The 195,473-nt window shown below is 70.3% G+C and carries 167 protein-coding genes, 2 tRNA genes and 2 pseudogenes (1 of these 171 only partly in view); 112 read left to right on the forward strand and 59 right to left on the reverse strand.

The features are described 5' to 3' along the window. The 5 genes from ABZ893_RS26415 to ABZ893_RS26435 form a co-directional block, all read left to right on the forward strand. Positions 1–91, forward strand: the 3' portion of a protein-coding gene (locus tag ABZ893_RS26415) for a flavoprotein (protein WP_361407998.1). 461 nt of this gene lie to the left of the window's left edge; the window shows 91 of its 552 coding nt (coding positions 462–552); its start codon lies off the left edge, out of view; it ends in the stop codon at positions 89–91. A 60-nt stretch (positions 92–151) separates the two neighbouring features. Next, positions 152–436, forward strand: coding sequence for a hypothetical protein (locus tag ABZ893_RS26420; protein WP_361408000.1), 285 nt, complete (start codon positions 152–154; stop codon positions 434–436). A 235-nt stretch (positions 437–671) separates the two neighbouring features. Further along, the gene (locus ABZ893_RS26425; RefSeq protein WP_361408002.1) at positions 672–1,130 is read left to right on the forward strand and encodes an SRPBCC family protein; all 459 of its coding nucleotides are present in this window, start codon (positions 672–674) and stop codon (positions 1,128–1,130) included. Positions 1,131–1,215: 85 nt separating this feature from the next. Further along, positions 1,216–2,031 (forward strand): hypothetical protein, encoded by an 816-nt coding sequence (locus tag ABZ893_RS26430; protein ID WP_361408004.1) that lies wholly within the window; start codon positions 1,216–1,218, stop codon positions 2,029–2,031. A gap of 162 nt (positions 2,032–2,193) precedes the next feature. Then, positions 2,194–3,267 (forward strand): hypothetical protein, encoded by a 1,074-nt coding sequence (locus ABZ893_RS26435; RefSeq protein WP_361408006.1) that lies wholly within the window; start codon positions 2,194–2,196, stop codon positions 3,265–3,267. A 262-nt stretch (positions 3,268–3,529) separates the two neighbouring features. On the opposite strand, the gene ABZ893_RS26440 is transcribed toward ABZ893_RS26435, so the two are convergent. Beyond that, on the reverse strand, positions 3,530–3,988 hold the full coding sequence (locus tag ABZ893_RS26440; protein WP_361408008.1) for a hypothetical protein: 459 nt from the start codon (positions 3,986–3,988) through the stop codon (positions 3,530–3,532). A 604-nt stretch (positions 3,989–4,592) separates the two neighbouring features. After that, complete coding sequence (locus ABZ893_RS26445) at positions 4,593–5,069, reverse strand: MarR family transcriptional regulator (protein ID WP_361408010.1); 477 nt, start codon at positions 5,067–5,069, stop codon at positions 4,593–4,595. A gap of 83 nt (positions 5,070–5,152) precedes the next feature. Between ABZ893_RS26445 and ABZ893_RS26450 the strand changes: the two genes are divergently transcribed. Next, entirely contained in the window at positions 5,153–6,103 is a 951-nt protein-coding gene (locus ABZ893_RS26450; protein WP_361408011.1) for an ABC transporter ATP-binding protein, read from the forward strand. A gap of 33 nt (positions 6,104–6,136) precedes the next feature. Beyond that, positions 6,137–6,907: an ABC transporter permease gene (locus ABZ893_RS26455; protein WP_361408013.1), complete on the forward strand. Its 771-nt coding sequence runs from the start codon at positions 6,137–6,139 to the stop codon at positions 6,905–6,907. 182 nt (positions 6,908–7,089) lie between these two features. Here ABZ893_RS26455 and ABZ893_RS26460 read toward each other — a convergent pair whose 3' ends face one another. The 3 genes from ABZ893_RS26460 to ABZ893_RS26470 all read right to left on the reverse strand — a co-directional run bounded on the left by ABZ893_RS26460 (position 7,090) and on the right by ABZ893_RS26470 (position 8,819). Beyond that, the gene (locus tag ABZ893_RS26460) at positions 7,090–7,932 is read right to left on the reverse strand and encodes a protein kinase (protein WP_361408015.1); all 843 of its coding nucleotides are present in this window, start codon (positions 7,930–7,932) and stop codon (positions 7,090–7,092) included. A 75-nt stretch (positions 7,933–8,007) separates the two neighbouring features. Further along, entirely contained in the window at positions 8,008–8,451 is a 444-nt protein-coding gene (locus ABZ893_RS26465; RefSeq protein ID WP_361408017.1) for a hypothetical protein, read from the reverse strand. Then, complete coding sequence (locus tag ABZ893_RS26470; RefSeq protein ID WP_361408019.1) at positions 8,448–8,819, reverse strand: hypothetical protein; 372 nt, start codon at positions 8,817–8,819, stop codon at positions 8,448–8,450. The genes ABZ893_RS26465 and ABZ893_RS26470 overlap by 4 nt, the downstream gene beginning before the upstream one ends. Before the next feature lie 236 nt (positions 8,820–9,055). On the opposite strand from ABZ893_RS26470, the gene ABZ893_RS26475 reads away from it, so the two are divergent. The 4 genes from ABZ893_RS26475 to ABZ893_RS26490 all read left to right on the forward strand — a co-directional run bounded on the left by ABZ893_RS26475 (position 9,056) and on the right by ABZ893_RS26490 (position 11,300). Beyond that, on the forward strand, positions 9,056–10,090 hold the full coding sequence (locus ABZ893_RS26475) for an XRE family transcriptional regulator (RefSeq protein WP_361408021.1): 1,035 nt from the start codon (positions 9,056–9,058) through the stop codon (positions 10,088–10,090). After that, positions 10,087–10,329, forward strand: coding sequence for a hypothetical protein (locus ABZ893_RS26480; RefSeq protein WP_361408023.1), 243 nt, complete (start codon positions 10,087–10,089; stop codon positions 10,327–10,329). Before ABZ893_RS26475 ends, ABZ893_RS26480 begins: the two co-directional genes overlap by 4 nt. Continuing rightward, complete coding sequence (locus ABZ893_RS26485; protein WP_361408025.1) at positions 10,326–10,880, forward strand: GNAT family N-acetyltransferase; 555 nt, start codon at positions 10,326–10,328, stop codon at positions 10,878–10,880. Before ABZ893_RS26480 ends, ABZ893_RS26485 begins: the two co-directional genes overlap by 4 nt. A gap of 72 nt (positions 10,881–10,952) precedes the next feature. Next, positions 10,953–11,300 (forward strand): VOC family protein, encoded by a 348-nt coding sequence (locus tag ABZ893_RS26490; RefSeq protein WP_361408026.1) that lies wholly within the window; start codon positions 10,953–10,955, stop codon positions 11,298–11,300. A gap of 216 nt (positions 11,301–11,516) precedes the next feature. Here ABZ893_RS26490 and ABZ893_RS26495 read toward each other — a convergent pair. Together ABZ893_RS26495 and ABZ893_RS26500 are read right to left on the reverse strand one after the other, a co-directional pair. Next, a tRNA-Pro gene (locus tag ABZ893_RS26495) sits at positions 11,517–11,590 on the reverse strand. Positions 11,591–11,768: 178 nt separating this feature from the next. Then, positions 11,769–12,722, reverse strand: a complete 954-nt coding sequence (locus ABZ893_RS26500) for a metallophosphoesterase (RefSeq protein ID WP_361408028.1) — start codon at positions 12,720–12,722, stop codon at positions 11,769–11,771. 76 nt (positions 12,723–12,798) lie between these two features. Here ABZ893_RS26500 and ABZ893_RS26505 point away from each other — a divergent pair, with 76 nt between their 5' ends. Continuing rightward, positions 12,799–13,263 (forward strand): GatB/YqeY domain-containing protein, encoded by a 465-nt coding sequence (locus tag ABZ893_RS26505; protein WP_361408030.1) that lies wholly within the window; start codon positions 12,799–12,801, stop codon positions 13,261–13,263. Positions 13,264–13,369: 106 nt separating this feature from the next. Here ABZ893_RS26505 and ABZ893_RS26510 read toward each other — a convergent pair whose 3' ends face one another. Then, a complete protein-coding gene (locus tag ABZ893_RS26510; RefSeq protein WP_361408032.1) occupies positions 13,370–15,586 on the reverse strand; it encodes a transglycosylase domain-containing protein in 2,217 nt (738 codons plus the stop codon). A gap of 430 nt (positions 15,587–16,016) precedes the next feature. Here ABZ893_RS26510 and ABZ893_RS26515 point away from each other — a divergent pair, with 430 nt between their 5' ends. Further along, positions 16,017–16,361, forward strand: coding sequence for a WhiB family transcriptional regulator (locus ABZ893_RS26515; protein WP_361408034.1), 345 nt, complete (start codon positions 16,017–16,019; stop codon positions 16,359–16,361). Positions 16,362–16,448: 87 nt separating this feature from the next. On the opposite strand, the gene ABZ893_RS26520 is transcribed toward ABZ893_RS26515, so the two are convergent. Both ABZ893_RS26520 and ABZ893_RS26525 read right to left on the reverse strand, forming a co-directional pair. Continuing rightward, positions 16,449–17,831: an ArsA family ATPase gene (locus tag ABZ893_RS26520; RefSeq protein ID WP_361408036.1), complete on the reverse strand. Its 1,383-nt coding sequence runs from the start codon at positions 17,829–17,831 to the stop codon at positions 16,449–16,451. A gap of 6 nt (positions 17,832–17,837) precedes the next feature. After that, the gene (locus ABZ893_RS26525; protein ID WP_361408038.1) at positions 17,838–18,815 is read right to left on the reverse strand and encodes an ArsA-related P-loop ATPase; all 978 of its coding nucleotides are present in this window, start codon (positions 18,813–18,815) and stop codon (positions 17,838–17,840) included. An 81-nt stretch (positions 18,816–18,896) separates the two neighbouring features. Here ABZ893_RS26525 and ABZ893_RS26530 point away from each other — a divergent pair, with 81 nt between their 5' ends. The 4 genes from ABZ893_RS26530 to ABZ893_RS26545 all read left to right on the forward strand — a co-directional run bounded on the left by ABZ893_RS26530 (position 18,897) and on the right by ABZ893_RS26545 (position 21,635). Continuing rightward, positions 18,897–19,058: a DUF4177 domain-containing protein gene (locus ABZ893_RS26530; protein ID WP_003975360.1), complete on the forward strand. Its 162-nt coding sequence runs from the start codon at positions 18,897–18,899 to the stop codon at positions 19,056–19,058. Then, positions 19,055–19,525, forward strand: coding sequence for a RidA family protein (locus ABZ893_RS26535; RefSeq protein WP_361408039.1), 471 nt, complete (start codon positions 19,055–19,057; stop codon positions 19,523–19,525). Before ABZ893_RS26530 ends, ABZ893_RS26535 begins: the two co-directional genes overlap by 4 nt. A gap of 404 nt (positions 19,526–19,929) precedes the next feature. After that, positions 19,930–20,808, forward strand: a complete 879-nt coding sequence (locus ABZ893_RS26540; protein WP_361408041.1) for an NUDIX hydrolase — start codon at positions 19,930–19,932, stop codon at positions 20,806–20,808. Beyond that, positions 20,805–21,635 (forward strand): MBL fold metallo-hydrolase, encoded by an 831-nt coding sequence (locus ABZ893_RS26545; RefSeq protein WP_361408043.1) that lies wholly within the window; start codon positions 20,805–20,807, stop codon positions 21,633–21,635. Before ABZ893_RS26540 ends, ABZ893_RS26545 begins: the two co-directional genes overlap by 4 nt. Positions 21,636–21,676: 41 nt before the next feature. Here ABZ893_RS26545 and ABZ893_RS26550 read toward each other — a convergent pair whose 3' ends face one another. From ABZ893_RS26550 to ABZ893_RS26560, 3 genes are all read right to left on the reverse strand, one after another. Further along, a complete protein-coding gene (locus tag ABZ893_RS26550; protein ID WP_361408045.1) occupies positions 21,677–22,546 on the reverse strand; it encodes a sigma-70 family RNA polymerase sigma factor in 870 nt (289 codons plus the stop codon). Positions 22,547–22,563: 17 nt separating this feature from the next. Further along, complete coding sequence (locus tag ABZ893_RS26555; RefSeq protein WP_361408047.1) at positions 22,564–23,367, reverse strand: nucleotidyltransferase domain-containing protein; 804 nt, start codon at positions 23,365–23,367, stop codon at positions 22,564–22,566. 360 nt (positions 23,368–23,727) lie between these two features. Beyond that, positions 23,728–24,402 carry a Crp/Fnr family transcriptional regulator gene (locus tag ABZ893_RS26560; RefSeq protein WP_100596519.1) on the reverse strand — a complete coding sequence of 225 codons (675 nt, stop codon included), beginning with the start codon at positions 24,400–24,402 and terminating at the stop codon, positions 23,728–23,730. Positions 24,403–24,646: 244 nt separating this feature from the next. Here ABZ893_RS26560 and nth point away from each other — a divergent pair, with 244 nt between their 5' ends. The 3 genes from nth to ABZ893_RS26575 are packed head-to-tail and all read left to right on the forward strand — an operon-like array spanning position 24,647 to position 27,703. Further along, positions 24,647–25,714, forward strand: coding sequence for an endonuclease III (nth, locus tag ABZ893_RS26565; protein ID WP_361408049.1), 1,068 nt, complete (start codon positions 24,647–24,649; stop codon positions 25,712–25,714). 59 nt (positions 25,715–25,773) lie between these two features. Then, positions 25,774–26,490 (forward strand): CoA pyrophosphatase, encoded by a 717-nt coding sequence (locus tag ABZ893_RS26570; RefSeq protein ID WP_361408051.1) that lies wholly within the window; start codon positions 25,774–25,776, stop codon positions 26,488–26,490. 13 nt (positions 26,491–26,503) lie between these two features. Then, positions 26,504–27,703 carry a MarP family serine protease gene (locus ABZ893_RS26575; RefSeq protein WP_361408053.1) on the forward strand — a complete coding sequence of 400 codons (1,200 nt, stop codon included), beginning with the start codon at positions 26,504–26,506 and terminating at the stop codon, positions 27,701–27,703. A gap of 96 nt (positions 27,704–27,799) precedes the next feature. Here the strand turns inward: ABZ893_RS26575 and ABZ893_RS26580 are convergent, their stop codons facing one another. The 6 genes from ABZ893_RS26580 to ABZ893_RS26605 all read right to left on the reverse strand — a co-directional run bounded on the left by ABZ893_RS26580 (position 27,800) and on the right by ABZ893_RS26605 (position 36,010). After that, positions 27,800–27,988 (reverse strand): hypothetical protein, encoded by a 189-nt coding sequence (locus ABZ893_RS26580; RefSeq protein WP_361408055.1) that lies wholly within the window; start codon positions 27,986–27,988, stop codon positions 27,800–27,802. A 247-nt stretch (positions 27,989–28,235) separates the two neighbouring features. Continuing rightward, positions 28,236–29,186 (reverse strand): alpha/beta hydrolase, encoded by a 951-nt coding sequence (locus ABZ893_RS26585; protein ID WP_361408057.1) that lies wholly within the window; start codon positions 29,184–29,186, stop codon positions 28,236–28,238. Further along, positions 29,183–29,692 (reverse strand): phage holin family protein, encoded by a 510-nt coding sequence (locus tag ABZ893_RS26590; protein WP_361408059.1) that lies wholly within the window; start codon positions 29,690–29,692, stop codon positions 29,183–29,185. Before ABZ893_RS26590 ends, ABZ893_RS26585 begins: the two co-directional genes overlap by 4 nt. Before the next feature lie 103 nt (positions 29,693–29,795). Continuing rightward, a complete protein-coding gene (nhaA, locus tag ABZ893_RS26595; protein WP_361408061.1) occupies positions 29,796–31,211 on the reverse strand; it encodes a Na+/H+ antiporter NhaA in 1,416 nt (471 codons plus the stop codon). A 309-nt stretch (positions 31,212–31,520) separates the two neighbouring features. Beyond that, a complete protein-coding gene (gene acs, locus ABZ893_RS26600; RefSeq protein WP_361408062.1) occupies positions 31,521–33,479 on the reverse strand; it encodes an acetate--CoA ligase in 1,959 nt (652 codons plus the stop codon). Between the two features lie 173 nt (positions 33,480–33,652). Continuing rightward, positions 33,653–36,010, reverse strand: a complete 2,358-nt coding sequence (locus tag ABZ893_RS26605; protein ID WP_361408064.1) for a bifunctional SulP family inorganic anion transporter/carbonic anhydrase — start codon at positions 36,008–36,010, stop codon at positions 33,653–33,655. Positions 36,011–36,359: 349 nt separating this feature from the next. Between ABZ893_RS26605 and ABZ893_RS26610 the strand changes: the two genes are divergently transcribed. Then, a complete protein-coding gene (locus tag ABZ893_RS26610; RefSeq protein ID WP_361408066.1) occupies positions 36,360–37,640 on the forward strand; it encodes a hypothetical protein in 1,281 nt (426 codons plus the stop codon). A gap of 73 nt (positions 37,641–37,713) precedes the next feature. On the opposite strand, the gene ABZ893_RS26615 is transcribed toward ABZ893_RS26610, so the two are convergent. Further along, a complete protein-coding gene (locus tag ABZ893_RS26615) occupies positions 37,714–38,694 on the reverse strand; it encodes an ATP-binding protein (protein ID WP_361408068.1) in 981 nt (326 codons plus the stop codon). 101 nt (positions 38,695–38,795) lie between these two features. On the opposite strand from ABZ893_RS26615, the gene ABZ893_RS26620 reads away from it, so the two are divergent. Continuing rightward, on the forward strand, positions 38,796–39,620 hold the full coding sequence (locus ABZ893_RS26620) for an oxidoreductase (protein WP_361408070.1): 825 nt from the start codon (positions 38,796–38,798) through the stop codon (positions 39,618–39,620). A gap of 395 nt (positions 39,621–40,015) precedes the next feature. On the opposite strand, the gene ABZ893_RS26625 is transcribed toward ABZ893_RS26620, so the two are convergent. Next, positions 40,016–40,861, reverse strand: a complete 846-nt coding sequence (locus tag ABZ893_RS26625; protein WP_361408072.1) for an HAD-IB family hydrolase — start codon at positions 40,859–40,861, stop codon at positions 40,016–40,018. A 584-nt stretch (positions 40,862–41,445) separates the two neighbouring features. Between ABZ893_RS26625 and ssd the strand changes: the two genes are divergently transcribed. From ssd to ABZ893_RS26660, 7 genes are all read left to right on the forward strand, one after another. Continuing rightward, a complete protein-coding gene (gene ssd, locus ABZ893_RS26630; protein ID WP_361408074.1) occupies positions 41,446–42,567 on the forward strand; it encodes a septum site-determining protein Ssd in 1,122 nt (373 codons plus the stop codon). 119 nt (positions 42,568–42,686) lie between these two features. Next, complete coding sequence (locus ABZ893_RS26635) at positions 42,687–43,823, forward strand: TadA family conjugal transfer-associated ATPase (RefSeq protein WP_361408297.1); 1,137 nt, start codon at positions 42,687–42,689, stop codon at positions 43,821–43,823. 184 nt (positions 43,824–44,007) lie between these two features. Further along, positions 44,008–44,883, forward strand: coding sequence for a type II secretion system F family protein (locus ABZ893_RS26640; RefSeq protein WP_361408300.1), 876 nt, complete (start codon positions 44,008–44,010; stop codon positions 44,881–44,883). Further along, positions 44,880–45,665, forward strand: coding sequence for a type II secretion system F family protein (locus ABZ893_RS26645; RefSeq protein ID WP_361408076.1), 786 nt, complete (start codon positions 44,880–44,882; stop codon positions 45,663–45,665). Before ABZ893_RS26640 ends, ABZ893_RS26645 begins: the two co-directional genes overlap by 4 nt. 93 nt (positions 45,666–45,758) lie before the next feature. Next, complete coding sequence (locus tag ABZ893_RS26650) at positions 45,759–45,971, forward strand: DUF4244 domain-containing protein (protein WP_361408303.1); 213 nt, start codon at positions 45,759–45,761, stop codon at positions 45,969–45,971. Continuing rightward, a complete protein-coding gene (locus ABZ893_RS26655) occupies positions 45,964–46,344 on the forward strand; it encodes a TadE family type IV pilus minor pilin (protein WP_361408078.1) in 381 nt (126 codons plus the stop codon). Before ABZ893_RS26650 ends, ABZ893_RS26655 begins: the two co-directional genes overlap by 8 nt. Further along, on the forward strand, positions 46,341–46,742 hold the full coding sequence (locus ABZ893_RS26660) for an Rv3654c family TadE-like protein (protein WP_361408079.1): 402 nt from the start codon (positions 46,341–46,343) through the stop codon (positions 46,740–46,742). Before ABZ893_RS26655 ends, ABZ893_RS26660 begins: the two co-directional genes overlap by 4 nt. 110 nt (positions 46,743–46,852) lie before the next feature. On the opposite strand, the gene ABZ893_RS26665 is transcribed toward ABZ893_RS26660, so the two are convergent. Continuing rightward, complete coding sequence (locus tag ABZ893_RS26665; protein ID WP_361408080.1) at positions 46,853–49,318, reverse strand: DEAD/DEAH box helicase; 2,466 nt, start codon at positions 49,316–49,318, stop codon at positions 46,853–46,855. Positions 49,319–49,396: 78 nt separating this feature from the next. On the opposite strand from ABZ893_RS26665, the gene bldG reads away from it, so the two are divergent. The 16 genes from bldG (at position 49,397) to ABZ893_RS26745 (ending at position 73,088) form a co-directional block, all read left to right on the forward strand. Then, positions 49,397–49,738: an anti-sigma factor antagonist BldG gene (bldG, locus tag ABZ893_RS26670; protein WP_003975386.1), complete on the forward strand. Its 342-nt coding sequence runs from the start codon at positions 49,397–49,399 to the stop codon at positions 49,736–49,738. Between the two features lie 100 nt (positions 49,739–49,838). Next, complete coding sequence (locus ABZ893_RS26675; protein ID WP_361408082.1) at positions 49,839–50,267, forward strand: ATP-binding protein; 429 nt, start codon at positions 49,839–49,841, stop codon at positions 50,265–50,267. A gap of 332 nt (positions 50,268–50,599) precedes the next feature. Continuing rightward, positions 50,600–53,005 carry a sodium-translocating pyrophosphatase gene (locus tag ABZ893_RS26680; RefSeq protein WP_361408084.1) on the forward strand — a complete coding sequence of 802 codons (2,406 nt, stop codon included), beginning with the start codon at positions 50,600–50,602 and terminating at the stop codon, positions 53,003–53,005. Positions 53,006–53,231: 226 nt separating this feature from the next. Next, positions 53,232–53,822 (forward strand): small secreted protein, encoded by a 591-nt coding sequence (locus ABZ893_RS26685; protein WP_361408086.1) that lies wholly within the window; start codon positions 53,232–53,234, stop codon positions 53,820–53,822. Between the two features lie 184 nt (positions 53,823–54,006). Then, the gene (locus tag ABZ893_RS26690; RefSeq protein ID WP_361408087.1) at positions 54,007–55,530 is read left to right on the forward strand and encodes a methyltransferase; all 1,524 of its coding nucleotides are present in this window, start codon (positions 54,007–54,009) and stop codon (positions 55,528–55,530) included. A gap of 651 nt (positions 55,531–56,181) precedes the next feature. After that, a complete protein-coding gene (locus tag ABZ893_RS26695) occupies positions 56,182–56,379 on the forward strand; it encodes a hypothetical protein (protein WP_361408089.1) in 198 nt (65 codons plus the stop codon). A 262-nt stretch (positions 56,380–56,641) separates the two neighbouring features. Further along, the gene (gene topA / locus ABZ893_RS26700) at positions 56,642–59,500 is read left to right on the forward strand and encodes a type I DNA topoisomerase (RefSeq protein ID WP_361408091.1); all 2,859 of its coding nucleotides are present in this window, start codon (positions 56,642–56,644) and stop codon (positions 59,498–59,500) included. Positions 59,501–59,696: 196 nt separating this feature from the next. After that, positions 59,697–63,011, forward strand: coding sequence for a dTMP kinase (gene tmk, locus ABZ893_RS26705; protein WP_361408093.1), 3,315 nt, complete (start codon positions 59,697–59,699; stop codon positions 63,009–63,011). 143 nt (positions 63,012–63,154) lie between these two features. Next, positions 63,155–64,360, forward strand: a complete 1,206-nt coding sequence (locus ABZ893_RS26710) for a DNA polymerase III subunit delta' (RefSeq protein WP_361408095.1) — start codon at positions 63,155–63,157, stop codon at positions 64,358–64,360. A 190-nt stretch (positions 64,361–64,550) separates the two neighbouring features. Beyond that, positions 64,551–66,167 carry an alpha/beta hydrolase gene (locus ABZ893_RS26715; protein WP_361408097.1) on the forward strand — a complete coding sequence of 539 codons (1,617 nt, stop codon included), beginning with the start codon at positions 64,551–64,553 and terminating at the stop codon, positions 66,165–66,167. A 118-nt stretch (positions 66,168–66,285) separates the two neighbouring features. Then, a tRNA-Thr gene (locus ABZ893_RS26720) sits at positions 66,286–66,359 on the forward strand. Positions 66,360–66,765: 406 nt separating this feature from the next. Further along, positions 66,766–67,167 (forward strand): hypothetical protein, encoded by a 402-nt coding sequence (locus ABZ893_RS26725; RefSeq protein ID WP_361408099.1) that lies wholly within the window; start codon positions 66,766–66,768, stop codon positions 67,165–67,167. 188 nt (positions 67,168–67,355) lie between these two features. Then, entirely contained in the window at positions 67,356–69,554 is a 2,199-nt protein-coding gene (locus tag ABZ893_RS26730) for an N-6 DNA methylase (RefSeq protein WP_361408100.1), read from the forward strand. Beyond that, positions 69,551–70,879 (forward strand): AAA family ATPase, encoded by a 1,329-nt coding sequence (locus ABZ893_RS26735; RefSeq protein WP_361408102.1) that lies wholly within the window; start codon positions 69,551–69,553, stop codon positions 70,877–70,879. Before ABZ893_RS26730 ends, ABZ893_RS26735 begins: the two co-directional genes overlap by 4 nt. Next, the gene (locus ABZ893_RS26740) at positions 70,876–71,655 is read left to right on the forward strand and encodes a hypothetical protein (RefSeq protein ID WP_361408104.1); all 780 of its coding nucleotides are present in this window, start codon (positions 70,876–70,878) and stop codon (positions 71,653–71,655) included. Before ABZ893_RS26735 ends, ABZ893_RS26740 begins: the two co-directional genes overlap by 4 nt. Continuing rightward, the gene (locus ABZ893_RS26745; protein WP_361408106.1) at positions 71,652–73,088 is read left to right on the forward strand and encodes a restriction endonuclease subunit S; all 1,437 of its coding nucleotides are present in this window, start codon (positions 71,652–71,654) and stop codon (positions 73,086–73,088) included. Before ABZ893_RS26740 ends, ABZ893_RS26745 begins: the two co-directional genes overlap by 4 nt. 230 nt (positions 73,089–73,318) lie before the next feature. Here the strand turns inward: ABZ893_RS26745 and ABZ893_RS26750 are convergent, their stop codons facing one another. Further along, positions 73,319–75,382 (reverse strand): AIPR family protein, encoded by a 2,064-nt coding sequence (locus tag ABZ893_RS26750; protein ID WP_361408107.1) that lies wholly within the window; start codon positions 75,380–75,382, stop codon positions 73,319–73,321. A gap of 218 nt (positions 75,383–75,600) precedes the next feature. On the opposite strand from ABZ893_RS26750, the gene ABZ893_RS26755 reads away from it, so the two are divergent. The 4 genes and pseudogenes from ABZ893_RS26755 to ABZ893_RS26770 all read left to right on the forward strand — a co-directional run. Beyond that, on the forward strand, positions 75,601–79,806 hold the full coding sequence (locus ABZ893_RS26755) for a protein kinase (protein WP_361408109.1): 4,206 nt from the start codon (positions 75,601–75,603) through the stop codon (positions 79,804–79,806). After that, the gene (locus ABZ893_RS26760) at positions 79,806–81,500 is read left to right on the forward strand and encodes a hypothetical protein (RefSeq protein ID WP_361408111.1); all 1,695 of its coding nucleotides are present in this window, start codon (positions 79,806–79,808) and stop codon (positions 81,498–81,500) included. The genes ABZ893_RS26755 and ABZ893_RS26760 overlap by 1 nt, the downstream gene beginning before the upstream one ends. A gap of 4 nt (positions 81,501–81,504) precedes the next feature. Then, complete coding sequence (locus tag ABZ893_RS26765) at positions 81,505–87,075, forward strand: hypothetical protein (RefSeq protein WP_361408113.1); 5,571 nt, start codon at positions 81,505–81,507, stop codon at positions 87,073–87,075. Between the two features lie 421 nt (positions 87,076–87,496). Further along, positions 87,497–87,664 (forward strand): annotated as a pseudogene (locus ABZ893_RS26770) (integrase); the annotation flags it as partial. A 665-nt stretch (positions 87,665–88,329) separates the two neighbouring features. On the opposite strand, the gene ABZ893_RS26775 reads toward ABZ893_RS26770, so the two are convergent. Beyond that, positions 88,330–89,256: a helix-turn-helix domain-containing protein gene (locus ABZ893_RS26775; protein WP_361408115.1), complete on the reverse strand. Its 927-nt coding sequence runs from the start codon at positions 89,254–89,256 to the stop codon at positions 88,330–88,332. A gap of 246 nt (positions 89,257–89,502) precedes the next feature. Between ABZ893_RS26775 and ABZ893_RS26780 the strand changes: the two genes are divergently transcribed. The 16 genes from ABZ893_RS26780 (at position 89,503) to ABZ893_RS26855 (ending at position 106,680) form a co-directional block, all read left to right on the forward strand. After that, positions 89,503–89,670: a hypothetical protein gene (locus ABZ893_RS26780; RefSeq protein ID WP_361408117.1), complete on the forward strand. Its 168-nt coding sequence runs from the start codon at positions 89,503–89,505 to the stop codon at positions 89,668–89,670. Positions 89,671–89,809: 139 nt separating this feature from the next. Continuing rightward, positions 89,810–92,320, forward strand: a complete 2,511-nt coding sequence (locus ABZ893_RS26785; protein WP_361408119.1) for a PEP/pyruvate-binding domain-containing protein — start codon at positions 89,810–89,812, stop codon at positions 92,318–92,320. Beyond that, positions 92,317–93,564: a hypothetical protein gene (locus tag ABZ893_RS26790; protein ID WP_361408121.1), complete on the forward strand. Its 1,248-nt coding sequence runs from the start codon at positions 92,317–92,319 to the stop codon at positions 93,562–93,564. Before ABZ893_RS26785 ends, ABZ893_RS26790 begins: the two co-directional genes overlap by 4 nt. Beyond that, positions 93,564–94,346: an HAD hydrolase-like protein gene (locus tag ABZ893_RS26795; protein ID WP_361408123.1), complete on the forward strand. Its 783-nt coding sequence runs from the start codon at positions 93,564–93,566 to the stop codon at positions 94,344–94,346. Before ABZ893_RS26790 ends, ABZ893_RS26795 begins: the two co-directional genes overlap by 1 nt. Further along, complete coding sequence (locus ABZ893_RS26800; RefSeq protein ID WP_361408125.1) at positions 94,343–96,034, forward strand: alkaline phosphatase family protein; 1,692 nt, start codon at positions 94,343–94,345, stop codon at positions 96,032–96,034. The genes ABZ893_RS26795 and ABZ893_RS26800 overlap by 4 nt, the downstream gene beginning before the upstream one ends. Before the next feature lie 5 nt (positions 96,035–96,039). Continuing rightward, positions 96,040–97,155, forward strand: coding sequence for a DUF6001 family protein (locus ABZ893_RS26805; protein ID WP_361408127.1), 1,116 nt, complete (start codon positions 96,040–96,042; stop codon positions 97,153–97,155). Continuing rightward, positions 97,152–97,766: a DUF6031 family protein gene (locus ABZ893_RS26810; protein WP_361408129.1), complete on the forward strand. Its 615-nt coding sequence runs from the start codon at positions 97,152–97,154 to the stop codon at positions 97,764–97,766. The genes ABZ893_RS26805 and ABZ893_RS26810 overlap by 4 nt, the downstream gene beginning before the upstream one ends. Before the next feature lie 30 nt (positions 97,767–97,796). Then, entirely contained in the window at positions 97,797–98,231 is a 435-nt protein-coding gene (locus ABZ893_RS26815) for an SRPBCC family protein (RefSeq protein ID WP_361408131.1), read from the forward strand. Between the two features lie 17 nt (positions 98,232–98,248). Then, positions 98,249–99,322: a hypothetical protein gene (locus ABZ893_RS26820; RefSeq protein ID WP_361408133.1), complete on the forward strand. Its 1,074-nt coding sequence runs from the start codon at positions 98,249–98,251 to the stop codon at positions 99,320–99,322. Next, complete coding sequence (locus tag ABZ893_RS26825; RefSeq protein ID WP_361408135.1) at positions 99,319–99,879, forward strand: hypothetical protein; 561 nt, start codon at positions 99,319–99,321, stop codon at positions 99,877–99,879. The genes ABZ893_RS26820 and ABZ893_RS26825 overlap by 4 nt, the downstream gene beginning before the upstream one ends. Further along, the gene (locus ABZ893_RS26830) at positions 99,876–100,403 is read left to right on the forward strand and encodes a deoxycytidine triphosphate deaminase (protein WP_361408137.1); all 528 of its coding nucleotides are present in this window, start codon (positions 99,876–99,878) and stop codon (positions 100,401–100,403) included. Before ABZ893_RS26825 ends, ABZ893_RS26830 begins: the two co-directional genes overlap by 4 nt. Continuing rightward, positions 100,390–101,862 (forward strand): cation:proton antiporter, encoded by a 1,473-nt coding sequence (locus ABZ893_RS26835; RefSeq protein ID WP_361408139.1) that lies wholly within the window; start codon positions 100,390–100,392, stop codon positions 101,860–101,862. Before ABZ893_RS26830 ends, ABZ893_RS26835 begins: the two co-directional genes overlap by 14 nt. Positions 101,863–101,915: 53 nt before the next feature. Beyond that, positions 101,916–103,607 carry a CTP synthase gene (locus ABZ893_RS26840; RefSeq protein ID WP_361408141.1) on the forward strand — a complete coding sequence of 564 codons (1,692 nt, stop codon included), beginning with the start codon at positions 101,916–101,918 and terminating at the stop codon, positions 103,605–103,607. A 31-nt stretch (positions 103,608–103,638) separates the two neighbouring features. Further along, positions 103,639–104,901, forward strand: a complete 1,263-nt coding sequence (locus ABZ893_RS26845) for an ATP-grasp domain-containing protein (protein WP_361408143.1) — start codon at positions 103,639–103,641, stop codon at positions 104,899–104,901. A 49-nt stretch (positions 104,902–104,950) separates the two neighbouring features. After that, the gene (locus ABZ893_RS26850) at positions 104,951–105,913 is read left to right on the forward strand and encodes an EamA/RhaT family transporter (RefSeq protein ID WP_361408144.1); all 963 of its coding nucleotides are present in this window, start codon (positions 104,951–104,953) and stop codon (positions 105,911–105,913) included. Between the two features lie 5 nt (positions 105,914–105,918). Further along, a complete protein-coding gene (locus ABZ893_RS26855; protein WP_361408310.1) occupies positions 105,919–106,680 on the forward strand; it encodes a phosphodiesterase in 762 nt (253 codons plus the stop codon). 20 nt (positions 106,681–106,700) lie between these two features. On the opposite strand, the gene ABZ893_RS26860 is transcribed toward ABZ893_RS26855, so the two are convergent. Further along, a complete protein-coding gene (locus tag ABZ893_RS26860; RefSeq protein ID WP_361408146.1) occupies positions 106,701–107,414 on the reverse strand; it encodes a hypothetical protein in 714 nt (237 codons plus the stop codon). Positions 107,415–107,494: 80 nt separating this feature from the next. Continuing rightward, positions 107,495–109,201, reverse strand: a complete 1,707-nt coding sequence (locus ABZ893_RS26865; protein WP_361408148.1) for a bifunctional 3'-5' exonuclease/DNA polymerase — start codon at positions 109,199–109,201, stop codon at positions 107,495–107,497. A gap of 124 nt (positions 109,202–109,325) precedes the next feature. On the opposite strand from ABZ893_RS26865, the gene ABZ893_RS26870 reads away from it, so the two are divergent. Next, a complete protein-coding gene (locus tag ABZ893_RS26870; RefSeq protein WP_361408313.1) occupies positions 109,326–110,504 on the forward strand; it encodes a DUF2786 domain-containing protein in 1,179 nt (392 codons plus the stop codon). A 33-nt stretch (positions 110,505–110,537) separates the two neighbouring features. On the opposite strand, the gene ABZ893_RS26875 is transcribed toward ABZ893_RS26870, so the two are convergent. From ABZ893_RS26875 to ABZ893_RS26885, 3 genes are all read right to left on the reverse strand, one after another. Beyond that, complete coding sequence (locus ABZ893_RS26875) at positions 110,538–111,002, reverse strand: hypothetical protein (protein WP_361408150.1); 465 nt, start codon at positions 111,000–111,002, stop codon at positions 110,538–110,540. 118 nt (positions 111,003–111,120) lie between these two features. Further along, positions 111,121–112,578: an aldehyde dehydrogenase family protein gene (locus ABZ893_RS26880; RefSeq protein WP_361408151.1), complete on the reverse strand. Its 1,458-nt coding sequence runs from the start codon at positions 112,576–112,578 to the stop codon at positions 111,121–111,123. A gap of 101 nt (positions 112,579–112,679) precedes the next feature. Then, positions 112,680–113,543, reverse strand: coding sequence for a helix-turn-helix transcriptional regulator (locus ABZ893_RS26885; protein ID WP_361408316.1), 864 nt, complete (start codon positions 113,541–113,543; stop codon positions 112,680–112,682). A gap of 301 nt (positions 113,544–113,844) precedes the next feature. Here ABZ893_RS26885 and ABZ893_RS26890 point away from each other — a divergent pair, with 301 nt between their 5' ends. After that, a complete protein-coding gene (locus ABZ893_RS26890) occupies positions 113,845–114,327 on the forward strand; it encodes an ATP-binding protein (protein WP_361408153.1) in 483 nt (160 codons plus the stop codon). Positions 114,328–114,411: 84 nt separating this feature from the next. Here ABZ893_RS26890 and ABZ893_RS26895 read toward each other — a convergent pair whose 3' ends face one another. Continuing rightward, positions 114,412–114,654: a DUF397 domain-containing protein gene (locus ABZ893_RS26895; RefSeq protein WP_361408155.1), complete on the reverse strand. Its 243-nt coding sequence runs from the start codon at positions 114,652–114,654 to the stop codon at positions 114,412–114,414. A gap of 364 nt (positions 114,655–115,018) precedes the next feature. On the opposite strand from ABZ893_RS26895, the gene ABZ893_RS26900 reads away from it, so the two are divergent. The 3 genes from ABZ893_RS26900 to ABZ893_RS26910 all read left to right on the forward strand — a co-directional run bounded on the left by ABZ893_RS26900 (position 115,019) and on the right by ABZ893_RS26910 (position 117,106). Then, complete coding sequence (locus ABZ893_RS26900) at positions 115,019–115,555, forward strand: DinB family protein (protein WP_361408157.1); 537 nt, start codon at positions 115,019–115,021, stop codon at positions 115,553–115,555. A gap of 18 nt (positions 115,556–115,573) precedes the next feature. After that, positions 115,574–116,212 carry a PadR family transcriptional regulator gene (locus ABZ893_RS26905; protein ID WP_361408159.1) on the forward strand — a complete coding sequence of 213 codons (639 nt, stop codon included), beginning with the start codon at positions 115,574–115,576 and terminating at the stop codon, positions 116,210–116,212. A gap of 135 nt (positions 116,213–116,347) precedes the next feature. Next, a complete protein-coding gene (locus ABZ893_RS26910) occupies positions 116,348–117,106 on the forward strand; it encodes a MerR family transcriptional regulator (RefSeq protein ID WP_361408161.1) in 759 nt (252 codons plus the stop codon). A 26-nt stretch (positions 117,107–117,132) separates the two neighbouring features. On the opposite strand, the gene ABZ893_RS26915 is transcribed toward ABZ893_RS26910, so the two are convergent. Beyond that, positions 117,133–117,501 (reverse strand): YbjQ family protein, encoded by a 369-nt coding sequence (locus tag ABZ893_RS26915; protein WP_361408163.1) that lies wholly within the window; start codon positions 117,499–117,501, stop codon positions 117,133–117,135. A gap of 142 nt (positions 117,502–117,643) precedes the next feature. On the opposite strand from ABZ893_RS26915, the pseudogene ABZ893_RS26920 reads away from it, so the two are divergent. Then, positions 117,644–118,270 (forward strand): annotated as a pseudogene (locus ABZ893_RS26920) (VTT domain-containing protein); the annotation flags it as partial. An 86-nt stretch (positions 118,271–118,356) separates the two neighbouring features. Here the strand turns inward: ABZ893_RS26920 and ABZ893_RS26925 are convergent. Beyond that, positions 118,357–120,027 (reverse strand): threonine/serine exporter family protein, encoded by a 1,671-nt coding sequence (locus ABZ893_RS26925; protein ID WP_361408165.1) that lies wholly within the window; start codon positions 120,025–120,027, stop codon positions 118,357–118,359. A gap of 118 nt (positions 120,028–120,145) precedes the next feature. After that, positions 120,146–120,637 carry an inorganic diphosphatase gene (locus ABZ893_RS26930; protein WP_100597700.1) on the reverse strand — a complete coding sequence of 164 codons (492 nt, stop codon included), beginning with the start codon at positions 120,635–120,637 and terminating at the stop codon, positions 120,146–120,148. A 178-nt stretch (positions 120,638–120,815) separates the two neighbouring features. On the opposite strand from ABZ893_RS26930, the gene dacB reads away from it, so the two are divergent. The 6 genes from dacB (at position 120,816) to folE (ending at position 128,389) form a co-directional block, all read left to right on the forward strand. Then, positions 120,816–122,324: a D-alanyl-D-alanine carboxypeptidase/D-alanyl-D-alanine-endopeptidase gene (gene dacB / locus ABZ893_RS26935; protein WP_361408318.1), complete on the forward strand. Its 1,509-nt coding sequence runs from the start codon at positions 120,816–120,818 to the stop codon at positions 122,322–122,324. A gap of 173 nt (positions 122,325–122,497) precedes the next feature. Continuing rightward, on the forward strand, positions 122,498–123,640 hold the full coding sequence (locus ABZ893_RS26940; RefSeq protein WP_361408167.1) for a zinc-dependent metalloprotease: 1,143 nt from the start codon (positions 122,498–122,500) through the stop codon (positions 123,638–123,640). Positions 123,641–123,871: 231 nt separating this feature from the next. Beyond that, on the forward strand, positions 123,872–124,897 hold the full coding sequence (gene tilS / locus ABZ893_RS26945) for a tRNA lysidine(34) synthetase TilS (RefSeq protein WP_361408169.1): 1,026 nt from the start codon (positions 123,872–123,874) through the stop codon (positions 124,895–124,897). 43 nt (positions 124,898–124,940) lie between these two features. After that, a complete protein-coding gene (hpt, locus tag ABZ893_RS26950; protein WP_361408321.1) occupies positions 124,941–125,501 on the forward strand; it encodes a hypoxanthine phosphoribosyltransferase in 561 nt (186 codons plus the stop codon). Between the two features lie 195 nt (positions 125,502–125,696). Beyond that, the gene (gene ftsH / locus ABZ893_RS26955) at positions 125,697–127,703 is read left to right on the forward strand and encodes an ATP-dependent zinc metalloprotease FtsH (protein ID WP_361408324.1); all 2,007 of its coding nucleotides are present in this window, start codon (positions 125,697–125,699) and stop codon (positions 127,701–127,703) included. Between the two features lie 80 nt (positions 127,704–127,783). Continuing rightward, on the forward strand, positions 127,784–128,389 hold the full coding sequence (folE, locus tag ABZ893_RS26960; RefSeq protein WP_361408171.1) for a GTP cyclohydrolase I FolE: 606 nt from the start codon (positions 127,784–127,786) through the stop codon (positions 128,387–128,389). A 728-nt stretch (positions 128,390–129,117) separates the two neighbouring features. Here the strand turns inward: folE and ABZ893_RS26965 are convergent. The 6 genes from ABZ893_RS26965 to ABZ893_RS26990 form a co-directional block, all read right to left on the reverse strand. Further along, positions 129,118–129,606, reverse strand: coding sequence for a DUF3180 domain-containing protein (locus ABZ893_RS26965; protein ID WP_361408173.1), 489 nt, complete (start codon positions 129,604–129,606; stop codon positions 129,118–129,120). 58 nt (positions 129,607–129,664) lie between these two features. Then, a complete protein-coding gene (folK, locus tag ABZ893_RS26970) occupies positions 129,665–130,276 on the reverse strand; it encodes a 2-amino-4-hydroxy-6-hydroxymethyldihydropteridine diphosphokinase (RefSeq protein ID WP_361408174.1) in 612 nt (203 codons plus the stop codon). Then, positions 130,273–130,632 carry a dihydroneopterin aldolase gene (gene folB, locus ABZ893_RS26975; RefSeq protein ID WP_361408176.1) on the reverse strand — a complete coding sequence of 120 codons (360 nt, stop codon included), beginning with the start codon at positions 130,630–130,632 and terminating at the stop codon, positions 130,273–130,275. The genes folK and folB overlap by 4 nt, the downstream gene beginning before the upstream one ends. A 236-nt stretch (positions 130,633–130,868) precedes the next feature. Next, complete coding sequence (locus tag ABZ893_RS26980; protein ID WP_361408178.1) at positions 130,869–131,414, reverse strand: nuclear transport factor 2 family protein; 546 nt, start codon at positions 131,412–131,414, stop codon at positions 130,869–130,871. Further along, positions 131,411–132,274 (reverse strand): dihydropteroate synthase, encoded by an 864-nt coding sequence (gene folP, locus ABZ893_RS26985; protein WP_361408180.1) that lies wholly within the window; start codon positions 132,272–132,274, stop codon positions 131,411–131,413. Before folP ends, ABZ893_RS26980 begins: the two co-directional genes overlap by 4 nt. A gap of 58 nt (positions 132,275–132,332) precedes the next feature. Further along, entirely contained in the window at positions 132,333–134,138 is a 1,806-nt protein-coding gene (locus ABZ893_RS26990; protein WP_361408327.1) for a phosphatidylglycerol lysyltransferase domain-containing protein, read from the reverse strand. A gap of 183 nt (positions 134,139–134,321) precedes the next feature. On the opposite strand from ABZ893_RS26990, the gene ABZ893_RS26995 reads away from it, so the two are divergent. After that, the gene (locus ABZ893_RS26995; RefSeq protein WP_361408182.1) at positions 134,322–135,443 is read left to right on the forward strand and encodes an alpha/beta hydrolase-fold protein; all 1,122 of its coding nucleotides are present in this window, start codon (positions 134,322–134,324) and stop codon (positions 135,441–135,443) included. Between the two features lie 153 nt (positions 135,444–135,596). Here the strand turns inward: ABZ893_RS26995 and ABZ893_RS27000 are convergent, their stop codons facing one another. Further along, positions 135,597–136,745, reverse strand: a complete 1,149-nt coding sequence (locus tag ABZ893_RS27000; RefSeq protein ID WP_361408184.1) for a betaine/proline/choline family ABC transporter ATP-binding protein — start codon at positions 136,743–136,745, stop codon at positions 135,597–135,599. A 196-nt stretch (positions 136,746–136,941) separates the two neighbouring features. Here ABZ893_RS27000 and ABZ893_RS27005 point away from each other — a divergent pair, with 196 nt between their 5' ends. The 4 genes from ABZ893_RS27005 to ABZ893_RS27020 all read left to right on the forward strand — a co-directional run bounded on the left by ABZ893_RS27005 (position 136,942) and on the right by ABZ893_RS27020 (position 140,618). After that, a complete protein-coding gene (locus ABZ893_RS27005; protein ID WP_361408186.1) occupies positions 136,942–137,661 on the forward strand; it encodes an ABC transporter permease in 720 nt (239 codons plus the stop codon). Continuing rightward, positions 137,658–138,338 (forward strand): ABC transporter permease, encoded by a 681-nt coding sequence (locus ABZ893_RS27010; RefSeq protein WP_361408188.1) that lies wholly within the window; start codon positions 137,658–137,660, stop codon positions 138,336–138,338. The genes ABZ893_RS27005 and ABZ893_RS27010 overlap by 4 nt, the downstream gene beginning before the upstream one ends. Before the next feature lie 124 nt (positions 138,339–138,462). Next, complete coding sequence (locus ABZ893_RS27015) at positions 138,463–139,440, forward strand: ABC transporter substrate-binding protein (RefSeq protein ID WP_361408190.1); 978 nt, start codon at positions 138,463–138,465, stop codon at positions 139,438–139,440. Positions 139,441–139,535: 95 nt separating this feature from the next. After that, positions 139,536–140,618, forward strand: coding sequence for a hypothetical protein (locus tag ABZ893_RS27020; RefSeq protein ID WP_361408192.1), 1,083 nt, complete (start codon positions 139,536–139,538; stop codon positions 140,616–140,618). A gap of 84 nt (positions 140,619–140,702) precedes the next feature. Here the strand turns inward: ABZ893_RS27020 and ABZ893_RS27025 are convergent, their stop codons facing one another. Together ABZ893_RS27025 and ABZ893_RS27030 are read right to left on the reverse strand one after the other, a co-directional pair. Next, positions 140,703–142,034, reverse strand: a complete 1,332-nt coding sequence (locus ABZ893_RS27025; protein WP_361408330.1) for a PH domain-containing protein — start codon at positions 142,032–142,034, stop codon at positions 140,703–140,705. 137 nt (positions 142,035–142,171) lie between these two features. Next, entirely contained in the window at positions 142,172–142,684 is a 513-nt protein-coding gene (locus tag ABZ893_RS27030; RefSeq protein WP_361408194.1) for a PH domain-containing protein, read from the reverse strand. Between the two features lie 31 nt (positions 142,685–142,715). Here ABZ893_RS27030 and ABZ893_RS27035 point away from each other — a divergent pair, with 31 nt between their 5' ends. Then, complete coding sequence (locus ABZ893_RS27035; RefSeq protein WP_361408196.1) at positions 142,716–143,867, forward strand: NADH-quinone oxidoreductase subunit D; 1,152 nt, start codon at positions 142,716–142,718, stop codon at positions 143,865–143,867. Here ABZ893_RS27035 and ABZ893_RS27040 read toward each other — a convergent pair. After that, positions 143,832–144,857, reverse strand: a complete 1,026-nt coding sequence (locus ABZ893_RS27040) for an SAM-dependent methyltransferase (RefSeq protein ID WP_361408198.1) — start codon at positions 144,855–144,857, stop codon at positions 143,832–143,834. The genes ABZ893_RS27035 and ABZ893_RS27040 overlap by 36 nt on opposite strands. 139 nt (positions 144,858–144,996) lie before the next feature. On the opposite strand from ABZ893_RS27040, the gene ABZ893_RS27045 reads away from it, so the two are divergent. From ABZ893_RS27045 to ABZ893_RS27055, 3 genes are read left to right on the forward strand one after another with little or no spacing between them, the layout of a single operon-like run. Next, a complete protein-coding gene (locus ABZ893_RS27045; protein ID WP_361408200.1) occupies positions 144,997–146,199 on the forward strand; it encodes a sensor histidine kinase in 1,203 nt (400 codons plus the stop codon). 54 nt (positions 146,200–146,253) lie between these two features. Then, positions 146,254–146,931 (forward strand): response regulator transcription factor, encoded by a 678-nt coding sequence (locus ABZ893_RS27050; RefSeq protein ID WP_361408202.1) that lies wholly within the window; start codon positions 146,254–146,256, stop codon positions 146,929–146,931. A 4-nt stretch (positions 146,932–146,935) separates the two neighbouring features. After that, complete coding sequence (locus ABZ893_RS27055; RefSeq protein WP_361408204.1) at positions 146,936–147,568, forward strand: AAA family ATPase; 633 nt, start codon at positions 146,936–146,938, stop codon at positions 147,566–147,568. 65 nt (positions 147,569–147,633) lie between these two features. On the opposite strand, the gene ABZ893_RS27060 is transcribed toward ABZ893_RS27055, so the two are convergent. Further along, positions 147,634–148,740: a DUF5937 family protein gene (locus tag ABZ893_RS27060; RefSeq protein WP_361408206.1), complete on the reverse strand. Its 1,107-nt coding sequence runs from the start codon at positions 148,738–148,740 to the stop codon at positions 147,634–147,636. A gap of 179 nt (positions 148,741–148,919) precedes the next feature. On the opposite strand from ABZ893_RS27060, the gene ABZ893_RS27065 reads away from it, so the two are divergent. Then, entirely contained in the window at positions 148,920–149,138 is a 219-nt protein-coding gene (locus tag ABZ893_RS27065) for a hypothetical protein (RefSeq protein ID WP_361408208.1), read from the forward strand. 67 nt (positions 149,139–149,205) lie between these two features. Here the strand turns inward: ABZ893_RS27065 and ABZ893_RS27070 are convergent, their stop codons facing one another. Next, positions 149,206–150,393, reverse strand: coding sequence for a beta-eliminating lyase-related protein (locus tag ABZ893_RS27070; protein ID WP_361408333.1), 1,188 nt, complete (start codon positions 150,391–150,393; stop codon positions 149,206–149,208). Positions 150,394–150,577: 184 nt separating this feature from the next. Here ABZ893_RS27070 and ABZ893_RS27075 point away from each other — a divergent pair, with 184 nt between their 5' ends. The 10 genes from ABZ893_RS27075 to ABZ893_RS27120 all read left to right on the forward strand — a co-directional run bounded on the left by ABZ893_RS27075 (position 150,578) and on the right by ABZ893_RS27120 (position 158,854). Then, positions 150,578–151,507, forward strand: coding sequence for a DUF2520 domain-containing protein (locus ABZ893_RS27075; protein WP_361408210.1), 930 nt, complete (start codon positions 150,578–150,580; stop codon positions 151,505–151,507). Then, positions 151,504–152,493 carry a pantoate--beta-alanine ligase gene (gene panC, locus ABZ893_RS27080; protein WP_361408212.1) on the forward strand — a complete coding sequence of 330 codons (990 nt, stop codon included), beginning with the start codon at positions 151,504–151,506 and terminating at the stop codon, positions 152,491–152,493. The genes ABZ893_RS27075 and panC overlap by 4 nt, the downstream gene beginning before the upstream one ends. Beyond that, complete coding sequence (locus ABZ893_RS27085; RefSeq protein ID WP_361408214.1) at positions 152,490–154,235, forward strand: L-aspartate oxidase; 1,746 nt, start codon at positions 152,490–152,492, stop codon at positions 154,233–154,235. Before panC ends, ABZ893_RS27085 begins: the two co-directional genes overlap by 4 nt. A 5-nt stretch (positions 154,236–154,240) precedes the next feature. Next, a complete protein-coding gene (nadC, locus tag ABZ893_RS27090) occupies positions 154,241–155,218 on the forward strand; it encodes a carboxylating nicotinate-nucleotide diphosphorylase (RefSeq protein WP_361408216.1) in 978 nt (325 codons plus the stop codon). 5 nt (positions 155,219–155,223) lie between these two features. Further along, entirely contained in the window at positions 155,224–156,021 is a 798-nt protein-coding gene (locus ABZ893_RS27095; RefSeq protein WP_361408218.1) for a type III pantothenate kinase, read from the forward strand. Positions 156,022–156,352: 331 nt separating this feature from the next. After that, entirely contained in the window at positions 156,353–156,985 is a 633-nt protein-coding gene (locus ABZ893_RS27100; protein ID WP_361408220.1) for a hypothetical protein, read from the forward strand. Positions 156,986–156,999: 14 nt separating this feature from the next. Further along, complete coding sequence (locus ABZ893_RS27105; RefSeq protein WP_361408222.1) at positions 157,000–157,182, forward strand: hypothetical protein; 183 nt, start codon at positions 157,000–157,002, stop codon at positions 157,180–157,182. Between the two features lie 97 nt (positions 157,183–157,279). Continuing rightward, positions 157,280–157,717, forward strand: a complete 438-nt coding sequence (locus tag ABZ893_RS27110; RefSeq protein WP_361408224.1) for a BlaI/MecI/CopY family transcriptional regulator — start codon at positions 157,280–157,282, stop codon at positions 157,715–157,717. 9 nt (positions 157,718–157,726) lie between these two features. Beyond that, positions 157,727–158,269, forward strand: coding sequence for an amino-acid N-acetyltransferase (locus ABZ893_RS27115; protein WP_361408226.1), 543 nt, complete (start codon positions 157,727–157,729; stop codon positions 158,267–158,269). A gap of 246 nt (positions 158,270–158,515) precedes the next feature. Then, complete coding sequence (locus tag ABZ893_RS27120) at positions 158,516–158,854, forward strand: Lsr2 family protein (protein WP_361408228.1); 339 nt, start codon at positions 158,516–158,518, stop codon at positions 158,852–158,854. Here ABZ893_RS27120 and ABZ893_RS27125 read toward each other — a convergent pair. After that, positions 158,833–159,417 (reverse strand): SCO3374 family protein, encoded by a 585-nt coding sequence (locus tag ABZ893_RS27125; protein WP_361408230.1) that lies wholly within the window; start codon positions 159,415–159,417, stop codon positions 158,833–158,835. The genes ABZ893_RS27120 and ABZ893_RS27125 overlap by 22 nt on opposite strands. 462 nt (positions 159,418–159,879) lie before the next feature. Between ABZ893_RS27125 and ABZ893_RS27130 the strand changes: the two genes are divergently transcribed. Continuing rightward, complete coding sequence (locus ABZ893_RS27130) at positions 159,880–162,405, forward strand: ATP-dependent Clp protease ATP-binding subunit (protein ID WP_361408231.1); 2,526 nt, start codon at positions 159,880–159,882, stop codon at positions 162,403–162,405. 74 nt (positions 162,406–162,479) lie between these two features. Here ABZ893_RS27130 and ABZ893_RS27135 read toward each other — a convergent pair whose 3' ends face one another. Then, on the reverse strand, positions 162,480–165,533 hold the full coding sequence (locus ABZ893_RS27135; RefSeq protein ID WP_361408233.1) for an NACHT domain-containing protein: 3,054 nt from the start codon (positions 165,531–165,533) through the stop codon (positions 162,480–162,482). Positions 165,534–165,996: 463 nt separating this feature from the next. On the opposite strand from ABZ893_RS27135, the gene ABZ893_RS27140 reads away from it, so the two are divergent. Further along, on the forward strand, positions 165,997–166,674 hold the full coding sequence (locus ABZ893_RS27140) for a M23 family metallopeptidase (protein ID WP_361408234.1): 678 nt from the start codon (positions 165,997–165,999) through the stop codon (positions 166,672–166,674). A gap of 69 nt (positions 166,675–166,743) precedes the next feature. On the opposite strand, the gene ABZ893_RS27145 is transcribed toward ABZ893_RS27140, so the two are convergent. Continuing rightward, positions 166,744–167,316 carry a TetR/AcrR family transcriptional regulator gene (locus ABZ893_RS27145; protein ID WP_361408236.1) on the reverse strand — a complete coding sequence of 191 codons (573 nt, stop codon included), beginning with the start codon at positions 167,314–167,316 and terminating at the stop codon, positions 166,744–166,746. Positions 167,317–167,592: 276 nt separating this feature from the next. Here ABZ893_RS27145 and ABZ893_RS27150 point away from each other — a divergent pair, with 276 nt between their 5' ends. Next, the gene (locus tag ABZ893_RS27150; protein ID WP_361408336.1) at positions 167,593–169,131 is read left to right on the forward strand and encodes an MDR family MFS transporter; all 1,539 of its coding nucleotides are present in this window, start codon (positions 167,593–167,595) and stop codon (positions 169,129–169,131) included. A 116-nt stretch (positions 169,132–169,247) separates the two neighbouring features. Here ABZ893_RS27150 and cseC read toward each other — a convergent pair whose 3' ends face one another. The 6 genes from cseC to ABZ893_RS27180 form a co-directional block, all read right to left on the reverse strand. Further along, positions 169,248–170,621: a two-component system sensor histidine kinase CseC gene (gene cseC, locus ABZ893_RS27155; RefSeq protein ID WP_361408238.1), complete on the reverse strand. Its 1,374-nt coding sequence runs from the start codon at positions 170,619–170,621 to the stop codon at positions 169,248–169,250. A gap of 137 nt (positions 170,622–170,758) precedes the next feature. After that, positions 170,759–171,472, reverse strand: a complete 714-nt coding sequence (gene cseB, locus ABZ893_RS27160) for a two-component system response regulator CseB (RefSeq protein ID WP_361408240.1) — start codon at positions 171,470–171,472, stop codon at positions 170,759–170,761. A gap of 66 nt (positions 171,473–171,538) precedes the next feature. Then, positions 171,539–172,141, reverse strand: a complete 603-nt coding sequence (locus ABZ893_RS27165) for a hypothetical protein (protein ID WP_361408242.1) — start codon at positions 172,139–172,141, stop codon at positions 171,539–171,541. A gap of 41 nt (positions 172,142–172,182) precedes the next feature. Next, entirely contained in the window at positions 172,183–172,731 is a 549-nt protein-coding gene (locus ABZ893_RS27170) for a SigE family RNA polymerase sigma factor (RefSeq protein ID WP_361408244.1), read from the reverse strand. A 181-nt stretch (positions 172,732–172,912) separates the two neighbouring features. Then, positions 172,913–173,809, reverse strand: coding sequence for an A/G-specific adenine glycosylase (locus tag ABZ893_RS27175; RefSeq protein ID WP_361408246.1), 897 nt, complete (start codon positions 173,807–173,809; stop codon positions 172,913–172,915). 126 nt (positions 173,810–173,935) lie between these two features. Then, the gene (locus ABZ893_RS27180) at positions 173,936–174,577 is read right to left on the reverse strand and encodes a phosphatase PAP2 family protein (protein ID WP_361408339.1); all 642 of its coding nucleotides are present in this window, start codon (positions 174,575–174,577) and stop codon (positions 173,936–173,938) included. A gap of 175 nt (positions 174,578–174,752) precedes the next feature. Between ABZ893_RS27180 and ABZ893_RS27185 the strand changes: the two genes are divergently transcribed. Beyond that, the gene (locus tag ABZ893_RS27185; protein ID WP_361408248.1) at positions 174,753–175,550 is read left to right on the forward strand and encodes a hypothetical protein; all 798 of its coding nucleotides are present in this window, start codon (positions 174,753–174,755) and stop codon (positions 175,548–175,550) included. Between the two features lie 314 nt (positions 175,551–175,864). On the opposite strand, the gene disA is transcribed toward ABZ893_RS27185, so the two are convergent. Both disA and radA read right to left on the reverse strand, forming a co-directional pair. Beyond that, entirely contained in the window at positions 175,865–176,989 is a 1,125-nt protein-coding gene (gene disA, locus ABZ893_RS27190) for a DNA integrity scanning diadenylate cyclase DisA (RefSeq protein WP_361408250.1), read from the reverse strand. A gap of 122 nt (positions 176,990–177,111) precedes the next feature. Beyond that, the gene (gene radA, locus ABZ893_RS27195) at positions 177,112–178,521 is read right to left on the reverse strand and encodes a DNA repair protein RadA (RefSeq protein WP_361408252.1); all 1,410 of its coding nucleotides are present in this window, start codon (positions 178,519–178,521) and stop codon (positions 177,112–177,114) included. Positions 178,522–178,732: 211 nt separating this feature from the next. On the opposite strand from radA, the gene ABZ893_RS27200 reads away from it, so the two are divergent. Further along, the gene (locus ABZ893_RS27200) at positions 178,733–180,610 is read left to right on the forward strand and encodes a hypothetical protein (protein WP_361408342.1); all 1,878 of its coding nucleotides are present in this window, start codon (positions 178,733–178,735) and stop codon (positions 180,608–180,610) included. 36 nt (positions 180,611–180,646) lie between these two features. On the opposite strand, the gene ABZ893_RS27205 is transcribed toward ABZ893_RS27200, so the two are convergent. Beyond that, positions 180,647–181,600: a hypothetical protein gene (locus ABZ893_RS27205; protein WP_361408254.1), complete on the reverse strand. Its 954-nt coding sequence runs from the start codon at positions 181,598–181,600 to the stop codon at positions 180,647–180,649. 84 nt (positions 181,601–181,684) lie between these two features. Between ABZ893_RS27205 and ABZ893_RS27210 the strand changes: the two genes are divergently transcribed. From ABZ893_RS27210 to ilvD, 4 genes are all read left to right on the forward strand, one after another. Beyond that, positions 181,685–182,662: a Ppx/GppA phosphatase family protein gene (locus ABZ893_RS27210; RefSeq protein WP_361408256.1), complete on the forward strand. Its 978-nt coding sequence runs from the start codon at positions 181,685–181,687 to the stop codon at positions 182,660–182,662. Positions 182,663–182,911: 249 nt separating this feature from the next. Then, positions 182,912–183,736 carry a sugar phosphate isomerase/epimerase gene (locus ABZ893_RS27215; RefSeq protein WP_361408258.1) on the forward strand — a complete coding sequence of 275 codons (825 nt, stop codon included), beginning with the start codon at positions 182,912–182,914 and terminating at the stop codon, positions 183,734–183,736. Further along, positions 183,733–184,365 carry a TetR family transcriptional regulator gene (locus tag ABZ893_RS27220; RefSeq protein ID WP_361408260.1) on the forward strand — a complete coding sequence of 211 codons (633 nt, stop codon included), beginning with the start codon at positions 183,733–183,735 and terminating at the stop codon, positions 184,363–184,365. The genes ABZ893_RS27215 and ABZ893_RS27220 overlap by 4 nt, the downstream gene beginning before the upstream one ends. A 191-nt stretch (positions 184,366–184,556) precedes the next feature. Continuing rightward, positions 184,557–186,410, forward strand: coding sequence for a dihydroxy-acid dehydratase (gene ilvD / locus ABZ893_RS27225; protein ID WP_361408261.1), 1,854 nt, complete (start codon positions 184,557–184,559; stop codon positions 186,408–186,410). Positions 186,411–186,544: 134 nt separating this feature from the next. Here the strand turns inward: ilvD and ABZ893_RS27230 are convergent, their stop codons facing one another. After that, entirely contained in the window at positions 186,545–188,815 is a 2,271-nt protein-coding gene (locus ABZ893_RS27230) for a serine/threonine-protein kinase (RefSeq protein ID WP_361408345.1), read from the reverse strand. Positions 188,816–188,956: 141 nt separating this feature from the next. Here ABZ893_RS27230 and ABZ893_RS27235 point away from each other — a divergent pair, with 141 nt between their 5' ends. The 6 genes from ABZ893_RS27235 (at position 188,957) to proC (ending at position 193,785) form a co-directional block, all read left to right on the forward strand. After that, positions 188,957–189,268 carry a hypothetical protein gene (locus ABZ893_RS27235; RefSeq protein ID WP_361408263.1) on the forward strand — a complete coding sequence of 104 codons (312 nt, stop codon included), beginning with the start codon at positions 188,957–188,959 and terminating at the stop codon, positions 189,266–189,268. A gap of 151 nt (positions 189,269–189,419) precedes the next feature. Further along, the gene (locus ABZ893_RS27240; protein ID WP_361408265.1) at positions 189,420–189,947 is read left to right on the forward strand and encodes an EamA/RhaT family transporter; all 528 of its coding nucleotides are present in this window, start codon (positions 189,420–189,422) and stop codon (positions 189,945–189,947) included. Between the two features lie 57 nt (positions 189,948–190,004). Further along, a complete protein-coding gene (locus ABZ893_RS27245) occupies positions 190,005–190,778 on the forward strand; it encodes a methyltransferase domain-containing protein (protein ID WP_361408267.1) in 774 nt (257 codons plus the stop codon). Positions 190,779–191,141: 363 nt separating this feature from the next. Then, positions 191,142–192,092 carry an ABC transporter ATP-binding protein gene (locus tag ABZ893_RS27250; RefSeq protein WP_361408270.1) on the forward strand — a complete coding sequence of 317 codons (951 nt, stop codon included), beginning with the start codon at positions 191,142–191,144 and terminating at the stop codon, positions 192,090–192,092. Then, positions 192,089–192,826, forward strand: coding sequence for an ABC transporter permease (locus ABZ893_RS27255; protein ID WP_361408273.1), 738 nt, complete (start codon positions 192,089–192,091; stop codon positions 192,824–192,826). The genes ABZ893_RS27250 and ABZ893_RS27255 overlap by 4 nt, the downstream gene beginning before the upstream one ends. Positions 192,827–192,963: 137 nt before the next feature. Further along, positions 192,964–193,785 carry a pyrroline-5-carboxylate reductase gene (proC, locus tag ABZ893_RS27260; protein ID WP_361408276.1) on the forward strand — a complete coding sequence of 274 codons (822 nt, stop codon included), beginning with the start codon at positions 192,964–192,966 and terminating at the stop codon, positions 193,783–193,785. 92 nt (positions 193,786–193,877) lie between these two features. Here proC and trpS read toward each other — a convergent pair whose 3' ends face one another. After that, the gene (gene trpS, locus ABZ893_RS27265) at positions 193,878–194,876 is read right to left on the reverse strand and encodes a tryptophan--tRNA ligase (protein WP_361408279.1); all 999 of its coding nucleotides are present in this window, start codon (positions 194,874–194,876) and stop codon (positions 193,878–193,880) included. Positions 194,877–195,473 lie beyond the last annotated feature (597 nt).

The raw sequence follows: 195,473 nt of genomic DNA on the forward strand, positions 1-195,473 counted from the left end.
CGGCTCGCGCGAACCGCACGAGCCGAAGGCGGGCGCGGGCGCGGACAGCTTCCGCTGGGAGGAGGCCCTGGATCTGCTGGACGGGCATTGAGTGATCCGGGCGCGGCCCACGTACGTATGGGGGAAGCACACTGCGAGAGGAGAGACGATCATGAGTCTCCTGAAACGAGCGGCGGTGACCTGTGCCTCGGTCGCCCTGGTCGGCGGAGTGGCGGGCATCGCAGGAGCCCCTGCCTTCGCGGCCCAGCCCAACCAGTCCTGTCAGAACCCGGCCACTTCCATGACTCCCGGGAACTCGATGGGCGCCCGCGGCTCCGCCTTCAACCCCAACGGCGTCGCCGGTACCAAGTACGCCGGTACGCAGCCCCAGAACTCCAACAACCCCAAGTCGGTGGCCCAGTACGACGTGGCCTGCGCCCAGGTCTCGACGCACTGAGAACACGGCACGACCAGTAACGCGCGTATCTCCGGCTCCGCCCGAGCCGGATACGCGCCGAGCCGGCTCCGCCCCGAGCCGGCTACGCCGCACACGGCGGCCGGCGGGCCAACGCGGCTCACCGGCCCGTCGGCTCATCGCAAGCCTCTCGTCGGCCCCGGGGCCCGAGGCTGTGAACTTCCGCCCGGCGATGGGAAGATCACCGCCCTACCGCGCCGCACAGAGGGGGCTCGAGGTGCCGTCCACCGAGCTGAAGCACACGTTTGAGATCGCCGCGCCACCGGAGGAGGTGTACGCGCACCTGGCCGAACCGTCGCACTACATAGGCCTGTCGCCGCTCCTCGTCGCCGTCCGCGACGTGCGCCGCAGTGGCGGAACCGTGAACTACACAGCCGTGGAGCGCTTCCGGTTCCTCGGGTTCCTGCAACACGACAACATCATCGACGTCACGCTCGTCGCCACTCCGGACGGCCTCCCGCACTCCGCCAAGATCTCCGGCGAGGTCCGCAGCCCCGCCCGTATCCGCATGAGCTACAGCTTCACCATCGAGCGCCACGAGGCCGGCAGCGTAGTCACCGACACCCTCCACCTGCGCACACCTCCAGGCCTCCTGCGCTTCGCCGCCTCCCAGGCGGGCGCGGTCCAACAGGCCCGAGCCCGAGTCCTGACAACCCGCCTGACCCAGCCCGCCTGACGTCCCGTCTGCCGACGGACACTTGACGTGCACGCGTCGCTCTATAGTCGGCCGGGGACCGCAATCGCCGGGGGGCTCGGAATACATGCGACGACGCACAAGATCGCTGGTCACGGTCGTTCTGCTGAGCGCTGTCGGCGTGCTGCTGCTCGGCGCGTGCGGGACGCTGCGGGCCGGGGCCGGTTCCGGCGGCGTGGCGACTCCGACGGAGCCGGCGCGCTGGCAGACGTTCGCGCCGTTCAGGGTGACCGCCGCGCGGCTCGCCGACGACCGGCGCACGCTCAGCGTCGACGCAGAGGTGCCCGGCGGCGGGAAGACGTGCGCACGTCACCTGAAGGCGGTCGTCACCAGCACCTCGGACCGCACCGTGTGGGTGCAGGTGACGTTCTCCGCCCTGACGGGCGGCGCCCCGCGCGCCGACTGCCGCAAGACCGCGACGGCCACGGCGAAGGTGCGGCTGCCGTCCCCGCTGGGCCACCGCGAACTGGCCATGGATACCGACACGGCGTTCACGGCGGACGGCGCCGACCTGCCCCACCTGCGCATGTGCGGCGAACTCGGCTGCCACCCCGCGCCCACCGGCTGCACGCCCGCCTCCTACGACCAGGCGGTGATGGCCCTCGACGTGCCGAACCACACCTCCCGTGGGGATGAGCGCTGCGACGGGAAGTGGCTGGTGTTCGACGTCTCCTCGCGCATGGGCCCGGCCTGCCCCGAGGGCGCGGGCCCCGGTTGCGGGGCAAGCCTCGGCGACCGCTGGTTCTTCCGTGCGGAGAAGTCGGGCTGGAAACCGATCGCCCGCAGCACGAAGGCCGGATGCACGGACGTACACCGCACCGAGCCCGCTTTCCCGTCCAACCTGTGCGCCGACCTCCCGCCGCTAAAGCGAGCGCAGGGCTGATTGGCTGAGCGTGAAGTGGCCACGTGGGCCACCGGCGGAGCGAAATACCCGAGGCAAAGCGTGTCCGCGCGCACCAAATCCCACCATCACTTTTAACTTAAAGTTATGAGAACTAACTTTCTGTCACCCTTGGTGCGGGGGCTGTCGGCGTTGACGGCCGCCGTGGCCATCTCGGTAACGGCTGCGGCAGGCGCCGCCTCGGCTGATGGGGGGACCTTCCTCGGCCGTCTGCACAAGGTGCGCCAAATTGCCTCCACGGTCCCCGCGAACGGCGACGTGAACCCCTACGGCACGGCCGTGGTCGCGCGCGACGCCGGGAAGCTCCGCCGAGGCAACGTGTTGGTCAGTAACTTCAACAACAGCCAGAACCAGCAGGGCACGGGCACCACTCTGGTTCAGATCAGCCCGCGGGGCACCGCCAAGCTGTTCGCCCAGATCGACCCGGCCCACCTGCCTGGCAAATGCCCCGGCGGTGTGGGGCTCACCACCGCGCTGAGCATCCTGCCCGGCGGGTGGGTGGTGGTGGGCAGCCTGCCGACCACCGACGGCACCGCTGCCACCGCCAAGCCGGGTTGCCTGCTGGTACTCGACAGCCGCGGCAAGGTCCGCGAGACGATCGCCGGACACGGCATCAACGGACCGTGGGACATGACCGCCAAGAGCTACGGCGACCGTACCGACCTGTTCGTCACCAACGTGCTCAACGGCACTGTGGCAGGCGGCGGCGACGAAGTGGACCGGGGCACCGTCCTGCGCATCACCCTCAAGCGCCATGGCAACCGGCCGCCGACGCGGGTGAAGACCACCAAGATCGGATCGGGCTTCGCCCAGAAGACCGACCCCGCCGCCCTGGTGATCGGCCCGACCGGCGTCGGCCTCGCCAAGGACGGCTCGCTCTATGTCGCCGACACGGTCAAGAACCGCATCACCGTCATCCCGCGCGCGCTGACCCGGAAATCCAGCGCCGGCACCGGCCGGGTCGTCAGCAGCGACTGCAAGCTCAACGGCCCCCTCGGCCTCGCCATCGCCCCCAACGGCCACATCCTGACCGTCAACAGCGGTGACGGCAACATCGTTGAGACCACGCCGAAGGGCCGCCAAGTGGCATTCCGGCAACTCGACAAGAGCGGCTCTCCGCCCGGCGCGGGCGCGCTGTTCGGCCTTGCGGTGGACCTGGACCGGGACGCCGTGTACTTCGTCGACGACGCCACCAACTTCCTCAACGTCCTGCGTTGATCCACGAGAAGCACGGAGGCCCCGGATCTCTCCGGGGCCTCTCTGGTGCGAGAGTGACACGCCGCCGAGGCCATTTGGCCGTTGCCGGTGGGCGCAGGCGGGGTGGCTGTTGTTGCAGGTGATCGCGGACAAGTGTGCGGTGGGGAGCTTCAGCGAGGTCGTGCGATGCACGTTGACCCTGGTGGACGGGGCGGGCCTCCGGCTCGCGTGCGCGTGACGCCGACACGCCTGGCGCCGGTTCCTCTACTCGGCGCAGACCATTTTAAAAGGTGTCTTTGATTCGAATGTCCAGCCAACGCGACATTTCGTCCACGAGCATTGCCGTGTCCGACCAGGCAGGCGCATCAGGCACCTGCCGAGAAAGGAGCACGGAATGCGGGTTTCCCGTCTTGCCGCCGCGCTGGGCGTCGCAACTGCCGTCCTGCTGGGCGGTGCCACTGCCGCCAGCGCGGCAACCAATGCGCCCTCGGTGGCATCCCATGCCACGCACGACCGCGGTGACGAGCATGGTGACCACGGTCGCGGCGACCGCGACGACCGCCGGGGCAACCACGGCTGGCGCCACGACCGTGACGACCGCCGGGGCAACCACGGCTGGCGCCATGACCGTGACGACCGCCGGGGTAACCACGGCTGGCGTCATGACCGTGATGACCGCCGGGGTAACCACGGCTGGCGCCACGACCGTGATGACCGCCGGGGCAACTACGGCTGGGGCCACGACCGCTACGGTCACCGCTGATCGCCCTTGGGGTGCCCTTCCGCTGTCGGGGGAGGGCACCCCTTCCGTGCGCGTATGAGGAAACCGGCGGGGACCGACCCCGGAAACCACTCAGGGGCCTGACCCGCTATGCGGATCAGGCCCCTGACCTGGTACTTCAGCTGTCGGGGTGGCGGGATTTGAACCCACGACCTCTTCGTCTCGAATGAGGTTCGAGTGGGCTCGGAGCCTCAGTAGTTGACGTTTTTGCAGGTCAGATGCGTGCGCTTAATGGGTCCTGCGTGGTCTCAAGTGGGCTCGGGGAGTGACTTGGCTCCCAATCGGTTCCCGGGGAGCCGTCCGCCGCTCTACCTTCGGCACGCGGCACCCATGCCAAACCTTCGGTCACTCGCTACGGTCGCCGTTTGGCGATCGCGGAAGGTTTTGGACGGATGTACGAGGGCGGGCGCCGACTCCGCCCCTCCGTCTCCAGTGCCGACGCCCCAGGCTTCGAGCCCCCGCACCCCCGGCGAATCCGAGAGCGACGTCGCCGAATGGTCGTGCCTGGGTGACCGGCGAGACTTCGTCAGGTGGCCGCGATCACCGCGCGGCGTATGGCCGTCGGTCAGTTCGCGGTGTCGTACTGCTCGCGCCATTCCTCGATCAGAGCCGCCATGCGGGTCTGCATGAAGCCGTAGAAGTCCTGCATCTCGCGTAGTCGGTGCTCCGTGGCGGTGTTCTCGGCGGCAGCTTTCAGGCCCTCGCCGGCTGCGTCGCCCATCACCGTGAGCATGGCGTTCTGGCTGCCCATCAGGGTGGCCCATGCGTGATCGCGGAAGCGGTAGTGGTCGCGCCGGCTGCCGGGTGCCGGCACACGCTCGATCATCCCGATCGGGATGAGCTGTTTGACCGCCCCGGACACGGCCCCGGAGCTGATCTGGAGCTCCTCGCACAGGTCGGCAGCGGTCATCGCCTCCTGAGGGCTGAACAGCAGTGCCGTCATCACGCGGGCGGTCGTCTTCTGCATGCCGCCCTGGGCGAGCGTGAGTGCCAGCCTCTCGGCGGCCTCGCGCAGTCGAGCCTTCGTCTCATCGTCGCTCATGACTCCGAGTGTACCGAGAGTTCGAAGCAACTAGACATCTCTATGTGTTTACAGATCTCTGAAAGTTCGCTACGTTCTGAGTCATGCCAAGCGACGAGATCTCCGAGAACCTTCCGTACGCGATCGAGCTCCGCGACCTCACCAAGAGCTACGGAGCCCGCCGAGGTCTGACCGGCCTGACTCTGGATGTGAAGTCCGGCGAGGTGTTCGGCTTCCTGGGGCCGAACGGCGCCGGCAAGTCGACCACCATCCGTCTCCTGCTCGACCTGATCCGCCCCACGTCAGGCACGGCCCGCGTTCTGGGCCTCGACCCGCGCGTCGACGGAGTCCTCCTGCGCAGCCACCTCGGCTATCTGGCAGGCGACTTCGTATGTGACGGTCGCCAGAACGTCCGCGGCTACCTGAGGTTCCTCGCCGAACTGCGCGGAGGAGTGCCGCAGGCCCGTATCGACGAGCTGGCCGACCGGCTCGGTCTCGATCAGAGCGCCCGCATCAAGAAGCTGTCCAAGGGCAACCGGCAGAAGGTCGGCCTGGTGCAGGCGTTCATGCACGAGCCTCGACTGCTGGTCCTGGACGAGCCCACGTCCGGGCTCGACCCTCTCGTCCAGCAGACCTTCCTCGACCTGGTCGCCGAGGCCGCTGGGCGCGGCCAGACGGTCTTCATGTCGAGCCACATCATGAGCGAGGTCGAGGCGGTCGCGGACCGGGTCGGCATCATCCGCGACGGCAATCTGGTCGCCCTGGACACCGTCGCGAACCTGCGAGCCGGAACGGTACGCGACATCGAGGTCACCTTTGCCCACCCGGTGACCATCTCCGACTTCAGCGGACTCGAAGGGGCGCGACTCGCCCTGGACGACACCGGAACCGTCCTCACAGGCCAGGTCGCCGGCAGCCCCGACCGGTTCGTGAAGGTGCTGGCAGCACACGCCGTCACCAGCCTGCGCGCCACCGAACCCGCCCTGGAGGAGCTCTTCCACGCCTACTACGAGGGTGCCGAGGCCGCACCTCGCACCACCGTCCCCACCCGCTGAATCCCCCCTCACCTCCCTCAGGAAGAGCCGTCCATGAACCGCGCCCTGTACGCCAAATCCCTCTCCGACCACCGCCGCGGCCTGACCGGCTGGGCTGTCGGCACCGCGGCCGTCGCCACGATGTACGCCTCCACGTACCCCTCGCAGAAGGACAGCACCGCCAACCTTCCTGAGGCGATGCGGGAGGCCATGCACATCGACGCCAGCGCCGCCGGCTACCTCCAGGCGAGCGTCTTCGGGCTGATCCTGCCGCTGCTGGCCATGGTCTACGGCGTGGCCACCGGCACCCGCGCCGTCGCCGCGGATGAGGAAGCCGGACAGCTCGACCTGATCCTGGCCCACCCCGTCCCCCGCACCCGACTCGTCCTTCAGCGCTTCGCGGCACTCGCCACCGGAGCCTTGGTGATCGCTTTCCCGGTCTGGCTCGCCATGCTGGCCATCAGGGACAGCGCTGAACTGACGTCCGTGACCCCGGGCCAACTCCTCGCCCAGTGCACCAACCTGGCGCTCCTGTCGATCGTCTTCGGTGCCCTGGCCATCGCGCTGGGGGCCGGCTACGGGCGGCGCGTCCCTGTCCTGGTCACAGCAGCGGTCATCGGCGTCCTCGCCTACGCCGCCCATACCTTCGCCGGACAGCTCGGCGCCGACTGGCTCGCATACCTGTCCCCGTTCCACTACTACATCGCGGGGCAGCCCCTGCGGCACGGCTTCCAGTGGGGCGACGCGGCCGTACTTGTCGGAATGGCCGCCGCGCTTGTCGGTGCTGCCATCATGCGTCTGAATTCCCGCGACTTGCGTAGCTGAGGTCCCCGTCCCGCCGCGTCCGGCGCAGGGCAAATCAAGGTGAGACACATCAGGTCAGGCCCGGTACTGAGATTCAGTACCGGGCCTGACCTGATGTGTCTTCAACGAGGCGGCAGAACTTCAACCCACGGGTCGTACTTGGGGATGAGGTCGGAGTGTGGAGGGCCGAACTGACTGCAGAATCAAGTGAATCTGGCGATTTCGCGTAGAACCTCGGTGATGGCTGGCCGGTCTTGTGGGTCATGCCGCAGCATCTCGACGACGATCGGTCCCATCGGGCCGGGCATTGTCACCGCACGCCGGTTGCCTGCCACGATCGCGGCGCGCTGCACCGGCCTGGGCGCATCGTCCGGGTAGATCACTGCCCGTTTGCCGGTCGCGGCCATGAGCAGGGTCGCGCCGAGCCCGTACACGTCGGCTGCCTGTGTGGGGACCGAGTGTCCTTCGTCGAGGACGGCGGCGGAGATCTCCGGTGCCTCGTAGTGGACCAGGCAGCCCCTGAAGGGGAAGTCGACGGCTTCGGGGACCGGCTTGCCGTGTGCGAGGGCGAGGGCGAGGGCGAGGTCGATGAGGTGGGTGCGGTCGGGGCCGATGAGGAAGTGGGCGGGTTGCACGTCTCCGTGGGCCCATCCGGCTTCGTGCAGGTCGGCCAGGGCACCGGCGCACCCGATGGCCGTCTGTATGTCCGGTGGGGTGCCGTCGGTGCGGTAGTGCGTCCACAGGTGTTGGAGGTCCGGGCCCTCGTGCCAGGGCTGGATGTTCCAGGTGCCTTGTTCCCAGTAACCGGATGCCACGTGCTCCGTGCCCAGGTGGGTGAGGACGGCGGCTTCCCGGCCCGGGGCGAATGCTGTCCAGTGCTGGCCGGGCCATTCAGGGGTGGCTGCGACGGGATAGCCGAGCTTGAGGGCGTAGCGGCCTGAGCCCGTGACGATGTCCCACACCATCGAGCCGCGGCGGTCGAGGACGAGGTGGTGTGACTCGATGGACAGACCGATCAGCAAGGCTGTGGGGATGGACGGCGGCACAGAGGGTCCTCTCGCGGGCCGAAGGGGCGCGCCCCCGCCGAGTGGAGAAGCGGGGGCGCCGTGGGCATCGGGGGTTCAGGCAGCGCCGTAGGGGCGGCCGCAGTCCGAGTCGCACTGGGCGAGATTCTCGCCGTCGACCGTCCACCTCGCGTCGAACACGCGGAACCCCGCCGCCTTCATCGCGTGGGCGGAAGAGGCCACCAGCTCGGGGTCGCGTCCACCACCGCCGGGCTTGGGGTTGTGGTGCAGGAAGCGGCCGGCGTACCGGTCGCAGAGTTCGGCGTACTCCTTGGTGTGGAGGATGAGGGCGTGCAGGCCCATGTCCACCTCGTCGGACGGCACCATCGGCACCGTGGCCGTCGCAGCGGTCACCAGGAAGGCGACGGCCTGGTCCGCGACCTGTTCGGCGACCTCCCGCTCGACGTGGTCGTGGAGGACGACGAAGTGCGCGAGGCTGTTGAAGAGTTCCTCGCCGGCGATGTCGCGGCCGGTCTTCAGCGCGCTGTCGGTGATGGTCATGCCTTCTCCTCGATCTCCGTGCTGGGTTGGGTTTTCGGTCGGTGCAGGCGGTACAGGGCGTTGAAGGCGCGGGCCGAAGTCGCCAGCGCCCGCAGGTGGTCCACGGCACCGGTGTGCTTCATCCCGTGGACGTCGAACTGGATGAGGAAGTGGGCGTCGCGGTACAGAGGCTGCGTATGGGTGTTCTCGGGGACGATGCCGCAGGAGACGAGATCGGCGAGCAGCCCACGCAGCCGGACGGCGCGCTCGATCACCGTCCCGCGAGGGGGCAGGCTGAGGCGGATCTGCCGGGCCCACTGCACATCGGCGTCGACCTGCTCGACGTCGATCGGGTCGTCCTGCTGCTGGTGCGGTCTGCTGGTCGTCACGGCACTCACCTAGGGCTCCCTCGCCTCGTGCGGGATGTGTGGTGCGCGCCCTCCGGGAGCGCGGGGAGAGCCGTTACGGGTGGCAGCTCCCGGAGGGGCGTTGTGTTGCGTCACCCAGTACAGGGCCGGCGGGAGCCTGGGCCCAGGAAAGTTCGGGTGGCGGACGGACGCGGCGGACCGGAAAGTTTTACCTTCGGGCTTCAGTCGCAGGTCACCGCACCGCTACCGTCCAAGTCATGGAGGCCAACCAGGTACTTCTGGATCGGATGCGTGAACTCGACCTGACACAGGACGAGTTGGCCGAGGCGTGCAACGACGCGATCGAGTCCCTCACCGGTACACGAGGGGCGATGTCGGCGCGCACCGTCTACAACCTGATCTACAGAACCCGTTGGCCGCGCACCAAGCAGCGCATGGCGTTGGAGATCGTGTTCGGGATGCCCGCCGTCGAGTTGGGCTTCACCCCACGGACGAACACGCCGGTGGAGAGTGAGGACCCTGACGTGCACCGCCGCGCCTTCGGAACCCTGACCGCCTCGTTGGCGATCGACGCCGCCTTGCCCGCGACGACAGCGGGAGCCACCGTGCACCGCGTCGGCGCGAGCGACGTCACCCGCCTGCATCGCAAGTTCGCGGAGATCGTCGCCAAGGACCACCGCCAAGGCGGACGGGCGAGCATCGAGCATCAAGCGCTCGCCCTGGCCGGCGAAGCCCTGGGCCTGGTGCAGACCGGATCGTCGTCGCAGCGCGTGAAAAGCATGTTGTTCGCCACCGCCGCCTCCTTCACCAGCTCGGCGATGTGGGCCGCGATCGACGGCCGGCGCTTCGACGCCGCGCAACGCCACTTCGACCGGGCCACCGCCCTGGCCGGCATGTCAGGAGACCAGGCCATCCAGTTCCGTATCTGGTCCCACGCCGGATCCATGTACCGACACCTCGGCCGTCCCGTCGACGCCCTCGCCGCCAACGACGCCGCCCGGCACCTGCGCATCACCCGCACCGACCCGATGTTCGCCGCCCTCGGGCACGCCCGGCAGGCCGCCATCCACGGCGTCTGCCGCGATACGAGGGCGATCGAACGGTGCATGGACCTGGCCATCGACGCCTACGACCGCGCCGAGCCCGAAGCACCCCACCCGGTATGGCTCACGGCATTCTTCACCCGGCCGAACTCCACTCCCTGGCCACCGCCGCCCACCTCGCGGCACACGACTACGAGGCGGCGGAAGGCCACGCCCACAAGAGCCTCGCCCTCCTGCGCGCCCCGATGACCCGCTCGCGCGCCATCACCACCACCCGCCTCGCCCGCGCCCAGCTCGGCCAGGGCGACATCGGACCGGCCGTCCGCACCGCGATGTCCATGCCCGACCCACAGGCCGCGCACCCGCGCGTCCACGGCATGCTGACCACCTTCGGCCAGAACCTGGAACGCATCGCCGCCGGATCCAGCCACGCCCGCCTGTGGGCCGGCTACGCCCACGACCACCACCTCAAAGGACCCATGCGATGACTACCGACGTCACCCTGGAACACGCCCACGACATCGAAGCCGTGTGGGAGACCCTGATCGACATCTACGCCCAGGTCCGCGCCGACCAACTCCACCTCCCGCACTACTCGGTGGAGCGCTTTGCCGAACGCCTTGCCCGGCACGGCAAGGAACCCGGCTGGGAAACTGTGATCGCCCACGTCGACGACGTCCCCGTCGGCTACGGCTACGGCAACACCCTCACCCCGGTCGAGGACCGCTGGTGGAAGCGCACCGACCCGGCCCCCGCAGCAGAGATCTCAGCTCGGACGACGGTGGCCATCAAGGAAATGATGGTCCTGGACGCCTTCCGCCGCCGAGGCATCGCCCGAGCCTTCCACGACTCCCTCCTCGCCGACCGCGAAGAAGTACAGGCATCACTCATGGTGTCCCCGGCCAACCAGGCCGGCCGCGTCCAGGCCCTGTACGCGAAGTGGGGCTACGAGGTGATCGGCCGCTCCCAGTCGGCTCCGGACGCACCTGCGCTGACGGTCATGATTCGTCCGGTGCGACTGCCCTCGCCGACGGCCTAGTCCGGAATTGACTCGCGGGGCACGGCATGGCGAGGACCGGCTGCTGCGGGGCACCCCGGTACCGTCACCCGCATGATCAACGGCGCCCACGTCATCCTCTACAGCCGCGATGCCGAAGCCGACCGTGCCTTCCTCCGCGATGTACTCGGGTACGCGTACGTCGACGCCGGCGCCGACTGGCTCATCTTCAAACTGCCGCCCGCAGAAGCCGCAGTACACCCCGCCGACAGTCCTTCGCACGAGCTGTACCTGATGTGCGACGACATCACGGCGACCGTCGAGGAGCTCGAAGCAAAAGGCGTGCAGTTCACGGAACCCGTCACCGGCGTCGGATGGGGCATGAAGACCACGCTCCGCCTCCCGGGCGGAGGCGAGCTGGGTCTGTACCAGCCACGCCATGCAACGGCGTACGACCTCTGAGGGGACAGCGCCGCTGCGTGGCCGAGCGCGCGCTCCGACACCGACTGTGATCAACGATCAACGTCGTCGTGTGCTTGGAAGCTGCGGCGAAGGGGTCTAAATAACTGCGGGCGCGTGCACCCGTCGTCTCCCAGTTTTCTCCCAACCGATCACCGGAGACGCAGGAAGGGCCTGATCCTCAGTGAGGATCAGGCCCTTGACCTGGTGTTTCAGCTGTCGGGGTGGCGGGATTTGAACCCACGACCTCTTCGTCCCGAACGAAGCGCGCTGCCAAGCTGCGCTACACCCCGATGTCGTTGCTCCACTTCCCCGCAGACCTGCAGGTCGTGGCGACATGGATTACTTTAGCGGACCGGCGCCCGTAGACGAAATCCGGTTTTCGCGAGAACCGGTGCCGAGGCCACGAAGGTCAGCCACGTACCCCCGGCGTCAGGGTCACGAACCCGGGCCCCGCCCCCGGCGCCGGCGTCACGCAGCCCCCGCCCCCACCCCCGCCGTCAACGTAAGCAGCGTCGCCTCCGGAGGGCACGCGAAGCGGATCGGGGTGTAGCGGTTGGCGCCGCAGCCTGCGGAGACGTGGAGGTAGGAGCGGTTGCCGGCGGCCTCGTGCGTGGAGAGGCCCCTCGCGCGGTCCGTGTCCAGGTCGCAGTTCGTGACCAGTGCGCCGTAGAAGGGGACGCGCAGCTGGCCGCCGTGGGTGTGGCCCGCCAGGATCAGCGGGTAGCCGTCCGTCGTGAACGCGTCCAGGGAGCGCAGGTACGGCGCGTGCACGATGCCCATCGAGAAGTCGGCGCCCGAGGCCGGGCCGCCCGCCACGCGTGCGTACCGGTCGCGCTTGATGTGCGGGTCGTCCAGGCCCGTGAACGCGATCTCCATGCCCTCGATCTTCAGGGCGCCCCGCGTGTTCGTGAGGTTCAGCCAGCCCGCACCGTCGAAACCGTCGCGCAGGTCCTCCCACGGGTTGTGGACGACGCCGACCGCGGGTGCGTTGCCGTTGAGGCCGTGGGCGCCGCGGGCCTTCTCGACCAGGTAGCGGGCCGGGTTGCGGAGCTTCGGGCCGTAGTAGTCGTTCGAGCCGAAGACGTACGCCCCCGGGAACTCCATCAGCGGGCCCAGCGCGTCCAGGACCTCCGGTACGCCCTCCGGGTCCGAGAGGTTGTCGCCCGTGTTGATCACGAAGTCGGGGCGCAGGCCGGCCAGCGAGCGCAGCCACCGCTGCTTCTTGCGCTGGCCGCCGACCATGTGGATGTCGGAGACCTGGAGGACGCGGAGCGGGCGCATCCCCTCGGGGAGGACAGGAATCGTGACCCGTCGGAGGCGGAACGAGCGGGCTTCGAAGCCCGCCGCGTAGAGGAGCCCGGCGGCGCCCACCGCCGTGATGCCTGCTGTGACTTTCATCGGGAGCCCGTATCGCGCGCGCATACGTCCATCGTGTCAGACCCGGACTCCCCCGGAAATCAAGGGGCGTCGGGCCTGTCACACCTGCGACAATCAGCGCATGACCACGCTCAAGTCGAAGCTGCAGGAAGACCTCACCGCCGCGATCCGGGGGCGTGACGAGCTGCGCTCCTCGACGCTCCGGCTGACCCTCACCGCGATCACCAAGGAGGAGGTCGCGGGCAAGGAGGCGCGCGAGCTCTCCGACGACGAGGTGCAGAAGGTGATCACCCGCGAGGCGAAGAAGCGCCGTGAGGCGGCCGAGGCGTTCGCGCAGGGCGGCCGCGCCGAGCAGGCCGCGCGGGAGAAGGCGGAGGGCGAGGTCCTCGCCGAGTACCTGCCCAAGCAGCTCTCGGACGACGAGCTGCGCGCGATCGTCGCCCAGGCCGTCGAGGAGGCGAAGGCCGCCGGCGCCGAGGGGCCGCGCGCCATGGGTCAGGTCATGAAGATCGTGAACCCGAAGGTCGCGGGCCTGGCCGAGGGCGGCCGCGTCGCCGCCGTGGTGAAGCAGCTGCTCGCGGGCTGACCGACACCTCTATACGTAAGTTCGGGGCGCCCCGATAAGCGGAGCGCCCCGTACACACGAATGGGGCGCCCCCATTAAAGGGAGCGCCCCATTTCGCGTATCGCCGCTACCCGTGGCGTCGGCCGTGCCCGTTACCCCCGCCGATCAGATTCGGCGGGAGCGTGATCTTCGGGAAGGGGTTGTTGCCGCCGGGCTTGGCGCCGCCCTGGCCCTGGTCGCCGTTGCCCTTGTCTCCGCCCTTGCCCTTCCCCTTGTCCTTGTTGGCGTCGGGGATGTTGATGAGGTTGAAGGCCGGGGACGGCTTGCCGGCGAGGGCGCCGACCATGGCGTCCCGCCAGATCGGGCCCGGGACCTGGCCACCGAAGACCTTGTCGTAGACCTGGCCGCCGATCGGGATGTTCTCCATCTGGACGTCCTGCCCGGCGCTGCCGACCCAGACCGCGCCCGACAGGTTCGGCGTGTAGCCGACGAACCAGGCGTTCTTACGGCTGTCGGTCGTACCCGTCTTACCCGCGTTCGCCCGGTCGGTCAGGCCGGCCTGCTGGCCCGTACCGGAGTCGATCACGCCGCTGAGCAGGGTGTTGATGGCGTCGGCGGTCTTCTCGGACATCGCGCGCTTGCAGGACGTCTGCGGCACCGGCAGCGACGTGCCGTCCGGCGCGGTGATCGCCTCGATGGCGACCGGCGTGCAGTACGTGCCGCGGTTGGCGAAGGCGGCGTACGCGGTCGCCATGGTCAGCGGCGAGATGCCCTTGGCGCCGAGGACGATGGAGGGGACCTCGGGCAGCTTGTCGCCGTTGCCCTGGACGACGCCGAGCTTGTCGGCCATGTCCATCACGGGGCAGATCCCGGTGTCCTCGATCATCTGCACGAAGTAGGTGTTGATGGACTTCGCCATCGCCTCCTTCAGCGCGTACGGCCCCTTCTCGGACTTGTTCTCGTTCGACACGGTGAAGCCGCCGTTGTTCAACCACGGCTTGCCGCTGCACGTCTGGACGGACGTCGGGTACGGCATCTCGTACGGCGCCGGGTACGACTTCGTCACCGGCGTGCCCTGCTCCAGGGCGGCCGCGGCGAGGAACGGCTTGAATGTCGAACCCGTCGGGAAGCCGTAGTTCGACCCGCCCAGCGAGTAGTTGACCGAGTAGTTGAGCTGCGTCTCGTTCTTGCCGAAGCCGTACGGCTTCGACTGGGCCATGCCGAGGATCTTGCCCGTGCCCGGCTCGACGAAGGTGCCCGCCGCCGCGACCTTGTCCTTCTGGTAGACGTGGCTCTTGATCGACGCCTGCACCGAGTCCTGCGTCTGGGGGTCGAGCGTGGTCTGCACCCGCAGGCCGCCCCGGTTCCAGATCTTCGCCCGCTGCTCCTTCGTCTTGCCGAAGACGGGGTCGGTGAGGAACACCGCGCGGACGTAGTCACAGAAGAAGCCCGCGCCCTTGACCGCGGTGATGCAGCCGTTCTGCGGCTTGCTGACCTTCAGGCCGAGCGGCTTCGCCTTGGCCCGGTCCGCCTCCGCCTGCGAGATGTCGTGGACGTCGGCCATGCGCTGGAGCACGACGTTCCGCCGCTTGGTGGCCTCGGCCTCGTCGTTGACCGGGTCGTAGCGGCTCGGGGACTGCACGATGCCGGCGAGCATCGCCGACTCCTCGATCGTCAGGTCCTTCGCCGGCTTGGAGAAGTACCGCTGCGCGGCGGCCTCGATGCCGTACGCCTGCTCACCGAAGTACGTGATGTTCAGGTAGTTGGCGAGGATCTTCTTCTTGCCGAGCTTGTCCTCGAGCTGGATCGCGTACTTCAGCTCGCGGACCTTGCGGCCGATCGTCTGCTGGGTGGCCTGGGCGAGCTTCGTCGGGTCGTCGCCGGCCTCCTCCATGAAGACGTTCTTCACGTACTGCTGGGTGAGGGTGGACGCGCCCTGCGCGACGCCACCGCTCCGCGCGTTCTGGTTGATCGCGCGGAGGATGCCCTTCACGTCGACGGCGCCGTGCTCGTAGAAACGAGAGTCCTCGATCGCGACGAGTGCCTTCTGCATGTACGGCGAGATGCCTTCGAGCGGCACCACCGTGCGGTCACGCGAGTAGACGGTCGCGATCGTGCCGCCCTTGTTGTCCAGGATGGTGGTGCGCTGACTCAGCGGCGGCTGCTTGAGGTTGGCCGGGATCTCGTCGAACCCCTCGACCGAACCCTTGGCCGCGAGGCCGAGCGCACCCGCCGCGGGCAGCGCGATTCCGGCGAGGACGGCTCCCGCGAGGACACTGACACCGAGGAACTTGGCGGCCTGCTGGGCCGGAGACAGTCCACCGCCCGAGCGCTTCTTTCCCATGGGGGGCAGCCTACGTTCTGATTCTCCGGACACGCGTGTAGGCCTTGGCCTAAGCTGCACTCAACTGTCACAGCAGTGCGGTCACGTATCAAGACATCGGGCGAACCCGAATCGCTCCGGTAGTCACCTCGCCACCCTGCCGCGGTCGTTGAGTCGTCGTCGCGGGCGTGTCCGAATCCGCCTGATGTGTCACTCGATGTCCGCCGCCACTCAATTGAAATGCCCGAGTATGCCGGGTTGGTCGCACATGCCCCCGGCTCACTCCGTCGGGTGATCTGCCGCTTACGCATAGTCCGTTCGGGCCATTCAAGATTGGGCCCGAAGGGGGTGTTGCGCTGTGCCCACCTTCCGTAACGTCCTCAACTGGCGGCGGTGAATATGCCGCTTGCCGCCGTGGGGGAGCCTCGATTCGGGAGAGGACGGCGCCGGTATGGGCTGGGTAGTCGACTGGAGTGCGCAGGCGGCCTGCCGCACTACCGATCCAGATGAACTGTTCGTTCAAGGAGCAGCGCAGAACCGGGCGAAGGCGGTGTGCACCGGATGTCCGGTACGCACCGAGTGCCTGGCTGACGCGCTCGACAACCGCGTCGAGTTCGGCGTGTGGGGTGGCATGACAGAGCGGGAGCGCCGCGCGTTGCTGCGCAGGCGTCCTACCGTCACCTCGTGGCGCCGGCTGCTCGAGACGGCTCGGACGGAGTACGAGCGCGGTGCGGGCCTGCTGCCCGTGGACATGGACGACGACGAGACGTACGAGAGGTACGCCGCCGTGGGGTGAGGGAGCCGAGCTCCTCGAAGACTTCGCAGGACGCCCGAGGGATGCGAGCCGAGTTGTGGCCCGCGCCTCGGGAGACGTCCGCGCGGCTCACACAGCTCCGGCCGGGTCGGTCCCGGCCGCGAGCCGGTCGCCGATGCTCCGAAGGCCTGCCAAGTCGTGCACATCGCCGGGCAGGGCGCCGACCTCGGTGACCGCCACCTCGGGGTGGAGCGCCGCGAAGCGGTCGCGCGTGCGCTGCTCGCGTGCAAGGAGCTGCATCCGCTCCGCGTGCAGGCGCAGCAGACCCGCCGTCAGTTGGTCTGTGGTGTTTGTGGGTGCGGCGGTGGTTGTGGCTGAGCTGGTGGCTGAGCTCGCGGGTGCGGCTGTGCTTGAGGGGGAACTCGTGGGTGCGGCTGTGTCCGGGGATGAACTCGTGGGTGCGGTGGTGCCGTCCGTGTCCCCTGCCGGGTCGGGGGAGCCAGCGTCGGGGGAGTTACGCAGCTCTACATTCCCGCCCCCCTGATCCACAATGCCGCGCTCGTCAAGATTTTCCGCGGCGGCCAGCGCCCGCTCGGCCGACAGCTGCGCGGCACCGCTGCCGTGCACCCGGTTCAGTACGAGACCGGCCAGCGGCATGTCCTCCGCGGCCAGGCGTTCCACGAAGTACGCCGCCTCGCGCAGCGCGTCCCGCTCCGGGGCCGCCACCACGAGGAACGCCGTGCCGGGCGCCTGGAGCAGTTTGTACGTGGCGTCGGCGCGCATCCGGAAGCCGCCGAACATCGTGTCCATCGCGGCCACGAACGTCTGGACGTCACGCAGGAGTTGACCGCCGAGCAGCTTGCCGAGCGCGCCCGTCATCATCGACATTCCGACGTTCAGGAACTTCATGCCGGCCCGGCCGCCGACCTTCGCCGGCGCCATCAGGACGCGGATCAGCTTCCCGTCCAGGAACGAGCCGAGTCGTTTCGGCGCGTCCAGGAAGTCGAGCGCCGAGCGCGACGGCGGGGTGTCGACGACGATCAGGTCCCACTCGTCGCGGGCCCGCAGCTGGCCCAGCTTCTCCATCGCCATGTACTCCTGCGTGCCCGCGAAGCCCGCCGAGAGCGACTGGTAGAACGGGTTGCCCAGGATGGCCTCGGCCCGCTTGCCGTCCGCGTGCGCCTCGACGATCTCGTCGAACGTCCGCTTCATGTCGAGCATCATCGCGTGCAGTTCGCCGCCCGCGGCGTCGTCGATGCCCTTCACTCGGCGCGGGGTGTTGTCCAGCGAGTCGATGCCCATCGACTGGGCCAGCCTGCGGGCCGGGTCGATGGTGAGCACGACGACCTTGCGGCCGCGTTCCGCGGCGCGCAGGCCGAGGGCCGCCGCCGTCGTCGTCTTGCCGACGCCGCCGGAGCCGCAGCACACCACGATGCGGGTCTCCGGGTCGTCGATCAGCGGGTCCACGTCAAGGACGTGGGCATGGGCGGGTTCCGGCGTCCGGGACGTCATGGAGTGTCAGATCCCTTGCTTCCGCAGTTCCGTGGCGAGCCGGTACAGGCCGGCCAGGTCCATCCCCTCGGCCAGCAGCGGCAGTTCGTGCAGCGACAGGCCCGATTCGGCGAGCACCTCGCGCTGGCCGCGCTCGAGCTCGTACCGTTCCGCGTACTCGGCCGCCTGGTCGAGGAGCGGGGTCACCAGGCGTTCGGCGAGGCCGCCCTTGCGCGCGCCGCCGAGGCCCGCCGAGGACAGCGACTTGGCGATGGCCGTGCGCGACGTGCCGCCCTGTGCCAGCGCGAGCCCGGCGTCGTCGAGGATCGCCGGGCGCACCATGTTCACGACGATCCGGCCCACCGGCAGGTTCGCCGCGCGGAGCTCCGCGATGCCGTCCGACGTCTCCTGCACCGGCATCTCTTCCAGCAGCGTCACCAAGTGGACTTCCGTCTCCGGTGACTTGAGGACCCGCATGACCGCCTGCGCCTGATTGTGTATCGGGCCGATCTTCGCCAGGCCCGCGACCTCGTCGTTCACGTTCAGGAACCGGGTGATCCGGCCCGTCGGCGGCGCGTCCATCACCACGTGGTCGTAGACGTACGTGTTCTTCTTCGTCTTGCGGCGCACCGCCTCGCACGCCTTGCCCGTCAGGAGTACGTCCCTCAGGCCCGGCGCCACCGTCGTCGCGAAGTCGATCGCGCCCAGCTTCTTGAGCGCGCGGCCCGCGCCGCCCAGTTTGTAGAACATCTGGAGGTAGTCGAGGAGTGCCAGCTCGGGGTCGATGGCGAGCGCGAACACCTCGCCGCCCCCCGGGGCCACCGCGATCTTCCGTTCCTCGTACGGCAGAGCCTCTGTCTCGAAGACCTGTGCGATGCCCTGGCGTCCTTCCACCTCCACCAGGAGAGTGCGCTTGCCCTCGGTCGCGAGGGCGAGCGCCAGTGCGGCGGCGACCGTGGTCTTTCCGGTACCGCCCTTGCCGCTGACGACCTGGAGCCTGCTCACGTCTTCGAGCCTAACCAGTCCGCGCGCGGGCTACGCAGGAGGCTGTCGGTCGTCTTCGCCTCAGCGGCTACAGTCGGCCGTATGACGAAGTGGGAATACGCGACCGTGCCTCTGCTCGTGCACGCGACCAAGCAGATTCTGGACACCTGGGGCGAGGACGGCTGGGAGCTCGTCCAGGTCGTGCCCGGGCCGAACAACCCCGAGCAGCTCGTGGCTTACCTGAAGCGGGAGAAGCAGGCATGAGCGGGGCCGTCGACGCGCGCCTCGCCGAACTCGGGCTGACGCTGCCGGAGGTCGTGCCGCCGCTCGCCGCGTACCAGCCTGCCGTGCAGTCCGGTGTGTACGTGTACACCGCCGGTCAGCTGCCGATGGTGGACGGGAAGCTTTCCCTCACCGGGAAGGTGGGGGCCGAGGTCACGCCCGAGCAGGCCAAGGAGCTGGCCCGGACCTGTGCGCTGAACGCTCTCGCTGCCGTCAAGTCCGTCGCCGGTGATCTGGACCGGATCGCGCGTGTCGTGAAGGTCGTGGGGTTTGTCGCCTCCGCTTCCGACTTCACCGGGCAGCCGGGTGTCGTGAACGGGGCCAGTGAGCTGCTTGCCGAGGTTCTCGGTGAGAAGGGTGTGCACGCTCGGTCCGCCGTGGGGGTGGCCGTGCTGCCGCTGGACGCGCCGGTCGAGGTCGAGGTTCAGGTCGAGCTCGTTTCTGAGTGACGCTGGGCTCTGGACTCTGAGCGTTGGGCGCTGAGGGTCGGGCGGGGTGCGTTTTCGTACTTCGGTCGGCTCTCGGCGCCCTGTTGTTTTTCGGGTGCGGGGCCGCGGCGGGATGTACGTGCTCGCTGTTCTAGCGGTTTGCGTTTCCGGGCTTATGGCACCTGCGTGTGGTGCTGGTGGCTCCGCGCGCACATCCCGCCGCGGCCCCTCCCGTTTCGTACGCGGGCGGAGGCCGGGGGGTGTTTTGGTCGGGGTGACCCGTCTCGTACTCGGGTGATCGCCGGGGGCATTCCCGGGGGCGGGGCGTCTCGTACTTGGGTGATCGGCTGTGGGGTGTTGTTTCGGTACGTGGGTGATCTTTGGTTGGTCTCGAACATCCGGGCTATAGCGGATAGCCTCCGGCCATGGCGAATGGGCAGTGGTATCCACCGGAGTGGCCCGAGCGGATCCGTGCGCTGGCGGCGGGTGAGCTGGTGGCCGCCGAGCCTCGGCGGGCCGCGACCGTCATGCTGCTGCGTGACTCGGCCGCCGGGCCCGAGGTGCACATGCTGCGGCGACGCGCCTCCATGGCTTTCGCCGGGGGCGCTTACGCGTATCCGGGTGGGGGTGTCGATCCCCGCGACGACGAGTCGGTGGTGCGGTGGGCCGGGCCCTCGCGGGAGGCTTGGGCCGCTCGGCTCGGGGTCGACGAGCGGTCGGCTCAGGCGATTGTCTGTGCCGCCGTGCGCGAGACGTACGAGGAGGCGGGCGTGCTGCTCGCCGGGCCCGACGCCACCTCTGTCGTGGGAGATACGACCGGGGAGTCCTGGGAGGCCGACCGGGAGGCGCTTGTCGGGCGGGAGTTGTCGTTCGGGGAGTTTCTCGGGCGGCGGGGGTTGGTTCTGAGGACCGACTTGTTGGGGGCCTGGGCTCGGTGGATCACGCCTGAGTTCGAGCCGCGGCGGTACGACACCTGGTTCTTTGTCGCCTCCTTGCCGGCGGGGCAGCGCACCCGTAACGCCTCCACGGAAGCTGATCGGACCGTGTGGATCCGGCCCGAGCAGGCCGCCGAGGGGTACGACAAGGGCGAGCTCATGATGATGCCGCCGACGATTGCGACCCTGCGGGCGTTGGGCGGGTTCGGGAGCGCCGAGGGGGCCCTGCTCGGGGCTGCGGCGCAGGATCTCACGCCTGTACTCGCGCGGGCCCGGGTCGAGGGTGACGAGCTGGTGTTGTCCTGGCCCGGTCATGATGAGTTCACCAAGCACATTCCGACCGCCTCGTCCGGGGGAGCCGCCACATGACCGAAGCAGCCATCCTTCCCGGCCAGCCCCGCGGCGGCGTGCTGTCCGGGCCCGCCACGGCCCGCGCGGTCAACGTGCTGGCTCCGAACGCCTCCGCGATGACCCTCGACGGGACAAATACTTGGATCGTCTCCGAGCCCGATTCCGACCTCGCCGTCGTGATCGACCCCGGTCCGCTGGACGACGCCCATCTCACGCATGTGGTGAGCGTGGCCGAGGCCGCCGGTAAGCGGGTCGCCCTGACCCTCCTCACGCACGGCCACCCCGATCACGCCGAGGGCGCCGGCCGGTTCGCCGAGCTGACCCGGACCAAGGTGCGCGCCCTCGACCCCGCCCTGCGCCTCGGCGACGAAGGGCTGGCGGGTGGGGATGTCGTCTCTGTCGGAGGGCTCGAACTGCGGGTGGTTCCCACCCCTGGGCACACCGCTGATTCGCTGTGTTTCCATCTGCCCGCCGACCAGGCCGTGCTGACCGGTGACACCGTGCTCGGGCGCGGGACCACCGTCGTCGCCCATCCCGACGGGCGGCTCGGGGACTACCTCGACTCGCTGCGGCGGCTGCGTTCCCTCACCGTCGACGACGGCGTCCGCACCGTGCTGCCGGGCCACGGGCCCGTACTCGAAGACGCCCAGGGCGCCGTCGAGTTCTACCTCGCCCACCGGGCCAACCGGCTCGCCCAGGTCGAGACCGCCGTCGAGAACGGGTACGTGTCCTCGTCCGCGATCGTCGGGCATGTGTACGCGGGTGTGGACCGGTCGCTGTGGCCCGCCGCCGAGTTGTCCGTGCTCGCCCAGCTGGAATACCTGAAGGAGCACGGACTTATTTAGCTCCGTCGTGGCGGGGGGCTTCTTCTGGGGGCGGTTTCTTTTTAGAAGCCCAGCGCCTTCAGGCGGGCCTCGTCCGCCACTACGTTCAGTTCGGTGACCTTGTCGTTCGTGATCGTGAACGCCATGAGCGAGGACGGGTGGCCGTCCGGCTGTGCGAGCAGCGCGACCGTGCCGTTGACCGCCACGAAGCGGACGTTCGGCGGTGCCATGCGCTGGAACATGATCGCGCCGGACGCCACCGCGTGCGCGCCCTGGAGCAGGCGCGAGAGGCCCGTTGCGCCGCCGTCCGAGCGCAGCAGGATGTCCGGGTCCAGGACCGCGACCAGGCGTTCGAAGTCGCCCTCGCGCGCCGCCGAGAGAAACGCTTCCACGACCACGCGCTGCCGGGCGATGTCCGTCTCCGGCGCCGGGGCCTCCTGGACGCGGCGCCGCGCCCGGCTCGCCAGCTGACGGGTCGCCGCCGGGGTGCGCTCCACGATCGGGGCGATGTCGTCGAACGGCACCGCGAACATGTCGTGCAGCACGAACGCCAGCCGCTCCGCCGGCGCCAGCGAGTCCAGGACGATCATGAGCGCCAGGCCCACGGAGTCGGCCCGCAGCGCCTGCTGTTCGGGGTCCGGGGTGTCGAGCGAGGTGATCAAGGGGTCGGGCACGTGCGTGTCCAGTGGCTCCTCGCCCCGCGCCTTGCGCGAGCGCAGCAGGTCGAGGCAGATCCGTCCGGTGACCGTGGTGAGCCAGCCGCCCAGGTTCTCCACCGCCGATATGTCCGCGCGCTGGAGCTTCAGCCAGGTCTCCTGAACGGCGTCCTCCGCCTCGCCGATCGAGCCGAGCATCCGGTAGGCCACGGCACGCAGATGCGTCCGTGACTCCTCGAACCGCTCGGCCAGGGCGTCTGTCGACGCTGAACTCATGTGTCCTGCTTCCCGGGTCAGGGGCGGGGCGCCTTCACGCCGTGTACGGCTTCGTATTCTGCCGCCAGCCACGGGCCCAGGTCCTCGGTGTACGTACGAAGGGTGTGCGGCGCACCGACCGGCTCGTACGCGGCCCGCGCCGCCTCACGCATCGCGTCCGCCCGCTCGGGGTAGTACGTGCCGAACACCTCGGCCATCAGCGTCAGATCGCTCGTCCAGCCCTGCCAGCGCGGCATGACCAGCGTGAAGCCCGTACGCACCAGGTGACGGGACATCATGCGGTCCAGGACGCGCGGGTCGTCGCCCCTCGTCACGCGCTCGCGCCAGCGGGGCAGGATCAGGGCCAGGTCGCCGTTGGTCTCGCGGGCCAGGAGCGGGTCGGGGCGGTAGCGCGGCAGGTGCTCGGCCAGGTCCTCGCCCAGGAGCGGGGTGCACAGGCAGGCCACGAACCAGCCGAGGTCGTGCCGCTCCAGGTCGCTGAGCACGCGGGCCCGGCTCAGGAGGATGACGCCCACACCGTCGATCTGCGCGAATTCCCTGTTGAGCGTGGCAGAGAGGGCGTCGGTGGTCGCTCTGTCGTCGTCCGTCGGTTCCTCGGTCAGGGCGATGAGCAGGTCGAGGTCGCTGCGGCCGGGGCGGGCCGTGCCGCGGGGTACGGAGCCGTAGAGGTACGCGCTCGACAGGCGCGGCCCGAACGCGGTGGGCAGTCTGTCCTGTGCCGCTGCCACCACGGGCGCGAACTCCCGCTGGATCAGCTCCAGGGAGCCTTCTCGGGCGATGTAGCCGTGGCTGTCGAGTCCGCGCGTGGTGGTGGCTGTCATGGGGCCACTTTGCCGGGTGGGGGCGGAGTGGGGCGCGGTATTTTTCGCGTGCGGCTTGTGGCGGGGGTGCGGGTGAGCGGGTGTGCCGGTGAATGGGCGTGCCGGTGAATGGGCGCGTGCGGCTTGTGCTGGGGGCCCGGCGAATGCCGGTGCGCGGCCGGCGTCGGGGGTGCCGGTGGATGCCTGCGCGAGGCTTGTGCCGGGGTGCCGGGGTGCCGGGGTGCCGGGGTGCCGGGGTGCCGGGGCGCCGGGGAGCGGAGTGCCGTTGAACGGGCGCGTCCGTGACCGGGTGAGTCCGTGAACGCACGATCCCGCCTCCCTGGAGGGAGACGGGACCGGTTCGCAGTACGTGCCTACGCGTCAGCGCGAGCGCTTCGCGAGGCGCTCCACGTCGAGGAGGATCACGGCGCGGGCCTCCAGGCGGAGCCAGCCGCGGCCCGCGAAGTCCGCGAGCGCCTTGTTCACCGTCTCGCGGGAGGCGCCGACCAGCTGGGCCAGCTCCTCCTGCGTCAGGTCGTGCACGACGTGGATGCCCTCCTCCGACTGCACGCCGAAGCGGCGCGAGAGGTCCAGGAGCGCGCGGGCCACACGGCCCGGGACGTCCGAGAAGACCAGGTCGGACATCTGGTCGTTCGTCTTGCGCAGGCGCCGGGCGACGGCGCGCAGCAGGGCGGAGGCGACCTCCGGGCGGGCGTTCAGCCAGGGCAGCAGGTCGCCGTGGCCGAGGCCGAGGAGCTTGACCTCGGTGAGCGCGGAGGCGGTCGCCGTGCGCGGGCCCGGGTCGAAGAGCGAGAGCTCGCCGATCAGCTCGCCGGGGCCGAGCACCGCGAGCATGTTCTCGCGGCCGTCGGGCGAGGTGCGGTGGAGCTTCACCTTGCCCTCGGTCACCACGTAGAGGCGGTCACCGGGGTCGCCCTCGTGGAAGAGGGCGTCGCCGCGCGCGAGCGTCACCTCACTCATGGAGGCGCGGAGCTCCGCGGCCTGCTCGTCATCGAGCGCCGCGAAGAGCGGGGCGCGCCGCAGAACGTCGTCCACGAGTTTCTCTCCTATGTCGACCTGCAACCGGGGGATCGGGTTGCCGCTCCCCATTTTGCCGGACGGTCCAAACAGTGTGATCAGTCACTCAGGCACAAGTTTGCCGCACCGGCGCCACAAGCTGTGGGGAAGGGGGCCAATCGGGGACGGATCCATGGGGGCGAGGACGGATGTCAGCGGGTGCCTTTAGGCTGGCCGAGTGTCCAAAACGCCGGTGAGAGCACAGGCCAAGGGGGCTGGGACGGTGACGGCAAGCCGCGATTCCGCTGTGGGCGAACAGTCCTCGACTGCGCCCAAAAAAGCGGCAAAACGGGCGAAACGGGTGGTGAGTGACGGCGGGTCCGCAGGGGCCCGTCAGGCTTCCGGAGCTGGTGAGGCCTCCGGGACCACCACGCCGCATGTCGCGAAGTCGGCGACCAAGGCCGGCGCCGTCGAGCAGGCGGAGAGAGTCGCCGCCGCCAAGCCCCCGAAGAAGGCCGCCGCCAAAAAGGCCGCCGCGAAAGCCGCCGCCAAGCCCGAGTCCCGTACCGCTCTCGTCCGGCGCGCCCGGCGCATCAATCGTGAGCTCGCCGAGGTGTACCCGTACGCCCACCCCGAGCTGGACTTCGAGAATCCGTTCCAGCTGCTCGTCGCCACGGTGCTCTCCGCCCAGACGACCGACCTGCGGGTCAATCAGACGACACCGGCGCTCTTCGACCGGTATCCGACCCCGGAGGACCTCGCCGCGGCGAACCCCGAGGACGTCGAGGAGCTGATCCGGCCCACCGGCTTCTTCCGCGCCAAAACGAAGTCGATCATAGGGCTGGCGGTGGCCCTGAGGGATGAGCACGGCGGCGAGGTCCCGGGCCGCCTCGAAGACCTGGTCAAACTGCCCGGTGTAGGCCGCAAGACCGCCTTCGTCGTGATGGGGAACGCGTTCGGACGGCCTGGAATCACCGTTGACACGCACTTCGGACGCCTCGTACGCCGCTGGAAGTGGACGGACGAGACCGACCCCGACAAGGTCGAGAGGATCGTCGGCGAGCTCTTCCCGAAGAGCGACTGGACGATGCTCTCGCACCACGTGATCTTCCACGGCCGCCGGATCTGCCACGCCCGCAAGCCGGCCTGCGGCGCCTGCCCCATCGCCCCGCTCTGCCCGGCGTACGGCGAGGGCGAGACCGACCCGGAGAAGGCGCAGAAGCTCCTGAAGTACGAGAAGGGCGGCTTCCCCGGCCAGCGCCTGAAACCCCCGCAGTCCTACCTGGACGCCGGCGGCATCCCGGCGCCCCCGCTCGGCGCCTCCGCGCCCCCGCCGGTCACGGGCGAGTGACACATCGCGGAACGAACGGCGGGGCCACGGACGTTGTGTTCAGTTGGACGGGGGTGCCCATGACACGTGCACACAGCGAGGCGCACAAGACGAGCCTCGCGAAGGACGAGCCTGTGCGGCTCAGCCGCGAGGGGCTGCCCGGATGGCTGGACCCGGTGGTGCGGGCCGCCGACACGGTGCAGCCGCTCCAGCTCAGCCGCTTCCTGCCGCCCGAGGACGGCGCGGGGCGGCAGTCCGCCGTCCTGATCCTCTTCGGCGAGGGCGAGCGCGGCCCCGAGCTGCTGCTCATGGAGCGGGCCACGTCACTGCGCTCGCACGCGGGGCAGCCGTCGTTCCCGGGCGGCGCCCTCGACCCGGAGGACGGCGATCCGCGGGCCGACGGTCCGCTGCGCGCCGCCCTGCGCGAGGCGGAGGAGGAGACCGGGCTCGACCCGCGTGGCGTCCAGCTCTTCGGCGTGCTGCCGAAGCTGTACATCCCGGTCAGCCGCTTCGTGGTGACGCCGGTGCTCGGCTGGTGGCGCACGCCGTCGCCGGTCGAGGCGGTCGACCCGGCGGAGACGGCCCGCGTCTTCACGGTCCCCGTGGCGGATCTCACGGACCCCGCGCACCGCGCGACGACGGTCCACCCGGCCGGCCACACGGGCCCGGCCTTCCTCGTCGAATCGGCCCTGGTCTGGGGCTTTACGGCCGGCGTGATCGACCGCATCCTGCATTACGCGGGTTGGGAGCGCCCCTGGGACCGCGCAAAGCAGGTCCCACTCGACTGGCGCGCATGACAGGGTGGCCCACGTGAATGTGCTGGACATCTTGTTGCTCGTCGCCGCCGTGTGGTTCGCGATCGTGGGTTACCGCCAGGGTTTTGTCGTAGGCATCCTGTCGGTGATCGGCTTCCTCGGCGGCGGTCTCGTCGCGGTCTACGTCCTGCCGGTCCTCTGGAGCGCGATCGCGGACGGGGCGAAGGTGAGCACGACCGCAGCCGTGGTCGCCGTCATCGTGGTCATCGTCTGCGCCTCCGTGGGCCAGGCGTTCACCACCCACCTGGGCAACAAGCTGCGGCGGCACATCACCTGGTCCCCGGCCCGCGCCCTCGACGCCACCGGCGGCGCCGTGGTCAACGTCGTGGCGATGCTCCTGGTCGCCTGGCTCATCGGCTCCGCCCTGGCCGGCACGACGCTGCCCACGCTCGGCAAGGAAGTACGTAACTCCAAGGTGCTCCTCGGCGTGTCCCGGGCCCTGCCCGCGCAGGCCAACACCTGGTTCGCCGACTTCTCCTCCGTGCTCGCGCAGAACGGCTTCCCGCAGGTCTTCAGCCCGTTCTCGAACGAGCCGATCACGGAGGTCCAGCCCCCCGACCCGAGGCTCGCGAACAGCCCGGTCGTGACGACCGCCAAGCACTCCATCGTCAAGGTCACCGGCCAGGCGCCCAGCTGCGGCAAGGTCCTCGAAGGCAGCGGGTTCGTCTTCGCCGACCGCCGCGTCATGACGAACGCGCACGTGGTCGGCGGCGTCGACGAGCCGACCGTGCAGGTCGGCGGCGAGGGCCGGATGTACGCGGCGAAGGTCGTCCTCTACGACTGGAAGCGCGACATCGCCGTGCTCGACGTACCGGCCCTGAAGGCGCCCCCGCTCCAGTTCGCGTCCAAGGACCCCGCGCGCGGCGAGAGCGCGATCGTCGCCGGCTTCCCGGAGAACGGCGCGTACGACGTCCGCCCCGCGCGCCTGCGCGGCCGCATCACGGCCAACGGCCCGGACATCTACCACCGGGGCACCGTGCGACGCGACGTGTACTCGCTGTACGCGATGGTCCGCCAGGGCAACTCCGGCGGCCCGCTGCTCACGCCCGACGGCAGGGTGTACGGCGTCGTCTTCGCGAAGTCCCTCGACAGCGCGGAGACCGGGTACGCGCTCACCCGTGACGAGATCAGCAAGGACATCGACCGCGGCCGCGCCGCGAACCAGCAGGTGAGCACCGACAAGTGCGCGCTCTGAGCTGCCGCTGAGCTGCCTCTGCGCTGTCTCTGAGCTGCTGGGGGCGGCGCGGGCCGGGCCGGTGACGCGTCAGTCGCGTCACCGGCCCGTGACGTTTCAGTCGCGCGTATGCCGCAGCCGGGCCGAGACCCAGCGGGCCCGGCGCCGAAGGATGCGGGGAATGTTGATGCCCCCGGGGGTCCGGTCCTGGCCCGGACTCTGCGGGCCACCCCCTGGGTGACTGCTCAGCACTGCGGCTGAGCGGCGGTTTCGTGCGGCGTCACTGTAGTCGTGCGTCCAGCCCATACCCCGACGTTTGCCCGTGGCCCAAGGTCGGTAATCGCGCAGGAGCCCCCCAATTGGCCTATGCGCCAGGCAATTGGCAGTTCGAGGGACAGGTGTTCCCAGACGTGACTCAAACACGTCACTCGATCGTGCGACGGATGGCGACGGTACGCAACCGGGGGCGGTACCTGGGTGTGGCCGGGGTGGCAGCGGGGCGTCTGCGCGGGGTGGCGGCGGGGAGCGTGTGAGCCGGGGCGCGCGGATGCGCCTAGCGGTCCGGCTCCGGATCCTTCAGCCAGTTCACCAGCTCGTTGGAGAACGCGACCGGGTCCTCCTCGTGCGGGAAGTGCCCGAGCCCGTCGAAGAGCCGCCAGCGGTACGGCGCCTCCACGTACTCCCCGGAGCCCGCCGCGCTGCGCGTACGCATCACGGGGTCGAGCGAGCCGTGCAGATGCAGCGTCGGCACCCGCACCGGACGCTTCATGCGCCGGTTGAACTGGATGCCGTCGGGCCGGGCCAGCGAGCGCACCATCCACCGGTACGGCTCGACCGAGCAGTGCGCCGTGGACGGGATGCACATCGCGCGCCGGTACACGTCCACAGCCTCGTCGTCGGGAAGCCGCGGGCCCGACCAGTCCCGGATCAGCCGTCCGACCAACGCGCCGTCGTCCGCGACGAGCTGACGCTCCGGGATCCACGGCCGCTGGAAGCCCCAGACGTACGAACCGGCCGCCGTCTGCTTGAGGTCGGACAGCATGGCCGAGCGCCAGCGCCGGGGGTGGGGCATCGACGAGACCACGAGCCGGCGCACCAGCTTGGGCCGCATCACGGCCGCCGTCCACGCGAGATAGCCGCCGAGGTCGTGCCCGACGAGCGCCGCGTCGGGCTCGCCGAGGGACCGTACGACGCCCGTGATGTCGAGGGCGAGGTTCGCCGGGTCGTAACCGCGCGGGGTGCGGTCGCTGCCGCCGACGCCGCGCAGGTCCATGGCCACGGCCCGGAACCCGGCGTCGGCGAGCGCCACCATCTGGTGCCGCCACGTCCACCAGAACTGGGGGAAGCCGTGCAGGAGCAGGACCAGCGGCCCGTCGCCCATCTCGGCGATGTGGAAGCGCGCGCCGTTGGCCGCGACGTCCCGGTGGGTCAGCTCGCCCCCGCCCGGGATGCCGATGCGTACGACCGAGGCAGGTTGAGCCGAAGGGGTGGCGGGGTCCGTCATGAGGTCGAGCGTGCCACAGCCTCGACGCCTTCACCGCCACGGTTCGCCGGGGTCACCTCACGGGGGTGCGGTTTGGCGTTCTCCAGTACGCCGGCCGTCTCCTTGAACGAGGCGGCGACCTTCTGCGGGGCCTTGCCCTTCTTGGCCTTCTTGAACATGGCGAGGCCGATCAGGAAGAGCAGGAGGGCCAGGAGGACGCTCGCGGTGAACGACAGCAGGAAGCACCAGGCGAGGTTCCAGCCGCCGTTGCCGTTGTGCCCGCCCGTCCAGGCGTTGATGCCGTAGGCGAGGGCGAAACTCAGCATGGGCAGGGAGAAGAGCAACATGGTGATGGCGACGATGAACGCGGCGCTGCCGGTTGCCCCCCGCTTCACGTCCTGCTTCAGCTGCAGCTTCGCGAGCGCGATCTCGTCGTGCACCAGTGCGGACATCTCGGTCGTCGCCGAGGCGAACAGCTGGCCGATGCTGCGTTCGGCGCCGACCGGGCTGCCGTCGGGTGCGCTCATCGCGTACTCCCTGTCCTTCTGTAGCGGTTCATTTGTAGAAGCTCGATAGAGGCTTGCGGTGCAGAAGCTTGCGGTGCTCCGTCTTGGCGTTCCTGGTGTCAGATCATGCCGGACGACCGCTCTCGTCGCTTGCCCCGCCCGTCACTTCGGCAAGCCTGCGGTGTTCGGCGGCCTTCTTCTCGTAGATCTCGGCCATCCGCAAGTGGTACTCCGGGTTGTCCTGCTCGTAGATGTCCGGGATGCCGTCGAGGTCCTCGTCGCGTTCCTCGTCGGCGCACATGGCGCGGTACTTGGCGTTGCGGATCTTGAGCAGGACGGAGGACAGGACGGCCGCGATGACGGAGCCCGTCAGGACGGCGGCCTTGATCTCGTCGGTCAGTACCGGGTCCCCGGTGAAGGCGAGTTCGCCGATGAGGAGCGAGACCGTGAAGCCGATGCCGGCGAGGGACGCGACGGCGAACACGTCGGGCCAGGCCAGTTCCTCGGAGAGCGACGCGCGCGTGAAGCGGGCCGTCAGCCAGGTGCCGCCGAAGATGCCGACGGCCTTGCCGACGACGAGCCCGAACACCACACCGAGCGTCTCGGGCCGGGTGAATACGTCGCCCAGCGCCCCGCCCGACACCACGACACCCGCGCTGAACAGGGCGAACAACGGCACCGCGAGCCCTGCCGAGAACGGGCGCACCAGGTGCTCGATGTGCTCGCCGGGCGACTGCTCCTCGCCGTCCCGCCGGGTGCACCGCAGCATGAGCCCCATGGCGACACCGGCGATCGTGGCGTGGATGCCGCTGTTGTACATCAGGCCCCAGATCACGAGCGCGAGCGGTACGTAGATGTACCAGCCGCGTACGCCCTTTCTGAGGAGCAGCCAGAAGACTGCGAGGCCGACGACGGCGCCGCCGAGGGCCGCGAAGTTCAGGTCGCTGGTGAAGAAGATCGCGATGATCAGGATCGCGAAGAGGTCGTCGACGACGGCGAGGGTGAGCAGGAACGCGCGCAGCGAGGACGGCAGAGAGGTGCCGATGACCGCGAGGACGGCGAGCGCGAAGGCGATGTCGGTGGCGGTCGGCACGGCCCAGCCGTCGAGCGAGCCGCCGCCCGTGACGTTGACGAGGAAGTAGACGAGTGCGGGGACCGCCATGCCGCACAGCGCGGCGGCGACCGGCAGCATCGCCGCTTTGGGGTCGCGCAGGTCGCCCGCGACGAGTTCCCGCTTGAGCTCGATCCCCGCGACGAAGAAGAACACCGCGAGCAGTCCGTCGGCGGCCCAGTGCTCGACGGACAGGTGCAGGCCGAGCGCGGAGGGGCCGAAGTGGAAGTGGCTCACGGCCTCGTAGCTGTGGCTGAGCGGGGTGTTCGCCCAGATCAGGGCGGCGATCGCGGCGGCGAGGAGCAGGACGCCGCCGACGGTCTCGGTCCGCAGGGCGTCCGCGACGAACGTGCGCTCGGGGAGGGAGAGCCTGCCGAGGGCCTTGGGGCCGCTCTTGCCAGGGGCGGGCGTCTTGCTGGGCGCGGCCACGGGGGACGACCTCCGGTCGGTTCGACGAAACGAACGCGCCGGCGAGGGGTCGCCGACGGCGTTGCCGACCAGACTTCCCGGCACACCCTTTGAGGGATTCACCCTACCGGGTGTGCGCGGGGCGTACCTGGTGATCTTCACTTTACGCAGGAAACGGGCACCCGGCGCGTTCTGCGCGGGGTGCCCGTTCCTGGGTGACTCGTGTTGTCCGGGGTGGCTCGTGCTGTCCCGGGGTGACCCGAGCCGGCGCTTGTGGCTGGTGGCTCGTGCCGGTGCTGGTGCTTGTGGCTAGTGCTGGTGCTTGTGCTGTCAGTCCTCGCTGGGCGCGGCCGGCAGCTTGGTCTGGATCAGGTCCATCACGGACGAGTCGGCGAGCGTCGTGACGTCACCCACCGCCCGGTTCTCCGCGACGTCGCGCAGCAGGCGGCGCATGATCTTGCCGGAGCGCGTCTTGGGCAGCTCGGCGACGGGCAGGACCCGCTTCGGCTTGGCGATCGGGCCGAGGGTCGTGCCCACGTGGTTGCGCAGGTCGGCGACGAGCGCCTCGTCCTCCGCGTCCGCGGTGCCGCGCAGGATGACGAACGCGACGATGGCCTGGCCGGTCGTCTCGTCCGCCGCGCCCACGACCGCCGCCTCGGCGACCGCCGGGTGCGAGACGAGCGCCGACTCGACCTCGGTGGTCGAGATGTTGTGCCCGGACACGAGCATCACGTCGTCCACGCGGCCGAGGAGCCAGATGTCGCCGTCCTCGTCCTTCTTGGCGCCGTCACCGGCGAAGTACTTGCCTTCGAAGCGGGACCAGTACGTGTCGATGAACCGCTGGTCGTCGCCCCAGACGGTGCGCAGCATCGACGGCCACGGCTCGGTCAGGACCAGGTAGCCACCGCCGCCGTCCGGGACCTCGCGCGCCTCGTCGTCGACGACGGTGGCGGAGATTCCGGGCAGGGCGCGCTGGGCGGAACCCGGCTTGGTCTCGGTGACGCCGGGGAGCGGCGAGATCATCATCGCGCCGGTCTCGGTCTGCCACCAGGTGTCCACGATGGGGCACTTGTCGGCGCCGATGTTCTTCCGGTACCACATCCAGGCCTCGGGGTTGATCGGCTCACCGACCGATCCGAGGATCCGCAGACTGCTCAGGTCGAACTTGGCGGGGATGTCGTCGCCCCACTTCATGAACGTGCGGATCGCCGTCGGCGCCGTGTACAGGATCGTCACCCCGTACTTCTGCACGATCTCCCAGAAGCGGCCCTGGTGCGGGGTGTCCGGGGTGCCCTCGTAGATGACCTGCGTCGCGCCGTTCGAGAGCGGGCCGTAGGTGATGTACGAGTGCCCGGTGACCCAGCCGATGTCGGCGGTGCACCAGTAGACGTCGGTCTCCGGCTTGAGGTCGAACACCGCGTGGTGGGTGTACGACGCCTGCGTCAGGTACCCGCCGGAGGTGTGCAGGATGCCCTTGGGCTTACCCGTCGTGCCGGACGTGTAGAGGATGAACAGCGGCTGCTCGGCCTCGAACGCCTCGGGCGTGTGCTCCGGCGACTGCCGCCCGGTGATCTCGTGCCACCACACGTCGCGGCCCTCGGTCCAGGCGACGTCCTGACCGGTGCGCCGGACGACGAGGACCTTGTCGACGCCGTCGACCCGGCCGACGGCCTCGTCGACGGCGGGCTTGAGGGCGGAGGGCTTGCCGCGCCGGTAGCCGCCGTCGGCGGTGATGACGACCTTGGCGTCCGCGTCCTGGATACGCGCGGCGATCGCGTCGGCCGAGAAGCCGCCGAAGACGACCGAGTGCGCGGCGCCGATACGGGCGCAGGCCAGCATCGCGACGACGGCCTCGGGGATCATCGGCAGGTAGACGGCGACCCGGTCGCCGGTCCGCACGCCCAGCTCGGTCAGCGCGTTCGCGGCCCGGCTGACCTCGTCCTTGAGCTCCGCGTAGGTGATGGCGCGGCTGTCGCCCGGCTCACCCTCGAAGTGGATGGCGACCCGGTCGCCGTTCCCGGCCTCGACGTGACGGTCGACGCAGTTGTACGCGACGTTCAGCTTGCCGTCGGCGAACCACTTCGCGAACGGCGGGTTCGACCAGTCCAGCGTCTCGGTCGGTTCGGTGGCCCAGGTCAGCCGACGGGCCTGCTCGGCCCAGAAGCCGAGCCTGTCAGCCTTGGCCTGCTCGTACGCCTCCGCCGTGACGTTGGCGGCGGCCGCCAGGTCGGCCGGCGGCGCGAACCTTCGCTCTTCCTTGAGAAGGTTGGCCAGGCTTTCGTTGCTCACGACATCTCCCTTACGGTGCTTTGCCGGGGCGACCGTTGTGTCCCAGGCCACAGCTCATCAGAAGCGGCCCCTCGGTGACAAGAGGCGTCCGAAAAATTGGTTTAGACCTGTCGAACTCTTTGCGTACGTGCCGATGGCGTCACTCACCGGCACGTACGCCGCCCCGGCCGGGTTCAGGCCGGCCGCAGTTCACCCTCCGGCGCCACCTGGTCGAACACCTCGTCGGGCTGCTCCGTGAGCAGATACGCCTGCGCCTCGCCCACGTGGAAGTACATCCCGTGCAGCTCGAGCGAGCCCTCCTGGAGCCTGCGGGCCACCGACTCGTGAGCCCGCAGATGCGCCAGCTGCTGGACGACGTTGGTCAGGCAGAGCTGCTCGACCGCGTCGGCGGGGGCACGCCCGGCGAGCCGCGCCCACGGCTGCTCCTCCGAACTCACGCGCGCGAGGCTCGGCAGCCCGTGCCGCAGCCACCGCTTCAGTGGCGTCTGCGCGCCCTCGTCGGGCGGGCTGTTCAACAGGGCCTGCATCGCCCCGCAGCCCGAGTGTCCGCACACGGTGATGGACTGCACCTTCAGTACGTCGACCGCGTACTCGATGGCGGCGGCCACCGAGTCGTCCCCGCTCTCGGCGCCCGGCAGCGGCACCAGATTCCCCACGTTCCTGACGACGAAGAGGTCGCCGGGGCCGCTGGAGGTGATCATCGACGTCACGACCCGCGAGTCGGCGCAGGTCAGGAACAGCTGCGTGGGCCGCTGCCCCTCACGGGCGAGCCGGGCCAGCTCGTCCCGCACATGCGGCGCCGTGTTCCGCTGGAACGCGCTGATGCCGCTTGCCAGTTGGTACCCGCCACCGCGCTCCGTCGGGGCGTCGGCCTCCGGCTGCGGGCGGTCGCAGTGGTGGTTGCGCCAGGGCGTCCAGGGCCGGCAGCACGCGTGCGAGGCCGCCGCGGGCTCGGTGATACGCGCCCCGGCCCGCCCGGTCACCTCGACCGAGCCGCCCTGCGCGACATGCGTCTTCTGCCAGTCCTGCAGCGACTCGAACGCGGCATGGTCCATGAACGACCCGTCCAGCTCCACCACACAGTCGGCCCCGTGCGGCATCTGATGCAGTACGCGGCTGAGCCGGGGCACGGCGAGGAACGTCAACTGCCCACGTACTCGCACATGGTGTCTGCCCCCATTCCCTGCCTCGTCCGCGCCGTCCACGGTGTGGGTGATCCGGGTACGGGTGAGCCGGTGCAGGGCGACCGCGACGGCGACCGCGATGCCGAGCCCGACGCCCTCCAGCACGCCGAGGACGATGACGCCGAGCGTCGTCACCGCGTAGACGAGAACCTCACGGTGGCGGGTGACCGTGCGGATGTGGTGCAGGGACACCATCTGGATGCCGACCGCCATCACCAGGGCGGCGAGGGAGGCGAGGGGGATCAGATCCAGGACGGGGACCAGGAGGAGCGCGGCCACTACTACCCAAACGCCGTGCAGCATCGTGGAGTTCCTGGATTCACCGCCCGCGTTCACATTCGCCGCGCTGCGGACCGCGACGCCTGCCACGGGCAGCCCGCCGAGCGCGCCGGAGACGATGTTGGCCGCGCCCTGCCCGAGCAGCTCCCGGTCGAGGTCGGAGCGGCGTACCTCCGGCCGGAGCGCGGGCTTGGCGGCCGCGAGCTTGTCCACGGCGACGGCGCCGAGCAGCGACTGCACGCTGCACACGAGCGTCACGGTCAGAACGGCCGCCGCGATGCCGAGGACGGGGCCTTCGGGCAGGCCGGCCAGGGCGTGGCTGCTCCAGGACGGCAGGTCGACCCGGGTCACGGCGATGCCGGCGGCCGCGGCGGTCGTGGTGGCGCAGGCGACGGCGACGAGCGCGGCGGGCACCCGGCGCAGGGCGCGCCCGGCCCGGCCGGGGATCCGGGGCCAGGCGAAGAGGACGGCGAGCGTCAGCAGGCTCAGGAACAGCGCAGCGGTGTCGATGCGCGCCAACTGGGCGGGCAGGGCACGGAGGTTGTCGAGGACGGAGCTCTGGGGGGTGCCGCCGAGCACGATGTGCAGCTGGGCGACCGCGATGGTGACGCCGATGCCGGCGAGCATTCCGTGGACGACGGCGGGGGAGACGGCGAGCGCGGTGCGGGCCACTCTCAGGCAGCCGAGGCCGAGTTGGGCGATTCCGGCGATGACGGTGATCGCGCAGGTCGTCCGCCAGCCGTAGCGGTGGATGAGGTCGGCGGTGACCACGGTGAGGCCGGCGGCGGGGCCGCTGACCTGGAGCGGAGAGCCGCCGAGGCAGCCGGCCACGAGTCCGCCGACGGCGGCGGCGACGAGTCCCGCCTGGAGCGGGGCCCCGGTGGCGAGGGCGATGCCGAGGGACAGGGGCAGGGCGATCAGGAAGACCGCGGCGGACGCGGAGAAGTCGGCGCCCGTGACGCGGAACCGGCGGCGCGGCCCCGGTGGCGGGCTGTGGGGTGGATGCGTACGGCTGGATTCGTCGGTCCGGGTCGGATCGGCGGGGCGAGTGGGGACGCAGGCTGACATGTTTCCCGTCTCCTCAGGGGCAGCGCGGTCGCGGAACGAGGGGCCCCGGCTGTGGCGGGGCAGGGGGGCGCGGCCGTGGATCACGGCGTGCAGCGGCGGGATGATCAACGCTCGACAGATGGGAACGCTCGGTAAATGGATCGTAATGCAGAGTAAAGAATGCGGGCGGATTATCAGGGCAAATGGGGCAGTCATTCACCCTGGTGAGTGAATGGGCCTTTTCTTCGGCTTGTCTTATTAATTCTTCTTCGCGTCTCGTGCGACGTTGGGCGGCGCCATCAGTAAATGCGGCATTTCACCGCATTACCCCTGACCTGATCCGAGACCCAAGGAAGAAGGTGGGCGGAACTTGGCCGCCACCAAGAGGCTTGCCGCGGGCTTCACCGCTGTCGCGGCCTGTGCCGCGGTCCTGTCCGGTTGTGCGACCGGCGACCAAGGCGCGAGTAAACATGTGAACGGCGTTCCGGGCCCGAAGAAGGCGGCCCCCGCTCCCGCGCCGGGAAACGCGATGCGGCTGATCGGGGACGGCTCCACCGCGTACACCGGCGGCCAGCCGCACCTGCACAGGGCTCAGCGGCTGAAGGCCGGTCAGAAGCCGCCGCAGTTCGTCGTGTTCTCGTGGGACGGGGCGGGGGAGGACAGTCAGAAGCTGTTCTCGCACTTCCGCAAGGTCGCCAAGCGGAACAACGCGACGATGACGTACTTCCTCAGCGGCGTGTACATGCTCCCCGAGGAGAAGCGGTCCCTCTACCGCCCGCCGCAGCACTCCGCCGGCAGCTCGGACATCGGCTTCAACGACGCCGAGGGAATCAAGAACACCGTGGACCAGCTCCGCGGCGCCTGGCTCGAGGGCAACGAGATCGGCACGCACTTCAACGGCCACTTCTGCGGCAAGGGCGGCGGCGTCGGCGAATGGTCGGTCGCCGACTGGAAGAGCGAGATCGGCCAGGCCAAGTCCTTCGTGAAGTCCTGGAAGACGAACGCGGGCATGAAGAACGCGGCCCCGCTCCCCTTCGACTACGACAAGGAACTCATCGGGGCGCGCACCCCTTGCCTGGAAGGCCAGAAGAACTTCCGGCGCGCGGCCGACCAACTCGGCTTCCGCTACGACACGAGCGGCGTCAACGACCAGGTCTGGCCCAAGAAGAAGGACGGCCTGTGGGACCTGTCGATGCAGCTCGTCCCGTTCCCCGGGCACTCGTACGAGCAGCTCACGATGGACTACAACTTCATGGTCAACCAGTCGGGCACCGCGACCCAGGGCGACCCCGACAAGCAGGGGTTCTGGGGTGACGAGATGCGCGACAGCCTGCTCCGGGGCTTCGACCGCGCCTACAACGGCAACCGCGCGCCGTTGATCATCGGCAACCACTTCGAGTCCTGGAACGGCGGCAACTACATGCGCGCCGTCGAGGAGACCGTGGACACCGTGTGCAACAAGCCCGAGGTCCGCTGCGTGTCCTTCCGGCAGCTCGCCGACTGGCTGGACGCACAGGACCCGAAGGCCCTGGACCGGCTCACCACGCTGGACGTCGGCGAGGCCCCGAAGCAGGGCTGGGCGTCCTTCCTGGCGACCAGCCCGGCCCCGGCACCCAAGGGGGTACCGGGAGCGCCGGCGGTCAGGCAGTAGGCGAGGCCTGTTGAACTTGCCGGGTGCGGCCGGGTCGGGGTCGGCCTGCGCCCGGCAGGCCGCACCGGAGTGATCACGCCGGTGCGGCCACGCTCTCCCGGAGGACGAACGTGGGGTCGACCTGGGCAGCCAGGTCGGCGCCCGTCTTCGCGTTGCCCCAACTCTGCGCGTTCTTCAGGTGGAAGTGGACCATCTGCTGGGTGTACCGCTCCCAGTCGCGCACTGCGTACGCCGCGTCCGCGGTGGACCGCAGCGTGCGCAGGGCGGCCGAGTTGGGCTCCTCCAGGAGGTCGAACCGGGGCGGGCGGCCCTTCTCCATGGCGCGTACCCAGTCGGACTGTCCGAAGGTGACGAGCAGGTCGTCCCCCACCTCCGCGCGGAGGAAGTCGAGGTCGTCCTGGCCCTGCACCTTGTTCCCCACGACCTTCAGCGTGACGCCGAAGTCCCGTGCGTACTCCTTGTATTGGCGATAGACGGAGACCCCCTTACGTGTCGGCTCGGCGACGAGGAACGTCATGTCGAAGCGGGTGAACATGCCGGAGGCGAAGGAGTCCGAACCCGCGGTCATGTCGACGACCACGTACTCGTCGCGGCCGTCGACGAGGTGGTTCAGGCACAGCTCCACCGCTCCGGTCTTGGAGTGGTAGCAGGAGACACCGAGGTCGGCTTCGGTGAACGGGCCCGTGACCATCAAACGCACGGCACCGCCGTCGAGTTCCACGGCTCGGGCACACGCGTCGTAGACCGGATTGTTCTCGCGCACCCGGAGCAGGCGGGAGCCCTCGCCCGGCGGGGTCGTCTTGATCATCGTGTCCGCGGAGGTGATCCGCGGGTTCGAGCCGCGCAGGTAGTCCTTGATGAGCGGGAGGCGTGCGCCCATGGCGGGCAGCTCGGCCGCCTGGTCGTCGTCGAGACCGAGGGCGGGCCCCAGGTGCTGGTTGATGTCGGCGTCGACGGCGATGACCGGGGCGCCCAGGCTGGCGAGGTGGCGGACGAAGAGCGAGGACAGCGTGGTCTTCCCGCTGCCGCCCTTCCCCACGAAAGCGATCTTCATATTCACCAAGAGTAGTCATGTCATCGCTGTTCGTGTCCGGGAAGCGTGAAGAAGACCACTCCTTCGTGGATGCGGCCGCTGGACTGCGTAGTGTCGTACTCATGAGTACGACAGCCGACCCTCTCGCCGCTCTCGGGGCCCTTCCGGGCGTGGCCGAATCCGTGGATTCCGTGCGCAAGGCCGTGGACCGGGTCTACGGCCACCGGGTCATGCGGCGTCGCAGCAACGCGGTCACTTCTGAGGCCGCGCTGCGTGGCGCGCGCGGCAGTGCCGCATTGTCCGGCGCCGACTGGCCGCTCGAAGAGGTGCGCAGGCGTTCCGACTTCAGTGGTGCGGGCGGTGACGAGGAGGCGCGCACGGTCGGCGGCGCGCTGCGGCTGACGGCCGAGGCGGGCCAACTCCTTTCTATTTGGCGGCAGTCCCCGCTGCGGGTGCTGGCGCGCCTGCACCTGGTGGCAGCCGCCGACGACGGCGACACGGTGGGTCGGCCCCGTCAGGCCGGCGAGTCGGTGAACGAGCCGCTGATCGAACTGCCGCTGCCGGACGCGAAAGAAGTCGCGGGCAGGCTCGATGGCCTCGCGGAGCTGATCATCGCGGGCAGCTCGGCCCCGGCCCTGGTCACCGCCGCGATCGTGCACGGTGAACTGCTCGCGCTGCGGTCCTTCGTCTCGCACAACGGGCTGGTCGCGCGCGCGGCCGAGCGCATCGTGCTCGTGGGCAGCGGACTCGACCCCAAGTCGATCTGTCCGGCCGAGGTGGGGCACGCTGAGCAGGGGCGCGCGGAGTATCTGGCGGCGCTCGACGGCTATGTGTCCGGCACTCCGGAAGGGGTGGCCGCGTGGATCGCGCACTGCGGGCGGTCAGTGGAACTCGGCGTCAGGGAGTCGACAGCGGTGTGTGAAGCGCTCCAGCGCGGCGCCGCGTAAGAGTCTGAACGTCCAAGCGCCTTGGAAAGTTCCTGAATTACCCCGGAAAAGGGTTGCGGCGGTACGAATCTTTCGTACCGCCGCTGGCATGTCCACCTGGTTACCAAGCGTCCTCGATATTTGCCCATCAGGTCGGGAACTTAGCCCGTGGCCTGGTGCGGCTGGCCCGTAATCGACGGGTCGACGTCGCGTGGGTGCCTGGTGTTCATGCTTCGGTCCGTGGGGCCTTGGTTGCGTTTAAAGGTGATCCTCTCGGATGTCCTTGGTCTCGCGGGCCGTTGCCTTATTTGTACTCCAGGCGCGGAAGAAGCGAAACCCCTGGCCTCACTTCTTTACTTTTAGGTTCAATTAGGGCCAAACGGACGGTCGGTCGGTGGGTTACGAAAGGGGGACGCTCAGCCCACCGTTGGGCGCCGGCGGCTCGCGTACCAGACGAGGCCCGCGGTGGCCGCCGCGGCGCCGACGGCTGCGGCCGCGACGAGAGCCGGCCGCGACGGCGCGGAGAGTGCGGGCAGCCGCTGCTTGAGCCGGACGGGCCGGTGGAAGTCGAGAATCGGCCACTCCCGCGCGATCGCCTCGCGGCGCAGCGCGCGGTCCGGATTGACGGCGTGTGGGTGTCCGACCGCCTCCAGCATCGGCACATCGGTCGCCGAGTCGCTGTACGCGTAGCAGCGCGACAGGTCGTACCCCTCGGACTTCGCGAGCTCCTGGACCGCCTCCGCCTTGGTCGGCCCGTACGCGTAATACTCCACCTCACCTGTGAAGCAGCCGTCTTCGCCGACGACCATGCGGGTCGCCACCACGCGGTCCGCGCCGAGCAGTTCGCCGATCGGCTCGACGACCTCCGCGCCGGACGTGGACACGATCACGACGTCGCGTCCGGCGGTGTGGTGCTCCTCGATGAGCGAGGCCGCCTCGTCGTAGATGATCGGGTCGATCAGGTCGTGGAGTGTCTCGGCGACGATCTCCTTCACCTGCTGCACGTTCCAGCCACGGCAGAGTGCCGACAGATACTCGCGCATCCGTTCCATCTGATCGTGGTCGGCGCCTCCTACGAGGAAGACGAACTGCGCGTACGCGGTCCGTAGTACGGCCCTGCGGTTGATCAGCCCGCCTTGGTAGAACGACTTGCTGAAGGTGAGCGTGCTCGACTTCGCAATGACCGTCTTGTCCAGGTCAAAGAAGGCGGCTGTGCGGGGCATCGAGTGCGGCAAGGAGGGGTTTTCCACGAGCCCGAGCATAGGCGCCCACCATTCGGCGTAAGGTGTGGCGCGTGGGTTTGCCTGAGAAGGCTCTCGGGTACACCATGGAAGTCACGGATCGTTCGCGACCGTGCTAACCCGGTCTGGCTCCTCCCCCCCCGAGTCGGACCGTGGGGACGACCCCCGCTCTCCCCCCCGGCGGGGGTCGTCGCATGTCCGGACCCACTTCGGGTCCGGACTTTTGCGTTTCCGGCCCTGCTGTCGCCCCGCTCGGCGTCGCCCAGCGCGTGGAGCCTCCCAACCCATTTTCGTCACTGTGCGTAGCTGTCGAGCTGCTCTGTGGATGGCGACCGTAAGTGGCTGAACGGGCGTCAGAGATGGGGCGAGAGATTCCGCCGTAGATGTCCGTAGTTGGCACGGGAGTTGCTCTAAGAGTTGTCACCGGTATGGGTGATGGGGATATTCACAGGCGCTCCCTTGTCCACAGTTATTGACCAAGATCCACATGATTTCCGGGATCGCTGCACGGTGATTCCACTCGCGAAGTCGGAACCGGCGTTCATGACCGGTTCCGTATGCCGGAAGGCGGCCGCGAGCGTGCAGCGACAGAGGGGGCGGAGATCGTGGCGGGAGCCATCACATGCGACCGGGCGCCGGTCGCCGAAGGGCGGCGGCGGACACCGCTGATCGTGACCGAGGACGTGGATCTGCTGGACGACCTGCTGCGGCTGTGCGCCGCGGCGGGCGCCCGGCCCGAGGTCCATCACGGGGTCCCGGAGGGCAGAGGGACATGGGAGTCGGCGCCCCTCGTGCTCGTCGGGGACGACGCGGTCGAACGGGTACGAGGCGTCGCGCGGCGGCGTGGCGTCGTTCTGGTCGGCCGTGACCAGGACGATTCGGGGGTGTGGCAGCGGGCCGTCGAGATCGGCGCCGACCATGTGCTGATGCTGCCGGACGGCGAGCAGTGGCTGATGGACCGGATCGCTGACGTGGCCGAAGGCGTGGGGCGGCCCGCGCTGACCGTCGGGGTGATCGGCGGACGCGGCGGCGCCGGGGCATCCACCTTGGCCTGCGCGCTCGCCGTGACCTCGGCGAAGAGCGGGCGGCGAACCCTCTTGGTCGACGCGGATCCGCTCGGCGGCGGGCTCGACGTGCTGCTCGGCGGGGAGGCGGCAGAAGGGATGCGGTGGCCCGCCTTCGCCGAGTCGCGGGGGCGGGTCGCGGGCGGCGCGCTGGAGGAGTCGCTGCCCGAGCTGCACTCGCTGCGGGTACTGAGCTGGGACCGGGGCGACACGGTGGCAGTGCCTCCGGAAGCGGTACGGGCCGTGCTGGCCGCGGCGCGCCGGCGAGGCGGGGCGGTCGTCGTGGACCTGCCGCGCCGGGTCGACGAGGGAGCGGCCGAGGCACTGGCCCAGCTGGATCTGGGGCTTCTCGTGGTGCCGCCCGAACTGAGGGCCGTCGCGGCGGCGAAACGGGTCGCCTCCGGAGCGGGGATGGTGCTGCGTGACCTGCGCGTCGTGGTCGGTCCCTCGCGCGCAGGTGCGTCCCCCGCGCTGGAACCGGAGGAGGTCGCGCGGCTTCTCGGGCTCCCGCTCGCCGGTGAGCTGCCGGCCGACCGCGCTCTGCCGTCGCCGTATGACGGCGGACCGCCGCCGGGCGGTGCGACGCGCGGGCCCCTCGCACGGTTCTGCTCTGCCTTCTGGGAGCGGGTTCCGGTTGTGGCGGCGGACGGGGGTGGCGCATGAGTTCCGGTACGTCCGGTATGTCCGGTACGGGGCTGGGTGTCATGGGTGAGGACGGCCGACGGCGGACCGGGGTCGTGGGTGAGGACGGGCGGCGGCGGACCGGGGTCGTGGGTGCGCGCATGTTGGACGGGGTGCGGCAGTGGCTCGCGGAGAACGGCGCGGAGGCGACGCCCGCGCGGGTCGCGGAAGCGCTCAGGGCCCAGGGCAGGCTCCTCGGGGACGCCGAAGTGCTCGGCGCGGCAGGCCAGTTGCGCTCCGAACTCGTGGGCACGGGCCCGCTCGAACCGCTCCTCGCCGACCCTTCCGTGAGCGATGTGCTGGTGTCCGCGCCCGACCGGGTGTGGGTCGACCGGGGCGGCGGCCTGGAGCTGACGGGCGTGTCGTTCGAGAACGCCGCGTCGGTGCGGAGGCTCGCTCAGCGGCTCGCGGCGGTGGCGGGGCGGCGCCTCGACGACGCGAGGCCCTGGGTGGACGCCCGCCTTCCGGACGGGACCAGGCTGCACGCCGTTCTGCCGCCGGTCGCCGTCGGCTGCGCCTGTCTGTCGCTCCGGGTGGTCCGGCCCCGCGCCTTCACGCTGGAGGAGCTGGTGGCGGCCGGCACGGTGCCGCCCGGCGGGGACCGGGTGCTTCGGGCGCTGCTCGACGCCCGGCTGTCCTTCCTGATCAGCGGTGGTACGGGGTCCGGGAAGACGACGCTTCTGAGCGCGCTGCTGGGCCTGGTGGGGCCGACGGAACGGGTGGTGCTGGCCGAGGACTCCGCCGAACTGCGCCCCGACCACCCGCACGTGGTCCGGCTCGAGGCACGGCCTGCCAACCAGGAAGGGGCGGGTCTGGTCGGCCTGGACGACCTGGTGCGGCAGGCGCTCCGTATGCGGCCGGACCGGCTGGTGGTCGGTGAGGTGCGGGGGCCGGAGGTCGTGTCGCTTCTCGCCGCTCTCAACACGGGCCATGAAGGCGGATCCGGGACGCTTCACGCGAACGCGGCGCATGACGTGCCGGCCCGTCTGGAGGCGCTCGGGACGGCAGCGGGGCTGGATCGAGGCGCTCTGCACAGCCAGTTGGCGGCGGCTCTGTCGGTGGTGCTGCATCTCGTGCGGGACCGGAGGGGGCGGCGCCGGATCGCCGAGGTTCATGTCTTGGAGCGGGACGCGGCCGGGTGGGTGGTCACGGTGCCTGCGTTGCGGTGGGGCGAAGGGGAGTTCGTGCGGGAGAGGGGGTGGGGACGGCTGCGGGGGTTGTTGGGGGACGGGGGCTAGGGCGGGCTCCCGGGGCGGCGGTGTGGTGGTGGGGCTGAAGGGGCTGGTGAGTGGTTGTCGAGGGAGCGGGGGCGGGAGTCGCAGGTGCGATGGGTGGGGTGTGTGACGGGGCTCGTTACGGGTGTGGCGAGGGCTGGTTGTGGATGGGGGAGAGGGCGGCGTGACGGTTTTCGTGGAGGGGCCTGTGGGGGTTGGAGTGTGGCCGGGGAGTGCGGCTCTGGTGTGTGTCGGGGCTGCGGCTTGGGTTGCCGGTCGTGGTCATGGGCGGGAGGTGCGGCGGGCTCGGGAGTTGCTGGGGTTGACCGGCGGGGCGCCGTGGGGTGCGTCGGTGTGGAGGCTGGTTCGGGGGCGGTTGCGGGACCGGTGGGAGTGGTGGGTGCCGGTTGTGGGGGCCGTGCTCGCAGTTCTCGGGGCATCCGTGGTGCCGCTGGCGGCGGGGGTGGCCGGGATACCGCTGGCTGCGCGGGCGAGGCGGGGGAGGGAAGCGCGGCGGGTGCGGGAGCGCCGGGCCGACGCCGTGATCTCCCTGTGCGGAGTGCTGGCGGGGGAGGTGCGGGCGGGGCGGCAGCCGGGGGAGGCGCTGATCGCGGCGGTTCGTGAGGAGCGGGAGGCGAGATCGGGCGACGCCGGCTCCGGTGCTGGTGGCGGGGCGGTGGTCGCTGCTGCCCGGTTCGGCGGGGATGTGCCGGGGGCGTTGCGCGACGCGGCTCGGGAGCCCGGGGCCGAGGGGCTGCTGGGGCTCGCGGCGTGCTGGCAGGTTGCGGTCGACCGTGGCGCTGGGCTCGCGGCGGGGCTTGAACGTCTCGCTGACGCGCTACGGGCCGAGCGGGACCAGAAGGCCGATTTGCAGGCGCAGTTGGCGGGCTCACGGTCGACCGCGGTGATGCTCGCGGGGCTACCGGTCCTGGGGCTGTTGCTGGGCAGTGCGCTGGGGGCCGAGCCGCTGAGGGTGCTGCTGCACACCGGCGCGGGGTTCGGGTGCCTGCTGGTGGGCGGGTTGTTGGAGGGAGCGGGGCTCTGGTGGGCGCTGCGGATCGTACGGGGAGCGGAGGAGCGGTGAGTGTTGTCCACAGGCTGGGGGTCGTGCTGTGTGTCGTGGCGGCCTCGGGATGGGTCGCGCACGAGGTCGCGGTGCGGCGCAGGGAACGAGCGTTGCTGCGGCGGATCAGGGCCGTGCTGGAGGAGGAGGCGGCGAACCCGGTTCGGCGTGGCGTGGAGGTGCGGGTCGCCGTTACACGGTGGGGACCCGTGGCGGGGGCGTTGTGTGCCGGATATGTGCTGGTGGGTGGGGTGGCCGGACTGCTGGTGGGGGTTGTTGCCGGGTGTGTGGTGTGGCGGTGGCGCCGCAGGGTTCGTACGACCGCGGCCGAGGCGTCGTCGGAGGAAGCCGCACGGGCGCGGGCACGGCGGCAACTTCCCTTGGCGGCCGACCTTCTGGCCGCGTGCATCGCCGCCGGGGCCGATCCCGTGAGGGCGGCGAGGGCGGTGGGGGAGTCGTTGGGCGGACCGGTCGGGGAGGTGTTGGCGAGAGGCGCTGCCCACGTGCGGCTCGGCGGTGAACCGCGTGCGGCGTGGCGGCAGTTGGCTTCGATTCCGGGGGCGGGCCCGTTGGCCGGACTCCTGGAGCGGGCCGGCGATTCGGGAGCCCCTGCCGCAGAACCGGTGGCGCGGCTGGCCGCGGAGTCCAGGGCCGAGCGCGGGCGGGCCACCGCCGCCGTGGCGCGCCGGGCGGCCGTACTCATCACGGCGCCCGTGGGGCTGTGCTTCCTGCCCGCGTTCGTGGCCATCGGAGTGCTGCCGGTGGTGATCGGGGTGGCCGGCGGGCTGTTGGGAGGTCGATGAGCGGCCGCGGGGGCGGCTCGATGTGGTGGACGTCGGTGGACGTCTTCGGTGAGGAACTTCAGAGGAACGCAGAGGAAAGTCATGGGGGTTGAGATGTACGGAGTGATGCGGGCGCGTGCCGGGATGTGGGTGCGCCGGGTACGTCGGACGGGTGCGGCGAGGCGGGACGCGGGGATGGTCACGTCGGAGTACGCGATGGGGCTTATCGCGGCGGTCGGATTCGCCGGGCTGTTGCTGAAGGTGCTGACCAGCGGTGAGGTGCAGACGGCCCTGCAGGGAATTGTCGAGCGGGCGCTCAATGGGTAGGGGCGGCCCACGTCGGGGCGGTGACCGGGGGTTCGTGACGGCGGAGGCGGCTGTGGTGTTGCCGGTGCTCGTGACCTTCACCGTGGCGCTGGTCTGGGCCCTGATGGCGGCGTCCGCGCAGATCCAGTGCGTGGACGCGGCCAGGGCCGGCGCCAGGTCGATCGCCCGTCAGGACCCTGAAGGGGCGGCAGTGGCCTCGGCGAAGAGGGTCGCGCCGCGCGGCGCGAAGGTGGCCGTGAGCCGGGAGGGCGACCTGGTCCGGGTCGCGGTCGAGGCGGCGGCGCCGGGCCCGGGGGTCCTGAACGTAAGCCTGCGCGCCGATGCCGTGGCGCTGGCGGAGGAGACGGTGGGCACGGCGGTGGGGGATTCATGAGGTGGCGACGGAAGGGCGCCGGGGACCGAGGTTCCGCGACGGTGTGGTCCGTGATGGCGATGACCGCGTTGGGGCTGGTCTTCGGATGCGTACTGGCCATGGGGCAGGCCGTCGTCGTACGGCATCGGGCGGGCGGGGCGGCGGACCTGGCGGCTCTCGCGGCCGCCGACCACTGGATGGAGGGAGGGAAGGTGGCCTGCGCCCACGCAGCGAGGGTGGCGGCAGCGCAGGAGACGCGACTCGTGCGGTGCGCGGTGTACGGGGAGGTGTCGGATGTGACCGCGGCGGCGGGGTCAGCTCCGCTGAGTACGGAGGTCAGAGCCCGAGCGGGCCCTGCGGGGCCGGTGGCGCCGGGGGTTCCGAGGGGGCCGGCGGGGCATGTGGGGAGTAGCGGATAGGGAGCGGTGAGGGCGCCGCCAGTCGCTCAGGTGGGACCGGGTACGTCAGGCGTCGCGCCCACTCCGACGTACCCGCGACCGCCACCCGCCCCCCGGAGTCAGCCGGCTGCTCAAGCCGTCCCCGGCCCAGCCGCCGCATCCCTGAGGAGCACCTTCAGCAGCCGAATCGCCCCCCGCTTATGGAGTGGATCGTTGCCGTTGCCGCACTTGGGGGACTGGATGCAGGACGGGCAGCCGGACTCGCACTCGCAGGAGGCGATCGCTTCGAGGGTGGCGGTGAGCCACTCGCGGGCCGTGTGGAACGCGCGTTCCGCGAAGCCCGCCCCACCCGGGTGGCCGTCGTACACGAAGACCGTGGGCAGCAGGGTGTCCGGGTGGAGCGGGACGGAGACGCCGCCGATGTCCCAGCGGTCGCAGGTCGCGAACAGCGGCAACATGCCGATGGAGGCGTGCTCGGCGGCGTGCAGGGCGCCGCCGAGGATCTCCGGGTTCACGCGGGCCGCGTCGAGCTGGTCCTCCGTGACGGTCCACCACACGGCGCGGGTGCGGAGTGTGCGGGGCGGGAGGTCGAGTTTGGTCTCGCCCAGGACCTCGCCGGTGATGAGGCGACGACGTAGGAAGGAGACGACCTGGTTGGTGACCTCGACGGAGCCGTAGCACAACCGGCCGTCGCCCCAAGGGACTTCGATGTCCGTCTCCAGGACGGAGATGGCGGTGGTGTCGCGGGCGGTCGTCGAGTAGGTCGGGTTGGCCTCCTCGACGAGGGCGACCGAGTCCTCCAGGTCCAGGTGCTTCACGAGATACGTGCGGCCCTGGTGGAGGTGGACCGCGCCGTCGTGGACGGCGGTGTGCGCCGAACCGGCGTCCACGGTTCCGAGGAGGCGGCCCGTCCCCGCCTCGACGATCTGCACGGGGTTGCCGCCGCCCCCGCGGATGTCCGTCAGGTCGGCGGCGCGTTCGCGGCGGGTCCAGTGCCAGGCCTTGGTGCGGCGGCGCAGCAGCTTCGCCGCCTCCAGCTGGGGGAGCAGCTCGGCGGTCGTCGGGCCGAAGAGAGGGAGGTCGTCGTCGGTGAGAGGGAGTTCGGCGGCGGCCGCGCACAGATGGGGGGCGAGGACGTACGGGTTGTCGGGGTCCAGGACCGTGGACTCCACGGGCTGGTCGAAGAGCGCTTCGGGGTGGTGGACGAGGAACGTGTCCAGCGGGTCGTCGCGGGCGACGAGGACGGCGAGCGCGCCCTGGCCGGACCGTCCCGCGCGGCCTGCCTGCTGCCACAGCGACGCCCGGGTGCCCGGGTAGCCGGAGATGACGACGGCGTCCAGCCCGGACACGTCGATGCCGAGTTCGAGGGCGGTGGTGGCGGCGAGGCCGAGAAGTTCGCCGGAGTGAAGAGCGCGCTCCAGGGCGCGGCGTTCCTCGGGCAGGTAGCCGCCGCGATACGCGGCGACACGGCGGGCGAGGGAGCGGTCGACCTCGGCGAGGCGTTCCTGGGCGATCACGGAGATCAGCTCCGCGCCGCGCCGGGAGCGGACGAAGGCCACGGAGCGCACGCCCTGCACGGTCAGGTCGGTGAGCAGATCCGCCGTCTCGGCGGTGGCAGTACGGCGGACAGGGGCGCCCTTCTCGCCGTGGAGATCGGTGAGAGGGGGTTCCCAGAGGGCGAAGACGACCTCGCCGCGGGGAGAGGCGTCGTCGGCGATCTCGACGACCGGGAGGCCGGTGAGCCGCTGGGCGGCGACGGCCGGGTCCGCGGCGGTGGCGGACGCCAGCAGGAACACGGGCTCAGAGCCGTAGCGGGCGCAAAGTCGCCGCAGCCGGCGCAGGACCTGGGCGACGTGCGAGCCGAAGACACCGCGGTAGGTGTGGCACTCGTCGATGACGACGTACTTGAGAGCTTTGAGGAAGGAGGACCAGCGGGGGTGGGAGGGCAATATCCCGCGATGGAGCATGTCCGGGTTGGTCAGGACGTAGTTGGCGTACTGGCGCACCCATTCGCGTTCCTCGACGGGAGTGTCGCCGTCGTAGACCGCCGGGCGGACGGCGTTGCCCAGCGGTTGTGAAAGTTCCTTCACCGATCGGCGCTGGTCCGCGGCCAGGGCTTTCGTCGGCGCGAGGTAGAGCGCGGTGGCGCCCCGGCCGTTCGGTGCCTCGGAGCCGTCGAGGAGCCGCGAGAGGACCGGGACGAGGTACGCGAGGGACTTTCCGGAGGCCGTTCCGGTGGCGACGACGACCGACTCGCCGTCCAGCGCGTGCTCGGCCGCGAGTGCCTGGTGGGCCCAGGGGTGCTCGATTCCGGCCGACTGCACGGCGGCGATGACCTCGGAGCGGATGCGGTCGGGCCAGACGGCATGACGACCCTCTCGCGGGGGCAAGTGCTCCGTATGAGTGATGCGCGAGGACCGGCTCGGGCCCGAGGCGAGCCGGTCGAGAATCGCCCCCGGAGAGGGGCGGGAAGCGGTGTCCGCGGAGGGTTGTCCAGGGCGGTGATTCTTGGCCATCGGCACCGAGTGTGTCACTGGCGTGACGGACAATGCTCCTAAGGCGTCGTGCACGCCTGCCGGTAAGTGATTGAATGCCATCGCGGCTGGCGAACCGTCCCGGGGGCTGCCGAGGTGTCCCGAGGGACGACCGCTCGATAGCAAGGTGCTGGAGGATCCGTGGACCTGTCCCTGTCGACCCGTACCGTCGGCGATCGTACGGTCGTCGAGGTCGGTGGCGAAATCGATGTGTATACCGCGCCCAAGCTGCGTGAGCAGCTGGTCGAGCTGGTGAATGACGGCAGCTTCCACCTTGTCGTCGACATGGAGGGAGTCGACTTCCTCGACTCCACCGGGCTCGGCGTGCTGGTGGGCGGACTGAAGCGTGTGCGCGCCCATGAGGGCTCGCTGCGCCTGGTCTGCAACCAGGAGCGCATTCTCAAGATCTTCCGTATCACCGGCCTGACCAAGGTGTTCCCCATCCACACCTCGGTCGAGGAAGCCGTAGCGGCGACCGACTGATCCGTCACCGGCCCACAGCGGCCGGTGTCTGAGCGGAAGTGGGGGCCGGGCCGTTGGCCCGGTCCCTTCAAGATCACGTCCGTACATCCGAGGGGGATGCATGGCCACCGTCGAACTCCGATTCAGTGCGCAGCCCGAGCACGTCCGTACCGCCCGACTGGTGGCGGCCGCGGTGGCGCGCAGGGCCGGAGTGGACGAAGCCGTGCTCGACGAGGTGCGGCTCGCCGTCGGCGAGGCCTGCAGCCGGGCCGTCGGTCTTCACCAGAGCAGCGGAATCACGGCACCCGTTCGGGTTCTCCTCACCGAGGAGGAGAAGCAGTTCTCGATCGAGGTCGGGGACGAGGCTCCGCGCAGCCACCCCACCGGCCAGGCGTCCGGCGCACCCGCAGATCCGGATGCGGAGGGCGAGGACGACATGGGTCTCGCCGTCATCAGCGGCCTCGTGGACGACGTCGAGGTCACTGCGGACGAGTCCGGTGGTCTCATTCGGATGACGTGGCCGACCACGCCGGCGACGCTCCCGTCCTGATCCGCTGACGCCCCGCGTCCACCTGGCGCCCCTGATCCATCCGTCCGGGTACTTTCCGGCCGTGTCTCCTGCGTGATCGTTTTCTGTTCCGGGCCCTGTCCTCACCTCGGTGAGCAGGGCCTCTTTTGCGTTCCCTAGATCACCGATCAATAATGGATCACGCCTCAATGCGTTCAGGGCATTACCAGCTTTTGTGTGCCCATTGTGTTGGACGATCATTGGTCGGGTAGTAACGGATGGGAAATTCCGTTTCTCGCGCACTGTTTTGATCACGCGCCGCTCCCTACAATCCGTCCACATCTTGAGCTCAGCCCAAGCGTCAAGGAGGACGAATGGCGGGGCTTTCTACCCCTCAAAGGTTCGACCACCCCTCAACCTTCGCCGCCGCGGTACTGACGGATGACAACCGGCTCATCGTCGTGGTGATCGCGATCGTCGCACTCGCCGCCCTGGCGGTGGCCGCAGTGCTCGTACGGCAGGTGCTCGCGGCGGGCGAGGGCACCGACAGCATGAAGAAGATCGCGGCAGCGGTCCAGGAAGGCGCGAAAGCGTATCTCGGGCGGCAGTTGCGGACCCTCGCGGTATTCGCCGTCGTGGTGTTCTTCCTGCTCATGCTGCTGCCCGCCGACGATTGGACTCAGCGCGCCGGCCGTTCGATCTTCTTCTTGATCGGCGCGGTGTTCTCGGCTACCACCGGCTATATCGGAATGTGGCTCGCGGTGCGCAGTAATGTGCGCGTCGCCGCCGCGGCCAGAGAAGCCACTCCGGCGGAGGGCGAGCCGGAAAAGGATCTCACCGACGTCTCGCACAAAGCCATGAAGATCGCATTCCGAACGGGCGGCGTCGTCGGGATGTTCACCGTCGGCCTCGGCCTGCTCGGCGCCTCCTGCGTCGTCCTGGTCTACGCGGCCGCCGCGCCGAAGGTGCTCGAAGGATTCGGGCTCGGCGCCGCGCTGATCGCGATGTTCATGCGTGTCGGCGGCGGCATCTTCACCAAGGCCGCCGACGTCGGCGCCGACCTGGTCGGCAAGGTCGAACAGGGCATTCCGGAGGACGATCCGCGTAATGCCGCGACCATCGCCGACAACGTGGGCGACAACGTCGGCGACTGCGCCGGCATGGCCGCCGACCTCTTCGAGTCCTACGCGGTCACGCTGGTCGCCGCGCTGATCCTCGGCAAGGTGGCCTTCGGCGACTCCGGACTCGCGTTCCCGCTGATCGTTCCCGCGATCGGCGTCGTCACGGCCATGATCGGCATCTTCGCCGTGGCGCCGCGCCGCGCCGACCGCAGCGGGATGAGCGCCATCAACCGCGGATTCTTCATCTCCGCGGTCATCTCGCTCGTCCTCGTGGCAGCCGCGGTCTGGGCCTATCTGCCGGGGACGTACGCCGGACTCACCGGTGTCACCGACGCGGCGATCAAGGCGAAGAGCGGCGATCCGCGGATCCTCGCGCTCGTCGCCGTGGCCATCGGCATCGTGCTCGCCGCGCTCATCCAGCAGCTGACGGGCTACTTCACCGAGACCACCCGGCGCCCGGTCCGCGACATCGGCAAGTCGTCGCTCACCGGCCCCGCGACCGTCGTGCTCGCCGGTATCTCCATCGGCCTCGAATCGGCCGTCTACACCGGCCTGTTGATCGGGCTCGGCGTGTACGGGGCGTTCCTGCTCGGCGGCACGTCGATCATGCTGGCGCTGTTCGCGGTCGCCCTCGCGGGCACGGGACTGCTCACCACGGTCGGCGTCATCGTCGCCATGGACACGTTCGGCCCCGTCTCCGACAACGCGCAGGGCATCGCCGAGATGTCCGGCGACGTCGAGGGCTCGGGCGCCCAGGTGCTCACCGACCTGGACGCCGTGGGCAACACGACCAAGGCCATCACCAAGGGCATCGCCATCGCGACGGCCGTCCTCGCGGCCTCCGCGCTGTTCGGGTCCTACCGTGACGCGATCGTCACCGCCGCCAACGACGTCGGCGAGAAGGTCGGCAACGGCGGGCCACTGGGCCTCGTCATGGACATCTCACAGCCCAACAACCTGGTCGGGCTGATCGCCGGCGCCGCGGTCGTCTTCCTCTTCTCCGGACTCGCGATCAACGCCGTGTCGCGGTCCGCCGGAGCCGTGGTCTACGAGGTGAGGCGGCAGTTCCGCGAGCACCCCGGGATCATGGACTACTCGGAGACGCCGGAGTACGGACGCGTCGTCGACATCTGTACGAAGGACGCGCTGCGCGAGCTCGCCACGCCGGGTCTGCTCGCCGTGCTCGCGCCCATCGCGATCGGGTTCACGCTCGGCGTCGGCGCGCTCGGGTCGTTCCTCGCCGGCGCTATCGGCACCGGCACGCTCATGGCGGTCTTCCTCGCCAACTCCGGTGGCGCGTGGGACAACGCGAAGAAGCTCGTCGAGGACGGCCATCACGGCGGCAAGGGCAGCGAGGCGCACGCCGCGACGGTCATCGGCGACACGGTCGGCGACCCGTTCAAGGACACGGCAGGGCCCGCGATCAACCCGCTCCTGAAGGTCATGAACCTGGTGGCGCTCCTCATCGCGCCCGCGGTCGTGAAGTTCAGCTACGGGACGGGCGCCAGCGTGGGCGTGCGGGTCCTGGTCGCCGTACTCGCGATCGCCGTGATCGTCGGGGCGGTCTACGTCTCGAAGCGGCGCGGGATCACCGTCGGCGACGACGATGACTCCAACCAGGTGCCGAAGCGGCAGGCGGATCAGGCGGTGGTCTCCTGACGGTGATCATGACCCGGTGAGGCAGGCCGGGAGCCCAACGGGCGGGCGGGTAGCGCGCATTGACGTGCTGCCCGCCCGCCCGCGCGTTGTGATCCTTCGGTGAAGTTTCTAGTGAGGCTTCTCTCGCTTGGTGCAAATGGCTATAAAAGGTCGATAAAGCAGATCTAATGCGCGTCCGGCATGCGGTTGTCGCCCGCTTGGCGTGTATGTTCCGGGGCCGAGAGCCATGGAAGGGACCAATCCGGTGAACAAGAAGCTCGCAGCCGCACTGTCCGGCGGTGCGGTACTGGTACTCGCGCTGTCGGGATGCAGCAGCGACAACGGCAACGAGAAGCTGAACTCGTGGGCCAAGTCGGTCTGTGACGCGGTCCAGCCGCAGGCCAAGAAGATCGAGGACGCCAACGCCGCGATCCAGAAGGAAACCTCGGACAACAGCAAGCCGGCGGACGTCCAGAGCACCGACTCGCAGGCCTTCCAGGACATGTCCGACGCCTACAAGGCGATCGGCGCGGCCGTGAACAAGGCCGGGGCCCCGGCGGTCTCCGGCGGCGCGAAGAAGCAGAAGGACGCGGTCAAGGAGCTCAACGACATCTCGGGGTCGTACGCAGACCTGAAGAAGCAGGTCGACAAGCTCGACACGAAGGACCAGGCGAAGTTCGCCGACGGCCTCAAGGGCATCGCGACCCAGCTCGACAAGCTGAGCCAGAGCGGCAGCGACGCGCTCAAGAAGCTGGAGGAGGGCGAGGTCGGCAAGGCGATGGCGAAGCAGCCGACCTGCAAGAGCGCGTCCGCTTCCCCGGCGGCGGCCAAGAACTGACGCCTGTCGTCTCTGAGGCAGACTGTCTCTGAGGCTGAAGGCTGTTATTTCTGAACGCTGAGCGCAGGCTCTGAGGTTCCCCCGTGCCCCCGGTGCCGTCGGATTTTCCGGCGCCGGGGGCACGTCGTATGTGCGGCGCGACCGAAGTGAGGGGCTACCGGGGGTTCGGGGCGACAATGGGGGCGTGAGTAGCTCCAGTCTGTCCAAGTTGCCGTCCACCGACCGAGACGATGTCACCGCCCTGCTGCGGGAGTCCCTGCTGGCGGCCGAGTTCACCGCCGACGGGCTGCTCGAACTGCTCGGGGCGCCGGCCTACGCGGCACTCGCGCGCAGCGAGACCGTGCCCGCCCTGCGGGCGACCCGCGGCGACACCCCGCTGGAGACGCTCGTCCGCCTCTTCCTGCTCCAGCAGCCCGTGGAGCACGCGCGCGTGGCGGCCGTTCTGCCCGTCGACGCGTGCCTGGAGAGCGGGTGGCTGACGCGGGCCGGTGACGACGAGGTCGCCGCGGCCGTCGACGTACGGCCCTACGGGGGTCCCGACGGCGAGGACTGGTTCATCGTGTCCGACCTCGGCTGCGCCGTCGGCGGCGCCGGAGGCATCGGCAACCGCGCCGAGGGCGTCGTCCTGGGTGTCGGCGGCGCCTCCACGACGCTGGCGGGCATCACCGTGCGCACGCCGGTGGAGAGCGCTCTCGACCTCGGTACGGGTTCCGGGATCCAGGCCCTGCACGCCACCCGGAACGCCACGCGCGTCGTCGCCACCGACCTCAACCCGCGCGCCCTCCACTTCACGGCGCTGACGCTCGCGCTGTCCGGCACGTACGCGGCCGACCTGCGCGAGGGATCGCTGTTCGAGCCCGTGGGCGACCAGACGTACGACCTGATCGTGTCGAACCCGCCCTTCGTCATCTCGCCCGGGGCGCGGCTGACTTACCGGGACGGCGGGATGTCCGGGGACGATCTGTGCCGCTCGCTCGTTCAGGAGGCGGGGGCACGACTGAACGAGGGCGGGTACGCGCAGTTCCTCGCCAACTGGCAGCACGTCGAGGGAGAGGAGTGGACCGACCGCCTGCGGTCCTGGGTGCCGCGCGGGTGCGACGCCTGGATCGTGCAGCGTGAGGTCCAGGACATCACGCAGTACGCCGAGTTGTGGCTGCGGGACGCCGGGGACCACCGCACGGACCCGGCGGAGTACGCGGCGCTCTACGACGAGTGGCTGGACGAGTTCGAGGCGCGGAAGGTGCGCGGTATCGGCTTCGGCTGGATCAGCCTGCGCAAGGCACCGGAGGGTGTCGAGCCGTCCATCACGGTCGAGGAGTGGCCGCACTCCGTCGAGCAGCCCCTCGGCGACACGGTGCGGGCGCACTTCGAGCGACTCGACTATCTGCGGACGCACGACGACGCGGCGCTGCTCGGCGCCCATTTCAAGCTCGCCGGTGAGGTCGTGCAGGAGCAGGTCGGGCTGCCGGGCGCAGAGGATCCGGAGCACGTGGTGCTGCGCCAGCACCGCGGGATGCGCCGGGCCACGAAGGTGGACACGATCGGCGCCGGGTTCGCGGGCGTCTGCGACGGCAGCCTCAGCGCGGGCCGGATCCTGGACGCGATCGCCCAGCTGGTGGGCGAGGATCCGGTGCTGCTGCGGGATCGCACTCCCGCGCAGATCCGGATGCTGGTGGAGCAGGGGTTCTTGGAGCCGGCTCAGGTTTGATGGCCGGGGTGGGGCGGGCCGGTCCGTGGGCGTAGGCGTGGGCACGGGCTGACCGGACGTGGGCTTGGTGGGGCGGGCGCGGGTTGGGCGCTCGCCCCACGTCCCCGCCGGTCCACAGGGGCGCGCGGCTGGGTGCGCCCGGCGCGCTCGCCCGACCCACGCCCCGGGTGCCGCACACCCCGCGCCCCGGGTGCCGCACACCCCGCGCCCCTGGGGTGCCGCACGCCCCGCGCACCGAGTGCCGCACGCTCCCACCCGGGACTCCGCTTCCGCCCCGCGCACCCGGGGTTCCACCCATCCCCGTAATCCCCACCCGGCCCCCACGGCCCGACCGCCGCGACCCCATTCCCTGAGGCCGCTCAGCCAGCAGCCCGCCGAGCCTCCTCACCCGCAGACGTCCCCGTCGCCGGTCTCCGGCCCGCCCCGCACACCAATGATCCGCTTCCGTTTCTCTGTGTTGTAGGCAACTCCGTACCGCGGGCCACCACGCACGCCCCACCCCTCTCGCACCGCCCCCGCAGGCCCCCGTACCGCCGCCGCAGGCACCCCGTACCGCCCCCCACAGCCCCCGTTCACCCGGGGTTCGTCCCGGCGTCTCCACCGCGTGCCAGCCTCACCGGCCGGAAGATTCGTGAGCGGGGAGGGGAAGCCATGGAGAGCGGACCGGCGATCTTCGCGGGGACCGTGTTCGTGCTGTTCGGAGCGGGGCTGCTGCTGTGGACCGGGGTGCGGGTCACACGCCGCGAGCCGGTCGCCGACGGTGTGAACCCTGTCGCATCGGCGGCGCTCACCGGCCTGGCCGGGGTGGTGGCCCTGGTGCTCGGGGTGTGGTCCTTCGGCCGGTTCTGAGCGGCGGCCCACAGGGAGCATCCTGGAAGGCGAACCGGGCGCCGGCCCGGCTTGCGCCCCGGACACCCTGTGGGTACTCCGGGCGGCAGGAACGTCGGTAGTCGGGTTACCGTTCGAGTGGCCGTTGCGGGCTTTTCCCGTTTGACACGGGGGCGGGAGGTACCGTCACACTCCGCAGCGACACCGCACGCGTACCGCAGTGCCGACCCCCACGCCCGAGGGCGAGGGGGATCCCCAGCGCCGACCGGAGAGAAGAGCGAAGTTGTCCCCGACCAGCGAGACCGCACACGGCGGCCGCCGACTCGTCATCGTCGAGTCGCCCGCCAAGGCGAAGACGATCAAGGGCTACCTCGGCCCGGGTTACGTCGTCGAAGCGAGCGTCGGGCACATCCGCGACCTCCCCAGCGGCGCCGCCGAGGTGCCCGAGAAGTACACGGGTGAGGTGCGCCGCCTCGGTGTGGACGTCGAACACGACTTCCAGCCGATCTATGTGGTCAACGCGGACAAGAAGGCTCAGGTCAAGAAGCTCAAGGACCTGCTGAAGGACTCCGACGAACTCTTCCTCGCCACCGATGAGGACCGCGAGGGCGAAGCCATCGCGTGGCACCTCCTCGAGGTCCTGAAGCCCAAGGTCCCCGTCCACCGGATGGTCTTCCACGAGATCACCAAGGACGCGATCCGCAGCGCCGTCGCCAACCCGCGCGAGCTCAACAAGCGCATGGTCGACGCCCAGGAGACCCGCCGCATCCTCGACCGTCTGTACGGGTACGAGGTCTCGCCGGTCCTATGGAAGAAGGTCATGCCGCGTCTGTCGGCGGGCCGTGTCCAGTCCGTGGCCACCCGTCTCGTCGTCGAGCGTGAGCGCGAGCGCATGGCCTTCCGCTCCGCCGAGTACTGGGACCTGACCGGCACCTTCGGAACGGGCCGCTCCGGCGACGCCGGCGACCCGTCGAACCTGGTGGCCCGCCTGAGCGCGGTCGACGGCAAGCGCATCGCGCAGGGCCGCGACTTCGACTCGCTGGGTCAGCTGAAGACGGCGAACGTGCTGGCTCTGGACGAGACGAACGCCCGAGCGCTCGCCGCCGCCCTGGAGAACACGCAGTTCTCCGTGCGCTCCGTCGAGTCCAAGCCGTACCGCCGCTCGCCGTACGCCCCGTTCCGTACGACGACGATGCAGCAGGAGGCGAGCCGCAAGCTCGGCTTCGGTGCGAAGGCCACCATGCAGGTGGCCCAGAAGCTGTACGAGAACGGCTTCATCACCTACATGCGTACGGACTCCACGACCCTGTCCGACACGGCGATCGCGGCCGCCCGTGCGCAGGTCACGCAGCTGTACGGGGCCGACTACCTGCCCGAGAAGCCGCGCACGTTCGCCGGCAAGGTCAAGAACGCGCAGGAGGCGCACGAGGCGATCCGTCCCTCGGGTGATCGTTTCCGCACGCCCGCCGAGACCGGCCTGACCGGCGACCAGTTCCGCCTCTACGAGCTGATCTGGAAGCGGACCGTCGCCTCCCAGATGAAGGACGCGACCGGTAACTCCGTCACGGTCAAGATCGGTGGCACCGCCGCCGACGGCCGGAACGCCGAGTTCTCCGCGTCCGGCAAGACGATCACGTTCCACGGCTTCCTCAAGGCCTACGTCGAGGGCGCGGACGACCCGAACGCCGAGCTCGACGACCGTGAGCGCCGGCTGCCGCAGGTCTCCGAGGGCGACGCGCTGTCCGCCGAGGAGATCACCGTCGACGGCCACGCGACCAAGCCGCCGGCCCGCTACACCGAGGCCAGCCTGGTCAAGGAGCTCGAAGAGCGCGAGATCGGCCGCCCGTCGACGTACGCGTCGATCATCGGCACGATCCTCGACCGCGGCTACGTCTTCAAGAAGGGCACGGCCCTCGTGCCGTCCTTCCTGTCCTTCGCCGTGGTCAACCTCCTCGAGAAGCACTTCGGGCGCCTCGTCGACTACGACTTCACCGCCAAGATGGAGGACGACCTCGACCGCATCGCGCGCGGTGAGGCCCAGTCCGTGCCGTGGCTGAAGCGTTTCTACTTCGGTGAGGGCGAGGGCTCCGGAGGCGCCGCCGACGCCGGGAACGGCGACGGCGACCACCTCGGCGGCCTCAAGGAGCTCGTCACCGACCTGGGCGCCATCGACGCCCGCGAGGTGTCGTCCTTCCCCGTCGGCGACGGCATCGTCCTGCGCGTCGGCCGCTACGGCCCGTACGTCGAGCGCGGCGAGCGGGACTCCGAGGGTCACCAGCGCGCCGACGTCCCCGACGACCTCGCGCCGGACGAGCTCACCGTCGAGTACGCGGAGGAGCTGCTCGCCAAGCCGAGCGGCGACTTCGAGCTGGGCGCGGACCCCGTCTCCGGGAACCAGATCATCGCCAAGGACGGCCGTTACGGGCCGTACGTCACCGAGGTGCTGCCCGAGGGCACCCCGAAGACCGGCAAGAACGCGGTCAAGCCGCGGACGGCGTCGCTCTTCAAGTCGATGAGCCTCGACACGGTCACCCTGGACGACGCCCTCAAGCTGATGTCCCTGCCGCGCGTGGTCGGCGCCGACGCCGAGGGCGTCGAGATCACCGCGCAGAACGGGCGGTACGGGCCGTACCTCAAGAAGGGCACCGACTCGCGCTCCCTGGAGACCGAGGACCAGCTCTTCGCCATCACGCTGGAGGAGGCTCTCGCGATCTACGCGCAGCCCAAGCAGCGCGGGCGCGCGGCCGCCAAGCCGCCGCTGAAGGAGCTCGGCGAGGACCCGGTCAGCGGGAAGCCCGTCGTCGTCAAGGACGGCCGCTTCGGCGCGTACGTGACGGACGGCGAGACGAACGCGACGCTCAGGTCGTCGGACTCCGTCGAGGAGATCACGCCCGAGCGCGGTTACGAGCTGCTCGCCGAGAAGCGGGCGAAGGGCCCGGCCAAGAAGACGGCGAAGAAGGCCGTCAAGAAGGCCCCGGCGAAGAAGGCGACCGCCAAGAAGACGGCAGCCAAGAAGACCACCGCCACGAAGACGACGGCGGCTAAGAAGACGACGGCCGCCAAGAAGACGACCGTGGCGAAGAAGACGGCTACGGCTGCCAAGAAGGCGACGGCTTCTAAGTCGGCGTCTACGGAGGAGTAGTCGACCTCTACGGAGAAGTGGTCCACCTCTACGGAGGAGTAGGAGTCTGAAACCTCTTCGGAGGAGCAGGAGCCTACGGATGAGTAGGGCTTCTTCGTGTCATAACCCTCATATGGCCGCCCGGGGCACTCGCCGCGGGCGGCCATATGTTCGGGCAGCCCTCCGGGGTGTCGGTGGGGCCGGATAGTCTGGACGAATGATGCGAGCCGAGCAGCCAACGGCCCAGAATTCCGCCCAGAGTCCGGCCCCCGACGACGCCCTGGTGGCAGATTCCAGGGAGCGCGCCGTCCGCGCCCTGCTGCGTGTACCGCAGCTGAAACGACTGTGGAGCGCCCAGCTCGTGGGCGGCGTCGGTGACGCGCTCGGACTTCTCGTCCTCGTGCTGCTCACCCTCCAGACCGCCGTCGCCGAGGCCTCGTTCGGCGGCGGGTACCGAGGCGTGGCCTTCGCCGTCGCCGTCGTGTTCGCCGCGCGCGTGCTGTCGACGCTGCTCTTCGGAGCCGTCCTGCTCGGCCCGCTCACGTCGCTGACCTCCAAGGACGGTCCCCTCGACCGGCGCTGGACCATGGTCGGCGCGGACGGCGTGCGGGCGGCCCTCCTGATCGTCGCGCCCCTGTGGATCGACTGGACCCCGGACAACGCGCTGGCGGCCCTGCTCGTCACCGCTTTCGTCATCGGTGTCGCCGAGCGCTTCTGGACCGTGTCGCGCGAGAGCGCCGCTCCCTCGCTGCTGCCCCCGCCGCCCCTCGAAGGCGCGGCCGTACGCCCGCTGCCCGACCACATGGAAGCGCTCCGGCGGCTCTCCCTGCGCACCGGTTTCGTGGCGCTGCCCATCGCGGCCGCCGGCCTCGTACTCGTCACGCTTGTCGGGAACCTGATCGGCGCCGGCGTCGACTGGTTCGGCCTGCACCAGGCGGCACTCGCCTCCTACGTAGCGGCCGGTCTGTTCGCCGCCTCGCTCTCCGTCGTCTTCTTCCTCGAGCTTCCCGACGTGCACACCCCGCGCGCGCGGTCCCCGCTCGAGGGCCTGCGCCGTCCCCGTACGGGCAACGGCGTCGACAAGGGGCGCACGGGAGCCATCCCGCTGCTCGTCCTCGCGTGCGCCGCCGTCGCGGGTGCGATCTCGGCGGCCGTCGCCGTCTCCGTACTGCACGCCAAGGACATGGGCGGCGGTCCGGTGCTGTTCGGGCTGCTCGTGCTCGGCCTCACCGGCGGCACGGTCATCGGCATCCGCTCGGCGCCCTCCGTGCTGCCGTCGCTGTCGCGCCGCAGGCTCCTCGCGCTCGCGATCGCCCTCACCGGCATCGCGCTGCTCGCCGCGGGCCTCGTCCCCGACGTCACGAGCGTGCTCCTGATCGTCACCCTCGCCGGCGTCACCGCGGGCATCGCCGCCAACACCGGCCACACCCTCCTCGACCAGGAGGCCGAGGACTACCGCCGGGCCCGCACGACCGAACACCTCCAGGCCGTCGTCCGCGTCGTCGTCGCGGTCGCCGCCGTCGCCGCGCCCGTGCTCGCCGCGGCGATCGGCCCGCACCGCCTGGTCAACGGCAAGTTCGTGTTCGCGCACGGCGGCGCCGCCTTCACGCTGATGCTCGTCGGCGCCCTGCTGCTCCCCGTGGCAGCCCTCGTCCTGGCCAAGGCCGACGACCGCAGCGGAGTGCCCCTGCGGCACGACCTGCGCGACGCGCTGCTCGGCGGGAACGACCCGGCGCAGGCCACCGCCGCCACCGGCTTCTTCATCGCCCTGGAGGGCGGCGACGGCGCCGGGAAGTCGACCCAGGCCGCGGCCCTCGCCGAGTGGATCCGCGAAAAGGGCCACGAGGTCGTCGTCACGCGCGAGCCCGGCGCCACCCCGGTCGGCAAGCGCCTGCGCTCGATCCTCCTCGACGTGTCGAGCGCCGGCCTGTCCCACCGCGCGGAGGCCCTGCTGTACGCCGCCGACCGCGCGGAGCACGTCGACACCGTCGTACGGCCCGCCCTGGAGCGCGGCGCGGTCGTCATCTCCGACCGCTACATCGACTCGTCCGTCGCCTACCAGGGCGCCGGCCGCGACCTCTCGCCCACGGAGATCGCCCGCATCAACCGCTGGGCGACCGGCGGCCTCGTACCGCACCTGACCGTCCTGCTCGACGTGGACCCGGAGGCCGCGCGCGAGCGGTTCACCGAGGCGCCCGACCGGCTCGAGTCGGAGCCGGCCGAGTTCCACGCGCGCGTGCGGTCCGGTTTCCTCACGCTCGCCGCCGCCGATCCTGGCCGCTACCTCGTGGTCGACGCGGCCCAGGAGCCGGAAGCCGTCACGACGGTCGTCCGGCACCGGCTCGACACGGTGCTGCCGCTGTCCGAGGCCGAGATCAAGGCGCAGGAAGAGGCCCGTAAGGCCGCCGAGGAGGAGGCCCGCAGGAAGGCCGAGGCCGAGGCCGCCCGCAAGGCCGAGGAAGAGCGCCTGGAGCGCGAGCGCCAGGAGCAGCTGGCCAAGCTGCGCGCCGAGGAGGAGGAGCGCAAGCAGCGCGAGCTGGAGGAGGCGCAGCGCCGCGAGGCCGAGCGCCAGGCCGAGGAGGCCAGGCAGCGCGCCGAGGAGTCGCGCCGTCGTGCCGAGGAGGAGCGCGCCAGGGTGCTCGCCGAGGAGCAGGCCAGGGCCGCCGAGGAGGAGCGCCGCCGCCGTCAGCTGGAGGAGGAGGCGCGCCTGCGCGCGGAGGCCGAGGAGCGCCGCCTGGAGAAGCAGCGCAAGGCGGAGGAAGCGCTCCTGAAGGCGGAGGAGGCGCGACGCCTCGCGGCGGCGTCCGCGGCGGCGGCATCGGCGGCGGCGGAGACGGCGTCGCGGTCCGTGAGCGCTCCGTCTACGGGGTCCGCGTCTTCCGGTTCGTCGTCTACGGGGGCCGCGTCTGCGGGTTCGTCGTCTCCGGGCTCGTCGTCTTCGGGTTCGTCGTCTTCGGGCTCGCCCTCTACGGGTTCGTCTTCTACGGGCTCCCAGGCTGAGTCGGCCGACAACGAGACGACCGTGCAGACGCCCATGGTGAAGCCGGCGGGCGGTGCGGCCGATGAGACCACGGTGCTGCCGTGGGTGACGGACGCGGGTGCCGGGGCAGGTTCCGGGGCCGGACATGGTGCCTGGCACGGCGGGGACAACGACGAGACGACGCAGCTGCCGATGCCTCCGCATTCGGCGTCGGCGGCCGACGAGACCGCGGTGCTGCCGCCGGTCCGCGACGCGGCGCCGAGCGCCGGTGGCGCTCCGGAGGACCGGGTTCCGCCCGGGTACTTCCGCGATGAGCGGCCGTCGGGCTGGGGTTCCGGTACGGGTACGGGTACGGGCGCCGGCGTCGGCGAGAACGACTCCACCCGTGAGCTGCCCCAGGTCGACGAGTCGGGCCGCCCCCGTCAGCGGCCGAGGCCCGACTGGGCGGAGGAGACCCCGCTGGACGACCTGCCGTCGCTCGCGGACGAACTGCTCGGCCGCCACGACGACGGTGACGAAGGCAGGGGCGGCAAGCGCCGAGGGCGGCGCTGAGAAGTAGCCCGGGTGCGAACGCCGTGCCGGTGACTGGTCCTCGTACCGGTCACCGGCACGGCGTTGTCAGTGCCGTCCCGCACAATGAATCCGGTAGAGCAAACAGGGAATCCGGTGGGGTTCCGACGGTGAGGCGGTAGTCCATGCCCGTATGGGACGACCTGGTGGGCCAGGAGCGCGTGGCCGCGCAGCTCGACGCCGCCGCGCGGGACGCCGACGCGCTCGTCACCGCCCACGCGACGAACGCCCCGCCGCCCGAGGCCTCCAAGATGACGCACGCGTGGCTGTTCACCGGCCCGCCCGGCGCCGGGCGGGCGACCGCCGCTCGCGCGTTCGCCGCCGCGCTCCAGTGCGTCAGCCCGGACCGCGCCCTCGGCGGAGCCCCCGGCTGCGGATTCTGCGACGGCTGCCACACCAGCCTGGTCGGGACGCACGCCGACGTGGAGATCGTCCGTACGGACCTGCTCTCCATCGGCGTGAAGGAGACCCGCGAGCTCGTCCGCCGCGCCCAGCTGTCGCCCGCGGGCGGCCGTTGGCAGGTCATCGTCCTGGAGGACGCCGACCGCCTCACGGAGGGCGCGGGGAACGTCCTGCTGAAGGCCGTCGAGGAGCCCGCCCCACGCACCGTGTGGCTGCTCTGCGCGCCCTCCCTCGAAGACGTGCTGCCCACGATCCGCTCCCGCTGCCGCCACCTGACGCTGCGTACGCCCGCGGTCGAGGCGGTGGCCGACATGCTCGTCCGGCGTGACGGCATCGAGCCGGACGTGGCCGCCGAGGCGGCCCGCGCCACCCAGGGCCACATCGACCGCGCGCGACGCCTCGCCACGGACCCACGCGCGCGTGCCCGCAGAGAGGCCGTCCTGAAGCTGCCGCTGCGGGTCGACGACGTGGGCGGATGCCTCAAGGCCGCGCAGGAGCTGATCGACACGGCGGCGGAGGACACCAAGCAGCTCGCCGAGGAGGTCGACGCGAAGGAGACCGAGGAGCTGAAGGCGGCGCTCGGCGCCCAGAGCGGCGGCCGGATGCCGCGCGGCACGGCGGGCGTGATGAAGGACCTCGAAGACCGCCAGAAGCGCCGCAGAACGCGTACACAGCGCGACAGCCTCGACCTCGCCCTCACGGACCTCACGGGGTTCTACCGGGACGTGCTCGCTCTGCAGCTCGGCTCCCGCGTGGCCCTCGCGAACACCGACGCCCTTGACGCGCTGGAGCGCCTGGCGCGCGCGGCTTCGCCCGAGGCGACGCTGCGCCGCATCGAGGCGATCGCCGAGTGCCGCGACGCGCTCGACCGGAACGTGGCGCCGCTGCTGGCGGTCGAGGCGATGACGATGGCGCTGCGGGCGGGCTGACGCCGACCACGGGCGGGCTGACGCCGACCACGTACGGGCTGCGGCGGCTACGGGACATGGCGCACCCGGCGTCGCGCCCCGGACCGCGGATGAACCTGGGACTCGTAACTCTCGCGAAGCCGGTTAACTCGTACGGGGCCGGGTTGCCACACACCGTGATCATCTGAACGCGGAAGGTTAGTCTCGACCGATGTACTTCAGGCGCCACCATTCCCCCGCCGGAAGCCTCCCGGCCCCCGTCCGAGGCCTTCGGCCCCCGCTTCGCGGCCTGCGGGCCTGCGGAACCGTGCTCGCCGCCGCCGGACTGTTCATGTCCGCCTGCTCGCCCGGCAGTTCGGGCAGCACGCAGACGGCGGACGTCTCGCTGGCAGCGCTGCCCAAGGCGATCCCCGCCAACCTGTCCCGCTACTACGGGCAGACGCTGAATTGGCACGACTGCGGCGTCCCCGGCTTCGAGTGCGCCACGATGAAGGCGCCCCTGGACTACGCGAAGCCGGACTCCGGCGACATCAGACTCGCCGTCTCCCGCAAGAAGGCCACGGGCCCCGGCAAGCGCCTCGGCTCGCTCCTGGTCAACCCCGGCGGCCCCGGCGGCTCGGCGGTCGGCTACCTCCAGTCGTACGCCGCCCTCGGCTACCCGGCGGCGGTCCGCGCCCGCTACGACATGGTCGCCGTCGACCCGCGCGGCGTGGCCCGCAGCGAGCCGGTCGAGTGCCTCGACGGCAAGCAGATGGACGCTTACACGCAGACCGACGTCACGCCCGACGACCAGGCGGAGCAGAACGAACTGTCGGCGTCCTTCAAGAAGTTCGCCGCCGGCTGCGAGACGATGTCGCACGAGGTGCTGCCGCACGTCTCGACGGTAGAGGCGGCCCGCGACATGGACGTCCTGCGCGCGGCGCTCGGCGACGACAAGCTGAATTACGTCGGCGCGTCGTACGGCACGTTCCTCGGGGCGACGTACGCGGGCCTCTACCCGACCCGGGTCGGCCGCCTCGTCCTGGACGGCGCGATGGACCCGTCACTGTCCGCGCGGGACATGAACCGCGACCAGACGGCCGGCTTCGAAACGGCGTTCCAGTCGTTCGCTAAGGACTGCGTGCAGCGCTCGGACTGTCCGTTGGGCACGGGCAGCGCCGCCGACGCGGGCAAGCGGCTCAAAGCCTTCTTCACGGACCTGGACCGCACGCCGATCCCCACCGGCGACCCCTCGGGCCGCAAACTCGGTGAGGCGCTGGCGACGACCGGCGTGATCGCGGCGATGTACGACCAGGGTTCGTGGGGGCAGCTGCGCGCCGCGCTCACCTCGGCGATCAAGCAGAAGGACGGCGCGGCCCTGCTCGCCCTGTCCGACAGCTACTACGAGCGCGACGGCGACGGTAAGTACCAGAACCTGATGGCGGCGAACGCGGCGGTGAACTGCCTGGACCTGCCGCCGTCCTTCAAGAACGCCGACGAGGTGAAGGCGGCCCTGCCGGCCTTCGAGAAGGCGTCCCCGGTCTTCGGCGAGGGCCTCGCGTGGTCGGCGCTGAACTGCACGTACTGGCCGGTGAAGGCGACCGGCGAGGCGCACCGCATCGCGGCGAAGGGCGCCGCCCCGATCGTCGTGGTCGGCACGACCCGCGACCCGGCCACCCCGTACCGCTGGGCCCGGTCCCTCGCGAGCCAGCTCGACTCCGGCAAGCTCCTCACCTACGAGGGCGACGGCCACACGGCGTACGGCCGGGGCAGCGACTGCATCGACTCGGCGATCAACACGTACCTCGTCGACGGAACCCCACCGAAGGACGGAAAGCGCTGCTCATAAGGGGTGCGGGGGTACGTTTCGACGCCCTCCCGACCGCCCGAACGGGGGTGTGCGGAGCACCCCCAAAAACTGTGTAGACTTGGCGACGTTGCGGCCCGCACCATGGTGCGGACGGCACGCCGCCTTAGCTCAGATGGCCAGAGCAACGCACTCGTAATGCGTAGGTCTCGGGTTCGAATCCCGAAGGCGGCTCTATGGTGAACCCCAGGTTAGATATCTGACCTGGGGTTTCTTGTTCTGTTGATCTTGAAATTCGGGCCAATCAGGCACGTGCAGTCCGTGCATCGCAATGCGTAGGTGCGGAGTTGACGGCCAGTGGCGGTTGCGGATTGCGGGGCTGTGACCCCAGCATTTGTTCATGGCTGCCGATCTCCCCGGCCCTGTCCAGGTCGAGCTGGTGGCCACTTGGTGGCCAGGCGTGCAGAGGGTTCCTCGGTCAGACTCGCGGATTTCGCATGAGAGTCGTGCCATCCGGACAATCGCGCGGTCGGCGGGGTTTTCCTGAAGCGCGAGCGACGACGCGCTGCTTCACTGTCGGCAGTCCCAGTAGGGCGAGCCGAGCTGCATTGCGTCGCCGGTCGGCGCGGTGATCTGCGGCGTGGAGGCGCCGACGTCCGCGGACGGCGGCAGTGTTCTGGTCTTCTGCGGCAGCAAGCGCCGGGTGCGGGCCACTGTGCCGTACGCGCCCCGTCTCGTCCCGCGCCTGTGGCAGGCGGCCCACGCCCGCGGCGTCGACGCCCTCGACTGTGGTGGCAAGACGCCGCCCGTTGATTGCGCCCTGCCCCCGGGCCGCTACCGCGTGCTGCTCGAGGAGCGCGCCACCGGGGTCCGTCTCGCCCTCCAGGACGGTGCGGTCCGGGTGACGGCTCCGCCCGGTTCGATGATCCGGAGGTGGAACCGCGCGACCACCACGCTGCACGCTTTCGACGGCACGGAGACCACCGTGCTCCTGCCGCCCGACGACCCGTCCGACCCGTCGGTGGCCGAGTGCGCAGGGTGAAGTGCCGTCGGCGGGTCCGGGAGGCGCGTCGTCGTTTCGAGGCGCCCGCACGGCTCACCGCGCGGTGTTCGGCTCACTCCGCGATTCCTGTCACGCACCACGCCGTAAGGTGGGTCCGCAAAGTGGATGGGCCCGTCGCAGAGCACAAGTCGGGCGTGGTGGAAGTCGGGACGGAGTAGACGGCGGATATGGCGGACGAGCAGCTGGGCCTTGGATTTTCCGTGCCGGAGGAGCCCAAGAAGCGGTCCGGGGAGGTCTCGCCGCCGCGCGCGCTCGGGGACGACGAGACGATCGACTACATCACCGGTCAGGACGTCCTTAAGCTGACCGAGGCCGAAAAGGTCCGGCAGCACATCGCCCGGGTCCTCGTGCACCAGTACGGGATCAATCCCGACGACATGGCGCGGGACTACACGATCGAGATTCCGGCCGGTGAGGGCACCCGCAAGAGCCGGAAGAAGGTCAGCATCGCTGTCTTCGAGGCCAACAAGCCGCATCGCCTGGAGTATCTGCGGCGCATCGTCATCACCAAGCCGCGTCCCCGGACGGGCCGCACCGTCACCAAGATCCGCACGCACGAGCAGGCGACGAAGGACATCGACGACCTCCAGTCGCTGATGAGCGTGGTGGGGCCGCAGTGCCATCTGGGCCTGTGGACCGATGACATCGACCTGTACTTCGTGGAGCGGCTCAAGAAGGACGATGAGGGCCGGGAGCTCCGGTTCGAGGACCGCTTCCGCCCCCTGCCGAACTGGCCGCGCGGGGACGACACGGCCTTCGATGCCGCCCGTGACGCGTCCTCCCTGGCGGAGATCCGGCGCGCGGACAAGTACATGCTGCGCTTCGCCTTCCGGCGCTGCCACAACTACATCCACGGCAACGAGGGGCTGCCCAAGGACGCGGCGTTCTGGCAGTTCCTCTACGTCCTGTTCGCGAAGATCTACGACGAGCGCATGGTCCGCGAGCATGGGCGTGAACCGCGGTTCCGCATCGACATCGAGGACCTGGTCAGGACAGAGACCACTGCCAGCGGCGCCCAGCGCAGGGCGGGCAGCCCTGAGGTGGCGGCCCGGGTCAAGAAGCTCTTTGAAGAGGTCAAGGACTTCTACAAGAAGCAGGGGCTCTTCGACAACCGTGACGAGCTGACGCTGTCCGTCCCCGCGCTCACCTTCATCGTCGGTGAACTGGCGCCGTACGACCTGGGCACGACCGACATCGACGCCAAGGGCGTCGCATACCAGGAACTCGTAGGGGACAACCTGCGTGGCGACCGCGGCCAGTACTTCACGCCTAACGAAGCGGTGAAGCTGGTCGTCGACATCCTCGATCCGCAGGAGGACGAGACCGTCTTCGACCCCTGCTGCGGTACCGGCGGCTTCCTGCGGGAGACCCTGAACCACCTGTTGCGCAAGTGGCAGAAGGCCGAGAACGGCACCTTCACCAACGCCCAGGAACTCGCCCGGCAGATGGCCGACTACCGTCGGAGCCTGGCCGCCTACGCGGACGAGCACCTTTTCGGGGCCGACTTCGACCCCTTCCTGCGCCGGGCCACCGTGATGAGCCTGATGACCCTCACGGACACGGCGGGGCACGCCTTCCAGATGGACTCGCTCGCGTTCCCGGATGGCCATCTGCCGGGCAACGACGAGGCGTTCGGCTTCCCGCAGATAAGGCTGGGCGCGGTGGACGTCCTGATGACCAACCCGCCGTTCGGCTCGGACATCCCCGTCTCCGAGGACATGATCCTCAACACCTTCCGCCAGAGCGGCGGCCAGTACGGCGTCGCCTACACCTGGGCGAAGAACAGCGAGGGCGAGCTGACGAGGGGCGACGGGGCGACCGCCGTCTCCCCCGAGAGGCTGTTCGTGCAGCGTGCCGTGGAGTGGGTCAAGCCGGGCGGGCGCATCGGCATCGTCCTGCCGAACGGAATCCTGTCCAATCCCGGCCCCGCCGACGAGGCGGTGCGCCGCTTCATCCTCGACCAGTGCTGGGTCCTGGGCAGCGTGGAACTCCCCGTCGAGACCTTCATCGCCGAGGCCAACGTCAACATCCTCACCACTCTCCTCTTCCTGCGCCGCAAGACCGACCGGGAGCGGCAGGAGGAGATGGAGTTCGGGGCCGCCGACTACCCGGTGTTCATGGCGGTCGCGGAGAAGGTCGGCGTGGACCGGCGAGGGAACAAGGTCTACGTGCGCACCCCCGACGGGGAGGTGGTGGCCGAGGAAGAGGTGGAGCGCGAGATCCTGCGGATCGGCGGAGTCGAGGTGCCGCGGGAGATCCGGCGCAGCGTGCAGAAGATCGACAACGACCTGCCGAAGATCGCCCAGGCCTACCACGAGTTCGCCGCGCGGTACGCTCACGAGTTCCCCTGGAACGCTGGCGCATGATCACCCGTATCGAGGCGTACGGCTACCGCTGTTTCGAGAACCTCGCCGTCGACCTGTCCGGCTTCCACGTGCTGGCCGGCGCCAACGGCTCGGGCAAGAGCACCCTCCTCGACATCCCGGTCCTGCTCGCCGAGCTGCTCGGCGCCGAGCGGATCGAGGACGCCTTCCTACGACCGTCCGCCCGTACCGGCCGTCCGCCGCGTGCACAGTCCCTGACCGAGCCGGTCCACCGGGGGAGGGACAGCGATTTCGGCTTCGCGGTGGAGGCGCGGCTCCCGGACGAGGTCACCGAGGTGCTCGCGGAGGCCACCCGCAACCCGCGTCTCCTGCTGCCCACACATCTGCGGTACGAGCTACACCTCGCTCCGATCGATGACGGCCGGGGCATCGAGATCGCGGCGGAGTACCTCGTGCTCTTCCCCGAGGGGCATCCGGTGCGTCCGGTACTGGGCGAGCGGGCCTTCGAGGACCCGGACGAGAAGATCGCCACCGGCCGGGGCGGCAGCTATCGCGTCCGGTGGGCCTGGGACGAGAGCTGGCGGCCGGTGATCGCCCGTACCGGGGGCCGGGTCTCCCGCTTCACCTCCGAGGTCGGCGGGCAGCCCCCGCTGACCTGGCAGAGTCCGCACAGCAGGCTCGCGCTGGACACGGTTCCGTTCGACGAGGGTCACTTCCCCGCGGCCCTGTGGTTCCGCGGTCTGCTGCGCGAGGGCACGCTGTCCTACGCGCCCGACTGGGCCGCCCTGCGCCAGGCCGCACCGCCCGCGGGCCGCACGCCTCAACTCGACCCCGTCGGCCGTAACACCCCGTGGCTGGCCCTGCGTCTCAAGCACGAGGACAAGGAGCTGTACGACGCCTGGGTGGACCTGGTCAGGATCGCCCTGCCGCAGGTGCGGGAGATCGATGTCGTTGAGCGCGAGGACGATCGCCACGCGTACTTCCGTGTGACCTACGCGGGCGGCCACCAAGTGACCTCCTCCGGTCTGTCCGACGGCACCCTGCGCGTGTTCGCTCTGACCCTGCCGGCCTTCCTGCCCGACTCGCCGGCCCTCCTGGTCACCGAGGAACCGGAGAACGGCATCTACCCGCAGGCCATCGAGATCGTCATGCAGGCACTCCAGGCCGTACGGGACTGTCAGGTGCTCGTCGCCACTCAGTCACCCCTGGTCCTGGCCAACGTGGAGCTGCCCCACGTACTCGCCACCCGCGTTGACCACGACACCGGCGCGGTCACGGTCGTACGGGGCGACCTGCACCCGCGACTGGCCGACTGGCGTGGGGATCTCGATTTGGGGACGCTGTTCGCGACGGGGGTGTTCGAGTGAGCAAGGGGGCTGCGCGGCGCGCACCGCGCGGAAGCGGAAACGGATCTACCGCGCCGGTTCCGCGACAGCAGACGGGGCCGCCGGACGAGTCCGGGAAGCGGGACGTCGTCTTCTACGTCGCCGACCAGGGCATGAAGGCCATGATCGGCGCCTTCCTGGACCGGAAGGACATCCACCACAAGCTCGGCTGCGGTCCGTTCGTCTTCGACGGCGGACGGGACATCAAGCTCGCGCCGCACAAGGACTCCGAGCTGCCACTCAGGGCCGGTGCGCTGCTCCAGCCCTGGCGCGGCGAGTACCGTCGCGCGATCGTGGTGCAGGACCATGCCTACGACAACCCGCTGCCCCCGGACGAGATCCGCAAGCGCATCACAGCGCAACTGGAGGACCACTGGCCGCAGTTCGCGGTCGTCGTCATCGAACCGGAGCTGGAGAACTGGTTCTGGTCGGACCACACCCCGGCCATCAAGAAGGCCCTCGTCTGGCGACCCCCGGGCAAGGGTGACGAGCGCACCCCGCGCCAGGTGCTTCAGGACGCCGGCCTGTGGGACCCCGGCAAGGCCAAACCCGACGACCCGAAGCGCGCGGTCGAGTACCTGCACGAGAAGAAGTACACCGGCCCCAAGAACAACGGCATCTTCCGACGGTACGCGGAGACGGTCCCCTCCGTACGTGGCTGCACGGACGCGTCGTTCCAGCACCTGATGGCGACGCTCGCGGACTGGTTCCCGGCCGAGACTACGATGGCACACACGACGACGGAGTACGCGCAGTGAAGATCGCGTCCAAGGACAATCCGGTACGGCTGAGCTGGCTGCGGGAGCAGGGGCTGCGGATGGACGCGGCGCCCTATCTTTCGGGGGCGTTCGAAGCACGGAAGTTGTTGGAGCGGTTGCCGGCTCGCAAGGACGAGCTGGACGAGCTGACTGCTGGGCACGGCGGAGGAATTTTCAACGGGCCCAAGTTCAGCCGCGTCTACGTCACCGATCCAGCGCAAGCGGTGCCGTTTCTCGGCAGCACGGACATGATGGAAGCGGACCTGACCCACCTGCCGCTCCTGAGCCGGGCCAAGGTGGCGGACAAGATTCCGTACCTGGAGATCCGGCCCGGGATGACGCTGATCTCCTGCTCCGGGACGATCGGCCGGATGTCCTACGTCCGCGAGGACATGGCGGGTATCTGGTCCTCCCAGCACGTCATGAAGGTCCAGCCGGATCCGGAACGAATTCCTCCCGGTTACCTGAACACATTCCTGCGCAGCCGCTTTGGTGTCCCCATCGTCACCAGCCAGGCGTACGGCGCGATCATCCAGCACATCGAGCCCCACCATATTTCCTGGCTGCCTGTGCCACGGTTCGACCCGGCGCTGGAACAGGAGATCCACGAGCTGGTGGAGGAAGCGGCTGCGCTGAGGGCCGAGTTTCAGGCGGGGTCGGTCGGTGCGACCGAGGATCTGTTCAAGACGGCTGGGCTTGAAGAACTGATCGACCTGCGGTGGCATGACGACCGGGCTCAGGATCTCGGCTTTGTGCAGCGAGGGTTGACGTCTACGACGTTGCGCGCCCTCAATTTTCAGCCCAGGGCTGCGCGGATCCTGAAACAACTGCGCGACGTTGACCATGTGACGCTTGGCGAGATCTGCAACGGGGGGCAGCTCAGCAGGGGTTTGCGCTTCATGCGTATGGACGGCGCTGAAGACCCGCATCACAGCTATCAGTTGGTGGGCCAGCGGCAGGCGTTCTGGCTGCGGCCGGTAGGGCGGTGGATCAGCAAGTCCAAGACGTCATCCGAGGTGCTTGCCCAGGACGAGACGATTCTTGTCGCCTCTCAGGGGACGTTGGGCGAGAACGAGGTGTTCTGCCGCCCGATCTTTGCCACCGGGGCGTGGCTGTCGTACGCGTTCTCGGAGCACTTCCTCCGCATTCGCAGCGGTGATTCCGACTTCCCTGGCGCCTACCTCTTCGCCTTCCTCCGCTCCGAGGCCATGTTCCGCGTCCTGCGTTCTATGTCCACCGGCGGGAAGCAACAGGACATTCACGAGGGGCTCCGCGCTCAGATTCCTGTCCCCGTCCTCACTGCACCCGACCGGGAACGCATCGCGGAAGCTATCCGCACCGCCTACCGGAAGCGTGACGAGGCTGACCGGAAGGAAGACAAGGCTCTGGAGCTCTTGGAACGGGCCGTGTTGGAGCACAGCGCGACTCGGTGAGGTTGAGCAGGCCGCCAACGGATACGAGGCCGTTGTTCCTAGCCCGCCGATGACCGGCGGGCCCCGCCGCCAGCCCGGTCCGCCGCCTCGCCTTCCTCCGCCCGGTCGGCGGCGGGCTGGAATGGACCACCGAGCCGGACCAGCTGGTTCCGGCCGGGCGGGACCACTCTGAGAAGTCCCTGAGCCCGGCCGGATCCCCAGGCCGGTGAACAGGCGGACGGGTTAGGCAGTCAGGAGTCCCCCGCGGTCAACTCATCCTCGGCCCGCAGCTCCGCGGCCAGGTCGACCAGGGACCCCTCGCCGGGAATGTGCCAGTACAGGGTTCCCTGGACCTGTTGGTTGTTGCCCATGGCCTCCTTGCGGATCTTGCGGACCAGCGTGCTGGGCGCGTACGACTGGCCGTCGGCGGCCCAGCGCAGCGGCCTGGTCGTGTTCTGCTGCCAGGTCGCGCGGGCGCGGTCGGGGTTCTCGGCCAGCCAGGCACCCAGGCCCAGTCGGTCGGGGCGGGTGACCGGCCGGAACTCCAGACCCGTACCGGGTGGAATCCGCTCGGCCTTGACGATGAGACTGGTCGCGTTGGTCGAGCGGGCTGGCTTGCCCTGGGGCCGCTCCTCGACGCGGTAGTCCGCGTTGTCCGGCGCGGCCTCTCCCGAGCGCATCGACTCCAGTACGCGGCGCGAGATCAGGCGTACACGTTCCGCCGTGCGCATGCTGGTCAGCATCTGGCTCGTCGGGCCGTACGCCCTGTCGATCGTGGTGACGAGCCAGCCCAGGGTCCGCTCGACCAGTTCCGGCACCCTCGCCAGCTGGGCGTCCCAGTCTCCGTGCTCGTCGTCGAGACTATCCGTGTCCAGGTTCTGGAAGACGACGTGGCTGATCAGCAGGTCACCGTTGCTGGCGGCGCTCGCGGCCCGGCCGAAGAGGTCGTCGCTCTGCTCGGCCAGGGCCGCCTTCACCGCGCGTACCAGCTGTACGCGGCGCCACACCTGCTGCGCGCTCGGCGCCGTGTTGAGTGTCCGGCCGAAGATCTCCTGGTAGTTCGCCTTCTCCCAGAGGAGGGAGATGTCCCGCTTGGCCTTCGCGGCCAGTTCGGGACTGCGGTGGGTCGCGGCGAGGGCCTCCGCGGCATCCGTCATGGTGCAGCCGCTGTCGGGGGCGGGCTCCGACTCTCCGCGCTTCACCACGTAGGTGCGGCCGAGGGACAGTGCGAAGTCGTCCCGAAGGCCGGTCTGGATCGGGTCGCGGGACTTCCAGTCCCGTTCCTCGATCGGATTCTGGGTATTGGTGTTGAGGGTGACCTGGTCGCCGAAGCCCTCGGGGCAGTTCTCCAGGGAGATGATTTTGACCATGACGCGGCCGAGTTGCGCCGTGGCCGAATTCCGCTGCATGGCGCGGTACATGGCGCTGACCGTCTGCGCGCCGTTGACGACGCTGGCCCCTTCCAGCACGAATCCTGCTCCCGCGCCCGGAGAGAACGCGCCCTTGCCCTTCTTCCGGATCCGGTCGCACAGCAGGGTGATGCCGTTGCTGAAGTACCAGAAGTTCTGGGGCTCCTGAAGGAGAGTGGCGCGAATCTTGTCGTTGACGTCGGTGTCGAGCGAGTCTCGGATGTTACGGGCGAAGAGATGCCGGTCGTGGGTCTCATACCATTCGGCGACCTCGGCTGCGGAAAGTGTCCCGTAGTAGGCGGTGAAAGGAATCTCCTCCCGGCCGACGCCCTCGACCCACGCTTCCAGGTCGATGTTCCGGTCGGCGTGCTCGCCGAGGATCTCCTGGTATAGGCCGCGGAGGTCGATAACCCGCCATTCGATCATTTCCTCGGCCCAGTTGCGCTTCTTGACCTCGGAGTCGAGCAATGCCTTTGTGTCCGGGTGTAGTTCGGTGTCGGTCACCAGGGCCAGCAGCAGGGTGATCTTGGGGGAACCGCTGTCCAGAGCCTTTTCGAGGGCTTCCGTGTGCTGCTCGATGCGCTTGTTGAACCGGCTGAATTCCAGGTTCATGAGGTAGTCGAGACCGCGGAAGAGACGGTCGACCTCGCTCTGCCCGAAGCCGGCGGTGGCGTTCTCGCTCCACTTCGCCTGGACCAGCGTGATGTGCGGCCGGCCGCCCTGACCCGACGCGGACAGCTCGACCGCGATGGCGTCGATTCCCCAGTCGTCGCGGCCGTCGATGACCGACAGGGCCGCTTCCCGGTCCGCGTATCCCGTTTCGCGCTTGACCGCGAGGGCGGCCACCGCCCGGCTGAGGAGCTTCTCTTTCCGCTTCTTGTCCGAGATCCCGGGCTCATCCGTCATGTCGATGAATGGCTCGAAACGTTCGATCAGTCGTCTTCTCAGATTTCGGATGTAGAACGACTGCGACATGTGCCCTCCCCCGTCACTGATCTGACCGGCAAACACTCTATCCGGACTATCGGTTCGGCCCCTGGTACTAAAGTGACTCCGGCACATGGCAGTGCGGCGCGCACCGCGTCCGCACGCACGCGAACGGTACGGACGGGCCCGGGGGACTCATGGCACGCATCATCAAGGTCGGCGAGCCCGTCAACGACGCCGAGCGCATGGTGCTGCGCCATCTCCGGGACGAGGGCCCCGCCGAGTGGACCGTGATCTCCAACTTCGAGATCTACCGCGGTCGTCAGTGCTTCGAGGTCGACCTCGCGATTCTCACCGACACGGCCTGCTACATCGCGGACACCAAGGGCACGCACGGGCGCATAGAGGTACGGGGCAAGCGGTGGTTCCCTCAGGGGCGTGCGCCGTTCCCCAGTCCGGTGCGCAAGCTGCGCGAGCACGCCAAGACCGTGGCGAACCTGCTGCGGCAGTCGCACATCTCGGCGGCCCTCGGGTCGGTGTGGTGCGAGGAGCTGGTGATCCTCCCGTTCGAAGACGCGGAGCTGATCGACCACGACAACCGGGACGAGAAGAACACCGTCCTGCTCAATGACCTCGTTCCCTTTCTCCGCGCGCACAGCCCGTCCAAGACCGGGCCCTCCTTCCCGATCGCCGGGCTGCACGAGGACATCGCCCGTGCCCTGGGCGCCGTGTCGCGAGCCCAGCCCGGACTGCCCAGGTTCGGTCACTATCAGGCCGTCGAGACGCTCGTCGAAGCGGATCCGGCGCCGGAGGCCGGGGCGGAGGCGGACGCCGAGGACCGGGTGTCGGTGTACCGGGCGGTGCAGCCGGACCAGCCGAACTCGGGGACCTATCTCGTCCAGGTGCACACGGTCGATCCGCTGCTGCCGGAGGAGGAACACACCCGGGAGCGGGAACGGATCGGCAATCCGATCCAGGCCCTCAACAAGCTGCCGCCCAACCCGCACATCGTGCCCTGCGTGCATGTGCTGCCACTCGAGGACGAGACCGGATACGCGGTTGTCCTCAAGGACGTGCACGCCGAGGCGCTGCGGGTACGGATGGCCGGCGGGCCCGGTAACCAGGGCGCGGACGCGAGACGGCGGATCATGTCCGGTGTGCTCGCCGGGCTCGCGCTGGCGCACGCGTACCGGGTCGTGCACCGCCACCTCACCCCCGACACGGTTCTGGTGGCGCGCAACGGCACGGCGATGATCACCGGCTTCGACTACGCGCACACCGGGCAGAAGCGGGCCGGGACCGTGGCCATGGACGCGTACGAGCGCGCCGACCTGGCCTATCTCGCGCCCGAGTGCCTGAGCGGCCCCGAGGGCTTCTCCGCCGCCTCCGACGTCTTCGCAGCGGGCGTGCTCTTCCACGAACTGCACACGGGGGAGCTTCCCTTCGTGACGGGCGGCAACCGTCTGGTCGACAGCCTGGACGGGGCCGACGTCACGCCGGAGGTACGAGAGCTGGTCCGGCGGCTGCTGGCCGCGGATCCGGCACTGCGGCCGACCGCACGGGAGGCGATCGCCGAACTGGAGCGGCTGGTGCGTGGCGGTGCGGGCCGCGGCGGCGACGGAGGGAGATCGGGGGCGTCGACTCCCGGGACGCCCGACGAGCCCTTCGACTGGGAGAACCCCTACAACTACCGGGACCTGCCGTCCGGGTTCCGGCTCACCGAGAAGTTCCACATCCGCAAAAAGCTCGGGCAGGGCAAGTTCGGTGTCGTCTACCAGGTGTTCAACACCCTCGATGACACCGACGAGGTCCTGAAGATCATCACCAGTGATCCGGAATCGGTCGGCGTCCGGCTGAAGGGCGAGTACGGGATTCTGCGCAGGTTGCCGACACATCCGAACCTGGTGCGCGTCATCGACGCCGACTGGCTGCCCAAGGGCGGATTCCCCTATCTGCGGCTGGAGTTCGTGGAGGGGCAGGACCTACAGGCCTCGGCCACCCGCGAGCGCAGACTGGGAGCCGCCGACGTGGTGCGGCTGCTGGAAGACTGTCTGGCCGGGCTCGATCATCTGCATCGCAACGGCGTCTACCACTGCGACATCAAGCCCAGCAACCTGCTGTGGACCGCCGACGGCACGAAGCTGCTGGACTTCAACGCGGCGGTGTCCGTCGACTCCACCCTGACGCCCACCCTCGGCTCGCCGCGTTACCAGGCCCCGGACGCCGTCGCCCGGCAGCGTCCCACTCGGGCGGAACTCGCCGACCTCGACCTGTACGCCCTCGGTGTCTCCGCCTACATCGCGCTGACCGGAACATATCCCTGGCCGGGACGTGCGCAGCCGCCTAGGGACGAGAAGGCGCTGGACCCGCGCAGGATCAGCGGCCTGGGCGACCTCAGCCGCGCCTTCGCCGACGTGCTGCTGCGATCCGTCAAGCCACGCCGTGCCGACCGGTTCCCGGATGCCGAGGCGTTCCTGGCGGCCGTACGGGCCATAGGGGAGGTCCGGCGCACGCGTGGCGGCGGGGAGCAGGACGAGCAGGTCCGGATGGAGCCCGAGCCGGCCTGCACCACGGGAGCGGGGAGGGACGGCACCAACGCGTTCGTCGGTCATCTCCAGACCCTCTACAGCCAGAGCTCCCGGACGAACGCGGGCACCCGCGGGCTCGATCCCGCGCAGTTCCCGCTGTACGTAGCCACCGCCCTGGACACCGCGCTGCGCGACGACGTCCTCGCGGGCAGACACCTGCTGGTCGTCATCACGGGCAACGCCGGTGACGGGAAGACGGCATTTCTCGAACAGCTGGCCGTCGAGGCGTACAAGCGGAACGCCGACATGGGCGAGAAACGCGTCAACGGCGACGACTTCGTCTTCCGGGGCCGCGCCTTCCACACCAATCACGACGGCAGCCAGGACGAGGGACACCAGGACAACGACACCGTCCTCGACGCCTTCCTCTCGCCGTTCCATGGAGCGGACGCCGCAGCCTGGCCGCAGGACCAGACGCGGCTGATCGCCGTCAACGAAGGACGCCTGACCGACTTCGTCACCGCACACGCCGACCGCTATTCGCTCCTGGCGGACACCGTCCGCCAGGGACTGGTGAGCGGCAGAGCCGAGCACGGCATCGCCGTCGTCAACCTCAACGCGCGGGATGTCGTCGCCGACCCCGAGGGCACCGGGGACTCCATCCTGCACCGGATGGTCCAGACTATGACCGACCCCCGGCAATGGAGCGGCTGCGCCTCCTGCGACCTGGCGCCGCGCTGCTATGCCCGGCACAACGCGCAGACCTTCGCCCATCCCACCGCCGGTCCCGTGATCACCGAGCGGCTCGCCGCCCTGTACCGGATGACCCATCTGCGCGGACGACTCCACATCACCCTGCGCGATCTGCGCTCCGCCCTGGCCTACATGCTCACCTCCGGCCGGGACTGCGCGCAGATCCACGCGCTCTACCAGCGCCCCGACAGCGTCCAGGAGCGTCTGGACAGCTTCTACTTCACCAGTTGGGCGGGCCTGCACACCGACGGTGGACAGGAACAGGACCGACTTCTCGCCCAGCTGCGGGAACTCGACGTCGCGACTGTGCCCGACCCCCAACTCGATCGCAAGCTGGACTACATGGGCCCTGACGGCGGTCACAGCCTGATCTCCGTCGACCAGCGCGGCAGCCATGACGCGGAACTGCTCGGCGACCGGTTCACGGCGCTGCCCCGCACCCCGTCGGCCGACCCGGCGGAAGCCGCCGCGCACCGCGCCTACCTCGCCGCTGCCCGACGCCGCTTCTTCTTCGAGAGTCTGGACGGCGAACGCTGGAAGACCCTGCTCAGCTACCGTGCGGGGGGACGGTTCCTGGACCTCCTCACCGCGGGCGACCCCAGCCAGTCGGAACTGGACCGGATCATCGAGGCCGTCAACCGGGGTGAAGGGCTACCCGGGGCCCTGTACGACGGTGAACGGGCCTTGGCGCTCCAGGTCAGGTCCGTGCCCGGGGGGACCATTCGCAGCCACCGGCTGTTCCCCGCCGACCGGTTCACCATCGAGGTCGGCAGGCCTCCGGCCTCCGACTACGTGGAGACCAGCCCGCGTGAAATCGTCGTCCGGTACCGGGGACGGACACCGGACGGATCCGCCGAGCACCACGCGGAACTGATGGTCCGCCTCGACCTGTACGAACTCCTCGACCGGCTGCACTCCGGGTATCAGCCGGGGGTCGAGGACCGCCAGGGGCAGAACCTCGCGCTGGCGGTGTTCAAGAACGCGCTGTCGGCCACCTCCTACCAGGAGGTGCTGCTCACCGCACCGGGCAGCGTGCCGCACCGGATCACGCGGCTGCCGGACGGAGCGCTCCGGCTCGGGCCGGTGGGTGCGGCGAACGACGCCGCGACGAGGGAGACCTGATGGTGCTGCGCAAGCGGGACAGCGAATTCCGTCATCTGGGTGTGTCCTACCTGGAGTTCAAGCGCGTCGAGATGGATCGCGTTCTGACCGGGTTCCTGATGCGGGTCAACCACAACGGCCAGACCAGCAAGATGGTGCGGGGCAAGACGCTGGCGAACGAGTTCGTCGACGAGTTCCGAGCCCAGGAGCATGCCGAGAAGTTCCAGGGTTTCCGGGACTCTCCCGACATCGCGCGGCGCTGGATCGAGACCCAGCTCTTGGACATGGTCAACCGTGGCAGGCCCAACCAGGCGGTCGCGGGGCTGCGTCCCCTGCACGGGCTGACGTACAAGTTCCGCAACCACCACCACTCCCGCGCCTACGGAGCCGACGCCCAGCTCTACGAGATGCTGCGGCACGCACGGGGCGGGCGCGGAATGATGGCGCTGGAGAAGATCCGCGCCTTCTTCTTCACCGGACTCGATCCCGCTCTGGGCACCCAGCTGGCCGGCACCGGCGTCGATGTCGAGACCCAGGCCGTGCTCCATCTCAACAGCCAGGTGAAGCAGGACTCCCCGGCGACCGTAAAGGGCTGGTACTCGGCGCCCCCGCTGTGCGCGGGACAGTCCGACCTGCTCGCCGACGACGTACTGCGACTCCTGTCCTTGCAGGACCTGCTGCCCCGTATCGTCATGGTTGAGTACCTGAAGATCCTCTTCGCGTTCCACCTGGCGCTCTGCCAGCTCAAGGCGATGAAACTGCTGCCGTCCGCCGTCGAGCGTTCCGCGGCCGAACCGACCTGCGGACCGGACAACTGCACCTCGGGCACGGACGATTCGGCGGACGGGTTCGCGAGCTGTCCCTTCCGGGTGGGGTTGCTGGTCGACGCGGCGGGCGTGCCCGGCACCCCGGTCGCCGCCCTCGCGGAGCACAGTGCGGACGTCTGGCTGCGGCGCGTCCCCGGCTTCGTGCGCGCGGGCTACGTGGTACGCAAGCTGGGCGAGTTCGTCGATCACCTGGCCGATGCCAAGGAGATCACCAGGCCGTCCCGAGGATTCTTCACCGTCGCCGAGCTGCTGCAGTACGCGGGAGAGGCGTACCGGGAGCGGCGCGAGCAGTTCTTCGCGTCGCGCATGGACACCCTCCTCGACGAGACCCCGATCGACGAACAGCCCGAAGGCGTACGCCCGTTGCTCAGCGCGGGGATGGGACTCGGCGCGTTCGAGAAGTACATCGAGCTGATCATGGCGTACCGGGGCAAATACCACTACGACTACATCGTCGAGACCATCGACTCGCTGCTGCTCAAGAACCGTCCCGGCGCGGTCATCACCCAGCCCCACCGGGGCCGCCGCCGCTTCGTCATGGACAGCGCGCTCCTAGAGGTTCTGGTCCAGATCGCGCTGCTTCGGCCCAATCCACGCGGCACACGCTCCCGTTTCCCTTACCACACCGAGCAGTTGAGACTGGACGAGTTCATGGACACGCTCCGCACCCGATACGGGCTCCACGTCGACCGGCTGCCGGCCGACGACGGCTTTCCCACCTCCGGGTTCGAGGAGCAGGCGGCTCTGCGGTCGAACGCCGAGGCGTTCACCACCCGGATGCGAGAGATCGGCTTCTACAGCGACCTGTCGGACGCCTACCTCACCCAGGTGATCACGCCCAGATTCGCGATCTCCCTGGATGGCGCGGTCACGACGGGCGGGAGGTGACGACATGGCACGCGGACTGACCGAGATCACCGAGGCACAGTGGCGGGACGCCCTGGAGCACGCCCTGCTGCCACGGCTGGCGGCCGTGCTGCGAGGCAGGCAGGCCGGGCACTGCATGCGGCTGGGCGACCTCGACACCGATCTCGCCGCAAGGCTGGTACACGGGCTGCGTGTCCTCGTGCCCGACGCGCAGGTGTTCGTCCTGGGTGGCGGCGACGGCCGCACTCCAGCCGACGTCGCCGTGACCAGCACCAAACTCGTTGAACTGCGCAACCCCGACGAGGACGGCGGACTCCGGCCCCCGCTGCTGGTGTTCGTCCCGCCCGGCACCCGCGCCAGCGCCGAGGACTCCTTCGGTATCGCCACCTTCGAGCACCTGTCCCTGGACGACGTCCACACGAAGCTCAAGGCGTCACTGCTGCGCGAGTTGCCAGAAGCACTGCGGCAACCCGTCACCGAACTACTGGACCGCCAGGACCAGATGACGGACGGCGGCGCGGCGGCGGACGACCGGGCCGCCGTCCGGTATCTGCTGACGCTGCGGGAGAACGACCACGACCCGGAGGCGGCCGGGGCGGCTGTCTATCTGCTCGGCCTGATCCCCGACTTCGGCCTGTTCCATGACATGACGCTGGTGGGCCGCAAGGCGGACCGCAACCGCAGGACCGTCGCCAAGCTCACCGAGGCGACATCCACCGACCGCCAGCGGATCCTGAGCCTCGGGCTGCCGCAGAACTCCCCAGCGGGAGAGGAATTCGTCCGCCAACTGGTGCGGTTCGCCGCCCGCACCGGTCTCGGCACCCCATCCCGCTGGTGCCGGGCGATCGCCGTGGACCCTGACAACTGGCCGCTCGCCTTCCACCACTGGCCACAGGAGAACGCCCCCGGCGGTGAACAGGTCGGCATCGAGGTCCATGAGCTGACGGTCCTGCCCAAGGCCGGCCAGAACGAGGACGACCTGCGCAACCATCCCGCGCTGGAGAGGCTCTTCGGCGGGCAGTATCTGCTGCCCGGCGGGCTCTCCTCGCTCCCCGTCTCCTTCACCGTCGACCCCGATCCCCGCCACATCACGGGCCTCGCGCGCTTCTCGGTCCAGATCCTCAGCGAGAACGAGACCGACGAGGGCCGCGGCGCCAGCACGGTGAGCCCGACCGGCTTCACTGCCACGCTTGCGGTGGCCAAGACCGCTAAGACGGTCTACAAGACGAGCATCAAGCTGAAGAGGGGCCGCAAGGCCGACTGGGAGGAAGGGTGGCACTTCGTCAGGGTCACCCCCCTCGACACGAACGGTGATCCTCTGCGGGTGGCCGGCGCCGACAGCACGCACCGGCCGCACGAGAGCGACCGCTTCTACGTCGTCCCCGAGGGCGAGTTCGACGACCCGCCCGTCCAGCGCTCCCAGCATGCACCCGGGCTCGCCCAGGCGATCAACCGGCTGCGCTTCACCGCCCGTGCGGAGGGCCGTGATCCGTGGCGGGTGTCGTGCCGGGAGGTGAGCTGGGGGGCCCGCACGGCCAAGACCCGGCCGCTGCGGGCTCGGTTCGGACCCGCGGGCCCGGTCACCGTCGACCTGCCCACAGCCCTCGCCGAGGCCGAGGAACGCATGCTGGCCCGGCCGTACGCCCTGGAAGGACCCAGGCTGAGCGTCGACGCCTCTGGCCGGTGGAACCTGAGCGACGACGAAAGTCCGGCCGTCACGCCTGCCGAAGGCAGCGACTTCGGCAGCTATCTCCAGGCGCGCGCCGCCCTGTTCGCGGCGGTACGGGCAGATGCGGACGGCTCCGTGCCACTCGTGGTGGAAGGCACCGACCCCCGCACGGTCCGCAAGGAAGCGGAGAGTTGCGCGGAGGCGTATCTCAGAGCGATCACCCGATGCGTCCGCGCGCTGGAGAACCCCCGCGGCGGCACAGCGGAGCGGGACCGGGTCGAACTCGCGCTGCTGCTGCGCACCGACACAGTCGCGGTGGATCTGGCCGACGCGCAGGACGGGCTACGTCAGGCGATGCTCGTCGCCCCCACTCATCCGCTGCGGGTGCTGTGGTGGTGCGGGCAGGCCGCGCTGGCCGACCACTGGCTCGACCGGACCGAGGGCCAGGACAAGGACCGGGTATGGGAAACCCTACACAGCCTCGTCGAACGGCTCGCCCCCCTGGGGTTCCCGCTCGTGGTGCCGCTCACCACGGGCGAACTGACCTTCGCGGCGGGACAGTTCACCGACTACTGGCAGGTCTGCCTGCCCAGTGAGACGGCCGACCCCCGCGGAACGGTCTCACGACTGGGCTCCGCCCTGGGCGTGAGCGACGGCTCGACGGCCTCCGGCATGATCACCGGCGCCGATCTCGCGGATCGGGTCGAGCGGTATGTGCGTCTCCACCCCTACGCGGACAGTCTCGTCATCAACGCCCTCGGTGTCGGCCGGGGGGAGGTGCTGACATCCATGCTGACGGAGCTGCAGAGCCGCAGGCACCTGGCCCGGCTGCGCTACACCGTCCGCCTCTTCACGGACCATCCCCAGGAGCCGTGGGTGGGCGAGGCGCTCACCGATCTATTCTCGCCGGGGTCGGGGCCGCGGGCCGCCGCCGCGGAGCCCTTCGGTACACCGGGCGATCCCCTGCGCCCCAAGCTCGCCGTCGTCGTGCGTGATGCCGCGAACCTCCGCACCCGCGCGGCCGATTTCCCCGCCCACCTGAGTATCCTGTTCGACCCCTTTGGCGGGGAGCAGTACGACATCGCGCCTGCCGCCCGTACCTCGGGCCGGGCGGCGGCACACGGTCTCGTGCAGGAGCTGACCAGCCACTACGCCGAGGACGAGGAGTCCGTGGCGTGGAGCCGTCAGCCCCGCCACGGCGCCACGGACCCCGTGCCCGGCGCCGAGGAGACCGGTGACCTGATGGCAGCGCTGCCCGAAGCCCTGTCGGCCGCCGTGGTCGCTGTGACGTCGGGAGAGCCGCGTCCGGGACACCTGCCGCAGATAACGCTGCGTCTGTCGTCCCAGGACAAGGCTCTCCTGCACGACGTGCACCAGGCCAGCGACTGGGTCGTCACGGTGGACCGGACCCTCGGAGTGGAATACTTCGACCACGGGCGGGCGGACCGGCCCGAATACGTCATCGACTACTCGGCGACCGCCCAGCCCGGCATGGGCCATCACATCGTGGTCTCGTCACGATCGGTCGACGAGTTGCGCGCGCTGGTCGGGCCCGTGCTCGGCGACAAGCAGCTCAGCATCGAACCGCGCCACGTGGCGACGTTCTTCGACCAGCTCAGGGAACTCTCCGGCAGCTTCGCCTTCAAGCTCGCCGCGCTCGGCAGCAGCAGCCATACCGAGGTCCTCGGACTGGCGCTCGCCCGGTTGTACCTGGGGTACCAGGGCGTGCTGCACAACCAGATCCTCATTCCGCTCGACGCGCACACCGACCTGTACGGCGAGGCTCAGCGCCGCATCGCGGCTGGCGACGGTGCTGTGCGGCTGCACCGGACAGACCTGGCGCTGTTCGACTTGGATGCCGAGCGCAGGGTCGTGGTGTGCCGACTGATCGAGGTCAAGTGCTTCACCGGAGTGGGCGGTCTCGGCGCGTACGACGCAAAGAAGAAACAGATCAGCCAGCAGATCGACAACAGCCAAAGGATCCTGGCTGTGCAGTTCGACCCCCTGGTCGAGCGCCCCGACCGTCCCCTGCAGAACCTCACGCTCCGCTCGCTGCTCGGCCACTACCTCGCGCGTGCGAACCGTTACGGCCTCTTCGATGAGAAGGGGTACGACGAGGCGCGGTGGCTCCTCGACCATCTCGACCACGGTTACGCGCTGGAGTTCTCCAAGACCGGTCTCCTCTTCGACCTGGGCGGGGACGGCACGGAGATCGAGGGGGAGGGGGGCATCACCTTCCACCGGGTCGGCCGTCATCAGGTGACCGAACTGCTGGACGCCGTGGAGACGGAGTACCTGGGCGGCCCTGTCCGCAGCGCGCCCCACCTGCTGGCGGAGGCGGAAGTCCCGGGAATCGACCGCGGAGAGTCCACACGGACTCTGCGTCCACGCGACCGCAGCCGCGAGCTGCCGGAGGAGCCGGCTCCGCTCAGCGCTGTGCTGGACGAGGAGGTAGTACCGGCGGCGGCCGATGTCGACGACACCGCGGGGAAGACCGCCGAAGAGGCTGCGGGAGAGACAGCAGAAGAACCACTGAGCCCTGCCTCGCAGCAGGCTTCCGAACACCCCGTCGGCACAGAGCAGGCACGGGGGCCGTTTGATGCCGCCGCCGCGGGAGTGGACGGTGAGAGCGCCGGTAATGCGGCGGAGGTCGAGGGGCCTGCGCCGGACCGCGAACCGGAGACACCCGCGCCGGCCGTTGCGTCCCTGGCGGACCCGCGGACCAGTACCTCGGTCCCGGATGTGTTCCTCGGAGTGTCGAAACCGACCGCGCAATACGGTCTGATCGGTACGAGCGCGGGCCGGAAGATCGCCCTCGACCTCAACGAGACCCACACCATCAGCCTGTTCGGTGTGCAGGGCGGAGGGAAGAGCTACACCCTCGGATCGATCCTGGAGATGGCGAGCCTGCCTGCTGCCGGCGTTAACCACCTTTCGCATCCGTTGGCCAGCATCGTGTTTCACTACAGCGACACACAGGACTACGCGCCTGAGTTCACCAGCATGACCAGGCCCAACAGCGATCAGGACCAGCTGGCCTCCCTTCGGGAACGCTACGGAGCCGAGCCCGCGGCGCTGTCCGACGTCCTGCTGCTGGCTCCTGCCGACCGGGTGGACGAGCGCATGCGCGACTATCCGGACCTCGACGTACGGGCGCTCACGTTCTCCTCGTCCGAGCTGAAGGCCGCGCACTGGCGGTTCCTGATGGGTGCCGTCGGCAACCAGGCCCTCTACATCCGCCAGCTCGGAAGAATCATGAAGGCCAACCGTGACGATCTGACGCTGGACACGATCCGGCTCGGGGTCGAGCAGTCCTCCCTGTCCGACGCGCTCAAGCAACTGGCCTACGACCGACTGGATCTGGCCGCCGAGTACATCGACGACGATGCTCGGCTCCAGGATCTGGTCCGGCCCGGACGCCTGATCATCGTCGATCTGCGTGACGACTACATCGGGGAGGACGAAGCGCTGGGTCTGTTCGTCGTCCTCATGCAGCTGTTCGCCGACGCTCGGCACGAGGGACAGTCGTTCAACAAACTTGTCGTGTTCGACGAGGCTCACAAGTACATCCGGAGCCCCGACCTTGTCGACGGGTTGGTGTCCAGCGTCCGTGAAATGCGGCACAAGGGCATGTCTATTCTCGTGGCCAGCCAGGATCCGCCGTCGGTGCCGATTTCACTGATCGAGCTCTCCAACCACATGGTGCTGCACAAGTTCACCTCACCCGCGTGGCTGAAACACTTGCAGAAGGCGAACGCAGCTCTGTCGGCGCTGACCGCGGAGAAGATGGCGTCGCTGAACCCCGGTGAGGCCTTTGTGTGGTCGGGCAAGGCCACGGACGAGGCATTTGTTCGAGGCGCCGTGAAGCTCCAGTGCCGCCCACGAGTCACCAGGCACGGGGGTGCGACCAGGACCGCCATCGGATGACGTGATCGCATGCGGTTGTGCGACGACCATCACGCCCCACAGGGCGTGAGAAGGCCGCACGAAGATCGACACCTATCTCCGCCGCCTTCGCCACGGCCTCGGCTGTCCGATCGGGAACACTGCCCGGCATCCGGCGGCGGGGCTACATGGGTGAGGTTCTGGCGGGGACTTCGCCGAGGATCGTCACCTAGGGCTGGTGCCGTCACCGATCTTGCTTGAGGGGGTCAGGACACTGCCGATCAAGGCCACTCGTACGAGTGAATCGGTCGGCCCAGGGAGGTTCTCTTCGTGCACGTCTGTAACGCTGGACACCAGCCCGGGGACGGAAGGCGCCCTGATGTCACCCCGGCGACGTTAGGAGAGCGCGGTGGCTGAGGAACCCGGAATAGTTGGTGGTGCGGCCCTTACTCGCAGGTACTTGATGGCATCACCACCCACGGTGAGCTTGCAGACGGCCAACGGAGTGCTTTCGCTGGGGAGAAGCACCGGCTACGGTCTGGCGAAGCGGGGTGAGTATCCGTGTAAGGTGCTGAAACTCGGCAACGCCTACCGGGTAGTGACCGCCGACCTCCAGCGTCTAGTGGGGGTCGAAGACACACCGCAGGAACCGGTGCCCGCGGCACCGCCGTCGGACCAGGGGAAGGCCGCCAGCGGGCATGAAACAAAAACACGACGTTGCTGCTGTCACTGCAGTTGCTGTTCCCTGCAGGACGCATAGGGGTGCCACGCCCTCAGTGCTGCCTTGTAGGTTTGCAACAGTCAGTGCGGCGAACAGGCGGAAGGCAGCACCACACGCAGCCGAGACGCTTATGGCGGGCCGCCCAGTGGTCGGAGTCAGCCTTGCCGGTGGACGGCCGGTGGACAGACGCCTTTGGACAGTGCGACACGAAGTGGTGCGGGGCAACCTGCCGCACGTGCTCTGACCAGCTCAAATGCTACGCCGCAGCACGGTTCGGCAGTGGGCAGCACAAACCTTCTCGGTCTCGTAATGCGTAGGTCTCGGGTTCGAATCCCGAAGGCGGCTCAGAGAAACCCCAGGTCACGTACTTCGTGGCCTGGGGTTTTGTGTTGCTCGGCGCGTGATGCGCCGTGTGCCGCATCCCTCGAGGTGCCGTGGGGTCCGTTCTCGGCGTTGTGCTGCTGGGCGTGATCGGCGCGCGCGAGTCGTACCGCATTGACGCGCGCCGGCCTCGAGTCACGTCGGACCTGCGCCTCCCCCGCGCGGCCTCGGCCACTCGCCCCCAGCCGGCACCTCTACGCCGCTCCCACGCTCAGTAAATACCCCGCCTGGAATCGGCTCTGGGCGCCCAATTCCTCCATCACGTCTGCGATGTGGCGGCGGCACGTGCGTACCGACATGCCCAGGCGTGTGGCGATGGACGCGTCTGTCAGGCCCTCGATGAGGAGGCGGACTATCGCCTGTCGGATGTCGCCCGTCACCTCGGAGCGGGTGCCGAAGGCTGACGCGTACGGCTCGGCTGCCAGCCACAGGCGCTCGTACGTCTCCACGATGAAGGCGACGACGTGCGGTTCGCGGACCACCACCGCGCCCTCGCGGTTGCCGGGCAGGGAGATGATCGCCGTTTCCTCGTCGAAGACCAGGAGGCGGCTGAAGTGGTCGTCCAGCGTGCGGACTTGGGCGCCGAGTTCTGAGACGTGGTCGACGTATTCCGCCGTGCCCGGACTGAACCGGGCCGTGTGCTGGTACAGGACTCGCATCCGGACCCCGCGGTCGAGGGCCGCGCGGTCTCTCGGCTGCGCCTCCTGGAGGATGCCGTCGTCGCGGGCGCCGCCCGGCTGGGCCGTGAGGATCTCTGTGCGGGTGCGCATCGTCAGGTCGGCGATGACCGCGCGGACCTGGGCGAGGTCGTGCAGGACCTCGAATTTGTTCTCTTGCTCGCGGGCGAACTGGCTCGTCTCGAAGGCCGGCAGGAACGCCATGATCGATGCCCGGGCCTCCTCGGCGAGTGCCCGGCGGGCGCGGATGTCGCGTTCGAGGGGGCCGACGACGCCGGCCGTGGCTTCCTCCGGAGCCACGGCGTGGAGTGCGCCGGAGGGGTCGCCGCGGAGCAGTCCCAGGTTCAGGAGTTCGCGTACGGCATCGTCGGCGTGTACGGGGGAGAGGCCGGTGTCCGTGATGAGGGATCGGACCGTGAAGGTGTGGCGAGGTGTGCGGTGCAATGCATATTCATACACACGCTGAAGGGGTGTGTCGGTCGCTTCTCCCCAGTCCACCTCGATAGATATGTCCATTGTTATCCCCCTTTATGAGCCTGACAGTAAGCTGCCATGCAGCTTGCTGATCCATTCTGCCCTGCTCATTTACCTGCGACCCCTGGCATGGTGATTCATCCCGCCCTGATTTTCGATGAGGAATTTCGGAGCGGTTCGGTGAACAGAGTTCGATGCACGGGTGAAGGCAGCGCGATGAAGGCTTTACGCAAGGTGGTTCTTGTCGGCGGGGTTCTGGCCGCGACGCTCGGCATGTTCGGAGGGCTCGGGGGCGCGTACGGCGACTCCGCCGCGGCGGCAGCCGTGAGCGTGACCGTCTCCGGAGCCGGCGGCGACTCCACCAACGACACCGGCTGGGGCTGATCGGGCCCGGCGGTTCTGAAGGGCGGCCATCGGCCCGCCCGCCAGGCCTCGCATGCCTCCGCGCCTCAGGCGCCCGCGCGAGGCCGGCCTTTCGAGGCTCTTCACACCTTCTTACGAGAACGAGCGAACGGGTCGACCCATGATTCTGACCGGGACCGAAATCGAGAGAGAACGGACGAACGGGCGTATCACGATCGAGCCGTTCACGCCGGAGCAGGTAAACCCCAACAGCTACAACTTCCGTCTCGGCAAGACCCTCCGGGTCTACCAGGACATGCCGTTGGATGCCCGGAGCACGAACGACTTCGAGGAAATAGAGATCCCGGACGACGGATACGTCCTGGAGCCCGGCCGCCTCTACCTGGCCCACACCATCGAGACGTTGGGCAGCGAGCACTACGCGCCCACCTTCGCGGCGCGCTCCTCGGTCGCCCGGCTGGGCCTCTTCATCAACCTCTCCGCCAGCCTGGGCGACATCGGCTACACCGGCCAGTGGACGCTGCAGCTCTACAGCATGAACCGGGTCCGCGTGTATCCGGGCATCAACATCGGCCAGATGATGTGGTGGCGCCCGCAGGGCGAGATCGTCCTCTACGACGGCAAGTACCAGGGCTCCGTCGGCCCCCGCTCGAGCGACATCCACGTCGACTTCGACAAGCAGTTCGCCCGCCAGCGCTTCCCCGGGCTCGGCGCGAGCTTCGACGCGGGCGACGTGGGCCCCAAGTTCGCCCAGCTCGCCGAGTCCAGCCACGCCTTCCGCGTACCGGCAGCCTTCTGTGTGCCCGCGGGCGAGTTCGCCGACGCGCTCACCGCCGAGCAGGACGCCGCGCTCGCCGACGCCTTCGGGGACCTGAAGGCCACCGTCGGAGCCTTCTTCACGGACTCCGTGTCGAAGATCCAGAAGATCGGCGCGGAGATCCGCGTGCCTGAGCAGGCCCGGAAGCTGCTGGCCGCCCGGCTGGCCGAGATGTTCCCCGACTCCGAAGCGGGAGCGGTCGAACTGGCCGTCCGTTCCTCGGGGTTGGACGAGGACACCGAGGACTCCAGCCTCGCCGGGATCCACCAGTCCATCCTCGGCGTCAGCGGCGTGGACGCCGTCATCGACGCCGTCGAGCAGTGCTGGCGCTCGTACTACGAGGCCCCGGCCGTGGCCGCCCGGGTCCGGGCCGGTGACTTCTCCTCGGCACCGCGCCTCGCGGTGATCGTCCAGAGGCTCGTGCGCCCGACGCTCGCGGGTGTCGCGTTCACCGGCCTGGACGGCAGCCACGACGACCGTGTGTCCATCGAGTACGTCGAGGGCCTCGCGGACGAACTCGTCGCCGGTGTAGCCGTGCCGCGGCGCACCGACTCGACGGACCTCGCCGACGGGCCGGCGGCGCGCGACGAGGCCGAACAGGGGACGCTCGTCCAGGTCGTGGACCTGGCCCGGCGACTGCGCGAGACCCGCGGCCACGACGTGGACGTCGAGTGGGCGGCCGACAGCGAGGGCGTCCACCTCGTCCAGGTGCGCCCGCTCACCGCGGCCCGCGAGGTCTCCCACCACTCCGCCGAGCCGGTCACCGAAGCGCACCGGCTGTACGTCGACGAGCTTCCCGCCGACTTCAACCTCGGTGCGGTGGCCGCCGTCTACAGCGGCTACAGCGCCAAGCGCGGGCCCGCCCACCGGATGGCCCACGAACACGGAGTGTCCACCGGAGCGGGCTGGGTCATCCGCTTCAACGGCCGTGGCCTGCACGGCTCCGAGGGCGCAGCCGCCCTGCGGGACACGCTTTCCGGCGGGACCGACGAGTGCGTGCTGGACTTCGGTGACACCCTGCGCCAGATCGTGGTGCCCAAGGAGGAGGTGCCGGCCCAGCTCGCCGTCACCACCGGCGTGACCGCGGACGGCACGGACCTGCACACGGTCGTCGTACGCGACTTCATCCGCGGTGAACTCGGAGTGATCTCCCGGAGGGCGGGCGAGAACGGCCTCGTCGTCGAGTACACCGACGAGGGCCTGATGGCCCTGAACCGGGGCACCGCGGGCGGCGAGACGATCGTCGTCAAGGACGTATCCGCGGGACACGACGACGCGTCCAACGTGACCTGCCCGGCCGACGGCGCGGTGCTGCGTCCGTACCTCGACGAACTCGCCCGCTTCACGGCGGCCATGCACGCCAAGTACGGGCCGGTGACCCTGGAGTGGGTCTTCGACCGGGGCACGCTGTACTTCGTCGACTACTCGGTGCTCGGCGGCGGCGACGCCGTCAGCGTCCTGCACGGCGAGGTCTGCATCTCCCCCGGCACCGCCCGGGGACCGCTGCTGCGCCTGGACGACGACGCTCTGCTGCGCCGCCTGTCCATCGGCCCGGCGGTGAGCATCGACAAGTCCCAGGACGTCACCGAGCACGAGGGCCTGGCCCGGATCCTCGACCTGGTCACGTCGTACGAAGAGAAGCCCGTGATCAGCGTCGCGCGCCCGTACGCGGTGCTCTCCGTCCTCATCGAGCACGTCGCCGGGTTCGTCTTCGACCAGGGTTCGGCGCTGGGGCATCTGGCGATCCTGCTGCGCGAGGCCGGGATCCCCGCGGTGACCGCCGCCGGGGTCAGCGGAGCCGAGGCAGTGATCAGCGATGGCACGGTCGCGACGACCGGCCGCAAGGGAGAATGACCGTGAGCGACACCATCACCCCCACCACCCCCGCGGGACGGCGTGCCTGGCTGGTCCTGGGCGGGCTGCACCTCCTCAACGGCACGGCCCCGCTCGACGGCACCGACCCCGTCGTCCTCGCGGAGCTCGACGCTCCGCTGGAGCAGGCGTTCCCCAGCAACACCGTCGTCCTGCACTGGGACCGGCTCGGCACCCTGGAGCTGGCCGTCCGTTCGGTCGACGGGACCCGCCGGCACACGGCGAAGGCGCGCGGCGACGAGCTCTTTCCCGGAATGCTGCCGGGCCAGGAGCTGAGCGCCGCGGTCACCGAGGTCACCGGCCGAGGCGCCGGGCCGCTCGTGCCGCTGTTCTACGTCACCGCGGAGGGCGACCGGGCCCACGTGCACAGCCAGATCCGCTTCCTGGCCGAGGACGCCTGCTTCATCCGGATCACGCCCGAGCCCGTGCCCACCGCGGACGTCGAGGCGCTCGCATGGCTGCCGGAGGCGGTCCGGCTGCACGCGGAGCAGGCCCTCTTCCTCAACAACCACCAGCGCTACTACCGCAAGTGCTTCCAGGGCAAGGAGCTGGAGTACAAGTACACGCTCACCCCGCCGGTGGACTCCTGGACGCTCACGGTCGAGCTGTACCGGAGCCTGCTGAACGGTGAACTGCCGGGCTACATCATGGAGTACCGGGACGAGTACCAGGCCTGGGACTACCTCAACCACCTCTTCGAGGTCACCGGCCCCACCGAGGACGAGCGCGGTTACGCCTCCTTCATCCCCACCACCGACGGCAAGCACCTGCTCAAGCGCAAGTGGTACGCCGAGGACACCTTCAACCGCAGGGAGACCCACACCTACGGGCTCGACCTGGCCGACGACGGCGGCTTCGAGGCGTACATCCGCGACGAGCTGAAGGTCCAGGCCGTCCGCCTGCCGTCCTTCCGCCGGGTGCGTTACGACATCAACTTCGAGTCGGTGCGCACCGGTCACGTCTACGGCGTCTTCTTCGACCACTGCAGCCTGGTGGACGCCCGTGAGGTGACGCTCAACCAGTGCGAGCTGGAGTACCTGCGCAGCCGCGTGGCCGTCGAGCCCGACGAGGCCGAGGTGCTGGCCGAGATGGACGAGATCGTCGCCTGGCTGGAGACGTTCCTGCGGGCGCGCGGCCTGAACGACCAGCGCGGCTTCTACTCCAAGCGCACCTTCCTCAAGGACGCCGTCGCCGCCCGGCCCGAACTGGCCCGGAAGGTCGGCTGATGACGGGCGCCGCCGTGCGGGCGGTCCTGCTCGACCTGGAGGGCACCCTGTACGCCCGGGGGGCCGTGATCGAGGGTGCGGTGGAAGCGGTCGCCGCGCTGCGTGACCTCGGTGTGGGACTGCGCTTCCTGACCAACACCGACTCCAAGCCCGCGGAGCGGATCCGGGCCGAACTGGCCGGCTACGGCCTCGCGGTGGCGCCGGAGGAACTGTTCACGCCGGTGGTGGCGGCCGCCCGGCTGCTGACGGCCGCCGGCGCCCGCACCTACCCGCTGGTCTCGCGGGAGCTGCGGGAGGTGCTGCCGACCCTGGCCGCCGAACCCCCGTACAGCCATGTGCTGATCGGGGACTGCCGGGACACGCTGGACTACGCCGCGCTCGACGGTGCCTTCCGTGCCGTACGGGGCGGGGCCCAGCTGCTCGCCCTGCAGACGGGCCGCTACTTCAAGCGGGACGACGGGGACCACCTGGACACCGGGGCGGTCGTCGCGGCGGTCGCGTACGCCTCCGGAGCCGAGGCCAGGGTGCTGGGGAAGCCGGCCACCGACTTCTTCGCCCTCGCGGCCGACTCCCTGGGGGTGCCGGTCTCCGCGTGCGTGGTGGTCGGCGACGACGCCACGACGGACATCGCGGGCGGTCGTGCGGCCGGGCTCAAGGCCGTGCAGGTGCGGACCGGCAAGTACGAGGACCAGCGGGCCGAGGGGCTGACCGGGAAGGCCACCCATGAGCTGGACTCGGTGGCCGGGCTGCCGGAACTCATCCGGGAGTGGGGCGTCGGATGACGGTCTACTGGGTGGTCTGGGACGCCGGGGCGCACTGGGTCGTGGACCGGCTGGAACGCGAGGGAGCGCTGCCCGCCGTCACGCGGATGCGGGAGCGCGGTGCCTTCGCGGCGGCACGCCCCGCGCGCCCCAACTGCCAGACCCCGCCCTCCCTCGCGACCCTGTTCACCGGCACCTGGCCGGCCGAACACCAGGTCACGGGCTTCACCGTGCCGGGTGCCGGGGAGGGCGTCGCCAGCCATGTCAGCGGCTTCTCACCGGACTTCCCCGCGGTGCCCCCGGTGTGGGAGGCGATGTCCGAGAAGGACCTGACGAGCGCGCTGGTGCACGCCCCCTGGGTCTTCGGCGCCGACGGCCACGTCGGGCCGCACATCGACAGCGCGGTCGAGGCGTACAGCCGCAGGCTGACCCGGCACGCGCTGCTCACGCTGGAATCCGGTCCCGAGGCGCAGCACTGGGACATCGGCGGACACCGCGTCGAAGTGGCGGTCGAGGAGCACCGAGGCGTGCCGGAGCGGGTGAAGGTCACCGGCGGGGAAAGCGTGCTGCTCAGCCCTGACAGCGGGTGGCAGTCCCTGAGCCTTGACCGGTACCACGGCACCTGGATGCGGTGTGTCCGGGTGGGAGAACGCCTGACGCTGGTGCACACGGGCGTCTGGCGGACGCGTACCGCAGGGCGCAACCCGAAGACGCTGCAACGCCTCGCGCAGTGCCCGCCGTTCGCGGGCGAGGGGGTCGGCCCGCTCTACCGCCGCGGCGAGTTCGGGCCACGTCTGGCCGAGGGCGGGGACGGCTCGGCCGAGGAGGTCTTCCTGTCCTCGGTGGAGTGCGTCGCCCGGTCCATCGGCGATGCGGCCGATGTCGTCCTGGAGACCCACGAGGCCGACCTGGTCGTCATCTACCTGCCGATGACCGACGACGTGGGCCACGAGTTCCTCGGCTGGTGCGACGAGCGGAGCGCGGCCCACCGCCCGGAGATCGCCGAGCGGGTGTGGTCGTACATCCGGCGCTGCTACTCCTGGTCGGACGCGCTGCTCGGGCGGGTGCTCGACCGGGCCGGGCCCGAGGACACCGTGGTGCTCGGCGCGGACCACGGGATGGTGGGCAGCACCCATCTGGTGCACGTCAACGACCAGTTGGTGCGGGCGGGCCTCGCGGCGCGCGGCGCCGACGGAGGCCTGGACCCGGACGGTTCCCAGGTCTTCTACCACCCGGCGAACAACGGCTCCCTGTGGGCCGCCGAGAGTACGGCCGCGGATCCGGCACGTGCCCGCCAGGCCATGGCGCGGGCGCGGGCGGTCCTGTCCTCGATCACCGACCCCGAGACGGGCGGCACGGTGGTGGCGGGTTTCCTCGACCGTGAGGGCCGGCCGCTCGCCGAAGCGGGGGCGGACCACGCGGTGTCGTATCTCGCGCTCGCGGACGACTACCAGCCGAGTGCCGAGCTGCTGGGGGAGGGGCCGGTGGTGCGCCGGGTCCCCAAGCCCGGTGCCCACGTCGTCAACACCGGTGACAGCAGGCTCCACGCGATCCACGCGGCGGTCGGACCCGACATCCGGCCCGGCACCGCGGCCGGCGTCGTCGACAACACCCTGCCGGCCGCGCTGGTCCTCGGTCAGCTGGGCCTCGGTCCGGACACCCGCCGCCTGTATCCCACCGGTCCCCTCGAACCGACCCACGAAAGATGAAGGTCATGCCGACCGGCTTTCCCCACTTCCTTTCCCCCGACGAACTGACAGCACGTCGCCATGCGCAGGTGACAGCCTTCCTCGCGAGCCGTGACCTGGACCCCGTATGGCTGTCCGAGCTGATGCGGGAGCGCGTCGGCGAGGGCCTGCTGCTCCTGACCAGTTCTCCCGTGCACGGGCTGGCCAACCCGACCAGCGATCTGGACTTCATCCGGATCCAGGAGGCCCCCATCGACGGCCCCCGGATCTCCACCAAGATCTTCGAGGACGGCCACCACCTGGAGGTCGTGTCGTTCAGCGAGGCCGAACTCGCCTCCAACCTCGCGGAGTTGGACCGGCTCGCCGACGTCGCGCCCGAGCAGACGGTGGCGGGATTCCGCGCCTGGGACAAGCAGCGCGAACCCCGCCGGAAGCAGACCGAGCGCATCGTCAACGGCATCGCGATGGACGGCTCGGCGCCCTACCTGAGCTCGCTTCCCGCACTCAGCCGGGTCTGGGCCCGGGCCGCACTGCAGACCGCCGTCGAGCAGGTCGCGCACACCGCCCTCGCCGAAGCCGCGGGCGAGACCCGGGGACGCCTCGGCTACGCGTACAACGTCCTGCTGCACCTGATGGACGCCCTGCTCTCGCACCACGGCGACGTGTACACGACCCGCAAGTGGTACGTCCTGCGCTGGACCCGGCTGATGGCCGAAGGAGGCTGGCACGACGACCGGCTCCAGTCGGTGGCCGCCGGCCTGGAACGACTCCGCAAGGACGCCCACACGTTCCTCGACCCGTCGCGGGCCGGCGAGCCGTTGGCGGCGCCGTTCACGGAACTCGTCATCGACGCCGCGCAGGCCACGGGCATCGCCCAGGGCGTGACGGTGGGCGTCGAACTCGCCGGCCAGGTGCGGGCGTTCCTGCCCGGGGCCTCGGTCGTGCTGGGGGCCGGGGCGGCCAGCGGCGTGGTGCTGCCGGGCTTCGCCCCCGACGCCGAACTGCCCTTCACGGGCGCCCCGGTGGGCCTCGGCGAACTGACCGGGCTCGACGCGCCGACCGCCGCCTCCCTGCTGAGGGCGCTGCGGGCGGGCACCGCCCGGCTGCGGATCGGCTACGCGGACGGGGAGGCCGGCCGATGACGACGTACACCGCGACAGACAGGGGCCACCAGGACATGACCGAGGACCACGGCCGGGCACCGCGTACGACGCGTGACGCGGACGAGCTCACGGCCTTCCCTTCGGTACGGGCCGGGCACGTCATGGCGGGCCCGCAGGCCGTCGAGGTCTGGGTGCAGGCCGCCTGGCTGATGCTGGCCGAGGGACGCGCGTACATCGAGGACCTCGAAGGCGGCGGCGAGCAGCCGCAGATGCAGCAGGCCGCGAAGCTCCGCTTCCTCGAGCAACTGCTCGACATCGACCAGCGCCTGGCGGGGCGGGTCGCCGTCGACGACGCCCACTGCCTCGCGCTCGCGCTCGAGTACGGGATGCGCGAGGTCGTCGACGCGACCGGGCCCGAACTGGCGAGTGTCTTCGGGCTGCACGAGGAGTTCGGCGGCGACAGCTGCGAGGTCGACGGGATCCACGCGCTGTGGGAGCGGCTGCTGGACGCCTTCCCCGGCGAACTTCCCGACCGGCTGGTCGCCGAGGGACAGCGGGACATGCTGCGGACCCTGCGCGTGTGGGCGGAGCTGGCCCGGGGCGCCGGACTCGACATCGGATTCCTGGCCCCGTTCATGAAGGCCGCCTGAAACCGCCCGCAACACAGAAGTGAGGTGCACATGCCTGAGATTCAGGCGGACACGCTGATCGAGGGACGTACCCCGGACGACGTGTGGGCGATCGTCAAGGACAGTTCGCGCGTCGCGTCCCAGGCCCGGCACGTGGTGGCCGTCCGCCCGGGGGCCGACCAGGGCGACGCCTTCCGCGTCAGCGAGTGGACCGTGCTGCTCAACGGCAGCGAGGTGACGTGGCGGCAGCGGGAGGCCGCCGGGCCAGGACTGCGGCTGCGCTTCGAGCAGACCGCCGGTGACCTGGAAGAGCTGTCCGGGGAGTGGTCCCTGACCGAGGACGGCACCGGTACGCGGATCTCGCTCGCCCTCGGCTACGAGCTGGGGGTCGACGGCCTCGCGCCGCTGCTCGAACCCATCTGGTCCCAGTCCTTCCAAGCCCATGTGAACGAGATGCTGCGAGCCCTCACGGCCTGCGCCGCGTAACAGAGAGCGACCTGAGCATGAGTCTCTACCTGAACTTCCTGCACACCACCGTGCGCTTCGACGTGGCCGAGGACGCGGAGGGCGTGTTCGAGCCCGTCCGCCGCTTCTTCCGGCACCTGATGTCGCCCGCCCCGGCCGGCGACGTCACCTTCTCCGTCGACGTGCGTTCCTACGACCCGGAGGCCGACGTCGCCCCCGAGGTCTGGGAGCTGCCGCAGTCGGTCATCCGGCGCAGCAACGCCGCCGAGTTCAACTTCGACGCGCACATCGTCGACTCCGACGGCCGTCGGCAGTACATCAACCGGGCCACCCTGCTCGACGCGCCGGCCGACACCGCGAAGGACACCGCCTTCATGGTCCGGATCACCGAGCGGTCCACGGTGCAGATCCTCGACTTCGTCCGCGACCTCGTCATCCGGCACGAGGAGAACCTCGGCACGGTCGTGCTGCACGCCTCCGGCCTGCACCGGGACGGCGAGGCCGTGATCATCGCCGGGCCGAAGGGCGCGGGGAAGACCACCACCCTGCTGTCCGCGCTGCGCCGGCCGGGCTGGAAGTACTTCACCGGGGACAAGCTGTTCTGCACCATCGAGGACGGCGAGATCCTCGTCCACCCCTGGCGCGACTACCCGTACGTGGGTGTCGGCACGATCCGGGCCGACGCCCGGCTCGAGCAGCTGGTCCGCGACAGCGTCGACGAGCGGATCGACACGTACGAGCCGGGCCACAAGATCCTCATGGACCCCGACGTCTTCGAGTCCTGGCTCGGCGCGGAGTTCACCGCCGAGCCCAAGCGGCTGGCGGCTCTGCTGCTGCCCGAGGTCAAGCCCGGAGAGCCGCTGACCGTACGGCACCTGACGGACGCGGGCGAGCGCTGGGCGCACCTGAACAAGATCGTCGACCGTCAGGTCGACACCACCTTCTTCACCTGGCAGACCTACCTGGTCCCCGACTACACGGCGTTCTACCGGGGTCTGGCCGAACTGCGCACGGTCCTCGGCTCCGTGGACATGGTGCGGCTGCGCGGCACCCTCGACGTCGACCCGGACGCCGTCCTGAAGCGCACCACCGAGAAGGAGAACGCACGATGACCACCGAAGCCCGCCGCACCCTGCGGATATCCGTCGTGGGCCTGGCCGGCGCGGGCAAGTCCACCTGCGCCTCCCTCATCGAGGAGTTCGCCAGGGACAAGGGCCTGACCCACACCCGGATCAAGCTCGCCAAGCCGCTGTACGACCTGCAGGAACAGGTGTACCGGACGGCGGGCGGCTCGCTCCACGACGGTGCGCAGGACCAGATCCTGATGGAGGCGCTCGCCGACGCGATGCGGCGCATCCGCCCCGACTCGCTGGCCGCCGACTTCGGCGCCCGCCTCGCGGCCACGGATGCCGACCTCGTCGTCAACGACGACCTGCGCGACCCGCACGTGGACGCCCCGGCCCTGCGCGGGCACGGCTTCCGCGTCCTGCGCATCACCTGCGACGAGGAGCTGCGCCAGCAGCGCCTGGCCGGCCGGGGCGACCCGTCCCGCGCCGACCGCTCGACCCGGGAGATCGACCTGATCACCCCCGACGCGGTGCTCGACAACGGCGCGGGACTGGACGAATACCGGGCCGCCGTCCATCAGTTGCTGGGGAGCTGGCTGTGATCCTGAGCGGACCCGAGATCCTGTCCGAGGTGCGCGCCGGCCGGATCCACATCGACGACTTCGACCCGGAGCGCCTGGAGCCGAACAGCTACGGCTTCCGGCTCGCCGACGACATCCTCTGGTACGAGCAGGACGTCATCGACTGCTTCGAGCCGCCGCAGGCGGAGCACGTGAAGATGGGCCCCGAGGGCATGGTGCTCGAACCGGGCCGCTTCTACCTCGGCGGCACCATGGAGGCGATGGGCAGCCCGCACTACGCGGCCACCCTCTACGCCTGCCGGTCCGCGTCGACCCTCGGCATCTGGATCCAGTTCTCGGCCCCGCTCGGGCACAGCGGCGCGGTCTTCCCCTGGACGCTCGAGATGAAGGTCGCGCACCCGGTGCGGGTCTATCCCGGCATGATGATCGGGAAGCTGGCCTTCTGGTCGATGCAGGGCGAGTCCGTCGGCTACGACGGCAAGTACACGGGCTCCACCTCCGCCGTGGCGTCCCGCTTCAGTCTGGACGCCCGTGCCTCAGACTGACCTGTTCCGTGTCCTGGCGGCGCTCGCCCTGCTGCTCTGCGCCGCGCATGTCATGGGCCGGCTCTTCGCCAGGTTCCGGCAGCCGCCCGTGATCGGGGAGATCCTCGGCGGGCTGCTGCTGGGGCCGACCGTGCTGGGGCAGCTGCTGCCCCGGGCCGAGTCCTGGCTGTTCCCCGCCACGGGACCGGTGGCCTCCGGGACCGCGCTGGTCTACCAGATCGGGATGCTCCTGCTGATGTTCACGGCGGGGGTGGAGATGCGTACGGTCTTCTCCCGGCAGGACGGGCGGTCCGTCGCCGTGGTCGCCCTGGTGGGGATGGCCGTGCCCTTCGCCTTCGGCCTGCTGGCCGTCAAGGTCGCCGGCACCGGGGACCTGCTCGGACGCGCCGGTGACGTGCCCGCGCTCACTCTGGTCCTCGCCTGCGCGATCGCCGTGACCAGCATCCCGGTGATCTCCCGGATCATGCTCGACCTGGGCATCATCCGGACCCGGTTCGCGCGGGTCGTGCTCTCGGTCGCCGTGGTCGAGGACGTCGTCCTGAACGTGATCCTTTCCGTCGCGCTCGGCATGGTGGCGGGTGGCGAGGAGGGCGGCTTCGGCCTGGCCCACATCCTGGGGGTCACGTCGGCGGGCGCCTCGGCGGCGTACCACTCGGTGGCCTCGGTGGCCTTCTTCGGGCTGATGGCGCTGGTGGCCGTGGCGCTGCGGCGCCGGCCCGGCGGCACGGCCCGCGGGGCAGACCGTCCGACGGGCGCGATCGCCGTCCGCATGGCCGTGATTCTGGCGGCGGCGGCGAGTTGTGTGTTCCTGGGTGTCGCGCCCATGTTCGGCGCGTTCGTGGTCGGGCTGCTCTCGGGTATGTCCGTACGGGGCGCAGGGGTTTCGCGGGTCGCGCACGGGTCGCCGGGGTCGGTTTCGCAGGGACCGGGGAGCACGGAGGGCTCGCAGGGCCCGCTCGGTTCGGGGAGCACGGAGGGCTTGCAGGGCCCGCTCGGCTCGGGGAGTGAACCCCTGGGCCAGCTGAGGGGATTCGCCTCGGGCTTCTTCATCCCCGTCTACTTCGCGACCGTCGGTCTCAAGCTCGACCTGGTGCATTCCTTCGATCCATGGTTCACCGTGTCGTTCATCCTGGTCGCCTGCCTGGCGAAGGCGGCCAGCGCGTACGCGGGGGCGCGGCTGACGAACCGTTCGAAGGGCGAGTCCCTCGACCTCGCGGTCGCGCTGAACGCGCGGGGCGGCCCCGGCATCGTGCTGGCCACGGTCGCGTTCGACGCGGGCATCGTCAGCGCCTCGCTCTTCACGACCCTGGTGCTCACCGCCATCGTCACCTCGCAGATCGCCGGCTGGTGGCTGGAACGGGCCGTGTCCCGGGGCGCGTTCGCCACGGAGGGCGTCCCGGCCGAGCCGCGGCCGCATGACCGGCGAGCCGAGAAACCTGTGGACGCGAACGCGGGCTGACCCGCCCGACGTCTCCTTTCCCCCTCCGTCCCGCGACTTACGGGAGTCTCCCTTTGGACACGCAGCCCCGATCCCTGGCGTCCACGACGACCAAGCACATCTTCGTCACCGGGGGTGTGGCCTCCTCCCTCGGCAAGGGCCTGACGGCCTCCAGCCTGGGTGCGCTCCTGAAGGCGCGTGGTCTTCGGGTCACGATGCAGAAGCTCGACCCGTATCTGAATGTCGACCCCGGGACGATGAACCCGTTCCAGCACGGTGAGGTCTTCGTCACGAACGACGGGGCCGAGACCGATCTGGACATCGGCCACTACGAGCGTTTCCTCGATGTGGATCTGGACGGTTCGGCGAACGTCACGACGGGTCAGGTCTACTCGCAGGTGATCGCCAAGGAGCGGCGGGGCGAGTACCTGGGTGACACGGTGCAGGTCATCCCGCACATCACGAACGAGATCAAGTCCCGGATCCGGCGCATGGCGACGGACGACGTGGACGTCGTGATCACGGAGGTCGGTGGCACGGTCGGTGACATCGAGTCGCTGCCGTTCCTGGAGACCGTGCGTCAGGTCCGCCACGAGGTGGGCCGGGACAACGTGTTCGTGGTGCACATCTCGCTGCTGCCGTACATCGGTCCGTCGGGTGAGCTGAAGACGAAGCCGACCCAGCACTCGGTCGCGGCGCTGCGCAACATCGGTATCCAGCCGGACGCGATCGTGCTGCGCGCGGACCGTGAGGTGCCGACCGCGATCAAGCGCAAGATCTCGTTGATGTGTGACGTGGACGAGGCGGCCGTGGTCGCGGCGATCGACGCCCCGTCGATCTACGACATCCCGAAGGTCCTGCACACCGAGGGTCTGGACGCCTATGTGGTGCGCAAGCTGGACCTGCCGTTCCGTGACGTGGACTGGACGACGTGGGACGACCTCCTGGACCGCGTCCACAACCCCGACCACGAAGTCACCCTCGCCCTGGTCGGCAAGTACATCGACCTCCCGGACGCCTACCTCTCGGTGACCGAGGCGCTGCGCGCCGGCGGCTTCGCCAACAAGACTCGGGTGACGGTGAAGTGGGTCGCTTCGGACGAATGCGCGACCCAGGTCGGCGCGGCCAAGCAACTGGCCGATGTCGACGGCATCTGCATCCCGGGCGGCTTCGGTGACCGTGGTGTGTCCGGCAAGGTCGGTGCGATCCAGTACGCCCGTGAGAACAAGATCCCGCTGCTGGGCCTGTGCCTGGGTCTGCAGTGCATCGTGATCGAGGCGGCGCGGAACCTGGCGGACATCCCGGACGCGAACTCCACCGAGTTCGACTCGGCGACCTCGCACCCGGTGATCTCGACGATGGCCGAGCAGCTCGACATCGTCGCCGGTGAGGGCGACATGGGCGGCACCATGCGGCTCGGCATGTACCCGGCGAAGCTGGCCGAGGGCTCGATCGTGCGTGAGGTGTACGACGGCAAGGAGTACATCGAGGAGCGCCACCGTCACCGCTACGAGGTGAACAACGCCTACCGCGCGGAGCTGGAGAAGAAGGCCGGCATCCAGTTCTCCGGCACCTCCCCGGACGGCAAGCTCGTCGAGTACGTCGAGTACCCGCGCGACGTCCACCCCTACCTCGTCGCGACCCAGGCGCACCCCGAGCTGCGCTCGCGCCCGACCCGCCCGCACCCGCTCTTCGCGGGCCTGGTGAAGGCGGCCGTCGAACGCATCACCGCCACCCCTTCCCCGGCCACACCCGCACACCGGTAACACCCCTCAACACGGCTGAAGGAGCCCCCGCATGAGCACCCCCCAGGGCCGAAGTCGCCCCGTCGTCGCGATAGTCGACGCGTTTTCCACCGCCAGTCACCTCGCCCCGCTGTTCCAGGCCAAGGGTTACGACTGTCTGCACGTGCAGAGTCTGGAGGAGCCGCCTGTCGTCTTCGGCGCGAGTTTCCGGGCCGGTGACTTCTTCGCCGGTGTCGTGCATCGCGGGGACGTGGCCGAGACGTTGGCCGCCGTCGCCGCGTACGCACCGGTCGCGTTGCTGGCCGGTGCGGAGATCGGGGTCGAGCTGGCCGACGTACTCAGTGAGGGGCTGGGGCTGCGGAGCAACGGCACCGCGCTCACCGCCGCGCGGCGGGACAAGTTCCGGATGGTCGAGACGGTCAAGGCCGCCGGGGTGCCGGCCGCCGACCAGATCCTCGCCACCGACCTGGACACCCTCCTTGCCTGGTACGGCGAGACCGACCGGACCGTCGTGCTCAAGCCGGTCCGCAGCGCCCTGAACGACGGGGTGTCCTTCTGCAGCACGGCTGCCGAGGTGCGGGCCGCGTTCGAGTCGCTCGTCGGCGCCGACAGCGCGCTCGGGCTGCGCAACGACGCCGTCGTCGCCCAGGAGTACCTGGTCGGCGCCGAGTACTACGTCAACACGGTCAGCCTGGACGGCAAGCACTACGTCTGCGACCTGTGGAAGACCCAGCACCTCGGGGTCAACGGCGTACGCGACCTGCTGGGCGGGTCGGCGCTGATGGTCCGCCGCGGCCCCGAGCAGGACCTGCTGACCGAGTACGCGTTCTCCGTCCTCGACGCGCTCGGCATCCGCAACGGCCCCGCCCACACCGAGCTGAAGCTGACCCCGCAGGGCCCCCGGCTCGTCGAGACCGGTGCCCGCGTGTGCGGGGCGATGCTCCCGCTGCTGACCCGGGCGGCCATCGGCGAGAGCCAGTTGGAGTGGACGGTGCTCGCGTACACGGACCCGGAGGCCTTCGAGGCGCGTCGGCACGCCGAGTACGAGGTCGCGCGGCACGCCGTGTGCGTGAACATGGTCTCGCCCGAGTCCGGCAAGCTCGCCGGCTACCCGAAGCTGGACGACCTGCGCGCGCTGGAGAGCTTCCACGACGTCCTGCTCAAGGTGCGGCCCGGCGACGAGATCTCGCGGACGGTCAACGACATCACGTACCCCATGCTCGTCCACCTGCTCCACGAGGTGGAGGGCGTGGTGACGCACGACTACATGACCGCCCGCCACCTGGACGGAGAGGGTTTCTACGATGTCGTCTAGTTCGTCCACCTCTGATAGGCCTGGTGGGGCGTCCGGGCGCCGCTTCCTCGTGGCCGCCGGCCCCCTGCTGGTCCTCGGCTATTGCGTCATCAACTCGACCAAGTCGGTGTTCGAGGGGGCCCTGGTCCAGGACCTCTCGCCGGAGTTCATCGCGTTCAACTCCTTTGTCGTGGCGCAGGCTTTCTACTTCTTCACCTTGCGAGACAAGCGGGAACTGAAGGCTGTCATCAGGCGTTGTCTGTCTGACGTCGTGATGCTCAACATCGCCACCGCGGTGTGCTGGATCGCGGTCCTCTACGCCTTCACTGTCTTCGAACCGGCCATGGCCAACTCGATGATCATCGGCCTCGGCCCGTCGGTGACCATCGCCCTCGGCTTCCGGCTCCGGCCCGGTACGAAGGCGCTTCCGCTGGAGGTGGTGGCGGCCGGCGCGATGCTGGTCACGATGGCGTACCTGCTGGTCGTGGCCTCGGACGGGGACTCGGCCATCGGGGACGTGCCGACCGGAAAGATCGTCTTCGGTGTTGTGATGTGTGTGCTGACGACTATTTCGCTGTCGGGGGTGACGTACTACACGAAGCGGCTCGGGGACGCGGGGATGACGGTGCGGCAGATGATGGCGTCCCGGTTCGTGGTGCTGATCGTCGCGACGTTCGTCATCCTGGTGGCGCGCGACAGCTTCGGCGCGTACTCGCCGGGCAACGTCGGGGCGATGCTCGCGATCAGCCTCGTCGGCGTGATCATCTCGCTGTACCTGCTCCAGCAGGGCATCGTCCGGACCGAGCCGATCACGGTCTCGATGCTGTTCGGGACGAACCTGGTGATCACGTACGTCGTCCAGTTCGTGGACCCGCGGCTGCACCAGTCGCAGGCGACGTTCTACGGCATCGTCGCGATCTCGCTGGCGATGTGTCTGGGTACGTGGGCGCGGTGGCGGGCGGACAGGCGGGGCGCGGAGGCTACTGATCAGGGTGAGGACGGGCTGGCGGCGCGGGAGGAGGTGCAGGCGTGACCGCACTGGTACTGGCCCACCTCAGCGATCTGCACCTGGACGGCACCCCGGAGACCGCCGAGCGCACGCGCCGGGCGGTGTCCCACCTGGTGGGGCTGCCGGGCACGGTCGACGCCGTGCTGATCACGGGGGACATCGCGGATCGGGGTACGGAGGCGGAGTACCGGCAGGCCCGTGAGGTTCTCGCTCCGCTGCATGAACGCTTTCCGGTGCTGATGTGCCCGGGGAATCACGACTCGCGGGGTGCGTACCGAGAGGTGCTGCTCGGCGGAGGCGGGGCCGACGCGGCTGAGGCTCCGGTCAACGAAGCCCGGGACATCGCCGGCGCCCGGGTGCTGATGTGCGACTCCTCAATACCCGGCCGGTCCGAGGGCCTGCTGTCGCCGGAGACGCTGCGCTGGCTGGACGACGAACTCGCCGCCGCGCCCGACCGGCCGGCCTTCGTCGCCCTCCACCACCCGCCCGTACCGCTCGGCCTGCCGTACATCGACCGCATCGGCCTGCGGGAACCGGACGCCCTGGCGAGAGTCATCGAACGCCACCCCCACGTGGTCGCCGTACTCTGCGGCCACGCTCACACAGCGGCGGCGACCACGTTCGCGGGCCGCCCGCTCCTGTGCGCCCCGGGCATCATCTCGACGGCACTGATGCCGTGGGAACAGGGCCCGAACGACGCCTGGAAGACACACGACGCCCCACCCTCACTCACGTTCCACCTCTACGACCACGAGCGCGACCACCTGACGAGCCACGTACGGGTGGTGTGAACCTGCCTCAGCCGAGGGGGCTACTGGCCTTGGGCGAGGGAGCTACTGGTCCCGTCCGCGAGTTCGCGCAGGGCGCGGTTGCCGGGGCGGGCCGCGGCGAGCCGGAGCATCGCGTCGTTCGCCCCGGCATCGTCGTACTTCTTCATCGCGACGGTGAGCAGGGCGAGTTGGAGGCCGAGTTCGTAGCCGACGCGTTCGTTCGCGGCGAGGCGGGCGGTGCCTCGGTCGACGGCGACTCTGATCTCCTCGTGGGACGCCGCGACGATCTCCGGGTACAGCAGCGAGCTGATGTGCCGGTCGAACTGCACGCGGTCGGCGATCGAGAGGAGTGATCGGCCCGCCTCGATGCGCCGAGCCGCCGTGCCGCGTTCGTCGACCATGTCCCGGCTGGCGCCCACCGAGTCGGCGAGCAGGCCGAAGGTGTCGTCCTGGCTGAAGAAGCGGTCGGCGGACCGGCCGCGCCAGGCGACGTCGTCGGGGTGTGCCGCGGCCTGGACGACAACGTCGTAGCCGAGCGGATCCGCCCAGCCGGAGAGTGCGCAGCAGGCGAGCAGACGCTCGGCCGGGTCGGCTGTCACGTCCTGGAGCAGTTCGGTCAGGCCGGGCGTCCGTTCGAGGTAGCCGCCGTCGTCCAGGGCGTCGGCGATCACATCGTCCGGATCGGCCGGGCAGCCGTCGAAATCGGTGAAGAGCAACGCCCTCAACTCGGGGCTCGGCTGCCAGGAGCCAGGCACGGGGGAACACCTCGATTGGTTCGTGATTGGGGTGGGGTGGAGGTGTGGGACGCGGCAGTCACCCCCGGCACCGACCCCCCTCACTTCGCCTCCGCATAGCACTCCACCACCGCCGTAGTGAACGGAAAGCGGACCGGGGTGTCCCCGAACGTCAGGCGGCCCGCCAGGTCCGCAGACTCGCGGATTGCCTGCGTCACCGCTTCCGCTTCCCCCTCAGGGCAGTGCACGATCACCTCGTCGTGCTGGAAGAAGACCAGTTCCGCCGCCATTCCCGTGCAGGCCTGGCGCAGGGCCGCCAGCATCAGGTCGGCCCAGTCGGCGGCGCTGCCCTGGACGACGAAGTTGCGGGCGAAGCGGCCCCGGGCGCGGGTGTTCGGTGACGCGTAGCCCGGGGTGAAGCCGGAGGCCATGTCGGGAGTGAACTCGCCGTCGCCGGAGGTCTGTTCGGGTTCCTGGGGGATTCCCGCCTCCTCCTGGTCCCCCGCTCCCGCCGCCGGCGGACACGTGCGGCCCAGCCATGTGCGTACGAGGCGGCCCTCCTCGCCTGCGCGGGCCGCGTCGTCGACGTAGGCCACCGCCCGTGGGTAGCGGCGACGGAGCGCGGCCAGGTTCTTCAGGCCGTCGCCGGACGTCTGGCCGTACACCGCGCCCAGCACCGCCAGCTTCGCCTTGTCGCGGTCGCCGGAGAAGGCGCGGTCGGAGACGGACTGGTAGAGGTCGGTCTCGCGCCCGGCGACCTCCATCAGGCCCGGGTCGCGGGAGATCGCGGCGAGGACGCGCGGCTCCATCTGGTCCGCGTCCGCGACGACGAGCCGCCAGCCCGGGTCGGCGACGACCGCGCGGCGGATGACCTTGGGGATCTGGAGCGCGCCGCCGCCATTCGTGACCCAGCGCCCGGTGACCGTGCCGCCCGGCAGGTACTCGGGCCGGAAGCGGCCGTCCCGCACCCAGTCCTGGAGCCAGGACCAGCCGTGCGCGGTGTAGATCCGGTACAGCTTCTTGTACTCGATCAGCGGCCGCACCGCCGGATGGTCGATCGACTGGATCTCCCAGCGCCGCGTCGACGTCACCTTCACCCCGCTCTGCGCGAAGGCCTTCACCACATCCGCCGGCAGATCGGGCCGCACGCGACGCCCGAACGCCTCCGACACCTCGTCGGCCAGCTCGGCGAGCCGACGCGGTTCGCCGCCGCCCCCGTACCGCTCGCCCAGCAGCTCCCGCAGCACGGAACGGTGCACGTCCGCACTCCACGGGAGACCCGCCGCGTTCATCTCCGCCGCGACCAGCATGGCCGCCGACTCGGCGGCGGTGAGCAGCCGCATCCGGCCCGGGTGGGCGGTCGCGTCGTGCCGGCGCTGCTGGTCCGCGTACACCTCGGCGAGGTCTTCGAGGGGGATGTGGACCGGCTGGGGTTCGAAGAGGGAGGACTGGGAGCCGGGGGTCGCGGCGCGCTGCGGGGGGTCCGGCGGGACGGCCGTGCCGCGGATCCGGGCGAGGGCGGCGGCAGCGGAGTGCGGTTCGCCGAACCGCCCGGCGTGGCCCAGGAGGAGCGTCTCGGCGTCCTCGATGTCGTAACACCGGGGTACGCGGACGCCTGCGGCGAGCAGTCGGGGGTAGACGGCGGCCGTCGAACGCCAGACCCAGCGCGTGACGTCCGGACGGGAGCGGACCGCCGCGACGAGGTCCGGCTCGCGGAGGACCGGCCCGGCGAGCGTGCCGTCGCCACCGAGCGGCGCGAGCTGGGCGCCGCCGTCCTCGGTGGCCGCGACGGCCCACTTCTCGGTCATGCCGAAAGTCTTGCACCGGCCACTGACAGCGCCGGTGGAGCCGCTTCCCGCCAGGGGGCCGGTTCCGGCGCCTGAGACCATGGAGGCCAGGGCCATGGCAGGACGTGAGGAGGCGGGGGCACCGATGGCAGAAGGTACGGGACGTTCAGAACGTACGACCAAGACCACCGTCGAGCACGCCTTCGCCGCCGCCCTCTACGGAGAAGGCGCCGAGGCCGGTCTCGACACCGGCGCCTCCCTGCTCGCCGCCGACCCGTCCGCCGACACCCAACTCGCCCTGCGAGGACAGGAGTTCATACGGCGCACCTGGGAGCGCGGCTGGCAGCCCGCCGACGTCGTACGCATCGTCGTACGCGACCTCGACGAGACCCCGCACGGGCTCATCACCGCCCGCCTGATCCGCGCCGAGACCGCCCGTTACGCACACCTGCCGCCCCGCTGGGACGCCCAGCTCGCCGACCTCCCGCAGGACACGACGCTCCGCCTCGACCGCTTCTCGTACGCCACCGCCGTCCTGGAGCTGTACCGGCTGCTGCTGCGCCTCCCGCCGATCGAGGCCGTCGGGCCGGTGCCGGGCGAGTCCGTGGCCGCGCCCGTCGCCGGGGAGCCGCGTGAGCTCGCCCGGATCCGCGCGCTGCTCGCCAAGGCCGAGGCGACGGGTTACCCGCCGGAGGCCGAGGCGCTGTCGGCGAAGGCGCAGGAGCTGATGGCCCGGCACAGCGTCGACGCGGCGCTCCTCGCGGCCCGTACGCACGCGAAGGACACGCCGGTCGCGTGCCGGATCGGGGTGGACGCCCCGTACGAGACGGCGAAGGCGGCGCTCCTGGACGCGGTCGCGTCGGCGAACCGCTGCCGTGCCGTGTGGAACAGCGGTTTCGGCTTCTCGACGGTCGTCGGGTTCGCGTCGGACCTGGAGGCGGTGGAGTTGCTGCACACGTCGCTACTGGTGCAGGGCACGGCGGCGATGACGCGCGCGGAGGCCGAGCAGCGCGCCGGGGGACGCAAGAGGACCAAGACGTTCCGGCAGGCGTTCCTGGCGGCGTACGCGCACCGCATAGGGGACCGGCTCGCGGCAGTGGCCGAGGAAGTCACCGGCGAGAGTGACGAGGGCGGGCTGCTGCCGGTCCTGGCCGCGCGTGACGTCGCCGTGGCGGACCGGACCGACGACATGTTTCCGCAGGTCGTGACCACGCGGGTGCGGGGTGTCAGCGACGGTGCCGGCTGGGCGGAGGGCGTGGCGGCGGCCGACCGCGCCCGCGTCTCGGACCGGGCGGAGGTACGGGGCGGCGCCACGCCCCGGTGACGCCTTGCTACATACGTAAGCCAGGGAACCCCGTCAGGACGTAGGCAGCCCCATCGTCGGGAACCCCGAAGGCAGCTTCCCGTTCTCCGCCTTGCGGAACGTGTCGGTCACGGCGCCCCACGACACGGTCAGGGTCGTGGCGTCGACGGACGTGACCTTGCCCGTGTTCCGGTCGGTGTTCCCGTCGGGGCACTTGAGCGCGAGCACCCGCGTCCCCGCCTCCTCACCGACGGTCCCGCTGCACACGTGCTCGCCGACGAGGGCCGCCTTCTTGCCGGTGACGAGCAGCGCGATGCTCTTGCTCCCGGCCTTCGCGACCCAACTGCCTTCCAGGTTCACGGACTTCGAGGCGGAGCCTTCAGTGGGTGCCGACGACGACGCCTCCGGCGACTTCGCCGCCTTGCCGCCCCCGTCCCCGCTGTCACTGCTGCACCCGGTGATCACGAGTGCCGCGGCGACTCCCGCCGCGGCGGCGCCGACCCGTACGCGCTTGAGCACAAGATCCCCCTACGTTGCGGATGTGACGGCCGGTAAGTGGCCGACCCCCGGCAAGCTATCAGCCACCCCGCACCCGCCCAGGGCACCCCGCACGCGCTCGGGCCCCGGCCAGGACCCCCTAAAAGGGAAACGCACTCCGCCCATGCTGCACCGAGATCCACTTCTGCGTGGTGAACGCCTCCACCGTCGCCTCCCCGTTCAGCCGCCCGAGCCCCGACCGCTTCTCGCCCCCGAACGCGACCAGCGGTTCGTCATGCACGGTCCCGTCGTTGACGTGGATCATCCCCGTGTCGATGCGACGCGCGAACGCCACGCCCCGCTCGACGTCCCCCGTGTGCACGGCTCCGCTCAGCCCGTACGGGGTGTCGTTCGCGACCGCTACGGCCTCCTCGTCCCCGTCGAACGGGATGAGGAGGGCGACCGGCCCGAAGATCTCCTGCCGCAGCACGGGCGAGTCGGCCGGCAGGCCGGTGAGGACGCTGGGCTCCACGACGTTGCCGACGGTCTTGCCGTGCACCAGCGCGGTCGCGCCCTCCGCGAGCGCCTGGTCGACGACGCCCGAAATGGCGTCCGCCTGCGTGGAGTTGATGACCGGACCGATGACGGTCGACGGGTCGCGAGGGTCGCCCACCTTCAGCGACCTGACCTTGGCGACGAACTTCTCGGTGAACTCCTTCGCCACCTTGCGGTCCACGAGGATCCGGTTGGCGGCCATGCAGACCTGGCCCTGGTGCACGTACCGGCTGAAGACCGCCGCGTCGACCGCGTAGTCCACGTCCGCGTCGTCGAGCACGGTGAGCGCGCTGTTGCCGCCGAGTTCCAGGACGGCGCGCTTGAACTGGGAGGCGCACACGGTCGCCACGTGCTGGCCCACCGCGTCCGACCCGGTGAAGGAGATGACCTTCGGCACGGGGTGGGTCAGGAAGGCGTCGCCTATCTCGGCGATGTCGGTGATGACGACGTTGAGCAGTCCGGGCGGCAGGCCCGCGTCCTCGAAGATCTTCGCGACGAGCGCGCCACCGCAGATGGCGGTGTCCTGGTGGGGCTTGAGGACGACGCCGTTGCCGAGGGCCAGCGCGGGCGCGACCGACTTGAGCGCGAGCAGGAAGGGGAAGTTGAACGGGCTGATGACGCCCACGACACCGACGGGAACGCGGTAGACCCGGTTCTCCTTGCCGTCGACGGGCGAGGGGATGACCCGCCCCTGCGGACGCAGCGCCAGCTGGACCGACTCGCGCAGGAACTCCTTGGCCAGGTGCAGCTCGAACCCGGCCTTGAGCCGCGTACCGCCGAGTTCGTCGACTATCGCGTCGGATATCTCGTCCTCGCGCTCCTCGACGATGCGCAGGGCCCGCTCGAAGACGAGGCGGCGCGTGTAGGCGTTGGTTTCCGCCCAGGGCTTCTGCGCGCGCTCGGCCGCGCGGAAGGCCTCGTCGACCTCGCCGGCCGAGGCCACCGTGATGGCCGCCAGCTTCTCGCCGTTGTACGGGTTGAAGTCGATGATGTCCCACGCCCCGCGGCCGGGGCGCCATGAACCGTCGATGTACTGCTGAGCCAGTTCGGTGAAGAAGGACATGAGACCCCTTGCTGCCGGCCGACACCTAGTGGCGCGTCATCTTACGTACGCCATAGGGGAGTTGCAGCAAAGGGCGGTCGTGACCGGCGGCGGAGCGAGCGCTACCGGTCGGTTTCGGACAGCAGGTGCCGGATCAGGTCCACGCTCTGCTCGGGCGTCGGGCACTCCGCCTGGAGCTGCTCCATGGCGGACGCGTACTGCCCGACGTCCTCGCGCTTGTCGAGGTAGAGCGCGCTGGTGAGCTGCTCCACGTACACGACGTCCGAGAGGTCGGACTCGGGGAACGTGAGCATCGTGAAGGCGCCGGTCTCGCCCGAGTGGCCGCCGTAGGCGAACGGCATGACCTGGAGCGTGATGTTCGGCCGCTCGGCCACGTCGATCAGGTGCTGGAGCTGAGCCTGCATCACCTTCCGCCCGCCGTACGGGCGTTGGAGCGCGGCCTCGTCGAGGACGATGTGGAACTCGGGGGCGTGCTCGGAGACGAGGAGCTTCTGGCGCTCCAGACGCAGCGCCACGCGCCGGTCGATGTCCGCCTTGCCGGCGCCCTTCATGCCCCGGGCGACGACCGCGTGCGCGTACCCCTCGGTCTGCAGCAGGCCGTGCACGAACTGGACCTCGTACGCGCGGATGAAGGACGCGGCGCCCTCCAGGCCGACATACGTGGGGAACCAGCCGGGCAGCACGTCCGAGTAGGTGTGCCACCAGCCCGCGACGTTGGCCTCCTTGACGAGGGAGAGGAGCGCGCCGCGCTCGGCCTCGTCGGCGACGCCGTACAGCGTCAGCAGGTCTTCGACGTCCCTGGACTTGAAGCTCACCCGGCCCAACTCCATGCGGCTGATCTTCGATTCGGATGCGCGGATCGAGTAGCCGGCGGCTTCCCGGGTGATGCCGTGCGACTCGCGAAGACGTCTCAGCTGCGAGCCCAGCAGGATGCGCCGCACCACCGAGCCACCCCCGGGGCTCAGCGTCTGGGGGGACCCCCACGACTCTCCTGCGCTCACGTCACCCAGCCCTCCCCATAGCTCCGGACTACGAAGTCTGCCATTAAAACGCTTCGGCCTGTACTCGTTCGGTTACGGAAACGGAAAGGTTGCGGAAGGCCGGTACAAGAAGTCGTGGGAAGAAATGAGCAACAAGTGGTACGCGGTGCCCCAAGCCGGGCACGTGCACGTGCATCTGCCCTTGCATCTGCTGTAGGCATTCGGAACGATGGTCACGCACCATCGCTCCACTCGCCACGTACCGCGAATCCCGGGAGTGCCTCGCATGGGGACGAATGGACCGGCCATGCTCGAGCCGTTAAGGCAGGGGCTTCCGCCACTCGATCCCTCTGCCGTCTCCGGCTCCGCGTCGTGCGCTCTGCCCGCCCGCTATGAAGCGGTGCGCAGCGCCCGCCAGTTCACGCGCGGGACGCTCGACGGCTGGGAGGTGGGGGAGCGGTTCGACGACGTCTGTCTCGTCGTCTCCGAACTCGTCACGAACGCGCTGCGGCACGCGCTGCCCTCGGACACCCCGCGCGGTCAGGAACCGCCGGTGCGGCTGCACTTGATGCGCTGGACCTCGCGTCTGGTGTGCGCGGTGCGTGACCCCAGCGAGGAGAGCCCGGTCGCGCGTGACGCGGACGACGACTTCAACGCCGAGTCGGGCCGCGGCCTGTTCCTCGTCGACTCGTTCAGCGACAGCTGGGGCTGGCACCCGCTCGTGGGGGCGATCGGCGGCAAGGTGGTCTGGGCGCTGTTCCGGCTCTGAGGTGAGGATGGTTGTGGGGTCGTACTCAGTATTCGTATTCGGCCCCGCAGCCGGCAGGCTCCAGCTCTCCGCGATCAGCAGGCTCTAGCTCTCCGCGATCAGGTGGTCGAACTCGCCGTCCTTGACGCCGAGGAGCAGTGCCTCTATCTCGGCCGGTGTGTAGACGAGCGCCGGGCCCTCGGGGAAGTTCGAGTTGCGCATGGCGACTCTGCCTCCGGGCAGCTTCGCGAACTCCACGCAGGAGCCCTGCGAGTTGCTGTGCCTGCTCTTCTGCCAGACCACACCGTGAATTTCCGTGGCCGCCATGCCGTTGTACACGTGGTGCACAGGTCGCTCCCCGGTCGTGCTGTGGCCGATGTGGCTCGAGTGGCTCGTGATTCAGGTGTAGCGGTCAACAGTCCTGGATCATAGCTGCGTTCACATGCCGCTGCATGGGCAGATGCACGTGCACGCGGGGTGTTCCCGTGGTTACAGATCCGCGCTCGCCACTCCTCCGTCGCTGGTCGCCTGCCCCGGCGCCGGTACGACATGCGGGCTACGGGGCTCCTGTAATGGTCCAGTCCCAGGAAATGGCCGGATCCGGGCGCCAGGTCTGTCCCTATAGGACAAGAACTGACCTCGATGCCTCGTACCGTCGTCAGCGCGGACGGCGAGAGTGCCGGCACGGATCCCCTGTGAGAGGTGGCCCACGATGGTGACGCACGTGAATGCGGAGGCTCCCGGAGACGAGCGAGGGGCGCTCCTGTCCTTTCTCGAGGAGCAGCGCGGCGGTATCCGCCGGACCCTGCTCGGGCTGACCGACGAGCAGGCGGCGACGACGCCGAGCGCGAGCTCGCTGTCGCTGTCCGGGCTGCTCAAGCACGTCGCGGAGATGGAGCAGGGCTGGGTGGCGCGGGCCGCGCAGGTCGCCCCCGACATCCAGCGCTCCGAGGCGAATTGGGCCGACAGCTTCCGCCTCGTCGGTGACGAGACCGTCGAGTCGACGCTCGCCTACTGGCAGAAGGTGGCGCAGCGGACCGAGGAGTTCGTACGGTCGGTGCCGAGCCTGGACGACAGGTTCCCGCTGCCCGACCGGCCCTGGTTCCCGGACGAGGAGTCGGTGTCGATGCGCTGGCTGCTGCTCCATCTGATCCGGGAGACAGCCCGGCACGCCGGGCACGCGGACATCATCCGCGAGTCCCTGGACGGGAAGACGGCCTTCGAACTGGTGGCGATGGCAGGGGAGTGACGTCCTACGCTGGGCCTCATGTCAGCGATCCGACTCCTGGTTCTCGGGGCTGTGCGGCAGCACGGCCGCGCGCACGGCTACCAGGTGCGCAACGACCTGGAGTACTGGGGCGCGCACGAGTGGTCGAACGCGAAGCCCGGCTCGATCTACCACGCGCTCAAGCAGATGGCGAAGCAGGGATTCCTCGTCGCCCACGAGATCGCGCCGTCCACGGCCGGCGGCCCGCCGCGCACCGAGTACGAGATCACGGACAAGGGCACCGACGAGTTCCTCGAGCTGCTCCGTGAGGCGCTGGTCGCGCACGACCAGAAGCCTGACGTCCTGTCGGCCGCGCTCGGCTTCATCGTCGACCTGCCGCGGGCGGAAGCGGTGGAGCTGCTGCGGCGCCGGGTGGCCGGCATCGAGGAGTGGCGCCGGTCGGTCACCGAGTACTACACGCCGGAGGAAGGTCCCGAGAGCATCGGGCACATCGGCGAGATCATGAACTACTGGGTGAGTTCGGCGGACGCGGGCGCGCTGTGGACGCGGGGGCTGATCGGCCGGATCGAGGGCGGGGCCTACACGTTCGCGGGCGAGGGCGAGCCCTTCGTAGGGGTGCTTACCGAGGGACAGGAGAACCCGTACGCCACAGGGGAGCCGCATCCCGGGGACCGTTGACCAGGTCTTCGCGGGCATGGCTTGAAGGGCATGGCCTGAGGGGCATGGCTTGAGGGGCATGGCTTGCACCTCACGTGGCGTGAGGCGGCACGCTGAGACCCGTACGAAGCCGAGCCGAAGGAGAGGGCGGGAGCCGTGGGCCACTTCGTGGGGCAGGTCGCCGGGTTCGCCGGGGTGACGGTGCGCACGCTGCATCACTACGACGAGATCGGGCTGCTCACACCGAGCGGGCGCAGCGGCGCGGGGCACCGGCGGTACAGCGACGCCGACCTGGACCGGCTGCAACGGATCCTGTTCTACCGGGAACTCGGCTTTCCGCTCGACGAGGTGGCGGCACTCCTGGACGACCCGGACGCGGACCCGCAGGCGCAGCTGCGTCGGCAGTACGAACTGCTCTCCGCCCGGATCGACAGACTCCAGAAGATGGCCGCCGCCGTCCGGAACGCCATGGAGGCACGGAAGATGGGCATCGATCTCACGCCCGAGGAGAAGTTCGAGGTCTTCGGGGACCACGACCCCGAGGCCTACGCCGACGAGGTCCAGGAACGCTGGGGCGGCACCGACGCCTACGCCGAGTCGCAGCGCAAGGCGGCCTCGTACACCAAGGAGGACTGGCTGCGGATCAGGCAGGCGTACGACGACTGGATGCGTCGCCTCGTCGCCGTCATCGAGGCGGGCCAGGAGCCCGAGTCCGAGGCCGCGATGGACCTCGCCGAGGAGCACCGGCAGCAGATCTGCGAGTTCCACTACGGGTGCTCCTACGACATGCAGACCAACCTCGCCGACATGTTCGTCGCCGACGAGCGCTACCGGCGCAACCTCGACAAGGACAAGGAGGGCCTGGCCGCCTTCCTTAAGGAGGCCATCTATGCCAATGCGGTGCGCCGCGCCTGACGGGCTCAGGACTGAAAGGTCAGCGCCTACGGCTTCGGGCTGATCACGCACGCAGTCCCGTAGGCGCACACCTCCGTACCGACGTCGGCGGCCTCGGTCACGTCGAAGCGGAACATCAGGACCGCGTTGGCGCCACGCGCGCGTGCCTGCTGGACGAGCCGGTCCATGGCCTGGTTGCGGGTCTCCACCAGGGTCTTGGTGAGGCCCTTCAGCTCGCCGCCGATCATGGATTTGAGGCCCGCGCCTATCTGGCTGCCGAGGTGCCGCGAGCGCACGGTGAGGCCGAACACCTCGCCGATCACCTGGTCCACGTGGTAGCCCGGCACGTCGTTCGTGGTGACGACGAGCACGTCCGTCTGCGGGTTCTGGCCGCCGCCGAAGTCTTCGATACCCATGGACACAGGTTTCCCAGTGTCGCCGCACCATGCATCCTGAGAGAGCCACCGGAAGCCACTGGAACCCGGTGACGTCATCTGGCGTTGATAACTTTGCACCGCCATTGCCCTCGCACCACCACCCCCTCAGGAGTCCGGAACCGTGACGACGCTTGCTCTCGGACCAAGCTGGCTGGACCCGGACCACCTGCTCAACACGTTCGGCATCTGGGGCCTGCTCCTCGTCGTGTTCGCCGAGTCCGGCCTGCTCATCGGCTTCTTCCTGCCGGGCGACTCGCTGCTGTTCACCTGCGGCCTGCTGATCACCGCCGGCACCCTGCACTTCCCGCTGTGGGGGGCCATCGGCCTGATCTGCCTCGCCGCGATCATCGGCGACCAGGCGGGCTACCTCTTCGGCAAGAAGGTCGGCCCGTCGCTGTTCAACCGCCCGGACAGCCGCCTCTTCAAGCAGGAGAACGTGGTCAAGGCCCACGAGTTCTTCGAGAAGTACGGCCCCAAGTCCCTGGTACTGGCCCGCTTCGTGCCGATCGTGCGCACGTTCACGCCGATCATCGCGGGCGTCAGCGGCATGAAGTACCGCTCCTTCATCACGTTCAACGTGATCGGCGGTGTGCTCTGGGGCGCGGGCGTCACGCTGCTCGGCTCCTGGCTCGGCAACATCGCGTTCGTCCACAAGAACATCGAAGCGATCCTGATCCTGATCGTCCTCGTCTCGGTGGTCCCCATCGCGATCGAGTTCCTGCGGGCCCGCGGCAAGGCGAAGAAGGCCGCGGCGGCCGGGCCCGAGTCGGCGGCGCCGGCTCAGGGCCAGCGCGGACGCCACGCGAAGCGCTGACCAATTCGGCCCGAGGGTTGCTAGAACCCTCGGGTCCGCTTCGCCGCCCGGCGCCCCGCCGCGTCGGGCGAGCGCAGGAACAGGCGGGAGATCTCCGACCCGAGGTTCACCCCGATCGCGATGGCCATGGCCAGGGCCGCCGCCTTCGACAGGGACACCAGACCCGCGTTGATGTCGTTGTTCGCGATGGCCAGCAGCCCGAAGTACGTCGCGGAACCGGGCAGCAGCGGCCCGATCGCCGCCGTCACGTACGGCAGCGCGGACGCGAACCGGTAGCGCGACAGCAGCTGCCCGAACAGGCCGACGAGACCGGCCGCCGCCGCCGTAGACGCGACCGGCGAGATCCCGCCGGTGAAGTGCATCGCCCCGTACACGACCCACGCCACACCGCCGTTGAGCGTCGCCGCGAGCACGGTGGAGCGTTCCTGCTGGAGCAGGACGGCGAAGGCGAGCGACAGCGCCATCGAGGCGGCGATCTGCCAGTACGGGCGCTCGATGGCCTGCAGCGCCATCTCCGGGTTGAGCTGCGCGTGCAGCTGGACGCCGAGATAGAGCACGACCAGGACGCCGACGATGATGCCGACGAAGAAGTACAGGACTTCGAGCAGGCGGGCGGACGCGGTGATGTAGTAACCGGTCAGACCGTCCTGCACGCCCGCCACCAGGGCCCGCCCCGGCAGCAGTGCGAACAGTCCACCGGTGATCACAGCGGAGGCGTTGACGTTCACGACGTTGTGGGCGAGCGTCAGCGCGACCCCTATCGCGGCGGGCGGCATCGCGGCGACCGTGAACTGGTAGAACTCCGGCAGCCCGCGCCCGGCGAACAGCCAGGCGAGCCGGTCACCGAGGACCGCGCCCAGCGCCGCCGCGACGAACACGAACGCGTCACCGCCGACCAGGATCGAGGCCGCGCCCGCCAGCAGCCCGGTGGCCGTCGAGAGGGCCCACCCGGGGTACGGGTGGCGGTTACGGCGGATCTCCGCGAGGCGCCGGTAGGCCTCCTCCAGGGAGACGTCGACCTCCTCGTCGCTGATGTCGTAGACGAGGTGGAAGACGGCCGCGAGGCGCGTGTAGTCGGTGCCGCGCCGCCGCACCGTCCGGGACGAGGTCACCGGGTCGTCGACCAGGGACGGCTGGTACGAGATCGACAGCAGCGTGAACGTCACCGTCGGCTCGCACCGGTCGAGCCCGTAGGAGCGGCACACGGCGAACATCGCCGCCTCCACGTCCTCGGCGCCCTCACCGCCCGCGAGCAGCAGCTCGCCGATACGCAGCGTCAGGTCGAGGACGCGCGGCACCGCGGGCCCGGCCTCCTCGTCATGCCTCTGCGCGGGCTCGGCCGCCGGGCGCTCGGCCACCGGCATCCGCAGCATCGTGCGCATCCGGTCGTGCCAGGGCGCTTCCTTGGCCAGCTTGACCATGGGGAAGCCGTGCGCGGGCGTGAACGCGGGCGGGGCCTGCTTCGCGCTGTAGGTCTGCGGGGGAGTGAAGGCCGAACCGCCGGTGTCGGCGGGGGTTCCGGCCGGGGCGCCGACTCCTTCGGGGAGCGCGAACTCGGACGTCGTCTGCGACTCGTCCTGCTCCGGCGCCGGCGTGTGCGGCACGACACCCGGCGGCGGGGTGAAGGCGCTGCGCGCCTCGTCCGACTGCGGTTTGCGGTCTTCCTCCGCCTCCGGCTCCCGCTCCGTCACCGACTCGCCCTTCGCACGCCGCCTGCCCTCCTCCGGTACGCCTCAGTATGCGCACATAAACGGCGACGGGCCGCCCCACCCCCTGAGGAGTCGGACGGCCCGTGTGGCGCGGGGGTGATCAGTGACCGCCCTCGTCCTTGAAGCGCTTGTAGGAACGCTCGATCTCGGCCTCGGCCTCGGTACGGCCGACCCAGTCGGCGCCCTCGACGGACTTGCCGGGCTCCAGGTCCTTGTAGACCTCGAAGAAGTGCTGGATCTCCAGGCGGTCGAACTCGGAGACGTGGTGGATGTCGCGCAGGTGCTCGACGCGCGGGTCCGAGGCCGGGACGCAGAGCAGCTTGTCGTCGCCGCCCGCCTCGTCCGTCATGCGGAACATGCCGATGGCGCGGCACTTGATGAGGCAGCCGGGGAAGGTGGGCTCCTCCAGGATGACCAGCGCGTCCAGCGGGTCACCGTCCTCACCGAGCGTGTTCTCGACGAATCCGTAGTCGGCCGGGTAGCTGGTCGAGGTGAAGAGTCGACGGTCCAGGCGGATCCGACCGGTCTCGTGGTCCACCTCGTACTTGTTCCGCGAACCCTTCGGAATCTCGATCGTGACGTCGAACTCCACCGGTGGCTCCTCCATGATCAAACACATCTGACTGGTGATGCTGCGTCCTCCCGAGGGATAACCCCCGGGCGTCCGCCGGATTCGTCCGGCCCGAGCCCGTGGGTGTGCTCCCACGGCAGGACGCAGTGATTAAGTGTCCCTCACGCAGGTGTGTGATCGCGAAAGGGGCTGGTACGTGGTGCCCGAGCTCAAGGCTTCGCAGGTGCTCTCACAGGCAGTGAGGACGCTCGCGAAGATCAAGACCTGGCAGCTCACGGCGGGCGCTGCCACCCTGGGCCTGGCACTCTCTGCCGTGGCGGTGGCCTCGGCCGGTCCCTGGGACTCCGACGGTCAGCGTACGGCGGAGGCACGCCGTGCCGCCTCCCTGGACGCCGGGGGTGGCACAGATCACGGCCGGAGCGGGCGTTCCGACGAGCCCGACGCCGCCCCGAGCGCCCCTTCCGTGCTCGCGGCGCCCGCCGTCTCGGGCGCCGGCCCCACGAAGAGCGCGCTCGCCAAGGTGCTCGACCCGCTCCTCAAGGACCCTGCCCTCGGCTCGCGCCGCACCGCGGCCGTCGTCGACGCCGCCACCGGCGAGCGCCTCTACGGCAAGAGCTCCGGTGACGCCCTGACGCCCGCGTCCACGACCAAGCTCGCCACGGCGATCGCCGCGCTCTCGATGCCGGGATCCGACCACCGCATCGTCACGAAGACCGTCCTGGAACCCGGCTCGGACAAGAACTCGGACAAGAACTCGGACAAGAACAAGGTCGTCCTCGTCGGCGGCGGCGACCCCACACTCACCGCCCGCAAGGACGCGGGCCCCAACGCCAGCCTGCGCACCCTCGCCGACGCCACCGCGAAGAAGCTCAAGGACCGCGGTACGAAAGAGATCACCCTCTCGTACGACACCTCGCTCTACTCCGGACCCGTCCTGCACTCGATCGGGCCCAATGAGAACCTCGCCCCGGTCAGCGCCCTCATGGCCGACGAGGCGCGCCTCGACGACTCGACCAGCGGCACGGCCCCACGCGAGTCGGACCCGGCGGCCGCCGCCGCGCGCAAGTTCGCCGGCTTCCTGAAGGACCAGGGCATCAGGACGAAGGGCGACCCGGGCTCCGGCCACGCCTCGGACCACGCCGACGAGCTGGCCGAGGTGTCGTCCCCGCCGGTGTCGGCCCTGGTCGAGCGGATGCTCACGAACAGTGACAACGACATCGCGGAGGCGCTGGGCCGCCAGGTGGCCCTCGCGACGGGCGGGACGGCGAGCTTCGACGGTGCCGGCAAGGGCATCCGCAAGGAACTGGAGAAGCTCGAACTCCCGCTCTCCGGCACGCACTTCGCCGACGGCAGCGGACTCGACCGCTCCGACAAGGTCTCCGCCGACCTGCTGACCCAGGTCCTCGCGCGCGCCGCCGACCGCGAGCGCCCTGGTCTGCGCCCCGTCCTCACCGGGCTGCCCGTCGCCGGCTTCACGGGCACGCTCAGCAAGCGCTACACCGACGAGGCCGACGCGGCGGGCATCGGCCTCGTACGGGCCAAGACGGGCACGCTGACCGGGGTGAACACGCTGGCCGGGGCGGTCGTCGACGCGGACGGGCGGCTTCTGGTCTTCGCGTTCATGACGGACGGCACCGCGAACCCGATGGGCGCCCAGTCGGCCCTGGACCGCCTCGCGTCGACGGTGGCGGACTGCGGCTGCCGCTGACCGGCGCGAGCGGCTCAGCTGTGTGCTTCAGCCCGTCGCCTCGGCCCATCGCCCACCGCTCGCCCGGCTCCCGCGCCCGGTCGTCCCGCCCGTGATCCCCTAGGGGGCGCAACCAGGGCGGCGTCCGGGGCAAGCCCCCTGTGCGCCGGGGGCCGAGCACGTACGGTTGACGCATGACGAGCTTCGGTGGTGCGTCTGGGATGGTCGACTGGAATCTCGCGGTGGCGACCGCGACCCGACTCGTGCGGCCGGGGCCGGAGGTGAGCCGGGACGAGGCGCGGGCCGTCGTCGCCGAGCTGCGCCGGCACGCCAAGGCCTCCGAGGAACACGTCCGCGGCTTCACGCGCCTGGCCACCGACGAGGCGCACGACACCCCTGTCCTCGTCGTCGACCGCCCCGGCTGGGTCCGGGCGAACGTGGCTGGATTCAGAGAACTCCTCAAGCCCCTCCTCGACAAGATGGAGGAGCGGCGCGGCTCGAGCCCCGGCGGCGCGGTCCTCGGCGCCGTCGGCGGCAAGGTTACGGGCGTCGAGCTGGGCATGTTGCTCTCCTTCCTGTCCTCCCGCGTCCTCGGCCAGTACGAGACCTTCGCCCCGCCGACCGGCGACCTGCCGGGCTCGGCGGAGGGCGGCGGCAGACTGCTCCTCGTCGCGCCGAACATCGTGCACGTGGAGCGCGAACTCGACGTGGCGCCGCACGACTTCAGACTCTGGGTGTGCCTGCACGAGGAGACGCACCGCACGCAGTTCACCGCCGTGCCCTGGCTGCGGGACCATCTCGAGGGCGAGATCCAGTCATTCCTCGGCGAGACCGACGTCGATCCGATGACGTTCCTGGAGCGCATCCGGGAGGCCGCGCAGTCCTTGGCGGGCGCGCGTCCGGAGGGCGAGCAGGGTGAGGGCGACGAGGGAGGACGGTCCCTGGTCGAGCTCGTGCAGACGCCTGCTCAGCGCGAGATCCTCGCCCGGCTCACGGCCGTGATGTCGCTGCTCGAAGGGCACGCGGACTTCGTGATGGACGGCGTGGGGCCCGCGGTGGTGCCGTCGGTCGCCGAGATCAGGGAGAAGTTCAAGGAGCGCCGGCAGAAGGGCGCGTCCCGCCTGGATCTGGCGCTGCGCAAACTCCTCGGCCTCGACGCGAAACTGCGCCAGTACCGTGACGGGGAGCGCTTCGTCCGGGCCGTGGTGAACGAGGTGGGTATGGACGGATTCAATCGCGTGTGGACATCGCCGAACACGCTGCCCACCAAGTCGGAGATCGCCAAACCGGCGGACTGGGTCGCGAGGGTGCACCGTAAGGCCGAAGGCGCACCGTAAAGCAGGGTCGTGAAACAAATACGGCCAACGGCAGGGGAACGCCCCCGTAATCACCCATCCGAGGGACCGTGAGCCGCGAGTAGGCGTGCAATGCTCGGGGAACGGCTCGGCTCTGTCACCATCGACACACTCTGAGTGACCGAAGTCACCGGGTCGCTGTTGAGTGAGCAGTCCGATGAGTGTGTAGTCCGAGCCTCACCCCCACCGAAAACTTCATGAAGGGAACCGGACATGGGTCCCCATCCTGCGGTCGCGGCGATACGCCTGGCGGTCCGCCGCGTACTCCATGACGTACTCAATGAACACAGCGCCCCGCGTACAGCTCCGCACGGCGCCCCTCATAGCCAGCCGCTGGTGCTCGTCGCCTGCTCCGGCGGTGCCGATTCCATGGCGCTCGCCTCCGCCCTCGCCTTCGAGGCTCCCAAACTCGGTGTCCGCGCCGGTGGCGTGACCGTCGACCACGGTCTGCAGCCCGGCTCCGACCTCCGCGCCGCCGACGTCGTCGCGCGGCTCGGGGCCCTGCGCCTCGATCCCGTCGAGTCCTCGGCCGTGCGGGTCGGCCGCGAAGGCGGCCCCGAAGCCGCCGCGCGGGACGCCCGGTACGCCGCCCTGGACGCCGCCGCGGACCGCCTCGGCGCCGCCGCGATCCTGCTCGGCCACACCCGCGACGACCAGGCGGAGACGGTTCTCCTCGGTCTCGCCCGCGGCTCCGGCATCCGCTCCCTGTCGGGCATGGCCGCGGCCTCGGGGGCCGGCGGCCGTTACCGCAGGCCCTTCCTCCAGATCGACCGCCAGACCGCCCGCACCGCGTGCCTGGCCCAGTCGCTGCCCGTCTGGGACGACCCCCACAACACCGATCCGGCGTACACCCGCTCCCGGCTGCGCCACGAGGGGCTGCCCGCCCTGGAGAAGGCCCTCGGCAAAGGTGTCGTCGAGGCGCTCGCCCGTACGGCCCAGCTGTCCCGGGACGATGCCGACGCCCTGGACAGCTGGGCCGCGCAGGCCGAGGCCACGGTGCGTGATGCCGCAGGCCTCCTGGAGTGCGCCAAGCTCTTCGCGCTGCCGCCCGCCGTACGCCGCCGGGTCCTGCGCCGAGCGGCCATCGAGGCCGGTGCTCCCGCGGGTTCCCTGTTCGCCCGGCACATCGAAGAGGTCGACCGTCTGATCACCGGCTGGCGCGGCCAGGGGGAGATCAACCTCCCCGGCCGGGTAGTGGCTCAGCGGCAGGGTGGCAGACTGGTCATCCGGCAAGGCTGACGAAGGCGCGCCCTTCACGCAGCCGGTGGGACGACCGAAAGTGATGCGGGTGGACGCGAAAGACATGGGCACCGACCTCCAGTCGGTGCTCATCACCAAGGAAGAGATCGACGCGAAGCTGGCCGAGCTGGCCGCGAAGATCGACGCGGAGTACGCGGGCAAGGACCTGCTGATCGTCGGTGTCCTCAAGGGCGCCGTGATGGTCATGGCGGACCTGGCGCGCGCGCTGTCCTCCCCCGTCACGATGGACTGGATGGCGGTGTCCTCGTACGGCGCGGGCACCCAGTCGTCCGGCGTCGTGCGGATCCTCAAGGACCTCGACACGGACATCAAGGGCCGACACGTCCTGATCGTCGAGGACATCATCGACTCGGGCCTCACGCTGTCGTGGCTGCTCACCAACCTCGGCACCCGCGAGCCCGCGAGCCTCGAGGTCTGCACCCTCCTGCGCAAGCCGGAGGCGGCCAAGGTCGCCATCGACGTGAAGTGGACCGGTTTCGAGATCCCGAACGAGTTCGTCGTCGGGTACGGCCTGGACTACGCGGAGAAGTACCGGAACCTGCCGTTCGTCGGCACTCTGGCGCCCCACGTCTACGGCGGCTGAACGGCGCCCGAACCTGTGTGAGACGGTCGGGAACCCCTGCGGGTCTCCCGCCGTTGAGCATTCGAGGGCGAGATTCTCGGCTGTCCCCTGCGGCTTCGGGCCACAAAGCTGGGGTACCGTCCGAGGAACAGTCTTCAAAACAGCCTTATCAAACTCACTATGGCAGGAGGGACGGGGCGGCATCGCTCCGTATGGATGGACGTGAAGCGATACTTCCGTGGGCCGGTCATGTGGATCGTGCTGGCCGTCCTTGCCGTGGTCGTGTTGATGCAGGTCGTCGGTTCGTCCGGCGGCTACAAGACGGTGGACACCGGCCAGGTAATTCAGGCCATCGACAACAACCAGGTGCAGTCGGCCAAGGTCACCACCGGCGACGAGAACACCATCAAGGTCTCTCTCAAGAGCGGCCAGAAGGTGGACGGCAGCAGCAAGATCCAGGCGAGCTACATCGGCGACCAGGGCGTCGCGGTGGCCAAGGATCTGCAGGCCAAGTTCGAGAGCAAGCAGATTCCTGACGGTTACACCGTCTCCCCGACGAAGCAGAACGCCTTCGTGGGGATCCTGCTCTCCCTGCTCCCCTTCGTCCTGATCGTCGTCGTCTTCCTGTTCCTGATGAATCAGATGCAGGGCGGCGGCTCCCGCGTCATGCAGTTCGGGAAGTCCAAGGCGAAACTCATCACCAAGGACACCCCGAAGACGACGTTCGCCGACGTGGCGGGCTCGGACGAGGCGGTCGAGGAACTCCACGAGATCAAGGAGTTCCTGCAGGAGCCGGCCAAGTTCCAGGCAGTCGGCGCCAAGATCCCCAAGGGCGTGCTCCTCTACGGCCCGCCCGGAACGGGTAAGACGCTCCTCGCGCGCGCCGTCGCCGGTGAGGCCGGGGTGCCGTTCTACTCGATCTCGGGTTCCGACTTCGTCGAGATGTTCGTCGGTGTCGGTGCCTCCCGTGTGCGTGACCTCTTCGAGCAGGCCAAGGCGAACGCTCCGGCGATCGTCTTCGTCGACGAGATCGACGCCGTCGGCCGGCACCGCGGTGCGGGTCTCGGCGGCGGTCACGACGAGCGCGAGCAGACGCTGAACCAGCTGCTCGTCGAGATGGACGGCTTCGACGTGAAGGGCGGCGTCATCCTGATCGCCGCCACGAACCGGCCCGACATCCTCGACCCGGCGCTGCTGCGTCCGGGCCGCTTCGACCGCCAGATCGCGGTCGACCGCCCCGACATGCAGGGCCGTCTGGAGATCCTCAAGGTCCACCAGAAGGGCAAGCCGGTCGCGCCCGACGTCGACCTGTCCGCCGTCGCCCGGCGTACCCCGGGCTTCACCGGCGCCGACCTGTCGAACGTGCTGAACGAAGCGGCGCTCCTCACGGCGCGCAGCGACCGCAAGCTGATCGACAACTCGATGCTGGACGAGGCGATCGACCGCGTCGTGGCGGGCCCGCAGAAGCGGACCCGGATCATGTCCGACAAGGAGAAGAAGATCACCGCGTACCACGAGGGCGGACACGCCCTGGTCGCGGCGGCCTCGCCCAACTCCGACCCGGTGCACAAGATCACGATCCTGTCCCGCGGCCGTGCCCTCGGTTACACGATGGTCCTGCCCGACGAGGACAAGTACTCGACCACGCGCAACGAGATGCTCGACCAGCTCGCCTACATGCTGGGCGGGCGCGCGGCCGAGGAGCTGGTCTTCCACGACCCGACCACGGGTGCGGCGAACGACATCGAGAAGGCGACCGCGACCGCGCGGGCCATGGTCACGCAGTACGGCATGACCGAGCGGCTCGGCGCGATCAAGTTCGGCGGCGACAACACCGAGCCCTTCCTGGGCCGGGAGATGTCGCACCCGCGTGACTACTCGGAAGAGGTTGCCGCGCTCGTCGACGAAGAGGTCAAGAAGCTCATCGAGAACGCGCACAACGAGGCCTGGGAGATCCTTGTCGAGAACCGTGACGTTCTCGACAACCTGGTCCTCGCGCTCCTGGAGAAGGAGACGCTGAACAAGGAGCAGATCGCCGAGATCTTCGCTCCGATCGTGAAGCGTCCGGCCCGTCCCGCGTGGACCGGCTCCTCCCGGCGCACCCCGTCGACCCGTCCGCCGGTGCTCTCCCCCAAGGAGCTGTCGCTGACGAACGGTGCGAACGCGGCCCCGGTCGCGGAGCCCGGTCTGGAGATCGCGCCCACGGACAGCCCCGAGGCCTGATCACCCCGGAATGGATGAACGCGTCCCCCACGCCTTACGGTGTGGGGGACGCGGTTTTATGTTCAAGAAAGAGGCACCAGATGACCGACCCGGTGACGCTGGACGGCGAGGGCCGAATCGGCGAGTTCGACGAGAAGCGCGCCGAGAACGCCGTGCGTGAGCTGCTCATCGCGGTTGGGGAGGACCCGGACCGTGAGGGCCTGCGGGAGACCCCGGGCCGGGTGGCGCGCGCGTACAAGGAGATATTCGCGGGTCTGTGGCAGAAGCCCGAGGATGTTCTGACGACGACGTTCGACCTCGGTCACGACGAGATGGTCCTGGTGAAGGACATCGAGGTCCAGAGCAGCTGTGAGCACCACCTGGTGCCGTTCATCGGTGTCGCCCACGTCGGGTACATCCCGTCGAGCGACGGCAAGATCACCGGCCTGTCGAAGCTGGCCCGCCTCGTGGACGTCTACGCCCGGCGCCCGCAGGTCCAGGAGCGCCTGACCACGCAGATCGCCGACTCCCTGATGGAGATCCTGGAGCCGCGCGGCGTCATCGTCGTCATCGAGTGCGAGCACATGTGCATGACGATGCGAGGCGTACGCAAGCAGGGCGCGAAGACCATAACGTCGGCGGTACGCGGCCAACTCCGCGACCCCGCGACGCGCAACGAGGCGATGAGCTTGATCATCGGCCACTGATCCTTGCCGGGGGCGTGTGGCGTGTGCCCGAGGGGTTGGCGCCTCACCGCTGCGCGGCGCAAGCCTTGCGCGGCGCGGGCCTCAGGCGGCGTCGGCCTCATGTGGCGTGAGTCTTACGCGGCTTAGGCCTTACGCGGTGGGAGCGTCACGCGGGGCGAGCCGCACGCGGGGCAGCTCTTACGCGGGGCACGCCTTGCGCTGTGCCAGCTTCACCCGGGGCAGGCCTTACGCGGGTAGGCCTCATGCGGCGCGAGCCTTAAGCGGCGCGCTTCTTGTGGCGCAGGCTCTGCGCGGCGGGTGCCTTACTCGAGTCAGGCCTCACGCGGGCAGGCAGGCCCCACGCTGCGCGGGCTTCATGCGGCGCGCTTGACGCGGGGCAGGCCTTACGTGGGGCGAGCCATACGCGGCGCAAGCCTCACGCGGCGCAAGCCTCACGCGGCGCAAGCCTCACGCGGCGCAAGCCTCACGCGGCGCAAGCCTCACGCGGCGCGAGCGTTCACGTGGCCCAGGCCTCACGTGGCGGGCGCTTCATGCGGCTCAGGCCTCACGGCGGGCAGGCGTCACGCGGCGCAACCTCACTCGGAGCAAGCCTCACGTCGTGCGGCCCACGCGGCGCAGGCCAAATCGCCCGGCGCAAGCCCCACGCGCGACCCGCGCGGCGCAGGCCAAATCGCCCGACGCAAGCCCCACGCGGCGCAACCCCACACGCTGCCCACGCGGCGCGAGGCCTACGTCGTGCGGGCCGCGTTGCCGTGGTTTTCGTCGTCGTCTTCCGGGAGTTTGCAGACTCGCTCCAGGAAGAGGGCGGCTGCTATTACGGCGATGCCGGCCAGGACCGAGAAGCCGGCGTAGATCGCCTGTTCGCGGCGGGCCGGGAAGTCGAGGCGCTCGAGGAGGAAGACGCCCGTGCCGCCGTAGAGCCCGGCGACGAGGGCCGCGACGAGGGCGCTGGCATGGGCGAAGACGACGGCGCGCGCGGCCATCAGCGGGTCGACGCCCTTGGCCTCCGGGCGGCGCTCGCGCTGGGCGCGCAGCCGGGCGCGGATGGAGAGCGCCGTAGCCAGCAGGATCACGGCGATCACGGCGAGGACGATCGGCGCCGCCAGCGGAACCGAGGGCAGCGTGCCGATCGCGTCCCAGAGCCGGGCGGCCGCCCAGCTCAGCACGCCGGCGGCCACGAAGAGGCCGGCCAGCACCCTGATCCGCAGTTGCTTCATTCCGGTGGTCGCCCCTCAGTCCCCGCGCCGTCTGTGTCTGTCCGCACGACCCTAACGACTATTCGGGCAGCTGGAGTTCCAGGTCGGCGCGCGGCGTGACGCCCTCACGGGTGACCTTGGCGAGCAGCTCGGCGACCGGTCCGTGGCCGGGCAGCTGGGCCTCGGGCTCCACGTCGTACCAGGGCGCGAGGACGAAGGCCCGCTGGTGGGCGCGGGGGTGAGGGAGCGTGAGGACCGGGTCGTCGGAGACGACGTCGGCGTACGCGACGATGTCGACGTCGATGGTGCGGGCGCCCCAGCGCTCGTCACGGACGCGGTCGAAGGCCTCCTCGACGGCGTGCGCGCGCTCCAGGAGGGAGGACGGGGGCAGCGTCGTCTTCACGACGATCACCGCGTTGAAGTACGCGGGCTGGCTGCCCGGGTCGACGCCCCACGGCTCGGTCTCGTAGACGGGCGAGACGGCCTTCACGCGGACGCCGGGGGTGTCCTCCAGAGCGTCGATGGCGCCCTGGAGGGTCTCGAGCCGGTTCCCCAGGTTCGAGCCGAGGGCGATGACCGCGCGTTTGGGGTTGGAGAGCGTGGTGTCGGCGGCGTCCACCTGCTCCACGACGGAGGCGGGCACCGGCTGTACGGTCGGGTCGCTGGGGCCCTCGGTGAAGGATGCGCTCATACTCGGCTCCGGGTGATCGTGACGGTCACATCGTCGAACGGGACGGTGATCGGGGCGTCCGGCTTGTGGACGCAGACCTCGACCTCCTCGACGCCCTCGTGCTTCAGGCACGCGTCGGCGATGCGCTGCGCGAGCGTCTCGATGAGGTCGACCGGCTCGCCCTCGACGATGGCCACGACCTCCTCCGCCACGATGCCGTAGTGGACGGTCTTCGCCAGGTCGTCGTCGCGCGCCGCGGCGCGGGTGTCGAGTCCGAGCACCAGGTCCACGATGAAGGTCTGGCCCTCCTCGCGCTCCTTCTGGAAGACGCCATGGTGCCCGCGGGCCTTGAGGCCGCGCAGCGCGACACGATCCACGCGAATCACTCCTGCAATCGTCGGTAGCGGCGGGTTCGTCCCGAGTGCGGTCGGTGCACCAGCCTCGATCGAATCTACCTGCGAGCACCGACAGCTCTCGCCCGCGGGGGTGATGGACAGGGCCGCTCAGCGCTGGTAGCCGTCCCTACCCAATGGTGGCCCCGGGCAACCACGAAGGCGCCCCCGGGGACCCTTTCGACCCGCCGGAAGCCGGTCAGAAAGGGCTCAGGAAGGGCTCAGGAAGGCGTGTCCTCGTCCTCCGGGCCGTCTTCCGGAGCGTCCTCGGCGAGGACGGGGGAGGCGTGGTGCGACCAGAGTTTCCAGCCGTCACGTGTGCGGCGGAACACATTCGTGGCGACCACGCGCTGGCCGAGGAGCGGGCCGAGTTCGCCGCCTTCCTCGGGCGCCGGACCGCCGCTGAGGATGTTCTCCGTACACGTGACGAGAGCCGTGTCGGCGACGACGCTGATGCGGACGTCCGTGAGGAAGAACTGGATGTACTCGGTGTTCGCCATGATCAGCACGTACGACCGCAGGACCTCGCCGCGGCCGGTGAGGACCGGCCAGCCGGGGTGCACGCAGCTCACCGACGTGTCGTCGGCCTCGTCCGAGTCCTCGGTGTAGCTGACGTCCTCCGGGGCGAGCCAGAGCGTCGTCAGGAGTTCGAAGTCGCCACGCTCCAAGGCCTCGTAGAAGGCGCGGTTGGCGCGGTCCACGGCGTCCGTGTCGGTGCGCCTGCCGGTCGCGCCGGTCGGCTCGTCGGGCTCCCTCGGAGGGGTCACTTGGCTCCTTCTACGGCGCGGGCGACCCGGACCGCGTCCGCGGTGGCGCGGACCTCGTGGACGCGGACCGCCCAGGCGCCCTGGTGGGCGGCGATCGCGGAGACGGCGGCCGTGGCGGCGTCGCGTTCGCGGGCCGGCGGCGGCGCGCCCTGTTCGCCGGCGAGCACATGGCCGAGGAACCGCTTGCGGGAGGCGGCCACCAGGAGGGGGTGGCCGAGGGCGCGCAGCTCCCGGAGGTGGGCCAGGAGCTGGAGGTCGTGCCCGGCCTCCTTGGAGAAGCCGAGGCCCGGGTCGACGACGACGCGGTCGGGGGCGATGCCGCCCTCGATGACGGCTTCCACGCGCGCGTGGAGCTCGGCGACGACTTCGGAGACCACGTCCTCGTACGTGCCCTTGACGTTGCCGCCCTCCAGGAAGCCGCGCCAGTGCATCACGACGAAGGGGGCGCCCGCCGCCGCGACGACGGGGACCATCGCCGGGTCGGCGAGGCCGCCGCTGACGTCGTTGACCAGGGAGGCGCCGGCCGCGAGGGACTGCTCGGCGACCGAGGCCCGCATCGTGTCGACGGACACGGCGACGCCCTCCGAGGCCAGGCCCCGCACGACGGGGATGACGCGCTTGAGCTCCTCGTCCTCGTCGACCCGGGTGGCGCCCGGACGCGTCGACTCCCCGCCGACGTCGATCAGGTCGGCGCCGCGCGCGACCAGTTCGAGGCCGTGCTTCACGGCGGCCGTCGTGTCGAACCAGCGGCCGCCGTCGGAGAAGGAATCGGGCGTCACGTTGACGACTCCCATGACCGCGCAGCGGTCCCATTCGGGAAGGCCTGTGACGTGGCCTCGGTGGCCCTGCGACGTGCTCATGCCTTCAAGCGTAGGCCCGGACGCGTGATGGCCGTGCACGCCGGGACGCCGGAAACCGTCAGGCGGCGCTCGCCTCCCGTTCGTGGATGTCGTGGGCGCAGGGCCGGGGCGCCGCCGCGCGCCGTCGCAGCAGGCGCGGCGCGCTCAGGTGCACGAAGCCCTCGGCCTGCATCGCGGCGAAGCCGATGCGGGGCAGGTCGCGCGAGGAGCGGTAGACCACGAAACGGGGCTCCCAGCGCGGCTGGAACTTCGCGTTGAACTTGTACAGCGACTCGATCTGGAACCAGCGGGACAGGAACACGAGCAGCCCGCGCCAGGCCTTCAGGACCGGGCCGGCGCCGATCTTCTCGCCGCGCGCGAGCGCCGCGCGGAACATGGCGAAGTTCAGCGAGACCCGGGTGATGCCGAGTTTCGGGGCGGCCTGGAGGGCGGCCACGATCAGCAGTTCGTTCATGCCGGGGTCGGCGGCGCGGTCGCGGCGCATCAGGTCGAGGGAGACCCCGTCCGTGCCCCACGGCACGAAGTGGAGTACGGCCTTCAGGTCGCCGTGCGGGCCCGCCGGATCGTCGGCCTTGTGGGCGGTGGCGATCAGGCAGTCACCGTCGGCGGCGTCGCCGATGCGGCCGAGCGCCATGGAGAAGCCGCGCTCGGTGTCGGTGCCGCGCCAGGCGTCGGCGGCGCGCCGGATGCGCGCCAGCTCCTGCTCGCCCACGTCACGGACGCGCCGTACCCGGGTCTCGTAGCCATTGCGCTCGATTCGCTTGACCATCTGGCGTACGTTGCGCATCGCCCGCCCGGCCAGGGAGAAATCCGCGGTGTCCACCACCGCCTCGTCACCCAGTTCGAGCGCGTCCAGGCCGGTCTCGCGGGTCCAGACCTCGCCGCCCGTCTCGGAGCAGCCCATGACGGCCGGCGTCCACGAGTGGGCCTTGGCCTCGTCCATGAACCGCTCGATGGCCCCCGGCCACGCCTCCACGTCGCCGATCGGGTCACCGCTCGCGAGCATCACGCCCGACACGACGCGGTAGCAGACCGCAGCCTTGCCGCTGGGCGAGAAGACGACGCCCTTGTCGCGGCGGAGCGCGAAGTGCCCCAGCGAGTCGCGGGCGCCGTGCTTCTCCAGGAGGGCGCGCAGCCGCACCTGGTCGTCCTCGGTGAGACGTGCGGCCGGGTGCTCGGGCCGCAGCGCGAGGTAGATCGTCGTGAGCGCCGTAAGGAGCCCGAGCGAGCCGAGCGAGTAGGCCACCGTCCAGGAGGCGGGGCCCGTGTAGTCGACGGGTCCGCTGACGCCGAACAGGCCGTACAGGACGTGCTGGAGCCGGTCGGAGAGGCTCGGGTCGCCCACGAGCCGCCTCGGATGGACGCTGACGATGGTGAGACCGATCACGATCGAACCTGCACCCATCAGGACGAAGTTCGTCAGGGCGCGCCAGCGGCTGCGCGGGTCGGGCAGCGCCGCGAACTCACTCCGGTGGAGCACGAGGAGCGTGAGGAGCACCAGCGGGATCAGCACGCCGACCACGGAGTGCCGGTACACGAACTGGGCCGCCGCGCCGATCGGCAGCAGCGCCACGGCCGCGCGCCACGCCCGGCGTTTGCGCCGGCGCAGACCGTGCGCGAGGAGCAGCAGCAGGACGCCCGTACTGAGGGCGAGCGCGGCCGCGTACGGGCCGAGGGCGCCCGGCAGGACCTCGGCCAGCCGGTGCATTCGGCTGTGCCGGAACCGGGGGATGACGCCTGCCGCGACGTCGAGGAGTCCGACGAGGACACAGGCACTGGCGATCAAGGAGGGGACGGACTCGGGGCGCGGACCGCGAAGAATTCGGCGCAGTCGCCGCGCCCTGTCCGGAACCTCGCCTGAAATATCGGCATCTATCCTGACAGACATCGCATCCCGAATTCCGCGAGAGGGTTTGAAGACGGTGCCATCCGGCATCCGGTCCTATTGCGCCCTCTAGGACGGAACTTCGGGGTAGTGGGTTCACTCGGCCAGGTAAACCGGTGGAAAAGGTTCAGGAAGCAAGAAAGCGCAGGCGAGTTCAGCACGATGGGTCTCACAAGCACGAAAGTCCTTGCCCTGGCGGTCATGCTGGCCGTGCTCCTCTTCTTCGGCACGGTCTGGCTGTGGCCGCGGCTCGCGGGCCGCACGCTGGGGTCCGTCGCCGGACGGGTCGGGCTGCTGCTCGCGGTGCAGCTCTCGCTCTTCGTCTCGCTCGGCCTCGCGGTCAACCAGTCCTTCGGCTTCTACGCGACGTGGAACGACCTCCTCGGCCGCGAACAGGGCCAGGGCGTCGTGTCCGACCTCAACATCGCCGCCGGCCGGGGCCCCCTCCACGTCGTCGACACGCAGTACGTGAACGTGCCCGGCGGCTCCGAGCCCGCGGTCGGCGGCCAGATCCAGAAGATCGACATCCTCGGCAAGACCTCCCACATCGCCACGTCCGCGTACGTCTATCTGCCGCCCGAGTACTTCCAGGCGGGCGCCGCCGCGCGCAAGACGTTCCCGGCCTCGGTCGTCCTCACCGGCTACCCGGGCACGGCCGAGGCGCTCATCAAGGGGCTGCACTACCCGACCACCGCCCACCAGCAGGCCAAGGCGGGCCTGATGAAGCCGATGATCCTCGTGATGCTGCGCCCGACGGTTGCGCCGCCGCGCGACACGGAGTGCGTGGACATCCCGCACGGCCCGCAGTCGGAGACGTTCTTCGCCCGCGACCTGCCCCAGGTGATCTCCGAGCACTACCGGGTCGACCACAAGCGCGGCGGCTGGGGCATCGTCGGCGACTCCACGGGCGGCTACTGCGCCCTGAAGCTCGCGATGCATCACCCCGACGTCTACGGCGCGGGCGCGGGCCTGTCCCCGTACTACAAGGCGCCCATCGACCCCACGACCGGCGACCTCTTCCAGGGGAACACGGCCCTGAAGCAGCAGGCCGACCTGATGTGGAGCCTGAAGCACGGGGCGCCGCCCAACACGTCGCTCCTGGTCACCACGAGCAAGCACGGCGAGAAGGACTACGGGGCGACGATGCGCTTCATCAAGGCGGTGAAGCCGCCCACGCAGGTGTCGTCGATCGTGCTCGACAGCGGCGGCCACAACTTCAACACGTGGCGCCGCGAGATCCCCGCGACGCTGGCTTGGATGAGCTCGCGGATCGCGGAGGGCTGACGGTTCACGGCCCTTCAGAAGTGACGGTTCAGCGCCACTCAGCAGTGACGGTTCACAGACCCTCAGCAGTGACGTTTCGCGGCCCCTCAGCAGTGACGGCCGGCGGCCCCTCAGGACTCCTGAGGGGCCGCCGGGTTTCTACGGGGCGGCCCCTCAGGCCCCCGTCACCGTCTCCAGTTCGACCTCGGCGCGCGTGATGGCTCTGGCGTCCGCCGCCGTCGAGCGGCGCAGCGCCTCGTGCAGCCGGGCCGGGGTGAGGACGCCGAGGAAACGTCCCTCTCCGTGCTCGTCGATCACCGCGATCCAGCCCGCGTCGTGCTGGAGCATCGTGGAGAACGCCTGCTTCAGGGAGGCGCCGACGGGCAGCCACGCCTCCATCCGGCGTGCGTGCTCACGGACCGTGCCGCTCTGTACGCGCGCGTGCTCCGCGGAGATCCAGCCATGCAGGTTGTCCTCGCTGTCGAGGACGACCGCCCACGGAGCGTCGAGCGTCGCGGGCAGCGGGTCGTCGAGATGCACGACGGGCGGCTGTTCGAGGTCGCTCTCCTCGATGGGCGTGACGGAGAGGCGCTTGAGGCCGCGGTCCGCGCCGACGAACTCGGCCACGTAGTCCGTCGCGGGCGCCCCGAGGACCGTCGACGGGGTGTCGAACTGCTCGATCCGGCCCTGCCCGTACACGGCGATCCGGTCGCCGAGGCGGACGGCCTCCTCGATGTCGTGCGTGACGAACAGGACCGTCTTGCGCACGGACCGCTGGAGCCGCAGGAACTCGTTCTGCAGGTGCTCGCGCACGACCGGGTCGACCGCGCCGAACGGCTCGTCCATCAGGAGTACGGGCGGATCGGCCGCCAACGCCCGTGCCACGCCCACGCGTTGGCGTTGGCCGCCGGAGAGCTGGTCGGGGTAGCGGTCGCCGAAGGTCGCGGGGTCGAGCCCGACCAGGTCGAGGAGTTCGGCGGCGCGCTCGCGGGCCTTGGCGCGCTTGACGCCGAGCAGGTGCGGGACGGTCGCCGTGTTGTCGAGGACCGTCTTGTGCGGGAAGAGGCCGACCTGCTGGATGACGTACCCGATGCGGCGCCTGAGCTGGACCGGGTCGATGCCCGCGATGTCGTCGCCGTCGAGGAGGATCCGGCCCGCGCTCGGTTCGATGAGCCGGTTGACCATCTTCATCGTGGTGGTCTTGCCGCAGCCCGACGGGCCGACCAGGGTGACGAGTTCCCCCTCGTTCACCTCGAAGGACAGGTCGTCGACGGCCGTCGTCCCGTCGGCGTAGCGCTTGGTGACGTGCTCGAACCGGATCATGGGTCCCCATTGTGCCGGGCGGCGACGGCCCGTGGGCGGCCGCCGTGTGAAGGCATTGTTGCGCCGGGACCCCGTGCCTCGGCGATTGTCAGTGGCGGCGGTTAGGGTCGTCCGCAGTCGGAGTCGGCGTTCAAGTCAGGTGCCCGCGGGCGCGGTTCGCAGACATACGTCCGGGGATTCGGGGGAGGTGGGGCGGGTGAGCAGTCCCAACTGCATGGTGACCAATGAGTGGGTGTGCGGGGAGTACCTCCGCTCCCGCAGGCAGGAACTGGTCGACGCGGTCGTCCAGCACGTCGGCATCACGGTGGCCGCCGTCGTGATCGGGGTGCTCGTCGCCTTCCCGCTCGCCCTGCTGGCCCGGCACCGGCGCGCCTTCGCGGGCCCGGTCCTCGGCCTGACGACGGTGTTCTACACGATCCCGTCGCTGGCCATGTTCTCCCTGCTGCTCCCGCTGTTCGGGCTCTCCGCCTCGCTCGTGATCACGGGACTAGTCCTCTACTCCCTGACGATCCTCGTGCGGAACATCCTGGCGGGCCTCCAGGCCGTGCCGGACGAGGCGAGAGAGGCGGCCCGCGGCATGGGGTACGGGCCCGTCCGGCTGCTCTGGGAGGTCGAGTTGCCGCTCGCGCTGCCCGCCCTGCTCGCGGGCGTCCGGATCGCGACGGTCTCCACGGTCGCCCTGACGACGGTCGGCGCGATCATCGACTACGGGGGCCTCGGCACGCTGATCCTCGACGGGCTCGACAGCGACTTCAAGGCCCAGGTCCTCACCGCGTCCGTGCTGTGCGTGCTCCTCGCCGTCGTCGCCGACCTGCTGCTCCTGGGCCTTCAGCGCTGGCTCACTCCGTGGACGCGCGCCACGTCGAAGGCGCGGCGAAGAAACGGGCGGGCGGAGAAGGCGGTGCGGACGGCATGAGCGCGATCTCGGGGGCCTACGACTGGCTGACGACCGGGGCCAACTGGCAGGGCGACAAGGGGGTGTGGCACCGGCTCGCCGAGCATCTGTACTTCAGCGGCGTCACGCTCCTCGTGTCCTGCCTGATCGCCCTGCCGCTCGCCCTGTGGCTCGGGCACATCGGCAAGGGCGGCGGCCTCGCGGTCAACGTGTCGAACGCGGGCCGTGCCGTGCCCACGCTCGCGGTGCTCGTCGTCCTCACGCTGACGCCGCTGGGCAGACACGGGGACCTGCCGACGTTCATCGCCCTTGTCCTGTTCGCCGTGCCGCCGCTGCTGACCAACGCCTACATCGGGATGCGTGAGGTGGACCGGTCCGTCGTCGAGGCGGCGCGGGGGATGGGGATGAGCGGCGGTCAGGTGTTCCGCCGGGTCGAACTCCCGCTGGCCTACCCGATGGTGATGACGGGGATCAGATCGGCGGCGGTCCAGGTCATCGCCACGGCGACGCTCGCCGCGATGGCGGGCAAGGGCGGCCTCGGACGCATCATCACGGCCGGCTTCAACCTGCAGGACACCCCGCAGGTGGTCGCCGGCGCGCTCCTCGTGGCGGTCCTCGCACTGCTCGTGGAGGGCGTGCTGGCGGGGCTGGGGCGGGCGCTGAACCCGATGAGGGGCCGCACGGCCGCGGCGCGCTGACGTACGAGAAGCGGCGGTGCGCCGGAACGCGCGGCACGTGGCCTCCCCGCACCCGTACGTACCTCCCCTCCCCTCAAATTCCTCAGGCTTCAGATCAATTCGGCTCTCGATTGGGTGGACAACCATGAACAGCAGAACGCGACGGATCGCCGTGGCGGCGGTCGCCGTCGGCGCGCTCACCGCCGGGCTCACCGCGTGCGGCGGTGACAGCCTGGAGAGCGGCAAGAAGGACGGATCGGGCGCGGCCGCGCAGGGCGGCACCAAGAAGGGCGCGGTCGTCATCGGGGCCGCCGGGTTCACCGAGTCGAAGGTCCTCGCCGAGCTCTACAAGCAGGCCCTGGACGACGCCGGTTACTCCGCCTCCGTCAAGACCGTGGAGAACCGCGAGATCTACGAACCCCAGCTCGCCAAGGGCGCGATCGACGTCGTACCGGAATACGCGGCGACGCTCGCGGAATTCCTGAATCTGAAGAAGAACGGCGCCGACGCCAAGCCCGTTGCTTCGAGTGATCTTGATGCGACGGTCACCGCGCTGCGCGGACTTGCCGGACCCGAGGGACTCACCGCGCTCGACGCCGGACAGGCAGTCGACCAGAACGCCTTTGCGGTGAGCGCGGATTACGCGAAGAAGCACCACCTGAAGACGCTTTCCGATCTCGGTAAGTCGGGGCAGAAGGTCAAGATCGCGGCCGGTGACGAATGCGAGAAGCGGCCGTTCTGCGCGCCGGGTCTCGAGAAGACGTACGGGATCAAGGTCGCGGGGATCGATCCCAAGGGCGTCGGCACCACGCAGGCCAAGCAGGCCGTGAAGAACGGCGAGGACCAGCTGGTCCTGACGACCACCACGGATGCCACGCTGAAGAACTTCGATCTGGTGATCCTGGAGGACGACAAGAAGCTCCAGAATGCGGACAACATCATTCCGGTCGTGAACACGAAGGACGCGGGCGATACGGAGATCGCCGGCGTACTCGGGAAGCTCACCAAGACGCTGACGACCGCCGATCTCGTCGAGCTCAACCGGAAGGTCGACGCGGAACGCCAGAAGGAAGCCGATGTGGCGAAGGAGTACCTGCAGTCGAAGGGCCTCCTCAAAAACTGAGTGAGCGTCGGAGAAGGGGAGTGGCGGGGTGGAACGCGCGGCTTTTTGACGGCCGGGGGCTCCACGATTCGCCTACGCGCGGTAAGTTTCTGGCCATGCCACGTGGACGTCACCGCCATTCCCCACCCCTGCACAGGTTGCTTCCCCCTTCGGCGATCGCGGGCGTCCCGCTCGTGTGCGCGGCCGGCGCCTGGCTGACCGACGAGCCCTTCGTGCTGCGCGGCCTGGCCGGTGTCGCCGCGTGCGTCGCCGTGGTGGGCGCGGTCGTCATGCGCCGCTGGGACCGGCTGGCCGGCAAGAGCGTCGCCGATCTGAACCGGTCGAAGGCGAGCGCCGAGTGGCGCCACGACGAGCGGGTCGCCGAACTCGAGTCCGACCTCGACGAGTCGCGTGAGCTGCGCGGCCGCCTTGAGACGAAGCTGCGGGCCAAGCGCACGGAGCTGGCGGCCCTGCGCAACGAACACGCGGCCCTGCTGCGGCGGTACGCGACGGCGGAGACGGAGCGCGCCAGCGCCCTTGAGGGCCGTAGGCAGCTCGCGATAGAGGCATCGGTCCCGGCGCGTGCGCTGCCTGCGGCGCCGCAGCCCGCCGCCGACCTGGTCCCCGCCCAGCGCGCCACGTCGGCCGCCGCCCCGGCGACGTCCCCGGTGCTGTACCTGCGGGCCAACGCGGCGCTCGACCGGCTGGCCCGCGGCGGCGCGAGCCCGCGCGGTGGCGGTGACCCGAAGGGGCAGGGCGAGGCGCCGCAGGGGAAGTCCGAGGCGGCCCGCGCACAGGTGCAGGAGCACGCGGCCGCCCGTTCGTCCGGCGTACCCGGTCACTTCACCGTTCCGGCCGCGGCCGCTGTCGTGCCGCCGGCGGCGGTGCGGCGGCCCCCGGTCCAGGGCGGCTTCGACTACTTCGGGACGAAGGGTGTGGCACCCGCGGCCCTGGAGGCCGTACAGCACCAGGACCTCGCGGATGTCGTCGGCGAGGAGGCGATGGCGCTGCACAAGGCGGAGGCCGAGTCCGAGCGGGCCGGCACCTCGACCGATGCCCAGGCCGAGTCCGGGCAGGCCGACGCCTCGACTGAAGCCACGCCCGGTGGGGAAGCCGTCAGCCAGGTCATCGACCTGACGGCGCACGACGAGACGGAACAGATCGACGTGGGCGAGCTGCGGTCGGCGCTCCAGGCGTAGTGATCGCGAAGCGAAACGGGGCGGGGCCCTGGTGTGGTGAACACCAGGGCCCCGCCCCTTTTCATGCCCCGTTTTAAGGCAGCTTCACGACGACATCCACCGGTCCGGCCGGGCCCCCCTGCGTCCCGTCCGTGACCGGTCCGCCTGCGCCCGCAGGACCCGCGCCGCCTCGCCCGCGTCCCGCAGCCCCGCCGTCACCGTCTTGTTCGCGCCCGTGTCCACATGGACGCCGGCCACGCCCCACAGGCGATCCCACGGCCCCTGGGTGAGCCGCACGCTCTGCACCTTCGCGTGCGGGACGAGGGAGAGCTGCCGCTGGACGAGGCCGCGCCGCGCGGCGAACACGGCGTCCGTCGTCGCGAGCCCGTGCCCCCGCCACCACAGCGGCAGGCACCATGCCGCGCGCCGGGGCGGCCGGGTGAAGTCCTCCGCGCCGGGCACCGCCACCCCCGGCAGCACCCGCTCGACCACCATCCGCGCGGTCTCGCGCGGCGCGACGGGCACCAGCACGGTGTTGCTGGAGCCGGCGACGGCCAGTTCCACGCGGACCCAGCCGAGCAGCCGCCACAGCAGCGGTTCCACGATGCGCACGGTCTGTACGCGGCCCGGCGGCACCGTCTCGTGGTCGCGGTCGAGGAGTCCGTGGTCGATGCGCAGGCCGTCCGGCGACTCGCAGACCGTCCAGTCGTACTCCTTGACGAAGCGGCCCAGGCTGTTCGTGCCCGCGCCGCCCACGAGGGGGAGCGCCACCGCGAGCACCGTCCACAGGTTGTGCGTGGCGAACCAGAGCAGGCCCGGCACCACGACCGCGGCGAGCAGCATCGCCCAAGGCGCGCCGGTGAGCAGTACGGCGACGGCGAGCATCCGGGGCGGCACGCGCAGGATGCGCTCGGCCGGTGCCTCGCCGACGTCGCGTACGGTCTCGGGCGCGAACCCGGCGGCGCGGGCGAGGAGTTCGGCGCGCAGGTCGCGGGCCTCGCGCTCGCCGAGGTAGGCGAGTTCGTCCTTCTTCTCCGCGCCGACGACGTCCAGCTTGAGCTTGGCGACGCCCACGAAGCGGGCGAGCAGCGGCTGGGTGACGTCCACGGCCTGGATCCGGTCGAGCCGGATGTGGGCGGTCCGCCGGAACAACAGGCCGGTGCGGATGCGCAGTTCGGTGCCGGTGACGGAGAAGTGCGTGAACCACCAGGTCAGGAACCCGTAGAGGGCGGCGGCCGGGATCAGTACGGCGAGGCCGAGGTACACCGTGCTCGCGGTGAGCTGGGCGAGCTGGCGCTGCGCCTGGTTCAGGTCGTGGGCCGCCCAGCCGAGCACGATCGCGACGGGCGCCCAGGCGCGGCGTAGCGGGGTTACGGGGTGCAGCCGACGCTCCCGGGCGGCCGCGTCACCTTCCCCGGGCACGCCTGAATCGGCCACGCGCGAACCAGGCGCGCCCGCGCCGGCCACGCCCGAACCAGGCACACCCGAGCCGCGCACACCCGCCTCGGGCACGCCCGCCTCAGGCACGCTCGCACCGGCCAGCACATCCTCCGCCCCAGGAACCTCCGGCGTACTCACAGCCCCGCCGATCGGGCCTCGCCCAGTTCCGTGAGGCGGTCCCGCAGCCGCTCGGCCTCGGGCGGCGTGAGGCCCGGGATCGTCGCGTCGGTCGCCGCGGCCGCCGTGTGCAGCTGAAGACTGGCCAGCCCGAACTTCCGCTCCAGCGGTCCGGACGTGACCTCGACGAGCTGCATACGCCCGTACGGCACGACCGTCTCCTCACGCCACAGCACACCCCGGCTGATCAGCAGGTCGTCGGCGCGCTCGGCGTACCGCCACGAGCGCCAGTTCCGCCCGAGCATCGCCCAGCCCCACGCCAGCGTGGCCAGCGGCAGCAGCGCGAACGCCGCCCACGTGCCCCCGGCGAACACGCCGAGCAGCACCCCCACCACCACGGTCATCGGCACCAGCCACAGCACGAGCAGCAGCCTGCGCAACTTCAGCAGCCCCCTGGGAAGCCCGGTCCACACCGGCTCGCCCCCGGTTCCCGCCCCTGGTTCCGCCATCTCCTCGGTCCCCGTTTCCATGCGCCCACCCTACGTACGAGACACTGTTCCCATGACGCCCACGAGGGAGACCACGGTCGGCATCGGCGGCGCCGCCGAGACCACCGACATGGTGCTCAACATCGGCCCGCAGCACCCGTCCACGCACGGGGTGCTGCGTCTTCGCCTCGTGCTCGACGGCGAGCGCGTCCAGCACGCGGAGCCGGTCATCGGCTACATGCACCGCGGCGCGGAGAAGCTCTTCGAGGCCCGCGACTACCGGCAGATCGTGATGCTGGCCAACCGCCACGACTGGCTCTCCGCGTTCTCGAACGAGCTCGGGGTCGTCCTCGCCGTCGAGCGGATGCTCGGCATGGAGGTCCCGGAGCGCGCGGTGTGGCTGCGGACACTGCTCGCGGAGCTGAACCGCGTCCTCAACCACCTGATGTTCCTGGGTTCGTACCCGCTCGAACTCGGCGGTATCACCCCGGTGTTCTACGCGTTCCGGGAGCGTGAGGAACTGCAGAACGTCATGGAGGAGATCTCCGGCGGGCGTATGCACTACATGTTCAACCGCGTCGGCGGCCTCAAGGAGGACCTGCCGGCCGGCTGGACCACCCGCGCGCGCGAGGCCGTCGCCTCCGTCCGCTCGCGCATGGACGTCTACGACGACCTGGTCCTCGGGAACGAGATCTTCCGCGGCCGCACGCGCGACGTCGGCGTGCTGTCCGCGGACGCGGTGCACGCCTACGGAGTGAGCGGTCCGATCGCCCGCGCCTCCGGAGTCGACTTCGACCTGCGCCGCGACGAGCCGTACCTCGCGTACGGGGATCTCCAGGACACCCTGAAGGTCGTCACCCGCAGCGAGGGCGACTGCCTGGCCCGTTTCGAGGTCCTTCTGGAGCAGACGCACAACGCCCTGGCCCTCGCCGACGCCTGCCTCGACCGGCTCGCCGAGCTGCCGCCGGGCCCCGTCAACCAGCGCCTCCCGAAGGTCCTCAAGGCACCCGAGGGCCACACGTACGCGTGGACCGAGAACCCGCTCGGGATCAACGGCTACTACCTGGTCAGCAAGGGCGAGAAGACGCCGTACCGGCTCAAGCTGCGGTCCGCCTCGTACAACAACATCCAGGCGCTCACCGAGCTGCTGCCCGGCACGCTGGTCGCCGACATGGTGGCGATCCTGGGGTCACTGTTCTTCGTCGTCGGCGACATCGACAAGTAGATCGGCGTTCAGGGTGAGGCCCACCGGCTGGACCAGCCAGCCGAAGTCGCCGAGCCCGCCCGTCGCGGTCAGCTCGGCGGCCTCGCCGGCGGTGGACAGGGCCCGTACGTAGGCGGCCGGATCGCTGGACGCGAGCGCCAGCGGGGGACGGCCGCCGGTCACGCCGAGTGCGTGCAGGGCCGCGCGTTGCGTGAGCCGCAGGGCGCCGGGGAGCGCGCACGCGTCGAGCGCCACGTGGGCCGTGATGTCGCACGAGCCGTCCGGCACGGGCGCCGTCTCGCGGCCGTCACGGAAGCCGGTGAGCGTCCCGAAGGGTGGCCGGGTCGATCGGGAGTGCGCGTAGTCGACGGCGACCGCCGCACCCCTCTCGACCGTCGTGACGGCCGCCGCCCAGGCGGTGTCCCTGGGAAGCCCGATCTCCGCGCGGAGGCCCGGTTCGGCAGGAAGCGGCCACCACCGGGACAGCCAGTCCGCCTCGGGCCCGTCGGCCACCGGCTCCCCGAGCGCCTCCGTCCCGTCGTCCTGTACGAGGACGTGGCGGGCCACTCCGTGGGCGTCGATCTCGACGGCGTCCAGGGGCACGTTGTCGAGCCATTCGTTCGCGAAGAGGAGCCCGGTGATCCCCTTCGGGGGCTCCGCGCGCCACTCGATGCGGTGATCGAGGCCGGCGGGACGCTCCGCCTTCTCCACCGCGTACGCGCGCGTGCGGGCCGCCACTTCGGTGGGCAGTACCGCGAGGACGCCCGTCACCAGCTCGCCCCGGCCCGCGGCCATGTCGACGAAGGCGAGTTCGGGCGGGGCCCCGAGCGCGTCGTCGACCCGGCACAGCAGGCGTGCCACGGCCCCGGCGAACAGCGGCGACGCGTGCACCGACGTGCGGAAATGCCCGGCGGGACCCTCGGGCCTGCGATAGAAGCCACCGGCCCCGTACAGCGCCTCCTCGGTCGCCTCGCGCCACCCACGTCCCGCACCCCGCCGCTCACTGACCACGCCGAAAGGCTAAGCGACCCCGCCGAAAGGCTAAGCGGAAAGGACGGGGCCGCCTCCACCTTGGGGAGTAGGAGAGCCGTACGTGGATCGAACCTCCGGTTGACCCCCGCGCCTCGTACGCGTCTTTACGCTGGGTTACGTGCAGCGCTTCTATGACTTCCTCCGCAGACACCCGACCGGGGTCGACGCCTTCTGGGCCGTCGTCCTGCTCGGGGTCGCCGGCATGGGTCTGGTCGCGGGGCACATGGGGGACGGGTTCCGCGAGCGCCTGCTCGACATCCCCGCCGTCCTGGCGCTGGGCCTGGCCGTCGCACTGCGCAGGCGCGTGCCCGAGCGGATGCTGATCCTCGTCGCGCTCGTGGGCCTCTACCAGCTGGTCGCGGACGTCCGCGTGCAGCCGGCCGACTTCGCGATGCTGGTGGTCATCTACACCGTGGCGGCGGAGAGTCCGCGCTGGGCGTCCAGATTCGCCCTGGCCGGCGGGCTCGTGGCGGCGCCCCTCTCGCAGCTCCGCTGGCCGACGGACCAGTCGAGCGTCGCGGGGAGCATCCTCGTCACGATCTTCCAGATGGTGCCCTTCGCGCTGGCCTGGGTGCTCGGCGACTCCATCCGCACGCGCCGCGCCTACTGGGCGCAGCTGGAGGAGCGCGCCGCCCGCCTGGAGAAGGAGCGCGAGGCCCAGTCCAAGGTCGCCGTCGCCGCCGAGCGTGCCCGTATCGCCCGCGAACTGCACGACGTCGTCGCGCACAACGTCTCCGTGATGGTGGTGCAGGCGGACGGCGCCGCGTACGTCCTGGACACCGCGCCCGAGCAGGCGAAGAAGGCCCTGGAGACGATCTCCGGGACCGGCCGCCAGGCACTCGCCGAGATGCGCCGCCTCCTCGGCGTCCTGCGCACCGGCGAGCACCAGGAGAGCGGCGAGTACGTTCCGCAGCCCGACGTCGAACAGCTCGACGAACTGATCGAGCAGGTACGCGTCGCGGGCCTGCCCGTCGACTTCAAGGTCGAGGGCACCCCGCGCCCGCTGCCCAGCGGCGTGGAGCTGACCGCGTACCGCATCGTCCAGGAAGCGCTCACGAACACCCGCAAGCACGGCGGCCCGGAGGCCGGTGCGAGCGTCCGGCTCGTCTACTTCGACGACGGCCTCGGCCTGCTCGTCGAGGACGACGGCAAGGGCGCCCCGCACGAGATGTACGAGGACGGGGGCGCCGACGGCCGCGGGCACGGGCTCATCGGGATGCGGGAGCGCGTCGGTATGGTCGGCGGCACGCTCGACGCGGGCCCGCGTCCCGGCGGCGGCTTCCGGATCAGCGCGCTGCTGCCGCTCAAGCCCGCCCACTGAACCTCGACCTGCATACGTACTGAGGTCGTACACGTACCGAGAGGGACCCCCTTGATGCCGATCCGCGTGATGCTCGTCGACGATCAGGTGCTGCTGCGCACCGGCTTCCGGATGGTGCTCGCCGCCCAGCCGGACATGGAGGTCGTCGCCGAGGCGGGCGACGGGGTCGAGGCCCTGGAGGTGCTGCGCGGCGCGGAGGTCGACGTGGTCCTGATGGACGTACGGATGCCGAAGCTGGACGGCGTGGAGACGACCCGGCGGATCTGCTCGGACCCGAACCCGCCGAAGGTGCTGATCCTGACGACGTTCGACCTCGACGAGTACGCCTTCTCGGGGCTGCGGGCGGGCGCTTCGGGGTTCATGCTCAAGGACGTGCCGCCGGAGGAGCTGCTCGCCGCGATCCGGTCCGTGCACAGCGGCGACGCGGTGGTCGCGCCGTCGACGACGCGGCGGCTGCTCGACCGTTTCGCGCCGATGCTGCCGAGTTCCGCGCAGGAGCCGCGGCGCGCCGAGCTCGACCGGCTGACCGAGCGCGAGCGCGAGGTCATGATCCTCGTCGCGCACGGCCTGTCGAACGGTGAGATCGCCGCCCGGCTCGTCCTGTCGGAGGCCACCGTGAAGACGCACGTGGGCCGCATCCTCACCAAGCTGAACCTGCGCGACCGCGTCCAGGTCGTCGTACTTGCCTACGAAACAGGTCTTGTGCGGGCGGGCGGTGGGGGAGCAGCCTGACCGGATGCTCTTGTGGATCAACGGCCCCTTCGGGGGCGGTAAGACGCAGACCGCGTACGAGATCCGGCGGCGGCTGCCCGGCAGCGTCGTCTGCGACCCCGAACACATCGGCTTCGGCCTGCACCGCACACTGCCGCCCGCGCTGCGCGGCGACTTCCAGGACCTGGCCGCGTGGCGCGAGGGCGTGTACGAAGTCCTCGACCTGGCGCTCGCTGGGCACGACGGCCCGGTGATCGTGCCGATGACGGTCACCGAACCCGCGTACTTCAAGGAGACCGTCGGCCGGCTGCGCGAACGCGGCCACGACGTACGGCACTTCACGCTTCTCGCCCGCCGCGAGACCGTGCTGCGGCGCCTGCGGGAACGCGGCTTCGGGCGCGCGCTCCAGCTGGTGCGCGGCAAGGACGCGCCGCTGCGCAGGGAGAGCTTCGCGGTGTCGCGCCTCGACGACTGCCTGGAGCGGTTGCGCGAGGACGAGTTCGCCGAGCACCTGTGGACCGACGACACGACGGTCGCGAAGACGGCCGACCGGATCGCGGTGCTCTCCGGGCTACGGCTCAGGCCGGACACGGACGGAGTGGTGCGGGCGCGGGTGCGCCGGGCTTGGACGGGGGCGCGGCACATCCGGTTCGACTGAGTTCGGCTGAGGCTGAGTCCTGCTGACGCGGTGCGCGGGCCCGGCATGATCCAAACGAGAGGCGGCTAGCGCAGCACCCCCTCGATGAAGTCGCTGCCGAGGCGCGCGACCGCCGTCAGATCCAGCTGATGCTGTACATAGCGGCCGCGCCGCCGCGCCGTGATCAGGCCCGCCTTCTTGAGCACCGTCAGGTGCCGGGATATCTCCGGCGCCGTCATCCCGTGCGCGTCGACCAGCTCGCTCGTCGTGTACGCGCCCCGGGCGAGATGGCGGCACAGACGCATCCGCACCGGGTGCGCGAGAGCAGCCATCCGGCGCGTCAGCTGCTCCACCGTGGGCGGCGTGGCGAGACCGGGCGAGGCGACGGGGTACGTGAAGGCCGGCTGCCAGCCGTAGCGGTGCAGCACAAGCAGGTGCGGCCAGCCGAGGCTGGTCGGCACGAGGACGAGGCCGCCGTCCTCCGTGGCCGTACGCCCCTCGGTGAGCTTGTCGACGGTGATCAGCCCGGCCGGCTCGTCGAGCGTGACGACCGACGAGACCGCCGCAAGCGCTTCGGCCAGGCCCTTGCGTCTCAGCAGCTCGGTCTTGTGCCGCGCGTCGGCCGCCAGCTGAGGCTGCACACGGGCCCAGACGTCCGCGAAGAACGCCTCGTCGCAGTCCTCCACGAGGCGCCGGAACCAGGCGCGTACGGCGGGCGGGTCGTCGAGGAGGCGGCGCGTGAACTCGACCTGGGGCTGACCGCGCGTGGCCGCCAGCTCCAGCGCGCGGCGGCGCGTGTCCGGGTCGTCCAGAGGGTTCGCCTCGCGCGCCTCGTACGTGGTCTGGCAGGTGAACTCCATGGCTGCGTCCACGAACTGGCGGTCCGTCAGCTTGTCGAGGAGGTCCAGCTCGTCGGCGAGCGTGGCGCCGGGCAGCGTGGTCCGGCCGGGGATCCCGGCGAACGGCGCGAACACGTCCGAGAACGTCGCCCGCCACAGGAAGTCCGCCTCGCAGAGCCGGTCGGCGAGGCCCGGGTCGAGGCGCGCGGACACCGCCGTCGTCCACCCCTGGAGCCCGGGGTGGTGCGCGGGCTCGGCCAGCGCGTGCAGGGCCATGCCCAGCTCGCCCAGGGGTGAGGGCACGACGCTGATCCGCTCGGGCGTCAGCCCGCTGATGTCGATGCTCACGCTCATGACCCCATGGTGCCCGCCCGCTCTGACAACCGGCTGCCCGATTGACGGCTCCCGTCAATCGACGTGACCCGGCGGCGCCGCCGGGCGGACTCTCGTAGGGCCGGACCTCACGTAAGCGCACAAAGCGCAGCATTCGAGGGCGCGGCGTGACAATCACGACGAAGAGCGAGGGGTACGTCATGAGCATCACCCAGCAGTACGCACTGGACGTCTACCGCGCCTCCCTGCACGGCGAGCCCGCCCCGCCCGCGCCGGGCCGCCACGACTGGCGCACCGTCCGCGAGCTGCGCGACTACGGCCGCTTCGAGGCGGTCATCGCCGGCCGCCCGGCGCGCCACAGGTTCCGCGCGGCCCTGGCCCGCCTGCTCCACGTACGACGCGGAGCGGCGGGCTGCTGAACCCGGTAGTCGGTTCAGGCCGGCCTACCTGGTGGCCACCGAGGGATTTACGCCGCCCCCGAAGGGCCTACGCAGTCCCCGAAGGAATCCGCCCCACGAAGTCCGCGACGGCCGCGCGGACGTCGTCGGCGGTCCACTCGAGGCCCCGCGCGGAGACCGTCACCTCGGTGACCGAGAGCCCCGGAGGCCCCTGCTCCCACCAGCGCCGGAACAACTGCGTCTTCGTCTCCTCGGCCTGCGTCACGGACGCCTCGTCCAGCGCGTCGGACGGATACGGGAGCCAGACCTGGAACTCGTGCGTGTGCGGCACCTCGGGGTGCACCCGCGCCCACGGAACGCCCGCCTCCGCGAACCCTTCCCGCATCGCCTCGGCGACCACGCGCGCGTGGGCGACGTAAGCGGGCACGCGGGGCAGTTCCTGGTCCAGGCCGACCAGGGCCGAGATGACGGCCGGGAACTGCTGGAAGACCTGGCCGCCGTACCGGTGCCGCCACGTCTTCGCCTCGTCGACGAACGACCGCGGGCCCGCGAGCGCGGCGCCGCTGAGGCCGCCGAGGGTCTTGTAGAACGACACGTACACGCTGTCGGCGAGCGCGGCGATCTCGTCCAGGGGGCGCCCGAAGTGCGTCGTGCACTCCCACAGGCGCGCGCCGTCGAAGTGCACGACGGCGTCGCGCTCCCGGGCGGCCTCGGTGACAGCGACCAGCTCGTCCCAGGTGGGCAGCACGTAACCGGCGTCCCGTAGCGGCAGTTCGAGCATCAGCGTGCCGAAGGGCTCGGCGAAGTCGCGTACCTCGTCGGCGTTCGGCAGCCGCCGCTCCTGCGTCGGATGAACGGTGCGCAGCCCGCTCACCGCTGCGAAGGCGCCCCGCTCGTGCCGCTCCGGGTGCGCCATGGGGTGCAGGGCGACCGTCGGGTTCCCCGTACGGCCCGCCCAGCAGCGCAGCGCGACCTGCTGCGCCATCGTGCCGGTGGGGAAGTAGGCGGCGGCTTCCGTGCCGAGGAGTCCGGCGACGCGTTCCTCCAGGTCGGCCACGATGGCGTCGCCGTACAGGTCGGCCGTCCGACCGGGTTCGGCGACGGACCACGCGCTGTCCGCGAGCGCGGCCAGGCGCTCGCCCATGGTCATGTCGACGCCCTGTACGGCCAGCACCCGCTCGGCACCGCGCAACGCCGCGAACCGCCGCTCCCGCGCCTTGTCCGCGCCGGCGTCTGAGGAGGTGTCCGCGGGGGTCTCCCGCTCGTCGATTCCCATGTCCCTGTTGTCGCTCATCCCGCGATCATGTCGTACGCGCGTGCGGTTGCCCACAGGCTGTGGACGAACCGTGGAAGGACAGGGGCGGGCGTGGGACGGCCCGGGCCCGCGCGGCAGATCGCGTTAACATGACGAGAAATCGTCCGGTACCCCGAGCGGACTGGAACGGAAGGCCGCCGTCCTGATGAACGCACCCCCTCGACCAGAACCCACCGACCCCAGGGACCGCCCCGCCCGGCTCACCGTCGGAGTGGTCGGCGCGGGCCGTGTCGGCCCCGCCCTCGCGGCCTCCCTGGCGCTCGCGGGCCACCGCCCCGTCGCCGTCTCCGGAGTCTCCGAGGCCTCCGTGCGCCGGGCCGCCCTGATGCTGCCCGACGTGCCCGTCGTGACGCCCGCCGAGGTCCTGAGCCGCTCCGAACTCGTCCTCCTCACGGTGCCCGACGACGCGCTGCCCGGCCTCGTCGAAGGCCTAGTCGAGACCGGCTCCGTACGCCCCGGCCAGCTCCTCGTCCACACGTCGGGGCGCTACGGCACCAAGGTGCTCGACCCCGCGCTGCGGGCCGGCGCCCTGCCGCTCGCGCTGCACCCCGCGATGACGTTCACCGGCACCCCTGTGGACGTCCAGCGGCTGGCCGGCTGCGCCTTCGGCGTGACCGCCCCCGAGGAGCTGCGGCTCGCGGCCGAGGCGCTCGTGATCGAGATGGGCGGCGAGCCCGAATGGATCCGTGAGGAGTCCCGCCCGCTGTACCACGCGGCCCTCGCACTCGGCGCGAACCACCTGGTCACGCTGGTCGCCGAGTCCATGGAGCTGCTGCGCGAGGCGGGCGTCGAGGCCCCCGACCGGATGCTCGGCCCGCTGCTCGGCGCCGCCCTGGACAACGCCCTCAGGTCGGGTGACGCGGCGCTCACCGGGCCCGTCGCGCGCGGTGACGCGGGCACGGTCGCCGCCCACGTGTCCGAGCTGCGCAAGCACGCGCCCCAGACCGTCGCGGGCTATCTGGCGATGGCCCGCGCCACCGCCGACCGCGCCCTCGCGCACGGTCTGCTCAAGCCCGAACTCGCCGAGGACCTGCTCGGGGTCCTGGCCGACGGCGCCGAGGGAGGCCCGCGATGACCACCGTCCTGCACACCGCCGACGAACTCCGCGCACGCACGCGTACCGGCCGCCGCGCCGTCGTCATGACGATGGGCGCCCTGCACGACGGCCACGCCGAGCTGATCCGCACCGCGCGCACGATCGCGGGAGCCGACGGCGAGGTCGTGACAACCGTCTTCGTGAACCCGCTCCAGTTCGGCGCCGGCGAGGACCTCGACCGCTACCCCCGCACGCTCGACGCCGACGTCAAGATCGCCGAACAGGCCGGCGCCGACGTCGTGTTCGCGCCCTCCGCGGACGAGGTCTACCCCGGCGGCGAGCCCCAGGTCCGCGTCAGCGCGGGCCCCATGGGTGAGCGCCTCGAAGGCTCCTCGCGCCCCGGCCACTTCGACGGGATGCTCACCGTCGTCGCCAAGCTGCTCCACCTGACGGCGCCCGACGTCGCCCTGTTCGGGCAGAAGGACGCCCAGCAGCTCGCCCTGATCCGCCGCATGGTGCGCGACCTGAACTTCCCCGTGGAGGTCGTGGGCGTACCCACCGTGCGCGAGGAGGACGGCCTCGCCCTCTCCAGCCGCAACCGCTACCTCTCGCCCGCCGAGCGGGGCACCGCGCTCGCCCTGTCCCGCGCGCTCTTCGCGGGCCGCGACCGGCACGCCGCCCAGGAGGCCCTGCGCGCGCGTGCCCAGGAAGCGCCCTCCACGCACGCGCGTGCCGACGCCCTCGGCGCGCTCGGCGAGGCCCGCGCCGCCGCCGACGCGCACGCCGTCGCCCAGGCGTCGCCCGGCGGCCCCGAGGCCGTCCGCGCCGCGGCCCGCCAGGTCCTCGACGACGCCGCCCGCGTCACGCCGCCGCTCCGGCTCGACTACCTCGCGCTCGTCGACCCGGCCGACTTCTCCGAGGTGCAGCACGGCCACGTCGGAGAGGCCGTGCTCGCCGTCGCCGCCCGGGTCGGCACGACGCGGCTGATCGACAACATCCCCCTGACCTTCGGAGCCCCCGTATGAGTGGCACAGGGAACACATCCACCGGCATACGCCTGCACGCGCCCGCGCCCGGCTGGTCCGTCACCGCCGACGTCGTGGTCGTCGGGTCCGGCGTCGCCGGGCTCACCGCGGCGCTGCGCTGCCAGGCGGCCGGCCTGACCACCGTCGTCGTCACCAAGGCCCGCCTCGACGACGGCTCCACGCGCTGGGCGCAGGGCGGCATCGCCGCGGCGCTCGGCGAGGGCGACACCCCCGAGCAGCATCTCGACGACACCCTCGTCGCGGGCGCGGGCCTGTGCGACGAAGAGGCGGTCCGCACCCTCGTCACCGAGGGCCCCGACGCCGTACGACGCCTCATCGCGACCGGCGCGCACTTCGACGAGTCGGCCGACGGCGACCTCGCGCTCACCCGCGAGGGCGGCCACCACCGCCGCCGTATCGCGCACGCGGGCGGCGACGCGACCGGCGCCGAGATCTCCCGCGCCCTCGTCGACGCGGTACGCGCGCGGGGCATCAAGACCGTCGAGAACGCCCTCGTCCTCGACCTCCTCACCGACGAGGAGGGCCGCACGGCGGGCGTCTCCCTGCACGTCATGGGAGAGGGCCAGCACGACGGCGTGGGCGCAGCGCTCGCCCCCGCCGTGGTCCTCGCGACCGGCGGCATGGGCCAGGTCTTCTCGGCGACCACGAACCCGCACGTCTCCACCGGCGACGGCGTCGCGCTCGCCCTGCGCGCGGGCGCCGAGGTCTCCGACATCGAGTTCGTGCAGTTCCACCCGACGGTGCTGTTCCTCGGCGCGGACGCGGAGGGCCAGCAGCCGCTGGTCTCCGAGGCCGTACGCGGGGAGGGCGCCCACCTCGTGGACGCCGACGGCGTGCGCTTCATGGTCGGTCAGCACGAGCTGGCCGAGCTCGCGCCCCGCGACATCGTCGCCAAGGGCATCATGCGCCGTATGCAGGAGCAGGGCGCCGAGCACATGTACCTGGACGCCCGGCACTTCGGCGCCGAGATGTGGGAGCACCGGTTCCCCACGATCCTCGCCGCCTGCCGCGCCCACGGCATCGACCCGGTGACCGAGCCCGTCCCCGTAGCCCCGGCCGCCCACTACGCCTCCGGAGGCGTCCGTACGGACCTCCTGGGCCGTACGACGGTGCCCGGCCTGTACGCGTGCGGAGAGGTCGCCTGCACCGGCGTCCACGGCGCGAACCGGCTCGCCTCGAACTCCCTCCTGGAGGGCCTGGTCTACGCCGAGCGCATCGCGGACGACATCGCCGCGAGCCACCGCGAGGGCGGCCTCCCCGCGCGCGTGCCCGCCCCCGTGGAGCACCCGGAGACGCCGACGCACCCCCTGATGCCGCCCGAGGCCCGGTTCGTGATCCAGCGCGTCATGACGCGGGGCGCGGGAGTGCTCCGCAGCGCGGACTCGCTCGCCGAGGCCGCCGCCGGGCTCGGCCGCGTCCACGCCGACGCGGCCCGCGCCCTCGCGGAGAACGGCAAGACGTCGGAACCCGGCGTCGACACGTGGGAGGCCACCAACCTCCTGTGCGTCGCCCGCGTCCTCGTCGCCGCGGCCCGCCGCCGCGAGGAGACCCGCGGCTGCCACTGGCGCGAGGACCACGCCGACCGCGACGACGCGGCCTGGCGCCGCCACATCGTCGTACGGCTGAATCCCGACCGCACGCTGGCCGCGCACACCACGCCCACCGCAGAATTCCCCCCGACCCGCCCCGACAGCCGCACACACCACCAGCAGGAGCAGTGAACGACGTGAGTACCTCCGACCTCCCCCTCGCCGAGAGCGGCGGCTGCGGCGACGGCTGCGGCTGTGGCGACGGAGCCGAAGCCGACCTGATGGAGTGCGGGCTCGACCCCGCGCTCGCCGAACTCCTGGCCGACGCGGGGCTCGACCCCGTGGAGGTCGAGGACATCGCGCACATGGCCATCGCGGAGGACCTGGACGGCGGCGTGGACGTCACCACCGTCGCCACCATCCCCGAAGAGGCCGTCGCCACTGCGGACTTCACCGCGCGCGAGGACGGCGTCGTGGCCGGCCTGCGCGTCGCCGAGGCCGTCCTCTCCGTGGTCTGCACGGACGAGTTCGAGGTCGAGCGGCACGCCGAGGACGGTGACCGGATCACCGCCGGCCAGAAGCTCCTCAGCGTCACCACGCGCACGCGTGACCTGCTGACCGCCGAGCGCAGCGCCCTCAACATCATGTGCCGCCTCTCCGGCATCGCGACGGCCACGCGCGCGTGGGCGGACGCTCTGGAGGGCACCAAGGCGAGCGTTCGCGACACCCGCAAGACGACGCCCGGCCTGCGCTCCCTGGAGAAGTTCGCGGTCCGCATGGGCGGCGGCGTCAACCACCGCATGTCCCTCTCGGACGCGGCCCTCGTCAAGGACAACCACGTGGTCGCCGCCGGCGGCGTCGCCGAGGCCTTCAAGGCCGTACGCGAGTCGTTCCCGGACCTGGCCATCGAGGTCGAGGTCGACACCCTGGACCAGCTGCGCGAGGTCGTGGAGGCGGGCGCCGACCTGATCCTCCTGGACAACTTCACGCCGGAGCAGACCGCGGAGGCCGTCCAGATCGTCGCCGGCCGCGCGCTCCTGGAGTCCTCGGGCCGCCTGACCCTCGACAACGCGCGCGCGTACGCGGAGACGGGCGTCGACTACCTCGCGGTGGGCGCCCTGACCCACTCCTCGCCGATCCTGGACATCGGCCTCGACCTGCGCGCGGCGGAGTAGCGGCCATGCTGCTCACCATCGACGTAGGCAACACGCACACGGTCCTCGGCCTGTTCGACGGGGAGGAGATCGTCGAGCACTGGCGCATCTCCACGGACGCGCGCCGCACCGCCGACGAACTCGCCGTGCTCCTCCAGGGACTGATGGGGATGCACCCGCTGCTCGGCGACGAGCTCGGCGACGGCATCGACGGCATCGCGATCTGCTCGACCGTCCCCTCGGTCCTGCACGAGCTGCGCGAGGTGACCCGCCGCTACTACGGCGACGTCCCCGCCGTCCTCGTCGAACCCGGCATCAAGACCGGCGTCCCGATCCTCATGGACAACCCCAAGGAGGTCGGCGCCGACCGCATCATCAACGCGGTGGCCGCGGTCGAGCTCTACGGCGGCCCCGCGATCGTCGTCGACTTCGGTACGGCGACCACGTTCGACGCGGTCTCCGCGCGCGGGGAGTACGCCGGCGGCGTCATCGCCCCCGGCATCGAGATCTCGGTCGAGGCCCTGGGCGTACGGGGCGCCCAGCTCCGCAAGATCGAGCTCGCCCGCCCGCGCAGCGTCATCGGCAAGAACACCGTCGAGGCCATGCAGTCCGGCATCCTGTACGGCTTCGCCGGCCAGGTCGACGGTGTCGTGAGCCGCATGGCCCGCGAACTCGCCGAGGACCCGGAGGACGTGACGGTCATCGCCACCGGAGGCCTCGCGCCGATGGTCCTCGGCGAGGCCGCCCTGATCGACGAACACGAGCCCTGGCTGACCCTGAAGGGCCTCCGCCTGGTCTACGACCGCAACGTGTCCCGCACCTGACACGGCTCGCCCCTTCGCGCACGGCTGCCTGAGGGCGGGGTGCGCGAAGGGGGCGACGGTCCGTGCCGCCGGGCGGTCTCGGTGACCCGGCGGTGACGGCCGGACGTGTGGTTCTCCGTTCCGCCAGGAGCAGGACTTCACGCCCGCCGCCTGCGGTACAGCCGCGGTGCTCATCGGCTGCGGGCATCGTCCTGAACGCCTCTGAACTCACCGGCCCGCACCGGCCGTTCACCGCAGACGTCTCCGCCGAAGGGGCAATACCCCACCCCGAGCCACGCCGCGAATTGGCGGTTAAGCCGATTTTGTCCGGGTTGTTGCGTATCTTCAGCTCATGCCCACGCCATACGGAAACCGCGGCGGCATGGCGTTCGGCGCTGAAGAGCTGCGTGTGCTCCGACGCGCCCTCGCCCTCGCCCTTCACCCGACCCCCGTCTCCGCCCAGGACGTCCAGGACTGTCTCCGGCTCGCCGAATCGGTCGACCAGGCCGCCGTCGAAGGCGACCGTCTGCGCGCCTTCCTGCTGGCCGACCTCGCCCGCTACCGGGCCGCCCTGCCCGGCAGCGTCACCGGCTACCTGAGCCTGCTCGACGACGCCCTCGCGGCGGGTTACAAGCCGGGCGCCGACGACCTCGCCGCCCTGCGCGCGCTGCGCGGCAACCCGTCCGCCGCCACCCTCCTCGAACGCTGCCGCACGCTCGCCGAGCGCGACGTGCGGGCCCGCCTCCAAGGCCGCGTGCCGGCGCCCGCCGAGGTGCGCGCACAGTCCCGCGTACCCGGCTCCCGCGTCCGCCTGCTCGCCCTGCCCGGCGGCCTCTGTGCCGACGCGAAACCCGGCACCGACCCCAAGCCCCCGGCCGAACCCCCGGCCCGGCCGCGCCCCATGCCGACCCCGGCCGAGGTCTTCCCGCCCAAGCGCCGCCCCGCGCCGCCCCCGGCCCCGTCGAAGGAGCTCGCCGTCGGATAGCTACTCTGGAGGGCATGGACTATGTCTCCGCGCTCGTGCCCCCCGTAGTGATGGCCGTCTTCTTCATCGGCCTCATCGTGACGATCGTGCGGTCCCAGGGCGGCGACCGGAAGGGCAAGGAGGACGCGGCCGTCGACGCCGCGTTCGCCCGCGCCGAGGCGGCCCGCCAGGCCACCGCGCAGCCGAGCGACAGCTGAGAAGGGCGCCCCACGCGGGCGCCCTTTTTGTCGTCGTCCGGCACCTTTCGCCACGTCCGGCGTTCCTTTTCCGACTTCTGCCACTAGTGTGCTGTTCGTGCCGCGCCCATTGGGAGAACTCGAAGACGCCGTGATGACACGGGTGTGGGAGTGGAACCGCCCCGTGACGGTTCGCGAGGTCCTGGAAGACCTCCAGGAGGAACGGTCCATCGCGTACACCACGGTCATGACCGTTCTGGACAACCTCCACCAGAAGGGCTGGGTCCGCCGCGAAGCGGAAGGCCGGGCCTATCGATATGAGGCCGTCTCCACTCGCGCCGCCTACTCCGCCGCGCTGATGAACGACGCCTGGTCCCAGAGCGACAACCCCGCCGCGGCTCTCGTCGCCTTCTTCGGCATGATGTCGCCGGAACAACGCGAAGCGCTGAACGACGCGGTACGCATGGTGCAGGGACCGGCCTCCGGGACACGCGACCCCGAAGACCCGGAAGAACCCGAAGCCCCCGGGGGAGCGGACACCGGCTCCGGGCGATAACGTCCGCTCATGCCAGCACAGCCTCCCGACGCCACCGCAAAAGCACTCACCGTACGCAGGGCGAGGACGGCCGATGTGCCGGCCGTGCGCCGACTCCTGGACGCGTACAGCCGTGAGGGCATCCTGCTCGACAAAGCGACCGTGACGCTTTACGAGGACATCCAGGAGTTCTGGGTCGCGGAACGCGACGACAACGCGGAGGTCGTCGGCTGCGGCGCCCTGCATGTGATGTGGGAAGACCTCGCGGAAGTCCGCACCCTCGCGGTGAATCCGGTGGTCAGGGGAGCGGGCGTCGGTCACCAACTCCTGCAGAAGTTGCTGCAGACCGCGCGCTGGATCGGTGTTCGCCGGGTTTTCTGTCTCACCTTCGAAGTGGAGTTCTTCCAGAAGCACGGCTTCGTGGAGATCGGAGAGGCACCCGTCGATACGATCGACACAGATGTCTACAGCGAGCTCTTGCGTTCCTATGACGAGGGTGTCGCGGAGTTCCTCGGTCTCGAACGAGTGAAACCGAACACCTTGGGCAACAGCCGGATGCTTCTCCATCTGTGATCGTCATCATCGGCATCCGCTATTCCTGAGCAGCACCCTGCCCAGGTGCCCTATGTCCGAAACGCGCAGCTTTCCGGGCTTCCCGATCCTAGGGCCTCTCCTGGATCTCTCCCAGGGGTTTGTGTTTTTCCAGCAAAAGCGGTTTGCTTTCCGACGTACTGCAGCACTGCATATAACAAGGGGACGGCGAATCAACGGCTGAGGTCGTGGGGTCCGGCCCTACAGATATCGATGAAAGGAAATCCGGTGGCACAGAAGGTTCAGGTCCTTCTTGTCGACGACCTCGACGGTGGCGAGGCGGACGAGACCGTGACGTTCGCGTTGGACGGCAAGACTTACGAGATCGACCTCACCACTGCGAACGCGGACAAGCTCCGCGGACTTCTTGAGCCGTATCTCAAGGGTGGCCGTCGTACCGGAGGCCGTGCCGCCGCCGGGCGTGGCAAGGCCCGCGCGGCCGTCGCCGGCAGCAGCCAGGACACGGCCCAGATCCGCGCCTGGGCGAAGGAGAACGGTTACGAGGTCAACGACCGCGGCCGCGTCCCCGCGTCCATCCGCGAGGCCTACGAGAAGGCCAACGGCTGAGCGCTGGTACGCCGCAGCCGGACCCGGTGACACTGGGTCGCCGCTGCGTCCACCAGCCGTACGAGACCGGGGGCGCCCCCACCGCCCCCCACGGCAGTAATGGCCGTCAGGGCCGGAAGAGTCGGCTCGATGTCGCATCCGGGCTCGGGAGGCCGCAGCCAGGCAGCGGCCTCCTGCGGGTGCTGCCGCCCCGGGGGCACGGGCGCGTCGATCCGCCCGCCGACGCCGACCGCGGTGAGATCGAGGGGCAGCGTCCCCCACTCCAGCCAGTCGAGCAGCCCCGGCAACTCCTCGGCACTGCCCGCGGCCACCAGCAGCCGCATCGTCTCCCCCTGCAGCGCCACCGGACAGCGGGGGTCGAGACGCTCCAGTACGGCACGCCCCGCCTCCGCGGGCAGCTCCAGTACGTCGAAGCGCAGCCCGGTCAGGAGCTGAAGGCCCAGCGGGCCCGGGGCGGTGGCCCAGCCCAGCGCGTTCTCGTACCACTCTCTGACCTGGCCGTCCTGGGCGCCCGGGCCGCCCGTGTTGAGAGGTCGGCGGGGCAGGGGCACGGTGGGAACCATGGAGACCATGTTCGGAGCAACAGCCGGGAACCGCGCGGAGTTACGCAGCGTTGACCGGTGTATGCGTAGAGTTTTATGAATGCGACCGGGCGGAGGTGTTGGGTGGCGCAAGGGTGTTCGCCCGTAGCGGAGGGAACCGAGGTGCTTCGCATGGAGTGTCAGTCCCGGCGGGTAAGACATCCCTAGTGAAGAGGGGCGACACGCGGTTTCTGGGGCTCTTGCGTTCGCCATCGGCGTACTGATGGTGGGGGTAACTGCCTGGCCTGCGGGAACATCGTCTCGCACCATCGGTGTTGGAGCAGTTGTCGGCGTTCGGTTCAGGAGAACCTCTGAGAACCTCTGAGATGGGGGTCCGGGTGTCGGCAGTTGGAATGAGCGGTCCCCGCTTGCGGGACTAAGCTGCGGAAGGACAGGGAGGGGAGCGTCCCCTTACTGCCTGACCGCTCTGAGGAGCGATTAACGATGTTCGAGAGGTTCACCGACCGCGCGCGGCGGGTTGTCGTCCTGGCTCAGGAAGAAGCCCGGATGCTCAACCACAACTACATCGGCACCGAGCACATCCTCCTGGGCCTGATCCACGAGGGTGAGGGTGTCGCCGCTAAGGCCCTGGAGAGCCTCGGGATTTCGCTCGAGGCGGTCCGCCAGCAGGTGGAGGAGATCATCGGTCAGGGCCAGCAGGCCCCGTCCGGGCACATTCCCTTCACCCCCCGTGCCAAGAAGGTCCTGGAGCTCTCGCTCCGCGAGGCTCTTCAGCTGGGTCACAACTACATCGGCACGGAGCACATCCTGCTCGGCCTGATCCGTGAGGGCGAGGGCGTCGCCGCCCAGGTCCTGGTCAAGCTGGGCGCCGACCTCAACCGGGTGCGGCAGCAGGTCATCCAGCTGCTCTCCGGCTACCAGGGCAAGGAGACCGCCGCAGCCGGTGGTCCTGCCGAGGGCACGCCCTCCACGTCCCTGGTCCTCGACCAGTTCGGCCGGAACCTCACGCAGGCCGCCCGCGAATCCAAGCTCGACCCGGTCATCGGGCGCGAGAAGGAGATCGAGCGGGTCATGCAGGTGCTGTCCCGCCGCACGAAGAACAACCCGGTCCTCATCGGCGAGCCCGGCGTCGGCAAGACCGCCGTCGTCGAGGGCCTCGCGCAGGCCATCGTCAAGGGCGAGGTGCCCGAGACGCTCAAGGACAAGCACCTCTACACCCTGGACCTCGGCGCGCTGGTCGCCGGCTCCCGGTACCGCGGTGACTTCGAGGAGCGCCTGAAGAAGGTCCTCAAGGAGATCCGCACCCGCGGCGACATCATCCTGTTCATCGACGAGCTGCACACGCTGGTCGGTGCGGGTGCCGCCGAGGGCGCCATCGACGCCGCCTCGATCCTGAAGCCGATGCTGGCCCGCGGTGAGCTCCAGACCATCGGTGCGACCACGCTCGACGAGTACCGCAAGCACCTGGAGAAGGACGCCGCGCTCGAGCGCCGCTTCCAGCCGATCCAGGTCGCGGAGCCGTCGCTGCCGCACACGATCGAGATCCTCAAGGGTCTGCGCGACCGTTACGAGGCCCACCACCGCGTCTCCATCACGGACGAGGCCCTCGTCCAGGCGGCGACGCTGGCCGACCGGTACATCTCGGACCGCTTCCTCCCGGACAAGGCGATCGACCTGATCGACGAGGCCGGTTCCCGGATGCGCATCCGCCGGATGACCGCGCCGCCGGACCTCCGCGAGTTCGACGAGAAGATCGCGGGCGTGCGCCGCGACAAGGAGTCGGCCATCGACTCCCAGGACTTCGAGAAGGCAGCTTCGCTCCGCGACAAGGAGAAGCAGCTGCTCGCCGCGAAGGCCAAGCGCGAGAAGGAGTGGAAGGCCGGCGACATGGACGTCGTCGCCGAGGTCGACGGCGAGCTGATCGCCGAGGTCCTCGCGACCGCGACCGGCATCCCCGTCTTCAAGCTGACCGAGGAGGAGTCCTCGCGTCTGCTGCGCATGGAGGACGAGCTCCACAAGCGCGTCATCGGCCAGAAGGACGCCGTCAAGGCGCTCTCGAAGGCGATCCGCCGTACGCGCGCCGGTCTGAAGGACCCGAAGCGTCCCGGTGGTTCGTTCATCTTCGCCGGCCCGTCCGGTGTCGGTAAGACCGAGCTGTCCAAGGCGCTCGCCGAGTTCCTCTTCGGTGACGAGGACGCGCTGATCTCCCTCGACATGTCGGAGTTCAGCGAGAAGCACACGGTCTCGCGTCTCTTCGGTTCGCCCCCCGGTTACGTGGGCTACGAAGAGGGCGGCCAGCTGACGGAGAAGGTGCGGCGCAAGCCGTTCTCGGTGGTCCTCTTCGACGAGGTCGAGAAGGCCCACCCGGACATCTTCAACTCGCTGCTGCAGATCCTGGAGGACGGTCGCCTGACCGACTCCCAGGGCCGCGTCGTGGACTTCAAGAACACGGTCATCATCATGACGACCAACCTTGGAACCCGTGACATCTCGAAGGGCTTCAACCTCGGCTTCGCCGCCACGGGTGACACGAAGTCCAACTACGAGCGCATGAAGAACAAGGTCTCGGACGAGCTCAAGCAGCACTTCCGCCCCGAGTTCCTCAACCGCGTGGACGACGTCGTCGTCTTCCCGCAGCTGACGCAGGACGACATCCTCCAGATCGTCGACCTGATGATCGGCAAGGTCGACGAGCGCCTCAAGGACCGGGACATGGGCATCGAGCTCAGCCAGTCCGCGAAGGAGCTGCTGGCCAAGAAGGGTTACGACCCCGTGCTCGGCGCGCGTCCGCTGCGTCGCACGATCCAGCGCGAGGTCGAGGACTCGCTCTCCGAGAAGATCCTCTTCGGCGAGCTGCGCCCGGGCCACATCGTGGTCGTCGACACGGAGGGCGAGGGTGAGGCCAAGACGTTCACCTTCCGCGGCGAGGAGAAGTCCACGCTGCCGGACGTCCCGCCGATCGAGTCGGCGGCCGGCGGTGCCGGTCCGAACCTGAGCAAGGAGGCGTAGCCCTCCGGGGTGCGCCATTGAAAGGGGCTGCCCGGGACTTCGGTCCCGGGTGGCTCCTTTTTCGCGTTCCCGGGTCAGCTGTCCCATCGGTGGACGGTGACTTCGGCTTGGGGGAAGAGGCCGGCGTAGAACTCGTCGGGGGCTAGTTCCGCGTCCTCGGCGCCGTAGATGCGGACGGTGGTCGCGGCAGGGACGGCCGGGGCAAAGGGGGCGACGTTCTCGGCGCCCGTCTTCAGGTGCATCGTGAAGACGTGAACACCGGGCAGTTCGGTGGGTGGCCCGTCCGGGGGCAGCAATGCACCCTCCAGGGAAAGGCTTGTGAGGGCGGGGTGTGTGGCGAGCGCGCGCCAGTCGTGTGGGCCGAGGGGAGCCAGCCCGTTGCCCAGGCTGAGGTGAGTCAGGCGCGGGAACTCGGTCAGGGTGGAGAGCCCGGTGATGTCGGTGGCTCCGTCAGCGAGGATGAGCTGTTCGAGCGGCGCCCCGACCGGCAGGGCCGCCGCGAGCGAGTCGCCGGGGATCGGCTGGATGACGCTCAGCGACGAAAGGCTCGTCAGCCGGTTCAGGCCTGTGAGCGCCGGAAGTGACGGCAGTTGGATCACGGACAGATGGCGCAGCCGCATGGAGGAGAGCGGCGTGAGGTCGCGGATCTCGGGGCAGTACATCAGCGACAGGAACTCCAAGGCGGGCAGGGCCTGCAGTTGCCGTAGATCCGTCACGTGCGGGTTGTTGCGCAGCACCAGGTTTTGGGCGTCCTGAGGATCCAGCGCGTCCATGAACGTGTTGAGCGGATACGCCCCGTCCAGGTCGACCCGCGCCCACGGCGTCATTGTCCGCATTGCCTGCAGCTGTTCCTTGCTGCGTACCGTCAGATCGAGTTCGTCCCGCTCCACATGAGCCAGCACATCGTCCACGTACTCCTGAGCGTCGAACCTCCGCCACGTGCCCACCAACTGTCGCCGTACGTTCAGTGACGGGTGACTGCGATAGCGCTTCAGGACCGGGAGCGAGCCCTCGTGCCCGGCCAAAGACGCCGTGGTCACGACTCCGAGGGCCTCTTCGTCCGTCAGGCCGTCCGGCCCGGGGAGGAGTTCCAGTACGAACGGGCCCGCCTGCGCGAGCTGCGCCGCTTCCTGTTGGGTTCGGGGTGGGATCAGGGAAGCGGCACGTTCCTTGACCTCCTCCTGGACCTCCTGTTCTACGGCGGACGCGTCCTGGAGGCTTGCCAGGGCGAGCAGGGTCAGCCGGGGGCTGTCCTCGGCCAGCAGCCCACGCAGTAGCGTCGTCCGCTCGCGGGTGCGGGCGTGGGCCACCGCCATGCGGACGACGTCCTCCCACTGTGTGTCGTCGGCGTGGCCGAGGAGGACGTCGAGGTGGCCCTCCTCGACCGCGTAGCGCGCGGCCAGGTGGTCCAGGAACGTGCGGTGCGCGAAGTCGACCACCTGCGGAGCAGGACTGCGCAGGACGCCGCTGCGCAGCAGGAGGTGGCGCAGGATCGTGCGGGCGTCGCCTTGGCGCGCGGCGTCGGGAACGGACGGCAGGGCCCGTTCGAGCAGGGTGAGCGCGGTCGACTCGTCCATCTCGGAGCGGCCCGCGAGGACCAGGGAGTAGGCGAGGCGCTGGAGGAGTTCGGTCTGGTCCTCGGTGTCGAGTTCGATGCCGTCGAGCCCGCCCATGCCGCGCTGGCGGTCCCGCTCGGTGAGGATCATCTGGAGCGCGGCGTCGTACAGGGCCTTGCGGCGCGGCGGCAGATAGCCGCGCCGCGCGCGGTGGAGCGCGCAGATCAGGCCGCACATCAGGGGGTTCGTCGCGAGCTGCGAGAGGTCCGGCTTGGTGCGCAGGGCGTCCAGGAGCGGTTCCTCGTGTTCCGGTGCGTCGGCCGCCTTGTGCCAGCGGCGGACGAACGCGTCGACCGTGCGGCGCTCCATGGGCGCGAGGGTCAGCTCGGCGAACCCGTCGCCGGCCAGCCACTGGGGGCGTACGGCGGTGGGGCGGGCGGTGAGCAGCCAGCGGTTGCCGGGGAAGGCGCGTACGAGGCCCAGCAGCCAGTCGCGTACGCGCGGGCGATCGGCGGAGGGGACCTCGTCCAGGCCGTCGACCATGACGAGGCCCCGCCCCGCCGTCAGGACGCGTTCCGCCCAGCCGTCGGGCGGGGTGTGCGGGCAGTCTGCGCTGTTCAGGAACGCGGCGGGGGAGGGGAGCCCCGAGGCGCGGATCAGGGTGCGCAGCGGCAGCACGTAGGGGATGCGGTCGGTCGCGGTGATCGCCAGCCACTGGATGAGGGTCGTCTTGCCGGAGCCGGCCTCGCCGCGCAGCAGCACCCGCTCGTGGCCGTCGAACGCGTCCTCGGCGTCGACCCGGACGGTCGTGGTCTCCCGTGGGTCGGCCGGTTCGCCGCCCATGCTGTCCATGCCCGCGCCGGCGGCGCTGCGGGTGGCTTCGAGGCTCAGGTAGGCGACGTCGAGCGGCCAGACGTCGGGGGAGTCGTGCAGGTCGAGGCCGAAGATGGTCACGCGGTTGTGGCGCTGGGCGAGGTGGGCGCGGTAGCGGACCTCGAACGCGGTGTCCTGCGCGTCGCGCGGCGGCGTACGGGCGATCAGCGCGTCGACCTTGGCGATCAGCTCGGCCTGGGAGCGGCTCTGCTCGACCAGGGTGCGGGCCACGAACGTCGAGCGCTGGGTGAAGAAATGCAGGATGTGCAGGCACGCCCACGCGGTGACCGAGTCGAGGAAGTAGGCGGCGTCGGCGGTGAGGCCGGGCGCGGGGGCCTCCCGGCGCAGGGCGCGGGCCAGCTCCCGGTGGCCGAGGCGCACCGCCTGCACGTCGTCCATGTCCAGGTCACCGAGGGCGAGGAGGCGGCGGGCGAGCGTGGCGGTGACGAGGAGCTGCTCGTCGGCCGGGAAGGGGGTCTCGCCCGGGGAGTCCAGGGCTTCCCGCACCAGCCGGTCCGCCAGGCGCTGGACGTCCTTCTCGCCGAGGGTCCGCTTCTCGCCCCGGAAGCTGACGAGGCCCGAGAGGCGCACGGGCCGGTCCACGAGGCCGGCGCCCGGACCGTCCCGGGTGACGAGCTGCTTCACCAGGGGTGAGAGCACGCTCGACGCGAGGCGTGTTCCGAGGACTGCGGGATCCATCTGACGTTCCCCCCGAGGGCCGCGATCAGGACCCGTCAGCGTAGCCCCGGTCACATTCCCGGGGCTCTGGATCTTGCCTCCTGGTGACATGCGGCACAGGCGTTTTGTCCGGTACTAGGCGAAATAGTGGGGGCGATGCCGGGGTGGAGGTTTGTTACGTGATCTACGGGCTCCAGTGAAATGCCCGTTTCTTGGATCAGTGGAGCGGGGGCCCGGTGGAGGCCTGGATGTAAGGGCGCGAAGTGGCTCTAAACCCGAAATTCCTGAGCAAAAGGGACAGGCCGCAGGGCGTGATCCGTGGCTGTCGAGAGGTTGAAGTGGTGATCAATTAGTACGGCTTTAGGTAGTAGATGGGGCCTTTGAGTCGAGATGGGCGTTCGGGTTACCAATGAATGGCCAGCCCGGCACGAGGCGAATGCGTGCCGGGCGGATTCAAGCCCATCAACCCGGAGGTAACCCTCGAATGTCGAAGCGCACCATGATCCTTTCCGCCGGCTCGTCCCAGCTCCGTAAGCGGGCGGCCATCGTGACCGCCACGCTGGGAGCCACGGCGCTGCTGGGGGCCGGGGCCGCGGTCGCCGCCGACGGCACTCCCGGGAACGCGGTGGCTCCGAAGACCGTCGCCGCCTCCGTCCAGGCGCAGGCCCAGGCCCAGGCCAAGGCCGCCGAGCAGGCGAAGCAGGCCGCCGCGCAGGCCAAGCAGGCCGCCGCGAAGAAGGCCGCGAGCTGGATAGACCCGGTCCAGACCTACAAGCTCTCCGCCGGCTTCGGCCTCGGCGGCAGCCACTGGTCGCACAAGCACTCCGGCCAGGACTTCGCCGTGCCGCTGGGCACGAACGTCATGGCCGCCCACACCGGCGTAGTCGTCAAGGCCGGTGGCAACGGTGCCGGTGACGGTCCGGCGTACGGCAACGCCATCGTCATCAAGCACAGCGACGGCAAGTTCTCGCAGTACGCGCACCTGTCCCGCATCGACGTGCACGTCGGCCAGACGGTCACGACCGGTCAGCACATAGCGCTCTCCGGCAACACCGGCAACTCCACCGGCCCGCACCTGCACTTCGAGATCCGTAACACCCCGAACTACGGCTCGGCGGTCAACCCGGTCGACTTCCTGCACTCCGTGGGCGTCAAGGTCTGACCCGTAAGGCATGAACCAGGTCTGACCCGTACGAACTGGGTCTGACCAGCAAGAACTGAATATGAGAGCTCAGGCGCGGTGGTGTGCCTGGGTGATGAGATCGGTGGCGACCTCGAGGATGGCATTGCGCTTCTCCTCGGGGTCGCCTTCGACGTCCTTGAGGACGAAGAGCCCCGCGTGCATCGAGAAGATCGCGCTGAAGCAGCGGACGCGTTCCGTCATCGTCGCGTCCGGCGGCAGCAGCTGGTCGAGGAGCGTCGTCATACGGGACTTGAAGATCTCGCCGATGCTCAGCTCACGCATCGTGGCCTGGTTCTCCTGCATGAACCGGAACAGGGGCGCCGCGTCGGCGAGCGCGTGGCTGTACCGCTCCACGAGCTCCCGCTTGGTCTCCAGGGTGGGGGGCTGCTCCCGGCCCCACTCGATCAGCTCGTCGATGGGCTTCGTCAGGTCCTCGAAGAGGCTGACGACGATGTCTTCCTTGGTCTTGAAGTGGTAGTAGAGCGCGGCCTTGGTCACGTCCAGCTGCTCGGCGATCTCCCGCAGCGAGGTCTTCTCGTAACCCTGCTCGGCGAACAGTTCCAGCGCCACGTCCTGGATGCGCTGCCGCGTGTTCCCGCGACGCTGCTTGCTGCTGCCCATGGTGTGGCTGCTCCTTAGTGCTGGTGGCGAGTGCTGGTTGCGGGGCCGGCTGGGAGTGCCAAGACAAACTTACTTGACGCCCGGCTAGTTGGCGCTCTATCTTCACCTCAGTGTAGCCAGCTTGCCGGTCGGCAAGTAAGTAGCGGCGCACCGAGACAAGTGGATGACCGGGGAGTGGGCAAGATGGCGGCGGATACCGGAACGACAGCGGTGGACGGCAGAGGGGGCGGCGGCACGGACAGTGCGCCCAAGCCGCGCAGTGTGCGTGTCGTCCTGATGGCACTGATGATCGCGATGCTGCTCGCGATGCTCGACAACATGATCGTCGGCACCGCGATGCCCACGATCGTCGGCGAACTGGGCGGCCTCGAACACCTCTCCTGGGTCGTGACCGGCTACACGCTCGCGACCGCCGCCTCGACCCCCATCTGGGGAAAGATCGGCGACATGTACGGCAGGAAGGGCGCCTTCCTGACCTCGATCGTGGTCTTCCTGATCGGCTCCGCGCTCAGCGGCATGGCCCAGACGATGCCCCAGCTCATCGGCTTCCGGGCGATCCAGGGCCTCGGCGCCGGCGGTCTGATGGTCGGCGTCATGGCGATCATCGGTGACCTGATACCGCCCCGGGAGCGCGGCAAGTACCAGGGCATGATGGCCGGCGTCATGGCGCTCGCCATGATCGGCGGACCGCTCGTCGGCGGCAGCATCACCGACAACTGGGGCTGGCGCTGGTCCTTCTACATCAACCTGCCGCTCGGCGCCGTCGCCCTCGCCATGGTGAGCGCCGTCCTGCACCTGCCGAAGAAGCGCTCGCAGGGCAAGATCGACTACCTCGGTACCGCGCTGCTCACCGTCGGCATCACGTCGATCGTGCTCGTGACGACCTGGGGCGGTTCGCAGTACGCCTGGGGCTCCGCCGTGATCATGGAGCTCATCGGCATCGGGGTCGCCGCGCTCGTCGGCTTCGTCTTCGTCCAGACGAAGGCGGCCGAGCCGATCATGCCGCTGCACATCTTCCGCAGCCGCAACTTCACCGTGATGTCCCTCATCGGCTTCATCACCGGCTTCGTGATGTTCGGCGCGGTGCTCTTCCTGCCGCTCTACCAGCAGTCCGTGCAGGGCGCGGACGCGACCAACTCCGGGCTGCTGCTCCTGCCGATGCTGCTCTCGATGATGGTCGTCTCGCTGATCGCGGGCCGCGTCACCACCAGCACCGGCAAGTACAAGGTGTTCCCGCTGGTCGGTTCGGTCCTGATGATCGCCGGGCTCTTCCTGCTCGCGCAGATGGACACGGAGACCACGCGGCTCACGTCCGGCCTGTACATGGCCGTGCTCGGCGCGGGCATGGGCTGCCTGATGCAGATCACGATGCTGGTCGCGCAGAACAGCGTCGAGCTCAAGGACATGGGCGTCGCCTCGTCCTCCACGACCCTGTTCCGTACGCTCGGCTCCTCCTTCGGCGTCGCGATCATGGGCGCCCTCTTCAACAACCGCGTCCAGGACGTGATGGCCGAGCGCGCCGGCGCGATGGGCAGCGCGCTCACGGGGAAGTCCGCCCAGCTGGACGCCAAGAGCCTGGCCAAGCTGCCGGCCGCGGCCCGCGACGCCTACCAGCACGCGGTGTCGGCCGGTACGCACTCGGCGTTCCTGCTCGGCGCGGCGGTCGCGGTGGCGGCGCTGGTCGTGGCGTTCTTCGTCAAGGAGGTGCCGCTGCGGGGAGCGGGGCCGGTCAAGGAGACGGCGGACGCGTCCGACGACGCGAAGCCGGTGGACATGGGCAAGGGAGCGCCGGAGCCGGTCGCCAAGACCAGCTGAGCAGGTCCTCCTCCTGGCCCTCCCCGGCTGCGGAAGGCCCCCGGTGCGGATACGCGCCGGGGGCCTTCGCCGTATCCGCAGCGTCTGGCCGGGGCACGCGCCGCGGCGTGCCCGCCTCAGTCCGGCAGCCGCAAGATCGGGAAACTCCCCGTGTTCGTCGGCGAGTGTTCCGGGAGCCAGAGGACCGCGACCGCGCCCTCCGTCGGCGTGTCCGTGGTGGTGCCCGCCGGGCGTACGTTGCGGAACGTGAGGCGTGCGCCGAGTACGCGTGCCTGGCCGGCCGCGATCGTGAGCCCGAGCCCGTGCCCCTGCCCCGCCCGGTCGGCGGAGCCCGTACGGAACCGGCTCGGCCCCTCTTCCAGCAGATCCTCCGGGAACCCGGGCCCGTGGTCGCGTACGCGGACCAGCCGGCCCTCGACGCTGACCTCGACCGGCGGACGGCCGTGCTTCATGGCGTTGGCGAGCAGGTTCACGAGGATCCGCTCGAGGCGGCGCGGATCGGTGGTGACCTCGGACTCGTGCACCACGGTCACCCGTACGTCGGTGTGGCGCGCGCCGATCCGGCGCGTCACGAACTCGCCGAGCAGGATGTCCTGGAGCTCAGCCCGCTCGGTCGCGCTGTCAAGCCGCGCCACTTCGAGCACGTCCTCGACGAGCGTGCGCATCGCCTGCGCCCGGTCCTTGACCAGCTCGCTCGGGCGGCCCGGCGGCAGCAGCTCGGCCGCGGTGAGCAGCCCGGTCACCGGCGTACGCAGTTCGTGCGCGATGTCGGCGGTGACGCGGCGCTCGGCTTCGAGGCGCTGCTTGAGGGCGTCGGCCATGGCGTCCACGGCCTGCGCGAGATCGTCGGTCTCGTCACGTACGACACCGCCGATGGCGTCCCCGACCCGGACGTCGGCGCGTCCCTGCGCGACCTCCCTGGCCGCGGCCGCCGCCTTGCGCAGCCGTCGCGAGACCTGTCCGCCGATCAGCACGCCGAGGGCGGAGCCGCCGAACACCACCGAAATCGAGCCGATGATCAGGGCCTGGTCGAGGTCCTTCATGACGGTGGCGCTGCGGTCGGTGAAGCGGGTGTGCACGGACAGCAGCCGGCCGTCGCCCAGCGGTACCGCGGCCCAGATGTCGGGCACGCCGTGCGTTTCGGAGACGAACGTGGCGCGCCGCCCGGCCATCGCCGTCTCGCGCAGGTCCGGGGGGATGCCTGGGTCGTCGACCTTGAAGCCGACGGGGAGGCCGCGCCCGTTGGCCTCGTACTGACGGGCCACGAACTGGATGCGTTCGTCCTGTACGTCGCGTGCGTTGTCCAGCATCGAGACGCGGGCGGCGTTGTGCACGACGAGGCTCAGGGCGAGCGCGACGAGCGCTCCGACCACGGCGATGGCGACGCTGATCTTCCAGCGCACACCGGTGTGCAGGGCCGGGCGCAGCCGCCGCAGGGGCAGCGGCGGCCACCCGAGCCGGGCGCGCGGGGTCGCGGCGACGCGGCTCATATCTCGATCACGCTCCTGGGGCGCCGACGGCCTGCCACGCCCCCGCCCGAGAGAACGGTTCGCCGGACACCCGGCACCGCCACGGCCACCGCCGCCGTCACCCACACCTCCACCGACCTCGACTCCGCCACCAGCCGTCAGGCCTTGAGCTTGTAGCCGAAGCCGCGGACCGTCTCGATCCGGTCCTGGCCGATCTTCGTGCGCAGCCGCTGCACATGGACGTCGACGACGCGGGTGTCCCCGCCCCAGCCGTAGTCCCACACGCGTTCGAGCAGCTTGTCGCGGGAGAGGACCGTGCCGGGCGCGGACGAGAATTCGAGCAGCAGCCGCATCTCCGTAGGCGTCAGCCCGACCGTGACCCCGCCCTTACGGACCTCCATGCCCTCGGTGTCGATCTCCAGGTCACCGAACTGCAGGACACTCATGGCCGCGTCCGAGTCGTCGGAGTCGGCGGACGCTCCGGAACCCGACCCGTTCGCGTGCCCGAAGCGCCGCAGGACGGCCCGGATGCGGGCCACGAGGACGGCCCCGTCGAACGGCTTCGTCACATAGTCGTCGGCGCCCGCCTCGAGCCCCAGAACCACGTCGATCGAGTCGGCCCGCGCCGACAGCATGATCACGGGCACGGTGGACTCGTCCCGGATCCGGCGGCACAGGCTCACGCCGTCCAGGCCGGGCAGCATCACGTCGAGCAGCGCGATGTCGGGCCGGTCGGCCCGGAACGCGTCGAGCCCGGCCAGGCCGTCCGGCATGGCCGTGACCGCGAAGCCGTCCCGCTCGAGGGCGAGCTGGGTGGCCTCGCGGATGACGTCGTCGTCTTCGACGAACAGGACGTGTGTCTGCTCTGCCATCCGAATCCGCTGCTCCTCGTCGCTCGTCCAGGTCGCCCCGGCCATCTAGGTCGTCTACGTTTCGTCTCAGTTGTCGGAGGGCGCGGGTGAGCCCCCGTTCACGGCGTTGCTGTAGTCACTGTGGATCTTCGTCCGCTCGACGAAGTGCCCCGCCGTCCAGCGGTACGTCAACACGTCCTCGCCCGACGGATAGGCCACCGTGTCGCCCTTCTCGTACACCTGCTTGGTGACGACCAGGTCGCCCCGGTCGATCTCCGCGTACACCGGAGGCTCCTCGGCCTTGAAGACGTTCGTGTACCTCCCGCCCTCGTCCCGGTACACGTAGCTGCCGATGCTGACGGCGTCTCCGCAGGTCATGACGTTAACGACCACGTCGTTCGCGGTGTTCCCGGTCAGGGTCCCGTACGAGACGTCGACCGGGTACTCCTTGCCGACGCAGGGCTTGAGGTCTTCCTTGACGTCCGAGCTCACCTCGGGGTCGTTCTTGATGAGCTTGACCGCGTCGACCTTCTTGGTCGCGGCTGTGGAGGGGGAGGGGGGCACGTTCTTCGGGACGGCCGAGCCCACCGGGTCGGTGCGGGCCGGCCCCTCGTCGCGGGCGCCGGTGCCACCGGCCGAGCAGCCGGTGAGTACGCCGAGCAAAACGCCGACGGCGGCGAGCGCGGCCACAGCCGTACTCCCCGCCCTCGGCGCCCGAACGGCACGTATGCCTACGCCGCGCAACGCTCCGTCTCCTCCTGTTCGAGCACGCGGTCGCCGGACTCCTGGCGGTTGCGGCTCTCCAGCTCCTCGCGGAGCCGGGCCAGCGCCCGGTGCAGCGTGCTCTTCACAGTTCCGGCCGACATGCCGAGGGCGGCGGCCGTCTCTTCGGTGGACATCTGCTCCCAGTGTCGCAGCACCACGACACTGCGCTGCTTGGGAGCCAGCACCTTCATGATGTCCATGAGGAGCGCGCGGTCAGCGTGCTGCTCCGTCGAGTCGTCGATGCTCGCGTCGGGCAGCTGCTCGGTGGGCACCTCTTCGAGCTTGCGGGCCCGCCACCACTCCGTACGCGTATTGATCATGACGCGGCGCAGGTAGGCGTCGGCGAGCCGTTTGTCGGCTATGCCGTCCCACCGCCCGAACGTCCGCACCAGCGCGGTCTGCAGCAGGTCCTGGGCGTCGACGGGGTCCGGCACGAGCCGCCGGGCGCTGCGCAGCAGAGCATCCTGCCGAGTACGGACGTACTCTTCGAACTCGAGCACCTCGCCGTGACTCATTCCAACCGCCTCCCGTTCGCGACCAGTTCGCGATTTCCCGGCCGACACCTGAGGGGTGAGCGGCACATGGAAGAAGCTACGGAGGCGGTGTCACGGGAGGGTCCGCTTCAGCCTGCGGAGGACGCACGGCTGTCCGTCGGTTGTGTAACAGGCGTAAGCCGTGGGTAAGGAGTTACGCCCGTCAGCTCATGGGGAGCCGGTAGAAACCGCCGGGCAGCGGTTCCACGAGACCGTCCGCGACCAGCCCGTCCAGGGCGCGCGCCCGCTGCACGGGCTCGTGCCACACCCGGTCGAGCGCGCCTTGCGGCACCGGAGCGACGGCCTCCCGCAGTACGGCGAGCAGCTTGCCGCGGACCTGGCGGTCCGTACCCGCGTACGTCTGCCCGCGGCGCGGCGGGCCCACGTGCTCGGGCTTGCCCGCGAGCCGCCACGCGCACTGCGCGGCGATCGGGCAGGCCTGGCAGTTCTCGTTCTTCGCCGTGCAGATGAGGGCGCCGAGCTCCATGGAGGCGGCCGCCCAGCGGGACGCCGTCGACTCCTCCTCGGGCAGCAGCGCGCGGGCGAGCTTGCGTTCGGCCGCGGTCGTCGCGTTCGGCGGGTACCGCACACCGCTGACCACGCGCGCGAACACCCGTCGGACGTTCGTGTCGAGGACGGCGTGCCGCTGCCCGTACGCGAAGGACGCCACGGCGGCGGCGGTGTACTCGCCGATGCCGGGCAGCGCGAGCAGCTGCGAGTGGCTGGTGGGTACGTCGCCGCCGTGCCGTTCCGTTATGGCGACGGCGGCACCGTGCAGCCGCAGGGCGCGGCGCGGGTAACCGAGTCTGCCCCAGGCACGCACGGCCTCGCCGGGTGCCTCCTCGGCCAGATCGGCGGGACGCGGCCACCGCGCGAGCCACTGCTCGTACACGGGGAGGACGCGGTTCACCGGCGTCTGCTGGAGCATGAACTCGCTGACCATCACGCCCCAGGGGCCCGCGTCGGGGCGGCGCCAGGGAAGGTCGCGGGCGTTCTCCGCGAACCAGTCGATGACGGGGGCGTGCAGGGACTCGTTACTGCTCTTCGTGGGCGCTGTCATGGCATGGAGATCCTGCCATGGTGAGCAGGCACGGCAAGGAAAGGGTGCGGCGCAAACGGGTTGGCTCGCCCACATGCCCTTGACTACACAAACGGATGCCCGGGCTCCGCGCCGCAGCGCCCCGGATCAGCGCCGATGGGCGTGACGAGGAGCGCCGGCCACGGGCACGGCACCGTCACCGGGCCCGGCGAACAGCTGGGCGACCCCGTTCCGCGAACTCCGCAACGAGACGGCGACCCGCGTGGCCGACGAGGTCAGCAGACGTACGACCAGGAACGACACGAGCGCCCCGAGCAGCAGACCCACGGCCACGTCGTGCGGGTAGTGGACGCCGACGAAGACACGGGAGAACGCCATGAGGAGCGCGATCGGAATGGTGAGCCAGCCGATCGCGGGCCACGCCAGCGCGAGACCCACGGCCGCGGCGGCCGCGATCGTGGCGTGGTTGCTCGGGAACGACCAGTCGCCGTGCGGCGGGCAGGCGACCAGAGGAGACAGATGCCCGGTCACGGCACGGCAGGGCCGCTCCTCGTCGATACCGGACTTGATCACCTCGCTGATCACGTACGCCACGCCGGTGGCCAGCGGGGCGAGCACCGCGACGGCCAGGGCCCGCGAGTCGCCGCGTCTGGCCCGCCACCAGGCGACCACGAAGAGCGCGGCGAAGACCAGCAGGCCGAGCTCGGTGAACACCTCCATGAGGTGCTGGACCCACGACGGTGTGTCGTGGGCGAAGCGCGTGATGTCGAGATAGAGGTCGGAGTCCATGGTTCCCATGGTCCCGGACAGTACGTAATGCCCGGCCGCCCTCACATCCCGGGTCACCGCGCGACGTAGGAACGGACGCCGAAAACACCGTCCGGGACTATGATCCGCAGAACTCGTGGCCCGAGGCGGCGGGTAGGGGCGGGATAACCGGCGGATCTCTCGTACAGTTTGCGCCGTGGGATCTCTGCGCAATCCGATCGGGCCGCTTCCCTCCACCATTTACTGGCGCCGGAGGGCCGTTCTGCTGTCCATGGTGGCGCTGCTCGCGCTGCTGATCGTATGGGCCGTCAACTCCGGTGGCGGGAGCGGCAAAACCAGCGCCGGCGGGACGAACGGCAAGGGCACCGCGCCTTCTTCCATCACGCCCGGCCCCTCCCAGTCCGGCCCCGCGATCAGCCAACACCCCGGCGGCCGCGATGAGTCGGGCGGCGGCGGAGGCGCAGGTTCCTCCGGCGGAGCCAACGGCGACGGCTCGGGTTCTGACCAGGGCGCCGGCTCCGGCTCCGGCCCCGACGACGGAGCGAAGGGCGGCGGAGGCGCCGGCGCCGCACTCCCCGCAGGCTCCAGCCTCCCGGACTGCACCGCAGGCGGCGTCACCCTCACCCTGAAGAGCGTGCAGAACACGTACGCCCCGGACGAGAAGCCGAAGTTCGAGCTGACGGCGAAGAACACGACGGCCAAGGACTGCAAGCTGGACCTGGGCCCGAAGAACGCGGTCCTGACGATCACTCAGGCCGGCAGTGACACCCCGATCTGGTCCTCGGCGGACTGCCCCAAGGGCCCCGGCAGCCTGCTGCTCCGCGTACCGGCCGGAGGTCGCACCACGCACACGGTGGAATGGAACCGCCAGCCGAGCGCCCCCGAATGCGCCACCCCCACCCAGGCCCCGGCAACCCCCGGCACCTACCTGGTAGAGGCAAAGGCCCCCCAACTCCCCAAGATCCAACAGTCCTTCGTCCTGTCAAAGGACTGACGGCCCCCCGGAGGGCACGCCCCACCGGCGATCAGGAACGTACGAGACGAGCGAACCCGAGAAACGGCCCCCACCGGCCCTGGGCCGCGTACGAAACGGAAGGGGCCGTGGCGGGATGTGCGCGCGGAGCCACCAGCACCACACGCAGGTGCCATAAGCCCGGCTACGTAAACCGCTAGAACAGCGAGCACGTACATCCCGGCGCGGCCCCGCACCCGTAAAAACAGGGCGCCGACAGCGAACCGGAACAAGCCGCCCAAGGGATCCGAGTCGAACCCCCGAGCCCCCCGGCCCACCCACACCCCCGCCAAAAACTAGACGTACCGCTCCAGAATCGATGACTCCGCCAGCCGAGAAAGCCCCTCGCGCACGCTACGAGCCCGGGCCTCCCCGACCCCATCCACCGTCTGCAGATCATCCACACTCGCGGCAAGCAACTTCTGCAACCCCCCGAAGTGCTCGACCAGCCGCTCGATGATCGCCCCAGGCAGCCGAGGCACCTTCGCCAGCAACCGGAACCCACGGGGCGAAACCGCGGAGTCCAAGGTCTCGGGAGACCCGGTGTACCCCAACGCACGGGCCACGGTGGACAGTTCAAGCAGCTCGGCATGGGTGAGCGCGTCCAGCTCGGAGAGCGCCTCATCGACGGTCCGAGACCGCTTCGCGGTGGGCTCCGGCACATAGTCCCGGATCACCAGCTCCCGCTCAGGCTCCACCCCGGCGATCAACTCGTCGAGCTGAAGCGCGAGAAGCCGTCCGTCCGTACCGAGCTCCACCACGTACTCGGCGATCTCGGTGGCGATACGCCGCACCATTTCGAGCCGCTGAGCGACCGCGGTCACGTCCCGCACGGTGACAAGATCCTCGATCTCCAGAGCGGAGAGCGTCCCGGCGACCTCGTCCAGACGGAGCTTGTACCGCTCAAGAGTGGCGAGCGCCTGATTCGCACGGGACAGAATCGCCGCCGAGTCCTCAAGAACGCGCCGCTGCCCGTCCACGTAAAGAGCGATGAGCCGCATCGACTGCGAGACGGACACCACAGGAAAGCTGACCTGCTTGCTGACGCGGTCCGCCGTGCGGTGCCGCGTGCCCGTCTCCTCCGTGGGGATCGTCGGGTCGGGCACCAACTGGACGCCGGCCCGCAGGATCTTGGTGATGTCCTTGTCGATCACGATGCCGCCGTCGAGCTTGCACAGCTCACGCAGCCGCGTCGCCGTGAACTCGACGTCCAGGATGAAGCCGCCGGTGCACATCGACTCGACGGTCTTGTCCCAGCCGAGCACGATGAGCCCGCCGGTGTTCCCGCGGAGGATGCGCTCGAGGCCGTCACGCAGCGCCGTACCGGGCGCGACCGCGCTCAGTGAGGCCCGCATCAGCCCATCGGCACCGGAGCTCCCGCCGGACTTGCCGGGAGCTGCTGCCCGGTCGTTGGCTGCCACTGCACTCCTCCGGTCGCAGATGTCGCAGATATTCGCAGATACCGCAGATGTCCCAGATCTTGCGATTGGCGCAGATCTTCAATGCCCTGGGTTCGTACGCATGGGCGAGACCAGGGCAAAGTCTACCGGCGCTCCTCCGCCTCCCGTGGGGCCTCTCGGCGACGGCTCCTCGGCAGCACCCGCAGAGCGTCCCCCATGTCGGCGACTTCGGTGACCTTCATACCGGCCGGGACCTTCCCCGGATCGGCCGGCACGAGCGCGTGCGTGAAGCCGAGCCGGTGCGCCTCGGCGAGCCGCCGCTGCACCCCCGTCACGCGTCTGACCTCGCCCGCGAGGCCCACCTCGCCGATCGCGACGAGGTTCTTGGGGAGCGGGGTGTCGCTCGCCGCGCTGGCGAGGGCGAGCGCGATGGCGAGGTCCGCGGCCGGCTCGGAGAGCTTCACTCCGCCCACCGTCGCGCTGTAGATGTCGCGCTTGCCGAGCGCGCTGATCCGGCCACGCTGCTCCAGAACGGCCAGCATCATCGAGACGCGGGAGGTCTCCAGACCGGAGGTGGTGCGGCGCGGGGAGGGGATCTGCGAGTCGACGGTCAGGGCCTGCACCTCGGCGACGAGGGGGCGGCGGCCCTCCAGGGTGACGGTCAGGCAGGTGCCGGGGACGGGCTCGTCGCGGCGCGTGAGGAACAGCCCGCTGGGGTCGGCGAGCCCGGTGATCCCCTCGTCGTGCAGCTCGAAGCAGCCGACCTCGTCGGTCGTCCCGTACCGGTTCTTCACGCCGCGCACCAGGCGCAGGCGCGCGTGCCGGTCGCCCTCGAAGGACAGGACGACGTCGACCAGGTGCTCCAGGAGGCGGGGTCCGGCGATCGCGCCGTCCTTGGTGACGTGGCCCACGAGAAGGGTGGCCATGCCGCGCTCCTTGGAGGCGCGGATGAGCGCGCCGGCGACCTCGCGGACCTGGGCCATGCCGCCGGGTGCGCCGTCGATCTCCGGGGAGGCGACGGTCTGTACGGAGTCCATGATCAGGAGGCTGGGCTTCACCGCGTCCAAGTGGCCGAGGACGGCGGACAGGTCGGTCTCGGCCGCGAGATAGAGGTGGTCGTCGATCGCCTTGATGCGGTCGGCGCGCAGCCGCACCTGGCTCGCCGACTCCTCGCCCGTGACGTAGAGCGTGCGGTGCTCGTCGCTGGCGGCCTTGGCGGCGACGTCGAGCAGGAGGGTGGACTTGCCGACGCCCGGCTCGCCCGCGAGCAGCACGACGGCACCGGGCACCAGGCCGCCGCCGAGGACCCGGTCGAGCTCGGGCACGCCGGTGGAGCGGGCGGTGGCCTGCCGGCCGTCGACCTGGCCGATGGGGACGGCGGACGTCGTGACCCGGCCGGGCGCGGTCGTGCGCACGGCGGGCGCGCCGTACTCCTCGACCGTCCCCCAGGCCTGGCACTCGCCGCAGCGCCCCAGCCATTTGGCCGTCTGCCAGCCGCACTCGGTGCAGCGGTACGACGGACGGTCCTTGGCGGTTTTCGTACGGGCAGCCATGCACGGAACCGTAACCGAGCCCACTGACAGCCCGGCCCCGCGCCCGGTGTGCGCCTGTGCGCCCTGGCGCACATAGGACCCCCGAGCAGGTGTTCCCCGAACGGAAATGAAAGATCGCGTCCCCTTTCGAGGGATCGTTTCACCCGTACGGATTAAATGTGCCCAAGGGGGAGGAAGGGTGCTGCACCATCCACCTACGGTCGCACGGGTGATGACGAGCAGGCCGCAAACTCCCACGCAGACCACCGGCGCACACCGGGCGCACCGCGACGGGCGCGAGCGACCTGCGCCACGGACCGTTCCCCAGGCCCCCGCGTCTTCCCAGGGCCCCGCGTCACGGTACGAGCCGCATCTGGACGGCCTGTTCACGTACTGCCTGTCCGTCCTCTGCGATCACGACGACGCCGTCGCGGCCCTGGGCGACGCGCTCGCCCTGGCCGAGCGCCGCGGCTCGCGCGGCCCCGAGGCCGAGAGCGACCGCAAGGCCTGGCTGTACGCGCTCGCGCGCTGGTCCTGCCTGCGTGCCCTCACCGAGGCGAAGCGCCGCAGGCAGGGAGCGCACGCGGCGGGCCGCCAGGAGATCCCCGCTCAGCCGAAGGCCCCCCAAGGGCCGGTGTCCCAGGGCGGCCCCGCCTCTCATGGGGCCCCCGCCTCGAAGATCCCCTCCCAGCCAGGAACCGCACCGGGAACCCCACAGACAACCCCACCGGGAACCCTCTCCGACGAGACCGAGGCGCGCCGCCGCCGGGAGCTCGCCCTCCTCGCCTGGCCGGAGGCCGCCGGCACGACGCCCGAGCAGCGCGAGGCCCTCGAACTCGCCGTGCGGCACCAGCTGTCCCCCCGCGAGGTCGCCGCCGCCCTAGGGTCCGACCCGGCGCTCACCCGCGAACTCCTCGCCTCGGCCGCCTGCGAGGTCGAACGCACCCGCGCCGCGCTCGCCGTCGTCGAGACGGGCACCTGCCCGAGCGTCGCCCGCCTCACCGGGGACAACCAGCTCCTGCTGAGCTCCGCCCTGCGCCGTGAGCTGGTCCGGCACGTCGACGACTGCCCGCGCTGCCGCCGTACCGCCGAGCGCGCCGCCCCCGGCGCCTGGCCCGGCACCTCGGTCACCCCGGCAGCCCTGCCCCTCGTGACGGCGCCCCGCGCGGCCCTGCACGCCGCCATGGCGCACGCCGCGCGCCCCCAGCGCGGCGTCGTACCCCGCTTCGACCGGCGCGGCTTCCCGATGGACCCCAAGGACCGCGCCGCCCGCCGCGACCGGCTACGCGCGCGTGCCGTCACGACCACGGTCGTCGCCACCGTCGTGGCCGCCCCGGTGCTCGCGCTCTGGGCGGCGTACCGGGGGGCGCCGGAGACGGGCGAGGGGCAGGACGGGCGCTCGGTCAGCGCGAGCGAGTCCGGCGAGACGGGCGGGCTCGGCCGCAACCGCACGGACGGCGCGTACGAGAACGCGGGGAACGCGAGTACGACCCCGGACACCCGTTTCACCGCCGGCAGCCGCTCCCCGGACGTCTCCGTGGAGGTCATCAGCCCCGGCGGCCCGACGCAGTCAGGCCCGGGGCGGCTCACCGTCGACGCGCAGCCCAGCGGCTCCACAACCCTGATCACGCTGACGGCGTCCGGAAGTTCACCGGTCCACTGGTCCGCGCACACAGGAGCGAGCTGGCTCTACCTGTCGAGCACGTCGGGAACCCTGCGCCCCGGCGAGTCGTTCACGATCCGGGTGTACGTCGATCATGACCGGGAGCCCGCCGGGCACTGGTCGGCACGCATCGGCATCGGCCCGTCCGGTGCGGTCATCTCGGTCGGGGGATACGGGAGTTCGCACCCCTCGCAGCCCGGCCCCTCCGACCCGACCCCGTCGAGCCCCGGCCCCGGCCCGTCCAACACGGGCAACCCGGGCCCCGGCCCGTCGGACCCGAGCCCGACGCCCTCCGACCCGAGCCCGAGCAGTCCGGACCCGACACCGACGCCGTCCGACCCGACCCCCACACCGTCTGAGCCGTCCCCGAGCGCGTCCACGCCCACGGACTCGTCACCGCCGCCGAGCGAAAGCCAAAGCGGCGGCGCGAGCCCGACCCAGAGCTAGGCCTCCGACCCAGATCTAGGACCCCGACCCAGAGAGCTAGGACTCCGTGGGATCCGCAGGGTGCGGAGCCAGCAGCGGAAGCTGTGACGCCAGCCGCTCCTCGCACAGCTCGGCGAGGCGGTCGTACCCCTCCTTGCCCATGAGCTCGGTCAGCTCGGGCCGGTAGGAGACGTACACCGGGTCGCCGGCTCCGTGGGCCGACGTCGCCGAGGTGCACCACCAGTGCAGGTCGTGGCCGCCCGGCCCCCAGCCGCGGCGGTCGTACTCACCGATCGACACCTGGAGCACCCGGGTGTCGTCCGGCCGGTCGATCCACTCGTAGGTCCGCCGGACCGGCAGCTGCCAGCACACGTCCGGCTTCGTCTCCAGCGGCTCCCGGCCCTCCTTGAGCGCCAGGATGTGCAGCGAGCAGCCCGCGCCGCCCTTGAAACCGGGGCGGTTCTGGAAGATGCACGAGCCGTTGTACGGGCGGGTCTGGCGCTCGCCGTCCTCGTCCTTGGAGACCCAGCCCGTCTGCGTACCGACCTCATGGTGCTGCCAGATGTCCGGCGTGAGGCGCGCCACGAAGCCCGCGACCCGCTTCTCGTCGTCCTCGTCGGAGAAGTGGGCGCCGAGCGTGCAGCAGCCGTCGTCCGCGCGGCCCGCCTGGATGCCCTGGCAGCCGCTTCCGAAGATGCAGCTCCAGCGTGAGGTCAGCCACGTCAGATCGCAGCGGAAGACCTGCTCGTCGTCCGCCGGGTCGGGGAACTCGACCCAGGCGCGGGCGAAGCCCAGGCCCTTCTCGTCAGGGACGGGACCCTTGGCCTTGCGAGGGCCGGAACCCTTGGGCTGATCAGGGGCGGAGCCCTTCGGTGAGCGCTTCGGCTTCGACTCCTCGGGGGCCTTCGACGGCTTCGCGGCCGACGTGGCTTCCTTGTCGCTCTTGCCGCGCTTATTGCTCTTGTCTGTGTTGTCGCGCTTGTCGGCGTTGGCCTTTTTCGTCTTTGGCACGGCTCCAGGGTAAGCGCGCTCCCGTGCCCTGCGGGACTGCCTTCGAGGACCGCCTTCGGCCTCGCACGCAGTAGCGTTCCGGTTATGAGACTCGGTGTACTCGACGTGGGTTCGAACACGGTGCACTTGCTCGTGGTGGACGCACACCCGGGCGCACGCCCGCTGCCCGCGCATTCGCACAAGGCGGAGCTGCGGCTCGCGCAACTCCTCGACGACCGCGGAGCCATCGGCCCCGAGGGCGTCGAACGGCTGATCGCCACTGTCCGGGACGCCCTGGAGGCCGCGGAGGACAAGGGCGTCGAGGACCTGCTGCCCTTCGCCACGTCCGCCGTGCGCGAGGCCACCAACGCCGACGAGGTCCTGGCCCGGGTCAAGGAGGAAACCGGCGTCGAGCTGCGCGTCCTCACCGGCGAGGAGGAGGCCCGGCTCACCTTCCTCGCGGCCCGCCGCTGGTTCGGTTGGTCGGCGGGCAAGCTGCTCATTCTCGACATCGGCGGCGGGTCGCTCGAGATCGCGTACGGCATCGACGAGGAGCCGGACGCCGCGGTGTCGCTGCCGCTGGGCGCGGGCCGTCTGACGTCGGCCTGGCTGCCGGGCGACCCGGCGGACCCGGCGGATGTCAAGGCGCTGCGCCGGCACGTACGCGCGCAGATCGCCCGGACGGTCGGCGAATTCAGCCGCTTCGGCAGCCCCGACCACGTCGTCGCCACGTCCAAGACGTTCAAGCAGCTCGCCCGCCTCGCCGGAGCGGCCCGTTCCACCGAGGGTCTCTACGTCCAGCGCGAGCTGAAGCGCAGGTCCCTGGAGGACTGGGTGCCGCGCCTCGCCTCGATGACGGAGGCGGAGCGCGCCGAGCTCCCCGGCGTCTCGGAGGGACGTGCGGGCCAGCTGCTCGCGGGCGCGCTGGTGGCCGAAGGGGCGATGGACCTGTTCGGGGTGGAGACCCTGGAGGTCTGCCCCTGGGCGCTCCGCGAGGGCGTGATCCTCAGGCGCCTCGACCACATGCCGGGAAGCGACGAGCGGCTGACGGCCGGGGGCGGGGTTGTGACGGAGGGGGTCTGAGGGGCGGGTCCTGAGGGGCGGGCGACGGCGCGCACCCTCGCCGAGGCGGCACCCGGCGCGCACCCCCTCGCCCAGGCGCCCCCGGCGCGTACCCCCGTCACCACACGCGCCACCCGGCGCGCACCCACCCCCACCACACCAACAGCCCCCACCCCCGATCACCCCCCACCCCCGTACTGAGGCGCACCCCACAACCCCCGCCCCCGGACCTCCGCGCCCGGGCCCATCCGGGGCCCGTACGCTGTCCCCGTGGCAGAACCAGTGGTGCGCGTCCCGGATGCGAAGGTCGCCCTGTCGACGGCCTCGGTCTATCCGGAGTCGACGGCGACGGCCTTCGAGATCGCCGCGCGCCTGGGCTACGACGGCGTCGAGGTCATGGTCTGGACCGACCCCGTCAGCCAGGACATCGAGGCCCTGCGCCGGCTCTCCGACTACCACCAGGTGCCGATACTCGCCGTGCACGCCCCCTGTCTGCTGATCACGCAGCGCGTGTGGTCGACGGACCCCTGGACCAAGCTCCAGCGCGCGCGCTCCGCGGCCGAGAAGCTCGGTGCGTCCACCGTCGTCGTCCACCCGCCGTTCCGCTGGCAGCGCCAGTACGCGCGCGACTTCGTGACCGGCATCTGGCGCATGGCGGACGAGACCGACGTCCGTTTCGCCGTCGAGAACATGTACCCGTGGCGCTACCGCGACCGCGAGATGCTCGCGTACGCGCCCGACTGGGACGTCACCAAGGACGACTACCGGCACTTCACGATCGACCTCAGCCACACCGCGACGGCCCGCACCGACGCGCTGTCCATGGTCGACCGCATGGGCGAGCGACTGGGCCACGTGCACCTAGCGGACGGCAAGGGTTCCGGGAAGGACGAGCACCTCGTCCCGGGCCGCGGCACCCAGCCCTGCGCCGAGGTGCTCGAACGGCTCGCCCTGACCGGCTTCGACGGCCACGTGGTCATCGAGGTCAACACCCGGCGCGCGATGTCCAGCGCCGAACGTGAGGCCGATCTGGCCGAGGCACTCGCCTTCACCCGCCTCCACCTCGCGTCGTCCGCCCGGGTCCACCGGCGATGACCGACCCGGACGCCCCGCCCCCCGCCCGCCGCAGGGGCCGCCCCTCCCGTACGCAGACGGAGGCGGCCGGCCCCGCGACCCGCGACCGCATCCTGGAGGCGGCCCGCGCGGAGTTCTCCGAACGCGGTTACGAGAAGACCTCCGTCCGCGGCATCGCCAAGGCGGCAGGCGTGGACTCGGCGCTCGTGCACCACTACTTCGGCACGAAGGAACAGGTCTTCGAGGCCTCCGTCGAGGTCGCCTTCGCCCCTGCCCTGCACGTGTCGGAGGCAGTCGAGGAGGGCCCGCTGGAGGGCGCGGGGGAGCGGCTGACCCGCTTCATCCTCTCCGTCTGGGAGAACCCGGCGACCCGCGCCCCGCTCCTCGCGATCGTCCGCTCGGCCGTGAACAACGAGACGGCGGCGGCCGTCTTCCGGCGCCTGATCGCCGTACAGCTGCTGCGGAAGATCGCCCGGCGGCTCGACCTGCCGAACGAGGAGGCCGAGCTGAGGGCGGAGCTGGCGGCGGCGCAGCTCGTGGGGATCGCGATGCTGCGGTACGTGATCCGGGTGGAACCGCTCGCGTCGGCGGACGTGGAGCGGATCGTCGAGCGGGTGGCGCCGGTGGTGCAGGGGCATTTGACGGGCTGACCACGCGATCGCGCTCCGCGCCTGTGCGACGCCGGTACCTGTGTAGACACCACGCATGGTGCACGTACGGCGAGACGGGCGTCCCGTATTCCGGACACCATGTCCGGATCTTGGATCGGCGGCGTACGCTCGACAACAGCCCTATCTGCCGCACGGGCCCCGGGAAGGGGCCCTTGAAGGAGCGAGCGACGATGCCCGAGCTGAGGTCCCGCACAGTCACCCACGGACGCAACATGGCGGGCGCACGCGCCCTTATGCGGGCCTCCGGGGTACCCGGTGCGGACATCGGCCGGAAGCCGATCATCGCCGTGGCCAACTCGTTCACCGAGTTCGTGCCCGGCCACACCCACCTCCAGCCGGTCGGCCGCATCGTCTCCGAGGCGATCACGGCGGCGGGCGGCATCGCCCGCGAGTTCAACACGATCGCCGTCGACGACGGCATCGCGATGGGCCACGGCGGGATGCTCTACTCGCTCCCGTCCCGCGACCTGATCGCCGACTCGGTCGAGTACATGGTCGAGGCGCACTGCGCCGACGCCCTGATCTGCATCTCGAACTGCGACAAGATCACCCCCGGAATGCTGATGGCGGCGCTCCGCCTGAACATCCCGACGGTCTTCGTCTCCGGCGGCCCGATGGAGTCCGGCCGCGCCACCCTCGTCGACGGCTCGGTCCGCACGCTCGACCTGGTCGACGCGATCTCCGACGCGGTGAACCCGAACATCTCGGACGAGGACATCTCCCGCATCGAGGAGAACGCCTGCCCGACCTGCGGTTCCTGTTCCGGCATGTTCACCGCCAACTCGATGAACTGCCTGACCGAGGCGATCGGCCTCTCCCTCCCCGGCAACGGCACGGTGCTCGCCACCCACACCGCCCGCAAGGCGCTGTACGAGAACGCGGCCCGCACGGTCGTCGACATCACCCGTCGCTACTACGACGAGGACGACGACTCCGTCCTGCCGCGCTCGGTCGCGACCCGCGGCGCCTTCGAGAACGCCATGGCCCTCGACATCGCCATGGGCGGCTCCACCAACACGATCCTGCACCTGCTCGCCGCGGCCCAGGAGGCCGAGCTCGACTACGGCCTGCCGGACATGGACGAGGTCTCGCGCCGGGTCCCCTGCCTGGCCAAGGTCGCCCCGAACGTCGCCAAGGACCGCACGTACTACATGGAGGACGTGCACCGGGCCGGCGGCATCCCCGCCATCCTCGGCGAGCTGTACCGCGCGGGCCTGCTGAACGAGGACGTCCACGCCGTCCACGCGCCCTCCGTCAAGCAGTGGCTGGAGACCTGGGACGTGCGCGGCGGCTCCCCGTCGGAAGAGGCCGTCGAGCTGTGGCACGCGGCCCCCGGCTGCGTCCGCTCGGCGACCGCCTTCTCGCAGTCGGAGCGCTGGGACACCCTCGACACGGACGCGGCGAACGGCTGCATCCGCGACGCGGCCCACGCGTACTCGAAGGACGGCGGACTCGCCGTCCTGCACGGCAACCTCGCCGTCGACGGCTGCGTCGTGAAGACCGCCGGCGTCGACGAGTCGATCTGGACCTTCGAGGGCCCGGCCGTCGTCTGCGAGTCGCAGGAGGAGGCCGTCGAGAAGATCCTGAACAAGCAGGTCAAGGACGGCGACGTGGTCGTCATCCGCTACGAGGGCCCCAAGGGCGGCCCGGGTATGCAGGAGATGCTCTACCCGACCTCCTTCCTCAAGGGCCGCGGCCTCGGCAAGACCTGCGCGCTGGTCACGGACGGCCGGTTCTCCGGCGGCACGTCGGGCCTGTCCATCGGCCACGCCTCGCCCGAGGCGGCGTCCGGCGGCACGATCGCCCTGGTCAAGGACGGCGACCACATCCGCATCGACATCCCGAACCGCTCGATCGAACTGCTGGTCGCGGACGAGGAACTGGCGGCCCGCCGCGAGGCCATGGGCGGCGTCTACGCCCCCGCGAACCGTGACCGCAAGGTCTCGGCGGCCCTGCGCGCCTACGCGGCGATGGCCACGAGCGCGGACAAGGGCGCGGTGCGGGACGTGTCGAAGCTGGGCTGAGACAGCTTTGCTTTTTGGGTGAGCCCGCCCGGCGGAGAATGTTTCCGACGGGCGGGCTTCGCCGTGTCTGTACGGGTTCGCCTGTGTGCGGGGGCGTCTGTGTATGGGGGGCTTACCAGTTCGCGGGGTCGCGTCTACCAGCTCGCGGGGTGGCGCCCGTCCACCGCGAACACGCTTCCGTCCGGCGCGCTCCCGTAGACCCGTCCGCCGTCACCCACCACCGGCGGGGGCAACTCCCCGACCACGCGTCCGGGTTCGGCCCCGAGCCGGGGGCGCGTCTGCCCCAGGGGTTTGCCCGTACGGGTGTCGGTGGCGAGGAGGCGGCCGTCCGGGGCGGCGAGGTAGAGGGTCGTACCGGCAACCACGGGGCGCGACAGCCGGCTGACGGAGGTCTCCAGGCGCCAGGTCTCCGCGTGACGGGGGTCGTTCGTGGCCGTGGTCTTCACGGCGACGAGTGAACCGCCGGCTCCGTAGACGTAGGCGACGCCTCCGCTCTCGGTGGCTTCGGCCTGGTCGGCCGGCGTCGCGAGGGGGTAGCGGTGGGCCGTGCGCCGGTCGGTGTCGAACCGTACGACGGCGTCCACCAGCAGGTTCGTATCGGTGGACAGCAGGTACACGGCTCCGTCCGACGCGCCGAAGGGGCTGAGGCTGCCGGCCGCACGGGCGGTCCAGCGCACGGTGCCGCGATGGGCGTCGACCGCGCTGACGGAGGTGGTGGTTCCGTCGGCGGAGGCGGTGACGGCGAAGAATTGCTCGGGGCCTGAGGTTGTTTGGTCGGCGGCTGCGATCCACCGGGTGCCGAGGCCACCGATGCGCTGCGTCCATCGCGCCTCACCGGTCGCGCTGTCCAGGGCCCGCACGGTACCCCCCGAACCGACCAGCAACGTCGTGTCCCCGCCCTGCTCCACGGAGTCGTACGCGGAAGCGTCGACGGCCCAACGCTCCTTGCCCGTACGGGGATCGAGCGCGCGGATGCGGTGACCGGTGACGAGCTGGACCAGGCCGCCGGAGAGTACGGGGGGCTCGGGGGCGGCGGAGGATGTACTCGGCGTGGTGGGCGTCTTCGTGGCTTGCGTCGCCTTCGCCGCCTTCGTCGTCCACAGGGTGTGGCCGTCGAGGGGATCGAGTCGCGTCGTGGTCCCGCTGCTCGTGACGCAGTAGAGCGCGCCCGGCCCGGAGGCGCACGCGGGGGCGGTGGTGCTCGCTCCGTCGAGGGTCCGGTGCCAGGGGGTGAACGCGGCGGCGCCTTGGCGCGCGGCGGCTCCGGCCGGCCGGGGTGCGCGGTCGCCGTCCGACGCGTACAGGACGACACCGGTGCCGGTGGCGGCCAGTACGAGGGCTGCCCCCGCCACGGGGACCCATCGGCGCGCGGCCTTGGTCGTCGAAGTGCGGAGGCGGCGGCGCGGGGCGTCGGCCTCGGTCCCGGGTCCCGCTGCCTCGCGCTGGCGGGGGTGGGTCGGCTGCTCGGCCGGCGCGTCGGCGGAGGCGGGTTCGGGCCAGTGGGGACGGACCAGGTCACTCGCGCGCCGCTGAGCGGGTATGAACGCCGGCTCCTGCCCCGGCCCCTCCGGGGCCTGCCCGCGCGCCTGCCGCAGCTCCTCCATGATCTCGGCCGGCAGCGGACGCTCGTCCGGATCCTTGGCAAGACAACGCCTGATCAGCGGCGCGAGGTCGCCGGGCACGCCTGCCAGATCCGGCTCGTTGTGAACGACCTGGTACGCCACGATGTACGGGCTGTTCGAGTCGAACGGTCCCCGTCCGGTCGCCGCGTGGGCCAGCACCGCTCCCATCGCGAACACATCGGCGGCGGGCCCCACTTCACGCGGCCGCTGGAACTGCTCGGGCGCCATGAACGGCGGCGACCCGATCAACTTCCCCGTCTCCGTACGCAGATCACTGTCCGTGGGCCGCGAGATGCCGAAGTCGATGACCTTGGGTCCATCGACGGCGAGCAGCACGTTGCTCGGCTTGAGATCGCGGTGTACGACGCCTGCGCGATGGATGTCCCGCAGCGCCTCGGCGAGCCCCGCGCCCAGCTTGCGCACCTCGGCGGGCGCCAGCGCACCGCTCCGCTTCACACGCTCGGCGAGGGTGTCCCCGGGGATGAACAGCGTGGCCATCCACGGCAGTTCGGCATGTGGATCCGCGTCGACGACCGGCGCGGTGAACGCCCCGCTGACTCTCCGCGCGGCATTGACCTCCTGCCGGAAACGAGCCCGGAACTCGGGATCCGCCGCGTACTCCGCGTGCACCACCTTGACGGCGAGCCGAAGCCCGGACGCGGACGTCGCCAGGTGCACCACACCCATGCCACCCCCGCCGAGGCACGACTCAAGTCGGTACTGCCCGGCGTACTCCGGATGCTCCGCTTCCGGGCCGGGCCCGGTGCTGCGCAGCGGCGGCATCGCCCACCCCCGTGTCTGTGTCCGCAAGCGCGACGCACGGAGCCTAGTCGATGGTGCGTGCGATACCGGAAGGGCTTGCTAGCCTGCGCGGGTCGCACGACAGGTGCGCGACTTTCAGACACATCAACGGGGGAGTTCATCATGGCTGTTGAAGACGAAACGGCGGCAGCAGGAACGGCCGACGCGCTGAGCACCGAGGCCTTCGCCGTCCGCTACCCGGTCGCCCCCGGCGTCCGCCTGAAGGTACGCAGCGGCCCGGGCACCCAGTACCAGCTGGTCAAGGTCCTCCCGCTGGACGCCCACGTACCGATCAACTGCCAGCGCCCGGGCGAAACGATCACCGGCACCTACGGCACCACAAACATCTGGGACAACATCGCCGGCGGCCAGTACGTCTCCGACGCCTACGTGAAAACCGGCACCGACGGCTACGTGGCCCCGCGCTGCGCCTAGCGGAGATCCGGGGGTACGGAAGCTGGGGCGTCGGAGCGTCGGGGCGCCGGACGCGCCGGGGAACCAGGGACCGGCAGAACCGGGGACCGCTGAACCAGGGATCTGGGGCCCGTCCACCCACCCCACGCCCCCTCCCGGCGATAATCGAACCGTGAGCGACGAATCCGGCACCCCCCACCCCGCCCCCGACACCTCGGGAGCCGCAACCGGTACCCCCGCGGGCCCCCGGCCCGAGGAGATCCGCTTCTTCGGCACGACCTGGGTCGACCACGACGGCGGCTACACCTGGCGCCGCGTCGCCGTCGCCGCCGGATCCCTGGTCGCCGCAGCAGCCGGCTGCTTCGTCCTCCGCTTCGCCTATGACGGCCTGGCCATCGCCGACGTCGGCTCCTTCGTGAACATCCTCGTCGTCCTGATGTTCGCCATCTGCAGCGCCCTGGCCTTCCGCCGCACCTGGGAGAGCTTCTCGAAGCGCCTGAACCCCGAGTCACAGGCATCCCTGCGCGGCTTCATGATGATCGGTTTCGTCGGCGTCCTCCTCGCCCACTTCGCACGCTGCTTCTCAGAGGCCCCCGGCGAAAAACTCCGCAGGCAGGAGTACGAGACCGCGCGCGAACAGTACGAACGCCGCACCACCCGCCGCACCGGCAACCCCTCCAAGAAGAAGCGCAAGAACTGACCTGCCCCCGGCACTTATCTACTGACGAGAGGCCGACGCGAGGGACAGGATGGCGAGATGACCACCGTCTCGCGCGCCCACTCATTCAACGCCGCAGCCGCGCAGTACGCCGCGAACCGCCCGTCCTATCCACCCGCCCTCCTCGACGCCCTCGAAGAACTCGCCGGCCGCCCCCTCGCCGGCGCCCGCGTCGCAGACGTAGGCGCGGGAACCGGCATCTCCACCGCCCTCCTGCACGCCCGCGGCGCCCACGTGGTCGCCGTCGAACCGGGCGAAGGCATGGCGGCCCAGTTCCGCCAGACCCTCCCCGCCGTACCGATCGTGCGCGGCGACGGCAACGCCCTCCCCCTCGCCGACGCCTCCCTGGACCTCCTCACCTACGCCCAGTCCTGGCACTGGACCACCCCGGACCAGTCGGGCCCCGAAGCGATGCGCGTCCTCCGCCCCGGCGGCACCCTCGCCCTGTGGTGGAACACCACCGCCCTCGACGTCCCCTGGATCGCCGCACAACAGGCACGCATCGCCAACCACGTGGGCGTCCACACGGGTGCCCGGCAACGCCCCGACCAGGCCCGAGCCACCGAACTCTCAGGCCTCGCAGCCCTCCCGGGCCATGGCGCCGTCACCCTGCGCCACATCCGCTGGAGCCGCCGAGTCCCCCTGGAAACCCACCTCGCCAACCTGGGCAGCCACTCAGCCTTCCTGGTCCTGGACCAAACCGACGCCGAGGCCTTCCTCACCGAAGAACACACCAGACTGACCACCCTCTTCCCCGCCGGAACAGTGGAAGAGACCTACGTAGTCGAACTCCTGACAACCACCCGAACCTGACCCACCCCCCTCACCTCAGCCACCCCCACCCAACCCGGCGAACACCGACGCCCCTGTCCCGCCGAGGCTCCCCAGCCGGGCCAGCACCCCCGGCACACAAGCGCCACCCTCGCCAGCCCCCGGCAGACCGGCAGCCCCGCACCCCGGCACCCCGCACCCCGGCACTCCGCACCCCGGCACTCCGCACCCCGGTACTCAGGCAGCCCCACACCCCGGCACCGCCCAAGCCGGCCCCCGGCGCGAGGGCGCGACCCCCCGGCTGCCCCTCGCCCACCTCGCCCGTCACACCCAGGCGCCCCAACCACCCCTCCCCACAGCCCCCCAACGCTTGACGCCCGCCCTCCCCAGAGGGATATTCACCACATGATGAATATCTCTCCAGAGCCCCCTGCTCCCGAACCCTCCGCCCGACCGGAACGCTCAGCCCCACCACCCGCCCCGGCCATCCACGCCAACGGCGTCACCGTCGTCCGAGGCGGCCGACCAGTCCTCCGCGCCCTCGACTTCGCCGTCCCCCGAGGTCAGATCACCGGTCTCCTCGGCCCCTCCGGCTGCGGCAAATCCACCCTCATGCGCGCCGTCGTCGGCACCCAGGCCAAGGTCACCGGCACCCTCACCGTCCTCGGCCACCCGGCAGGCTCCGCGGAACTCCGCTCCCGCATCGGATACGTCACCCAGTCCCCCTCCGTGTACGCAGACCTGACGGTCCGCCAGAACCTCGACTACTTCGCAGCCGTACTCCGACCAGGCCGCGCCGCCGCCTCCCACCGCCGAGACGACGTCGCCCGCGTCATCACGGAAGTCGACCTCACCTCCCACACCGACGAACTCGCCGGCAACCTCTCCGGCGGCCAGCTCAGCCGCGTCTCCCTGGCCGTCGCCCTGCTCGGCACCCCCGAACTCCTCGTCCTCGACGAACCCACCGTCGGCCTCGACCCCGTCCTACGCCGCGACCTGTGGAACCTCTTCCACGCCATCGCCGCCCGCGGAGCCACCCTCCTCGTCTCCTCGCACGTCATGGACGAGGCCGAACGCTGTCACCGCCTCCTCCTCATGCGCGAAGGCGAGCTCCTCGCCGACGACACCCCCGACGCCCTGCGAACCCAGACCGGCGCCGTCACCGTCGAAGACGCCTTCCTCCACCTCGTAGACCGGGCCAACGCGACCACCACCACCGCCACCAGCAACCCCAACGCCAGCCCCGAACCCAGCCCGAGCCCCAGCCCCGAACCCAGCCCGAGCCCCAGCCCGAGCCTCAACCCGAGCCCCAGCCCCAGCCCCGACCCCGACACCCGCCAGCGGAGCCCTCGATGAACGCAGCCCGCACCCTCGCCACCGCCGCCCGAGTCCTGCGCCAGCTCCGCCACGACCCGCGCTCCATCGCCCTGATGCTGCTGGTCCCGTGCGTGATGCTCGTCCTGCTCCGCTACGTCTTCGACGGCAGCGCGGGCACCTTCGACTCCATCGGCGCCTCCCTCCTCGGCATCTTCCCGCTCATCACGATGTTCCTGGTCACCTCGATCGCCACCCTGCGTGAACGCACCTCCGGCACCCTCGAACGCCTCCTCGCCATGCCCCTCGGCAAGAGCGACCTCATCGGCGGCTACGCCCTCGCCTTCGGAACCCTCGCCGTCATCCAGTCCGTCCTTGCGACGACCCTGGCGCTGTGGGGCCTCGGTCTCGACGTCACCGGATCGGCCTGGCTCCTGCTCCTGGTCGCCCTTCTCGACGCCCTGCTCGGCACCGCCCTCGGGCTCTTCGTCTCCGCCTTCGCGGCCTCCGAGTTCCAGGCCGTCCAGTTCATGCCGGCGGTGATCTTCCCCCAGCTGCTCCTGTGCGGCTTGTTCACCCCGCGCGACCAGATGCACCCCGTCCTCGAAGCGATCTCCAACGTCCTCCCCATGTCGTATGCCGTCGACGGAATGAACGAGGTCCTCCGCCACACCGACCTCACCGCCACCTATGTCCGCGACGCCCTGATCGTCGCGGGCTGCGCCGTCCTGGTCCTGACCCTCGGCGCCGCCACCCTCCGCCGCCGCACGACCTGACCGACGGCGCGCCCCACCACCCCCCACTGGCGACGCCCTGGCGTGGGCCGCCCGTCCGCCCACCGGACGCTCAACCGGAACCGTCCTCCCCGATGCGAGGATGACCCCGGACGACGCACACGGGAGGGCCAACGCTCATGAGCCAGAACTCGCGCCAGAAGGTCGCTGTACTCGGCACCGGCAAGATCGGTGAGGCGCTGCTCAGCGGCATGATCCGAGGCGGCTGGGCCCCGGCCGACCTCCTGGTCACGGCCCGCCGGCCCGAACGCGCCGAGGAACTCCGCACCCGCTACGGCGTCACCCCCGTCACCAACGCGGAAGCCGCCAAGCAGGCCGACACCCTGATCCTCACGGTCAAGCCCCAGGACATGGGCACCCTCCTTGCTGAACTCGCCCCGCACCTCCCCGCCGACCGCCTGGTCGTCAGCGGCGCGGCGGGCATCCCCACCACGTTCTTCGAGGAGCGCCTCCCCGAAGGCACCGCAGTCGTCCGCGTCATGACGAACACCCCCGCTCTCGTCGACGAAGCCATGTCTGTCATCTCCGCCGGCTCCCACGCCACGGCCGCCCACCTCGCCCACGCCGAGGAGATCTTCGGCGCCGTCGGCAAGACACTGCGCGTCCCCGAGTCCCAGCAGGACGCCTGCACCGCCCTGTCCGGCTCGGGCCCGGCCTATTTCTTCTACCTCGTCGAGGCCATGACCGACGCGGGCATCCTGCTCGGTCTGCCCCGCGACAAGGCCCACGACCTGATCGTCCAGTCCGCGATCGGCGCCGCCACGATGCTCCGCGACAGCGGCGAGCACCCCGTCAAGCTTCGCGAGAACGTCACCTCCCCCGCCGGCACCACCATCAACGCCATCCGCGAACTCGAGAACCACGGAGTCCGCGCCGCCCTCATCGCCGCCCTGGAAGCCGCCCGCGACCGCAGCCGCGAACTCGCCTCCGGCAACAACTGACGCCACCTGGGCCGACGAGCCAGGCCGTCTCCCTCCCCGACACCCGGGAGACGGCCGGACCCATACGCTGCACCCCTGCCGAGGCCTACTCCCTAGGCAGGAGGAAGCAGCCCGATCGCCCGATAAGCGGCGTCCACGGTCGGCTTCGCCTTATCCCTCGCCCGCTCAGCTCCCCGCCGCAACACCTCCTCTACATACGCGGGATCCTCGACCAGTTCCTTGTGTCGCTTCTGCACCGGCTTCAGAAGCTCGACCACGGCCTCCGCAGCAGCCTTCTTCAGCGCGCCATACGACTCATATACACCGCTCAAGGCCTGCGGGTTCCCACCCTCACAAGCGGCCAGAATCTCCAGCAGATTCGACACCCCGGGCTTGGCCTCGCGGTCGTACTCGACGTCCGTTCCGCTGTCCGTGACCGCCCGCATGATCTTCTTCCGCGCGACATCCGGCTCGTCGAGGAGATAGATGATCCCGGCCCCGTTGTCGTGCGACTTCCCCATCTTGGAAGCCGGGTCCTGGAGGTCCATGACCCGCGCGGCCACGGCGGGCGGCGTAGCCCGCGGCACCGCGAACGTGTGTCCGTACCGCTGGTTGAACCGCACCGCCAGATCACGGGTCAGCTCGACGTGCTGCGTCTGGTCCTCACCCACCGGAACCTCGTCCGCCCCGTACGCCAGGATGTCCGCCGCCATCAGGACCGGGTACGTCAGCAGGGACAGCCGCACACTCCCGCCCCGCTCCCGCTCGCGCACGGACTTCTCCTTGTACTGGATCATCCGCCGCATCTCGCCGTCCGTGGCGACGCACTCGAGCAGATACGACAGCCGAGCGTGCTCATCTACATGACTCTGTACGAACACGGTGCTCAGCTCGGGATCGAGCCCGCAGGCGAGCAGCAGCGTCGCCGCCTGCTGACTGAGCCGGCGCACCCGCCCGGGATCGTGATCCACGGTCAGCGCGTGCAGGTCGACGACGCAGAACAACGCGTCAGCCCGGTGCTGGTCGACTTCCGCCCACTGCCGTACGGCGCCGAGGTAGTTGCCCAGCGTCAGGTGCCCGGTCGGCTTGACCCCGCTGAAGATTCGCGTCATTACTTCACCTCCTGGTCAGGCCCGCCGGCCCGGCTGCCGGGCTTGGTGGTCTCCAGGAGGGAGATACAAGAACGGCCGCCGAGGCGGCGGCCGTTGGATGCATGCTTGTGCCGGCCGCCGTCAGGCGGCCCACCACTGCTGGGTGTGCGCATGCGTAGTCATGCGGTCCACCATAGACCTGGTGAGGCCGTCAGGCACGAGGTTGACACTCCTTGGACCGCTACGTAGTGTTCTCCGAGTTGCCCGACGTGAGCTCCGGTTCCTGACCGGTCCCCGGGCGGCCATTCCGCAAGAACCATTCAACGATCGATGACGTGTCTCTTCGAGGCGCTTCACGTCTCGTTGTCATGCGTGTTTGCGAAATGAGGAATCCGCGTTCGAAAGGACACCCCCGATTAGCTCGGGCGGCAGGAATCCGCTAATGTCTCACTCGTCGGAACGGCCCAACAGCCGGAAAGACAAACCCAACCGACTGGGAATCAGGCCCGAAAGGATCTGATAGAGTCGGAACCGCCGGAAAGGGAAACGCGAAAGCCGAAAGGCCGGAGCGGAAACCTGAAAGGCACCGAGGAAATCGGATCGGAAAGATCTGATAGA

The sequence above is a fragment of the Streptomyces sp. NPDC046821 genome (genome assembly GCF_040645335.1).
Taxonomy (GTDB): Bacteria; Actinomycetota; Actinomycetes; order Streptomycetales; family Streptomycetaceae; genus Streptomyces.

Coding starts and splice junctions, on each gene's coding strand:
- ABZ893_RS26800 (WP_361408125.1), top strand. CDS start 94,343: ATGACGGTCTACTGGGTGGTCTGGGACGCCGGGGCGCACTGGGTCGTG.
- ABZ893_RS26870 (WP_361408313.1), top strand. CDS start 109,326: ATGGCAGAAGGTACGGGACGTTCAGAACGTACGACCAAGACCACCGTC.
- ABZ893_RS26445 (WP_361408010.1), bottom strand. CDS start 5,069: ATGAGCGACGATGAGACGAAGGCTCGACTGCGCGAGGCCGCCGAGAGG.
- ABZ893_RS27200 (WP_361408342.1), top strand. CDS start 178,733: ATGACGAGCAGGCCGCAAACTCCCACGCAGACCACCGGCGCACACCGG.
- ABZ893_RS26490 (WP_361408026.1), top strand. CDS start 10,953: ATGATCAACGGCGCCCACGTCATCCTCTACAGCCGCGATGCCGAAGCC.
- ABZ893_RS26535 (WP_361408039.1), top strand. CDS start 19,055: ATGAGCGGGGCCGTCGACGCGCGCCTCGCCGAACTCGGGCTGACGCTG.
- ABZ893_RS26590 (WP_361408059.1), bottom strand. CDS start 29,692: ATGAGCGCACCCGACGGCAGCCCGGTCGGCGCCGAACGCAGCATCGGC.
- proC (WP_361408276.1), top strand. CDS start 192,964: ATGAGCCAGAACTCGCGCCAGAAGGTCGCTGTACTCGGCACCGGCAAG.
- ABZ893_RS26555 (WP_361408047.1), bottom strand. CDS start 23,367: ATGACAGCCACCACCACGCGCGGACTCGACAGCCACGGCTACATCGCC.
- ABZ893_RS26710 (WP_361408095.1), top strand. CDS start 63,155: ATGCCCGTATGGGACGACCTGGTGGGCCAGGAGCGCGTGGCCGCGCAG.
- ABZ893_RS27065 (WP_361408208.1), top strand. CDS start 148,920: ATGAGCATCACCCAGCAGTACGCACTGGACGTCTACCGCGCCTCCCTG.
- ABZ893_RS26625 (WP_361408072.1), bottom strand. CDS start 40,861: ATGCTCGGGCTCGTGGAAAACCCCTCCTTGCCGCACTCGATGCCCCGC.
- ABZ893_RS26735 (WP_361408102.1), top strand. CDS start 69,551: ATGATCACCCGTATCGAGGCGTACGGCTACCGCTGTTTCGAGAACCTC.
- ABZ893_RS26815 (WP_361408131.1), top strand. CDS start 97,797: ATGCCTGAGATTCAGGCGGACACGCTGATCGAGGGACGTACCCCGGAC.
- ABZ893_RS26650 (WP_361408303.1), top strand. CDS start 45,759: ATGTACGGAGTGATGCGGGCGCGTGCCGGGATGTGGGTGCGCCGGGTA.
- ABZ893_RS26760 (WP_361408111.1), top strand. CDS start 79,806: ATGGTGCTGCGCAAGCGGGACAGCGAATTCCGTCATCTGGGTGTGTCC.
- ABZ893_RS27095 (WP_361408218.1), top strand. CDS start 155,224: ATGCTGCTCACCATCGACGTAGGCAACACGCACACGGTCCTCGGCCTG.
- ABZ893_RS27145 (WP_361408236.1), bottom strand. CDS start 167,316: ATGGGCAGCAGCAAGCAGCGTCGCGGGAACACGCGGCAGCGCATCCAG.
- ABZ893_RS26500 (WP_361408028.1), bottom strand. CDS start 12,722: ATGCGCGCGCGATACGGGCTCCCGATGAAAGTCACAGCAGGCATCACG.
- cseC (WP_361408238.1), bottom strand. CDS start 170,621: ATGAGCCGCGTCGCCGCGACCCCGCGCGCCCGGCTCGGGTGGCCGCCG.
- ABZ893_RS27150 (WP_361408336.1), top strand. CDS start 167,593: ATGGCACTGATGATCGCGATGCTGCTCGCGATGCTCGACAACATGATC.
- ABZ893_RS26515 (WP_361408034.1), top strand. CDS start 16,017: ATGGGCTGGGTAGTCGACTGGAGTGCGCAGGCGGCCTGCCGCACTACC.
- ABZ893_RS26480 (WP_361408023.1), top strand. CDS start 10,087: ATGACCCGCTCGCGCGCCATCACCACCACCCGCCTCGCCCGCGCCCAG.
- radA (WP_361408252.1), bottom strand. CDS start 178,521: ATGGCTGCCCGTACGAAAACCGCCAAGGACCGTCCGTCGTACCGCTGC.
- ABZ893_RS26810 (WP_361408129.1), top strand. CDS start 97,152: ATGACGACGTACACCGCGACAGACAGGGGCCACCAGGACATGACCGAG.
- ABZ893_RS27255 (WP_361408273.1), top strand. CDS start 192,089: ATGAACGCAGCCCGCACCCTCGCCACCGCCGCCCGAGTCCTGCGCCAG.
- ABZ893_RS27170 (WP_361408244.1), bottom strand. CDS start 172,731: ATGAGTCACGGCGAGGTGCTCGAGTTCGAAGAGTACGTCCGTACTCGG.
- ABZ893_RS26965 (WP_361408173.1), bottom strand. CDS start 129,606: ATGAAGCAACTGCGGATCAGGGTGCTGGCCGGCCTCTTCGTGGCCGCC.
- hpt (WP_361408321.1), top strand. CDS start 124,941: ATGCGGGTGGACGCGAAAGACATGGGCACCGACCTCCAGTCGGTGCTC.
- ABZ893_RS26655 (WP_361408078.1), top strand. CDS start 45,964: ATGGGTAGGGGCGGCCCACGTCGGGGCGGTGACCGGGGGTTCGTGACG.
- ABZ893_RS26845 (WP_361408143.1), top strand. CDS start 103,639: ATGAGCACCCCCCAGGGCCGAAGTCGCCCCGTCGTCGCGATAGTCGAC.
- ABZ893_RS27020 (WP_361408192.1), top strand. CDS start 139,536: ATGCCACGTGGACGTCACCGCCATTCCCCACCCCTGCACAGGTTGCTT.
- ABZ893_RS27105 (WP_361408222.1), top strand. CDS start 157,000: ATGGACTATGTCTCCGCGCTCGTGCCCCCCGTAGTGATGGCCGTCTTC.
- ABZ893_RS26900 (WP_361408157.1), top strand. CDS start 115,019: ATGGTGACGCACGTGAATGCGGAGGCTCCCGGAGACGAGCGAGGGGCG.
- ABZ893_RS26685 (WP_361408086.1), top strand. CDS start 53,232: ATGGAAGGGACCAATCCGGTGAACAAGAAGCTCGCAGCCGCACTGTCC.
- ABZ893_RS26605 (WP_361408064.1), bottom strand. CDS start 36,010: ATGTCAGCCTGCGTCCCCACTCGCCCCGCCGATCCGACCCGGACCGAC.
- ABZ893_RS26780 (WP_361408117.1), top strand. CDS start 89,503: ATGAAGGCTTTACGCAAGGTGGTTCTTGTCGGCGGGGTTCTGGCCGCG.
- ABZ893_RS26890 (WP_361408153.1), top strand. CDS start 113,845: ATGGGGACGAATGGACCGGCCATGCTCGAGCCGTTAAGGCAGGGGCTT.
- ABZ893_RS26545 (WP_361408043.1), top strand. CDS start 20,805: ATGACCGAAGCAGCCATCCTTCCCGGCCAGCCCCGCGGCGGCGTGCTG.
- ABZ893_RS26450 (WP_361408011.1), top strand. CDS start 5,153: ATGCCAAGCGACGAGATCTCCGAGAACCTTCCGTACGCGATCGAGCTC.
- ABZ893_RS26485 (WP_361408025.1), top strand. CDS start 10,326: ATGACTACCGACGTCACCCTGGAACACGCCCACGACATCGAAGCCGTG.
- ABZ893_RS26995 (WP_361408182.1), top strand. CDS start 134,322: ATGGGTCTCACAAGCACGAAAGTCCTTGCCCTGGCGGTCATGCTGGCC.
- ABZ893_RS27245 (WP_361408267.1), top strand. CDS start 190,005: ATGACCACCGTCTCGCGCGCCCACTCATTCAACGCCGCAGCCGCGCAG.
- ABZ893_RS26520 (WP_361408036.1), bottom strand. CDS start 17,831: ATGACGTCCCGGACGCCGGAACCCGCCCATGCCCACGTCCTTGACGTG.
- ABZ893_RS27140 (WP_361408234.1), top strand. CDS start 165,997: ATGTCGAAGCGCACCATGATCCTTTCCGCCGGCTCGTCCCAGCTCCGT.
- ABZ893_RS26455 (WP_361408013.1), top strand. CDS start 6,137: ATGAACCGCGCCCTGTACGCCAAATCCCTCTCCGACCACCGCCGCGGC.
- ABZ893_RS26820 (WP_361408133.1), top strand. CDS start 98,249: ATGAGTCTCTACCTGAACTTCCTGCACACCACCGTGCGCTTCGACGTG.
- ilvD (WP_361408261.1), top strand. CDS start 184,557: ATGCCCGAGCTGAGGTCCCGCACAGTCACCCACGGACGCAACATGGCG.
- ABZ893_RS26750 (WP_361408107.1), bottom strand. CDS start 75,382: ATGACGGATGAGCCCGGGATCTCGGACAAGAAGCGGAAAGAGAAGCTC.
- ABZ893_RS27250 (WP_361408270.1), top strand. CDS start 191,142: ATGATGAATATCTCTCCAGAGCCCCCTGCTCCCGAACCCTCCGCCCGA.
- ABZ893_RS27035 (WP_361408196.1), top strand. CDS start 142,716: ATGACGCCCACGAGGGAGACCACGGTCGGCATCGGCGGCGCCGCCGAG.
- ABZ893_RS26540 (WP_361408041.1), top strand. CDS start 19,930: ATGGCGAATGGGCAGTGGTATCCACCGGAGTGGCCCGAGCGGATCCGT.
- ABZ893_RS26825 (WP_361408135.1), top strand. CDS start 99,319: ATGACCACCGAAGCCCGCCGCACCCTGCGGATATCCGTCGTGGGCCTG.
- ABZ893_RS27230 (WP_361408345.1), bottom strand. CDS start 188,815: ATGCCGCCGCTGCGCAGCACCGGGCCCGGCCCGGAAGCGGAGCATCCG.
- ABZ893_RS26730 (WP_361408100.1), top strand. CDS start 67,356: ATGGCGGACGAGCAGCTGGGCCTTGGATTTTCCGTGCCGGAGGAGCCC.
- ABZ893_RS27210 (WP_361408256.1), top strand. CDS start 181,685: ATGAGACTCGGTGTACTCGACGTGGGTTCGAACACGGTGCACTTGCTC.
- ABZ893_RS26940 (WP_361408167.1), top strand. CDS start 122,498: ATGACGAGCTTCGGTGGTGCGTCTGGGATGGTCGACTGGAATCTCGCG.
- ABZ893_RS26755 (WP_361408109.1), top strand. CDS start 75,601: ATGGCACGCATCATCAAGGTCGGCGAGCCCGTCAACGACGCCGAGCGC.
- ABZ893_RS27050 (WP_361408202.1), top strand. CDS start 146,254: ATGCCGATCCGCGTGATGCTCGTCGACGATCAGGTGCTGCTGCGCACC.
- ABZ893_RS27030 (WP_361408194.1), bottom strand. CDS start 142,684: ATGGAAACGGGGACCGAGGAGATGGCGGAACCAGGGGCGGGAACCGGG.
- ABZ893_RS26505 (WP_361408030.1), top strand. CDS start 12,799: ATGACCACGCTCAAGTCGAAGCTGCAGGAAGACCTCACCGCCGCGATC.
- ABZ893_RS26915 (WP_361408163.1), bottom strand. CDS start 117,501: ATGGGTATCGAAGACTTCGGCGGCGGCCAGAACCCGCAGACGGACGTG.
- tmk (WP_361408093.1), top strand. CDS start 59,697: ATGATGCGAGCCGAGCAGCCAACGGCCCAGAATTCCGCCCAGAGTCCG.
- ABZ893_RS27125 (WP_361408230.1), bottom strand. CDS start 159,417: ATGGTTCCCACCGTGCCCCTGCCCCGCCGACCTCTCAACACGGGCGGC.
- ABZ893_RS26785 (WP_361408119.1), top strand. CDS start 89,810: ATGATTCTGACCGGGACCGAAATCGAGAGAGAACGGACGAACGGGCGT.
- ABZ893_RS27075 (WP_361408210.1), top strand. CDS start 150,578: ATGAACGCACCCCCTCGACCAGAACCCACCGACCCCAGGGACCGCCCC.
- ABZ893_RS26420 (WP_361408000.1), top strand. CDS start 152: ATGAGTCTCCTGAAACGAGCGGCGGTGACCTGTGCCTCGGTCGCCCTG.
- ABZ893_RS26510 (WP_361408032.1), bottom strand. CDS start 15,586: ATGGGAAAGAAGCGCTCGGGCGGTGGACTGTCTCCGGCCCAGCAGGCC.
- ABZ893_RS26665 (WP_361408080.1), bottom strand. CDS start 49,318: ATGGCATTCAATCACTTACCGGCAGGCGTGCACGACGCCTTAGGAGCA.
- ABZ893_RS27100 (WP_361408220.1), top strand. CDS start 156,353: ATGCCCACGCCATACGGAAACCGCGGCGGCATGGCGTTCGGCGCTGAA.
- ABZ893_RS26620 (WP_361408070.1), top strand. CDS start 38,796: ATGAGTACGACAGCCGACCCTCTCGCCGCTCTCGGGGCCCTTCCGGGC.
- ABZ893_RS26585 (WP_361408057.1), bottom strand. CDS start 29,186: ATGACGGACCCCGCCACCCCTTCGGCTCAACCTGCCTCGGTCGTACGC.
- cseB (WP_361408240.1), bottom strand. CDS start 171,472: ATGGCAGAGCAGACACACGTCCTGTTCGTCGAAGACGACGACGTCATC.
- ABZ893_RS26905 (WP_361408159.1), top strand. CDS start 115,574: ATGTCAGCGATCCGACTCCTGGTTCTCGGGGCTGTGCGGCAGCACGGC.
- ABZ893_RS26530 (WP_003975360.1), top strand. CDS start 18,897: ATGACGAAGTGGGAATACGCGACCGTGCCTCTGCTCGTGCACGCGACC.
- ABZ893_RS26795 (WP_361408123.1), top strand. CDS start 93,564: ATGACGGGCGCCGCCGTGCGGGCGGTCCTGCTCGACCTGGAGGGCACC.
- ABZ893_RS27135 (WP_361408233.1), bottom strand. CDS start 165,533: ATGGATCCCGCAGTCCTCGGAACACGCCTCGCGTCGAGCGTGCTCTCA.
- ABZ893_RS26790 (WP_361408121.1), top strand. CDS start 92,317: ATGACCGTGAGCGACACCATCACCCCCACCACCCCCGCGGGACGGCGT.
- ABZ893_RS26715 (WP_361408097.1), top strand. CDS start 64,551: ATGTACTTCAGGCGCCACCATTCCCCCGCCGGAAGCCTCCCGGCCCCC.
- ABZ893_RS27070 (WP_361408333.1), bottom strand. CDS start 150,393: ATGGGAATCGACGAGCGGGAGACCCCCGCGGACACCTCCTCAGACGCC.
- ABZ893_RS26675 (WP_361408082.1), top strand. CDS start 49,839: ATGGCCACCGTCGAACTCCGATTCAGTGCGCAGCCCGAGCACGTCCGT.
- ABZ893_RS26805 (WP_361408127.1), top strand. CDS start 96,040: ATGCCGACCGGCTTTCCCCACTTCCTTTCCCCCGACGAACTGACAGCA.
- panC (WP_361408212.1), top strand. CDS start 151,504: ATGACCACCGTCCTGCACACCGCCGACGAACTCCGCGCACGCACGCGT.
- ABZ893_RS27115 (WP_361408226.1), top strand. CDS start 157,727: ATGCCAGCACAGCCTCCCGACGCCACCGCAAAAGCACTCACCGTACGC.
- tilS (WP_361408169.1), top strand. CDS start 123,872: ATGGGTCCCCATCCTGCGGTCGCGGCGATACGCCTGGCGGTCCGCCGC.
- trpS (WP_361408279.1), bottom strand. CDS start 194,876: ATGACGCGAATCTTCAGCGGGGTCAAGCCGACCGGGCACCTGACGCTG.
- ABZ893_RS27060 (WP_361408206.1), bottom strand. CDS start 148,740: ATGAGCGTGAGCATCGACATCAGCGGGCTGACGCCCGAGCGGATCAGC.
- ftsH (WP_361408324.1), top strand. CDS start 125,697: ATGGACGTGAAGCGATACTTCCGTGGGCCGGTCATGTGGATCGTGCTG.
- ABZ893_RS26475 (WP_361408021.1), top strand. CDS start 9,056: ATGGAGGCCAACCAGGTACTTCTGGATCGGATGCGTGAACTCGACCTG.
- ABZ893_RS27175 (WP_361408246.1), bottom strand. CDS start 173,809: ATGACAGCGCCCACGAAGAGCAGTAACGAGTCCCTGCACGCCCCCGTC.
- ABZ893_RS26580 (WP_361408055.1), bottom strand. CDS start 27,988: ATGGGCTGGACGCACGACTACAGTGACGCCGCACGAAACCGCCGCTCA.
- ABZ893_RS27015 (WP_361408190.1), top strand. CDS start 138,463: ATGAACAGCAGAACGCGACGGATCGCCGTGGCGGCGGTCGCCGTCGGC.
- ABZ893_RS26430 (WP_361408004.1), top strand. CDS start 1,216: ATGCGACGACGCACAAGATCGCTGGTCACGGTCGTTCTGCTGAGCGCT.
- ABZ893_RS26695 (WP_361408089.1), top strand. CDS start 56,182: ATGGAGAGCGGACCGGCGATCTTCGCGGGGACCGTGTTCGTGCTGTTC.
- ABZ893_RS27220 (WP_361408260.1), top strand. CDS start 183,733: ATGACCGACCCGGACGCCCCGCCCCCCGCCCGCCGCAGGGGCCGCCCC.
- ABZ893_RS27180 (WP_361408339.1), bottom strand. CDS start 174,577: ATGGACTCCGACCTCTATCTCGACATCACGCGCTTCGCCCACGACACA.
- ABZ893_RS26865 (WP_361408148.1), bottom strand. CDS start 109,201: ATGACCGAGAAGTGGGCCGTCGCGGCCACCGAGGACGGCGGCGCCCAG.
- ABZ893_RS26660 (WP_361408079.1), top strand. CDS start 46,341: ATGAGGTGGCGACGGAAGGGCGCCGGGGACCGAGGTTCCGCGACGGTG.
- ABZ893_RS27130 (WP_361408231.1), top strand. CDS start 159,880: ATGTTCGAGAGGTTCACCGACCGCGCGCGGCGGGTTGTCGTCCTGGCT.
- ABZ893_RS26635 (WP_361408297.1), top strand. CDS start 42,687: ATGTTGGACGGGGTGCGGCAGTGGCTCGCGGAGAACGGCGCGGAGGCG.
- ABZ893_RS27055 (WP_361408204.1), top strand. CDS start 146,936: ATGCTCTTGTGGATCAACGGCCCCTTCGGGGGCGGTAAGACGCAGACC.
- folK (WP_361408174.1), bottom strand. CDS start 130,276: ATGAGCGCATCCTTCACCGAGGGCCCCAGCGACCCGACCGTACAGCCG.
- ABZ893_RS27000 (WP_361408184.1), bottom strand. CDS start 136,745: ATGATCCGGTTCGAGCACGTCACCAAGCGCTACGCCGACGGGACGACG.
- ABZ893_RS26570 (WP_361408051.1), top strand. CDS start 25,774: ATGACACGTGCACACAGCGAGGCGCACAAGACGAGCCTCGCGAAGGAC.
- ABZ893_RS27235 (WP_361408263.1), top strand. CDS start 188,957: ATGGCTGTTGAAGACGAAACGGCGGCAGCAGGAACGGCCGACGCGCTG.
- ABZ893_RS26880 (WP_361408151.1), bottom strand. CDS start 112,578: ATGTCCTTCTTCACCGAACTGGCTCAGCAGTACATCGACGGTTCATGG.
- ABZ893_RS27010 (WP_361408188.1), top strand. CDS start 137,658: ATGAGCGCGATCTCGGGGGCCTACGACTGGCTGACGACCGGGGCCAAC.
- ABZ893_RS26465 (WP_361408017.1), bottom strand. CDS start 8,451: ATGACCATCACCGACAGCGCGCTGAAGACCGGCCGCGACATCGCCGGC.
- ABZ893_RS27085 (WP_361408214.1), top strand. CDS start 152,490: ATGAGTGGCACAGGGAACACATCCACCGGCATACGCCTGCACGCGCCC.
- folE (WP_361408171.1), top strand. CDS start 127,784: ATGACCGACCCGGTGACGCTGGACGGCGAGGGCCGAATCGGCGAGTTC.
- ABZ893_RS26550 (WP_361408045.1), bottom strand. CDS start 22,546: ATGAGTTCAGCGTCGACAGACGCCCTGGCCGAGCGGTTCGAGGAGTCA.
- ABZ893_RS26615 (WP_361408068.1), bottom strand. CDS start 38,694: ATGAAGATCGCTTTCGTGGGGAAGGGCGGCAGCGGGAAGACCACGCTG.
- ABZ893_RS26680 (WP_361408084.1), top strand. CDS start 50,600: ATGGCGGGGCTTTCTACCCCTCAAAGGTTCGACCACCCCTCAACCTTC.
- ABZ893_RS26765 (WP_361408113.1), top strand. CDS start 81,505: ATGGCACGCGGACTGACCGAGATCACCGAGGCACAGTGGCGGGACGCC.
- folP (WP_361408180.1), bottom strand. CDS start 132,274: ATGAGCACGTCGCAGGGCCACCGAGGCCACGTCACAGGCCTTCCCGAA.